The 230,686-nt window shown below is 54.2% G+C and carries 219 protein-coding genes, 5 tRNA genes and 2 pseudogenes (1 of these 226 only partly in view); 167 read left to right on the forward strand and 59 right to left on the reverse strand.

What is annotated here, in order from left to right; genetic code table 11:
* Positions 1-20 precede the first annotated feature (20 nt).
* Together CULFRC11_RS01325 and CULFRC11_RS01330 are read left to right on the forward strand one after the other, a co-directional pair.
* Complete coding sequence (locus tag CULFRC11_RS01325; protein WP_038620310.1) at positions 21-1,223, forward strand: DNA polymerase III subunit delta'; 1,203 nt, start codon at positions 21-23, stop codon at positions 1,221-1,223.
* Between the two features lie 135 nt (positions 1,224-1,358).
* A tRNA-Thr gene (locus tag CULFRC11_RS01330) sits at positions 1,359-1,431 on the forward strand.
* 248 nt (positions 1,432-1,679) lie between these two features.
* On the opposite strand, the gene CULFRC11_RS01335 is transcribed toward CULFRC11_RS01330, so the two are convergent.
* Both CULFRC11_RS01335 and CULFRC11_RS01340 read right to left on the reverse strand, forming a co-directional pair.
* Entirely contained in the window at positions 1,680-1,916 is a 237-nt protein-coding gene (locus CULFRC11_RS01335; RefSeq protein WP_023635027.1) for a hypothetical protein, read from the reverse strand.
* Positions 1,917-2,051: 135 nt separating this feature from the next.
* Positions 2,052-3,698 (reverse strand): acyl-CoA synthetase, encoded by a 1,647-nt coding sequence (locus CULFRC11_RS01340; RefSeq protein WP_023635028.1) that lies wholly within the window; start codon positions 3,696-3,698, stop codon positions 2,052-2,054.
* Between the two features lie 210 nt (positions 3,699-3,908).
* Between CULFRC11_RS01340 and CULFRC11_RS01345 the strand changes: the two genes are divergently transcribed.
* The gene (locus tag CULFRC11_RS01345) at positions 3,909-4,718 is read left to right on the forward strand and encodes a GDSL-type esterase/lipase family protein (RefSeq protein ID WP_013910681.1); all 810 of its coding nucleotides are present in this window, start codon (positions 3,909-3,911) and stop codon (positions 4,716-4,718) included.
* A gap of 125 nt (positions 4,719-4,843) precedes the next feature.
* Here CULFRC11_RS01345 and rfbA read toward each other — a convergent pair whose 3' ends face one another.
* The 6 genes from rfbA to CULFRC11_RS01375 form a co-directional block, all read right to left on the reverse strand.
* Complete coding sequence (gene rfbA, locus CULFRC11_RS01350; RefSeq protein WP_023635029.1) at positions 4,844-5,713, reverse strand: glucose-1-phosphate thymidylyltransferase RfbA; 870 nt, start codon at positions 5,711-5,713, stop codon at positions 4,844-4,846.
* A gap of 3 nt (positions 5,714-5,716) precedes the next feature.
* Positions 5,717-7,123 (reverse strand): dTDP-4-dehydrorhamnose reductase, encoded by a 1,407-nt coding sequence (rfbD, locus tag CULFRC11_RS01355; RefSeq protein ID WP_023635030.1) that lies wholly within the window; start codon positions 7,121-7,123, stop codon positions 5,717-5,719.
* A gap of 3 nt (positions 7,124-7,126) precedes the next feature.
* A complete protein-coding gene (gene rfbB, locus CULFRC11_RS01360; RefSeq protein WP_038620314.1) occupies positions 7,127-8,131 on the reverse strand; it encodes a dTDP-glucose 4,6-dehydratase in 1,005 nt (334 codons plus the stop codon).
* Positions 8,132-8,154: 23 nt separating this feature from the next.
* Positions 8,155-9,528, reverse strand: coding sequence for a M1 family metallopeptidase (locus CULFRC11_RS01365; RefSeq protein WP_023635031.1), 1,374 nt, complete (start codon positions 9,526-9,528; stop codon positions 8,155-8,157).
* Complete coding sequence (locus CULFRC11_RS01370) at positions 9,521-11,602, reverse strand: prolyl oligopeptidase family serine peptidase (protein WP_023635032.1); 2,082 nt, start codon at positions 11,600-11,602, stop codon at positions 9,521-9,523. Before CULFRC11_RS01370 ends, CULFRC11_RS01365 begins: the two co-directional genes overlap by 8 nt.
* Before the next feature lie 85 nt (positions 11,603-11,687).
* Positions 11,688-12,767 (reverse strand): alpha/beta hydrolase, encoded by a 1,080-nt coding sequence (locus CULFRC11_RS01375; RefSeq protein WP_014835866.1) that lies wholly within the window; start codon positions 12,765-12,767, stop codon positions 11,688-11,690.
* Positions 12,768-13,167: 400 nt separating this feature from the next.
* On the opposite strand from CULFRC11_RS01375, the gene CULFRC11_RS11415 reads away from it, so the two are divergent.
* Both CULFRC11_RS11415 and lpdA read left to right on the forward strand, forming a co-directional pair.
* A complete protein-coding gene (locus CULFRC11_RS11415) occupies positions 13,168-13,302 on the forward strand; it encodes a hypothetical protein (RefSeq protein WP_013910689.1) in 135 nt (44 codons plus the stop codon).
* Positions 13,303-13,581: 279 nt separating this feature from the next.
* A complete protein-coding gene (gene lpdA, locus CULFRC11_RS01380; RefSeq protein WP_013910690.1) occupies positions 13,582-14,991 on the forward strand; it encodes a dihydrolipoyl dehydrogenase in 1,410 nt (469 codons plus the stop codon).
* A 72-nt stretch (positions 14,992-15,063) separates the two neighbouring features.
* Here lpdA and ramB read toward each other — a convergent pair whose 3' ends face one another.
* Positions 15,064-16,491 carry an acetate metabolism transcriptional regulator RamB gene (ramB, locus tag CULFRC11_RS01385; protein ID WP_031269956.1) on the reverse strand — a complete coding sequence of 476 codons (1,428 nt, stop codon included), beginning with the start codon at positions 16,489-16,491 and terminating at the stop codon, positions 15,064-15,066.
* Between the two features lie 474 nt (positions 16,492-16,965).
* Between ramB and CULFRC11_RS01390 the strand changes: the two genes are divergently transcribed.
* From CULFRC11_RS01390 to CULFRC11_RS01420, 7 genes are all read left to right on the forward strand, one after another.
* Positions 16,966-17,724, forward strand: a complete 759-nt coding sequence (locus CULFRC11_RS01390; RefSeq protein WP_023635034.1) for a succinate dehydrogenase cytochrome b subunit — start codon at positions 16,966-16,968, stop codon at positions 17,722-17,724.
* Positions 17,725-17,743: 19 nt separating this feature from the next.
* Positions 17,744-19,759 carry a fumarate reductase/succinate dehydrogenase flavoprotein subunit gene (locus CULFRC11_RS01395; protein WP_013910693.1) on the forward strand — a complete coding sequence of 672 codons (2,016 nt, stop codon included), beginning with the start codon at positions 17,744-17,746 and terminating at the stop codon, positions 19,757-19,759.
* Positions 19,759-20,508, forward strand: a complete 750-nt coding sequence (locus CULFRC11_RS01400; RefSeq protein ID WP_013910694.1) for a succinate dehydrogenase/fumarate reductase iron-sulfur subunit — start codon at positions 19,759-19,761, stop codon at positions 20,506-20,508. Before CULFRC11_RS01395 ends, CULFRC11_RS01400 begins: the two co-directional genes overlap by 1 nt.
* 61 nt (positions 20,509-20,569) lie before the next feature.
* Positions 20,570-20,920, forward strand: coding sequence for a hypothetical protein (locus tag CULFRC11_RS01405; RefSeq protein WP_038620317.1), 351 nt, complete (start codon positions 20,570-20,572; stop codon positions 20,918-20,920).
* A 338-nt stretch (positions 20,921-21,258) separates the two neighbouring features.
* Positions 21,259-22,566, forward strand: a complete 1,308-nt coding sequence (locus CULFRC11_RS01410; protein ID WP_013910696.1) for a DUF445 domain-containing protein — start codon at positions 21,259-21,261, stop codon at positions 22,564-22,566.
* Between the two features lie 62 nt (positions 22,567-22,628).
* Entirely contained in the window at positions 22,629-22,919 is a 291-nt protein-coding gene (locus tag CULFRC11_RS01415) for a DUF2516 family protein (protein WP_014835867.1), read from the forward strand.
* Positions 22,920-22,925: 6 nt separating this feature from the next.
* Entirely contained in the window at positions 22,926-23,501 is a 576-nt protein-coding gene (locus CULFRC11_RS01420; protein ID WP_038620320.1) for a beta/alpha barrel domain-containing protein, read from the forward strand.
* On the opposite strand, the gene CULFRC11_RS01425 is transcribed toward CULFRC11_RS01420, so the two are convergent.
* The 5 genes and pseudogenes from CULFRC11_RS01425 to CULFRC11_RS01450 form a co-directional block, all read right to left on the reverse strand.
* The gene (locus CULFRC11_RS01425) at positions 23,498-24,346 is read right to left on the reverse strand and encodes an LmeA family phospholipid-binding protein (RefSeq protein WP_023635036.1); all 849 of its coding nucleotides are present in this window, start codon (positions 24,344-24,346) and stop codon (positions 23,498-23,500) included. The genes CULFRC11_RS01420 and CULFRC11_RS01425 overlap by 4 nt on opposite strands.
* 90 nt (positions 24,347-24,436) lie before the next feature.
* Positions 24,437-25,306: a pyruvate formate-lyase-activating protein gene (gene pflA, locus CULFRC11_RS01430; protein WP_023635037.1), complete on the reverse strand. Its 870-nt coding sequence runs from the start codon at positions 25,304-25,306 to the stop codon at positions 24,437-24,439.
* Between the two features lie 180 nt (positions 25,307-25,486).
* A pseudogene (gene pflB, locus CULFRC11_RS01440) lies at positions 25,487-27,886 on the reverse strand (formate C-acetyltransferase).
* Positions 27,887-28,435: 549 nt separating this feature from the next.
* On the reverse strand, positions 28,436-29,263 hold the full coding sequence (locus CULFRC11_RS01445) for a methylase (RefSeq protein ID WP_031269961.1): 828 nt from the start codon (positions 29,261-29,263) through the stop codon (positions 28,436-28,438).
* Between the two features lie 23 nt (positions 29,264-29,286).
* Positions 29,287-29,790 (reverse strand): DUF2505 domain-containing protein, encoded by a 504-nt coding sequence (locus tag CULFRC11_RS01450; protein WP_013910704.1) that lies wholly within the window; start codon positions 29,788-29,790, stop codon positions 29,287-29,289.
* Between the two features lie 23 nt (positions 29,791-29,813).
* Between CULFRC11_RS01450 and CULFRC11_RS01455 the strand changes: the two genes are divergently transcribed.
* Positions 29,814-30,953, forward strand: a complete 1,140-nt coding sequence (locus tag CULFRC11_RS01455) for a UDP-N-acetylmuramate dehydrogenase (RefSeq protein WP_023635040.1) — start codon at positions 29,814-29,816, stop codon at positions 30,951-30,953.
* A 121-nt stretch (positions 30,954-31,074) separates the two neighbouring features.
* Here the strand turns inward: CULFRC11_RS01455 and CULFRC11_RS01460 are convergent, their stop codons facing one another.
* Positions 31,075-32,781, reverse strand: a complete 1,707-nt coding sequence (locus CULFRC11_RS01460) for a long-chain-fatty-acid--CoA ligase (protein WP_023635041.1) — start codon at positions 32,779-32,781, stop codon at positions 31,075-31,077.
* Between the two features lie 306 nt (positions 32,782-33,087).
* On the opposite strand from CULFRC11_RS01460, the gene mshA reads away from it, so the two are divergent.
* The 4 genes from mshA to CULFRC11_RS01480 all read left to right on the forward strand — a co-directional run bounded on the left by mshA (position 33,088) and on the right by CULFRC11_RS01480 (position 37,175).
* The gene (gene mshA / locus CULFRC11_RS01465) at positions 33,088-34,350 is read left to right on the forward strand and encodes a D-inositol-3-phosphate glycosyltransferase (protein WP_413462708.1); all 1,263 of its coding nucleotides are present in this window, start codon (positions 33,088-33,090) and stop codon (positions 34,348-34,350) included.
* Between the two features lie 123 nt (positions 34,351-34,473).
* Positions 34,474-35,220, forward strand: coding sequence for a phosphoglyceromutase (locus tag CULFRC11_RS01470; RefSeq protein ID WP_013910708.1), 747 nt, complete (start codon positions 34,474-34,476; stop codon positions 35,218-35,220).
* 20 nt (positions 35,221-35,240) lie between these two features.
* Positions 35,241-36,479: a sensor histidine kinase gene (locus CULFRC11_RS01475; RefSeq protein ID WP_013910709.1), complete on the forward strand. Its 1,239-nt coding sequence runs from the start codon at positions 35,241-35,243 to the stop codon at positions 36,477-36,479.
* The gene (locus CULFRC11_RS01480) at positions 36,480-37,175 is read left to right on the forward strand and encodes a response regulator transcription factor (protein WP_013910710.1); all 696 of its coding nucleotides are present in this window, start codon (positions 36,480-36,482) and stop codon (positions 37,173-37,175) included.
* Here the strand turns inward: CULFRC11_RS01480 and CULFRC11_RS01485 are convergent.
* A complete protein-coding gene (locus CULFRC11_RS01485) occupies positions 37,172-38,107 on the reverse strand; it encodes a DUF3109 family protein (RefSeq protein WP_023635043.1) in 936 nt (311 codons plus the stop codon). The genes CULFRC11_RS01480 and CULFRC11_RS01485 overlap by 4 nt on opposite strands.
* 32 nt (positions 38,108-38,139) lie before the next feature.
* Here CULFRC11_RS01485 and CULFRC11_RS01490 point away from each other — a divergent pair, with 32 nt between their 5' ends.
* The 7 genes from CULFRC11_RS01490 to CULFRC11_RS01515 all read left to right on the forward strand — a co-directional run bounded on the left by CULFRC11_RS01490 (position 38,140) and on the right by CULFRC11_RS01515 (position 43,777).
* Complete coding sequence (locus tag CULFRC11_RS01490; protein WP_013910712.1) at positions 38,140-39,105, forward strand: Ppx/GppA family phosphatase; 966 nt, start codon at positions 38,140-38,142, stop codon at positions 39,103-39,105.
* Positions 39,102-40,199 carry an Rv0497 family membrane protein gene (locus CULFRC11_RS01495; RefSeq protein WP_023635044.1) on the forward strand — a complete coding sequence of 366 codons (1,098 nt, stop codon included), beginning with the start codon at positions 39,102-39,104 and terminating at the stop codon, positions 40,197-40,199. Before CULFRC11_RS01490 ends, CULFRC11_RS01495 begins: the two co-directional genes overlap by 4 nt.
* A gap of 96 nt (positions 40,200-40,295) precedes the next feature.
* Positions 40,296-41,099 (forward strand): pyrroline-5-carboxylate reductase, encoded by an 804-nt coding sequence (gene proC, locus CULFRC11_RS01500; protein ID WP_014835876.1) that lies wholly within the window; start codon positions 40,296-40,298, stop codon positions 41,097-41,099.
* A 288-nt stretch (positions 41,100-41,387) separates the two neighbouring features.
* Positions 41,388-41,579: a helix-turn-helix domain-containing protein gene (locus CULFRC11_RS01505; protein WP_013241124.1), complete on the forward strand. Its 192-nt coding sequence runs from the start codon at positions 41,388-41,390 to the stop codon at positions 41,577-41,579.
* 312 nt (positions 41,580-41,891) lie between these two features.
* On the forward strand, positions 41,892-41,993 hold the full coding sequence (locus tag CULFRC11_RS10975; protein ID WP_003402602.1) for a 30S ribosomal protein bS22: 102 nt from the start codon (positions 41,892-41,894) through the stop codon (positions 41,991-41,993).
* A gap of 82 nt (positions 41,994-42,075) precedes the next feature.
* Positions 42,076-42,960, forward strand: a complete 885-nt coding sequence (locus tag CULFRC11_RS01510; RefSeq protein WP_023635047.1) for a DsbA family protein — start codon at positions 42,076-42,078, stop codon at positions 42,958-42,960.
* Positions 42,953-43,777 carry a cytochrome c biogenesis CcdA family protein gene (locus tag CULFRC11_RS01515; RefSeq protein WP_023635048.1) on the forward strand — a complete coding sequence of 275 codons (825 nt, stop codon included), beginning with the start codon at positions 42,953-42,955 and terminating at the stop codon, positions 43,775-43,777. The genes CULFRC11_RS01510 and CULFRC11_RS01515 overlap by 8 nt, the downstream gene beginning before the upstream one ends.
* Here CULFRC11_RS01515 and CULFRC11_RS01520 read toward each other — a convergent pair.
* Complete coding sequence (locus CULFRC11_RS01520; RefSeq protein ID WP_023635049.1) at positions 43,774-44,817, reverse strand: HAD-IB family hydrolase; 1,044 nt, start codon at positions 44,815-44,817, stop codon at positions 43,774-43,776. The genes CULFRC11_RS01515 and CULFRC11_RS01520 overlap by 4 nt on opposite strands.
* A gap of 112 nt (positions 44,818-44,929) precedes the next feature.
* Between CULFRC11_RS01520 and CULFRC11_RS01525 the strand changes: the two genes are divergently transcribed.
* From CULFRC11_RS01525 to CULFRC11_RS01565, 9 genes are all read left to right on the forward strand, one after another.
* Entirely contained in the window at positions 44,930-45,166 is a 237-nt protein-coding gene (locus CULFRC11_RS01525) for a glutaredoxin family protein (RefSeq protein ID WP_013910718.1), read from the forward strand.
* 164 nt (positions 45,167-45,330) lie between these two features.
* On the forward strand, positions 45,331-46,695 hold the full coding sequence (locus CULFRC11_RS01530; RefSeq protein WP_038620323.1) for a glutamyl-tRNA reductase: 1,365 nt from the start codon (positions 45,331-45,333) through the stop codon (positions 46,693-46,695).
* Positions 46,696-46,697: 2 nt separating this feature from the next.
* On the forward strand, positions 46,698-47,588 hold the full coding sequence (hemC, locus tag CULFRC11_RS01535; RefSeq protein WP_023635051.1) for a hydroxymethylbilane synthase: 891 nt from the start codon (positions 46,698-46,700) through the stop codon (positions 47,586-47,588).
* A 256-nt stretch (positions 47,589-47,844) separates the two neighbouring features.
* Positions 47,845-49,533 (forward strand): bifunctional uroporphyrinogen-III C-methyltransferase/uroporphyrinogen-III synthase, encoded by a 1,689-nt coding sequence (locus CULFRC11_RS01540; RefSeq protein ID WP_023635052.1) that lies wholly within the window; start codon positions 47,845-47,847, stop codon positions 49,531-49,533.
* Positions 49,534-49,580: 47 nt separating this feature from the next.
* Complete coding sequence (gene hemB / locus CULFRC11_RS01545) at positions 49,581-50,588, forward strand: porphobilinogen synthase (protein WP_023635053.1); 1,008 nt, start codon at positions 49,581-49,583, stop codon at positions 50,586-50,588.
* A 7-nt stretch (positions 50,589-50,595) separates the two neighbouring features.
* Entirely contained in the window at positions 50,596-51,177 is a 582-nt protein-coding gene (locus tag CULFRC11_RS01550; RefSeq protein WP_023635054.1) for a hypothetical protein, read from the forward strand.
* Positions 51,164-53,800, forward strand: a complete 2,637-nt coding sequence (locus tag CULFRC11_RS01555; protein WP_038620326.1) for a heavy metal translocating P-type ATPase — start codon at positions 51,164-51,166, stop codon at positions 53,798-53,800. Before CULFRC11_RS01550 ends, CULFRC11_RS01555 begins: the two co-directional genes overlap by 14 nt.
* A gap of 133 nt (positions 53,801-53,933) precedes the next feature.
* The gene (hemE, locus tag CULFRC11_RS01560) at positions 53,934-54,980 is read left to right on the forward strand and encodes a uroporphyrinogen decarboxylase (protein ID WP_013910726.1); all 1,047 of its coding nucleotides are present in this window, start codon (positions 53,934-53,936) and stop codon (positions 54,978-54,980) included.
* 64 nt (positions 54,981-55,044) lie between these two features.
* Entirely contained in the window at positions 55,045-56,430 is a 1,386-nt protein-coding gene (locus tag CULFRC11_RS01565) for a protoporphyrinogen oxidase (RefSeq protein ID WP_023635057.1), read from the forward strand.
* Between the two features lie 6 nt (positions 56,431-56,436).
* On the opposite strand, the gene CULFRC11_RS01570 is transcribed toward CULFRC11_RS01565, so the two are convergent.
* Positions 56,437-57,273: an NAD(P)-dependent oxidoreductase gene (locus tag CULFRC11_RS01570; RefSeq protein ID WP_023635058.1), complete on the reverse strand. Its 837-nt coding sequence runs from the start codon at positions 57,271-57,273 to the stop codon at positions 56,437-56,439.
* An 87-nt stretch (positions 57,274-57,360) separates the two neighbouring features.
* Here CULFRC11_RS01570 and hemL point away from each other — a divergent pair, with 87 nt between their 5' ends.
* From hemL to CULFRC11_RS01595, 5 genes are read left to right on the forward strand one after another with little or no spacing between them, the layout of a single operon-like run.
* Positions 57,361-58,686 (forward strand): glutamate-1-semialdehyde 2,1-aminomutase, encoded by a 1,326-nt coding sequence (gene hemL / locus CULFRC11_RS01575; RefSeq protein WP_031269966.1) that lies wholly within the window; start codon positions 57,361-57,363, stop codon positions 58,684-58,686.
* Positions 58,687-58,694: 8 nt separating this feature from the next.
* Entirely contained in the window at positions 58,695-59,303 is a 609-nt protein-coding gene (locus CULFRC11_RS01580; protein WP_023635060.1) for a histidine phosphatase family protein, read from the forward strand.
* Between the two features lie 2 nt (positions 59,304-59,305).
* Entirely contained in the window at positions 59,306-59,890 is a 585-nt protein-coding gene (locus tag CULFRC11_RS01585; protein ID WP_023635061.1) for a TlpA disulfide reductase family protein, read from the forward strand.
* Entirely contained in the window at positions 59,887-60,693 is an 807-nt protein-coding gene (locus CULFRC11_RS01590; protein WP_023635062.1) for a cytochrome c biogenesis CcdA family protein, read from the forward strand. The genes CULFRC11_RS01585 and CULFRC11_RS01590 overlap by 4 nt, the downstream gene beginning before the upstream one ends.
* 13 nt (positions 60,694-60,706) lie before the next feature.
* Positions 60,707-62,314, forward strand: coding sequence for a cytochrome c biogenesis protein ResB (locus CULFRC11_RS01595; RefSeq protein ID WP_023635063.1), 1,608 nt, complete (start codon positions 60,707-60,709; stop codon positions 62,312-62,314).
* A gap of 6 nt (positions 62,315-62,320) precedes the next feature.
* On the opposite strand, the gene CULFRC11_RS01600 is transcribed toward CULFRC11_RS01595, so the two are convergent.
* Positions 62,321-63,079: a class I SAM-dependent methyltransferase gene (locus CULFRC11_RS01600; protein ID WP_023635064.1), complete on the reverse strand. Its 759-nt coding sequence runs from the start codon at positions 63,077-63,079 to the stop codon at positions 62,321-62,323.
* A gap of 163 nt (positions 63,080-63,242) precedes the next feature.
* Between CULFRC11_RS01600 and ccsB the strand changes: the two genes are divergently transcribed.
* A complete protein-coding gene (gene ccsB, locus CULFRC11_RS01605; RefSeq protein ID WP_038620329.1) occupies positions 63,243-64,256 on the forward strand; it encodes a c-type cytochrome biogenesis protein CcsB in 1,014 nt (337 codons plus the stop codon).
* Between the two features lie 60 nt (positions 64,257-64,316).
* On the opposite strand, the gene CULFRC11_RS01610 is transcribed toward ccsB, so the two are convergent.
* Both CULFRC11_RS01610 and CULFRC11_RS01615 read right to left on the reverse strand, forming a co-directional pair.
* Positions 64,317-64,634 (reverse strand): ArsR/SmtB family transcription factor, encoded by a 318-nt coding sequence (locus CULFRC11_RS01610; protein ID WP_014835893.1) that lies wholly within the window; start codon positions 64,632-64,634, stop codon positions 64,317-64,319.
* A gap of 73 nt (positions 64,635-64,707) precedes the next feature.
* A complete protein-coding gene (locus CULFRC11_RS01615; protein ID WP_014835894.1) occupies positions 64,708-64,998 on the reverse strand; it encodes a hypothetical protein in 291 nt (96 codons plus the stop codon).
* Positions 64,999-65,105: 107 nt separating this feature from the next.
* Between CULFRC11_RS01615 and CULFRC11_RS01620 the strand changes: the two genes are divergently transcribed.
* Positions 65,106-65,417, forward strand: coding sequence for a DUF4229 domain-containing protein (locus CULFRC11_RS01620; RefSeq protein WP_013910741.1), 312 nt, complete (start codon positions 65,106-65,108; stop codon positions 65,415-65,417).
* On the opposite strand, the gene CULFRC11_RS01625 is transcribed toward CULFRC11_RS01620, so the two are convergent.
* From CULFRC11_RS01625 to dcuC, 5 genes are all read right to left on the reverse strand, one after another.
* Positions 65,403-66,278: a 1,4-dihydroxy-2-naphthoate polyprenyltransferase gene (locus CULFRC11_RS01625; protein WP_031269971.1), complete on the reverse strand. Its 876-nt coding sequence runs from the start codon at positions 66,276-66,278 to the stop codon at positions 65,403-65,405. The genes CULFRC11_RS01620 and CULFRC11_RS01625 overlap by 15 nt on opposite strands.
* 13 nt (positions 66,279-66,291) lie before the next feature.
* Positions 66,292-67,419 carry an o-succinylbenzoate--CoA ligase gene (gene menE, locus CULFRC11_RS01630; protein ID WP_023635067.1) on the reverse strand — a complete coding sequence of 376 codons (1,128 nt, stop codon included), beginning with the start codon at positions 67,417-67,419 and terminating at the stop codon, positions 66,292-66,294.
* 60 nt (positions 67,420-67,479) lie between these two features.
* Entirely contained in the window at positions 67,480-68,448 is a 969-nt protein-coding gene (locus CULFRC11_RS01635) for a 1,4-dihydroxy-2-naphthoyl-CoA synthase (RefSeq protein WP_031269972.1), read from the reverse strand.
* Positions 68,449-68,705: 257 nt separating this feature from the next.
* Complete coding sequence (locus CULFRC11_RS01640; RefSeq protein WP_023635069.1) at positions 68,706-69,167, reverse strand: DIP1984 family protein; 462 nt, start codon at positions 69,165-69,167, stop codon at positions 68,706-68,708.
* A 77-nt stretch (positions 69,168-69,244) separates the two neighbouring features.
* Complete coding sequence (gene dcuC / locus CULFRC11_RS01645; protein WP_038620332.1) at positions 69,245-70,669, reverse strand: C4-dicarboxylate transporter DcuC; 1,425 nt, start codon at positions 70,667-70,669, stop codon at positions 69,245-69,247.
* A 232-nt stretch (positions 70,670-70,901) separates the two neighbouring features.
* On the opposite strand from dcuC, the gene CULFRC11_RS01650 reads away from it, so the two are divergent.
* From CULFRC11_RS01650 to CULFRC11_RS01670, 5 genes are all read left to right on the forward strand, one after another.
* Positions 70,902-71,939, forward strand: a complete 1,038-nt coding sequence (locus CULFRC11_RS01650; RefSeq protein ID WP_038620334.1) for an o-succinylbenzoate synthase — start codon at positions 70,902-70,904, stop codon at positions 71,937-71,939.
* Positions 71,940-72,002: 63 nt separating this feature from the next.
* Entirely contained in the window at positions 72,003-73,616 is a 1,614-nt protein-coding gene (gene menD, locus CULFRC11_RS01655; protein WP_023635072.1) for a 2-succinyl-5-enolpyruvyl-6-hydroxy-3-cyclohexene-1-carboxylic-acid synthase, read from the forward strand.
* Positions 73,613-74,068, forward strand: coding sequence for a DUF3592 domain-containing protein (locus CULFRC11_RS01660; RefSeq protein WP_023635327.1), 456 nt, complete (start codon positions 73,613-73,615; stop codon positions 74,066-74,068). Before menD ends, CULFRC11_RS01660 begins: the two co-directional genes overlap by 4 nt.
* Positions 74,046-75,164 carry a glycosyltransferase family 4 protein gene (locus tag CULFRC11_RS01665; RefSeq protein WP_023635073.1) on the forward strand — a complete coding sequence of 373 codons (1,119 nt, stop codon included), beginning with the start codon at positions 74,046-74,048 and terminating at the stop codon, positions 75,162-75,164. Before CULFRC11_RS01660 ends, CULFRC11_RS01665 begins: the two co-directional genes overlap by 23 nt.
* The gene (locus CULFRC11_RS01670) at positions 75,157-75,855 is read left to right on the forward strand and encodes a demethylmenaquinone methyltransferase (RefSeq protein ID WP_023635074.1); all 699 of its coding nucleotides are present in this window, start codon (positions 75,157-75,159) and stop codon (positions 75,853-75,855) included. The genes CULFRC11_RS01665 and CULFRC11_RS01670 overlap by 8 nt, the downstream gene beginning before the upstream one ends.
* Before the next feature lie 65 nt (positions 75,856-75,920).
* On the opposite strand, the gene CULFRC11_RS01675 is transcribed toward CULFRC11_RS01670, so the two are convergent.
* Both CULFRC11_RS01675 and CULFRC11_RS01680 read right to left on the reverse strand, forming a co-directional pair.
* Positions 75,921-76,883: a lactate/malate family dehydrogenase gene (locus CULFRC11_RS01675; protein ID WP_023635075.1), complete on the reverse strand. Its 963-nt coding sequence runs from the start codon at positions 76,881-76,883 to the stop codon at positions 75,921-75,923.
* A gap of 95 nt (positions 76,884-76,978) precedes the next feature.
* Complete coding sequence (locus CULFRC11_RS01680) at positions 76,979-78,259, reverse strand: geranylgeranyl reductase family protein (protein ID WP_023635076.1); 1,281 nt, start codon at positions 78,257-78,259, stop codon at positions 76,979-76,981.
* Positions 78,260-78,410: 151 nt separating this feature from the next.
* On the opposite strand from CULFRC11_RS01680, the gene CULFRC11_RS01685 reads away from it, so the two are divergent.
* The 27 genes and pseudogenes from CULFRC11_RS01685 (at position 78,411) to CULFRC11_RS01815 (ending at position 109,684) form a co-directional block, all read left to right on the forward strand.
* The gene (locus CULFRC11_RS01685) at positions 78,411-79,430 is read left to right on the forward strand and encodes a polyprenyl synthetase family protein (protein ID WP_023635077.1); all 1,020 of its coding nucleotides are present in this window, start codon (positions 78,411-78,413) and stop codon (positions 79,428-79,430) included.
* A 78-nt stretch (positions 79,431-79,508) separates the two neighbouring features.
* Positions 79,509-79,593 (forward strand) — tRNA-Tyr (locus tag CULFRC11_RS01690).
* A 356-nt stretch (positions 79,594-79,949) separates the two neighbouring features.
* A tRNA-Thr gene (locus tag CULFRC11_RS01695) sits at positions 79,950-80,022 on the forward strand.
* Positions 80,023-80,060: 38 nt separating this feature from the next.
* Positions 80,061-80,132: transfer RNA gene (locus CULFRC11_RS01700), tRNA-Met, on the forward strand.
* Between the two features lie 127 nt (positions 80,133-80,259).
* Positions 80,260-80,332, forward strand: a tRNA-Trp gene (locus tag CULFRC11_RS01705).
* 324 nt (positions 80,333-80,656) lie between these two features.
* Complete coding sequence (secE, locus tag CULFRC11_RS01710; RefSeq protein WP_013910755.1) at positions 80,657-80,983, forward strand: preprotein translocase subunit SecE; 327 nt, start codon at positions 80,657-80,659, stop codon at positions 80,981-80,983.
* A 117-nt stretch (positions 80,984-81,100) separates the two neighbouring features.
* Positions 81,101-81,931 (forward strand): transcription termination/antitermination protein NusG, encoded by an 831-nt coding sequence (gene nusG / locus CULFRC11_RS01715; RefSeq protein ID WP_013910756.1) that lies wholly within the window; start codon positions 81,101-81,103, stop codon positions 81,929-81,931.
* Between the two features lie 295 nt (positions 81,932-82,226).
* The gene (gene rplK, locus CULFRC11_RS01720; RefSeq protein ID WP_013910757.1) at positions 82,227-82,658 is read left to right on the forward strand and encodes a 50S ribosomal protein L11; all 432 of its coding nucleotides are present in this window, start codon (positions 82,227-82,229) and stop codon (positions 82,656-82,658) included.
* 78 nt (positions 82,659-82,736) lie between these two features.
* Entirely contained in the window at positions 82,737-83,444 is a 708-nt protein-coding gene (rplA, locus tag CULFRC11_RS01725; protein WP_013910758.1) for a 50S ribosomal protein L1, read from the forward strand.
* A gap of 108 nt (positions 83,445-83,552) precedes the next feature.
* A complete protein-coding gene (locus CULFRC11_RS01730) occupies positions 83,553-84,890 on the forward strand; it encodes a C1 family peptidase (RefSeq protein WP_031269977.1) in 1,338 nt (445 codons plus the stop codon).
* A gap of 39 nt (positions 84,891-84,929) precedes the next feature.
* Positions 84,930-86,231 (forward strand): C1 family peptidase, encoded by a 1,302-nt coding sequence (locus CULFRC11_RS01735; RefSeq protein ID WP_023635080.1) that lies wholly within the window; start codon positions 84,930-84,932, stop codon positions 86,229-86,231.
* 107 nt (positions 86,232-86,338) lie between these two features.
* Positions 86,339-87,412 carry an alkene reductase gene (locus CULFRC11_RS01740; protein WP_031269979.1) on the forward strand — a complete coding sequence of 358 codons (1,074 nt, stop codon included), beginning with the start codon at positions 86,339-86,341 and terminating at the stop codon, positions 87,410-87,412.
* Between the two features lie 324 nt (positions 87,413-87,736).
* Entirely contained in the window at positions 87,737-88,252 is a 516-nt protein-coding gene (rplJ, locus tag CULFRC11_RS01745) for a 50S ribosomal protein L10 (RefSeq protein WP_013910762.1), read from the forward strand.
* 78 nt (positions 88,253-88,330) lie between these two features.
* The gene (rplL, locus tag CULFRC11_RS01750) at positions 88,331-88,714 is read left to right on the forward strand and encodes a 50S ribosomal protein L7/L12 (RefSeq protein ID WP_013241171.1); all 384 of its coding nucleotides are present in this window, start codon (positions 88,331-88,333) and stop codon (positions 88,712-88,714) included.
* A gap of 244 nt (positions 88,715-88,958) precedes the next feature.
* The gene (locus tag CULFRC11_RS01755; protein ID WP_023635083.1) at positions 88,959-89,912 is read left to right on the forward strand and encodes a choice-of-anchor M domain-containing protein; all 954 of its coding nucleotides are present in this window, start codon (positions 88,959-88,961) and stop codon (positions 89,910-89,912) included.
* Positions 89,913-89,921: 9 nt separating this feature from the next.
* Positions 89,922-91,547, forward strand: coding sequence for an anchored repeat ABC transporter, substrate-binding protein (locus CULFRC11_RS01760; RefSeq protein ID WP_023635084.1), 1,626 nt, complete (start codon positions 89,922-89,924; stop codon positions 91,545-91,547).
* Positions 91,548-91,638: 91 nt separating this feature from the next.
* Positions 91,639-92,697, forward strand: coding sequence for a choice-of-anchor M domain-containing protein (locus CULFRC11_RS01765; protein ID WP_023635085.1), 1,059 nt, complete (start codon positions 91,639-91,641; stop codon positions 92,695-92,697).
* Positions 92,694-93,494 carry an anchored repeat-type ABC transporter ATP-binding subunit gene (locus CULFRC11_RS01770; RefSeq protein ID WP_023635086.1) on the forward strand — a complete coding sequence of 267 codons (801 nt, stop codon included), beginning with the start codon at positions 92,694-92,696 and terminating at the stop codon, positions 93,492-93,494. Before CULFRC11_RS01765 ends, CULFRC11_RS01770 begins: the two co-directional genes overlap by 4 nt.
* Positions 93,491-94,372 carry an anchored repeat-type ABC transporter permease subunit gene (locus CULFRC11_RS01775; RefSeq protein ID WP_013910767.1) on the forward strand — a complete coding sequence of 294 codons (882 nt, stop codon included), beginning with the start codon at positions 93,491-93,493 and terminating at the stop codon, positions 94,370-94,372. Before CULFRC11_RS01770 ends, CULFRC11_RS01775 begins: the two co-directional genes overlap by 4 nt.
* Complete coding sequence (locus CULFRC11_RS01780; RefSeq protein ID WP_023635087.1) at positions 94,369-96,372, forward strand: hypothetical protein; 2,004 nt, start codon at positions 94,369-94,371, stop codon at positions 96,370-96,372. Before CULFRC11_RS01775 ends, CULFRC11_RS01780 begins: the two co-directional genes overlap by 4 nt.
* A gap of 104 nt (positions 96,373-96,476) precedes the next feature.
* Complete coding sequence (locus CULFRC11_RS01785; protein WP_023635088.1) at positions 96,477-97,418, forward strand: cell envelope lipid trafficking protein PgfA; 942 nt, start codon at positions 96,477-96,479, stop codon at positions 97,416-97,418.
* A gap of 227 nt (positions 97,419-97,645) precedes the next feature.
* Entirely contained in the window at positions 97,646-101,146 is a 3,501-nt protein-coding gene (gene rpoB / locus CULFRC11_RS01790) for a DNA-directed RNA polymerase subunit beta (protein ID WP_032802884.1), read from the forward strand.
* Positions 101,147-101,251: 105 nt separating this feature from the next.
* Positions 101,252-105,262 (forward strand): DNA-directed RNA polymerase subunit beta', encoded by a 4,011-nt coding sequence (locus tag CULFRC11_RS01795; protein ID WP_014835918.1) that lies wholly within the window; start codon positions 101,252-101,254, stop codon positions 105,260-105,262.
* 231 nt (positions 105,263-105,493) lie between these two features.
* A pseudogene (locus CULFRC11_RS11355) lies at positions 105,494-105,652 on the forward strand (DUF4288 domain-containing protein); the annotation flags it as partial.
* Between the two features lie 416 nt (positions 105,653-106,068).
* A complete protein-coding gene (locus CULFRC11_RS01805) occupies positions 106,069-107,520 on the forward strand; it encodes a VaFE repeat-containing surface-anchored protein (protein ID WP_023635090.1) in 1,452 nt (483 codons plus the stop codon).
* A gap of 176 nt (positions 107,521-107,696) precedes the next feature.
* The gene (locus CULFRC11_RS01810) at positions 107,697-108,965 is read left to right on the forward strand and encodes a sensor histidine kinase (protein ID WP_023635091.1); all 1,269 of its coding nucleotides are present in this window, start codon (positions 107,697-107,699) and stop codon (positions 108,963-108,965) included.
* A 14-nt stretch (positions 108,966-108,979) separates the two neighbouring features.
* Positions 108,980-109,684 (forward strand): response regulator, encoded by a 705-nt coding sequence (locus CULFRC11_RS01815; RefSeq protein ID WP_023635092.1) that lies wholly within the window; start codon positions 108,980-108,982, stop codon positions 109,682-109,684.
* A 20-nt stretch (positions 109,685-109,704) separates the two neighbouring features.
* On the opposite strand, the gene CULFRC11_RS01820 is transcribed toward CULFRC11_RS01815, so the two are convergent.
* Positions 109,705-111,048 carry a DUF5692 family protein gene (locus CULFRC11_RS01820; RefSeq protein ID WP_023635093.1) on the reverse strand — a complete coding sequence of 448 codons (1,344 nt, stop codon included), beginning with the start codon at positions 111,046-111,048 and terminating at the stop codon, positions 109,705-109,707.
* A 206-nt stretch (positions 111,049-111,254) separates the two neighbouring features.
* Between CULFRC11_RS01820 and CULFRC11_RS01825 the strand changes: the two genes are divergently transcribed.
* Positions 111,255-112,307, forward strand: coding sequence for a hypothetical protein (locus tag CULFRC11_RS01825; RefSeq protein ID WP_023635094.1), 1,053 nt, complete (start codon positions 111,255-111,257; stop codon positions 112,305-112,307).
* A gap of 77 nt (positions 112,308-112,384) precedes the next feature.
* Here CULFRC11_RS01825 and CULFRC11_RS01830 read toward each other — a convergent pair whose 3' ends face one another.
* Positions 112,385-113,455: a DUF5692 family protein gene (locus CULFRC11_RS01830; protein ID WP_023635095.1), complete on the reverse strand. Its 1,071-nt coding sequence runs from the start codon at positions 113,453-113,455 to the stop codon at positions 112,385-112,387.
* A gap of 273 nt (positions 113,456-113,728) precedes the next feature.
* On the opposite strand from CULFRC11_RS01830, the gene CULFRC11_RS01835 reads away from it, so the two are divergent.
* The 4 genes from CULFRC11_RS01835 (at position 113,729) to CULFRC11_RS01850 (ending at position 117,297) form a co-directional block, all read left to right on the forward strand.
* A complete protein-coding gene (locus tag CULFRC11_RS01835) occupies positions 113,729-114,718 on the forward strand; it encodes an ABC transporter ATP-binding protein (RefSeq protein WP_023635096.1) in 990 nt (329 codons plus the stop codon).
* 38 nt (positions 114,719-114,756) lie between these two features.
* The gene (locus CULFRC11_RS01840; protein WP_023635097.1) at positions 114,757-115,518 is read left to right on the forward strand and encodes an ABC-2 transporter permease; all 762 of its coding nucleotides are present in this window, start codon (positions 114,757-114,759) and stop codon (positions 115,516-115,518) included.
* A 100-nt stretch (positions 115,519-115,618) separates the two neighbouring features.
* Complete coding sequence (locus tag CULFRC11_RS01845; protein ID WP_023635098.1) at positions 115,619-116,344, forward strand: TIGR03943 family putative permease subunit; 726 nt, start codon at positions 115,619-115,621, stop codon at positions 116,342-116,344.
* Positions 116,341-117,297 (forward strand): permease, encoded by a 957-nt coding sequence (locus CULFRC11_RS01850; protein ID WP_023635099.1) that lies wholly within the window; start codon positions 116,341-116,343, stop codon positions 117,295-117,297. Before CULFRC11_RS01845 ends, CULFRC11_RS01850 begins: the two co-directional genes overlap by 4 nt.
* 10 nt (positions 117,298-117,307) lie before the next feature.
* Here the strand turns inward: CULFRC11_RS01850 and CULFRC11_RS01855 are convergent, their stop codons facing one another.
* Together CULFRC11_RS01855 and CULFRC11_RS01860 are read right to left on the reverse strand one after the other, a co-directional pair.
* Positions 117,308-117,994, reverse strand: a complete 687-nt coding sequence (locus CULFRC11_RS01855; protein WP_023635100.1) for an anaerobic ribonucleoside-triphosphate reductase activating protein — start codon at positions 117,992-117,994, stop codon at positions 117,308-117,310.
* A complete protein-coding gene (locus tag CULFRC11_RS01860) occupies positions 117,960-119,756 on the reverse strand; it encodes a ribonucleoside triphosphate reductase (protein ID WP_023635101.1) in 1,797 nt (598 codons plus the stop codon). The genes CULFRC11_RS01855 and CULFRC11_RS01860 overlap by 35 nt, the downstream gene beginning before the upstream one ends.
* Before the next feature lie 270 nt (positions 119,757-120,026).
* Between CULFRC11_RS01860 and CULFRC11_RS01865 the strand changes: the two genes are divergently transcribed.
* From CULFRC11_RS01865 to CULFRC11_RS01895, 7 genes are all read left to right on the forward strand, one after another.
* The gene (locus tag CULFRC11_RS01865; protein WP_031269987.1) at positions 120,027-120,410 is read left to right on the forward strand and encodes a hypothetical protein; all 384 of its coding nucleotides are present in this window, start codon (positions 120,027-120,029) and stop codon (positions 120,408-120,410) included.
* Between the two features lie 434 nt (positions 120,411-120,844).
* On the forward strand, positions 120,845-121,216 hold the full coding sequence (gene rpsL / locus CULFRC11_RS01870; RefSeq protein WP_013241191.1) for a 30S ribosomal protein S12: 372 nt from the start codon (positions 120,845-120,847) through the stop codon (positions 121,214-121,216).
* 3 nt (positions 121,217-121,219) lie between these two features.
* Entirely contained in the window at positions 121,220-121,687 is a 468-nt protein-coding gene (gene rpsG, locus CULFRC11_RS01875; RefSeq protein ID WP_013241192.1) for a 30S ribosomal protein S7, read from the forward strand.
* 288 nt (positions 121,688-121,975) lie between these two features.
* Entirely contained in the window at positions 121,976-124,102 is a 2,127-nt protein-coding gene (gene fusA / locus CULFRC11_RS01880) for an elongation factor G (RefSeq protein ID WP_013910786.1), read from the forward strand.
* Between the two features lie 305 nt (positions 124,103-124,407).
* A complete protein-coding gene (gene tuf, locus CULFRC11_RS01885; RefSeq protein WP_013241194.1) occupies positions 124,408-125,598 on the forward strand; it encodes an elongation factor Tu in 1,191 nt (396 codons plus the stop codon).
* Positions 125,599-125,693: 95 nt separating this feature from the next.
* Positions 125,694-126,323: a hypothetical protein gene (locus tag CULFRC11_RS01890; RefSeq protein ID WP_023635103.1), complete on the forward strand. Its 630-nt coding sequence runs from the start codon at positions 125,694-125,696 to the stop codon at positions 126,321-126,323.
* Between the two features lie 34 nt (positions 126,324-126,357).
* Positions 126,358-126,915, forward strand: a complete 558-nt coding sequence (locus tag CULFRC11_RS01895) for a DUF421 domain-containing protein (RefSeq protein ID WP_038620937.1) — start codon at positions 126,358-126,360, stop codon at positions 126,913-126,915.
* On the opposite strand, the gene CULFRC11_RS01900 is transcribed toward CULFRC11_RS01895, so the two are convergent.
* Genes CULFRC11_RS01900 through CULFRC11_RS01925 form a run of 6 tightly spaced genes read right to left on the reverse strand, consistent with a single transcriptional unit; the run spans position 126,912 to position 129,489 of the window.
* The gene (locus CULFRC11_RS01900) at positions 126,912-127,457 is read right to left on the reverse strand and encodes a hypothetical protein (protein ID WP_014525326.1); all 546 of its coding nucleotides are present in this window, start codon (positions 127,455-127,457) and stop codon (positions 126,912-126,914) included. The two genes, CULFRC11_RS01895 and CULFRC11_RS01900, sit on opposite strands and share 4 nt — an antisense overlap.
* Positions 127,457-128,002 carry a DUF6286 domain-containing protein gene (locus tag CULFRC11_RS01905; RefSeq protein ID WP_023635105.1) on the reverse strand — a complete coding sequence of 182 codons (546 nt, stop codon included), beginning with the start codon at positions 128,000-128,002 and terminating at the stop codon, positions 127,457-127,459. Before CULFRC11_RS01905 ends, CULFRC11_RS01900 begins: the two co-directional genes overlap by 1 nt.
* Positions 127,995-128,456, reverse strand: coding sequence for an Asp23/Gls24 family envelope stress response protein (locus CULFRC11_RS01910; RefSeq protein WP_023635106.1), 462 nt, complete (start codon positions 128,454-128,456; stop codon positions 127,995-127,997). The genes CULFRC11_RS01905 and CULFRC11_RS01910 overlap by 8 nt, the downstream gene beginning before the upstream one ends.
* A complete protein-coding gene (locus CULFRC11_RS01915) occupies positions 128,456-128,662 on the reverse strand; it encodes a hypothetical protein (RefSeq protein WP_013910792.1) in 207 nt (68 codons plus the stop codon). Before CULFRC11_RS01915 ends, CULFRC11_RS01910 begins: the two co-directional genes overlap by 1 nt.
* Positions 128,662-129,009 carry an Asp23/Gls24 family envelope stress response protein gene (locus CULFRC11_RS01920; protein WP_023635107.1) on the reverse strand — a complete coding sequence of 116 codons (348 nt, stop codon included), beginning with the start codon at positions 129,007-129,009 and terminating at the stop codon, positions 128,662-128,664. Before CULFRC11_RS01920 ends, CULFRC11_RS01915 begins: the two co-directional genes overlap by 1 nt.
* A gap of 12 nt (positions 129,010-129,021) precedes the next feature.
* Complete coding sequence (locus CULFRC11_RS01925) at positions 129,022-129,489, reverse strand: Asp23/Gls24 family envelope stress response protein (RefSeq protein WP_013910794.1); 468 nt, start codon at positions 129,487-129,489, stop codon at positions 129,022-129,024.
* Positions 129,490-130,226: 737 nt separating this feature from the next.
* On the opposite strand from CULFRC11_RS01925, the gene rpsJ reads away from it, so the two are divergent.
* Genes rpsJ through rpsQ form a run of 11 tightly spaced genes read left to right on the forward strand, consistent with a single transcriptional unit; the run spans position 130,227 to position 135,377 of the window.
* Positions 130,227-130,532 (forward strand): 30S ribosomal protein S10, encoded by a 306-nt coding sequence (gene rpsJ / locus CULFRC11_RS01930; protein ID WP_003854291.1) that lies wholly within the window; start codon positions 130,227-130,229, stop codon positions 130,530-130,532.
* 32 nt (positions 130,533-130,564) lie between these two features.
* Positions 130,565-131,221: a 50S ribosomal protein L3 gene (gene rplC / locus CULFRC11_RS01935; RefSeq protein WP_023635109.1), complete on the forward strand. Its 657-nt coding sequence runs from the start codon at positions 130,565-130,567 to the stop codon at positions 131,219-131,221.
* A complete protein-coding gene (gene rplD, locus CULFRC11_RS01940) occupies positions 131,218-131,871 on the forward strand; it encodes a 50S ribosomal protein L4 (RefSeq protein WP_013910795.1) in 654 nt (217 codons plus the stop codon). The genes rplC and rplD overlap by 4 nt, the downstream gene beginning before the upstream one ends.
* On the forward strand, positions 131,871-132,176 hold the full coding sequence (gene rplW, locus CULFRC11_RS01945; protein WP_023635110.1) for a 50S ribosomal protein L23: 306 nt from the start codon (positions 131,871-131,873) through the stop codon (positions 132,174-132,176). The genes rplD and rplW overlap by 1 nt, the downstream gene beginning before the upstream one ends.
* A gap of 21 nt (positions 132,177-132,197) precedes the next feature.
* Positions 132,198-133,040, forward strand: a complete 843-nt coding sequence (gene rplB, locus CULFRC11_RS01950) for a 50S ribosomal protein L2 (RefSeq protein ID WP_013910797.1) — start codon at positions 132,198-132,200, stop codon at positions 133,038-133,040.
* A 16-nt stretch (positions 133,041-133,056) separates the two neighbouring features.
* The gene (gene rpsS, locus CULFRC11_RS01955) at positions 133,057-133,335 is read left to right on the forward strand and encodes a 30S ribosomal protein S19 (protein ID WP_013241207.1); all 279 of its coding nucleotides are present in this window, start codon (positions 133,057-133,059) and stop codon (positions 133,333-133,335) included.
* A 3-nt stretch (positions 133,336-133,338) separates the two neighbouring features.
* Entirely contained in the window at positions 133,339-133,701 is a 363-nt protein-coding gene (gene rplV, locus CULFRC11_RS01960) for a 50S ribosomal protein L22 (protein WP_013910798.1), read from the forward strand.
* Positions 133,701-134,447 carry a 30S ribosomal protein S3 gene (gene rpsC, locus CULFRC11_RS01965; protein ID WP_013910799.1) on the forward strand — a complete coding sequence of 249 codons (747 nt, stop codon included), beginning with the start codon at positions 133,701-133,703 and terminating at the stop codon, positions 134,445-134,447. The genes rplV and rpsC overlap by 1 nt, the downstream gene beginning before the upstream one ends.
* 2 nt (positions 134,448-134,449) lie before the next feature.
* Positions 134,450-134,866 (forward strand): 50S ribosomal protein L16, encoded by a 417-nt coding sequence (gene rplP, locus CULFRC11_RS01970; protein ID WP_013241210.1) that lies wholly within the window; start codon positions 134,450-134,452, stop codon positions 134,864-134,866.
* Complete coding sequence (gene rpmC / locus CULFRC11_RS01975) at positions 134,866-135,096, forward strand: 50S ribosomal protein L29 (RefSeq protein WP_004566751.1); 231 nt, start codon at positions 134,866-134,868, stop codon at positions 135,094-135,096. Before rplP ends, rpmC begins: the two co-directional genes overlap by 1 nt.
* A gap of 2 nt (positions 135,097-135,098) precedes the next feature.
* Positions 135,099-135,377 (forward strand): 30S ribosomal protein S17, encoded by a 279-nt coding sequence (gene rpsQ / locus CULFRC11_RS01980; protein ID WP_013241211.1) that lies wholly within the window; start codon positions 135,099-135,101, stop codon positions 135,375-135,377.
* Between the two features lie 158 nt (positions 135,378-135,535).
* On the opposite strand, the gene CULFRC11_RS01985 is transcribed toward rpsQ, so the two are convergent.
* The 4 genes from CULFRC11_RS01985 to CULFRC11_RS02000 are packed head-to-tail and all read right to left on the reverse strand — an operon-like array spanning position 135,536 to position 141,338.
* Positions 135,536-137,212 (reverse strand): ABC transporter family substrate-binding protein, encoded by a 1,677-nt coding sequence (locus CULFRC11_RS01985; protein WP_031269997.1) that lies wholly within the window; start codon positions 137,210-137,212, stop codon positions 135,536-135,538.
* A 30-nt stretch (positions 137,213-137,242) separates the two neighbouring features.
* On the reverse strand, positions 137,243-139,309 hold the full coding sequence (locus tag CULFRC11_RS01990; protein WP_038620340.1) for a dipeptide ABC transporter ATP-binding protein: 2,067 nt from the start codon (positions 139,307-139,309) through the stop codon (positions 137,243-137,245).
* Positions 139,310-139,312: 3 nt separating this feature from the next.
* Positions 139,313-140,353: an ABC transporter permease gene (locus CULFRC11_RS01995; RefSeq protein WP_023635113.1), complete on the reverse strand. Its 1,041-nt coding sequence runs from the start codon at positions 140,351-140,353 to the stop codon at positions 139,313-139,315.
* Position 140,354: 1 nt separating this feature from the next.
* Positions 140,355-141,338, reverse strand: coding sequence for an ABC transporter permease (locus CULFRC11_RS02000; RefSeq protein ID WP_023635114.1), 984 nt, complete (start codon positions 141,336-141,338; stop codon positions 140,355-140,357).
* A gap of 666 nt (positions 141,339-142,004) precedes the next feature.
* On the opposite strand from CULFRC11_RS02000, the gene rplN reads away from it, so the two are divergent.
* The 19 genes from rplN (at position 142,005) to CULFRC11_RS02100 (ending at position 160,942) form a co-directional block, all read left to right on the forward strand.
* Positions 142,005-142,373, forward strand: coding sequence for a 50S ribosomal protein L14 (gene rplN / locus CULFRC11_RS02005; protein ID WP_013241217.1), 369 nt, complete (start codon positions 142,005-142,007; stop codon positions 142,371-142,373).
* Positions 142,374-142,375: 2 nt separating this feature from the next.
* The gene (rplX, locus tag CULFRC11_RS02010) at positions 142,376-142,690 is read left to right on the forward strand and encodes a 50S ribosomal protein L24 (RefSeq protein WP_013910804.1); all 315 of its coding nucleotides are present in this window, start codon (positions 142,376-142,378) and stop codon (positions 142,688-142,690) included.
* A gap of 2 nt (positions 142,691-142,692) precedes the next feature.
* Positions 142,693-143,256, forward strand: coding sequence for a 50S ribosomal protein L5 (gene rplE / locus CULFRC11_RS02015; protein WP_013910805.1), 564 nt, complete (start codon positions 142,693-142,695; stop codon positions 143,254-143,256).
* Positions 143,257-143,950: 694 nt separating this feature from the next.
* Positions 143,951-145,294 (forward strand): serine/threonine transporter, encoded by a 1,344-nt coding sequence (locus CULFRC11_RS02020; RefSeq protein WP_031269999.1) that lies wholly within the window; start codon positions 143,951-143,953, stop codon positions 145,292-145,294.
* Between the two features lie 51 nt (positions 145,295-145,345).
* Positions 145,346-146,722, forward strand: a complete 1,377-nt coding sequence (locus tag CULFRC11_RS02025) for an L-serine ammonia-lyase (RefSeq protein ID WP_023635116.1) — start codon at positions 145,346-145,348, stop codon at positions 146,720-146,722.
* A gap of 209 nt (positions 146,723-146,931) precedes the next feature.
* Positions 146,932-148,005: an asparaginase gene (locus tag CULFRC11_RS02030; protein WP_023635117.1), complete on the forward strand. Its 1,074-nt coding sequence runs from the start codon at positions 146,932-146,934 to the stop codon at positions 148,003-148,005.
* Between the two features lie 1,994 nt (positions 148,006-149,999).
* Positions 150,000-151,223, forward strand: coding sequence for an acid phosphatase (locus CULFRC11_RS02040; RefSeq protein ID WP_023635121.1), 1,224 nt, complete (start codon positions 150,000-150,002; stop codon positions 151,221-151,223).
* Positions 151,224-151,514: 291 nt separating this feature from the next.
* Positions 151,515-151,913 carry a 30S ribosomal protein S8 gene (gene rpsH, locus CULFRC11_RS02045; protein WP_013910810.1) on the forward strand — a complete coding sequence of 133 codons (399 nt, stop codon included), beginning with the start codon at positions 151,515-151,517 and terminating at the stop codon, positions 151,911-151,913.
* A gap of 15 nt (positions 151,914-151,928) precedes the next feature.
* Entirely contained in the window at positions 151,929-152,465 is a 537-nt protein-coding gene (gene rplF / locus CULFRC11_RS02050) for a 50S ribosomal protein L6 (protein ID WP_013910811.1), read from the forward strand.
* A 3-nt stretch (positions 152,466-152,468) separates the two neighbouring features.
* Positions 152,469-152,876 (forward strand): 50S ribosomal protein L18, encoded by a 408-nt coding sequence (gene rplR, locus CULFRC11_RS02055; protein WP_013910812.1) that lies wholly within the window; start codon positions 152,469-152,471, stop codon positions 152,874-152,876.
* Positions 152,877-152,916: 40 nt separating this feature from the next.
* On the forward strand, positions 152,917-153,543 hold the full coding sequence (rpsE, locus tag CULFRC11_RS02060; RefSeq protein WP_013241228.1) for a 30S ribosomal protein S5: 627 nt from the start codon (positions 152,917-152,919) through the stop codon (positions 153,541-153,543).
* A gap of 2 nt (positions 153,544-153,545) precedes the next feature.
* Positions 153,546-153,731 carry a 50S ribosomal protein L30 gene (rpmD, locus tag CULFRC11_RS02065; protein ID WP_013241229.1) on the forward strand — a complete coding sequence of 62 codons (186 nt, stop codon included), beginning with the start codon at positions 153,546-153,548 and terminating at the stop codon, positions 153,729-153,731.
* A gap of 3 nt (positions 153,732-153,734) precedes the next feature.
* Positions 153,735-154,181 (forward strand): 50S ribosomal protein L15, encoded by a 447-nt coding sequence (rplO, locus tag CULFRC11_RS02070; protein WP_013241230.1) that lies wholly within the window; start codon positions 153,735-153,737, stop codon positions 154,179-154,181.
* A gap of 226 nt (positions 154,182-154,407) precedes the next feature.
* The gene (locus tag CULFRC11_RS02075) at positions 154,408-154,863 is read left to right on the forward strand and encodes a hypothetical protein (protein ID WP_023635122.1); all 456 of its coding nucleotides are present in this window, start codon (positions 154,408-154,410) and stop codon (positions 154,861-154,863) included.
* Between the two features lie 533 nt (positions 154,864-155,396).
* Positions 155,397-156,644 carry an extracellular solute-binding protein gene (locus CULFRC11_RS02080; protein WP_023635123.1) on the forward strand — a complete coding sequence of 416 codons (1,248 nt, stop codon included), beginning with the start codon at positions 155,397-155,399 and terminating at the stop codon, positions 156,642-156,644.
* Positions 156,645-156,754: 110 nt separating this feature from the next.
* Positions 156,755-158,161 (forward strand): carbohydrate ABC transporter permease, encoded by a 1,407-nt coding sequence (locus CULFRC11_RS02085; RefSeq protein WP_013910815.1) that lies wholly within the window; start codon positions 156,755-156,757, stop codon positions 158,159-158,161.
* A complete protein-coding gene (locus CULFRC11_RS02090; RefSeq protein ID WP_013910816.1) occupies positions 158,161-159,039 on the forward strand; it encodes a sugar ABC transporter permease in 879 nt (292 codons plus the stop codon). Before CULFRC11_RS02085 ends, CULFRC11_RS02090 begins: the two co-directional genes overlap by 1 nt.
* A gap of 167 nt (positions 159,040-159,206) precedes the next feature.
* Positions 159,207-159,950 (forward strand): TraX family protein, encoded by a 744-nt coding sequence (locus CULFRC11_RS02095; RefSeq protein ID WP_023635124.1) that lies wholly within the window; start codon positions 159,207-159,209, stop codon positions 159,948-159,950.
* 194 nt (positions 159,951-160,144) lie between these two features.
* The gene (locus tag CULFRC11_RS02100; RefSeq protein WP_023635125.1) at positions 160,145-160,942 is read left to right on the forward strand and encodes a formate/nitrite transporter family protein; all 798 of its coding nucleotides are present in this window, start codon (positions 160,145-160,147) and stop codon (positions 160,940-160,942) included.
* Between the two features lie 29 nt (positions 160,943-160,971).
* Here CULFRC11_RS02100 and CULFRC11_RS02105 read toward each other — a convergent pair whose 3' ends face one another.
* Positions 160,972-162,219, reverse strand: coding sequence for a DUF4032 domain-containing protein (locus tag CULFRC11_RS02105; RefSeq protein WP_023635126.1), 1,248 nt, complete (start codon positions 162,217-162,219; stop codon positions 160,972-160,974).
* 115 nt (positions 162,220-162,334) lie between these two features.
* Positions 162,335-163,471: an ABC transporter ATP-binding protein gene (locus CULFRC11_RS02110; RefSeq protein ID WP_014525342.1), complete on the reverse strand. Its 1,137-nt coding sequence runs from the start codon at positions 163,469-163,471 to the stop codon at positions 162,335-162,337.
* Between the two features lie 605 nt (positions 163,472-164,076).
* Between CULFRC11_RS02110 and secY the strand changes: the two genes are divergently transcribed.
* The 14 genes from secY to CULFRC11_RS02180 all read left to right on the forward strand — a co-directional run bounded on the left by secY (position 164,077) and on the right by CULFRC11_RS02180 (position 177,129).
* Positions 164,077-165,399 carry a preprotein translocase subunit SecY gene (gene secY, locus CULFRC11_RS02115; protein ID WP_013910821.1) on the forward strand — a complete coding sequence of 441 codons (1,323 nt, stop codon included), beginning with the start codon at positions 164,077-164,079 and terminating at the stop codon, positions 165,397-165,399.
* Complete coding sequence (locus tag CULFRC11_RS02120; protein ID WP_013910822.1) at positions 165,399-165,944, forward strand: adenylate kinase; 546 nt, start codon at positions 165,399-165,401, stop codon at positions 165,942-165,944. The genes secY and CULFRC11_RS02120 overlap by 1 nt, the downstream gene beginning before the upstream one ends.
* Before the next feature lie 161 nt (positions 165,945-166,105).
* Complete coding sequence (gene map, locus CULFRC11_RS02125; protein ID WP_014835938.1) at positions 166,106-166,900, forward strand: type I methionyl aminopeptidase; 795 nt, start codon at positions 166,106-166,108, stop codon at positions 166,898-166,900.
* Between the two features lie 384 nt (positions 166,901-167,284).
* Positions 167,285-169,351, forward strand: a complete 2,067-nt coding sequence (locus CULFRC11_RS02130; protein ID WP_023635127.1) for a sialidase family protein — start codon at positions 167,285-167,287, stop codon at positions 169,349-169,351.
* A 167-nt stretch (positions 169,352-169,518) separates the two neighbouring features.
* Positions 169,519-170,259 (forward strand): L,D-transpeptidase, encoded by a 741-nt coding sequence (locus CULFRC11_RS02135; RefSeq protein ID WP_031270001.1) that lies wholly within the window; start codon positions 169,519-169,521, stop codon positions 170,257-170,259.
* A 337-nt stretch (positions 170,260-170,596) separates the two neighbouring features.
* Positions 170,597-170,815 (forward strand): translation initiation factor IF-1, encoded by a 219-nt coding sequence (infA, locus tag CULFRC11_RS02140; RefSeq protein ID WP_013241245.1) that lies wholly within the window; start codon positions 170,597-170,599, stop codon positions 170,813-170,815.
* Between the two features lie 193 nt (positions 170,816-171,008).
* Entirely contained in the window at positions 171,009-171,377 is a 369-nt protein-coding gene (gene rpsM / locus CULFRC11_RS02145; protein ID WP_013910826.1) for a 30S ribosomal protein S13, read from the forward strand.
* Between the two features lie 3 nt (positions 171,378-171,380).
* On the forward strand, positions 171,381-171,785 hold the full coding sequence (gene rpsK, locus CULFRC11_RS02150; protein WP_013241247.1) for a 30S ribosomal protein S11: 405 nt from the start codon (positions 171,381-171,383) through the stop codon (positions 171,783-171,785).
* 23 nt (positions 171,786-171,808) lie between these two features.
* Complete coding sequence (gene rpsD, locus CULFRC11_RS02155) at positions 171,809-172,414, forward strand: 30S ribosomal protein S4 (protein ID WP_013241248.1); 606 nt, start codon at positions 171,809-171,811, stop codon at positions 172,412-172,414.
* Positions 172,415-172,552: 138 nt separating this feature from the next.
* Positions 172,553-173,569: a DNA-directed RNA polymerase subunit alpha gene (locus CULFRC11_RS02160; RefSeq protein ID WP_013910827.1), complete on the forward strand. Its 1,017-nt coding sequence runs from the start codon at positions 172,553-172,555 to the stop codon at positions 173,567-173,569.
* 75 nt (positions 173,570-173,644) lie between these two features.
* Positions 173,645-174,130 carry a 50S ribosomal protein L17 gene (rplQ, locus tag CULFRC11_RS02165; RefSeq protein WP_038620344.1) on the forward strand — a complete coding sequence of 162 codons (486 nt, stop codon included), beginning with the start codon at positions 173,645-173,647 and terminating at the stop codon, positions 174,128-174,130.
* Between the two features lie 198 nt (positions 174,131-174,328).
* Positions 174,329-175,204: a tRNA pseudouridine(38-40) synthase TruA gene (truA, locus tag CULFRC11_RS02170; protein WP_023635130.1), complete on the forward strand. Its 876-nt coding sequence runs from the start codon at positions 174,329-174,331 to the stop codon at positions 175,202-175,204.
* A 59-nt stretch (positions 175,205-175,263) separates the two neighbouring features.
* Positions 175,264-176,619, forward strand: coding sequence for a type VII secretion protein EccB (eccB, locus tag CULFRC11_RS02175; protein ID WP_038620940.1), 1,356 nt, complete (start codon positions 175,264-175,266; stop codon positions 176,617-176,619).
* Between the two features lie 87 nt (positions 176,620-176,706).
* The gene (locus CULFRC11_RS02180) at positions 176,707-177,129 is read left to right on the forward strand and encodes a TIGR02611 family protein (RefSeq protein ID WP_023635131.1); all 423 of its coding nucleotides are present in this window, start codon (positions 176,707-176,709) and stop codon (positions 177,127-177,129) included.
* Here the strand turns inward: CULFRC11_RS02180 and mycP are convergent.
* Together mycP and eccD are read right to left on the reverse strand one after the other, a co-directional pair.
* Entirely contained in the window at positions 177,126-178,322 is a 1,197-nt protein-coding gene (gene mycP / locus CULFRC11_RS02185) for a type VII secretion-associated serine protease mycosin (protein ID WP_038620347.1), read from the reverse strand. The genes CULFRC11_RS02180 and mycP overlap by 4 nt on opposite strands.
* A 2-nt stretch (positions 178,323-178,324) precedes the next feature.
* Positions 178,325-179,737 (reverse strand): type VII secretion integral membrane protein EccD, encoded by a 1,413-nt coding sequence (gene eccD, locus CULFRC11_RS02190; protein WP_031270003.1) that lies wholly within the window; start codon positions 179,735-179,737, stop codon positions 178,325-178,327.
* Positions 179,738-179,889: 152 nt separating this feature from the next.
* On the opposite strand from eccD, the gene CULFRC11_RS02195 reads away from it, so the two are divergent.
* The 10 genes from CULFRC11_RS02195 (at position 179,890) to CULFRC11_RS02240 (ending at position 190,353) form a co-directional block, all read left to right on the forward strand.
* Entirely contained in the window at positions 179,890-183,726 is a 3,837-nt protein-coding gene (locus CULFRC11_RS02195; RefSeq protein ID WP_038620350.1) for a type VII secretion protein EccC, read from the forward strand.
* Positions 183,719-184,756, forward strand: coding sequence for a type VII secretion-associated protein (locus CULFRC11_RS02200; protein ID WP_023635134.1), 1,038 nt, complete (start codon positions 183,719-183,721; stop codon positions 184,754-184,756). The genes CULFRC11_RS02195 and CULFRC11_RS02200 overlap by 8 nt, the downstream gene beginning before the upstream one ends.
* Before the next feature lie 162 nt (positions 184,757-184,918).
* On the forward strand, positions 184,919-185,236 hold the full coding sequence (locus CULFRC11_RS02205) for a WXG100 family type VII secretion target (protein WP_038620354.1): 318 nt from the start codon (positions 184,919-184,921) through the stop codon (positions 185,234-185,236).
* 45 nt (positions 185,237-185,281) lie between these two features.
* Positions 185,282-185,563: a WXG100 family type VII secretion target gene (locus CULFRC11_RS02210; protein WP_023635179.1), complete on the forward strand. Its 282-nt coding sequence runs from the start codon at positions 185,282-185,284 to the stop codon at positions 185,561-185,563.
* A 344-nt stretch (positions 185,564-185,907) separates the two neighbouring features.
* Positions 185,908-186,351, forward strand: a complete 444-nt coding sequence (rplM, locus tag CULFRC11_RS02215; protein WP_013910839.1) for a 50S ribosomal protein L13 — start codon at positions 185,908-185,910, stop codon at positions 186,349-186,351.
* The gene (gene rpsI / locus CULFRC11_RS02220) at positions 186,348-186,881 is read left to right on the forward strand and encodes a 30S ribosomal protein S9 (protein WP_013910840.1); all 534 of its coding nucleotides are present in this window, start codon (positions 186,348-186,350) and stop codon (positions 186,879-186,881) included. The genes rplM and rpsI overlap by 4 nt, the downstream gene beginning before the upstream one ends.
* A 278-nt stretch (positions 186,882-187,159) precedes the next feature.
* Complete coding sequence (gene glmM, locus CULFRC11_RS02225; protein WP_023635180.1) at positions 187,160-188,503, forward strand: phosphoglucosamine mutase; 1,344 nt, start codon at positions 187,160-187,162, stop codon at positions 188,501-188,503.
* Positions 188,504-188,574: 71 nt separating this feature from the next.
* Positions 188,575-188,874: a hypothetical protein gene (locus CULFRC11_RS02230; RefSeq protein ID WP_023635181.1), complete on the forward strand. Its 300-nt coding sequence runs from the start codon at positions 188,575-188,577 to the stop codon at positions 188,872-188,874.
* Positions 188,875-188,908: 34 nt separating this feature from the next.
* Positions 188,909-190,054: a hypothetical protein gene (locus CULFRC11_RS02235; protein ID WP_031270035.1), complete on the forward strand. Its 1,146-nt coding sequence runs from the start codon at positions 188,909-188,911 to the stop codon at positions 190,052-190,054.
* Positions 190,048-190,353, forward strand: a complete 306-nt coding sequence (locus tag CULFRC11_RS02240) for a hypothetical protein (RefSeq protein WP_023635183.1) — start codon at positions 190,048-190,050, stop codon at positions 190,351-190,353. Before CULFRC11_RS02235 ends, CULFRC11_RS02240 begins: the two co-directional genes overlap by 7 nt.
* A gap of 48 nt (positions 190,354-190,401) precedes the next feature.
* Here the strand turns inward: CULFRC11_RS02240 and CULFRC11_RS02245 are convergent, their stop codons facing one another.
* Positions 190,402-191,244, reverse strand: a complete 843-nt coding sequence (locus CULFRC11_RS02245) for a dienelactone hydrolase family protein (protein WP_023635184.1) — start codon at positions 191,242-191,244, stop codon at positions 190,402-190,404.
* 155 nt (positions 191,245-191,399) lie between these two features.
* Here CULFRC11_RS02245 and alr point away from each other — a divergent pair, with 155 nt between their 5' ends.
* The 9 genes from alr (at position 191,400) to groL (ending at position 200,407) form a co-directional block, all read left to right on the forward strand.
* Complete coding sequence (alr, locus tag CULFRC11_RS02250; protein WP_023635185.1) at positions 191,400-192,512, forward strand: alanine racemase; 1,113 nt, start codon at positions 191,400-191,402, stop codon at positions 192,510-192,512.
* Positions 192,513-192,670: 158 nt separating this feature from the next.
* Entirely contained in the window at positions 192,671-193,165 is a 495-nt protein-coding gene (gene tsaE / locus CULFRC11_RS02255; protein ID WP_023635186.1) for a tRNA (adenosine(37)-N6)-threonylcarbamoyltransferase complex ATPase subunit type 1 TsaE, read from the forward strand.
* A 540-nt stretch (positions 193,166-193,705) separates the two neighbouring features.
* Positions 193,706-195,313 carry an aspartate:alanine exchanger family transporter gene (locus CULFRC11_RS02260; RefSeq protein WP_014525356.1) on the forward strand — a complete coding sequence of 536 codons (1,608 nt, stop codon included), beginning with the start codon at positions 193,706-193,708 and terminating at the stop codon, positions 195,311-195,313.
* 187 nt (positions 195,314-195,500) lie between these two features.
* The gene (locus tag CULFRC11_RS02265; protein WP_023635187.1) at positions 195,501-195,977 is read left to right on the forward strand and encodes a hypothetical protein; all 477 of its coding nucleotides are present in this window, start codon (positions 195,501-195,503) and stop codon (positions 195,975-195,977) included.
* 116 nt (positions 195,978-196,093) lie between these two features.
* Positions 196,094-196,768: a tRNA (adenosine(37)-N6)-threonylcarbamoyltransferase complex dimerization subunit type 1 TsaB gene (gene tsaB, locus CULFRC11_RS02270; RefSeq protein WP_038620358.1), complete on the forward strand. Its 675-nt coding sequence runs from the start codon at positions 196,094-196,096 to the stop codon at positions 196,766-196,768.
* Positions 196,769-197,260 carry a ribosomal protein S18-alanine N-acetyltransferase gene (gene rimI, locus CULFRC11_RS02275; RefSeq protein ID WP_023635188.1) on the forward strand — a complete coding sequence of 164 codons (492 nt, stop codon included), beginning with the start codon at positions 196,769-196,771 and terminating at the stop codon, positions 197,258-197,260.
* 1 nt (position 197,261) lies between these two features.
* Positions 197,262-198,317 carry a tRNA (adenosine(37)-N6)-threonylcarbamoyltransferase complex transferase subunit TsaD gene (tsaD, locus tag CULFRC11_RS02280; protein WP_023635189.1) on the forward strand — a complete coding sequence of 352 codons (1,056 nt, stop codon included), beginning with the start codon at positions 197,262-197,264 and terminating at the stop codon, positions 198,315-198,317.
* Positions 198,318-198,478: 161 nt separating this feature from the next.
* Positions 198,479-198,775: a co-chaperone GroES gene (gene groES / locus CULFRC11_RS02285; RefSeq protein ID WP_004566891.1), complete on the forward strand. Its 297-nt coding sequence runs from the start codon at positions 198,479-198,481 to the stop codon at positions 198,773-198,775.
* A 12-nt stretch (positions 198,776-198,787) separates the two neighbouring features.
* Positions 198,788-200,407 carry a chaperonin GroEL gene (groL, locus tag CULFRC11_RS02290; protein WP_023635190.1) on the forward strand — a complete coding sequence of 540 codons (1,620 nt, stop codon included), beginning with the start codon at positions 198,788-198,790 and terminating at the stop codon, positions 200,405-200,407.
* Between the two features lie 91 nt (positions 200,408-200,498).
* Here the strand turns inward: groL and CULFRC11_RS02295 are convergent, their stop codons facing one another.
* Positions 200,499-200,780: a WhiB family transcriptional regulator gene (locus CULFRC11_RS02295; protein ID WP_023635191.1), complete on the reverse strand. Its 282-nt coding sequence runs from the start codon at positions 200,778-200,780 to the stop codon at positions 200,499-200,501.
* A gap of 317 nt (positions 200,781-201,097) precedes the next feature.
* Between CULFRC11_RS02295 and CULFRC11_RS02300 the strand changes: the two genes are divergently transcribed.
* Together CULFRC11_RS02300 and CULFRC11_RS02305 are read left to right on the forward strand one after the other, a co-directional pair.
* Positions 201,098-201,679 carry a sigma-70 family RNA polymerase sigma factor gene (locus CULFRC11_RS02300; RefSeq protein WP_023635193.1) on the forward strand — a complete coding sequence of 194 codons (582 nt, stop codon included), beginning with the start codon at positions 201,098-201,100 and terminating at the stop codon, positions 201,677-201,679.
* 2 nt (positions 201,680-201,681) lie between these two features.
* Entirely contained in the window at positions 201,682-202,563 is an 882-nt protein-coding gene (locus CULFRC11_RS02305) for a hypothetical protein (protein ID WP_023635194.1), read from the forward strand.
* A gap of 31 nt (positions 202,564-202,594) precedes the next feature.
* Here the strand turns inward: CULFRC11_RS02305 and CULFRC11_RS02310 are convergent, their stop codons facing one another.
* Positions 202,595-203,005 (reverse strand): DUF5319 domain-containing protein, encoded by a 411-nt coding sequence (locus CULFRC11_RS02310; RefSeq protein ID WP_013910858.1) that lies wholly within the window; start codon positions 203,003-203,005, stop codon positions 202,595-202,597.
* Between the two features lie 140 nt (positions 203,006-203,145).
* Between CULFRC11_RS02310 and guaB the strand changes: the two genes are divergently transcribed.
* From guaB to CULFRC11_RS02335, 5 genes are all read left to right on the forward strand, one after another.
* On the forward strand, positions 203,146-204,666 hold the full coding sequence (gene guaB / locus CULFRC11_RS02315; RefSeq protein ID WP_014525361.1) for an IMP dehydrogenase: 1,521 nt from the start codon (positions 203,146-203,148) through the stop codon (positions 204,664-204,666).
* 26 nt (positions 204,667-204,692) lie between these two features.
* Positions 204,693-205,835: a GuaB3 family IMP dehydrogenase-related protein gene (locus CULFRC11_RS02320; protein ID WP_023635195.1), complete on the forward strand. Its 1,143-nt coding sequence runs from the start codon at positions 204,693-204,695 to the stop codon at positions 205,833-205,835.
* Between the two features lie 160 nt (positions 205,836-205,995).
* Positions 205,996-207,855 carry an APC family permease gene (locus CULFRC11_RS02325; RefSeq protein ID WP_031270038.1) on the forward strand — a complete coding sequence of 620 codons (1,860 nt, stop codon included), beginning with the start codon at positions 205,996-205,998 and terminating at the stop codon, positions 207,853-207,855.
* Between the two features lie 67 nt (positions 207,856-207,922).
* The gene (gene guaA / locus CULFRC11_RS02330) at positions 207,923-209,497 is read left to right on the forward strand and encodes a glutamine-hydrolyzing GMP synthase (RefSeq protein ID WP_023635197.1); all 1,575 of its coding nucleotides are present in this window, start codon (positions 207,923-207,925) and stop codon (positions 209,495-209,497) included.
* Between the two features lie 127 nt (positions 209,498-209,624).
* Complete coding sequence (locus CULFRC11_RS02335) at positions 209,625-210,074, forward strand: imm68 putative immunity domain-containing protein (protein WP_023635198.1); 450 nt, start codon at positions 209,625-209,627, stop codon at positions 210,072-210,074.
* On the opposite strand, the gene CULFRC11_RS02340 is transcribed toward CULFRC11_RS02335, so the two are convergent.
* Positions 210,071-211,129 (reverse strand): PspC domain-containing protein, encoded by a 1,059-nt coding sequence (locus CULFRC11_RS02340; RefSeq protein ID WP_031270041.1) that lies wholly within the window; start codon positions 211,127-211,129, stop codon positions 210,071-210,073. The two genes, CULFRC11_RS02335 and CULFRC11_RS02340, sit on opposite strands and share 4 nt — an antisense overlap.
* A gap of 104 nt (positions 211,130-211,233) precedes the next feature.
* On the opposite strand from CULFRC11_RS02340, the gene CULFRC11_RS02345 reads away from it, so the two are divergent.
* Entirely contained in the window at positions 211,234-212,394 is a 1,161-nt protein-coding gene (locus CULFRC11_RS02345) for an ATP-binding protein (protein WP_023635200.1), read from the forward strand.
* A 5-nt stretch (positions 212,395-212,399) separates the two neighbouring features.
* Positions 212,400-213,077 (forward strand): LuxR C-terminal-related transcriptional regulator, encoded by a 678-nt coding sequence (locus CULFRC11_RS02350; RefSeq protein WP_023635201.1) that lies wholly within the window; start codon positions 212,400-212,402, stop codon positions 213,075-213,077.
* A gap of 4 nt (positions 213,078-213,081) precedes the next feature.
* On the opposite strand, the gene CULFRC11_RS02355 is transcribed toward CULFRC11_RS02350, so the two are convergent.
* Positions 213,082-213,714, reverse strand: coding sequence for an AMIN-like domain-containing (lipo)protein (locus tag CULFRC11_RS02355; RefSeq protein WP_013910868.1), 633 nt, complete (start codon positions 213,712-213,714; stop codon positions 213,082-213,084).
* A 183-nt stretch (positions 213,715-213,897) separates the two neighbouring features.
* On the opposite strand from CULFRC11_RS02355, the gene CULFRC11_RS02360 reads away from it, so the two are divergent.
* Positions 213,898-214,758 (forward strand): ferredoxin family protein, encoded by an 861-nt coding sequence (locus tag CULFRC11_RS02360; protein ID WP_023635202.1) that lies wholly within the window; start codon positions 213,898-213,900, stop codon positions 214,756-214,758.
* A gap of 108 nt (positions 214,759-214,866) precedes the next feature.
* Here the strand turns inward: CULFRC11_RS02360 and CULFRC11_RS02365 are convergent, their stop codons facing one another.
* From CULFRC11_RS02365 to CULFRC11_RS02380, 4 genes are all read right to left on the reverse strand, one after another.
* Positions 214,867-215,544 (reverse strand): methionine ABC transporter permease, encoded by a 678-nt coding sequence (locus CULFRC11_RS02365; protein ID WP_013910870.1) that lies wholly within the window; start codon positions 215,542-215,544, stop codon positions 214,867-214,869.
* The gene (locus CULFRC11_RS02370; protein ID WP_023635203.1) at positions 215,541-216,563 is read right to left on the reverse strand and encodes a methionine ABC transporter ATP-binding protein; all 1,023 of its coding nucleotides are present in this window, start codon (positions 216,561-216,563) and stop codon (positions 215,541-215,543) included. Before CULFRC11_RS02370 ends, CULFRC11_RS02365 begins: the two co-directional genes overlap by 4 nt.
* 45 nt (positions 216,564-216,608) lie before the next feature.
* Positions 216,609-217,466 (reverse strand): MetQ/NlpA family ABC transporter substrate-binding protein, encoded by an 858-nt coding sequence (locus CULFRC11_RS02375; RefSeq protein WP_023635204.1) that lies wholly within the window; start codon positions 217,464-217,466, stop codon positions 216,609-216,611.
* Between the two features lie 224 nt (positions 217,467-217,690).
* Positions 217,691-218,557, reverse strand: coding sequence for a MetQ/NlpA family ABC transporter substrate-binding protein (locus tag CULFRC11_RS02380; protein WP_023635205.1), 867 nt, complete (start codon positions 218,555-218,557; stop codon positions 217,691-217,693).
* Positions 218,558-219,068: 511 nt separating this feature from the next.
* Between CULFRC11_RS02380 and CULFRC11_RS02385 the strand changes: the two genes are divergently transcribed.
* The 7 genes from CULFRC11_RS02385 (at position 219,069) to CULFRC11_RS02415 (ending at position 224,967) form a co-directional block, all read left to right on the forward strand.
* Positions 219,069-219,527 carry a PH domain-containing protein gene (locus CULFRC11_RS02385; RefSeq protein ID WP_173578892.1) on the forward strand — a complete coding sequence of 153 codons (459 nt, stop codon included), beginning with the start codon at positions 219,069-219,071 and terminating at the stop codon, positions 219,525-219,527.
* A 53-nt stretch (positions 219,528-219,580) separates the two neighbouring features.
* The gene (locus tag CULFRC11_RS02390) at positions 219,581-220,828 is read left to right on the forward strand and encodes a PH domain-containing protein (RefSeq protein ID WP_031270045.1); all 1,248 of its coding nucleotides are present in this window, start codon (positions 219,581-219,583) and stop codon (positions 220,826-220,828) included.
* A gap of 59 nt (positions 220,829-220,887) precedes the next feature.
* Positions 220,888-221,844, forward strand: a complete 957-nt coding sequence (locus CULFRC11_RS02395) for a metal ABC transporter substrate-binding protein (RefSeq protein WP_013910876.1) — start codon at positions 220,888-220,890, stop codon at positions 221,842-221,844.
* 88 nt (positions 221,845-221,932) lie between these two features.
* Positions 221,933-222,691 carry a metal ABC transporter ATP-binding protein gene (locus CULFRC11_RS02400; protein ID WP_023635208.1) on the forward strand — a complete coding sequence of 253 codons (759 nt, stop codon included), beginning with the start codon at positions 221,933-221,935 and terminating at the stop codon, positions 222,689-222,691.
* Positions 222,684-223,526: a metal ABC transporter permease gene (locus CULFRC11_RS02405; protein ID WP_023635209.1), complete on the forward strand. Its 843-nt coding sequence runs from the start codon at positions 222,684-222,686 to the stop codon at positions 223,524-223,526. Before CULFRC11_RS02400 ends, CULFRC11_RS02405 begins: the two co-directional genes overlap by 8 nt.
* Complete coding sequence (locus tag CULFRC11_RS02410; protein ID WP_023635210.1) at positions 223,520-224,329, forward strand: metal ABC transporter permease; 810 nt, start codon at positions 223,520-223,522, stop codon at positions 224,327-224,329. Before CULFRC11_RS02405 ends, CULFRC11_RS02410 begins: the two co-directional genes overlap by 7 nt.
* Positions 224,287-224,967 carry a metal-dependent transcriptional regulator gene (locus tag CULFRC11_RS02415; protein WP_013910880.1) on the forward strand — a complete coding sequence of 227 codons (681 nt, stop codon included), beginning with the start codon at positions 224,287-224,289 and terminating at the stop codon, positions 224,965-224,967. Before CULFRC11_RS02410 ends, CULFRC11_RS02415 begins: the two co-directional genes overlap by 43 nt.
* A 12-nt stretch (positions 224,968-224,979) precedes the next feature.
* Here the strand turns inward: CULFRC11_RS02415 and CULFRC11_RS02420 are convergent, their stop codons facing one another.
* Positions 224,980-225,453 carry a tRNA (cytidine(34)-2'-O)-methyltransferase gene (locus CULFRC11_RS02420; RefSeq protein WP_013910881.1) on the reverse strand — a complete coding sequence of 158 codons (474 nt, stop codon included), beginning with the start codon at positions 225,451-225,453 and terminating at the stop codon, positions 224,980-224,982.
* Positions 225,454-225,521: 68 nt separating this feature from the next.
* On the opposite strand from CULFRC11_RS02420, the gene CULFRC11_RS02425 reads away from it, so the two are divergent.
* A complete protein-coding gene (locus CULFRC11_RS02425; RefSeq protein WP_023635211.1) occupies positions 225,522-226,367 on the forward strand; it encodes a bifunctional methylenetetrahydrofolate dehydrogenase/methenyltetrahydrofolate cyclohydrolase in 846 nt (281 codons plus the stop codon).
* Positions 226,360-226,686: a DUF3017 domain-containing protein gene (locus CULFRC11_RS02430; protein WP_023635212.1), complete on the forward strand. Its 327-nt coding sequence runs from the start codon at positions 226,360-226,362 to the stop codon at positions 226,684-226,686. The genes CULFRC11_RS02425 and CULFRC11_RS02430 overlap by 8 nt, the downstream gene beginning before the upstream one ends.
* Before the next feature lie 8 nt (positions 226,687-226,694).
* On the opposite strand, the gene CULFRC11_RS02435 is transcribed toward CULFRC11_RS02430, so the two are convergent.
* From CULFRC11_RS02435 to CULFRC11_RS02445, 3 genes are all read right to left on the reverse strand, one after another.
* Complete coding sequence (locus CULFRC11_RS02435) at positions 226,695-227,795, reverse strand: HNH endonuclease signature motif containing protein (protein WP_023635213.1); 1,101 nt, start codon at positions 227,793-227,795, stop codon at positions 226,695-226,697.
* A gap of 295 nt (positions 227,796-228,090) precedes the next feature.
* On the reverse strand, positions 228,091-229,182 hold the full coding sequence (gene metX, locus CULFRC11_RS02440) for a homoserine O-acetyltransferase MetX (protein ID WP_023635214.1): 1,092 nt from the start codon (positions 229,180-229,182) through the stop codon (positions 228,091-228,093).
* A gap of 78 nt (positions 229,183-229,260) precedes the next feature.
* A complete protein-coding gene (locus CULFRC11_RS02445) occupies positions 229,261-229,764 on the reverse strand; it encodes a hypothetical protein (protein WP_023635215.1) in 504 nt (167 codons plus the stop codon).
* A gap of 201 nt (positions 229,765-229,965) precedes the next feature.
* Here CULFRC11_RS02445 and CULFRC11_RS02450 point away from each other — a divergent pair, with 201 nt between their 5' ends.
* Positions 229,966-230,686: the start of an HtaA domain-containing protein gene (locus tag CULFRC11_RS02450; protein WP_023635216.1), read on the forward strand. It continues 1,121 nt past the right edge of the window; the window shows 721 of its 1,842 coding nt (coding positions 1-721); the start codon lies at positions 229,966-229,968; its stop codon lies beyond the right edge, outside the window.

A 230,686-nucleotide genomic window follows, 5' to 3' on the forward strand; every position in this document is an offset into this window, starting at 1 on the left:
TAGCGATACTCTTGTTAGTGATGAGCACCAACGACATCTTCTCGCATATGGGCGTGAGCGAACACATTGCACCAGCCCTCCGAGCTGCGGCGTATGCGGCGCGAGCGCATGAGGACAGCAGCGCAATGACCCACGCGTGGCTGTTCACTGGCCCCCCTGGGTCGGGGCGTTCAGTGGCAGCAGTAGCCTTCGCAGCAGCATTGGAATGCGAGGACCCCCATGTGGCTGGTTGCGGCCAGTGCCCTCAGTGTCGTTCGGTGATTGCGAACGCGCACGCGGACGTAGTCCACATCGTTCCCCGTGAGCTATCCATCTCCGTTGAGACGATGCGTGCGGAAGTCGTCGAACCAGCCGCAAAGCGCCCGACGGTAGGACGATGGCGTGTGGTGATCCTGGATAATGCGGACAGGCTTACCGACGGAGCCGCCAACGCCCTACTTAAAACAGTAGAAGAGCCCCCCGCGCACACCGTGATTATGTTGTGTGCCCCCTCGACAGACCCAACAGACATTATCCCGACGCTGCTGTCTAGGAGCCGTCACGTGTATGTTCCGCAGCCGACCACGGAACAAGTGGTGGCGGTGCTTACTCGCGACGGCTCAATCACAGAACAAGACGCGCAGCTGGCAGCGGCGTCCTCCGGCGGGCACATCGGACGAGCACGGTGGCTGGCCCGCGATGTTGAGGCGCAGCGACGCCGTGCAAGCATACTGAACATGGCTGAACTTGTTTTTCATGGTGACCAGGCATTCCAAGCAGTGACCGGAATCGTGAAAACTGTGACAAAACAAGTAGAGGAACAACTATCACAAGAAAACGACGCAGAGCTGGATAAGCTACGTAACTCACTGGGAATGGGGGCTCGGGGCAAAGGAGTGCATAAAGCGTTGCGGGGGTATGAGGCTTCTGTGCGTGAACTAGAGGAACGACAGAAAAAGCGGAGAACGCGAGCAATTCGCGATAGCCTGGATCTGTCCCTTGTTGACCTAGCAGGGCTATACCGTGACGCCATCATGGTCAGCTCGCGCGCAGACGTAGCTCGGACGCATCCAGATATGGTTGGTCTGGCAGAGGAATTAGCGCAGCAGGTAAGCGCTGAAGGGCTGGTTGCCTGCGTCGATACAATAAATCTATGCAGGGAGCACATTAACCACAACGTTCGCCCAGAAGTAGCTTTTGACGCAATGATCGGACGCATTCGTCTGGCCTGCGGAGCCCGCTAAGTAGAGGGTGGCGGTACCCAACGGGATCTATTGAGAACGCACAGCGATTTTGTGGCACCTACGCACCTCGTTTTAAAGTTTTGACCGCTATGTTGTAAGCTTATCCGCGGACATGACGCTGTTGCGTTAAGCCCAGCCGCCTTAGCTCAGTCGGTAGAGCGCTTCACTCGTAATGAAAAGGTCGCGAGTTCGATTCTCGCAGGCGGCTCAATAAAACCCCAGCTAGAAGATGGTTTCTAGCTGGGGTTTCTTGCTGTGTCTTAATGGGCGCGTTGCGTATTGTTGCAGAGGATTGGGCCGCGTCCCGAACAAAATCCGAACATTTAGTTCACACGATAGCGGGGCTAAACAAAAATGTCGTTTTTGAGAACAGTAGCGGGTATCTCGCCTACAAAAACACAGGAGAGATTTTTTAGCGTTCTCAAAAACGACACAAGCGATCGTTAGCCGGAGATTTTAGTTGTCTCGCCGGCGGTTAACCCCGCAGATCGCCACCCAGATTCCGGTAGCTGCGACGGCAATAAAACTAAGCCCGATGAGTTGCTCTGAGAAGTGGCCATTTTTAAATGCAAAGATGCACACCAGGACAAGAGCGAGCCAGGAAAAGGCATGGAGAACACCGGCCACTATGGATGTAGCGGAATAGGTCTTGTTGTTGTGGGGCAAGGAACGTTGCGAGCGGGACGAGGCCATGAGGAAAACTTTACTAGAACAGGGTGTTTTCTTTGCAGAAAGGGTTAGGCTTCTCGACACCTCACCGCACACTAGTGCTCGGCCGCATACAGCAAAAAGCTGTGGCAGCCGAGCACTGTGCCCTTTTAGGGTCCTTTAGGGCTTGAGCATGCGGGGTATTACTTTGCCCGTGGCATTACGCGGGAGGGAATCCACAAAGTGGACGTCGCGAGGGATGGAGTGCTCTGCGAGGTTGTTTTTCACCCAGTCGCGGATGGAATCTTCGGTAAGAGCGGCACCCTCTGGAGAGTCTTCGCGGACGATCCATACGGCGATGCGCTCAAACATGGCCTCGTCTTCCACGCCGCTCGCATAGAGATCTGCGATGCCTGCCATGGGCTCAAGGACTTCTTCGACGGAGCGGGGATACACGTTTTCTCCTCCCACGATGATCATGTCGTCGGCACGTCCGAGCACAAAGAGGTAGTTGTTCTCATCGATGTAACCGCGGTCGCCGATTTGGACCAGGTCGCCGACGCGCTGGATGGGGATGGTGGGGTCGGTGTATCCGGTGAGAGACAAGTTGTTGTGGCAGAAGATGCGCCCAGGGACTCCGGGGCCTACCGGGTTGTCGTTGTCGTCGAGGATAACCAGCTGGGTACCTTTACAGATTTTTCCGGCTACAGCAGGGTTCTTTGCGATCTCTTCCATGCTTGCGATCGCCGCGGCAGAGATTTCGGTGCTGCCGTAGAGGTTGCAAAGGATTTTGCCAAAGCGCTCGTGGACGGCGTCGACAAGCCACGGGGAGAGTGAGTGGCCGGAGGAGAAGATGAATTTGAGGCTAGAGCAGTCGTAGTTTTCTTGGCCCTCGACCGCAAAGAATTGTTTGAGGAAGATGGGGGAGGAGATCATTCCGTCGATCTGGTGCTTTTGGACGTCGGCAAGAGCCTCTTGGGGATCGAATACGCGACGGGTAATAACCGTGCAACGCAGGCCGAAGGCAATGTTGAGGCAGGCCCATCCCCATGTGTGGAAGATGGAACCGGTGAGTTGGATTGTCATGTTTGCGCGCCATGGAACTTGAGTGAGCACGCTTTCTAGCACTGAGGGGGCCGTGAGCTCTTTGCGCATGACGCCTTTAGGGATGCCTGTGGTGCCGGAAGACATAAGCACGATGCTGCCGTGTTTGGGGAAGGTGGGCAAAGAAACACCCGCGGTCTCCCAAGGCTTTTTTACAATATCGTCCAGGGTGAGCAGTTCTGCGGTGCGCTGGGCAGGAGTTTCCTCACGGTGGCCGACAATGACGTGTAGATCGGTGAGATCGGCGGGGAGGCGGTCGACGAATTCCTCGTCGATGACCAAGACATTGATGCCATCGCGTTTAATGCATCCGGCTAGCTGCTCGGGGGAAGAGCCGATATTGAGGAGGTAGATCGATGCCCCCACGTAGCCTTTAGCCGTAAGAGGATAAATGGAAGCGCGGCCATTGCGAGCCATGACGCCGATTCTTAAGTCATCGAGACCGAGAGATTTGAAGTGTCGAGCGACGGTGAGCGAATCGTTGCGTAGCTGGCTGAAGGTTAGGGTGCCGTCGTCGTCGATAAGCGCTATGCGGTGTGGACAAATTCGGTATGCCTGCTCAACCTCGCGTGCGGTAGTAAAGCGATACCGGGCAAGAAGCTGTGGAATGGAGAAAAACGCGGAGGGGTTGCCTTCTACGCTGAGAATCCCTGAAGAGATAAGTGTTGGGGCAAGCTGAACCATTGCCTTGAGCGTGGATGGAACTCCAAGTCGTGCTTTCATGTGTAGGGAAACTCCTTGTAGAAGAGCAGGTTGTAATAAAAAAGGGCTGTGTGCCGATGGTCAGAAGAGAACGTTGGTTTAGTTATGGATTCTGAAGATCTACTAATGAATATCGCTAAGAACTACCAAAACGTTAGCAACATCAGTAACATCTGTAACTTAATACCTGAATATTTGCCTTAGCAAAACTAAGTCTCTGTTAGGAAGAATATGCTTCGTAAACTTGTCACCGCCCTCACCTCAGCGGCGATCTTGGCTTCCCTCTCCGTGGCCCCTCAAGCAGTCGCAGCTGAGCGCAATATGGTTGTCCTCGGAGACTCCATCATTGCTGATTCTCCGGCGACACAGTTGTTAGCAGATCGCTTCACATCATCGAGGAACTGTCGACGCTCCCCGGATAGCTATGCCGAACAGGCCGGGCGTCGCTTGGGGCTTCCTGTACGTAATTTCTCATGCCCAGGTGTTCAATCTGTTTCCACTGGTTCCTTTGCCGGCGGGCCTTTCAACGTAGAAGTAGATTCAGCGCTTAATAGCGGTGCCTTGAATGTGGCTACTGCACGAGTGGTGATCACACATGGATTCAATGACACCTACTTCAACGGTGGTGAATCCGAAGGATCAACGCGTGAGCGTTTTGTTGCGGCGATGCGTCCGCAAATTGATCGAATCCGCGCAGCCGCCCCGCACGCGCGCATTCAGATTGTCGGGTATCCGACCATCGTCACTGGTAGCCGTATCTGCCCTCTGCACATTATCCCTAATATCACTCTTCCAGTGCCGGCTGGAGCAATGGAACGCTGGGAGAACCTTGCGCAGGGTATGAACATAGACCTTGCTCGCGCAACTGGCGTGGAATTCCTAGACCTCAAGCCGCATACTCGCAACAACGGAATGTGCGCACCTGATGCCGACCGTTACTTCTCCGGTGTTATTGACTTCACCGCTGGAAAAGGCAATATGCCGCTTCATATCAACGCTCGAGGTCATGAGCGTATCGGCGAGATCCTGGCTAATAGCTAGGCACTAAATAGAGGCTTCTTAGGCATTTAAAAGAACAAGTGCTCTCCGCGACGATGTGGAGAGCACTTGTTCTTTATGTGCTTTATGCGGTGCACTAAGAGGGGATGCTTAATCCCTGCTGTCGTTCACCAGCCTTCGCCCAGAGCGCGCAGCAGATACTTACCGTAGCCAGACTTTAGCTGGGACTGGCCTAAGGCTCGGAGCTGGGAATCGTCGATAAAACCAGCTCGCCACGCGGCAACCTCAGGGGAACCGATGATGGAACCGGTGCGCTTTTGCAGAACCTCAACATAGGAGGATGCCTCACTCATAGAGTCGATTGTGCCAGTGTCCAGCCACACGCTTCCGCGCTCTAGTTTGTGAACACGCAGCCTATCTTGCTCCAAGTAGGCGCTGTTTAGTGCGGTGATTTCTAGTTCACCGCGTTCGCTGGGGATAAGGTTTTCTGCGATCTCGACAGCGTCGTGAGGATAAAAATAGAGGCCGACGATGGCAAAGTTGGATGTAGGATGAGCCGGTTTTTCTTCGATTGCGGTGGCCATGCCGCGAGCATCAAAGTTAACCACGCCATAACGTTGAGGATCCGAGACCTCGTAGGCAAAAACAGTGGCTTTACCTGGGGTATAGCAACGTTGAAGCGAGGCGTCGAGGTCGCTACCGTCAAAGATATTATCGCCGAGGACGAGTGCTACGTCGTCGTTGCCAATGAAATCGCGGCCGATCACTAGTGCTTGCGCAAGTCCATCAGGGGATGGCTGCACTGCGTAGGACAAGGAAATACCCCATTGCTCACCAGTGCCTAGAAGACGTTGAAAGGCCTGTTGGTCTTCAGGAGTGGTGATCACCAAGATCTCAGAGATGCCCGCCTGGATGAGCGTGGTGAGCGGGTAGTAGACCATCGGCTTGTCATAAATCGGCATAAGCTGCTTGGAAATGCCGAGAGTTATGGGGTGCAGCCGGGTTCCCGACCCGCCCGCCAAGATGATTCCCTTCACAGCTTAGATCTCCTTTGTATCCGGGGCAGCGTAGTCGCGTGAGCAGTAACGTGCATAGTAGTGCGCGAGCACATCCTGCCAGTCACGTGGGGAAAACCCGAGCTCCGTGATCTTACTCAAATCCAAAGCAGAATGCTGGGGGCGTGGGGCAGCGGTTACGGCGTCTGCGAAGTATTCGGCTGTGCTAAGCGGCTGTACATCGGAAGCTGAACGACCCGCCAGCTCAAACACGCGCTGTGCTATCTGAGCCCAGGAAACAACCTCACCAGAATTACTCAGGTTATACACCCCATAGGGGGCGTGATTATCGAGCAAAAACTGAATGCCCGCAGCTAAATCGTCGGTAAAAGTGAGCCGGCCTAGTTGATCGTCCACCACCTGCGGAGAAACTCCACGTGCAGCAAGAGACGCCATCGTGGACACAAAGTTTTTTCCTTCTCCCACAACCCAGCTGGTGCGCACTACATAATGCTGTGGCGCAACACTTACCGCAGTATCGCCTGCGGCTTTTGACTGGCCATAGACGCTCAGCGGGGTGAAAGGTTCGTGTTCGGTGTGGACAGGGTAGGTGCCATCAAAGACGTAGTCGCTGGAGATGTGCACCAACGTGATCCCATAACGAGCCGCAATCGTGGCGAGGCGTGCGGGCGCTTCCGCGTTTGTACGCCACGCGGTGGCTGAATCAGTTTCGGCAGCGTCCACGGCGGTGTAGGCCGCGGCGTTGATGATCACACTGTAGTCCGCCCAACGACGCGCTTCCGTGATGTCTGCAGTGATGTCTAATTCGGTGCGAGAGCAGATCTCGGCATGGGGAAATACCTTTTTTAAGGCCTTTCCAAGTTGTCCGTTCCCGCCGGTAATAAGCATTTTCTTGGCGGGGACGGGTATCGCTGAGGCCAGTGGAGGGTGTGCCAGGTCCTTTTCAGAGAGCGTTGCTTGATCGAGGGGGATAGGCCAAGAAATGCCCAATGTGGGATCAGCGAGATTCACAAAAGAATAGTGGGCATCTGGCGACCAGTGATCGTTGACCAAATAGGTGTATGCAGTGGGCTCAAGGGCTTGGAACCCGTTGGCAACTCCTCGCGGAACAAAGACAGCTATCTCGGGAGTAATGGTCAAGGTAAACGTGGCGCCAAATGTCACAGAGCCTTCACGTAAGTCGCACCAGGCCCCAAAGACTGAACCAGTTGCTACGGAGACGTACTTATCCCAGGGCTCTGCGTGTAGCCCTCGGGTTACGCCGACTTCCGCATTGAAGGAAATATTGTTCTGTACTGGTCTGAAACCGGAGAATCCTAAATCCGCGAGTTTGGACTCTTGCCAATTTTCTTTGAACCAGCCACGGGAGTCCTCATGCAAGTCGAGATGGATGACCATCATTCCCTGAATAGGGCAGGCTTCTATCTTCATCGTCTACTGCCCCCGCTTGGCATAGTTGTTTTCTACTGTCTCTTTGAGTGGTCGCCACCAATGCTCGTTGTCGCGATACCACTGGATCGTATGAGCTAATCCCTCGCGCATACCGGTCGCAGTGTCTGTGAAGCGGGGCTGCCAGCCTAGTTCTGTGCGCAGCTTGGTGGAATCCATGGCATAGCGCATGTCATGGCCTGGTCGGTCGGCGACGTGTTCATAAGAATCTGTGCCCATGAGCTCGCAGATCAATTCGATCACGTGCTTATTGTTCACGTGATCGTTGTCAGCACCGATGATATAGGTTTCACCGATGCGGCCACGGTCAAGAATCGCATGGATAGCATCGTTGTGATCATCTACATGGATCCAGTCCCGCACTTGTTCCCCAGTGCCATAGAGCTTGGGAGAAATCCCGCTCAGGATATTGGTGATCTGCCGTGGGATGAACTTTTCGATGTGCTGGTACGGGCCATAGTTGTTTGAGCAATTAGACAGCGTGGCGGAGATGTTAAAAGACCGCACCCATGCCCGAACCAGGTGGTCAGAGCCGGCCTTGGTTGCGGAATACGGGGAGGAAGGATTGTAGGGGGTGCGCTCGGTGAAGCGGTGTGGATCGTCAAGCTCAAGATCACCGAAGACTTCATCGGTAGAAACGTGATGAAAATGCGCGTGGTTGCGTCGAGTAGCTTCCAACAGTGTGAACGTGCCCACTACGTTGGTCTGAATAAAAGGAGAAGGGTCATCAAGGGAGTTGTCGTTGTGGGACTCTGCCGCAAAATGCACCACGACGTCCGCGTCGCGCACAAGCTTATCGACGAGCGCCGCATCGCAAATATCGCCCTCAACCAGCTCCGCGTCGCAGCCGTCGAGGTTGGCGCTATTCCCCGCATAGGTGAGCTTGTCGAGCACCCTCACACGATAATCGTCGCGGGTCTCAAGGGTGCGGCGAACAAAATTAGAACCGATAAAGCCGGCGCCGCCGGTAACAAGCAAATTCTTTCTCACGGAATCACACCTTACGGGGCGTTTTATGGGTTGGGGAACTTTGGCAGTTCCGTCCGATAGAGCCAGCTGGTCCAGAGCTCTTCACAGCGCTGTGGATTGGAGGCCTCCTTGAGGACTTCGCGGCGCAGGTCGTGCGGCTCTACCACCGAATGGCGGCCTGCCGCGACATAGCGTTGGATGGCGCGGAAGAAGGGGGCGTCGCCAAGCTCACAGCGTAGAGCATGGACGGTGAGGGCTCCTCGCTTATAAATGCGGTCGTCAAACATATCCTTTGGACCGGGATCTGCAAGAAGCACATCCTGAGGCAGCGCAGCGATCTGATCATAATGGAAGCGCGCAGACTCGTGAGCAGTTGGCCCACGGCCGGAATACTCAAACCACAGCCATTCCGAGTAACACGCAAAACCCTCGTTTAGCCAGATATCGTTCCACTGAGCAAGCCCAAGAGAATTGCCAAACCATTGATGCGAGAGCTCATGGGCCACGAGACGCTCCCACTGGCCGTGTCCGCGTGTGTGGTTGGTGCCGAAGATAGATAGCCCCTGCGCCTCCAACGGAATCTCCAACTCATCTTCCGTGACCACTACTGAATAGGAATCAAAGGGATAACTGCCAAAAAGTTCACTGAATACGGCAAGCATCTTTTCCTGCTGCGCAAAATCATGACGGAAGCCGGAAACCATATGTGGGGGGACATAGCCCTTAACGGGCACCGTAGTGAGCGGAGGATTCTGATTGAGGGATTCTTCTCTATATTGTCCGACCTGGATAGTGGACAAATACGTGGCAAGCGGGTGCTCAGAGCGATAATGCCAGGTAGTGCGGGCTCCGCTTGTGCTTTTACTTATGAGGCCGCCGTTGGCGATGACGGAATAATCAGAATCACAGGTGAATGTGATGTCAAAGACTGCCTTCTCATCAGGGGTGTCGTCGCACGGCAACCAGGATCGCGAACCGCACGGCTGGCTAGCCACAAGTGAGCCATTACTGAGTTCCTCCCAGCCAATGAGCCCCCACAAAGTCCGGATAGGATGCGGGTTTCCGGAGTAGCGCACGCTGAGTGCGAACTCTGCATCTACGGGGATGGGCTCGGTAAAAGAGACGCGGAGCTTATTGCCCGACTGCCGGAATCTCTTCACATCCGTGTGCACGCCGCCAGCTACCGTGATATTCACTGACGTGGCCCGGAGGCTGTCGGCGAAGTCAAGAGTCAGATGCGAAAGCGGCAGGTAATTGTCCATGTATAAGGTCGCCTCTGCCGCCAGCCGATTGGGGCCCACCGCATAATCCATGATGAGTTCATAGCAACGGACGTGGAATCCAAGGTTAAAATCCACTCCGGTATAAGAATCCCGAGTCCCTGGGACAGGCGTAGAACGTAATCGTGGCCTAGCCATGATGAGAACCTCCCTCAGCGGAGATTGCGCAGGAGTCAGATACCGCGGCTGCACGGTCCTGCAACCATGTGAAGATCAGGGCTTCCATGAACGCAACCTGGTCGTTATCGGCAGCTCCCGCGTGCCCACCCTCAACGTTTTCGTAGTAATCAACCGGTTGCCCACAATCGGCTAGCGCTGCGGCGAATAACCGGGCATGCGCAGGGTGGACGCGATCGTCTCTCGTCGAAGTGGTAACCAGTGCTGGCGGATAGGAGACTTCCGAACGATCGCGGATGTTGTGCAGTGGGGAGTAGCTCGCCAAGACGTCGCGTTCTTGAGGATCCGAGGGGTCGCCATATTCAGCAATCCACGACGCGCCAGCGGACCATTCATGGTATCGCAACATATCAGTCAGTGGGACCTGAACAACGGCTCCCTGAATCAGCTCAGGATAAGACGTGAGAGCTACAGACGTGAGCAAGCCACCATTGGAGCCACCTCGCACGAAGACGGAGGATGCGTACCCGCGAGAGACGACGTCGTTAAGCACAGCCTGGTGATCTTGGTAGATAAGCGGTCTATTCTTCCTGATAACGCTTTCGTGCCATGCGGGACCGAACTCGCCACCACCACGCAGATTAGGCTGAACATAAAAGTTGCCTTGCTCCAGCCAACCTAAACCCCGCGTGGCTGAATAGCCGGGAACCAGAGACACCTCGAACCCGCCATAACCGCCTACCAGCGTGGGACGAGGGCCACGGGAGAAATCGCCGACGATAAAATACGGAATCTTTGTCCCATCTGCAGACGTGGCCCAATGCTGGCGCGTCTCTATACCTTGTGCATCGAAAAGCTCCGGTGCATGCCGTACTTCAACAGGAACAAGAGACTCGCTCACATCGACGCGGAATAACGTATCGGGCTGTGTAAAAGAGGAAGCGCCCAGCCAAGCCTCGTCGCTATCGTCACAGGTGGAAACGACTCGTGCCGTTGTGAGGGGTGGTAACTGAATATCTGTGTGGCCGGACTCTGGAGAATCGAGTCTCAACACCTCTAGCTTGGAGCTGACGTTATCCAGCACCGTCAAGATAATTCGGGTCTTGGTAAAGGAGATATCCTGAACGCTCGTCGTAGGAGTCGGAGTAAACACAGTATGGAAGTCCCGGCTCCCGTCGAGGAAGCGCTGAAAATCAATGGCACCGACCGCGCCAGCGGGGACTCCAGCATAATCTTCTCGTGGGAAGACAAACATCCATTGCCGATGAAACGTGAGCTCGCAGTCCTCGGGAACCTCTACTATCTGTAACGCGCCATCGCGTTCGATAAAGGTGCGTGAACGATAGAAGTCCAAGGATCGGCGGACAAATTTTCGTTCAAAACCGGGAGTAGAATCTGTCCACGATGAAACCGCCAGATCGCTGGTCTTACCAGCAAAAAATTCTTGGGCAGAGTGGATAGGAGTGCCGCGCCGCCACATATAAGACCGCGCCGGGTACCCAGAATCAGTTAGTGTTCCTGGGCCCAGATCTGTTCCTATAAGGAGAGTATCTATGTCCACCCAGCTGACGAGAGTCTTGGCCTCTGAAATATAAAAGGGGGCATCGGAGACAAAGGTGTTAGTGCGTAGATCGAATTCACGAATTTCTACGGCATCAGCGCCACCCCGGGACAGCTGGATAAGCGCTCGGTCGAAGTGATGAGGGCGAACATGGGCGCCCTTCCACACCCAGCTTTCCTTTTCCTCATGGGCAAGCTTGTCCACGTCTACCAGAATGTGCCATTCATCTGTTCCTGAGAGGAAAGCATCTAGCGTAGTTCTGCGCCAAAGGCCCCTGGGATGATCTGCGTCTTGCCAGAAGTTATAGAGGTATTCACCACGACGAATCACATAAGGAATTTTGGTGTCTACGTTGAGCGCAGCGCGCATCCTCTGTTGGAGATCGGAAAAATCAAGTGCCGATTCCGTGGATTGAGACCAGCGTTTAGCCCAGTCAAGAGCTTTCGGGGAGTCGATGATTTCAAGCGACGCAGCATCAAAGGTCAGATCAGCTAATTCACGATGCTCTGGGGATGAGGAAGATGTAGTAGTCATTGCCTCTGAGATTACTCATTAAAAGGGACCGCCCGCCGGCGAAAGATCGCTGGCGGGCGGTTAACTGGGAAAGAAGCGCGTAGGTTTACTTGTTAAAAGCGCGCTCGAACGTAGGCCAAGAAGCGCGAAGGTCGTCCTGCCAGTAGCTCCAGGAGTGGGTACCGGTGTTGCGCATGTTGAAATCAGCTGGGATGTTCAAGGACTTCAAGCGGACCTTGAGGTCGTTGGTGCACATGTTAGTTCCAGCTTCGATGAGGCCACCCTCTACCACTACAGCGGTAAGACCAGCGGAAGCGACTGCCGGGTCGAGGCCAGCATAGCGAGGGTTAGCCAAGGTGTCGTGGCCACCTGCGACGCCGCTGGCGTTGGAGACATAGATTTCCGTGCCGCGGAGATCTTCTGCCATCACAACCGCATCGTTGTAACGGTTGTAGTCAGAACCCATGGGACCCCACATCTGCTCAGGAGTTGCGTTGCCGCGTTGCAGAGTCAGGCGAAGGAACTGATAAGCCATGGGAGTAGAGGTAGCTGCACAGCCAGAGAAAGAACCTACTGCATCGTAGAAGCCCTTGGCATGCTCGGCGAGGAGTAGCGAGCTGGTTGCGGACATAGACATACCGACGATAGCGCGCTTGTTATTTGCTTTAAGCATGGACTCCATCGGTCCGGGAAGCTCTTTGGTGAGGAAAGTCTCCCACTTTTGCTTGCCGCCTAGGGAAGCGTTCTCTGAAACCCAGTCAGTGTAGTAAGAGAACTTGCCCGCCATAGGAACGACAACGTTGACGTCCTTCTCCTTGTAGAAGTTCATCGCGTCGGTCTGCATGACCCAGTTCGCGCGGCCTTCTCCGCCGTCGCCACCGTTAAGGAGGTAAACAGTTGGGCGGTTAGGGCTCGAAGCTTTGAGGACTACCATCGGGATGTTGCGGTTCATGGATGGGGAATGTGCCCATGCTTCAACCAAGCGATCGTTGTCGAGCTTCTCTCGCCATACCGGGCTGATGTCAGGGGTTGCACCAAAGTGAACGTCTGCTAGAGCTGTGCCGTTGCTGATCTGTGCGGGAGTCTTCTCCGCTGCGCCGGCAGCAGGTGCGACGGCCGTGCCAAGAAGGCTAACGGTAGCTGCAGTAGCAACCGAGAAGGCTGCGATCGACCGAAGGAACTTCATACTGCTTTTTCTTCCTTGTTTTTCTATCCAGTTAGTGGGCAAATGGAAGGATATGCTTTTCGACGCTCGCCATTGCCCGAAAGCCTGCTGGCGTCAACATTTACATCGTTTTCTTCACGTAGAACGTTAACAGGTTCCTGTGTAGTGGGGTAGTAGCCAGCCCCAAATAAAACCAGTTTTTTGCGCAAAAACGCGTGATGCCCACAACATTTTGTGAGATGTTTCTAAGTATTGAGCAAGGCTGCGCTATGTGTCATATTAGTCAGAGGGTGACTCTGGGAAGAGCTGTTTAATGTTATTTTGAATCGTTCAAAGGCGGCGGAAACGGGTGTTTAGGCTTACACTCTGATTGTCACTTTTGTTCTTCCAGACTTTTTCAAGCGAAAAGGATGTAACTTTTATGGAAAAGATCGCTGCTTTTTTCAGCAATCCACTCGGCTCTATCCAGGCCTTTATTAACGAGGCTATCGGTGCCACTGTTCAGGCAGGTTCTGCAGGTTTGAGCAACTTCTGGCATCTGATTGGACTGCTTTAATCAAAACTCGCCTGTAATAACGCAAGCCGGGAACTGCGCAGCAACGTTCGGGGCTTGCGTTTTTTCTGTCTGTGGGAAGGTTGCTCGTGCTCCTCCATATGGCCTTGCCTATGGGGTACTGCGGGGGAAGCTGAGGTTGGGGGCCTCACATTTCGGGTAGGGCAATCGGGGCATTGTGGCCGCGTAAATGTGGTTTTTTTATTCGATGGAGTGAGTCTGGCTAGGCAAAGGTGAGCTACTACACGACATTTTGGATAGAGACACGTATTCTAGAGACTTGTGACTGAACATTATGACGTTGTAGTACTCGGCGCTGGCCCTGGTGGCTATGTCGCCGCCATCCGCGCAGCCCAGCTCGGCAAGAAAGTCGCCGTGGTTGAAAAGCAGTACTGGGGAGGTGTCTGCCTCAACGTTGGATGTATCCCGTCCAAAGCTTTGCTCAAGAACGCTGAGGTCGCACACATCTTTAACCATGAGGCAAAGACCTTTGGTATCTCCGGTGATGTTTCTTTTGACTTCGGTGTCGCGCACAAGCGTTCCCGCAAGGTTTCTTCGGGAATCGTCAAGGGCGTTCACTATTTGATGAAGAAGAACAAGATCACTGAGATCGATGGACTTGGTAGTTTCAAAGACGCTAAAACGATTGAAATCTCCGAGGGTAAAGATGCAGGAAAGACCGTTACATTTGATGACTGCATCATTGCGACAGGATCTGTCGTTCGCTCTCTTCCTGGCGTAAAAATCGGTGGAAACATTGTTTCCTTTGAGGAGCAGATCCTCAAGGAAGAAGCGCCTAAATCCATGGTCATCGTTGGCGCAGGCGCCATCGGTATGGAGTTTGCGTACGTTCTTGCCAACTACGGTGTAGAAATCACCATCGTGGAATTCATGGACCGTGTACTTCCTAACGAGGATGCAGACGTTTCCAAGGAGATCGCTAAGCAGTATAAGAAGCTTGGCGTGAAGCTCCTCACCGGCCACAAGACCACTGCCATCCGCGATAACGGCAATGGCGTAGAGGTGGATGTGGAGTCTAAAGATGGCTCCAAGTCGGAGACCATCAAGGCGGAGCGCGTCATGGTTTCCATCGGTTTCGCGCCACGCGTGGAAGGCTATGGCCTGGAGAACACTGGCGTAAAGCTCACTGAGCGTGGCGCTATTCAGATCGACGACTTCATGCGTACGAACGTTGACCACATCTACGCTATTGGCGACGTAACCGCGAAACTGCAGTTGGCGCATGTCGCTGAGGCGCAAGGCGTTGTGGCGGCCGAGACTATCGCTGGTGCAGAGACCCAAGAGTTGGGCGACTACATGATGATGCCTCGTGCTACCTTCTGTAACCCACAGGTGGCTTCTTTCGGATACACCGAAGAGCAGGCCAAGGAGAAGTTCGCTGGCCGGGAAATCAAGTCTGCTACATTCCCGTTCTCTGCTAACGGCAAGGCACAGGGCCTCGGCGAGTCCGCTGGCTTTGTCAAGATCGTTGCGGATGCGGAATTCGGAGAGCTTCTTGGTGCTCACATGGTAGGCGCAAACGTCTCTGAGCTGCTGCCAGAACTCACTTTGGCTCAGCGCTTTGACCTGACGGCTGAGGAAATCGGACGCAACGTTCACACTCACCCGACCTTGTCTGAAGCAATGAAGGAGGCTGCAGAAGGCATCATGGGACACATGATTAACCTGTAACAGCTAAGTGGCTTATAACCCCAGGCTTGCAGAAAAGAATCTGCGACCTGGGGTTTAGCTATGGGATCTGTATCAGTATGGTGCCACGGAGGACGTGTGGGCGTCGATTGCAATGAGCTTATTGACTGCGGGGAAAGCTCGTTGTGCACAGTCTTCGCGGGTGCATACGCGACAACCTGCCCCGATAGGGACTGCGTTGGCAAAAGTTTTTACGTCGAGGCCGTGGGCATAAACAGTCCGTGCTGCGTGACGTGCCTCGCACCCCAAGCCGATGGAAAACATTTTTCCCGTCTCCCCAAAGCGTCCCTGGTGATGCCGCACTGTTCGGGCAACCCAGAGATAGTTGCGTCCGTCGGGCATTTGCGCCAGCTGTCGCATGATGGTGCCGGGGCTGGTAAAGGTCTCGTAGACATTCCATAGCGGGCACGTGCCGCCAGCATGGGTGAAGTGGAACCCTGTAGCAGATTGACGCTTGGAAATATTGCCGGCGCGATCCACACGGACAAAGGTGAAGGGGATGCCTCGCAGGTTAGGGCGCTGCAATGTTGAGAGCCTGTGGCATATAGTCTCGTAACCGACTCCAAACATCTGACATAAGTACTCAATGTCGTAGCCGGAACGCTCTGCTTCGGAATGGAACATTCGGTAAGGCAGCATGACAGCTGCCGCGAAATAAGAAGCGATGCCACGTCGGGCTAGGGTGCGTGCCTCCACGGATGTGAAGTAGGCATCGGCGAGGAGGGCGTCGATACGCTCGTTGGCCTCCAAGAAAGCAAGCTCTGTGGCAAGTCGAAAAGCGCGTTGACCAGTGATGAGTCGAGTGGACAAAGTGAGTACCCGGGTGTGGGTGTCAAAGTGATGCAGGGTGCTTCCGATGTCTATTCCGGCTTTAATGGTGACCCCGTGCCGGGATTCCAAGCGATCTATGAGCGTTGCTTCGTTGGCGCGGATATTGAAAGTGGTGATGCCCAACTCGGCAGAGATTGCTTCGGCGGCATGATCGAGTTCATCGAGATAATTTTGACGCGCATAGAAGAAGTCGCGAACTTCATCGTGAGGCATGGAAAGAGCTTCTGAAATCGCTTGGGTTTCGTCGAGACTGTTGACCAAGCGGACATCTGTGGCTGCCGAGAGCTTGTCACGGACATTGCGATAACGCCGATGCATTTCCACGACGGCACGAGCTATATCAGGATGATGATCTACTAGGTCAGAGAGTTCTTGTAGGTCGATATCTTCGGGGCATAGCTCCTTGTCCAGCATGACGTCATGGACTTCTGCCAGGAGTCGTGAATCATCATCCTTGGAAAAGAATGTGGCGTCGACGCCAAAGACTTCGGTGATTCGGTGGAGCACGGGAAGGGTGAGAGGCCTGACATCGTGCTCAATTTGGTTGACATAACTTGCCGAAAGTTCAAGCGTGCCGGCTAAATTAGCCTGGCTGAGGCCACGCTCTTTACGCAGCTGCCGCAGCCGCGAACCAACGTATGTCTTGCTCATGGACTTAAAGGATACGTGAGCAAGTTCACCGAGGGGATATATTTGTTGGTTTTGGGTAGCAACAGACACTTGCGTTTACGTGGGTAACAAATTGCAGTTGTGTGCTTATGGTTGGATTTGCGGACTCTTAATAGTCGTAATGTGGCACTGGCCTTGCTAAATGAGTATCAGAGGGGTGCTCGCATGGTTGATAAAAGTACGCATTTCGGATGACACCGAATAGGTGTGAGTAGGTGTTGATAAAAAGTTAAAAATCCAATGCGATATATCTCATAGGTGTCGCCTTGCGCTCGGATGAAAGGGCCGGTAGAAGCGCCCTTTTGGGCGCCGCAAAGGGCGGCTTTTTAAGTCAGGCTATCCTAAATTGCAGGTAAGTGGGCATTTTTATGCCATGTGAGGGGGATCACCATAGGTTGTGGTAAGTGGTTTATCCATGGCGGTGGGTCGTAAAGTTAATACGACACTGGAGGTGCCATGACTGTAAATAACATCGACCGTGACGCAATCGCGCACGGCAAAATCACTGAAAAGCCGCTACGTGAGCGGCCAAAGTACCCGACCTGGGCACTGAAGCTCACTATGGCCGTCACTGGCCTGATCTTCTGCTTCTTTGTGGTCTTCCACATGGTCGGAAACCTTAAAGTTTTCTTGCCGTTCTATGAGGACGGTACGCATCCGATCGACGTTTATGGCGAGTGGTTGCGTAACCTTCTTTATCCGCTCTTCCCGCACGGTGCATTCCTGTGGCTGTTCCGCATTACGCTGCTTCTCTGCATTGTTTTGCACATCTACGGCGCATTTGCACTCATCGGCCGTTCGAGCCGTTCTCGCGGTAAGTTCCGTCGCACCAACCTCATGGGTGGCATGAATTCCTTTACCACTCGCACGATGTTGGTAACAGGCATCATTTTGCTTGCATTCATCGTCTTCCACATCTTGGACTTGACTGTTGGTGCTACACCGGCTGCCTCCGAGGTGTTTGAGCACGGTCATATTTACGCCAATATGGTGGCAAGTTTTAGCCGTTGGCCCGTCACCATCTTCTACATCATTGCGATGCTGACACTCTTCATGCACCTGTCGCACGGTATTTGGCTTGCCGCAAGCGATTTGGGCATCACCGGTAAGCGCTGGCGTGCAATCATTCTCTTCCTCGCTTACCTCGTTCCCGCAATCGTAATGATTGGCAACATCGCAATTCCGCTGTCTATCGCATGCGGCTGGATCAGCTAGGACGAAAAGGTAATAACTAATGAGCATTAACTCTGAAACCGCTACTCGCCCTGAGTTCACCCAGCCAGCCTCCATCGTCGATGGCGTGAAACTGGGCAGCATCCTTGAGTCCAATGAGCCCAAGGGCGTTCCTACCAAGGACATGTGGGAGTACCAGAAAGATCACATGAACTTGGTCTCCCCCCTGAACCGTCGTAAGTTCACGGTTCTTGTTGTGGGAACCGGACTTTCCGGTGGTGGCGCTGCTGCTGCCCTCGGCGAGCTGGGATACAACGTTAAAGTCTTCACTTACCACGATGCTCCTCGTCGTGCGCACTCTATTGCTGCGCAGGGTGGCGTGAACTCCGCCCGTGGCAAGAAAGTGGATAACGACGGCGCTTACCGCCACGTGAAAGACACCGTGAAGGGCGGCGACTACCGTTGTCGCGAATCTGATTGTTGGCGCCTGGCGTACGAATCCGTACGCGTCATCGATCACATGAATGCTATCGGTGCACCTTTCGCCCGTGAGTATGGCGGAACCCTAGCTACCCGTTCCTTCGGTGGTGTGCAGGTTTCCCGTACGTACTACACGCGTGGTCAAACAGGCCAGCAGCTTCAGCTATCTGGCGCAGCTGCGCTGCAGCGTCAGATTGGTCTTGGAACCGTAGAGATCTTCACGCATGCAGACATGCATGACTTGATCATCACCGAGGAAAACGGCAAGAAAACCTGCCGCGGTATCGTTACTCGTAACCTGATCACTGGTGAGCTCACACCTCACACGGGCCACGCAGTCATCTTGGCTACTGGCGGTTACGGCAACGTTTATCACATGTCTACGCTGGCTAAGAACTCCAATGCATCGGCAATGATGCGTGCGTACGACCTCGGCGCTTATCTTGCTTCTCCGTCGTTCATTCAGTTCCACCCGACCGGCCTTCCGGTCAACTCGGAATGGCAGTCGAAGACGATCCTGATGTCTGAGTCTTTGCGTAATGACGGCCGCATCTGGTCCCCAATTGAGCCCAAGGACGATCGCGACCCCAACACGATCCCCGAAGAAGAGCGCGATTACTTCCTGGAGCGCCGTTACCCGGCATTCGGTAACCTCGTGCCTCGCGACGTGGCATCGCGTGCTATTTCTCAGCAGATCAACAAGGGACTCGGCGTTGGGCCTCTGCACAACTCCGCATACCTGGACTTCCGTGACGCAATTGAGCGTCTGGGCGAGAACACGATCCGTGAGCGCTACTCCAACCTCTTCCAGATGTATGAAGAAGCGATCGGCGAAAACCCGTTCAAGGCTCCGATGCGTATTGCACCGACCTGCCACTTCACCATGGGTGGTCTGTGGACGGACTTCAATGAGATGACCTCCATCGACGGTCTCTTTGCCGCTGGTGAGTGCTCCTGGACTTACCACGGTGCAAACCGTCTGGGCGCTAACTCCTTGCTCTCTGCTTCTGTTGATGGCTGGTTCACCTTGCCATTTACCATTCCGAACTACTTGGCTAACCACCTTGGAGAAGCCAAGCTGCCTGAGGACGCTCCTGAAGCAGTAGCAGCAGTCGCCCGAGCTCAGGCTCGTATTGACAAGCTCATGAACATCAAGGGTGATGACCCTCATGGCCCTGAGTACTACCACCGCCAGCTAGGCGATATCCTCTACTTCTCTTGTGGCGTTGCCCGCAACATCGAAGACCTGAAGGCCGGCATTGAGAACATCCGGAAGCTCCGCAAGGAATTCTGGGCGAACCTCCGCATTACCGGCGAGGCAGAGGAAATGAACCAGGTTCTTGAGTACGCATGTCGCGTAGCAGACTACATCGATCTCGGCGAGCTCATGTGCGTTGACGCACTCGACCGCGACGAGTCCTGTGGTGCGCACTTCCGTGACGATCACCTCTCTCCTGAAGGTGAAGCGGAGCGTGACGACGATAACTGGTGCTTCGTTTCTGCATGGGAGCCAGGCGCGCATGAAAACGAGTTCATTCGCCATGCTGAGCCACTCACGTTCGAATCGATCCCGCTGATGACAAGGAACTACAAGTAATGAAACTCCATCTTGAAATTTGGCGTCAGGCCGGTCCTAACAGCGAAGGTCATTTCGAGTCCATCGACGTCGAAGACGCCGTAGCACAGATGTCGATCCTTGAGCTTCTGGACCACGTCAATACAGGCTTGGTCGAAGAAGGCAAAGAGCCTTTCGTCTTCGCCTCTGACTGCCGTGAAGGCATTTGTGGCACCTGTGGCCTGCTGGTTAACGGCCGGCCACACGGCTTGGACAAGAACAAGCCTTCCTGCCAGCAGCGCCTCGATCACGTGGCAGACGGCTCGACCCTAAAGATTGAGCCTTTCCGTTCTGCTGCTTACCCTGTGATCAAGGACCTTGCGGTTGATCGCTCGGCTCTTGACCGCGTGATGCAAAAGGGTGGCTACGTTTCCATCAACGCAGGCACGGCTCCTGATGCGGACACTATTTACCAGAACCATGAGAAGGCTGAGCTTGCTCTTGACCATGCTGCATGCATTGGTTGTGGTGCCTGCGTGGCTGCCTGCCCCAACGGCGCAGCACACCTGTTCACCGGAGCAAAGCTCGTTCACCTTGCTCTTATGCCTTTGGGCCGTGAAGAGCGAGGCAAGCGTGCCCGCAATATGATTGATGAGCTTGAGACCAACTTTGGTCACTGCTCGTTGTACGGTGAGTGCGCCGATGTCTGCCCGGCAGGTATTCCGCTATCCGCTGTTGCGGCTATTAACAAGGAGCGTGCCCGCGCTTTCTTCCGCGGTAAGGACGACTAAGCTAAGGTTTAACGCAACGAGCTGACTCACTCAAAAGGGAAAAAATTTAGAAAGGCACATTATGTCTCATTCAGCACTTGCGACGCAGGAGACTGCGGGATACCCAGTTTTCGAGGGACGCATGCACTACATCGATGGCTACGATCCCGCGAGCCTTTGGGCACCGCATTCGTCGCTTCAGCGTACGAGTACGTGGGTGGGCATGGGTGCCATTCTTGTTTCCCTCGCAGGATTCGGCGCGCTGATCTTTGGCTTGGGTGCTGCTTCTGTAGGTAGCCAGGAATCCTGGGCTACTTATGTCATTATTGGTGCGGTTCTAGGCTTTGCTCTGCTTATCGGTGGCTTTGTGTTGGTTCACCGTGGGCGCCGCAACTACCGTCAGTATCGCGCTGAAACCGGTCGCATGAACTAAGCGTTCGCGACACCTCCATTTACAAAGGCTCCGATTTCCCAGGGAAATCGGAGCCTTTGTGCATCCGCGATTAATATCCAAAGCTATGAATGATAAACGCGGAAAAGTGTTATGGATACTTATGACGTTGGCCGCGACCCTGATCGGTATTAATTACATTGTGGCCGGATGGAATGCACTATAGGACTCCAGCAAAGTCTGGTCTTTCGGGCTCAAGGGCGCGAGCATCCTCCAACGCCGTACCTCAAGCAATTCGGCCTCTATAACTGGGGCGCCTTTGGCGTGCTCTGGGCGAACTGGCTACCGGCTGGGGTGAACAGTACGGGATAATGAGTGACATGGCACAACATGCAGCTCCACGCGGACTCGCGGTTCCTGGTCCTTCGCCTGAAGCAGAGGCTGAAAAGCGGCGTGCGCTACGGAAACACAAAGCTATTGCGACGGGATTACTTTTTGTCGCTGCGGCGATATTTTTGAGTTGTCAGTGGTATACCTCGGTGACTGACCCCACCCCTGCATGGGTGGGTTTTGTTCGGGCTGCTGCTGAGGCCGGAATGGTTGGCGGTTTGGCCGATTGGTTTGCGGTGACGGCTTTGTTCCGATACCCCTTGGGCATCAAGATTCCTCATACGGCGATTGTGCGCCGGAAGAAAGACCAAGTAGGCGTGGCCCTGAGCGGGTTTGTGAGCGAGAACTTTCTTAACGCAGAACAAATTACAGAGAAAGTATCTCAAGCGAATGTCGCTAGTCGCATCGGTGACTGGCTGTCTGATCCACATAACGCCGAGACTGTATCGCGCGAAGTCGGCGCCTTTACCGCGAAGGCGGTCAGGGCGTTAGATCCTCACGACGCAGAGGCAGTTATCCGGAAAGCAATCGTGGAAAAACTCGCAGAGCCGGAGTGGGGTCCGCCCCTGGGGCGGCTCTTGCAGCAGCTCAATCAGGGGGGGCAAACGGAACCAATCGTGGATCAACTGGTTTCGTGGCTGCACAAGAAGGCGCTGACGTCGGAAAGCTTAATCCTCAAGATTTTGGGGGAGCGTGCGCCTTCCTGGGCGCCAAAGTTTGTCAATGAGCTGGTGGGCGATCGAGTCTATCGTGAGCTTATTCAGTGGACGGCTGCGGTGGAGAGCGATAAGAATCATGAGGCGCGTCAGGCGATCAGGCGCTTTCTAGAGAAATTTGCTGATGATCTTCAGACGGATCCGGTTGTGATTCAGAAGGTGGAAGATATTAAGCACGATGTAATGGGGTCAGCGCCGGTGCAGGATGCGGCATCGACGATCTGGGCGAGTGTGTCCAAAAACGTGATTCTTGCTGCGGAAGACGCGGATTCCTTGTTGCGTCAAAAAATTAAAGAGTACGCGTTGGAGTGGGGAAACCGGATTCACTCCGATGATGTTTTGCGGTCAGATCTTGATGCGCGCATCACTAAGACTGCAGCTTTCCTCGCAGACAATTATGCGGATCAGGTGACCTCGATTATTTCAGAAACGATCGAGCGCTGGGACGCAGACGAGGCTAGCGACAAGATTGAGTTGATGGTGGGCAAAGACCTGCAATACATTCGTCTTAACGGAACAGTGGTGGGTGCTCTTGCTGGCTTGGCCATCTACACTGTTTCATATTCGCTCTTTGGGGTGTAAGCGGGGCGTAAAACGCTGTAGACACCGCTAAGTCCCATGTATATATTCGAGGAATTCTCTTCATGACCTTTGTTTTCCTGATTTTCAGCTACATCATTAAGGCGGCGGTTTACCTTGCAGTGGCTGCTGCCCTGATTGGTGCAGGATTAGCCGCTGCGACGCGAGCCGATGCTTTTGAAGCCGGAGACCGACAGAACAAGTGGATCTGGGTGGGCCTGCTTGTACTAGCGGCCCTCATGGTTTACTTGAGAGTCCAGTTCCTTTCTTGGGTTGGTCTGGTGATCATCGGATTGTATTGGTTTGATGTTCGCCCCCAAATCAAGAACATCCTTAATGGTAATTACGGCTGGTAATCAAGCATGGCAAGCGATAATACTGTGGCGGTCACACTCCTTGACCCGCTGGCAACCGCTGCTGATGTAAAGCAGCTTGCGGCAAACGCTAGGCAACAAGGGATGGGTATTTGTGTAGAGCCTTCGCTATTGCACGCAATCGATGCCTCATTGGTGCACGGTGACCAGCTCCCGGTGATTTCCTGGGCGGGATATCCTACGGGCAAGCACCACGTACTCATTAAGGCGTCTGAGGCTCGGCTCGCGGTGCAATCTGGGGCGACGATGGTCATTTACGTGCCCGATCCAGCGTCGCTTCTCGACGCCACCGGCGCGGCTTTTATCAGCGAAATTGCGGCGGCGCGTGAGGCCGTACCACACCCCGCTCAGCTTGCGGTGCTTGTCAACGACATCCTTCTTAGCGATGAGCTGTGTGTCCGTGCGCACACGTGGCTGGCAAAGATAGGCGTGGATGCCGTGATCTCCTATAGTGCGAGTGCCTATGAGATGGGCGGAATCCCACTGTATGTTCTATGCGACATAAGCGAAGCCCCCGTGCATAAAGCAGCGGGGGCATATGGAGTCCTGGTAACTGGAATCTAGCGTGCGGGGACTACTGGCTGTTGGCCCTTCTCCTTGCTGAGCTCGTTGAGATTGACGTTCTCTCCGGCTACCTCGATTGTGATGCCATGCTCTACAACTTCAACACTTTTAATCGTGAGATTCCCTGTCATAGCGTTTGCCTGATCGCGTAGCCCCTGAGTCAGTGCGTCAGAGACCGCAGAAGGTAACTCAACGCCGAGGAGGCTGGCGTTGGTGGCGGTGAAAGACAAGTGGCCGTCGATAGCCTCCGGCTTAAGCGTGAGATTGGCTGCTCCTCCTGTGATGTCGACCTTTACCGTGCCGTCTGCAGGATTAGACGTAATTCCTGTGATCTGGATGAGCTGCTGTAGAAAAGCACCTGCAAGTGCTCCCAGATCGTTGCCTGTTCCTTCAACAGGGGCGGTCTGGTGCTTCTGATTCTCAGCGATGCTTTTTTGCAGTACGGCGAGCAGGTAGTCGTCGGCAAGCGTGGTGCGAAGTGAGAGCGAACCAGCAACCGGGTTATCGGGATCGGAAATATTTAAAGAATTAACGTTAATAAAAGACTGCGGCGTGCCGGTGACCTCCGGGACAGCGTTGGCGCCTCCGGGATGCGTAATATTGACGGTTGAAGGTGACTCAATATTTACGTGGGGGACGTTGTGAGTTATTGCTGAAAAAAGCAGGGGAGTCGGGCCGAAAGAGATGCTGGCCTCTTGACCAGTGGAATTGGAACCCACAGAATCTTTGAGTTGTTTGCTGATAGTCCAGCGCAAGCCGAATTCGGCCAGCAGCAAGAGAACTACAAGGGCAACGATGATTGTGAGGATAACTTTACTAATGCGAGAACCAATAGTTTTAGACACGGGTTCCAGTGTCGCCTATTTTTCACAGTATCGCCACTAGCGGAAAAGCTATGGCCCGACTCCTCTACGAGGAGTCGGGCCATAGGATGGCTAAGGGACTAGCAGACCACGAGAACGGAAGACGTTCTTGGTAAAAGCAACTGATTCTTCTGTCGGTGGTTTGACGCCCTCAAGCTCATAGTGGAGATTAAGCTCACGCCACTTATCTGCACCCATATTGTGGAAAGGAAGTACCTCAACGCGCTCGACGTTATCTTTCCACTGCTCAACGATGTCCGCCACGTTATTGATGTTTTCCTGAGAGTCGGTAAGACCCGGGACAAGCACAAACCGGATCCACACGGGCTTGCCCGCTGCATGAAGGCGGTTGCCAAAATCAATAGTCGGTTGCAACTCGCGGCCAGTGACGCGGTGGTAGGTCTCCTCGTCTCCTGCTTTGACGTCGAGAAGCACAAGATCGATGTTTGCTAAGTCCTCGTCGCTAAGGCGAGCGCCCAGATAACCTGAGGTGTCTATAGTTGTATGAATTCCTGCGTCGTGTGTCTCTTTGAGTACTCGGCGGGTGAAGGCTATCTGGAAGAGTGGCTCGCCGCCGGAGATAGTAAGTCCACCGCCGGAGGCTTTGAAGACTCTGCGATAACGTTTGATCTTTTTAACGATATCTTCCACCCGTTCAAGCGTTCCCTCCTTCATCTGCATAGTGTCTGGGTTATGGCAGTACAAGCAGCGCAGGGGACAGCCCGCCATAAACATCGTCATACGAGTGCCGGGGCCATCGACGGCGGTGACCAGCTCCCAGGAGTGCACCAGAGCGATGTCGCCAGTTCGGCGTGCTTCGATCAGCTCCTTATGAGAAACATCCTCTAGCTCAAGATCTGTTCCGATGCCTGCGGCTGTGCCGCGAAGACGTGGGCCATCTGAGCGTTCGACCGTAACGGTGGAGTTGATTCCATCGGCCATGAGGATTCCTTTCGATCGCGACGTACGCGGGCGGTAGATCTGCGAGGGGTAAAACTAGGGGCGGTTGGTAACTCAGTATCTGTTACTGAAATACAACAAAAGTCTGGGCAAAAATATGCCACCGTCTCAAGCGAACTCGAGGCGGTGGCAGCTAAAGATGCACGCTGAGCGCGCTACTCCTTATGCGGAGTGGTGGAAGGTGCGCGAGAGAACGTCGAGCTGCTGCTCACGGGTGAGCTTGACAAAGTTCACGGCGTAGCCGGAGACACGAACGGTGAGGTTCGGGTACTTGTCAGGGTTCTCCATAGCATCCTCAAGAGTCTTCTGATCGAGGACGTTGATGTTTGCATGGTACAGACCTGCATTTGCATTGTTTGCATTGCGCTGGGTCTTCATGTCGTTGAGACGCTCTTCAAAAGTCTTGGAAGACATAAGTTTCTCCGATTTCTTGTGGGAATGAATGGTTAGGGATGGTGCGAAGGCTTATTCTTCGTCCATGATGAATCCGGCATCGAGGATGCCGACCAGGTTCTTGACCTGCTCATCAGCTGTGCGGCCAAGGCCGGAAGGCGTGATGGTGTTGGTCAAGGAGATGCCGTCGAGGGCATCCTGGTAGTCCAGCTTGCCCACAGAGAGCATGGAAGCAACCATACCGTGGGTGTCTGCACCGTTCTCTGGGTTTGCGCCTGGGCTGAACGGGGTACCAGCTTTGTGGCCGGATGGGAAGGCGCCGGTTGCTTTGCCGTAGACCACGTTTGAGGTGATCGTGAGCACCGACTGGGTCGGGATAGCATCGCGGTAGAGTGGGATCTCCTTGATCTTGGACATCACCGTGTGCACGATGGTGGCGGCGATGTCGTCGACGCGGTCATCGTCGTTGCCGTAGCGCGGGAAGTCGCCTTCCGTGATGTAATCAACGATCAAACCGGTTTCATCGCGCACTGGCGTGACTTTTGCGTGCTTGATGGCAGAGAGAGAATCGGCGACAATAGCCAGACCTGCGATGCCACAGCCCATGGTGCGGATGATGTTGGAGTCGTGCAGCGCCATCTCGATGGACTCGTAGGCGTAGCGGTCGTGGCAGAAGTGGATGATATTGAGTGCTTCGACGTAGGTGCCGACGACCCAGTCAAGCATGTTCTCGTACTTTTCCCAGACCTCATCGAAGTCCAAGGGGCCATCGCCCTCGATAGGTGCGAACAATCCGGGCTCGGTGATCTGCTTGCCGGAGACCTCGTCGCGACCGCCGTTCATAGCGTAGAGCAGCGACTTTGCGCTGTTCACGCGGGCGCCGAAGAACTGCATCTGCTTGCCAATAGCCATGGGGGACACACAGCAGGCGATAGCGGCGTCGTCGCCCCACTGATCGCGAATCTGCTTGTCAGACTCGTACTGAATGGACGAGGTCTCAATGGAAATTGCGGCGCAGAAGTCCTTGTAGCCCTCGGGCAGCTCGGGATCCCAGAAAATGGTGATGTTTGGCTCTGGTGCGGGGCCCAGGTTGCGAAGGGTCTGCAGTAGGCGGAAGGAGGTCTTGGTCACCATCGAACGACCGTCTTCTGCGAAGCCAGCGTCGGACCAGGTTGCCCAATAAGGGTCGCCGGAGAAGATCTGATCGTAATCGATGGTGCGCAAGAATCGGACGATGCGCAGCTTGATCACAAGGGCATCGATCATTTCCTGAGCGTCTTCCTCGGTGATGAGGCCGGCGGCAAGATCGCGCTCAAAGTAGATGTCCAGGAATGCAGAGAGGCGGCCGATGGACATGGCGGCACCGTCTTGGGACTTAACGGATGCCAAGTAAGCAAAGTATGTCCACTGAACAGCCTCTTGGGCTGTCTTAGCTGGGCGAGAGATATCAAAGCCATATGCAGCGGCCATGATCTTCAGCTTCTTCAGAGCCTTGATCTGTTCGGAGTGCTCCTCGCGGAAGCGTGCCCAGTGCTCGGAGAAGTTTTCAGTTGCTACCGAGTCCTTGGCACGGTTCTTTTCCTCGATGAGGAAATCAACACCGTACAGAGCTACACGACGATAGTCGCCGATGATACGGCCGCGACCGTATGCGTCGGGCAAGCCGGTGATGATGTGAGCGGAACGTGCTGCGCGGATACGAGGGGTGTAGATGTCAAAGACTGCCTCGTTATGGGTCTTGCGGTACTTGGTGAAGATGCTCTTAATATCTTCGTTTGCTTCCTTGCCCGCTTCTTTAATAGCGGTCTCAACCATGCGCCAACCACCGAAAGGCATCATCGCGCGCTTTAGCGGAACGTCTGTCTGCAGGCCGACGATAACGTCATCATCTTCGGAGATGTAGCCGGCAGGGAACGCATCGATGTCTGCAGGGGTATCGGTGTCTACATCGAAAACGCGCTTTTTACGCTCTACGGAAAGGTAGTTCTTTTCCAATGTGTCCCATACGCGGAGGGTCTTCTCCGTAGGGCCGGCCAAGAAGCTGGCGTCGTCATCGTAGGGGGTGTAGTTGCGCTGAATGAAGTCGCGAACATCGATATCTTCCTGCCATGGGCCGGCTGCAAAGCCTTCCCAAGCAGATACGTTCGTTTCTTGTTGGGCGGTGGTCATCGAGAAAGTGCCCTCTCTAAAATCGAGTTGCTGTGATCCCTGCGGGTTCGGGGATACAGAGATTCCTAGATGGCATAGCCGCTAGTTTTTACTCGGTCCTGGGTGCGTACGTCGGGGCTGAGCTATTTTTGACGGCTTTTGCCATGAACAAATTCGAGTGTAGTAATAGTGACCCGGCTCTGCATAAATAGAAGCGGGTGAGTTATCTCACTCTGATTCGTTTTTACTTGTAGCTCACAACGGCGTAAGTGGGGGTGTGGGATTGTGTGATTGCGTCTGACCTTGCCCGTGTGGGAAAAGGTGAAAACCTGTACACCTACCGGAAATAATGTGCCACTAGCTGCTTGGATTGTGCTCGGTAGGGGTGGAGGCGGGCAGTGGCAGTCGGTGTTTATATACGTTTGGTTAGATTTTGGTTGAGTCTATTTATTCAATTGAAAAGTACAATGAAAATAGGTGAAAAACCGTTTTGGCTGGAATCACAGGGAAAAAGCCGTGACAATTACGGGGTGCTCATGTATGCGCGACTTTCTTGACGGGGGATAAGAGTCAGCGCTGCCCGGGATCTACAAGAGACCACGGGACGGTTATGAGGTTGTCGCGTACTGGACGCCGAATGGGCATCATCGGGATACCCTGTTCTATGAGGGAAGCGCGGGCAGCTCTCCAACGTACGCGGGGTCCATAGGCTGCCCAGGGGGCATTGTGGTTCCAGGCGGCGTCGGCAAGCGAAAGTAGCCGGTGAATCTTCTCGCCGGGAACATTCCTATGGATAAGTGCTTTAGGGAGCCGCTCAGCGATGTCAGAGGGGCGCTCTACATCGAAGGGGTCCCATGCAAGGGTGAGTGACAGTGGTCCTGAGCTGTTGAGTAATACCCACGTTGAGCGTCGTCCGAGTTCGTCGCATGTACCCTCGATGAAGAACCCTCCAGGTTGGAGGCGTGAGGTCACCATATTCCACGCATCGTGCACTTGGTCTACGTCATATTGGCGTAAAACATTGAAAGCTCGCACGATCGTGGGCTGGTAACCCGCTAGTTCAAAACCGCCCAGCTCAAAGGTGACTCCATCACGTGGTGGTAAAACCCGTTCCGGATCGATTTCTAGCCCTGTGACCTGGATATTGGGTCGTATTGTGCGCAACCAACGGGCCCACTCTACGGTGGTGGTAAAACTAGCTCCATAGCCCACGTCCAAGGCCAATGGTGTTTGGGATCTACGCAGTGCTGCGCTGATATCTGGATGGTGAGTCATCCACCTATCGCATCTGCGGAGACGGTTAAAACCCGTCGTCCCACGAGTGATCACGCCGACAGGACGCGACAAAGGCCGACCGTGCCCAAACGACGTTCGGAGATTGTGGGCATGGTCGGCCATTGGTCAAATGTTAAAAAATCGAGTTAGAGGTTCTCGGAGATCCACTGTGCGGTGAGGTTGCCTTCATTCTGGAAGAGCTCGCCGAGAGCCTCGCCAACCTTGGGCTCGATGGCTGCGCCCATGAACGGGATGTTCACGGTGACCTCGTTTGCATAGGACAGGGTGGTGGATTGTCCAGCGCCTGTCAGTGCAATCTCGCCTTTGAAATCTACGGGGGTGCCTTTTACGTCAGCGGTGTAGCTGATGGGGGCGGTATCGCCGTTGAGGCCGCCGACAGTTACTACACGCTTAACCTTCAATGCTTGGCTGATCATTGCACGAACAGCTTCGGGGAGGACCTCAAGGGGGAGGACCTCAAAAAGCGTTACTACAGCGCCGCCATTGGCGTCTGCGAACTCGTGAACCTGGCCCGGCTCGGGGCTCAGGTTTTCCACGACGAACGCCCAATAATCGGGGTTGGTCAGGGCTGCATGCACCTTTTCAGCTGGCTGATTGATGGTGACAGTGTTCTCGCTACGCGTTGTCATGCGTACAGACTACCCTTAAAGGGGTGACGGATACATCGCTGACCCAAACATTCGCCGAAATTCGCCCCGAGATCGAGCGTCATGCCGATACTCGTGTCGAGTCTCTTTCCTTCTCCGAACTGACTACTCTCCATCTCGGTGGCACACCTATCGCCGCTGTTCGCTGCGGCTCGCGTGAGTCTGTGGCGCACGTGGTGAAGCTTCTCGACGCCCACCGCATCCCACTGCTTGTTGTGGGTGGGGGATCCAATCTTGTGATCGCTGACGGCGATATTCCAGTCGTTGCTGTGATCGTAGAATGCGAAGAAATTTCAGCAGACATGCATACTGGACGTCTTGTGGCAGACGCCGGTGCAGTGTGGGACGACGTCGTCGCGTTTGCCGTCGACGCAGGACTCGGGGGCATCGAGTGTCTTTCCGGAATACCCGGCTCTGCGGGGGCGACCCCTGTACAAAACGTTGGAGCGTATGGTGCGGAGATAGCGGATGTCTTGGTGAGCGTCGAGCTTTTGGATCGTACTACTGGTGAGATTTCTGAAGTCCCGGCTGCGGACTTGGAGCTGGCATATAGATATTCCAACTTGAAGTTCACTGGTAGGGCCGTAGTGCTAGGCATTACGCTGCAGCTCTCCCTAGACGGGCTTTCTGCACCACTGCGATTTGGGGAATTAGCACGCCTGTTAGGTGTAGAGGCCCCTGGTGCGGAAGAAACCCGCTGGAATATCCGGGAAGTGAGAGAAGCTGTTCTGCAGCTGCGCCGGAGTAAGGGAATGGTCTATGACCCAGCTGACCATGACACGTGGTCTGCCGGATCATTTTTTACCAATCCGATTATTAGCGATGCTCTCTTGGAAACAGTGCGAGTCCGAGTGGCGGAAGTCTGTGAACCAGAGGAAGCTGCCGCCATGCCGTGCTATGCGATGGGGCCCGGTGCATGGAAGCTTTCTGCAGCCTGGCTTATAGATAGGGCTGGATATAAGAAGGGCTACCCCGAAGGTGCGCCGGCTCGCCTTTCCACTAAACACACCTTGGCTCTGACTAACAGGGGTAACGCGACCACAACAGATCTGGTGGCGTTGGCACATGATATTCGTGATGGAGTCCACGAAACTTTTGGAGTAGCTCTGGAGCCCGAGCCGGTGTGGGTCGGTGTCGAATTTTAGTCCGAATGTGTATGAGACATTAAGCAAAACCCTGTATTTCCATAGACGTTAGGGGTTCTAGCGGGCGTTAGAGCGCGCTTTGTCTATGGAAATGCAGGGCTGGTTCAGAAGAGTTGCCGCGTTACTTCTTGAGCTTCTGGATCAGTTCTGTTTGAACCTCACGGCGACGGATCTTTCCAAGCTGATCTTTGGCAAGCTCCTCAAAGTGATAGAAGGTGCGCGGGACTTTGTAGCGAGTGAGATTCTCTCGGCAGTAATCTTTGAGCCCCTCGGGATCAAGTGCGGCGCCTTCATTGAGAGTGATCGCGGCGACAACTGACTCAGATCCATCACCGCGAGGGAGGCCGACGACGGCAGCTTCTAAGACGTCTGGGTGTTGGCGAAGAACATCTTCTACCTCTACCGGATAAACATTGAAGCCTCCGGTGATGATTACTTCCTTAATCCGGGCAACGAGTTTGATAAAACCGTCTTCTTCCATGATTCCAACGTCGCCTGTGCGGTACCAATCATTATGGAAGCTACGTGCGGTGGCTTCAGGCTGATTGAGGTAGCCGGCAAATACTTGAGGGCCTCGAACGAGGACTTCGCCTTCTTGTCCGTCTGGCATCGTCTCGTCGAGATTCTCAGGATTAGCGATGCGGACCTCAGTGTCAGGGAAAGGAATGCCTACATAACCAGGGCGTCGATCGGTAGTCATCGGGTTACCCACGATGATGGGAGAGGTTTCCGTAAGCCCATAGCCTTCGACGAGGAGTCCTCCTGTGAGAGCTTCCCAGTGTGTAACTGTGTCTACTGGCAGCGTGGAAGCGCCTGAGAAAGAATTACGGATTCCGGAAATAGAGATTCCGTCTTTCTCTGCGGCTTCGACGATCTTTTGATACAGAGTGGGGACGCCAGGGACCCAGGTGGGGGTCTCTTTCTTCATGATCTGCATGATCAATGGGATTTGAGGAGCTGGTAGCAAGACCATCTCTCCGCCAATGTAGATCGCTAGGTTGAGAACGATGGTGACGCCGTATGCATGGAACATGGGGATGGCTCCGAGGAGTCGCTCATCTTGGTCGCCAAGCCCTTGGATCCAGGCTTTTCCTTGCAGGAGATTAGCAAAGAGTCCGCCGTGGGTAAGTTGGGCGCCCTTGGGCGCTCCTGTAGTACCCGAGGTGTACAGGATGAGCGCTACGGAATCTTTGGTGACTTCGGGGCAAGAGACGATGTCTTCGCCCTGGCCGCCGAGTGCATTACCGGTGAGGATCTGCCAGGGGATCGTGTTCGGTGCTGGCGCGGTGAGGGCATCGCGCTTTTTCATCAGAGCAGGGATAGGGAGCTTGAGCGCATATTTTTGCAGTGGCGGCATCGCGTCGATCATATTGACTGACACGATGGTTTCCAGCGGGGTGGTGCGTCGTAGTTTTTCCAGGGTAGATGCAGCTTTATCCCACACAATAGCTACGCGGGCGCCATGGTCGGTGAACGGTGCTTCCAGCTCATGTGCTGTGTAAAGAGGGTTGTGCTCGACAACGATCGCCCCAAGCTTGAGCACTGCATAGTAGGCGGCGACATGCTGGGGACAGTTGGGAAGGCAGATGGCTACTCGGTCGCCTGCACGGACGCCGAGTGCGCGGAGTCCAGCGGCGGCACTGCGTACTTGCTTATCCAACTCCGCGTAGCTCTGGCGCTTACCAAAGAAGTAAGTGGCAGGTTTGTCGGCATTGATGGCTAGGTTGTTGTCATAAATATCAAGGAGGGTGGTGTCTCCGTAATCAAGACTGTGGGGTGTCCAGCTCGGGTAGTACTGTAACCACGCTTTGGTCTCAAATGCTGACATGATGTCCCTTCAAAGTTGGATGAACTTTACGCACCGGTAAGTTTTAATACGAGCATACCCTCATGTTTGAGCGCCGGGGGAATCTATACGCTGGTGGTTTTGGAACGTTATGGATTTGTGAGGGGACGCGGCAGTGCGAGATAGCGTGGAAACCGAAAAGGGATGAGGCCTAAGGGCTAAGCCATCAGCTAAGGGGCTCAACTGATGGGGATACGGCGGGGATAACTACCGCAGCTGTCATGAGTTCACCGACGCCTGACGAGGGAATCAAAGCGCTGAGACCATTCTCCTTTTAGAATGATCTTTATGCGCATAGCCATGATTTCGATGCATACATCACCGCTGCAGCAGCCGGGTAGCGGCGATGCCGGTGGAATGAACGTTTATGTTTTGTCGATAGCGCGGGAGCTGGCGCGTCGTGGGCTGGACGTGGATGTTTTTACACGGGCGACACGCCTCGGACACGGAGAGGTCGTCGACGTAGAGCCAGGCCTTCGGGTTATTAACATCGTGGCGGGACCTTATGAAGGGTTGTCTAAAGAGGAGCTGCCTACTCAGCTGGCAGCATTCGCAGGCGGAATAGTGCAGTTTGTAAAGTGCAATGCGCTGACTTATGACGTAGTGCATAGTCATTATTGGCTATCCGGCCAGGTGGGGTGGCTGCTGCGCGACCTCTGGGAGATTCCGCTGGTTCATACTGCGCATACGCTGGCGGCGGTGAAAAATTTCCATAGCTCGACTTCTGATATGCGTGAGTCGGAAGCCCGCCGGATTTGTGAACAGCAACTGGTGGATAATGCGGATATTTTAGTGGTGAACACTCCGGAAGAAACTAGTGACCTTGTGCGTCATTACGATGCACTGCCGGATAAGGTGGCGGTGATCGCGCCGGGCACGGATATTTCCCTTTTCACGCCGGGTACGCAGCGTAATACGGAGGTGTCTCGACGGTGTCTGGGAATTCCTTTGCATATCAAGGTCATTGCTTTTGTGGGAAGGCTACAGGAGTTTAAAGGCCCACAAGTGTTGCTTGCTGCTGTGGCTGAGCTGATACGCCGTGATCCTGACCGTGAACTTCGGGTTATTTTTTGCGGTGGTCCATCTGGTGCTGCTGCGACCGTCGAGCATTACATCGAATTAAGCCGGCGTTTGGGGCTGGGGAAGCGAGTGCGGTTCCTTGACCCGCGTCCGCCGGAAGAGTTGGTTTCTATCTATCAAGCAGCGGATATTGTTGCGGTGCCCTCGTATAACGAGTCGTTTGGTCTTGTTGCTATGGAGGCTCAGGCGAGCGGAACGCCAGTGGTTGCGGCTCGGGTAGGTGGCTTGCCCATTGCAGTGTCCGATGGGGAGACTGGATTGCTTGTCGACGGCCACGCGCCGGAAATCTGGGCTGACGCACTGGCGCAGCTGCTTGACGACGATGCGCTGCGGATCCAGATGGGAGAGGATGCGGTTCGCCATGCCGCAAACTTTACGTGGGCTGCCTCTGCAGAGAAGCTAGAGGAAGTCTATGAGACTGCGCTCAATATTGATGTTGACGAATGTAAAGAGCGTCATGCTGAGGGGTAATGGGTCAGGATTCTTTGGGTAGACGCTGCCGCCACACTAAAGTCCGCTCGGACATAAGTGTAAATAATCCCACATTTTAGTGTGATCGCTGCCAGGCGAAAATTTTCGTGGCAAACTGAGCCTATGACTATCGGAAAACTGATTCTTCTCCGTCACGGACAAAGCGAGTGGAACGCCTCCAACCAATTCACTGGTTGGGTGGACGTTAACCTCACCGAGCAAGGCGAGGCCGAGGCCAAGCGTGGCGGCGAGATGCTGAAGCAACAGGATGTCCTGCCAACTGTTGTGTACACATCACTTCTTCGTCGAGCAATCCGCACCGCCAACATCGCGCTTAACGCAGCAGATCGCCATTGGATCCCTGTCGTGCGCGACTGGCGTCTCAACGAGCGTCACTATGGTGCGCTGCAGGGCCTGAACAAGGCTGAGACCAAGGATAAGTACGGCGCAGATCAGTTCATGGAATGGCGTCGTTCCTACGGAACTCCTCCTCCAGAGCTGGAAGATTCCAGCGAGTTCTCCCAGGCCAACGATCCTCGCTATGCCGATCTTCCTCAGGTGCCACGCACAGAATGCCTGAAAGACGTCGTGGATCGTTTTGTTCCTTATTTTGAAGAGGAAATCCTGCCGCGGGCGCAGAAGGGCGAGACTGTTCTTATTGCAGCGCATGGCAATTCTTTGCGTGCATTAGTCAAGCATCTTGACAATATCTCGGATGCAGATATTGCCGAGCTCAATATTCCTACCGGAATTCCGCTGGTATACGAGCTTGACCAGGACGGAAAGGTTCTTAACCCGGGTGGCACCTACCTTGATCCAGAGGCAGCGGCAGCAGGTGCTGCGGCAGTTGCTGCACAAGGCGGCAAATAACAGGTTACGATGGTGAGCTAGTGAACGTTTTACTAGCTTTCGTATTGGGCGCGGCTCTTATGGGCCTCGCCCTACCCGCGTTTAAATGGGTGCAAGGACGGCCTGGGCGATACCATCGAACGCTCGCCGGCGCCCATGCCAACCAGGTGACCACGGTGGGGCAAATGCTGCACTTGGCTGTGCAGGGATCGCCCACGGGAGTCACTGTGGTGGATCGCACGGGCAGTGTTCTCTTGTCCAATGCGCGGGCTCATGACATGGGCATTGTGCATGAAAGAACCCTGAATCCTGATATTTGGGCGCTTTCTCAAGAGGTTTTTGAGGATCGGGATACCCACTCCCTGGAGTTGGCTATTGCGGATAGGCGTACGCGCATTACGTCGGTACGGGCGATGGTGAAACCCCTCACCTTGGTGGATGACCGCTACGTGATCGTCTTTAGTACCGATGAATCAGAGAATCAGCGTATGGAGGCTGCACGGCGGGACTTTGTGGCCAATGTGTCTCATGAGCTGAAAACCCCGGTGGGGGGCATGGCTTTGCTAGCAGAGGCAATAACGCAAGGCTCAGATGATCAAGAGCAGGTTGAATACTTTGGTAAACGCCTACAAAAAGAGGCGCATCGGCTTGCGGACATGATTAATGAGCTGATCTCCTTGTCTAAGCTGCAGGGGGCGGAGGCCCTGCCTGATCTACAGCCAGTTGCGGTGGATGAGATCATCGATGAAGCCCTGAGTCGGAATCACCTCGCCGCCGAGAACGCGGGCATTGAGCTGACGCGGGGGAAGAAGTGCGGCGTTGAAGTGATGGGGGATAGAAGCCTTTTGGTTACGGCAGTATCCAACCTCATCAGCAACGCTATTAATTATTCTCCGAATGCGATGCCGGTATCAGTGACCACCAAAGTGCTTTTCGACGAGCTCGTGCTCATCCGCGTTATCGACAGCGGCATTGGTATCTCCCCAGAAAACCAAAGTCGAGTTTTTGAGCGATTCTTCCGAGTGGACAAAGCACGGTCGCGCTCTACCGGAGGAACCGGTTTGGGTCTGGCTATTGTGAAGCACGTTGCTGCTAATCATGGGGGGGATGTAAAACTGTGGTCACGTCCCGGAACCGGCTCGACGTTTACCATTGACTTACCGATCTATCACCCCGAGGAACCTGCGTCTGCAGATTCCGTTGATACCGAATCGGATTCAGAATTATTGCTCCACCCCAGCGTGCCTCGTGGGGACTCTCGCCGAAAGGACAAGGCCTAAATGATTACTATTCTTCTGGTTGAAGATGAAGAGTCCCTTGCTGATCCGCTGGCGTTTTTATTACGCAAGGAGGGGTTTGAGGTGGTCGTCGCTGGCGACGGTCCTACAGCGCTAGTGGAATTTGAAAAGAACGACATCGACATCGTGCTGCTCGACCTCATGTTGCCTGGCATGTCTGGAACCGACGTGTGCAAGCGGTTGCGCAAGGTGTCGAGTGTCCCAGTGATTATGGTGACCGCTCGCGACTCTGAGATAGACAAGGTCGTGGGCCTGGAACTTGGCGCAGACGATTATGTGACTAAGCCTTATTCGGCGAGAGAGCTTATTGCACGAATTCGCGCAGTGTTGCGACGCGGTGGCGAGCAACAAGTAGCAGATTACGAGGAAGACGGCGACGACATCCTCGGTGGTGACCGCGTACGCATGGACGTGGAACGCCACACGGTTACCGTGGCAGGAGAAAGCATTTCTATGCCACTGAAAGAATTCGACCTGTTGGAATATCTCATGCGTAACTCCGGGCGAGTCCTCACGAGGGGGCAGCTTATCGACCGCATCTGGGGTGCAGATTACGTGGGAGATACCAAGACACTGGACGTCCACGTTAAGCGCCTGCGCTCCAAGATTGAAGAAGAACCTTCTTCTCCTAAACACCTGGTTACAGTGCGGGGATTGGGCTACAAGTTTGAAGATTAGGATCCGTCGAGGGCGTGAGTGCCCGCAGCTACGCTAGCCGGATGCGGACTAAAAATACCTGCGGGAACGCCCCTACGCCGGGCGTCATCCCGCGTGCGGCACACACGCGCTAGAAATTCGTATGAAGGATCTCCCATGAGTGCCCTAAGCTCTGCCTCATGAGTCACCCATAACGGATCGGAGTTACTGTGGCACGCAGGCGCGGTGGTGCAGTACCAATCAAAGTCCTCGCCGCCGTTGCCCCAACCGCGCCGTTCATATTCTGTGATGGTTGTGCGCAGGATCTCCACGCCGTCGGCACGCTCTTCGTATGCTTCGAGTCTGCGTAACGGAAGCTGCCAGCATACTTCTGGTTTGACCACCGTGAGATCGTGGCCTGTGTCGAGCGCCCATTGATGAATCGCACAGCCGGTGCCGGTGGGCCAGCCCTCGCGGTTGGCAAAGATACATGCGCCGTCGACCACTGTGGTTTTCAATGCTGGTTCTGGTTCGCCGTTATCGTCGTCTAGCTCATCCCACACTAGCCAGGGCTCTGTTTCTGTGGGGTCGTAGGTGGAAAGGAATGCGTCAGTTCCTTCTGGGCGCAGCTGCCAATACCGCGCGGGCATCTTTGTGACAGCCTGTAACAGCTGCTCGCGGTCCTCGTCATCGGAGAGATAAGCCCCGTGGCCGCAACATCCTACGGAAGGAAGAGACGCGTCGATACCTCTGCATGATTCAGTGCCAAAGGCACAGGAATATGTGGATTCGATCCAGGTGAGGTCGATGCTGAATTGATGCATCGGGTCTTCCGGATTGGTGAACTCAAACCATTGTCGCGGAAAATCTGGCGGTAATTCGTCGCCGCGTCGGATCGAGTCTGCAGCCGGCGAAAACTCGGGAAAGCCAAGATGCACTGGAGCAGATTCGGGAGTGGTTTTGGGGTCATTCACACTGGACAGGCTATACGGTCTACCCTGGAGTGGTGCGATTAGGTGTATTGGACGTGGGAAGTAACACGGTTCACTTGGTGGCGGTGGACGCCCAACAGGGTGGTCGCCCGACTCCAATGAGTGACTGGAAAACCACCTTAAAGCTGGTGGGCTATCTGGATAAGAAGGGGGCTATCACCGCTGCCGGAGTGGATAAACTCGTGGCTTCGGTTGCGGAAGCCGCTGCTTTAGCTCAGCAACTTGGATGTGAAGAGCTCATGCCTTTTGCTACTTCTGCGGTGCGTTCAGCAACTAACTCTGAAGAGGTGCTTGCGGAGGTCTCCAAACATACGGGGGTTAACCTTGAAGTGCTCTCTGGCAGGGACGAAGCCAGATTGACTTTTCTTGCCGTACGGCGTTGGTATGGTTGGTCAGCTGGGCGGATTATTAACCTAGATATTGGCGGGGGATCGCTAGAAATGTCGACGGGGGAGAACGAAAACCCGGATGCGGCTTTCTCTTTGGATCTTGGTGCTGCTCGTCTTACACACAATTGGTTTGATACGGATCCTCCTGAACGTAAAAAGATCAACCTTCTGCGTGACTTTATCGATGCTGAATTGGTTGAGAGTGCAAAAACACTGAAGGCCTATGGCGAGGCGCGCCTGGCTGTGGGAACCTCAAAAACTTTCCGCACCTTGGGTCGTCTCACTGGTGCAGCCCCGTCTTCTGCCGGGCCCTTTGTCAAACGCGAGCTTAGTGCCCCTGGTCTGCGGCAATTGATTGCTTTTATTTCCAGGATGACGGCCGCAGATCGGGCAGAGCTGGAGGGCGTGAGCGCTAATAGATCGCAGCAGATTGTAGCGGGGGCGCTTGTTGCAGAAGCCGCTATGAGAGCGCTCGGAATTGAACATTTAGAAATTTGCCCATGGGCACTCCGTGAGGGCGTCATACTTCGGCGTATAGAACAGGGTATTGTGCCAAAGGAAACCCTTTTAGTAGAGAAGTGGGAGAGATGAGCGAGAAACAACTCACCGTTGCGGAACTATTGGCGCGTTCCGGCAAAAACGGCGGTAGCTCCGAAACTCCGCGACGTCGACGCCGCAACCTGGAAGACGGTGGCATTTCCGTTGCGGAGTTGACTGGCAGCATTCCCAAGGTGGCCGCTAAACCCGCCGAGTCGAAGCACTCCAGCCAGCCTATCGACGTCCCTGCTTCCTCTGCCGCGTCGTCTAGCGTGGGAGAACCGGAGAGCGTTGCGCAAGACCCCCGTACGCAACCTGCGGCTTTTGCGGACCCTGCATCTCATGCCCCTGCCCCGTTCGCGGACGCATTCCCCACGACTTCTCGGACTCAAGCCATAAAACCTCAAGCCATAAAACGCGATGCTGCGTTTAACGCGGTCAAGGAACAGTCGGAGAAGACTCAGGAGCGCCAAGCTGCAAACCAAGCTGAGGAGCTTCTCGCAGCTGATAAGACAGAGACACCTGTCGCCCCGGAAACTTCTGTAGCCGAGATCCCCAGCAAGGAACAAACCATTGTTCTTAGCGTTGTGGACGAGAAAGATCCGGTTCGTCTGACTACTGACTCCTTCCCGGCGGTGTCGAAAAATTCGCACAATGATGAGGTGCAGGTTTCGGCTGATTCTCTTGGTGTGCCGGCCGTAGATCCTGCCGAGGCCGCAGATATTCCTCCTGTGGAGACCTTCAATGCCGCTGAAGAGACCAGCACATTTGCGGTTGTAGAAGACGAGGCTGAGGCGTTTTATGACGTAGAAGATGACTACGAGGCCTACGAAGACGCAGACGAGTTTGCTGATGAGTATGACGAATACGATGAATACTACGAAGATGAGGAAGAGGAACAAGTCTCTGCCATGGGAGTCATCTTTATGGCTTTGGCAGGAATCGCCCTCGGCGTTGTGATTTTCTTAGGCTTCCAACAGTTGTGGGGTGCCTTGGGTAAAGCGATTGTGGCGGCGTTGGCTGTGGCTGTAACTGGAGCTATTGTTGGCGTTGTTCATGCTTTGCGTACTGAACGTGACCGTGAATCTATGATCCTTGCAGGCGTTGCCGGCTTGGTTATGACATTTGGTCCTTTGCTTGTGGCTTAATCCCTGCGTGAAGGGTATTAAGGGCTGATGGAGAGTGATCTTCCGTCGGCCCTTCTCTTTTGCTGTTGGTGTGTCGAGCGTGGCAGAGTGGTCGCCATGACTTCAATTGCAGTGATTGGTGGCGGCAAGATCGGTGAAGCCCTTATCTCGGGACTCATTGCTGCGGGCATGAGCCCTAAAAATATCAACGTCACCAACAGGAACGTGGAGCACGGTCAGGCTCTTAAAGAAAAGTACGGCATCGTATCTTTTACGGAGAATATTCCTGCCGTTGACGAGGTTGACGTTGTATTTTTATGCGTCAAACCAAAACAGATTATTAATGTGGTTGAGGAGATCGCAGACGCGGTCGATAACAACTCCAACACCATCGTGGTTTCTATGGCGGCAGGCGTGAGTACTGCGGCTATCGAAGAGATTTTGGCGGCGGGCTCGCCTGTGATCCGCGTTATGCCTAATACTCCGATGCTGGTGGGCAAAGGGAATTCAGCAGTCGCACCTGGCCGTTTCGCGGATCAATCCGCGGTGGAGCAGGTGTGTAAGCTGCTGGAAACAGTCGGTAACGTCACGTTGATAGAAGAATCTGATTTAGATGCTGTTGTCGCTTTATCGGGTTCTTCGCCGGCATATGTTTTTCTCTTTGCTGAGGCGCTTATCGACGCTGGCGTGCATCTGGGTCTGAATCGCGATCAAGCCAAGGAACTGGCAGTTAACGCATTTTATGGGGCGGCTGCAATGCTTAAGGAGACTGGGGAGGAACCTGCGCAATTACGCTCTAACGTTTGTTCTCCGGCAGGCACCACTATTGCAGCTATCCGTGAGCTGGAGGAAAGCGGCTTGCGGGGAATGGTATATCGTGCGGCTGAAGCTGCTGCGAAGAGAAATAACGAGCTGGGTTAATTTCGTCAAAAGCTCAAGGGATGGATGCAGGTCTTCTACCCCTTGAGCTTTCCCCTTTTTACTGAACCTGTACTTGAGGGTTGGGGTTTTGATGTTTCGCCTGTGACCAGTTGTTTCTACTGGGAAGTGGAGGGTATTTGCGTGACTTATGTTGCGCTTGAGGAAATAAAATAACAGGTGGGTCGCAAGTGTCACACGTTTCACGCTAAGCTTTGTTAAGCACGTGCGTGTTCGTTCTGCGGGAGGGGAAGCCTGCAGCGCGTGACTTGCTGAAGGGTTAGATAAATTATGGCTAGAGAAGATAATGGCACTTTTTTGACAGTCGCCGAGGTCGCGGAGATTATGCGCGTATCTAAAATGACCGTTTATCGGTTGGTTCACTCTGGTGAACTTCCGGCAGTTCGCGTGGGACGCAGCTTCCGCGTGCACGAAAAGGCTGTTAACGAGTACCTGGATGCCTCCTACTACGACGTGGGATAAACATCTTGAGAGCTTTGCCGAGGGGCAGTTTCCGCCAGTATTTCTGGGGTGACTGCCCCTCGTTATTTGTGTGACTCTTGGGGGCGTTTTTGGTCTCTGGTGTGAGCGTCGGTATTATTGTGACCATTCGTGTCAGACAACAGCCCCAACCGGCGGTTGCCGCATGTCTAGTGAGGGTTACCGCCCTCCCAAGATAGGCAGTAACCCTGCGCGGGCGGATGTGCACTTCGGCCGCGTATGCATTGCAAAAGAGACCGTGGGGCTTCTGACAGGGAAGTACGTACACCGATCAATAAAGCGAGGGAAACCGTTATGGGTTCTGTCATCAAGAAGCGCCGCAAGCGCATGTCCAAGAAAAAGCACCGCAAGTTGCTGCGCCGTACTCGCGTTCAGCGTAGAAAGCTCGGTAAATAAAGCATTCACCGCCCAGGGATTACCCTGGGCGGTTTTGTTATGGTGTAAAAAGGTTTTTCACAACAAAAGGAGCCCTAACTTTATGTTTTCAGCAAAGCGTCCAGCGGTTGTGGCGCTGCTTATCGTTATTCTTCTCATCGTTGGCATTGGCGCTTATACCTTGGGCCGTGGCTCTGCCACGAAAAACGAGGGCACCTCTGCTAACAAAGCAGGAACGTCACAAGAATCTGCAGGGCCTTCCTTGCCTCCAGGCTTTACGGGCAAGACCGGTTCCTCCCGGGTAACGCCGGGCACAAAGACTGATGGCCCCGTCGCACTGGCAAATGGTTCTTATGACGCCATGATTTACGGTCCCGGAAAAGAACTGAAATCAGCGGAAGATATCCTTAATGTGCATCGTCGAAACGCAAAGGATCCTTTTGCGATTGGCGCGCTCGACGCACCCGTCGTGATTTCGGAATACTCTGATTTTGAGTGCCCTTTCTGCGCAAAGTGGTCTAACGAGACCGAGCCGACGATCATCAAGGACTACGTTGAAAAGGGTCTCGTTCGTATCGAATGGAATGACTTACCCGTTAACGGTCCTGATGCGGTCTCAGCAGCTAAAGCCGGACGAGCTGCTGCGGCGCAAGGTAAATTCAACGAATTCCGCAGCGCACTTTTCCAGGCCAGCAAAACCATCAAGGGGCACCCCGAAAATAAGTTGGCCAACTTTGAGGAGTTCGCTAGGCAGGCAGGCGTGAAAGACATGGCGCGCTTTAGCCGAGAGGCCACCGATAATACGTATGACTCCGTGGTGAACAAGGCACGCGAATACGCTGGCTCTTTGGGGATCAACGGAACTCCCGGCTTTGTCGTGGGTACCCAGTATGTCTCTGGTGCACAGCCCACTGAGGTCTTTGTCCGCGCTATTGAGGCGGAACTAGCCAAGGTCGCAGACGGAGAGGTTGCCGTTCCACGTGTCTGATATTGGATTACTTGGAGCATTCCTGGGAGGAGTTCTGGCTCTGCTGAGTCCGTGTTCTGCGCTGCTGCTCCCGGCGTTCTTTGCCTACGCATTTCAGCGATCCTCCCAGATCATGGCGAGGACGGGCGTGTTCTTCCTTGGGCTAGCAGCCGTGCTGGTTCCAGTGGGTACTGCTGCGGGACGCCTCGGCGGATTTCTTGCGCTGCACCGTGAAACGTTGATTCTCGGCGGCGGGATCGTGATCGTAGTCCTGGGTATTTTTACCTTTTTCGGCGGTGGCATATCCCTGCCAGGCTTGTCTGGATTGGCAGGCCGGGTGCGCGGACAAGGATGGCTCTCTGTCTTTTTGCTAGGCGCGGCTTATGGATTCTCGGGATTCTGCGCGGGCCCATTGCTCGGCGCAGTGCTCACAACTGCCGTCGTGAGTGCCTCAAGCTCGTATGGTGCCCTCGTTTTAGGCTGCTATGCCTTGGGGATGGTCGTTCCTCTTATAGTGTTGGCGCTGTTCTGGGAACGCATTCCGCGCGGTGCACTAGGTGGCAAGATCGTGAACGTGGGCCCGCTAAAGCTCAACACCATGTCGATGATCTCTGGCGTGATTTTTGTGATCATCGGGTTAGTCTTTATGTTCACGCACGCTACGACTGGACTGCCAGGTCTCCTCAGCGTTGAAACACAGTCTCAGATTCAAGCATGGGTGCTCGACACAGTAGCTAACGTGAGCAATCTGACGTCCGTGTTGATCGCGCTAGGAATTATTGCGGTCGGATTGGTGATCTATATTCTCCGGACGCCGGAGAAAGGCAAACGGGATTAGCGTCGCCACGCTTTCCAACCGCCGAGGCTAAACGCTGCGGTGATCAGTGCGGGTAAACCGTAGGTTCGCATAGCTTTGCGCAGGCTGCGGTAGTCATGCATTTCCCAGCCGTGCTGCTTAGCCACCTTGGCTAGCGGACGATCGGGGTTAATGGCTACCGCGGTGCCCACCATGGAGAGCATAGGAACATCGTTGATGGAGTCGGAGTAAGCGGTGCACCGGCTGAGGTCGAGTCGCTCAATAGTGGCGAGCGCTGCAACTGCGTGTAACTTGCCGGGACCATGCAAAATATCGCCGACCAGTCTTCCGGTGAAGACACCATCTTTGACCTCGGCGACAGTGCCCAAAGCCCCGGTAAAGCCAAGTCGCTTGGCCAGCGATTGCGCCAGCTGGACAGGGGTGGCGCTCACCAGCCAGACCTGCTGGCCAGCAGCAATATGCTGATCTGCGAGGGACTTGGTTCCCGGCCAGAGCTTTTCACTCATATTGTTTCCCACGATTTCTTCGCAGAGCTCAACGAGTTCGTCCACGCGGCGACCTTTAATAAACTCGAGCGCCTGCTTGCGACCCTCAGCCACATCCGCTGCGTTTTCTGCGCCTGTGACTCGGAATTTGATCTGTTTCCAAGCCACGGGAAGGATCTCGCTGAATTTAAAATAACGCTTTTTGGCTAGTCCCAGGGCAAAGACAACCAGGGAAGAGCCTTGAATCAACGTATTGTCGATATCAAAGAATGCGGCGGCACCGAGATCTTGCGGGATGCTGGGATCGGGGCTGGTGACATGCGTAGCGCCGGCGGCCTCGAATGATCCTGATACAGACTCCAACCCAGAGGTGTATTCATCGAGTTCAATCCCGTAAATTTCTGCGGCGGCGAGTGCTGCAGCAGCTTCTCCGGCTTCACGCTGCGCCTGAGCGTCGATAGGAGGAAGCGCGTGTTCCTCAAAGAAACGGCGCAGGTTGCCCCGGGAGGTGGACCAACCGGCCAAGAATTCTTGTGGGGTTTGGGGCCAAGTGGGATCGGGTTGTGAGGTGCTCACGGCTGAAGATCGGGCCTTTCGACAGGGTGGAGCTTTAAGAGTAGTCTCAGTCCATCGTAGTGTCGAACAGTTAAAAAGGGCCGGTGATCTCTTTGTGTCTAGTGTAAAAAGTATGCACGAAGTGGAGCTTATGACCCGCAGGACGTGTGGTTCCTGCGCAAGGGTGGCTGAACAGATCGCCCCCGTGGTCGCCGCAGCGGGGGCGATACTGAGCATTATCGACGTAGACACGGATCGGGCGTTGGCCGCCGAATATGGCGATAGGGTTCCCGTTGTTGTTATCGACGGTGAAGAGTTTGCGTGTTGGGAAGTAGACAATGATGAGCTTGCTGCCGAACTTGGTAGTTAGCCCATGCTTTCTTGTGACTTTCTTAACGCTTGACTAGCGTTGATGCATCAGAGTGGCGAAGAAACAGTCAATCTAAAGATTGATAGCGTCGCCTTTTTAGCTAAGATTTTAAGAAAAATCGATCAAATGATCCAGGTAGACGGTATGAAAGCGGTGGTTGGTCCGTGAGTGTGCTGGTTGTTGGGATGTCTCACCGGTCGGCTCCAGTGACGCTCCTGGAACGGCTGAGTATGAACGACGAGGTGCGTTCCCAAACAGCCACCGACCTCATTGCTCGTCCCTCGCTGACTGAAGCAATGATCGTGTCTACCTGTAATCGCTTAGAGGTCTATGCGATGACATCTAGTTTTCATACGGGTGTCAATGATGTGGTGGAAGTACTCCACACCATGAGTGGCGTGGACATGGACAACCTCCGGGGGTATCTCTATGTGCGCTATGCGGATGCCGCTGCGGAACACATGATGGTGGTGGCCTCGGGTATGGACTCGATGGTGATGGGGGAACAACAAATTATTGGTCAGGTGCGCACCGCGTATCAGCAGGCTATCGAGTCAGGAACCGTGGGCCCCGCTTTGCATGGTCTGGTTCAAGCGTCTTTGCACACGGGGAAGCGCGTACACACGGAGACCGATATAGACGATGCAGGTGCTTCCATGGTTTCCTTTGCCTTTGATCGGGCAATGTCAGATGCCGGGCTGAGCGATCTGCGTGGTAAAAAAGCGCTCGTCTTGGGCGCCGGAGCGATGGCATCTTTGGCGGCTACCCATCTGGGACGATTAGGCATAGAAGAACTCGTATTTTCCAATCGAACCCGCAGCAGGGCGGAGCGGCTGGCCGAGCATTCTCGTGAAGCTGGAGTGCCCGCGGAGGTCGTCGATTTTGCATCGCGGGGGAGTGCCCTGAGTGGGGTGCATATCGCTATCTCCGCGACAGGCGCGCACACGTATACGATCTCAGCTCAAGACGTGCCGGAAAAACACTTAGGTTTGATATTCGTTGATCTTTCCATGCCTCGCGATATTAACGATGATGTTGCAGACATCGAGGGAGTACAGCTGGTCAACATTGAGAAGCTGCATGAGGCCAAGACTGAGAGCAACGATGCCGACGATGCTGCGCACAAGATCGTTGCGGAAGAACTCAGCGCATATACCTCTGCGCAGCGGGTTCGGGATGTGGCACCTGCGGTATCGGCGTTGCGTCGACACGCTTCTGGGCTGATAGCTTCCGAGCTGGAGCGACTGCATGCCCGAACCCCGGGCATGGATGAAGAAGACTTTGAAGAAGTGCAACGTACGATACGCCGGGTCGTGGATAAGCTCCTGCATCAGCCGACGGTTCGGGTCAAAGAGCTCGCGGCAAGTTCTGGAGCGGTTTCCTACGAGACCGCTCTGCAGGATCTCTTTGGCCTGCCGGTGGAAGCTCAAAGCGTAAAGCGCGGCGTCCGCGACTTGCCCGATGCCGACGTTATGGCCCTAGGGGTTAGTGACGCCAACAAAATTATCCGAGCCATCAAGGAAGACTGACCATGACTTTTACTATTGGTACGCGAGGTAGCCTTTTAGCTACCACCCAGTCGGGGCACGTGCGAGACGCCCTCGCTGCTCATGGATACTCGGCAGAATTGAGCATCGTCACCACGCCTGGGGACATCAATATGGCACCCGTGGAACGCATTGGCGTGGGCATTTTTACGCAAGCATTACGTGAAGTTCTCGTTGAAGGTGGCTGCGACATTGCTGTGCATTCCTTCAAAGATCTGCCCACGCAGCGCGATCCACGTTTCCACTTAATAGTGCCGGAGCGTGCCGACGCCCGCGATTGCCTTGTAGCCCGCGACGGCCTGACGCTGGAGGAACTTCCCCAGGGGGCGCGCATAGGAACAGGAGCTCCTCGGAGAATCTCGCAGGTCAAAGCCTTGCGCCCTGATGTGGAATGCGTACCGTTGCGTGGCAACATCGACACTCGGATGGGCAAGGTCTTTTCCGGAGAGCTCGATGCAGTCGTTCTTGCTTATGCCGGCCTATCGCGTGTGGGCCGTGGTGATGAAGCGACAGAGGTGTTCAACCCGGATCGTTTCCTTCCCGCGCCGGCACAGGGAGCTTTGGCTATCGAATGTCGCATCGACGACGCGGCTGCTATTGCTGCTATCAACTCAATCCGGGACGCGGATGATGAGACCTGTGCACTCGCTGAGCGTGTGGTGCTCAATCGGTTGGAAGCCGGATGTACGGCACCTGTGGCTGCGCATTCTGTGATCAGCGGACAAGAGCTGCATGTCACGGGAGCGGTTGTGTCTCTCGACGGACGCAAGGTTCTTCGCACCACGATGACCGGAGCGGTGACGGAGGCCGTAGCTATCGGAGAAGCTGTTGCGGCAAAACTTATCCGGGATGGCGCTGCCGAGGTGCTTTCCTGACGCGTTCAATTTCTCCTGTTCTATGAGGTAACTGAGCTGGGCGTTATAGGGAAATATTCCGCCGGTTTTTATTAAACGTCTTGCTCAATTATCCTCAAAGGTCGTTGTATTACCACACGCTTGACGCCGCTCAATCACGAGGCCCCCTCTTAGTGATTTACAGCGGCGTGAATTTGTGTTTAGCAGTCCCTCTTACTTTTCGCCCACTCCACAACTCGGAGCTCTTTGCAGTTCCTAGAAATACGGATACTTGTTCATGAGTCTCACTCCGCAGCCCAATCCGGTTACCCCTTTGCCGGAGGGAAAAGTGATCTTCGTAGGAGCAGGACCAGGAAACCCTGATCTGCTCACCGTTCGCGCCCGCGAAGTTCTCAGCCATACCGCTTTTGCCGTAGTAGACGCAGAAGTACTCCCGGGGGTTCGCTCTGTAGTCGCACGTGAACTGGATGTTCCGGCCGATAAGATTCAGGCGGCTGAGGAAGAATACGAGCGCCTCTGTGCAGAGGCGAAAGAGGCCGGCGCTCGCCGTAAGCCGCAGCGTCCAGATGCCCCGACCGCCGCTGAGATCACGGAGGTAGATGATGAGGTTCCGGTAGCGGAGATCGTCGACAAGCTTAAGGAGCTTTTGACTACGGGCGAGGACGTTATCCGCCTTGTACAGGGGAACCCTTTGTCTTGCGACCGTACCTTGGAAGAAATATCTGCGGTCACTCAAGCTGGACTGGAATTCCATGTTGTTCCAGGTATGTCCTTGCCAGCGACCGTTCCGGCTTTTGCCGGCATTGCACTGGGATCTTCTTATACGGAAACCGATGTGACTGGTGAAGACGTGGATTGGGAGCAGCTGGCGGCAGCACCTCAGCCGCTGGTTTTGCAGGCGACCAAAGATGACCTGCCCACAATAGCGGCAGAGCTCAAAGCCCGTGGGTTGGCAGCATCGACCCCGGTGACGGTGACCTCTCACGGCACGACACGTTTGCAGCGAAGCTTTGACGTCACCTTGGGTGCTCTGAGCAAGTTGGATGGGGATCTCACTGGCACCCTCGTGGTCACCTTAGGCAAAGCCGTGGATGAGCGCACCAAATATTCCTGGTGGGAGAATCGCTCGCTCTTTGGCTGGCGAGTCCTAGTACCGCGCGCTAAAGAACAAGCCGGCCCCATGAGCACATTGTTGGCTTCGCAGGGGGCAATTCCGCAAGAAGTCCCCACAATTTCCGTAGAACCGCCGCGCAACCCCGCGCAAATGGAGAAAGCCATCAAGGGAATTGTCGAGGGACGCTACCAGTGGGTGATCTTTACCAGCGTTAACGCGGTGAAAGCTGTGCGAGAAAAGATCGGTTCTTTCGGCCTCGATGCCCGCGCCTTTGCCGGCGTACGCATCGGCGCGGTGGGAACAAAAACCGCTAAGGCTATCCGCGAGCTGGGGATTACTCCCGAGCTATTGCCGCCAAGGAACCAGCAAAATGCCGCAGGGTTAGTATCGGTGTTCCCAGAGTACGTGGAAGACCTTGACCCAGTGGGAAGGGTCCTCTTGCCTCGCGCAGATATTGCAACAGACGTCCTGGTAGAAGGCCTAGAGGGCTTGGGCTGGGAAGTCGATGATGTGGTTGCATATCGCACGGTACGCGCTGCGCCGCCGAGCGCGGAAGTGCGCGACATGATTAAAAGTGGCGGTTTTGATGCAGTGTGCTTTACCTCTGCGTCGACGGTGAAAAACCTGGTGGGCATCGCCGGGAAGCCACATCAGCGCACGATCATCGCATGCATCGGTCCTATGGCAGAAGCTGCGGCAAAAGAATTAGGACTGCGAGTGGACGTGGTTCCTGAGGTGGCGGATGTCCCACACCTGGTGAACAGCCTTGCCGCTCACGTGGCACAACTGCGTGCAGCTGGTCAGCTACCACCGCCTAGGAAGAAACGACGCGCCCGGAAAAATCGTGAGTAACGTTGTTACGACGTCAGACCCAACAAACTGGAAGAAGGCATTGAGTTATGAGCAACGAAGATCTCCATCTGATTCGTCGTCCACGCAGGCTCCGAAACACGCCGGTGATGCGCGAATTAGTGGCAGAGACGACGCTTCGTCCTGCTGACCTGATTCTTCCTATGTTTGTCGCAGACGGAATAACTGAGCCTCGCGAGATTTCCTCTATGCCCGGTGTCTACCAGCACACTATTCCTTCCTTAATCGAGGCCGTCAGGGAAGCCATTTCCGTGGGAATTAAGTGCGTCGATCTCTTCGGCGTTCCTCTCGACGCAGACAAAGATGCGCAGGGATCTCAATCGTGGGCACCAGAAGGCATACTCAATCGGGGCATAACTGCACTACGGCAGGAGTTCGGTAATAGCGTCATCATCATGGCAGATACCTGCCTTGATGAGTTCACTGATCACGGCCACTGCGGCGTGCTGAGCACCGATCGTTTTGGTGAGGTGATCGTGGACAACGATGCGACTATTCCGCTTTATCAAAAGATGGCGGTGGCGCAGGCTGAGGCAGGCGCGCACATGGTGAGTCCCTCAGGCATGATGGATGGACAAATTGCGGCAATCCGTGAAGCTCTCGACGCTCATGGGTTCCAGGACGTGGCCATCATGGCGTACTCCGCCAAGTATGCGTCGGCTTTCTATGGGCCGTTCCGTGAGGCAGTGGGGTCGTCTTTGGAAGGCGACCGCAGAACCTATCAACAGGACCCTGCTAACTTCCGGGAATCGCTAGTGGAAGTCGATCTGGATATTGAAGAGGGTGCGGACTTTGTTATGGTCAAACCAGCAATGCCTTACCTTGACGTGTTAGCAGAGGTGGCCGCCACGTCGGTCGTACCAGTTGCCGCTTATCAAGTATCAGGCGAATACGCCATGCTGCATGCGGCCGCCCGTAATAACTGGCTCGACCTTGAACGTGTGATGATGGAATCATTGATTTCTATCAAACGCGCTGGCGCAGACCAGATTCTTACTTACTTTGCCGTCGATGCGGCGAAAAAACTACAGCACTAGGGAAATAATGACCAACCAGCAACAGCGACTCGAGCGATCACCGTCTCAACCGACCACTCCCGACGCTAAGCGGGAGCGTCCCGACGCGATTCGCTGGGCGGTTCGTGTGTGGATTTTTGCCATCTGCGTGGAGACGGTACACCAAATCATCAATATCATTGTTGGTTTTGCCAACAAACCTGAGTTGATTTCTAAGCTCAAAGAGTCGATGAAGGATGAGAATCTTTCTCCCGAAATCATGAACTTGGCAGCGGTCTTCAGCATCATCCTGGCGGGACTTTTTTCCTTGATCGTGTTGTGCGTCATTGCATGGTTAGCCGTGCTTCTTTATAAAGGCAACAAATCTTCAGCTTTAGCACGCCGCATCCTTACGTATTTCTCTATTTATTTTGGTGTTCGGCTGGTGACAGTCTTCTTGTTGACCCCAAGCTCACCTTCCGTCCCCGTCGCAGTGTATGCCGTTGATGGTTGTGTCCAGATCTGCATGGGCGTTGCGGCCATTGTGGCGCTCATCTTTAAGATGAGGCCTGAAACCTTGGCGTGGACTGGCGAGTGGGAAAATTCTAGGGGGAAGAATGGACACTCCTAGCAATAATCGAGGCCTCAAAGACGAAAACAGGGCAGGTGCGCGTCCCTTAGGCACGCAGGAAGGGCTTGCCGACGCCATCGAAAAGGCGAAACGGGCAGCCGCTAAGGCTGGCATTAACACGGGGGCGTTCCATGCCATTGACCCGGAAGAAGTTGCGGCAGCTGCTATTCACGCGGGGAGAACCTCTTTTGCCTTTGAACTCAAAGGCCTCTCCAGTGCCTCTTCGGTGTCTGAAGTAGAAGATGCCCTAGGCGAGCTGGAGGGCGTAGATGCAAAGATCGTTTATCCCTCGTCGATGGCGTGGGTGAGCGCGAGCCGTACCATTGACCCGATGATGTTTGTGGATGTGTTCCAGAGATTCGGAATTACCGCAACATTGACAGATTCATCACTGCGTCGTCGGCTTGCTTGGTCTGACGTAGAAGAAGGCCGGTATAAGAGGTCGAGACGACGTGACCGCCGGATTAGCCGCTTTGGGTCTCGTGTGGATGAAGAAGAGCGTCGTTTTGAGCTAGCGCGCAGGGCCGGGTTCTTAGAACGCCGCGAGGACACCTCACGTAAAGAGTCAAGCACGGCTGTCCTCTTTACCGCGAGGTCGCTCATGACTAAAACTCGTCTGGGCATCAGCGCACTTTTTACGATTCCAGTTGTTGCTATTAGCTACTCCAGGGAACTGCAATTTGATAACTGGCAGTGGGCTTTGGCGGCGCTTTCCATTCCCGTTGTGTTTTATGGCGCCTGGCCTTTTCACCGGGCAACATTGGGCGGGGCGCGTCGGGGAATGTCCGCGTTGGACAGTGCCTCGTCGGTAGCAATCCTGCTGGCGTGGCTGTGGTCGTTGAGTATGGTGCTGTTTACTCCGGTGGGAGATCCGGAGTATCGGGCGCGGCCGAAGTGGATAGCGATCGATCCTACGATTTTTGAGTCTGGCGCGCTGTTTTTCGACGTAGCCTGCGGAATGACCCTGATTCTCCTTGCAGGAAGGCTCGCTGCCCGAAGAGCCCGCAGCAGTCTGCAAGATGATCTTCTTAAATACAAACCTAACCCCGCTTCCACAGTCACAGTGGTGTCTAAAAAACGGAAAGCCGGTGGAGTCGGGAAAGAAGACAAGGCGATCCAGAAACTGAATGTGGGCGATGACGTCATCATTCCCGCTGGGGCACTTGTTCCTGTCGACGGAATAGTGGTCGGCGGTGGAGGCATCCTAGACGGTACTGCTTTAGGCATTGGCTCATGCGAAGTGAAAGTCAATGATCGGGTGTATGCAGGGTGCATCAATGGCAGCAAGGAACTCAAGGTTCGTGTGTTGCAGACTGGCCATAGAACCTGGTTGGCTGCCATAAATCGGTGGGTGGTGGATGCCAATGTGCATCAGAATCGCTCCGATGCCATAGCTACCAAGGCTGCCTCGATGCTCGTACCCGTGTCGTTTGTTATTGCGGCCACGGATTTTGCTCTGTGGGCCTTGATTACTAATAACCTGAACCAGGCGTTTGCCACGGGGCTTGCTGTATTGGGATGCGTGGCTCCGGCAGCGCTTGCGACCTCTGCGTCGTTGGCTATGCGACAAGGCATTGAAGGTGCTGCACGTCGTGGAACACTGATTAAATCGGGTGAGACGCTGCGCAACGTCGACGAGGTGGACACGGTTATTTTCAATCGTGTGGGTGCCATTTCCAGGCCTGAGATGTCTGTAGAAACAGTCACCGCTGACCGTGGGGAAAATCCCGATCTGGTGCTTCGGGTTGCCGGTGCTTTAGCCATGGAAAGCGGGCACCCCGTGTCTCGTGCCCTGGTGCGCGCGGCACGCGAAGCGCGAGATGCGTCTACCGATGATTCAATTCCCGGTTGGATTGAGGTCACCCACTCGGAGGTGGACGAGGAGGGAAGTTTCCGCGGTCACGTGGAGTTGCCGGTAGTCAATAGCGACGGGGAAGAGGAACTGCGGAGCGTGGAAGCTGTGTTATGGCGTCCGCGCAACCTCTCTGACTTGCATGGTCGTCTAGCAGCGGCTGCGGTATCCGGTAGTAGTCCATTGGTTGTTCGGTGGAAGAACAAAGATCGCGGCGTGATCACGCTGTACAACGGTGCCAAAGATGATGCCGTGGATGCCGTGGATTCGCTTGAGTCGATGGGGTTGGAAACGATGATGCTCAGCCGGGATACGTACCCGGTGGCGCGTCGATACGGCGATATGGTGGGAGTATCCCACGTGCTGGCTGGCGTGCAGCCTGGGCGGAAGCCACAGACTGTTCGATCTGTGCGTTCCCATGGAGCAAATATCATGGTGGGCGATGAGTCGGTGGAAGAGTGTTACCGGGTTGCCAACGTGGGCATCATGATTAGTGCGATGTCGGGTCCGCGGGGGGCGCTTGCGCTTGAGCATCCCGCGGCCGATGTGGTCATGCTTAAACCAGACGTGGCTCCGATCCCTCGGTTGTTCCATTTTGCGCGTCGCCTAAATCGTAGAATCCGTGGAAATCTGATTTTTGCGTGGACCTATAACCTGCTGGCTATTGTGGCGGCAGTCGCGGGAGTCTTGCACCCGATGATTGCGCCTCTGCTGATGCTGGGGTCGAGCGTGATTATTGAGGTTCGCTCACATTGGTTGCGCAGCATGTAGGTAGCTGAGGAACGCGACGAGTGTCGGCGGTAGTGCTATCAGAACCCTATCAATCAAATGGTTGATAGGGTTCTCGGCTGAAATAGGGTCGGCTTGCTTTCCTTTAGGAGTTTTATTGTGCATTATTGGTGGCATGTCACAACCTTTCAATGCGCCACTTCTTGACGCCATTCAGGGGAAAACTCCCACGCGTCGTCCCGTATGGTTTATGCGCCAAGCCGGCCGCTCGCTACCTGAGTATCGCCAGGTACGGGAAGGTATTGGCATGCTGGATAGCTGTTTTATGCCAGAGCTTCTTGCGGAAATTACACTGCAGCCGGTGCGTCGCCACGACGTCGATGCCGCGATATTGTTCTCGGACATCGTGGTTCCGCTGAAAGCCGCTGGGGTAAAAGTAGAAATCATTCCTGGTCGCGGCCCCGTTATGGATCGGCCGATCCAAAGCCGCGCCGATGTGGATGCCCTACCGATTCTTGAAGACGATGTTCTGCAAGTAGCCCAAGGTATCGAGATTATTCAAGACGAACTGACGGAGCAGCAGACGCTGATCGGTTTTGCCGGCGCGCCATTCACGCTAGCGAGCTACCTTGTAGAGGGCGGGCCCAGTAAGAACCACGAAAAGACTAAGTCCATGATGCATGGCGACCCCGAGACCTGGCATGCCCTCATGCAGCGTCTGGTTCCCACCATCGTGCGATTCTTGCGCACCCAGATCGACGCAGGCGTTCAGACCATGCAGCTTTTCGACTCTTGGGCGGGCTTCCTCACAGAGCGCGATTACCGCAATCACGTGCTTCCGTATTCCACTCAGATTTTGGAAGCGGTAGCGGATGTGCCGCGCATTCACTTCGGCGTAAGCACCGGTGAACTGCTCGCCACGATGAGCGAGGCTGGCTCTGAAGTGATGGGCGTGGATTGGCGAGTGCCTCTCGACGTTGCCGCCGAGCGCATTCATGCTCGTTCCGGGGCAAAGGTGCTGCAAGGAAACCTAGACCCGGCGTTGCTTTTTGCTGGAGAAGACGTGTTAAAAACTGAGATCGAGCGCATCTGCGCTGAAGCCGATCGCGCCATTGCTGCAGGACACGCCACTGGGCATATATTTAACCTCGGACACGGCGTATTACCGCACACTGATCCTGAAGCGATCACTCGTGCGGTAGAGCTGATTCACGGCTTTTAAAAGTCTCGGAGACCAGTTCTCCCAAGTCACAACACAGTTACGTTTCAAGGAAGGTTCTATCCACGTGCGCATTGCCATTATCGGTGCAGGGTTAGCGGGACTAACGGCTGCTTATGAGATCCATAAACTCGATCCTCACGTGGAAGTAGAGGTGTTTGAGGCGACAGATCGGATCGGCGGCAAACTGTTTACGGTTCCGTTTGCGTCTGGCCCTACCGATATGGGCGCAGAAGCGTACTTAGCTTTTAGGGAAGACACTACCGAGTTCTTTAAAGAACTAGGACTCGGTGAGAGCTTGCGCTCGCCCTCGGGATTACCTTCTTTGTTGTACGTGGGAGGAAGCCTCCACGGGATGCCTTCTAACACGATCATGGGTATTCCCGGTACAAGTGAGGGACTGGGGGACTTGGTGAGCGAGGAAACCCTCAAACGCATTGATGAGGAGAAAGACGCGGGCTCAATTGAGTGGCCTCAAGAAGTAAGCCTGGGGGCACTCCTGCGGGAACGCTTGGGTGATGACGTGGTGGATCACGTGGTGTCGGCGCTGCAAGGTGGCGTCTATTCTTCCACTTCAGATGACCTAAGCGTGCGCGCTACGGTACCCCAGCTAGCACGGGCCTTTGACCGGCTCAAAGAAGAGGGGAAGCCCGTAACCATCACAGGTGCTGTCCAGCGCCTTCTTTCTGAACGAGAGACCCGCAACAAAGCGCGGGGATATACCCCTAGCGTCTTCGCGTCTTTCGCGGGCGGCTATGCGGAGATGTATGAAACCCTTGCTGAGCGCAGCGAGGCCAAGATTCACATCGATGCCTTTATCACCGCAATCGATAAGACCGCTGAAGGATTCACTCTCAAAGGCGCTGAAGGTGTCTTTGACAAGGTGCTGTTGACGGTACCAGCGCCCACTGCTGCACTGCTGCTGAAAAACCTTGCGCCGGAGGCCGCGCAGCAACTTAAAACCATCAAGTTGGCAAGCTCTGCCGTGGTCGGAATGAAATTTGATCATTCCGAAGGCCTCCCCGAGAATTCAGGGATCCTTGTTGCCACCGATGCTCACGATGTGAAAGCAAAGGCCTTTACCTTCTCCTCCAAGAAATGGCCTCACCTTGGCGAGCGCGGCGGCGCTTTAGTCCGAGCCTCTTTTGGTCGGTTTGGCGATGACGCCATCGCACGCGCAGACGAGGATGAGCTTGTCGACGCAGCCCTCGACGATCTGCAGACGATTACGGGATTCGACGGGCGCGCTGCGGGCTTATCGGAGATCTTTGTCCAACGTTGGTTCGGCGGCTTGCCGGTGTATGGTCCAGGGCACCTGGAAACGGTGGCGGCAATCAAGGACGCTCTTGCTGAGGTCCAGGGCCTCGACGCTACCGGCGCATGGGCCGATGGCGTCGGCGTTCCTGCAGTGATCGACGCAGCGAAGGCTGCGGCCAAACGCGCGCTTGCCTAAAGATTTTTAGCTGTCGCGGCGCGTCAGTATCACAGAGAAATCCTCATCGCCATGCCCGGCCTGTTGTTGTTCTTCCAAGGAGTTCAGAGCGGAGGCGACAGCCGGGAGCGGCTGGGTAGCGGTGTTGAGCATAAGACGAGCGTCCTTTGCAATCGCATCTGCGGTGAAATCGCCAGGTGTGGTGGGACGTTCGCCTAAGACAAAGGGGCGCTTCATCCCGGCGATAAAAGCCAACCCGGTGGAATTGAGCATGGTGAGGGTTTCCTCAGGAGATAAACCACTGGAATCACCGAGAAGTAGGGCTTCTTTGAGTCCTTGGGCGCTTACTGCAAGGGCGAGATTAGCTAGCAATTTTCCCACAGCGGCCTTGGGGGCGGCGTCGACAAGCACAAGCCGCTCGGGGTCTGCCCACGGGGCGACGAGTGTGGCGGCGGCGTGACGGTAATGCTCATCGGCGCTGCCCACGTAAACGCCCAAAGAACCGGCGCGGGCGGGGCCGAGGGTACCCACGACGGGGGCTGCGACATAGCTGGGTACTGCCTCCGCGAACTCGGTGCAGTCTTCTGGGCTAACAGTGGTCGTATCAACCCACAACACCCCCTCGGGGATGAGGCGAGGGCTAATAACCACGTCTCGTACTGTATCGGGACCAAAAAGCGACGTCACAATGATGTCGGCACCGGCGACTGCTTCCTCGGGGGAAGAAGCCAGCGTGGCACCTGCTGCTACCAGGCGCTCAGCTTTGCTTGGGGTGCGATTCCACACCACGAGGTCGTTTTCTTTGAGCAAGTGGAGCGCTAGTTCTGTGCCCATTCGGCCGGTTCCAAGAAATGCAATAGTCATGGCGCCATGATAGAGAAGACGGAGCGCTCTTCGCAGTGCGCGGAGGAAATAGTGGGTCTAAAGTTTGCGCGCTCGTTACGTAATAGGATGGTACGCATGACTGTTATCCCGACTTCCTCTAACGTTCAGCGTTCCCGTGAGCTTTTCCACCAAGCCTGCACAGTAACCCCAGGTGGTGTGAACTCGCCGGTGCGTGCTTTCGGATCCGTGGGCGGGCAAGCACGTTTCATCGCATCGGCGAAGGGATCCAAGCTTTACGACGTAGACGGCAACGAATACGTGGACCTGGTGTGTTCTTGGGGTCCGATGCTTTTGGGTCATGCCCACCCTGAAATCGTTGGTGCGGTGCAAAAGGCAGCGGAGAACGGCTTGTCCTTTGGTGCGCCCACCGAGGCTGAGGTGCGTATAGCTAATATGCTCGTGGAGCGCACCTCCGTGGAGGAAGTGCGCATGGTCAACTCGGGAACCGAGGCAACCATGTCTGCGGTTCGACTGGCACGTGGGTTCACCGGCCGCCCCAAGATCATTAAATTCGATGGATGCTATCACGGCCACGTCGATGCATTGCTGGCATCTGCAGGCTCTGGCGTAGCGACGTTTGCGCTGCCGGATTCCCCAGGTGTGACGGGCGCTTCCGCCGCAGACACCATCGTGGTTCCTTATAACGACATCGCGGCTGTGGCTCAGGCATTTGCAGAAAATGACGGGCAGATTGCCTGCATTATCGCCGAGGCAGCGGCGGGCAACATGGGCACGGTTGCTCCGCGCGATAGCTTTAATGCCCAGCTTAAAGATATAGCTCACGCTCATGGTGCGCTCCTCATTCTGGACGAGGTAATGACGGGCTTCCGCACCTCCTATAGCGGTTGGTTTGGCGTAGACCATGTGGCCGGCGACCTCACCACCTTTGGCAAAGTCATCTCCGGTGGCCTTCCCGCGGCAGCTTTTGGTGGGCGCGCAGACATTATGAAGTACCTTGCTCCCGAGGGGCCGGTATATCAGGCCGGAACTCTCTCAGGTAACCCGGTAGCAGTGGCCGCCGGAATGAAGTCGCTTGAGCTTGCCACCCCTGAGGTTTATGACGTGGTGCGCGCTAATGCTGATCGCTTGGCGGGGCTATTGAGTACCGCGCTAGAACGTGAGGGCGTGGCTCACCATATTCAGCGGGCCGCTACGATGCTGTCCATTCGCTTCGCAGAAGGCGAAGGACACAACTTTGATGAGATGAAAGCTGCTGAGACATTCCGCTTTTCTCCTTTCTTCCACGCGCTCATGGATAATGGCATCTATGCGCCGGCGAGCGTGTTTGAGACGTGGTTTGTGTCCGCGGCGCTTACCGACGAAGATTTCGAGAAGATCGAGAACGCCCTACGCCCAGCAGCCCAGGCTGCGGCGGCCGCACACAAGCACTGAAAGGCCTCATGAGTACCACTATCGTCCACCTCGTCCGGCATGGAGAAGTCTTTAACCCAGAGCGTATCCTGTACGGGCGAATCCCTGACTACCACCTCTCCTCACGCGGACGCAGCATGGCGGCTCGTACCGCTAGTTCCTTTGTGGGACACGACGTGACTGTCTTGATGTCCTCGCCTCTGGAACGAGCACAGGAGACAGCGGCGCCCTTTGCGGAGAAACTAGGGCTTGACGTGCGTCTCGACGACCGCCTGCTGGAATCCGGCAATCGCTTTGAAGGTCTGCGCGTCAAGGGCTTGCGGTCCCAACTATGGAACCCCGTCAGATGGCCGCTCATGGCAAATCCGCTCTTACCCAGCTGGGGCGAGCACTATGTGGATCAACGAGATCGCATGATGGAGGTGGTGGAAGACGCCCGTCGTGCTGCTGAAGGGCACGAGGCGATCTTGGTGAGCCATCAGCTGCCTATTGTGTGTGTTCAGCGGCATGTCCAAGGAAAACCACTGGCACATAACCCAGCGGTACGGCAGTGTAACTTGGCTAGCGTGAGCTCGCTGGTATTTGAAGGCGGCCAGCTCGTTGACTATATCTACACGGAACCAGCACAGGAGATCTAACAGTGAAAAGGACTCTCGCTGCGGCGATGATAGCGAGCCTGTGCGTACTGAGCGCATGTAGCTCCGAAGACACTGCGGGGACAGACGCGGTAGCCATCGGCGGGACGTTCCAATTCCATTCCCCAGGTGGTCAGACGGAAATCTTCTACGATGAGGCCGACCGTGCTCCGGTGAAGAACATCTCCGGTGAGTCTTTGGCCTCAGACGGCAAGATCAGTCTTGATGATTACAAAGATCAGATCGTTGTGTTGAACGCATGGGGACAATGGTGCGCGCCTTGCCGCAGTGAGTCCGACGACTTACAAACTGTGCAGGAATACCTGGAAAAGGAAAAGCGTGGCACAGTGCTGGGAATCAACGTGCGCGATTATTCCAAACAGATTGCCCAAGATTTTGTCAAAGATAATGGGCTGACCTACCCCAGTCTGTATGATCCGCCGTTTAAGTCTGCCGCGCAGCTCGGAGGAGTCCCGGCTGCCGTGGTCCCCACAACAATTATCCTGGACAAACAGCATCGTCCAGCAGCGGTTTTTCTACGGGAAATCACCGCCAAGGACGTCATCGATGTGATTGAAAAAATCGCATGACCGACGTCTTAGCTAGTGGTATTGGCGAGCAGATCGCAGATGCTGCAGCCACCGGGCCATTACTGCTTGGCCTCTTGGCCGCAGCGCTTGCGGGTTTAGTCTCTTTTGCCAGCCCCTGCGTGATCCCCTTGGTGCCGGGCTATATGTCCTACCTTGCGGGAGTAGTAGGTGTTGAGATGGAACTCGGCGAGCAGGGCCCGCAGGTAGCCAAGAAGGGGCGCTGGCGGGTGACTGGTGCGGCTCTCCTCTTTGTCCTTGGCTTTACCGTGATTTTTACCCTAGCTACGGCAACCGTTTTTGGTGCCATTAGTGCCCTTACCCTCAACGCGGAAACATTGATGCGTGTCGGCGGAGTGGTTACGGTGCTCATGGGCGTGGTGTTTTTGGGATGGGTTCCGTTCCTGCAAGAAGATAAGCGCATGACCCCCAAACGTTGGTCGACGTGGTTGGGTGCGCCGCTGCTCGGAGGAGTTTTTGCTCTGGGGTGGACTCCCTGTCTGGGGCCTACCCTGGCGGCTATTATCTCTATTTCTGCTGGCACAGAAGGGACCACCGCGGCTAGGGGAGTAGCCCTTATCCTCGCGTACTGTGCTGGATTGGGACTGCCGTTTGTGGCTGTCGCCCTGGGGTCTGCGCGTGCGATGCACGGCGTAGGGGTCTTGCGACGCCATTCGCGCACTATTCAGATAGTGGGCGGAGTGGCGTTGATCGTGGTCGGCGCAGCGTTAGTCTCCGGAACGTGGGGAATGTTTATTAACTGGGTGCGCCAGTGGACCGTCGAGTACGGTGCAACTTTTATTTAGAAAGAGCATGTGAATGAGTAATCGGACGAGGAAGCTGCTGAGCTATCCACTAAAAGCATGGCACTGGCTCACGAGTATGCGCACGGCGTTAGCCCTGCTATTTCTTCTGGCGTTGGCGTCGATTCCCGGCGCATTGTTGCCACAGCGCTCCCTCAACCAGTCAAAGGTTACGGAATACATCGCTAATAATGGCCGAACCGCCGAGATCTATGACAAACTGCAGCTTTTCGACGTCTTCAGCTCCACCTGGTTTACCGCGATCTTTGCTCTGCTGTTCCTTTCGCTCATTGGATGCATCATCCCGCGCTCGTGGGATCATTACAAAGCTATGAAGACCGACCCGGTTCGGGCTCCAAAGAACCTGAGCCGGTTGCCGCTGCATGGTGAGGGAAACGTCGAAAAGCCGCTGCCCGACGTAGAAGAAGACATACGCACACAGCTCAAAGGCTGGAAGTTGGCGGAGTACACCCCGGAGGAAGATCGCGCCGGGATGCGTTCCTTCTCTGCTGAACGAGGGTATCTCCGTGAGTTTTTCAACCTCACATTCCACCTCGGCTTGGTGGGTATGTTGGTTGCGATTGCAGTGGGCAAACTGTTTTTCTACGAGGGGCAAGTGATCATCGTTGCCAGCGAAGATAAAACAAAGAGCACGGAATTCTGCAACACCGCGACAGCAAACTACGATTCCTTCCGTGCCGGCTCGCTTTTCGACGGCACCGGATTAAACCCCTTCTGCTTTATCGCGCACAACTTCTCTGCCGATTATCTCCCCAATGGCCAAGCGAAGATGTTCACTTCCTTGGTCTCCTACGCAGAGGGTGAAGAGATCTTTAATGACACCGAGACGTGGAAACAGTACACGCTCAAAGTCAACCACCCACTGCGCATCGCTGGCGATCGAGTGTATCTGCAAGGCCACGGCTACGCGCCAACGTTTACCGTTACGTGGCCCAACGGGGAAAAGCGAACCCAGACCGTTCAATGGCAGCCCACTGACCTTATGAACTTCCTGTCGGACGGCGTGGTTCGTTTTGATCCACCGGCCGGGATGTACAAAGATGCCTTTGAAAAGCGCCAAAACCAGCTGGCGATTCAAGGGCTGTTTGCACCGACCGCCTCATGGGAAGGCGAAAACAAATCTCTGCTGACCTCCCGGTATCCGGCTATGACTGATCCTGCGGTAGCCATTGACATCTACCGGGGCGACAACGGCTTGGACTCAGGTAGAGGCCAGAACCTCTTTAGCCTAGACAGCTCCCTGATCCACTCCGGACAGCTACAGAAGCTGGAACGCGTCAACTTGAGTGTGGGTCAGTCCGTGACTCTCGACGACGGAACAGTAGTCTCATTTGACGGTGCCGAACAATTTGCCAACTACCAGATTAGCCACGACCCCGCGCAGCTCTGGGTGCTCTTTTTCACCGTCATAGCATTGGGATCGCTCGCTGGCTCTTTGCTCATCCGACGCCGGCGAATCTGGGTGCGCGTGCGGCCCGTCTCAGACACCGTTACGTTTGTGGAGACCGCAGGTCTAGCCCGAACTGACCGCGCTGGGTGGGGAAGTGAATACGAGCGGATTCACCGACGCATCCTTGGGCTTCCCGACCCTGATGAGGATTAAAAGCCCCTAGTTTGTGGGCCAGATGCCGTAGATCAGATAGTCATCGAGCCACTGATAAAGGTGGCCGGTTTCTGTACACCCTGCGGAGCGCAGAGCCGCGAGGTGGTAGGCCGTGTCCACCTTCACCGTGGGGGATTTGTCTGCCCAACGCTGATGCCACAGTTCGGTTTCTTTTTCCCAGCCTGGCATCTGGAAGGCTGCTTCCCACCAGGCCTCCCATGTGAGGACGCCTGAGGCGACTGCGCGGGTGCGGAAGTCCTCCCGGATTGTCTCAGAAAGGGTGGCTAGGGTTGGACTGTGGTGGGCGTCGTACAGCAGGTGGTCGGCATTCATAAAGATCGCACCAAGTTTCACTACTCGGGTGAGATCTAGATAGAGCCGAGACAGCTGATCGGGCTCGAACCAGTGCAATGCTGTGGCGCTGATAACTGCATCAAAGTCCGTGGCAGGAAGTTGTTCTATCCAGTGAGAATCGGTGAGGTCGGCGTCGATAAAGCGAAGGCGCTCGCCGAATTGGTTTGTTTCTGTGCCCAGACGTAGCAATACCGGGTCCCGGTCTACACCGATGATCGTGGCACTGGGCAGCTCCCGAAGAATCTCCGCCCCCAGACTGCCCGGGCCGCACGCAAGATCGAGGACGGTAATGGGAGTGTCGGCATAACGTGCTTTGAGGACATCGATGATCGTGCGAGTCCTGAGGTCGCGATGCTCAATGAAAGCCGTCTGCTGTTCATGCCATGCCGCAAGTAGTTCTTGGGGTGTCATGTATGTGTCCTTTCGATGAGAAATAATGCATGCAGGAGGCCGAAAGAATGGCGCCTTTCGGGGTGAAAACTCTGATCATAAGAGGAACATGAACCGGTGTGGTAGACATCAAATTTTTTACGGGTATTCTGTTCCGAGATCACTAACTCTGATTAGAGGTACCATGAACGTCAACTCGAATCTTGCGTCGCTATCCGATATGGCATTTGCGTCGAGCTTCGTCATCTATTTTATTGCGCTTGTTCTTTCCATTGTTTTCTATATGAGGACGAGAACACTCATTGACCTGAAACGGGAAAGAGTGGACGAGCGAGAGCTCGTTGCGGTGGGGAACGAGTCCGACAACGCTGTTGGTAACGCCGGTGGGCTTAGCCAGGAAGCGGACTTCTCGGATGAGCGTATCTCTAAGGTAGAAGCCTCCGCGGAAAAGTTTGCTGGTATGACCCAGATGATTGTGTGGCTGGGTGTTGTTGTCCACGCTGCCTCTGCGATCTTGCGTGGCCTGTCGGCCTCACGGTTCCCCTTTGGCAACCTCTATGAATATGTTTTGGTCATCAGCTGTTTTACGGTGGGAATTGCTGCATTCTTCTTGCAGCGCCGGGAGATGCGAGTGCTGTGGCCGTGGGTGCTGACTCCCATTCTGGCTCTACTCTTTTTCGGCGGAACAAAGCTCTATGCGGATTCTGCGCCGGTAGTACCCGCTTTGCAGTCGTTCTGGTTCCCGATTCACGTATCCACAGTATCTATAGGCGCTTCCATCGGCATGATCTCTGGTGTTGCCTCTGTGTTGTATCTGTTGCGCTTGTATCAGGCGCAAGGTCAAGAAAAGGGAATAATGGGAGCGTTGGCTAAGCCGTTGCCGTCTGCGAAGCTTCTCGACGCCATCGCTTACCGCACCGCGATCATCACCGTCCCGGTCTTTGGCCTAGGTATTATTTTGGGGGCCATTTGGGCAGAAAGTGCATGGGGGCGTTTCTGGGGCTGGGATCCTAAAGAGACCGTGGCCTTTGCAACATGGATCCTTTATGCGGCTTATCTACACGCGCGCGCTACCTCTGGCTGGCGCGACTCGCGGGCTGCGTGGATCAATATTGCGGCGCTTGTGACCATGGTATTCAATCTCTTCTTTATCAATATGGTGGTCTCTGGTTTGCACTCGTACGCGGGTCTGAATTAACCGAATATAAGATGTGAATGTTCCCCCTTGGCCGTTGATACGGCTGAGGGGTTTTGCTTATTAACGGGGTCGGTTGAGGAACGCACTGATGCGTGGGTTGGCGTTGATAGCAAGGAAAAGCTCTTGAACTCGTGCGAATTCTTCAGGAACTACGTGGTAGCTGATGCGCTTTCCATCTTTGTGCGTGCAGATCAGGTTTGCTTCTGCGAGTTTGGCCATATGCTGCGCCAAAATGGGCGCCGCGATCCCGAGCGTACTAGTGATCTCCATTCGGTTCATACCTTCGCGGTGTTCTGCCACGAGGTAAAGAATCCGAATCCGCATGGGATCGGCAAGCGCGCTAAAAAGACGCTGTGCTTTATTCGAGGGAGAATTCATGCACAGCACTATAACGGCAACTATTTCTCAAGTAAAACTTTTCTAAAGTATTATATGTCAACAAAATACGAGGTTAAGCGCCTAAGTCCTTGTTGTCCTGTGGATTTTTCCGTTCGGGATGCGCAGGATTTTCTGTGTCCTCGCGCTTCTTTTTCTCGGCAGCTTTGCGCTTTGCCTCTTCCTCCGCGCGACGCTTTTTAAACTGATCTCGTTCCAAACGCCACAAGAATTCCTCATCGTCATCTGGTCCCTTGATGCGGGGAGGTTCCGGAGTAACACTTTTCTGCCACGTTTTAGGGCCAAATGCCTTCCACACCAACACAACGGCTGCGATAAGGAGGAGGAGAAGAATAAGACGGCCCACGGAGAATCCTTTCAAAAAGATAAAGTTATGGGGTTATGTGACTGTGAGCCTAGATTACCCCGAAAGAAGAACTGTTGAGTAGGGTGCTGTGTGTGAGCGAAACTGCAATGCCAGAGAATTCTCGACCGATCGTCGACCCGCAGGTAAAGACGGCTGCCCGCAAGGCCGTCATCGTGTATGGACTCGCACGATGCGCGCTGTTTATCGTGCTGACCGCAATCATTCAGGGAATCGCGGTGGCCATTGGAGCCCCAGTGCCAATCCTTATCTCGGCCACGTTGGCATTAATCGTGGCCATGCCGCTGTCGATGTTTGTGTTTAAAGGTATCCGGGTACACGCCACTGAGGCTGTGGCCCTGTGGAGTGCACAACGCAAGGCTGAGAAGGATTGGGTGAAAAGCGAACTAGCTAATCGCTAACGCTAGTGCGGTGGCCACGGACCATACCACCATGGCTTTTCCTGTAGCACCTAGCACCGGAATGAGCTCTTTGGCTTGGCGTCCTTTCACCACGGGGATTGCTGCTTTTATTGCAAGGGGAAGCGCAATGATTCCGATGCCGGCCCAGGGGGAAATGAGGAAGAAGCCTAGCGAAACCGTGAACGGTATGGACACGAGAAAGCAATACAAGCGTCGTGTTGCGCTATCCCCAAGGATGACGGCAAGGGTCGTTTTTCCAGCCACAGAGTCTGTGGGGATATCGCGGAGATTGTTCACAAGATTTACCCCGGCAGACATTGCGCCTACCGCTACGGCACAGCCAAAACCAACCCATGTGGTTCTGCCGAGCTGAGTGAACTGGGTACCCATGACAGCAACAAGACCAAAGAACACAAAGACTGATACTTCGCCGAGTCCACGGTACCCATAGGGGTTTTTCCCACCGGTGTAAAACCAGGCGCCGAGAATACAAAGAGCGCCTACAGCGATCAACCACCATGCGCTTGCTAAAGACAGCGCGATACCGGCGATTGCTGCCACTCCGAAAGCAAGAAAAGCGGCGCGTTTCACGGAAGCTGGTTGCGCCAGCCCGGATCCCGTAAGACGAAGTGGGCCAGTGCGGTCATCGTCTGTGCCTCGGATGCCATCAGAATAATCGTTGGCGTAATTCACGCCTACGATAAGGGCCCATGCGACAACGAGCGCCAGCAGGGCTCGCCACCAGCTAAAACCATTAGCCTGGGCAGCGGCGCCCGACCCGATAATGACAGGGGCAAAGGCATTAGCCCATGTGTGGGGGCGTGCGCCTTCTTTCCAATCGGCAAAGGTAGCTTTCGACATGCTGTCCATTGTCTCACTGTTGTGTGAAAAGAGCGGTGACGCCCCTACGATCGACTTTTCCGGGGCCGATGAGCGGCAAAGATTCCACCCGGCGGATGTCCTTGGGCAGTTGCCAACGAGGGAGGTCATCAAGCGCAGAGATGATGTCTGTAGGATGTGCGCTACCCTCATATGCTGCGACAATAACTTGTCCGAATCGCCTATCCGGCAGACCTACCACGCACGCCGCAGTGACGCCGCGAACGTCGCAAAGTTTGCGCTCTAGAACCTCGGGGTGGATCTTTAATCCGCCAGAGTCGATGACATTATCTAGTCTTCCGGTGACATCGAGTATTCCGTCGGTGAGGGTTCCTGCATCGGAGGTGGCAAACCACCCGGGCTCAACAAAAGCGTCGTGATCGGGGATATTCCGGTAGCCCTGCGCGACCATGGGGCCACCCAGATGAATTCTCTCGCCGACGACCCGCACACTCGCGCCGGGGATCGGCCGACCGTTGTATACACAGCCTCCAGACGTTTCGGAGGAACCGTAGGTGGTCACTATGGTGATACCGAGTTCTTTGGCGGCGCGGAGGTCGTCGGCACGCAAAGGCGCACCGCCCACGAGTATCGCAGCAAAGGTTCGAAGTGCCTCGATTCCCACCAAAGTATCCATTGCTTTAAGCAGCTGTAGGGGAGTGAGTGACGTGTAAACGCGCTCGCCCTCGACACTTGCGGCGGCAGTGGCAAAGGAAGCCACGTTGAAACCACGTGAAACATCGACGACAACGGGATCATAACCAGCGATCAGCGAGCGAACCAGTACTTGCATCCCCGCAATATGATGAGCCGGCATGGCTAGCAGCCATTGAGCCTCACCACCAAGGAACTGATGCGTAGCGTCTGCAGAGGACACGAGATTGCGTGCGGTGAGCATAGCTCCCTTGGGTATCCCGGTGGAACCGGACGTGCTCATGACTAGGGCGATATCCGGGTCAATGGGCTGGCCTACCCGTTGGCTTCTGCACAGAAGATCTGCCCGATCCTTATCGTTGGACGGAACGGGCAGAAAACTGCGTTGTCCCACGATGGCCTGCTCCAGGTTGTCAAGGATGCTGGCAGGGTCATGCGCGGGAACAACGAGAGGCTCAAGTACATGCACACTTAAAGTTTAGTGCTAACAACGCCTGGCCCCGATCCCATGCCCCAATCAAGGTATCTCCTAGTAGTAGTAGGGGAACTCGCTCCAGTCAGGGTCGCGCTTTTCTAGGAAAGCTTCTTTGCCTTCCACGGCCTCATCCGTCATGTAGGCCAGGCGGGTAGCCTCGCCAGCAAAGACTTGCTGGCCCATGAGTCCATCATCGGTGAGATTAAAAGCAAACTTGAGCATGCGTTGGGCGGTAGGAGACTTGCCATTGATTTCGCGCGCCATCTGGATAGCTTCTTGTTCTACATCCTTGTGATCGGCCACGATGTTCACAGCACCCATGCGTTGCATCGTCTCTGCATCGTATGCACGGCCAAGGAAAAAGATCTCGCGGGCAAATTTTTGTCCCACCATTTTTGCTAGATATGCGGAACCATAGCCGGCATCGAAGGATCCCACATCGGCGTCAGTCTGCTTGAAGCGGGCTTCCTGCCGGGAGGCAATCGTCATGTCACACACAACATGTAAGGAGTGTCCACCACCGGCAGCCCACCCATTGACTACTGCTATGACTACCTTTGGCATGGTGCGAATGAGGCGTTGTACCTCAAGGATATGCAGCCTGCCACCCTCGACCTTTTCACGGGCAGTATCCACTGTTGATTCGTCTGCGACGGCGTCGTTGTGAGCGTGCTCGGTCGCGTAGCGGTACCCGGAGCGGCCTCGGATGCGCTGGTCTCCGCCGGAACAGAAAGCCCAGCCACCATCTTTTTCACTCGGACCGTTGCCAGTGAGAAGTACCGTGCCTACGTCGGGCGTGCGACGAGCATGATCGAGCGCGCGGTAGAGCTCGTCGACAGTGTGTGGACGGAAAGCATTACGGACTTCTGGGCGGTCAAACGCTATGCGTACAATTCCATTTTCCCTCCCCTCGCCTGCATGGCGGTGGTACGTAATATCAGTAAGATCCTCGAATCCTGCGACGGGCTTCCATTGAGACGCATCAAAAGGATTGTCGGTGCTGTATTTTTTCTGCTCGCTCATAAATAAAGAATGTAGTCCCCGAACCCGACCCTCATCCAAGAAATAGCCCCAGCGCGGTGGTGGTGAATTGTGCGATGTGCCGCGGACTATAAGCCGCATGTTCTCATGTGCGCAGTGCGGCGGGGTAATGAGTACTGTGAGGTGATACGAACACCTCGGCCCTTATACCGCTATTGGGCGCCATGAGCTCAGATAAGCCTTCTGAGCAAGGGGTGCGCTCGCTGACTGTTCTTGGACTACCAACTACATGTAAAAGGTTACTCAACCAGCGGAGTATTCCAATTGAGCTGCTGTATGCGGGTATCCAATTCGCGATATGCCTGAGCGTATGCATCGGCTTGCGCCCGTAGTTCGGCTACCGGAAGGGTAGAGACGAACTTGATTTCTGTACGCGAGTAGCGGTCTTGACGAGTGCCGGCGACCTTGGCCAGATCCGCATAAAGCCGGCGCAACCGGAGCAGACCATCGCGTTCTGCGAGGGCTTGCGTGAGGTTTTTGGTCTCATCGAACGCGGTGGCGGTGTTGGTTGCGTTGATAGCAACCACGAGGGTGTCGATACGCCGTGCCACAGCTTCAGCTTCGGCGAGCAGTACGGCAGGATCCTCATCGGGAACGTCGCCTTCCTGGATACGCGCGACGGACATGAGGCGTTCACGGAGGTTTTCTAAGCGAGCTTGGGCCTCGGCGCGCTCAGAGAGGGCTTCAGCAAGAAGTGTCATACTGCTCAGCTTAGCTAAAACCGCTTGCAGGTCTCTTGTTCTAGCCAGTGAGATAAGTGTGCGGGAAAGTGTGCGGGCTAGCCGATAAACAAGAAGGCAAACAGCGTATTGAGTACCGTCGCAACAGCCATGGGGACAAGTGTGCGTTTGACCAGTCGGATCGGATTGACATTGATGGCGCCGGAGACAATAAGAACTGCGGCGTTGACTGGAGAAACTTGGCGCATCAGATTAGAAGTACCCCAGATAGCAGTAAGTATTTGAGGTGCGTGAATAGAAGACTGTGCTGCCAAAGAAGGGACAACCTCAGAGAATGCAAAGTAGGGTGCGGTGCCAGATCCTGTGAGGGTGGCCATGGCCGCGGTTGTTGCGACAAAAATGAGGATGATGAGTACAGCTGCGCCGGAGGAATCTTCGGCTGCCCTGATGAGCATGTCGATCACGCCCATTTGAGTGATGCCTTCGACTAATACTGCAGCGGCCACTAATAGTGCGACTACGCCGGCAGCGCCTTCACCCATACCTTTGAAAAAGCTTGAGGCAGAGTCGACGGCATCTGTGACTGTGCGTTTGCGTAAGGATTCGATGAAGAGCGCGGTAAAAAGAGAAGACACCACAGTAACCGGTAGGATCCCAGCTTCAAAGGGGAGCACACCGAGATGTTTCAGAAGAGCCGAAACAATAATCAGGAGCAGGGGAAGTAGTGGGAAGACCGCGTAATAGCCTGGTAAGCCAGACGCGCGCTTCAGTGCGTCTTTCGTAGCAGCATCGGAATCGTTTACTTCCAGGTTTGTTGTGTCCTGCTGTGGGGCTTCGTGGAGATGTCGTGCGTCGACGATATCGCAATGACGTTGCCACCACATGTGTACAAAAGCAGTGATGACCAGTGCTGGAACGGTTGCCCATGCGACATGTCCATAGACAAATTCTGTGACCGTCATATCGGTAAGATCGGCGCCCTGAATCAACCCGGCCTCTAGGGGAGTGGGGATGATTGTGGAAGAAGTGACCACGATTGCCCCCACCGTCAGAGGGGTAAGCCCTGCGGCTATGAGCGCGGGTAGAAGCGTGGCGACGAGAAGAAGTGACAGAGCTGAAGCCGAGGGGATCACAAGGGACAAAAGGTTGCCGATGAGAAAGCCCACTGGAACAAGCCAATAAGATCCTCTAAAGCGACGTAATGGTGCAGAAAGGATGACCACGGTCTTGGCATCAGCACCGATATGTCGCATATAGGAGACAAAACCAAAGAGCACCATAATGGCCATGCCAATTCCAGAGAAACGACTCTTAAACAGGGCTTCTACCACGAGTAATTGGTCGTAGAGTGAATTTCCAGAAGGGTCTATATCTGTGGAACGGAATTCTGTTCGCCCTGTGAGGGCGGCGACCATGAGGAGTAGTACGCCTACAAAGAAAATGGCTGCGGCGGCGTGGACTTTTTTAGCTATCAGATAAACGACTGCGGCGACGGCCAACAGGGCGATAACGATGTAGAGCATGTGGCAGTCCTTCCCACGATGGCTGGTTATAACCAATCATTCATTACGCTAGCAGTATCAATCACATTCCAATTTAAAAGTGACGTTTTTCATTTTTGAAGATGCTTTACTGTTTTGTTCTAGTGGGCTGGTTTCTTGCGGCCGAGGATATGTGCAACCTGCCCATCTTCAATGAGGCAAACATTTTTATTCTTAATAACGAAGATTGGTGGCAGGGCGGTAACCTAGCTGTATGACACAAGCGAAACCCCTATCAACGTGGGGTGCCACGTTAGACGAGATACTTGAGCGAGCGCACGTGGTTGCACTCCCTATGGCGGTGCCTTTTCGTGGTGTGACCACACGTGAAGCCCTCCTCATCGAAGGCCCCGCTGGATGGGGAGAGTTCGCGCCTTTTGCGGACTACACCCCTGAAGAATCCGCTCATTGGCTTTCTTCAGGCCTCGAGATGGCGTACCAGGGTCCGCCGGAGGCGATGCGCGATTGCGTGGAGGTCAACGGCACTATTCCCGCAGTGGATTCCGGGCGAGTACCTGAGGTGATGGCGCATTTTGCTGGGTGCAGAACCTTCAAAGTAAAAGTTGCGGAGAAAGGACAGTCGCTTGCGGATAACGTCGCTCGTGTGGCTGCCGTTCGGGAGGTACTGCCCTCGGCGATAGTGCGCGTTGACGCGAACCGGGGTTGGTCTGTTGACCAAGCCTTTTCCGCTGCCCAGCAGTTGGGGCCCCTGGACTATATGGAGCAGCCTTGTGCGACGGTTGCGGAGCTCGTCGAGTTGCGTCAGCGCCTCATTCGGGCTGGCCTGTTTGTTCGGGTCGCTGCGGATGAGTCGATACGCAGGGCAGAAGACCCCTATGAGGTGGCACGGGCCCAGGGGGCAGACGTTGCGGTGGTGAAAGCCGCACCACTGGGAGGCCCTCGGACATTGCTCCAGATCGCCGAGTTCATGCGTGCGCGCGGCCTGGACATTACGGTGGCCAGTGCTCTTGACACAGGCGTGGGAATGAACGCCGGGCTGGCGGCGGTGGCGGCCCTACCCAAACACACTGATGATGAAGACTTTGATGTGCCTCCGGCTGCGGCAGGGCTGGCCACACAGCGACTTTTTGTAGAAGACATCACTGCACCGCGCCAGATCATCGACGGGCATATGGCTGTGGACATGCTCGCTCCGGACTCCGATCGACTGTCTGATCTGAGCGTGAGCGGTCACCGCCGCGACGCGTGGCTGCAACGGCTACAAGACTCGTGGGAATTCCTTACCCACTAAAACAAAAGCCGTGGTGCATGCCCCACTGTCATTGGCTGCGCAGGAACGCCTAAAATATGGGACATGATGTCATCGCCCCAGCTTGCACGCGCCGTCGCTGCCGAACTCGCCCGCCACCTCACCGATGTGGTGATATGCCCCGGCTCGCGTAACTCTCCGCTGTCCTTGGAGCTGCTTGCGCGGGGAGATATCCGAGTGCATACGCGTATCGACGAGCGCAGCGCAGCATTCTTGGCGCTAGGCATGGGGCGGGCGTCCGGCCGGCATGTAGGAATCGTCACCACCTCTGGCACCGCGGTGGCCAATTGTCTGCCCGCGATCGTGGAGGCCTACCACTCACACACTCCCATCGCTATGATTTCGGCGGATCGCCCGGCGCGACTGCAGGGGACGGGAGCGAATCAAACGATCAACCAAAGAGGGATCTTCGGAGTCGTTCCTACAACCTCCGTGGCTACGCTTGCAGACGTACAACTCATCGATGCGGCCTTTAACAAAGACCAGGTTCATATCAATGTGGAGCTGGATACGCCTTTGGTGGGCGACTCCCTGCCGGAGTCGCCTGCTGAGAATGTGAAAAAGACACCGATCAAAAGTGAAGCGGTAGATCACGGCGAAGTAGAAATAGACCTCAGCCGCAACACCCTCGTCATCGCTGGCGATGAAGCATGGGACGTGCCTGGGCTGGAAGATGTCCCCACTATTGCCGAGCCAAGCGCCCCTGCCCCCTATCACCCCGTGCACCCGCTGGCAGCCGGGATATTTGCTCATGAGCAGGTTTCCGCTGAAGGCTACGTGGTCAATACCAAGCCGGAGCAGGTGATTGTAGTGGGGCATCCAACGCTGCACCGGAGTGTCTTTGATCTGATCGCTGATCCAGCGATCGAGGTAACCGTACTAACGCGTACTGACACAGTTACCGACCCCACTCGCAGCGCGAAAAAAGTTGGGACTCGGGTAAAAACCACAGGTCAACCTTCAAAGCAATGGCTCAAGATCTGCGAAGCTGCCTCCGAGTTGGGGGCGGAGGCCGTCCGGGATGTACTCGCCCAGGACTTTAGCTTCAGCGGACTCCATGTAGCCGCAGCGGTAGCGGACACACTTGCTACCGGCGACACCCTCGTGCTGGGGGCATCAAACCCGGTCCGCGACGCATCCTTTGTTGGCCTGCCATTCTCCGCAGTAGACACCTATACACCCCGCGGTACAGCTGGGATCGACGGCACAGTGTCCCAAGCGATCGGCGTGGCGTTGGCCGTACAAACACGAAACCCCGAGGAAATCCGCGCTGCTCGTACCGTGGCGCTCATGGGAGACGTGACCTTCCTCCACGACGTGGGTGGGCTCCTCATCGGTCCCGATTCGCCGCAGCCGGAAAACCTGACAATCGTGGTGGCTAATGATTCCGGCGGTGGAATCTTTGAGACCCTTGAGGTAGGAAACCCCCAGCTGCGGGACAGCTTTGAGCGAGCCTTTGGCACTCCGCACGGGGTGGATATTGAAAGACTGGCTGCCGCATACGGCGTGGAATATCACTGTGCAACTGATGTGCAGGGGCTCGTCGAAAAGCTTATCGACGCCACCGACACGGCAGGTTTTACCCTCATTGAAGCCCGAACCACACGTGCTGATCGCCGCGCCATGCACGAGGCGCTGGCCAAGAAGGTGAACATGTGAGCAGGCTGCCGCACTATCCGCCATCGAGTATCAGGAGACGCTTACACCAAGCCGTACTGGCGCTTTTTGCCGCGGCAACGATTGGCTGCGTCAGCATGGTGATAGGCCCTGCCCTTAACGACCGCGAGATAGCAAAATCACCAGGGAGCACTCTGGCTAAAGTCATTGACGTGGGCACATTTCGCTCCACAGTGGAATATCAAGATGAAGACGGCACCTACCATTCTCCGCGCGGCGGCTTGCTCTATCCCACGGGCCTGGGCAAAGGGCAACGGGTGTGGGTCACCTATGCCAAAAGCAATCCAGACCTGGTAAAAGTGCAGGGTAGGGGATGGACACTTGCACTCATACCGGCGCTGAGCACCTGGGTGGTGTCTCTTGCCATAGCAGTGGCCCTGTGGTGGGCTGTCACCCTGTGGTACAGGAAACATGCGCATAGCGATAATCGCTGAATCCTTTCTCCCCTCTATCAACGGGGTGTCCAATTCAGTGCTGCGTGTCCTGGAACATGCTCAGAGGTGCGGTCATCAGGTCATGGTGATCGCGCCGGGTGCGCGGGATGGTGAGGAAGAAATACGTTCTTACTGCGGCGCGACCATCCATCGCGTGCCGACCGTTATGGTGCCGCTGATCAATTCCTTGCCCATCGGGGTCCCCGTAGGGATTCGGGAGTTGTTGCGAGCCTTTAGGCCCGATGTTGTGCACCTTGCGTCGCCTTATGCGCTGGCTGCCCGAGGCGCATTTGTGGCTAGGCGGCTAGGAATACCATGCGTGGCAGTCTTTCAAACAGACATTGCGGGTTTTAGCCACACATATCATTTGCGATGGTTGGAACGCACTAGTTGGGCCTGGACACGGGCTTTTCACAATGCAGCGGCGCTCACCCTCGCACCCTCTACCTCGGCGGTAGCATCCCTGGAACTGCATGGCATCGAGCGCGTCAAAACGTGGGGTCGGGGAGTGGACCTGGAGCTGTTTCATCCAGATCGCAGAGACCACGAACTCAGGCGTAGCTGGGGCTCGGACGGCCGCATCATCGTGGGATATGTGGGCAGGCTAGCTGCGGAGAAAGGCGTGCATAGACTGATTGACCTAGCGTGTGACAACAACATCCAGCTGGTGATCGTCGGTGATGGCCCAGAACGAAAAAACTTAGAATCGCAGCTCCCGGGCGCGATTTTTACCGGAGCGCTTACTGGGCTTGACCTGGCTCAGGCTTACGCTAGCTTTGACGTGTTTGTGCATCCTGGTGAGTTTGAGACTTTTTGCCAGACAATCCAGGAGGCCAAGGCGTCTGGGGTTCCGGTGGTGTCCGTGGCGGAGGGAGGGCCGCGAGATTTGGTAGATAGTGGCTCGGGCGTACTGCTACCGCTTATCGACGACTCACTGGCGGGTTTGTCACGCTCCGTCCATGATGTCTTTTTGACCCGCGAGGATTTGAGCAAAACCGCACGCCAGAGCGTGGAAGATAAGTCATGGGCTCGAATTTGTGACCAACTCTTCCGCTATTACCAAGAAGCGATGATTACACTGGACAACCGTGGCTAAGGCATCTTTGGAAAAGAACCCCTTCGACGTGGCAAAAATGTTCGACGGTGTGGGTAAAAACTACGACATCACGAACACCGTGCTGAGCTTTGGGCAAGACCGCAAGTGGCGCGAGAAGACCCGCGAACGGTTGAACCTTAAACCCGGCGAACGGGTTCTGGATCTAGCCGCCGGTACTGCAGTATCTACGGTAGAGTTAGGGAAGTCTGGGGCGTGGGTTGTGGCCTGCGATTTTTCGCAGGGAATGCTCGCAGCAGGCAAAGATCGAGACGTCCCCAAAGTGGTGGGCGACGGGATGCAGCTGCCTTTTGCCGATAACTCCTTTGACGCAGTCACCATCTCTTATGGTCTACGGAACGTCCATGATTTTCAGGCGGCGCTTCGGGAGATGGCGCGGGTGACCAAACCCGGTGGTCGTCTCACTATTGCGGAGTTCTCCACTCCCAACGTTCCTGGCTTTAAGACGATCTACAAAGAGTACCTAACCAGGTTGTTACCGTTGATAGCTAAAGCTGTGGGAACAAACCCAGAGGCTTATGAATACCTTGCTGATTCCATCCGAGCATGGCCTGAAAGAGAAGAGTTGGCTCGTGCTATCAACAACAACGGCTGGTCTGACGCGGGGTGGCAGAACCTTTCCTTCGGCATCGTTGCGTTGCACTCAGCGGTAAAACCTGGGGGCAACGGATAGAGACAACAACACAGGCCTCCTTGCGTTGTTATACCTGAGCAAGGAGGCCTTAAAGGTGTCTCCGGTTAGGAGCTGGCGCGTTGTACTGTCTCGCGGATGAACTCGGCAGACTTGTGTATCTGCTCCAATTCCCAATCGTTGAGGGGTGGTGGCATCTTGCGGAGCGCGCCGGTATTGCCGATGAGGGTAGGCACGGACATAGAAACGTCGTGGAGCCCATATTCACCATTGAGCGGGGTGCAGATGGGGTGCACGGAGTGCTCATTAAGCAACACGCACTTAGCCAGCTCATTAGCTGATCGTGCTACACCCGCATTGGTCCATCCCTTGGCCAAGAGGACGTCATAGGCTGCCTTAATCACCCGCTCTTGGATCTCCGGTGCAGTGGGAAGAGGGCTGCCGCGCCAGGTAGAAAGCTCATCCCAGCTGAGGCCTTGAACGTTGACCCTGGAGAGAATGGGAACGGACGTAGAGCCATGCTCGCCCATCATGTAACCGGTGACCGATTTGGGGTCAATCCCAAGCTCAGTTCCTATGATCCAACGCATCCGTGCGGAATCTAGCATGGTGCCAGTTCCAAAGATTTTTTCGGTGGGATAATCAAATTCCGTGGTTGCGATGTGCACCATAGCGTCTAGTGGGTTGGTGATAAAGATGACCACGGCATCCTTGGTATGCGCCGAGATATTTCCCATGACATCGCGAACCACCGCGCCACTCATCTCTGCGAGCTCGGCTCGATCCGGCATCCGCTCGGGATCATCAGGATCTGGAAGAATCGATCCACCAGCTGCGACGATAATCACGTCCGCGTCGGCGCAATCAGAATAATCGCCTGGGTGGCAGTATGTGTATGCAGTGCCCGGGACACCCGTGGATTGAGCTTGATCTATGGCCTCACCCTTGGACACACCCGGATTGATATCAATCGTGGCTATCTCCGAGTAGAGGCCTGAATCCATTGCGTAGCTAAGAACGTAGGAGCCAACGTGGCCTACGCCAACAACAACTAATTTCGAGGTATGCATACTTTCTCAGTCTAGGAGGCCTCAAGATGGAGCTCCACCAGAAAAAGCATGGTTAACGCCACATTGCAGTAAAGCTACGCGTATGCAGAGCAGCCTTATGACCACAACGGGCTATCACGACGCCACCGGCTGACCCCCGCGCCTGCGCAGCGCCAGAGACGCGCAACGAGGTCACGATCGGAGTCCGAGACAAGGTTGCCCATGAGCCGTGCAGCCGCTGGCATGATGGCATTGCCCAGTGGTTTGCGTAGAGCGAGCGGACCTGCGATGGGTAAGAACTGCGGGTAGGTGAGCAACCGTGCGGCGGTGCGAGCCAGCATGAATGCTTCCCCGTAAGTGGAGCGCAACAACTCTGGCCAGGCATGAGATAGATCCTTATCGGTGCCTAACAGGCTGACTGCCAGCGCTGCGGTTTCCATGCCATAGTCGATGCCTTCACCGTTGAGTGGGTTCACACATGCTGCGGCGTCGCCAATGAGCATCCAGTTAGGGCCCGCGACGTTGCTTACCGCGCCTCCCATAGGCAATAACGCGGAGGCAACGCGTTGTGGTGCTCCAAAGCCCCACTCCTCGCTGTTCTGCTCTGCGTAGCTTCGGAGAAGCTTTTTTGTGTTCACCTTTGCCGGACGGGTGTCCGTGGACAAAGCGCCGCAGCCGACGTTTGCAGTGCCGTTGCCTAACGGAAATATCCATCCGTATCCGGGCTGCGTGGTCCCGGTGTCGTCGCGAAGCTCTAGATGTGAATGAATCCACGGGTCATCTGCGCGAGGAGTCTCGCAATAAGACCGCGCTGCGATCCCGTACACCTCGCCGCGATGCCACTGTCGGCCCAGCACTTTCCCAAAAGTAGAACGCACGCCATCTGCGACGATGACAAAAGTAGGAGCAATGACTCGGCCATCGTCCACAGTGACAGTGCGGATGCGGCCAGCCTTGGGACTCCCACTTGATGGCTGCGAATTATGAGGGTCTGCGTCCACGGAGACCGCCGTGACACCTTGCCAAACCAGGACGTTGCTGTGCTGTTGAGCTGTGGTGAAGAGTAACTCGTCAAACTCTGTACGCGGCATGGCAGAGCCGATCGTTCCAAAGGAAGATGTGGGCCACGGCGCAGTCACGGAACCTCCAAAGCCGTGCAGTTTTAGGCCCTTGGAGGAGTAGCGAGAGGTGACATCAATCCCAATTTTTTCTAATTGGTGCACCGCACGGGGTGTGAGACCATCGCCGCAGGTTTTGTCGCGGGGGAAGGTGGCGGCGTCGATAAGCAAAACCGTTAAGCCGCGCTGGGCGGCATTAATAGCTGCCGTGGAACCGGCAGGGCCAGCACCCACCACGAGCACGTCTACAGAAAAAACGGAATCATTCACGCGCACCATTGTGACAGCTATAGGCCTTCCTTCACACCCCGGGGTGTGTAAGCATGGCAGTTTCGACTACGGTTAGGAGGTTAGTTGTAGAACGCTAAGCGCGGTTAGTTCATCCTAACGTGGATGGCTACTGCCATGACCTTGTAAAGGCAGTTTTGGAATGAGCAACGGTGCCGAAGGATTAAGCACGTCCACCGGTACGCGAGTTGACCTCGGTAACCCCGCCCTCAACGAGGATATTTCCGTCGGCATGACTCGTGTCGAGGAACTACTTCAAAAGGAGCTCTCCGTCGGCGAGGACTTCATTGTGGAGAAGGTCAAACACCTCGCGAAAGCCGGCGGGAAACGTTTCCGGCCCATGTTCGCCCTTTTGGCATCACAGTACGGGGATCGCCCCGTGTCTGAGGACGTGATCAAAGCTGCCGTAGTCGTTGAAATGACGCATCTGGCTACCCTCTATCACGACGATGTGATGGATGAAGCTGCTAAACGACGCGGTGTAGAAAGCGCTAACGCACGTTGGAGTAACTCCGTGGCCATCCTGGCTGGTGATATTCTGTTGGCGCATGTCTCACGGCTTATGGCCGACTTGGGTACGGACACAGTACGCCACTTCTCTGAAACCTTTGGAGACCTGGTTACTGGCCAAATGCGAGAAACTATCGGAGTCGGAGATAACGATCCGATCGAACACTATATGGCCGTGATCCGGGAAAAGACGGGAGTGCTTATAGCTTCCGCCGGATACCTTGGTGCCCTGCATTCCGGAGCGACTTCGGCTCACATTGAGGCGCTGCGAGCATATGGTGCTGCAATTGGGATGGTCTTCCAGATCGTTGATGACATCATCGATATTTTCTCGGCTTCTGAGGACTCGGGTAAGACCCCGGGGACCGACCTGCGAGAAGGTGTATTCACCCTTCCCGTCCTTTATGCCTTGCGAGAGCAAACACCAGTAGGTGAGGAGCTTCGGGCGACCCTTACGGGGCCGCTGACTGATGACGTGACCGTCGCCAGGGTTCTTGATCTGCTCGCTCAATCTACGGGGCGGGAGCAAGCGCTCGCTGATGTTCACCGCTACCTCAATGAGGCGGAGAGCCAACTGGAACTTCTTCCTCAGAATGCAACAACAGATGCACTGCGCAATCTTGCTCGCTTTACCGTTCAGCGAGTTGGTTAAAAGCAGGTCAGCGTACCGATTTGCCTTTGTCTACTAGATTCGTAGTACAGTATGTAGCGCACCATGAACGTGGAGCACGCCAGGTTGCCCGAGCGGCCAAAGGGAGCGGACTGTAAATCCGTCGGCATTGCCTACAGAAGTTCGAATCTTCTACCTGGCACCAACTAAGCCTCAGCAGTAAAATGCTGAGGCATTTTGGCGTTTCTGGGGTGTTGGAGTGCTGGGGGATTGCATGTGGTGTGTGGGGATTGTCGTTTTTGAGAACGCTAGAAAAAGTGAACTGCGCTTTTGCGGGGAGCTGGAGGGCTAGCGTTCTCAAAAACGACAATCGGATGTGGAAGCGTCTGGGAGGCTAGGGGTTTCTTTGAAACAAGAGGATCTATAAATGTTTTAGTCGTAGTTTTAGGCCTCTAAATGCGCTATGAACTGGTGATTTGTATTAATTGCCATACTCGGGTTAATCTTTGTGAGGCTTCAACGGAGCGGCCCAGAGAATTCTGGTTCACAACAAGAGGCTGTGCCCCCTTAGCTCAGTCGGCAGAGCGTTTCCATGGTAAGGAAAAGGTCGACAGTTCGATTCTGTCAGGGGGCTCTGTTCTTTTATCTGGCATTGTTCAGGTAGGGGAGTGGGGCGGTGTAGCTCAGTGGTAGAGCAAGCGACTCATAATCGCTGTGTCGCGAGTTCAATTCTCGCCATCGCTACTAGGGAATATGCTGAATGGCTATGCACTGGGATGCTTTCCGGTGCTTTTTCCATAGGAATTCCCTTTTGTTGGGTGGTCTAGTAAGGTTGCCCATGTTGCTTTCGAGTGATCGGAAACAACGGCCTAGGGGCGTAGTTCAATTGGTAGAGCAACGGTCTCCAAAACCGTAGGTTGCAGGTTCGAGTCCTGTCGCCCCTGCAAAAGAAACCGGTAGATGTGTAGCATCTACCGGTTTTGCTATTAACGTGTATCCCTCTTGGCTTTGATAGATGCCATGGCGATTAATTCCTAGCCTTAAGGAAGTCTGATATAGTCTTCACGATAACTGGGGACAGGTAGTATGCCTATCCTCAAGACAGGGTCCTTTTGGCCAATGCTTGTACGGCATTGAGCGTCTCCTTTGCTACCTCGTTAGCTTTATGGGCGCGTGTCAAGGTACGGTAGCGGTAAAGAGGTGCTCTGGGAGCGGCGATAAGTAATTGCGTCGTATAACCTGCATCGTAGACAACAACGAGGAGAGCTGTGACTGAACAACAGCCTGAGAAGGTGGGCGCCGCATCGCGTCCTACCGGTAAGCGCCAGCTCGCTGGTGTGAATACCACCTCCACTTCTTCTTATGAGGCCAAGAAGGTCGCACCTGCGGGAGACAATGAGGGCAAGAAGGGCAACAAGGTTGCTGCCTTTGTTCCTGAAGTGGCTTCTGAGATGAAGAAGGTTATTTGGCCTACTGCTAAGCAGATGGTCAACTACACGCTTATCGTCTTCGCATTTCTTATTCTCATGACTGCACTCGTTGCAGGCGTAGATTTTGTTGCGGGGCTGGGAGTTGAGAAGGCTCTTACTCGCTAGCTAGGATGAGCGTAAAGCTAAAACGTCCCGTCAGATCCTTCGGATCGACGGGATAATTTATTGCACGTCTCGGGGTACCATGAATTCCGAACGTCAACACTTCAGGAGAAAAGACATATGAGCGACGAGAACAATAGCGGTTCATTTGCCGAGGCTTTTGACGACGCCCTAGAGGCGACCATCGCCGCGGAGACGGAAGCCGCAGAGGCTGCACCCGAGCTGGACGAGGCAGTCGAGCAGCCTGTGCAGGAAGTAGACGCAGAAGCTGCGCTTGCGGGTGCTGTTGAGGACGGCGATGCTGAATACAAGGCGCGTCTGCGTAAGTACACGCGTGAGCTGAAGAAGCTGCCAGGTTCTTGGTACATTATTCAGTGCTATTCCGGTTACGAGAACAAAGTGAAGACCAACCTGGATATGCGTGCGCAGACCCTTGAGGTTGAGGATTCCATCTTTGACGTTGTGGTTCCGATCGAGCAGGCTGTTGAGCTTCGCGACGGCAAACGCAAGCTGGTTAAGCGCAAGCTTCTTCCCGGCTACGTCCTTGTTCGTATGGACATTAATGACCGCTCCTGGTCTGTCGTTCGCGACACTCCTGGTGTGACCAGCTTTGTGGGCAACGAGGGCAACGCAACGCCGGTGAAGCACCGCGATGTGGCCAAGTTCCTCATGCCGCAGGAGTCTGTGGCTGGCGACGGCGGCGAGAGCAACGCTGTAAACGCTGAGGGCGAGAAAGTTGTGGCTATGCCGGGCGCATCCACCAAGCCCAAGGTTGAGGTTGATTTCCAGGTCGGCGAGGCTGTCACGATTCTCTCCGGTGCGCTTGCGTCCGTTTCTGCAACGATCTCTGCTATCGACACTGAGAACAATAAGTTGCAGGCACTGGTGTCTATCTTTGGTCGTGAGACCCCGGTCGAACTGAACTTTGACCAGGTGGAAAAAGTTAGCTAATGAGATTGGCTCTTGTCTGATAAGGCAAGAGCCGGCGCCCCGCATGTGGTGCTCGACCTTTTCTCCGTTGCCCCGCTATCTGCATGAAGTTTTGGCAGGTGGCGGGGTTTGCTGTAGCATGGTAAAACGCGTGTTTTTTGCGCAAAGAAACGTACATTCCCGGTGGCCGGGTTACGGGCTGAGCAGCAGCGATAGTGTTGCGGCACAGGCTCGGGGCTCGGCATCCGGACGGTGGTAGTGGTTCCTATAACCATCGAATCGCCACTACTACTGTTAACAAGGAAGCAGGTAAACGATGGCTCCGAAGAAGAAGGTCACCGGCCTTATTAAGCTGCAGATCCAGGCTGGCCAGGCTAACCCGGCTCCGCCAGTTGGTCCGGCTCTTGGTGCTCACGGCGTGAACATCATGGAGTTCTGCAAGGCTTACAACGCTGCAACTGAGAACCAGCGCGGCAGCGTTGTTCCTGTTGAGATCACCGTTTATGAAGATCGCTCTTTCGAGTTCAAGCTGAAGACCCCTCCTGCAGCTAAGCTGCTGCTCAAGGCTGCTGGTCTGCAGAAGGGCTCCGGCGTCCCGCACACCCAGAAGGTGGGCAAGGTCACCATGGAGCAGGTCCGCGAGATCGCTCAGACCAAGATGGAAGACCTCAACGCTAACGACATCGATAACGCTGCTCGCATCATCGCTGGCACCGCCCGTTCTATGGGCATCGTTGTTGAGGACTAATTCCTCAGTTATTCCGTGGCAGGGCCGGCTCCGGCCCGCACACCACACATCCTCATCTAGAAAATCAAAGGATTGATAATGGGCAACAAATCTAAGGCATACCGCGCCGCCGCTGAGAAGATCGACAAGGGTCGTCTCTACACCCCTCTGAAGGCTGCTGAACTGGTCAAGGAGACCTCTTCCAAGAACTACGATGCAACCATCGACGTTGCTATCCGTCTTGGCGTGGATCCTCGCAAGGCTGACCAGCTGGTTCGCGGCACCGTCTCCCTTCCTAACGGCACCGGCAAGACCGTTCGCGTTGCTGTTTTCGCTGAGGGTGAGAAGGCTACCGAGGCTGAGGCAGCAGGCGCAGACATCGTTGGCACCACCGAGCTGATCGAGCAGATCACCGCTGGCACCATCAACTTCGATGTTGCAATCGCAACCCCAGATCAGATGGCTAAGGTTGGCCGCGTTGCTCGCGTCCTCGGCCCTCGTGGTCTGATGCCTAACCCTAAGACCGGCACCGTTACCACCGACGTTGCTAAGGCAATCGCTGACGTCAAGGGCGGCAAGATCTCCTTCCGCGTTGACAAGGCTGCTAACCTGCACGCTGTTATCGGTAAGGCTTCCTTCGACGCTAAGGCTCTCGCTGAGAACTACGGCGCACTGCTCGATGAGATCAACCGCATCAAGCCTTCCTCTTCTAAGGGCATCTACGTGAAGAAGGTCACCCTTGCGTCGACCTCCGGCCCTGGTGTTCCAGTTGACACCTCCATCCAGAAGAACTACACCGCTGAGTAAAAACTCGTAGTGTACGTGCGTTAAGCATGGAATACCCCCTGTCCCATATGTTGTGGACAGGGGGTGTTTTTGTGGTTTCTGTGGGAGCTTACGTGTATAACCGTCAGCATGAATTCCTTTGTCCCGCTTAGTCAAGAAACACGTGCGCGTTTGCTCTCGCAGCTACTCGACGATCCTGCTGCAACCCTAGCTCGTAATGCGGTTACGTCCGTGGGCATTAACGACGCAGCACTCAATAGAGAGGCCGTCGTCAAGCTTCATCACACCGTAGAGCACAAGCTTGACTCGTTAGCCGTGACGGATCAAAAACGCTCGGGACGCTGTTGGTTATTTGCTGCTTTGAACGTGCATCGTCATGCGTTAGCAAAGAAGCTTAATCTGGAAACTTTTGATTTCTCGCAGTCCTATGTGCAGTACTTTGACAAGTTGGAGCGGGCCCAGCTCTTTTTAACGGAGATGCGGGAACGCCGCGATCAGGATAGTGATGATCGGGTGATTGCTCAGCTGTTGCGCTTCGCTGCTGAGGATGGGGGATGGTATAGCTACGTTGGCAACCTGGTGCGCAAGTATGGTGTGGTTCCGGATTATGCGATGCCAGAAGTTGAGTCGGCGGGAAACACTCAGGAGCTGAACCGAGCTTTGGCCCACGTGCTGCGTCGCGGGGCATGCCGGATGCGGGACGCGGAGACGGACGCGGAAGCCGATGACATCATGAATACCACGCTGCGAGACGCGCAGCGCGTGATTACTGTTCACCTGGGGGCTCCGCCAACTGAGTTTATGTGGCAATACCGTACGAAAGACGGCACCTTTGTCAGAGAGGGGACATATACACCACGTGAGTTTGCGGAGGAATATCTGCCAGACCTAGACACCATGGTCGTTCTTGCCGAGGACCCACGGAGTGACAAGCCAAAGAACACTCGTTTTCTGGTGGAATTGTGCACCAACGTTGTGGGCGCACAAGAGCACAATTACATCAACGTGGAGATGGACGTGCTCAAAGAGGCCGTGGCTGCAAGTATCGAAGCGGGGGAGCCAGTGTGGTTTGCCTGTGACGTGAGCAGGCAGTTTAACCGCAAGCTGGGGGTGTGGGACACCTCGCTCCTTGATCTGGCCGGCGTGTACGGCGTGGCGCTTGATTCTACAAAAGAAGAGCGCTTTATCTCCGGGGAATCGCAGCCGACTCATGCAATGGTGCTTAGTGGTTTGGATCGTCACCCCGATGGTTCCATACGTGCTTGGCGGGTAGAAAACTCGTGGGGCACTAAGCTGCACGACAAAAAGACCGAGGCTGTGGGCGCGGGATACGCCACTATGTCGGATGAGTGGTTTGAAGAAAATGTTTTCTATGTTGCCTTAAAACGCGACTTTGTCCCAGAGGCACTACACAAAGCTTTGGACATGGAGCCTATCCGTCTCCCGGCTTATGACCTGATGTTTTAGACACCGATACCGCATAAGGTTTAAGGAACTTAAAGACTCATGACTGAACTAACTATGAACTCGGTGTCTGCTACAAATGCCGAGTTGCTCAAGGATCCGACTCTGCGGTTAGCGCGTAATGCCGTCGCGGTGAGCTCAGCTACCAAGGTTGCGCTCGATCGTGAAGTACTGCGTTCCCTAGATACGTCTGTGTCCACCAAAGTGGATTCTTGGGCAGTGGCTAACCAAAAGAATTCCGGCCGATGCTGGATCTTCGCGGGCCTTAATTCTTTGCGTGGCGCGATCATGAAGGAAACCGCCATCAAAGACTTTGAGCTATCCCAGACATACATCCATTTTTGGGACAAAGTAGAAAAGGCAAACTATTTCCTCTGCGCAATGGATGAGTTACGTGACCGGGAACTGACAGATCGGACCGTGGAAAAGCTGTTGCGCGACCCGATCGATGATGGCGGGCAGTGGAATATGTTTGTTGCTTTGGTGCACAAGTATGGCGTGGTTCCGCAGTACGCGATGCCCGAGACGTTTTCTAGCAGCAATACTCACGCCATGAATCGAGATCTGGCCTCTGTTTTGCGTCGGGGATCCCTGCGGATAAGGGCAGGCGTGGCTGGCGCGCGAGAAGAAGCATTAGAAAGCGCTTTTAAAGTGATTACTACGCATCTTGGAGTGCCTCCTGAGACATTCCAGTGGCAGTACCGCACCAAAGATGATGCCTTTGTAAATGAGGGCACGATGTCTCCGCTGGAGTTTGCGCAGCGCTATCTTCCTCATGATCTCAGCGATTATGTGTGCGTGGTCAATGATCCGCGCAATGCATTCGGTGAGCTCTATACGGTGGAATACCTGGGCAATGTTGTTGGGGCACCACCGGTAACGTACGTCAACGCCCCCATAGAGGTACTGCGCGATGCGGTTCGGGATTCGCTTCTCGACGCCACCCCGGTGTGGTTCGGCTGTGATACCGAGGTGCAAGCCTATGCAGATGCGGGTCTGTGGGATGCTCACCTGTTTGATTACGAGGGGCTGTATGGCGTGGATTTTGATATGTCGAAGGCCCAGCGGCTTTTAACGAGCGATTCTTTGATGACTCATGCCATGGTATTCACTGGCATGGATCTGGCAGAAGACGGCACAACTGTGAATCGCTGGCGGGTGGAGAACTCCTGGGGAGCGGATGAGGCCGACAAGGGGTTCTGGACGATGAGTGATTCTTGGTTTGAGGAGTATGTTTTTGAAGTCGCAGTGCCAGCTTCGCGTCTCCCGGAGGAGTATCGCCGGGCATTAACCAAAACCCCTCATGTTCTTCCGGTTTGGGATCCGATGGGTGCGCTGGCGTAAAAATGCCGTGTTGAACAGCCAGGAGTCATGGCGCGGAATGAGGCGGGTCTTGGAGCTGTTGAATGGCTTCAAGACCTCCTTAATATCCAGAGAAAGGCATGATTGCCATGACGTCACTTTTTACTTCTGCCCAAGCGGGGGCGTTAAACCTTCGAAACCGGATTACGATGGCCGCATTAACGCGGCTCCGCGCCGGTGAAGACGGCGTTCCTGGCGCACTACACGCTGAGTATTATGCGCAGAGGGCGTCGGCAGGCTTGATTGTTACGGAGGGAACATACCCGACGCTTCGTGGGCGTGGATTTAGCGGACAACCTGGCATCACAGATAGTGCGCAGCAGGAAGGGTGGAGCAAGGTCGCCGAGGCCGTGCATGCGGCGGGTGGGAGCGTCGTGATGCAAGTTATGCATGCTGGACGTATGAGCCATGAGTCGATGAACGGTGGTGTTTCTCCTGAGGCCCCCAGTGCACTGGCCTCAGGAACGCAGATGCGCACGCCTGCAGGAAAAGTCGATCTTCCTGTTCCCCATGCACTTGAAACAGCGGAACTTGAGCGAGTGAAACAGGAGTTTGTCGCTGCTAGCCGTCGTGCTGTTGATGCAGGTCTCGACGGTGTGGAGCTGCATGGGGCGAATGGTTATTTGTTGCACGAATTTTTAAGTCCAGCCTCCAATGTGCGCACGGATGAGTTTGGTGGCACGCCGGAAAACCGAGCACGGTTTGTAATTCAGGTTGTTCAAGCAGTGGCAGATGAGATCGGTGCGCACCGGGTGGGTCTGCGTATTTCACCGGAGCACAACATTCAAGGTGTATTAGAAACCGACCGTGAGGAGACCCTAGCCACCTATCAGGTGCTTCTCGACGAAATCCGCGGCCTAGGACTCGCGTACCTATCTATACTCCACGCGGATTACCGCAGCGACTTTGTCCGTCAGCTGGCAGAGAGCTTTGGTGGATTTGTGATCCTGAATTCAGGATTCGGCTCTTATACCGAGTACGCAGAGGCTGCTGACATCGTTGAGTCAGGTCACGCTGACGCGGTAGCCGTGGGGCGTGAGTTTATTGCTAACCCTGATCTTGTGCGTCGGTGGCAAGAAGGCATAGCGCTGAATATTCCTGATCCGGATACCTTTTATGTGGGCGGACCTCACGGCTATACGGATTATCCTTTTGCGGACTAAAAGCCGAGCTAACGAGGCGGAAACGCTAGGCAGAGTTTTACGATTTGCTAAAGATAGCGTTGTGCACTAGCGTTATCGCTCGAAGTTTGAATGAGTCGATTTCGGCTCGTACTCAAGTTTCACCGAAGACCGTCGGTCAGCCTTAGGCTCGAAGGATTCCAAGAGATTGGAACGGCCCACGCAGGAGACACTTAGAGTTCACACTCCTTTCGGAGTATGTGCGCCCCCTGTGCTCTTGCACGGGGCTTTTTTATTGGCTAACGCCGGTGGAAAAGCCTCGGCGGATCAGATACCCAAGAGATACAAGAGGAAGGAGGCGAAGTAATGGCAAACCCGAAGAACGTATCGTCGCTTGCAGAGCTCAAAGAGCGCTTTGCAGATACCGACTCCATCGTTATCACCGAATACCGCGGACTGACCGTTGCTCAGATCACTGAGTTGCGTCGTACCCTCGGTGCGGATGTCCAGTACTCCGTCGCCAAGAACACCCTGCTGAAGCTGGCTGCTAAAGAAGCTGGCGTCGAGGGCCTTGATGATCTCCTCTCCGGCCCGACTGCTATCGCCTTCATTAAGGGCGAGGCTGTTGATGCCGCTAAGGCGATGAAGAAGTTCGCTTCTAACAACAAGGCATTCGTAGTCAAGGGTGGCTACATGGATGGCGATGCCCTGAACGCTGATCAGGTCAACGCTATCGCCGAGCTGGACAACCGCGAGACCACTCTTGCGAAGCTGGCAGGCGCCATGAAGGGCAACTTGGCAAAGGCCGCTGGCCTGTTCAACGCTCCTGCTTCTCAGGTCGCACGCCTCGGCGCTGCGCTTCAGGAGAAGAAGGAAGCTTAGGTCGCCGGACTCGGTACCTAAACAAAAACCACATACTTTTGGGCTGGTGCACAGCCCGCAATCGAAAGGATTACCACTATGGCTAAGCTCACCAAGGACGAGCTCATTGAGGCTTTCAAAGAGATGACCCTTATCGAGCTCTCTGAGTTCGTCAAGGAATTCGAAGAGGTCTTCGAAGTTACCGCTGCTGCTCCTGTTGCAGTTGCTGCTCCAGGCGCTGCTGGCGCTGAGGCTGCTGCTGAAGAGAAGACCGAGTTCGACGTCGTTCTCGAGGATGCTGGCGCTAAGAAGATCGGCGTGATCAAGGCTGTTCGCGAGATCGTTTCCGGCCTGGGCCTGAAGGAAGCTAAGGAGCTCGTTGAGTCCGCTCCTAAGGCAATCATCGAGGCTGCATCCAAGGATGACGCTGAGGCTGCTAAGGCTAAGCTCGAAGAGGCTGGCGCAAAGGTTACCCTCAAGTAATCTTTCGATTACTGAATACATCACTCCCGTTGGGATAAGCATCATGCTTTCCCGGTGGGAGTTTTGTCTTTCCTGCTGTTTGCGGCCGTTAGGGCAGTGATGCTTCTGTGGGGAAACTCCAATAGGGGCGGGAGGTCGCACGCTTATTGCAAATGAACGCAATTCCCATTATGGTTAGGTCGTTCGGCTGAACCTTACAGCTGAGGTAAAGAACTAAAAAATGCCATATTTGTAAAGGAATTCCGTGTTCACTCGCCCTCTTCGCTCCTCACGTACTTCACGGATCGCGGCTGCTAGTGCGGTTGTTCTTGTCGGATTATCCGCCAGTTTTGCGCCGGCGGCGTGGGCGGAAGATCTAGAGCTTGATTCTGGACATATTGACGCTTTTAACGTCACGGCTGAGGGGGGAAACCTTAAACTTAATCTTAAAGAGGACGTAACCGGTTCTCATGTGCTGCATGATCCTGATTCTGTGACGCTGCGCGTAAAAGAAGAGGCATGGACGGATAAGACGGCGCAGGTCCCCGAGGTGGGAACATCCGGCTATTATCTGCCGCAAACCCAAGACCCAAATCTCATCTGGCCTGGCTGGGATACCAATGGTGTTCGCTCGGGTGGTTTTGGTGAAGTCGACATCAATTTTGTCAAAGTTTCTGGACCCGGGCAGATCTATGCTTTTCAAACAGGTTCTTTTGGCGGCAACACACCGATCTTGGCTGATAAAGGCTTTGAAGTAAGAAGCGGAGAGACCATTGTTCAGCAGGAGCCGGCACATGTGCACACCAACTGGGTGTTTACTGCGCCCGGTACCTACACCATGTGCGTGCAAGCAGCCGCAGATGGTGCAACGAGTAATGTCGCGCGTTACGTGTGGAGCGTCGGTAACGGAGGACCGAACACGGTAGCAAGCTGCGATGGTGAGGGAGAAGCCATTGCTGTATCAGCTCGCAGCGGCGATGATGAGCGGAAGAGCCGTCCGTCTAGCGAATCTTCAACTCGTTCCACCTCTGGCTCCTCTTCATCCTCAAAACCTACATCTTCTAAGCCTGCACCGGCTGCATCTCCCGCAAAGCGTCAGTCTTTACCGGAGACCGGTCCTTCCTATATGACGGCGTCCTTCTTGGTTTTGGGTGTTGGTCTAGCGGTGTTCGGCGCTGGAACAGTTCGTTTGGTTAAGGCTGTTACCCGCAACAAATAGCCGCTGATCATGTATTCAAAGACGATACTCAGCACCCGTCAACAACAGGCGGGGGTTGGAGCATTGATTGCTTGCGCGTTCTTTGCCACTGCGTGTGGAACGGACACAAAGGATCTTCCTAGCCGTGCCGACGGCATCACGGACGTTGTTGCATCTACGCAGATCGTGGCGGATATTGCGCGCAATGTAGCAGGTGACCGAGCTCGAGTCACTGCTCTCATGCCTCGGGGCGCAGACCCGCATACGTATGAGCCTTCGCTTCGCGACGTCCGCAACGTGGCTAATGCGGACGTTATCTTTACCAACGGCCTTCTTCTGGAACAACAATCTGTGCTGCGCGCCATTGATAATGCTGCGGTAAAGCCCGCTAAAGTTGTCGCTCTTGGCGAGCAATCTACCAAGCACGGTGCGCATTTGCTGCAGCTAGTCGAGGACGTCACCTTGGATTCTGTGTGGCTTGGCATGCGTGTAGAAGGCACGGGAACACAGCTGGGCGCAAACTCACATAGCGAAGTAAACATACACGTCACTGGTGTTCATGGGGCAGACGGCGCTGAGGCGCCGGGGGACGCTGCTGCGTATTTGACCACTGCTTTTGGCACACCTGAGGTGTACTTTAATTCGCGCGACGGCTTTCACCCTGAGCGCGGATACGAGGGCGATACGATCACTCTGCCCGCTGCTGCGCATACGCATGTGAGTTGGGCCTTTAGCAAGCCTGGCGTGTACGTCATTGACATTGAAGCGGAATTGGTCACCGAGCGCGGTGCCCGCCCTATCCCGGTAGGCGCAAGCTCTATCACCATGGCTGTCGGCGTAAGCGCTAAGAGCGCACCCTCTGATGCTTCTGCTACGGTGCTCGAACAGGGCCATCAGGATGTTTCTATCAATTTGAATAACAAAAAAATTGAGATTCAAGGGGACGCTGCTGATGGTAAGGACATCGCGACCGTCTACGATGCTGCATCGACGGTCATAGAGGTCCCCAACAATACGCTCCAAAAAATCCCGGCAGGTCCGCAGTTTCGTTTCCTGGGGACCCCTGGGGATGAGGTCTATGTTCTTCCGCAAGCTGTGTTGGGCAAACACGTGCATGGGGAAGTAGACCCGCACCTGTGGCATGACGCGGATAACGTTATTGCATTTGTAAAAACAATAAGGGACGAGCTTATTGCTGCTGATCCGCAAGGTGCGCGCGAGTATACGATGAATGCAGACGCGTATATCGGCGAGCTAGGCAGGTTACATCAGGAAGTAACAGACACGATTGCGTCTATCCCAGAGGAACGCCGCCACTTGGTGACCACTCATGATGGGTATTCCTATCTAGCTCACGCCTACGGGATTGATGTAGCAGGATTTGTTACTCCAAATCCAGGGGTTGAACCCTCTGCTCGTGACCTCATAGCTTTGACCAACACGCTGAAGAACCTCCATGTACCAGCGGTGTTCTTGGAACCACAGTTGGCAGTCGCCTCCACGGACCTGCTGGAAACAGCTAAGAGGCTCAACATTCGAGTCTGCCCCATCCGAGGAGACTCTTTTGATGAAGACGTAACTACCTACATTGACCTGATGCGGGCAAATGCAACAAGCCTGCAGCAATGCCTAGGGGTGCGCCGAGACACGTCTTAAGCATTCAGCACCAGAAGAACTCATTCCATCTTTTATTAGAGCGAACGCCTTATGTTTTCTGAGGCATCCATCATTAATCGGAGCAAAACCAGTGTCTATCAATCTTAAACTTAGGGTCCCAGCTGTTTGTGTGAACAGGGCACGCGTCAGAATGCTTGCAACCAGCATGGCAATCGTGTCTAGTATTGCGGTGCCAGTTGCCACTGTTGCCGCTATAAGTACTGTTCACGCGGCCTTCCCAGCAGTTGCTTTAGCGCAGACGCAGGATGATCCATCTTTAGAGCAGACAGTGACGGACGCTGAGGACGTGGTGACACTCGGCACCCAAAAAGTATTCGATCATGGACACGCCGATCTAGGCCCTGTGGTGAACACAGATTCTGGGGAAACCCGATTCTTGGTACGAGATGATTCGGAATTTCCGCCCAAGTGGCGCCACCTATCAGACACCGTTTTTCTTGTGGATGACAGCGCCAAACAAACTTTGCCCGAGGAATCGCAATCCTTTGAGTTCACGGGGGCAAAGCCTGGTTCTCAGGTGTGGGTTATTCCGCAAAGCGAGGTGCACGGGGTGCCATGGTTGGGCTGGAATACTCAAAATCCAACACTGACCAAAACAGCTGACCGTGGCATCACACTGGAATTTGCAGGCCATGAAGGCGATGGACAATTCTCTTTATTCCTACAAAACGGCGGTTTTGCAGAACCTCAGGTGCTGTGGACATCAGCAAAAAACGAGTCCCAGCCGATGTGGGTAGACCTGAATACCCACACGCATGCTAACTGGGTGTTTACCAAGCCAGGAGTGCACAAAGTGGCAGTTCGTGCACTTATTCCGCTTCTCGACGGCACAACCAAAGAGATCACCGAAGTGCTCACCTTTGCAGTGGGCAAAGAATCTTTGGAGAAAGCAAAATCTGCACAGTGGGATGGCGAGTTCCTCCCGAGCTCAACAAAGAGTGGGGATAAGGGAGCGTCGGCAAGCACTAAAACAAAGGATGCGCTTGCCGAGGAGAACTCAAGCTCCGTGGCCCTATGGATCTTCATCGCGATGATCCTTATAGCCCTTGGATTTGTGATTGCTGGGCTCCGCATGCGGGCATCGGCAAAGAAACGTAAAGAAACAGCTGCACAGAATGGGCAACGATGAGTAGTGCTGCATCCGTCATTGAGGTGCGCGGTCTAGGCGTGAGCCTGGGGGGTCGCACAGTCATGAAGGACATACATTTTGATGTGCGCGCAGGAGAATTTGTAGGCCTGATCGGCCCCAATGGTGCCGGCAAAACCACCATGATGCGTGCGCTTTTGGGCCTCATACCAACAGATTCTGGGCATGTAACTATATCGGGCACCCAGGGGCGCGGCGTGCGTAATCATGCGGGTTATGTGCCGCAGCGTCATGAATTTGCATGGGATTATCCCATCGACGTGCATGGACTTGTGATGAATGGGCGCACAGGCCTGATCGGTTGGTTCAAGCGCGCCGGGCAAAAGGACTTTGATGCGGTACACCGCGCGCTAGACATGGTGGGGATGACTCACCTAGCAGACCGGCCTATCGGTGAGCTATCTGGTGGGCAGAAACAGCGAGTTCTTATCGCGCGTGCGCTTTCCATTGCTCCAAAGGTGCTCTTCCTTGACGAGCCCTTTACCGGGTTGGATATGCCTTCCGCCGAATCCCTGCTGGAGCTATTCCATCGCTTGGCCAAAGAAGGCACCGCTATCGTGATGAGCACCCACAATTTGGTCGAAGCGGTGAGCTCCTGTGACCGCATTCTCCTTTTCAACGGCCAGATCGTTGCGGATGCAGCGCCGGAGGACCTGGAGCGACCAGAGCCATGGATCGAGACTTTCAGCGTGAGTGAGCACTCGCCTTTGCTTGTGTCTGTCGGTGCTTTACGTCGAGAGGACGCGCGCAGTGCGCAGAAAGGAGTGCCAGCGTCATGATTTCGCTCGTGGAGTTCTTCTCTGATTTGAGCAACCCTGCCCTGGCCTTCTTGCCTAAGGCCTTGCTGATCTCCGTGATCAGCTCGATTGTATGTGGGGTAGTGGGCACTCATGTGGTGCTACGCGGTATGGCTTTTGTGGGTGATGCCGTGGCTCACGCGGTCTTTCCTGGTATTGCCATTGCCTTTGTCTTGCAAGGCTCAGTGCTTGTGGGAGGAGCGGTGGCCGGCGCGGTAGTAGCCCTGCTCATTGCGGTGTTTTCACAGCGGCGACGCGTAAAAGAGGACACGGTTATCGGCATTTTCTTTGCTGCAGCTTTTGCTTCCGGTGTGGTTTTTATCTCTCAAGTCGACGGATATACGGCATCACTGACCAGCTTTCTCTTCGGCTCTATCACCGGAGTATCCACGGAAGACATCATTCTTACTGCCGTTGTAGGGCTGGTTGTGATCGTGTTATTAGCTCTCCTTGCGCCGCAACTGACTGCGGTGACTTTGGATCGGGAGACCGCGCGTGCGATGAATCTGCCCACGATGCTTCTCGACGTCCTCCTGTATGTTGCAGTCACCGCAGCCGTGGTTATTTCTGTCCAAACGATCGGAAATATCTTGGTGCTTGCGTTGTTGGTCACTCCCGCAGCGACTGCTCGAATGTTGACAGACAAATTTAGTATTATGTCTGCGATTGCTGCAGGGGTTGGCACGTGCTCATCCCTGGTCGGCGTATATCTTTCATGGGCCTTGGATCTCCCCACAGGGGCGACCATCGTGCTCGTGGCCACAGTCTTTTTCCTGCTTTCGTGGTGTCTTTCACCTCGCCACGGATTGTTCAAACGCCGCACTTCGGCAGACAACTCACAAGGAGCCGTTCTCTCATGAGGCAACAACGAATTACTACTCGTATTGGACGACCACTGGTTGGCGTTGGTTTAGCAGTGACTCTCTGTGGGTTGCACAATCCTTGGGCTTTTGCGCAAGAGGGGGCTGAGACGGAACCGACTGCGGCGTCGGAAAGCAAAGCGGACGATAGCAGCATTCTGCTCGATCTAGAGTCCACGAGAAAACAACTCGATAGTTTTACCCTGCCCATTGGCGCTGCCGCGACTTCTTATAAGAAGCCCACCCCTAACCCGACAGAAGATATCGAGGATGTGCCCGAAGGGGCTGAGGGGTTGGAGGAAATCCCACTAGAGGAACCTGAGTTGGCCGCTGAGGGCTTGGAAAAGAAGCTTATAAAAGAGGGGAAAAAGCTCGAGGCATCAGGCAAAGACAACAGCAAGCTGACTGATCAAGAAGTCCGCTCGCTGTGGGAGAAGCTTGCTCAAAAGTCTAAGGCGCCGCAGACAGTTCTCCGTAAAGGTGACCTGAGCATTACGGTTCCAACGACTCCGGGGGAAACGGCTGCGGGGCAGCAAGAACCCCGGAACATGGCATCCCTGGTAGTGGCAAAGGACAAAAAAGACGAGCTCACTGGAGACTCCGCAGCTCCTAAGGCATACGCTTCCGGCGAAGCGCTGATTACGGTTGGCGATAAGGCGCGAGTTCCAGGAGAATTGCTGGGATTGAAGGATAAAAAAGATTCAGCTCCTCTTTGGTATTTGCCTCAGGAAAAAGACGCCAACCTAGATGTTCCTTCCGTGGGTTTTAACTTTGAAAAAGTCCCAGCTACCAAAAAGATCACGGTAGCTCTCTCTGATTATCATGGCCCCGGGCGCATGGTGACCGCAGAAGTGCGCGAGGAGAAAGCGGAAGTAGCTTTTGACTCCCAAGACCTAGATCAAGCATGGGAATACGAGGGCGGAAATTCTTATCGCCAGGCATTTGCCTTTACGGCTCCGGGAGCGTACACCGCAACGTTTACATTTTTTGTGGAAGACCAAGAAGCTCACAACCAAGCTGTGGCCCAAAAGTATAGCTTTAGCGCTGCATTCTTGGTGGGAACCGCTAGCGCAGAAAAAGAGACGCCACGTAAGGAGGTTACAGAGACGTCTGTCAATGCAACGCCTTTGAAGGAAGCTGCTCAGAAGGACGAACCTAAAGCAACAAACTCTGCAGAGCCGGAAAGTAAAAAGGACAACAAGGAGAAGCCAAAGACCCAGAAGGACAAGCCTAAGGAATCGCAGTCCCAAGAGTCAGAGACCTCTACCTCGAAGACACCGGAGGCGGACGCTCCTCAGAAAGACCCGGAGAAAGCAGAACCAGAAACCAAGGAACCTGAGTCTGAGCAGCCTAAGACGGAAGAACCTAAAGAGCCGGAAGAAGACACTGTTCCTCCTGTGCCGTCTCCGATTGTTCCGATTGATCTAAAAAATTTGGCTAAGGACATCCGTGAGCTCGATCGGGAGCTGACTACCATGTCTCGACAAACTGACTCGCTCTTCAAAGTGATTACTGCCAACGACTTAGGGAAGAAAGAGGAACAGCGAAAACCTGCCTCGAACGACTCTTCGCGCGCTGAGCGAGGACACAGTGAACAAGGAGAATCTGGGCAGAACGCGAGCACACCAGAACGTTCTTCTCGTGGCGGAAGCTCCGACCGTGGTGGCAGCGCAGCAAAGCCAAACAAACCACGAAGCACCTCGTCTTCTAGCGGCTCCTCTGCTAAGTCCTCGGCAAAAGACAAAGACGCGTCCAAGGACAAGAAGAAGCCAGCTAAAAAGTCTACAGAGAAGAAGGCCTCAGCAAAGCCTGCAGAGAAGACCCCCGACAACAAAGCAGACGAAGCTCAAGAGGCCAGCAATGAGAAGATTGCTGCCACAGGTGAGTCTATGAGAAAACGCGGGTGGTGGACTGGGTTCCTCTTTGGGTTGGGTGCAATGGCTATGCTCGGCGGAATGGTGTTCTTTGCCCAGGCTAGGAACATCACAAAGCGGAAATAGCCTAATATTGCTTGCGGGCTTGTTCGCAAAAGCGTGAGACCGGTAGGCACTGCTTGAAGACCCCATCTGAACTGAGACCGGAGAAAGAAGGTAACATCACCGTCATGCTTCCTCGGTCAAGGATCCTCGCAGTGTTAGGCCTAGGGCTTGGTCTCGCGCTTGTTGCGTGGGGGATACTGGCTCCTAGCTTTTTAATGAGTGATGCCCGCTTGCCGCTCGACCTCTCGCACACCACCCTTACTCTGCGAGATGAAAAAGCTACGACCCGCGTTGTTGGTAAGGACCTTGTGGTCCAGGCTCCTGTAACGCGTCAGTTTCACACGGAGATTTTGCCTCCAAGCGATGAAAATACTGCTACGGTTCGGGTCGGCGTTACTGATATGCGTGAGAGCCTACAAAAGGATCTTGATCGGCTTATCAGCGCCACCGTATGGTCTTATTCGATTGATCGGCGCAGTGGAGCTGCAACGTCTCAGGCCACAGTGGCAGATCAGCTGGCTAGTCCCACGCGCAGCGTAACTATTGATGGGCAATGGTTAAAATTTCCAACTGACGCAGAAAAAACCACCTATGAGGTCTTTGACGTGACTCTGCGCAAGACTCTCCCCGCGGTTTTTACAGAGGAAACTGTTAAAGAAGGGCGTACTTTATATCGTTATCGGCAAGAAATTCAGCCCACCAATGTTGCGCAGCTTTACCATTCGGCGCTGAACACCACGTCTTTCCGCGATGGAGAGAACACCACACCCGGCTATCTGTTCCACTCTGGCACTAGGGATTGGTTGGTTGATCAGAAAACTGGTCTGATAATTGACGTGGAAGAAAAAATCGACGATTACTTCGGCGATGCAGAAGGTGTGAAGCGTGAGGACGTTCTTACTTTTAACGGAAAAGTAAGCGAAGATCACGTGTCCGAGCTTTTACACCAGGCATCCGGCGTGTCGGACGGCAAGCTTGTTCGGATTATTAATTATGTTGTGCTTGCAGTCGGAGTGATTCTGACTATTGTTGGAGCCGCCGGCGCTTTTTGGCCTCGCAAACGATGAGGTACTAATATGGCACCCCCCTTTACAAGGGCGGAAGTATGGTATAGGCTGTTTCGTTGCGCTGGAGTACGTATCTGGCTAGTTCGAGGACCTTGATCAGTCTGGTTGAAAAAACCAATTTGACAAGGTCATTCCGTGCTATCTAGGTGTGTTATCTCCTCAGCAGACCGATTGCTCAATTACCAGCGGTTATGGTGGTCAATATTGCGGGGCCACCGCCGCGTGAGGTGCTGGAAGGACCCATCTTGGCAGTCTCCCGCCAGACCAAGTCAGTGGCCGACATCCCCGGGGCTCCCGAACGTTTTTCGTTCGCCAAAATTACGGAACCTATTGAGGTCCCGGGACTTCTCGATATTCAGCTAGATTCCTTCGCATGGCTCATTGGCACGCCTGAGTGGCGTGCCCGCCAGCAGGAGGAGCTGGGTGAAAACGTCCGCGTAACCAGCGGACTGGAAGACATCCTGGAGGAGCTCTCTCCGATTCAGGATTATTCCGGAAATATGTCATTGTCTCTCTCGGAGCCACGCTTCGAGGACATGAAGAACACTATCGATGAGTGTAAAGACAAGGACATTAACTATTCTGCGCCGCTTTATGTGACTGCAGAATTCATCAACAACGAAACTCAGGAGATCAAGTCCCAGACTGTCTTCATCGGTGACTTCCCGATGATGACCAACAAGGGAACATTCATTGTTAACGGCACCGAGCGTGTCGTGGTCTCCCAGCTTGTTCGTTCGCCTGGTGTTTACTTTGACCAGACGATTGATAAGTCCACCGAGCGTCCGCTGCACTCTGTGAAGGTGATTCCTTCTCGTGGTGCATGGTTGGAATTCGACGTGGACAAGCGCGACACCGTTGGTGTGCGTATTGACCGCAAGCGTCGCCAGCCGGTGACGGTTCTGCTCAAGGCTCTTGGTTGGACCACCGAGCAGATCACGGAGCGCTTTGGCTTCTCCGAAATTATGATGTCCACGCTCGAGTCAGACGGTGTAGCTAACACCGATGAGGCTCTGCTGGAGATCTACCGCAAACAGCGTCCTGGCGAGCAGCCGACTCGTGACCTCGCACAGTCACTGCTAGACAACGCCTTCTTCCGCGCGAAGCGTTACGACCTTGCCAAGGTTGGACGCTACAAAGTGAACCGCAAACTCGGTCTTGGTGGAGACAACGAGGGCTTGATGACCCTCACCGAGCAGGACATCGCCACCACCCTCGAGTACCTCGTACGCCTCCATGCAGGCGAGAGCACCATGGTTGCACCAAACGGCGATGTGATTCCTGTGGACACAGATGACATCGACCACTTTGGTAACCGTCGTCTGCGTACTGTCGGAGAACTGATCCAGAACCAAGTCCGCGTGGGTCTGTCCCGCATGGAGCGCGTGGTTCGCGAGCGCATGACAACTCAGGACGCGGAGTCTATTACTCCTACCTCCTTGATCAACGTGCGCCCGGTTTCTGCTGCCATCCGTGAGTTCTTTGGCACCTCTCAGCTCTCGCAGTTCATGGACCAGAACAACTCCTTGTCTGGCCTTACCCACAAGCGTCGTCTCTCTGCTCTGGGCCCAGGTGGCCTTTCGCGTGAGCGCGCTGGCATCGAGGTTCGAGACGTTCACGCTTCTCACTATGGCCGTATGTGCCCGATTGAGACTCCCGAAGGTCCGAACATTGGTTTGATTGGTTCCTTGGCATCCTATGCACGAGTGAACTCTTTCGGATTCATCGAGACCCCTTACCGCAAGGTAGAAAACGGCGTTCTCACCGATCAGATCGACTACCTCACCGCAGATGAGGAAGACCGCTTTGTGGTGGGCCAGGCTCACGTCGAGGTGGACGCGAACGGCAAGATCACTGCGGACAGCGTTACCGTGCGTGTGAAGAATGGTGACATTCAGGTCGTCGCACCGGAAAGCGTTGATTACCTCGACGTTTCCCCACGTCAGATGGTTTCTGTGGCTACCGCCATGATTCCGTTCCTTGAGCACGACGACGCTAACCGTGCCCTCATGGGCGCGAACATGCAGCGTCAGGCTGTGCCGCTGGTTCGTTCGGAAGCTCCGTTCGTTGGAACCGGTATGGAGCGTCGTGCTGCTTACGACGCCGGCGATCTCATCATCAACAAGAAGGCTGGCGCTGTAGAAAACGTCTCCGCTGACTTCATCACCGTGATGGCTGATGACGGCACCCGCGAGACCTACATGCTGCGCAAGTTCGAGCGCACCAACCAGGGCACCTGCTACAACCAGATCCCATTGGTGAACTTGGGCGACCGCGTTGAGGCTGGACAGGTTCTTGCAGATGGCCCCGGTACTCACAATGGTGAGATGTCGCTTGGACGTAACCTCCTTGTTGCGTTCATGCCTTGGGAAGGCCACAACTACGAGGACGCTATTATCCTCAACCAGCGTGTTGTGGAAGAGGACATCCTTACTTCGATCCACATCGAGGAGCACGAGATTGATGCCCGCGACACCAAGCTTGGTGCCGAGGAGATTACTCGTGAGATCCCGAATGTGTCCGAGGATGTGCTCAAGGACCTCGACGAACGCGGTATCGTCCGCATCGGCGCCGACGTCCGCGATGGCGACATCTTGGTGGGTAAGGTCACTCCTAAGGGTGAGACCGAGCTGACCCCTGAAGAGCGTCTGTTGCGTGCAATCTTCGGTGAGAAGGCACGCGAGGTTCGCGATACCTCTATGAAGGTTCCTCACGGCGAGACCGGTAAGGTCATCGGCGTTCGTCGTTTCTCCCGTGAAGACGATGACGATCTCGCACCTGGTGTTAACGAGATGATTCGCGTTTACGTTGCCCAGAAGCGCAAGATCCAGGACGGCGATAAGCTCGCTGGTCGCCACGGTAACAAGGGTGTTGTTGGCAAGATTCTTCCGCAGGAAGATATGCCGTTCATGCCTGACGGTACCCCGGTTGACATCATCCTGAACACGCACGGTGTGCCTCGTCGTATGAACATTGGCCAGGTGCTGGAAGTTCACCTTGGTTGGTTGGCTGCTGCCGGTTGGAAGATCGATCCTGAGGATCCTGCTAACGCTGAGCTGCTTAAGACTCTGCCTGAGGAGCTTTACGACGTCCCCGCTGGTTCGCTCACCGCAACCCCAGTGTTCGACGGCGCTACCAACGAGGAAGTTGCTGGTCTTCTTGCCAACTCCCGTCCAAACCGCGACGGTGACGTCATGGTGGACGAAAACGGCAAGGCACAGCTTTTCGACGGCCGTTCTGGCGAGCCTTTCCCATACCCAGTGTCTGTCGGCTACATGTACATGCTGAAGCTGCACCACCTGGTTGATGAGAAGATCCACGCACGCTCCACTGGCCCTTACTCCATGATTACTCAGCAGCCGCTGGGTGGTAAGGCACAGTTCGGTGGACAGCGCTTCGGCGAAATGGAGGTGTGGGCAATGCAGGCTTATGGCGCTGCCTACACACTTCAGGAGCTTCTGACCATCAAGTCTGACGACGTGGTCGGCCGCGTGAAGGTCTATGAGGCAATCGTTAAGGGCGAGAACATTCCGGATCCGGGTATCCCTGAGTCCTTCAAGGTGCTCCTCAAGGAACTTCAGTCGCTGTGCTTGAACGTGGAAGTTCTTTCTGCAGACGGCACTCCGATGGAGCTGTCCGGTTCGGATGACGACGAGTTCGACCAGGCTGGTGCTTCACTAGGCATCAACCTGTCTCGCGACGAGCGTTCCGACGCCGACATCGCCTAATACACCAGGTCTGCTTGGCGGTTAACGCTGCTGAGCAGGCGGAATTTAAAGCATCATCACTTTTTGAAACGATCCCCTGGGAAAACCGGGGGGAAAGGGAGTTACGTGATCGACGTCAACTTCTTCGACGAGCTCCGCATCGGCCTGGCTACCGCCGACGACATTCGTCGTTGGTCCAAAGGCGAGGTCAAGAAGCCGGAGACCATCAACTACCGCACCCTGAAGCCGGAGAAGGACGGCCTCTTCTGCGAGCGAATTTTCGGTCCAACCCGTGACTGGGAGTGTGCTTGTGGTAAGTACAAGCGCGTCCGTTATAAGGGCATCATCTGTGAGCGCTGTGGCGTTGAGGTGACCAAGTCCAAGGTTCGTCGTGAGCGCATGGGCCACATCGAGCTGGCTGCGCCCGTGACCCACATTTGGTACTTCAAGGGCGTTCCGTCTCGTCTTGGCTACCTTTTGGACCTGGCTCCAAAGGACCTTGAGCGCATCATCTACTTTGCTGCCAACATCATCACTGGTGTTGACGAGGAAGCTCGCCACAGCGACCAGACCACTCTTGAGGCAGAAATGCTTTTGGAGAAGAAGGACGTTGAGGCTGACGCTGAGTCTGAGATCGCAGAGCGTGCTCAGAAGCTAGAGGAAGACCTCGCTGAGCTTGAAGCAGCAGGCGCAAAGGCTGACGCTCGCAACAAGGTGCAAAAGGCTGCAGACAAAGAGATGCAGCACATCCGCGAGCGTGCTGAGCGCGAGATCGACCGTCTTGAGGAGATCTGGCAGACCTTTATCAAGCTTGCTCCTAAGCAGATGATCATCGACGAGACCATCTATGAAGAGCTCGTTGATCGCTACGAGGATTACTTCACCGGTGGCATGGGTGCGGAGGCTATCCAAACCCTTATCCGCAACTTCGACCTCGACGCTGAGGCAGAAGAGCTGCGCGAGATCATCAACAACGGCAAGGGCCAGAAGAAGATGCGCGCTCTCAAGCGCCTCAAGGTCGTTGCTGCATTCCAGCGCTCGGGCAATGACCCAGCTGGCATGGTGCTCGACTGCATTCCGGTGATCCCGCCGGAGCTGCGCCCGATGGTTCAGCTTGATGGTGGCCGTTTTGCTACCTCCGACTTGAACGATCTCTACCGTCGTGTGATCAACCGCAACAACCGCCTCAAGCGCATGATCGATCTTGGTGCTCCCGAGATCATCGTGAACAACGAGAAGCGCATGCTGCAGGAGTCCGTCGACGCGCTATTCGACAACGGTCGTCGTGGTCGCCCGGTCACTGGTCCTGGCAACCGTCCTCTGAAGTCCCTGAGCGATCTGCTCAAGGGTAAGCAGGGTCGTTTCCGTCAGAACCTGCTGGGTAAGCGTGTCGACTACTCTGGTCGTTCCGTTATTATCGTTGGTCCACAGCTGAAGCTGCACGAGTGTGGTCTTCCTAAGCTCATGGCTCTTGAGCTCTTCAAGCCGTTTGTTATGAAGCGCCTCGTGGAAAACGATTACGCGCAGAACATCAAGTCGGCTAAGCGCATGGTTGAGCGTCAGCGCCCTGAGGTGTGGGACGTTCTGGAAGAAGCAATTTCTGAGCATCCTGTAATGCTTAACCGTGCACCTACCCTGCACCGCCTAGGTATCCAGGCCTTCGAGCCTAAGCTCGTCGAGGGTAAAGCTATCCAGCTGCACCCGCTTGCCTGTGAAGCCTTCAACGCCGACTTCGACGGTGACCAGATGGCTGTGCACTTGCCGCTGTCTGCTGAGGCGCAGGCTGAGGCTCGCATCCTCATGCTTGCTTCTAACAACATCCTCTCCCCGGCATCCGGTAAGCCACTTGCCATGCCACGTCTGGACATGGTGACCGGCCTTTATTACCTCACCATGGACAAGACTGAGGATGAGATCGGTGGACAGGGTGCATACCAGCCTGCTACCGAAACCGGACCAGCAACCGGTGTGTACTCCTCCTATGCTGAGGCCCTTATGGCTCGGGACCGTGGTGTTCTTGGTCTTCAGGCTAAGATTCAGGTGCGTATTAGCCACCTGCGTCCCCCGACTGATGTCGAGGCAGAACAGTTCCCAGAGGGCTGGGAGCAGGGACAGACCTGGTTGGCTGATACCACCCTTGGTCGCATCATGTTCAACGAGCTCTTGCCGTGGAACTACCCATACCTTGAGGGCGTTATGGTCCGTAAGGGCGGCGGCTCCAACAAGATTCTCTTGGGCGACGTGATTAACGACCTCGCTGCGACCTATCCGATGATTACTGTCGCGCAGACGATGGACAAGATGAAGGATGCCGGTTTCTACTGGGCAACCCGAAGCGGCGTGACCATCACCATGTCTGACGTGCTCGTTCTTCCTAACAAGGAAGAGATCCTTGACCGCTATGAGGCCGAGGCTGCAAAGATCGAGCGCAAGTACTGGGAGCAGGGTGCTCTGACCGAGCGCGAGCGCTACGACCGTCTGGTTGAGCTCTGGAAGGAGGCTACCGACGAGGTTGGTAATGCCGTCGAGAAGCTCTATCCGGACGACAACCCGATTCCTATGATCGTGAAGTCCGGTGCTGCCGGTAACATGCGTCAGATCTGGACCCTGGCCGGCATGAAGGGCATGGTTGTGAACTCAAAGGGTGACTACATCACCCGACCGATCAAGACTTCCTTCCGTGAAGGCCTGTCGGTTCTTGAGTACTTCAACAACTCTCACGGTTCGCGTAAGGGCCTTGCCGATACCGCTCTGCGTACCGCTGACTCGGGTTACCTCACCCGTCGTCTGGTGGACGTCGCGCAGGACGTTATCGTCCGCGAGGACGACTGTGGCACCAAGCAGGGCATTCGTGTCCCATTGGCTGTCGAGGTTAAGGATGCTCAGGGCAACGTCACCGGTTACACCGGACACAGCCTCATTGAGACCTCTGTCGCTGGCCGTGTGGCTTCCGTCGACGTCAAGGATTCTGAAGGCAACGTCTTGGTGCCGGCTGGTGAAAACCTCACCGACCAGCTCATCGAGAAGCTCATCGCTGCGGGTATCGCAGAGGTCAAGGTTCGCTCCGTGCTTACCTGCCAGACCCCGACCGGCGTGTGCGCTAAGTGCTATGGCAAGTCCATGGCTACCGGCAAGCTCGTTGACATCGGAGAAGCAGTGGGTATTGTGGCTGCTCAGTCCATTGGTGAGCCTGGTACCCAGCTGACAATGCGTACGTTCCACCAGGGTGGTGTCGGTGGCGACATTACCGGTGGTCTGCCTCGTGTTCAGGAGCTCTTCGAGGCTCGTGTTCCTAAGAACCGTGCTCCGATTGCTTCTGTTGCAGGTACCGTCCACCTTGAGGATGAAGGCAACTTCTACACCCTCACTATCAACCCAGATGATGGGTCTGATGTTGTGGTCTACGAGAAGCTTTCTAAGCGTCAGGGTCTGGCTACCGTTCGGGTTCCTATGGAGTCCAACCCTGGTGCCATGATCGAGCGCACCTTGTCAGAGGGCGACCACGTGAACGTGGGCGATCGTCTGCTGCGTGGTCCTGCTGATCCGCATGACGTACTTGAGGTTCTTGGCCGCCGTGGTGTTGAGCAGCACCTCGTCGACGAGGTTCAGGACGTTTACCGTGCACAGGGTGTGGCTATCCACGATAAGCACATCGAGATCATCATCCGTCAGATGCTGCGTCGTGGAACCGTCATCGAGTCCGGATCGACTGAGTTCCTCCCAGGTACTCTCGTTGATCTTTCGGAGGCTAAGGCCGCTAACGCCGAGGCTATTGCCGCTGGTGGTCAGCCTGCTGAGCTCCGCTCGGAGATCATGGGTATCACCAAGGCATCGCTGGCTACCGAGTCGTGGCTGTCCGCCGCGTCCTTCCAGGAGACCACACGCGTGCTTACCGACGCCGCCATCAACAAGCGGTCCGATAAGCTGATCGGCCTCAAGGAGAACGTGATCATCGGTAAGCTGATCCCGGCCGGTACCGGTATTTCCCGTTACCGCAATATCTCCGTTAAGCCGACTGAGGCAGCCCGCAATGCGGCTTACTCAATCCCGACTTATGGAGACTCCATCTATGGCGATGACGGCTATGGTGAGTTCACCGGCGCCTCCGTGCCACTGGATGAGGCCTACGACCTCTAAGCGGTCATAGTCCTAAGCTCCCTAGGAGGTCTAAGAAATTAGACCTCCTAGGGAGCTTTTGCTATGTGGGCGACTTAATAAGAGATGTGGCTCGCACGTGTCGCAGGGCAGAGATGGTGATTCCTGTTTCCGTTTTCACTTTTATGGTAACCATGTGGTTATGGAACCATATGTGGGAATTGCCATATTTGAGTTGGCAGATAACAGCGAGAATCCTCGGAAAATAAGGCTGTGATCTTAAGGCATATTGTCGATGTAGCTCCGGCGCTCTACGGAAAAGTTGATGAGGACACGGACTTGTATTCTCGGCACTTTGCGTCGCTTGAAGATTACAAGCGTTGTGAAATGCTCCTTGGGGGAAAGGATCCGCTAGCCGACGATAATTGCTAACGACGTTCATACGTGGGGGTATCCGAGGTTCCTGGAGGGAAGAACATCGGTTTTTAGCTAAATCTCTCATCCGCGATTTTTGCGAAATTACCTGAGTCTCCTTAATGTGAAAATCCTTTAGGGAAAAGTGTGATTTTTTTCAAAAGAAAAGCAGGGGTTATTACAGGGGTGAACTTTTTATTTATGCACTTAAATGGTGTTTTATGAGCGTTTTCACCTGTTGTTTTTATATAAATTTTCAACGAATAGTACGTTGTAAATCTTTGTTGTATATTCCTAGAATTAGCGTCTTGTAAGCTGGATGTGCACAGGTTCTTCAAGGCGTATTCCGTGCTTTTCCTTACTTCTGGGCAATGTATGGGTGGTTGACACTCTTGTGAAAACCTAGAAGGCCTCGGACTCACTCAGAAAGAAAAATGAAGAAGAATACCTTAAAAAGGGTGGCCGCACTTATTACGGGCATAGCGCTCTCTTTCACCTCGAGTGTTAGCGCTGGTGCTGTTGAAAATGACGAGCCATACCTTGGTTACGTGGATAGCCGCGTAGCAATCCAAAATCCTTACGGTAACGGAGTTCACCAATTCTCTCCCGTCCCGCCTCTCGTGGTGCAGCCGGAATCTGCAACGGAGGAAGAAACTGAGCTTGCGTATTGCTTTAATATGAACTCAGTCCCACCGATGCGTAAGGACGCTCAGCCATCTGACTCGGCAAACTATTACAACTCTGGTGTTGACCTCAGGTACAAGGCCAACTTCGATACTTCTCTGAAAAAATTTGCTCACCGTTGGCGAGAAGGCAGCGACCCTGATGCGGGCGTGTTAAAGGCGATCTATAACGGGTATAGCCGTGACGCGGCAGGCCTGAAGGCTGCCCTGAATCTCACAGACAATGAGTTCCGTTACGCTACTCAGCTGGCTGTGTGGTACTGGTCGGATAGCGACTGGGGGAATTACCTGTACAAGGCTACTTCAGGGCATCAGCAAATTAACCAGGCTTTCAAAATCCTTACCGGACAAGCAGAGTCTCCGGTCGTACTCAAAGATGTAGATCCCAAGCAAGCTACCTTGGCCATCTACACTCCGTACAGCAACAAGACCCAGGAATCACTCCGCTTCCAAAATCTCTTGAGTGTTAAATTTGTTAATCCTCAGGACGGAACACCTGTGGAACCGGAAGTTTCGCCAGAGCCAAAGCTGAAGACGACCGCACTGGATAACGCTGATCAAGACAAGACTCTCTCTGCCAACGGTGGCACCATCGTAGACACCGTGGAATACACGGGTCTTACGCAGGGTGAAGAGTACGTGCTTCGCGGCGAGCTGATGGATAAAGACACCAAGGAATCCACGGGCATCAAGGCGGAGAAGACTTTCACTGCAGAGGCTGCCGACGGCTCCGTTGACGTTACTTTTGATGTAGATGGAAAGTTCGCAGGTAAAACGCTCGTTGTCTTTGAAAAGCTCTTCAAAAAGAATGATGAGCAGACAGTTGTGGCAAAGCATGAGGATTATGACGCTGAGTCGCAGACCGTGACGGTAGAAGAAGACGAGCCGCTAGTGGAAAAGCCTTCGGGCTTCCCGTGGTGGATCTTGCTGCCCTTGGGTGGATTGGGAATCGTGGCTGCAGCCCTGGGTCTCTCCTCCAATGGTTCATCCGCCAAGAACACCGCAGAGCCAGCACGCTTTAACGCTACTCCGCAAGGTCCAGCAAAGCCTGCAGAGAAGACCGAGACTCCCGTTGCTAACGTGAACAAGACGGAGAAGAAGGTCCTCGCGCAGACAGGTGCCAACGTGTGGGTGCTTACGATTCTTGCAGCTGTATTGATTGCCGTTGGTGCGGTTCTCACGGTACGCCGTAAGCAAAACTAAAACAGAAGCTAAAACAACAGCATAAGGCTGAAACCGCAGGGGTTTGTTGCATCGTAGAGTGCAGCAGGCCCCTGTTACGTTTTTTTAAAGGGGCGCTGAGGGCGTCGATAAGCTGGGATATTCATACTGTGGTCGGATGCATACAGGGATTCAGCTGCTCTAGGCTTTTGTTTATCATGAAATCTTTTTCTGCGCTCACAAAGCGCATGGGTACGTGCGGATGGCTCCAGGATCGCGGGTTCTGGTCGCAGTTAGTGGCGCAGAGCCTGGTGGGCGGTTTTTTCTTCCTGATCGCTGTGCAGAATACTGCTATCAAACCAGAAGCGGTGTCTCCGCGTGAGCAGATGCATCTTTCGATAGTTTTTGCTTTGCTGTGGATTGGTGGAATAGCGCTTTTTATTGGGCTGCTTGTTCAGCGGTATCGCAGATTGCTGGGCCTGTGGATCGTGGTTTTTGCGCTGCTGCTGATAGCTTGGGGAGCCCCGTTGGTGGCTCTTCTAGGGTATGCGGCTGTGTGCTATCAATCCTGGTTTATCGCTGCGTATATCCAGCGCCATAGAAGGGCATGGATTGCAGCGCTTGTGGTCGGCAGCGTTGTCGGTCTGACTGTGATTGTGGTGAGTAACGCCCTCGGCGGAAAAGCATTCATTGACGGTAGTGCAGTGAGGGAACCTAATTTTTGGATTGGGGCAGCCTGGATTCTGGTTTTTATTGTTATTTCCATTTCTCTGTGGTGGCAAATAGGACTTAATACCAGGCGGAAAAATCAAGCGCTGGAGGAGTTGCGTGCCAAGGCTGAGCTGGCAGCGTTAGCGGAAAGAAACCGTATTGCGCGTGAGATGCATGATATTGTGGCGCATTCTTTGGCCATAGTGATCGCGCAGTCAGATGGTGGACGATACGCGGGGAAAAAAGATCCGACAGCTGCCATCGAAGCGTTAGAAACTATCTCTTCGGTGGGAAGAGACGCATTGGTACAGATGCGGGGATTGCTTACCGTATTAAGGGAAAGCTCGGGTGAGGAAGACGAGAGAGACATGAACGCCACGCCCGGTTTCGATGAAATAGGAAGGCTTATCGACGAAGCCCGCGCCGCAGGATTGCAGATAGACTTTTCCGTGCACGGTGAGCCCGTAACAGTCGACGAATCTCGTGGGCTAACGGTTTTTCGTGTTATTCAAGAATCCCTGACAAACGTGCTCAAACATGCGGGGAAGACGGCGGTTAACGTTACGTTGGACTGGGGTTTGCCCAAAGACAAAATCCTGCGTATTACAGTGGACAACGCGCAAGGTGAAGCCCTTGTGAACGACACAGTCGATTCTGTGGGGCGTGGTTTGGCAGGCATCAAAGAGCGCGCTTTGCTGCATGGTGGAAAGGCGACATGGGGTGCGTCGATAAGCAATGCCGGCGGCTGGCGCGTTGACGTTGAAATTCCGTTGTAAGAGGTTAAGAGGACATGATTAGCGTAGGGCTTGTCGACGATCAACAGCTGGTGAGAGCCGGTTTTAGCATGGTACTTGGCTCGCAAGATGATATTCGCATTGCGTGGGAAGCAGACAACGGAATAGAAGCGTTGGACCGTGCGATGGCACAGCCCGTTGATGTGGTTTTGATGGATGTACAAATGCCGATCATGGATGGCATCTCAGCCACTAAAGAGCTGGTAGCGCGAGGCGCTATGGGGCCTAATGATGAGCCGCTTCGGGTGATTATCCTGACCACTTTTGACAGCGAGAATTACGTAATGGAAGCGGTGGAAAACGGGGCTTCAGGATTCTTGCTCAAAGATACCGCGCCAGAGGATTTGCTCGATGCCGTCAGATCAGTCGGGGCGCAAAGCGCAGTGATCAGCCCGGCGGCCACCGCCAAATTATTTCGAAGAATAAGATCGGGACAGGCGAACAAACAGATTGGCGACGCTAAGGATATAAACGAGGGTCTTGCCGAGCCGTTGACTCCGCGTGAGTTAGAAATTCTTGAGTTGATCGCCTTGGGAAAGTCCAACCCAGAGATTGCCTCACAACTGTTTATCTCTTTGCCCACGGTAAAAACACACGTGGGGAGAGTCCTGACCAAAACCGGTTCCCGCGACCGAGTCCATGCGGTGCTTTTTGCCTTTAAACGTGGGTTAGTTACCCAGGATGCGCTTTTAGGTAACTGACCCACGACGAAGAAACCGATCTAGCTGTGCACATCCCAGGTGGTGTCGGAAGGAATCTTCTTGGCTGCGAGCGCTGGATCAGCCGAAAGTGGGGTGCGCGGCTTAGGGTATCGCTTATCGCTGCGCCACCACGGCATTGTTCCCACATAGCCATCTGGCGGTGGGGTGGAGGACTTAGGCGCAAAACCTAACTCTTCAGGAGTTTCTTTAATCATGTCGGTGACAAAATACTTGTCGGCATCATCGGCATGCTCTCGCATGATGGTGCGAAACTCTTTGAGCTCTGGGTACAAAGGATCGCGCAGCGGGTTTCGCTTGGTGGTGCGGATTTTGTACAACCAATAGAAGAAGAGCCCCACGTTGAACAGGAACGCAGCCCACGCACACACAGCATTTGCCACGGGGTTCATCGTGGAGAAGTTGGTGATGCTGCTCGGCGGAACCAAGAACTCTGGCAAAAGGTTATTCGCGGCGATCCAGAACATCAACGTAAAGCAACGGAACCAGATCCACTGACCCTTTGCCCAGGTAAACGCGGGTATTGTGCAAGCTAAAAGCAACGCAAGGGTGCAGTACCATGTGTAGTCGGCAAGCGCATTGTATAAGAATGCATGGTTCCAAAGATCATAAGCAATGACCCAGGGCCACACCATGTCTACCCAGATGAGTCCGCGTACTTTTCGGTCCTTGTTGGACGTAACAAATATCTTTCCTAAGCCCGTGATTGTGACGATGTTGAGCACGCCCGCGGCGGCGGTGAGCAGATTCCAATATCCACCGATAGTTCGGAACCCGGTGGCTGGGTCTATTCCTACACCAGATGCGCGGAAATTAGCGGCTACTGCGGAATACCATTCGGGGCTTCCGACGGGCGCTGTAACACCACGAGTTTCCGGTAGCCCGTTAATCATGTCAATGCCTACATGTGCATCGTTGATGGACTTCAAGCAGGCGGGATCGGTGGCGCACTGCAGATATTTGTCTGATTCAAAGAAAATCGTGACATCGCGGATATTTGCTTCCATGATGTTCACCGCGAGCCCGATCCAGAGTGCCACGCCAAACCATATGGCGTAGCGATGCGCTTTGATCGGGTTTCGCTTTCCGTACCACAGGAGAAAACCTGTCATCGTCGCTGTGGCAACCATAATCACGTATTTGCCAAAGGGGAACCAGCCGACCATAGGAGTGCCGTGTAGTGCGGCATAAGGCATTAGGGCGAGGCCGCCGAACGTCCAAAGGAAAAATATTGTCCAGTTCCAGCGGCGATTAATTTCTGAGATAGCTACTTGGGCAACAAAAACTACAACCCAAGTGATGTAAACAAGAGGGGTGCCTATCTCCCAGAGAAAGAGCGAATGCATTGCTCATGCCTCCAATTGTGGGATGTAACTAGTTTTTAACCCTACCACCGTAGGTTATCGCGGTGATAGAATGAGGTTATTAACACACGGGCACGCATGAAGGGGCGTTGCGCGATAGGTAGTTGATGCATGTGCCCTTGGCCCGCTACGGGAGCACATCTCCGTGTTCCTGCAAACGTTGACTAGCTAAGGCGGTTGAGCACAGCATGGGGAAGAAAAAATCTAAGAGCATTGGCACGCGTGCAGCCTGGGGGATAGGCGCATTAAGTGCGACAACGATCGGGGGAATGTATGCGTTTAGCCAGCTCAGTGGTAAAGCAACCCCGGAAGAGCAAGCATGGACGTATCCTGGCGATGACCTTATCGATGCTAACTATGACAATGGTTACTCGTCTACCTACGCTATCGACATCGACGCGCCGGCGTATGCGGTATGGCGGATATTAAAGCAGCTAGGTGCCAATAAAACAGGTTCGTTTTCTTCAGAGTGGCTTGAGCGTACTTTTGCTCGGCTACCGTTCTACAACAGCTATGAAATACAGGAAGAATTCCAGCAGCCAGACTCAATGATGCCTGGCGATATTGCAGCCTTTGATTATCAGGGGATGTCTATGGAATGGGCTGATGTTGTTCCTGGTAAATACCTCGTTCAGTGGGTTGATACTAAAAATCCTCCAGCTGCCCCAGGATCCTATGCCTTCCGGTACCCATCTATGGATCATTTTGCTGCGGCATGGTGTTTCTACATGATCCCGCTTAAAGGTGAGCGTACTCGGTTGATCAACCACTGGCGTATTGGATATGAACCGAATGCTCCGTTGCCTAAAGCGATCAACTGGGTAAATATTGAGCTCATCGGTGGTTGTATGACGCGTCTGCAAAACATCTATATTAAGCGTGTTGCGGAGTTCCGAAAGAAGCAGCAGCATATTGGAAAATTCATGCGCGGTACTCTGGGCGGGCGATACTTTGGATCAAAGGTACCTGCCGGTCGGTGGGATGGGACCCCACTGTTTGAAGATACTTACACGCAATGGTTTCAATATGGACGCAGCTGCCCGGCAGTCGCGGAGATTCGCCCGCCAAAGACCGATGACCCCGCATGGCCTCCTGTTGGTCCGGGAACACCCTGGTCAGAGATAATTGATCCGGATTACTTTAACGATTGGGAAGAGCCAAAGTTCTCGTGGGAAGAACAAATAAGGCAAAAGAAAGAACGCACATACCTTAAAGGATGGGGCAAGAAGACAAAAGGATAGCAAGCAGTTTTCTTGTTAGACAATATTTGCGCACAATGTACATGTTGTGTGCAATATTGTTGCGGGCTTTTGTGTGTTTAGCGTGGCAGTAGATTTCCCTCTGTGTTATTGCGCGCAATGGGATCTCTGTATCCCAGGGCCTCGGGGGTGGAGCCCAGCCTGGCGGCTATACGGTCCTGGTCTTCGGGAGTGGCATGCGTACGTATGAGCGCAGTGGATTCTTTACTCTCAGGATAGACCTCTTGAACAAGTGGATTCCTGCGATATCGCATGACCTTGTACACGTGGTAGCCAAAGACTGCGATGTTGAGTGCGAGGGACAGTGCGGCCAGAATGAAAAGGGCTGTGGGGTTGTGTGCTGAACGATGGGCGAAGGTGGAACTTTCTGTAAAAGCTGGGAATGTGAGAACGACGGCGGACCATAGGGTGAGGGTGTAAGCGCGGAATTGAATCCACGAGCCTCGGCCAAACTTGAAGAACACGGGAATTGTGCACGACAGTAAGAGGGCAACTCCGGAATACCAGGCGCGGTCTGTGAGGCAGTTGTAGCAGTAGGAGAGATTCCAGACGTCGTAAGCAATGATCCAGCCAAACGTGAGATCGCCCCAGATAATTGCACGAGACTTGCCTTTAGCAACAAAGATGCCAACCCATCCGGATATGGCTAAGAGGTTGAGGATTCCCGCAACGCCGTTCATGATGTTCCAAGGTCCGCCCCATATAACCATGTGCTGATGTGGGTCAAAGTCGTGGATGCTATAGGCCTGAAAATCTCGAACAACTGCTTCCAGGATGTTGATAGCTAAGATCACCGGAGGGATGGTGAGGTACCAGTAGTTGTGTCGTAGCTTTTTGATATATTGCAAGGCTACTAAGCAGAGGGATCCAGCCAAGGCCGAATATTGCTTTACGATGGCAAACCATCCCGAGGACGCGGTTCCTTCGGTAGAGTGCGGCCACCACAATAGTGTGAGCAATAATGGTGCGACTATAAAGACTAAGAGAACTACCCATTTATTTCTCTGGGCTAGCCAAGCGGTGATAGCAAGCGCAGCTGTGACAATGATGAGCATTGCATAGTCCCACCAGTCGCCACGCTCGAAGAAAAATAGCGTTGGGTAATCGGGCGCGGGGATACTCGGTAGCATGATAAACCTTTCCGGTGCGTTTCCTCGGATGCCCGGCTGTGTTACGAACTTCCCAGACTATTCGCTTGAGTCGGGCCTATATGTCCAGCTTATGATGTTGTCGGTCGGGAATGTTGTGACGTTGGACTCGGTAAAACAGCATTTCGAGATTACTATTGCGCGCAATACTAATTGTAGGTAATTAGGTGGACGGTACTTATGCGTTGTCATACCTAGGGGTGACATAAAAGATCGGCCCCCGGCAGGATTACAAGAGTTGAGAATTAACGGATCATGGAAAGCATGATCACAGTTCGACATCTAAGCAAGAAGTATGGTTCCAAGACAGCTATCGCTGATCTGAGTTTCACCGTTCCAGATGGGACAGTGACTGGATTCCTCGGACCAAACGGTTCCGGTAAATCCACAACAATGCGATGCATACTTGGCTTGGATGCACCTACAGAAGGCAATGTCGAGTTTTCTACTGAGGACTACACCGGAGCGTTTGAGGATGTAAAAAACAAATCTACGATGGCTGGGGCCATCCTTGATGCAAATTGGTTTAACCCTGCACGATCTGGGCGCAATCACCTTCGAGTACTGGCACGGGGTGCAGGTATTTCCGACCGTCGGGTAGAAGAATGCCTGGATATTGTGGGACTGCAGAAGGCCGCTAAAGGAAAAATCGGTGGTTACTCCCTAGGCATGAAACAGCGCATCGGCGTGGCTGCAGCTTTGTTGGGGGACCCACAGCACCTCATCCTTGACGAGCCTGTCAATGGTCTTGATCCGGAAGGTGTGAGCTGGATGCGCACCACGATTCGTAACCTTGCCGCTGAGGGACGAAGCGTCTTAGTCTCTTCCCATTTGCTCTCGGAGATGCAATTAACCGCAGACCGGTTGGTAGTGATTGGGCGAGGAAAAATGATCGGTGAGTATTCCCTTGAAGAATTCCTGGCAGATGGCACTCGTGTGGAGGTAGAAACACCGCACGCTGCTGAACTCGCGGCGGAGTTACAGAACAAAGGGTTTGACATTGTCAACCTGCACAACACTGTGGGATTTAGCGTCAGTGTAGATAAAAACACAGACGAACAAGCTGTGCGCATGGCCGTGGCTATGACTGCCCTGGACGCCGGTCTGCCTGTGTTCGGCTTAAGCACTAAGCAAGACAATCTGGAGCAAAGATTCCTCGCGGCCACCGCTGAATCCCAGGAATACCGCACTAAACAAGCCGTGGATAGTGCTGTGGAAGACACAGCTTCGAGCGCTACTCATTAACAGTTTTGCTCATAGGAATGAAAAGGATAAGCAACCACATGATAAATGTTTTGCGCTCAGAAGCCACCAAACTGTTGACTCTACGAAGCACCTGGATATGGGCGATTCTTCTTACCGGCTCGCTGTATGGTCCTGCCGTGCTTATAGGCCTATTTAGTGCCGAAGGCTCAGAAGTTAACTGGGCGTTTGCCCTTCCAGGTGCGATGATCTTTGCAATGATGTCTATATCTTTTGCTGCTTCGGCCGTAGCCGGCGAGTTTAATGATCACATGCATGCCCAGGCTTTCTTGACACAACCGCGTCGTAGCCTGTGGCTTAGCGCAAGGGCGTTGGTGGTATCAGGATTTCTTCTGCTTAATTATCTGATAGGTGTGGCCCTTGTTTATGTAGCGCTCCTTGTGATTCCTAGGGTTACGTTGCTCAACGAGGAAGCATTAGTAATTTTGCGAGACGGCGTGCTGTTTTTAGTGTTTAGCTTCATTGCGATGGGCTTAGCTGCGCTGACGCGTAGCCGAGTAGCAGCTATGGCGATACCACTTGCTTGGTTCTTGGTTATCGAGCGCCTTCTAGGCGTAGCTGCGGCAAAGAGCGATGCTTTTGTTCCTCTGTGGTTGGTATCGCCCGGAGAACGTGTCAGCCAGTTGACTAAATATGGAAAAGAAAACGCTGAGTTTTTCACTTCCGGATGGAACTTCGCTGAGGTGCAGCCGTTGGCATACAACATAGGGCTTATTGTGGCGTGGATTGTTGTACCACTAGCTATTGGGTTGTGGGTCAACGCTAAACGGGATGTTCGTTAGCAAAAATAATTGGCGCAGGTGAAGAGGTGCAGCCGTGCCACCAATCGATAAAACAGGGGAGGACTTGCCAGGTTGGAAGAAAGGCTGCACCCTCTAATACATGAATGTTGGGCAGTCACACACAGAATCCACCAAGGGCGTTGCCGTCGGTGCTTTTGTGATTGCAGCTCTCGGAGTGCTGCTGCTTGTGGAGTCACTTACAGGTGGAATCAACAACTACCTCCAACCGGCTTTCCGTCCTTGGACATTACTGAGCGGACTGCTGTTGATAGGGCTTGGTGGGTGGAGCTCATATAGCGCTCACCGGTATCCGTGCTCGCATTCTCCGATGCGCGCTACCTCCTGGCTGTTGCTCCTCCCCGTGCTGCTCGTAGCGCTTTGCGCACCGACTGCGTTGGGGGCGGCGTCGTTACGCTATACAGCGGAAAGCACTGGTGCGACAGCGCGGAAAAATTCCTTAGACGATCTTCCAATGGAACCGCTGCGTAGTTATGGGACCAACGAGCTCACTATGGAAGAGCTCACGGCCCGATTTTTACGCTCGGACAGCACATCGATGATGGGAAAGACCGTGGCTGTGACGGGATTCGCCTCGCGTTCGGTAGACGGCACATGGCGGCTTAGTCGCTATAAGATTTTTTGTTGCGCAGCGGACGCTATGGCCTACACCGCGTCGCTGGACGGGGACGCAGAACTCATAGAGGACAACTGGTATGAGATCACAGCGGAAGTCGTACCCCACTCGGAGAAATTCAATCCACAGTTTCCGGTGCTCAAGATAGACCATGTCACACAGATCCCGCAGCCGGAGAAGCCCTACTTATGAGACACAGAGTTGGCCAGTACGGCGCGATCGTCTCTCTCATGATTCTCAGTGCATTGCTCATTTTTGGGCCGCTGATTCAGCTTCACGGGCTCGCGGAGGCATGGGCTCAGATAAGCATCGCAATTGTGTTGCAAGCGACACCCTTTTTGATCCTCGGCGTCATCATTTCAGGATTCATCGAGGTCTTTATACCCGAGGCTGCTTTTCGACGCCTACCGCGCTCCCAACGCCTCGCCGTCCCCACGGCCGCAGCCTCTGGAATGCTGCTTCCTGCCTGTGAATGTGCATCGGTGCCAATTACCCAGTCGCTTGTCCGCAGGGGAGTACCTCCAGCCGCGGCCCTTGCCTTCCTCCTCGCCAGCCCTGCGATTAATCCGGTGGTGCTGGTCTCCACTGCGGTTGCTTTTGGCGGAGACACACGCATGGTGATCGCCAGATTTGTGGCTTCTCTGAGCGCGGCAGTGCTGGTGGGATGGATCTGGATGAGTGGGAGCATCGACGTGCCTGACGGAGAAGGCCACTCCCACCAGCATCATGCACCCAATAAATGGGAAAGACTGAGGGAATCTTTTCTCCACGATCTCCTCAACGCTGGCGGTTACCTTGTCCTGGGGGCGTTGCTCGCCGGGCTCCTTAAGCTCATCGTTCCACGGGAATGGTTCCTGGTCCTTGGAGATAGGCCAGTTTTAGCCTGCCTGGCTATGGCAGCATTAGCGGTGCTCCTCGCGCTGTGCTCAGAGGCGGATGCTTTTATCGCCGCTTCTTTCACCATGATGCCGCCCACAGCTCAACTCGTGTTTTTAGTGGTCGGGCCGATGGTGGACGTCAAACTCATGGCGATGCAACGCGGCGCGTGGGGCACTGGATTTGTTGTGCGCTTTGTCCCACTCACCTTTGTGGTTGCATTACTCACCGCGATAGGGGTCGGCGCACTGGTGTTTGGAGATCTTTAAACGTGGACTTTTACTCGGAATGACCTGGCACCCAGGGGCTTCCGTCGGCAGCCCGCGCATGCTGAATAACAAGCTCTGCAGAAGCCTCCAGGCTGCGGGCAGCAACCAAGGAACGTAGTTCGTCGAGATTCTGCTCAATAACAGAGCCTTCCCACAGCGTGGTGCGCAGCGTCACCGCCACCCCAGCGGTCTGCAGAATCCGCAGCGATTCCCACACAGACACTGCCACTCGGGGCGAACACCCTGTGACCTCATGCATATGCCGGGGCAAAGCCTTGATATCGAGCCCCACCCAATCCGGAGTGGTGGCAGGGTCCCTCACCAGCTCAGCAAGGCGACGCGGCGCATAACCACACGTGTGAATCCCCACGGGGAATCCGATGCCATGGATAGCGGCTATCGCATCTGCTAGACCGTGGACGGACGTCGGCTCACCACCTGAGATCACGGCGGCGTCGATAAGCCCATGTCGAGAATCCAAAAAGGAGAGAAACTCCGCAAGCGAGTGCGCGCCGGGCGTAAAGTCCTGCAACTGCGGATTATGGCAATACACACAGCGTAGGGGACACCCCTGGGTGAAGGCTGTTGCAGTGAGTTTCCCCGGCCAATCCGTCGCGGAGAAGGGAATGATCCCCGCGATCGGCAGCTGGGCAGTCGCCGTATCAGGCAAGGGTTTCCGCAAAGTAGGTGCGCTCATGGAACTCGCCCTTCTTTCCGGTATTAAAGCTCTGAACAGGACGGAAGTAACCCATCACTCGGGTCCACATCTCAGTCTTTTCTCCACAATCGGGGCATTCTGGGTGCTCGCCGGAAATATAGCCGTGGGTGGGACAAATGGAGAATGTGGGAGTGATCGTGACGTAAGGGAGACGGAAGTTTTCCAATGAACGTCGGACAAGCTTTGCGCAAGCCTCCCCATCGCTCATAGCGGCCCCCATGTAAAGGTGGAGCACGGTCCCGCCGGTGTACTTGGATTGCAGATCTTCCTGGAGCGCAAGCGCTTCAAAGGGATCTGGGGTATGAGACACCGGCAGCTGAGAAGAATTGGTGTAATAGGGTTCTTCATCCGTACCAGCGTGAAGGATTCCGGGGTAGCGCTTAATATCCTCCTTGGCCAGCCTGTAGGTGGCTCCCTCTGCGGGGGTGGCCTCAAGATTAAACAGATGGCCTGTGCGTTCTTGGGCCTTGACCAGGAGCTCGTTGATGTGGTCAAGCAGGCGAGCTACCTGAGCATGGCCCTGAGGATCGGTGAGGTCGTAGGCGTCGTGGGTGAAATTACGGATCATCTCATTGCAGCCGTTAACTCCGATCGTGGAGAAATGATTGTCCAAGCTCGGCAGCCACCGAGAGCTGTAGGGGTAAAGGCCCGCGTCCATTTGCTTAGCCACAAAAGCCCGGCGGCGTTCGAGGGTTTCTATGCCGAGTTCAACAAGCTTTTCGACGCTTGCCAGCAGGCCTGCCTCATCATCAGCATGGAGATACCCCAAGCGGGCACAGTTGAGAGTGACCACGCCGATGGAACCAGTCAACTCCGCCGAGCCAAAGAGTCCATTACCGCGTTTGAGCAGTTCGCGGAGGTCCAGTTGCAGGCGGCAGCACATGGAGCGAATCATGCCGGGATCAAGGTCGGAGTTAATAAAGTTTTGGAAATAGGGCAGACCATATTTCGCGGTCATGGTGAAGAGAGCTTTGGAATTCGACGAATCCCAGTCGAAATCCTTGGTGATGTTGTACGTGGGGATGGGGAAAGTGAAGGGGCGTCCATCCGCGTCGCCTGCACTCATGACCTCAATGAATGCGCGATTGATGATGTCCATCTCTGCTTGCAGTTCTCCATACGTAAAAGCCTGTGGCTCTTCGCCGATGAATGGAACCTGGTCCTGCAGATCCTCGGGGCAGGTCCAGTCGAAAGTGAGATTGGTAAACGGCGTCTGTGTGCCCCAGCGCGAGGGGACATTGAGATTGAAAATGAACTCCTGCATTTGTTGGAGGACATCGTCGTAGCTGAGGTTATCCAAGCGGACAAAGGGGGCCATGTATGTGTCAAAAGAGCTGAACGCTTGTGCTCCGGCCCACTCATTCTGCAGGGTGCCAAGGAAATTGACTATCTGCCCGCATGCGGAAGAGAAGTGCTTGGGGGGATGTGAGGAGATTGTGCCTGAAACACCATTGAATCCCTGTTCCAGAAGCTGGCGCAAAGACCAGCCTGCGCAATAGCCGGAAAGCATATCCAGATCATGAATGTGGATGGTGCCATCGCGATGCGCTTGCCCGGCTTCTGGACTGAAGACGTTATCCAACCAATAATTGGCAGTGATTTTTCCCGCCGAATTGAGGATCATTCCGCCGAGGGAGTAGTCCTGGTTTGCGTTGGCATTGACGCGCCAGTCCGATCGGTCGAGGTATTCCTCGATAGTGGAACGGGAATTAACATGGGATTCGCTCATAGGGAATAACATAGGCGGAATTATCCCTTTGTAACTACAGTATATAGTTGTTGAAATGTCATCAATTACTAGATGTTGTGGTGTGACTGTGGCTTGCCTTGCGGAAACGCTGGTACATCTTGTGGGCGTGACATTTGTCGTTCATTTCACGACTTTTATCCATTTGTGAGTTGCATTACTTTATTGTTTGTGGTGGTGGGAGTTTAATAGCGTGGGGTGACACTCTTGGCGCCACTGCGGGTAGTCTCGGCGACTGCAATAGAAAATGGTGGAGGAATGAATATGTCTTACAACTCTTATGTGGCAGTCGAGGACTGGATTCTCGATGACCTTCGTATTAAAGATGACGATCTGGTGGAGGCCCTCTATACGGGCAGCCACGGAGAGCTTTTTGACGTTGCTGCCGCATGGATGGATGTACAGGAGCTGTTGCATTCGGCAGGGCTGAGTACAGCCGCGGTTGATGGGGAAGAGATCATTGTGGGAGACCCGATGGTAGGGATTGTTGCGCCGCAACGCGTAGAAAAAGTGCTGTCGGACCTTTCTTCTGTGGATAGCAGTGCGGTGCAGGAAGCTGGGCTTGGGGAGGCAATTCGCTCCTTTACTGACTTTTATGAAGGAGCCCGCTCTTCTGGGCTTGGGGTTGTGGTTTTAGCGGGAGAATAGAGTGCGGTCGCGGTAAAATGTCGTTTTTGAGAACGCTGGAAATTTTCTCTTGAGCTTTTGTTGGTAGGTAGGGGGCTAGCGTTCTCAAAAGCGACAACGCTGTGGTGGTCGGTTTGCCATGTTGCGCTTTTTAGGCCTTGGGCTTGCTTGTATGGGGTGGATGCTGTAGGTTGTGTGCTAGTCCCACGTGTTTGATGGTGGGAGCCTGACGTTTTGCCTGGTTGGTGCCGGGGCGTGATTCTTTAAAAGATTACGCACCAGTCCACAGTGGATTGAAGCGTTGTGGTAAATGCGGAAGCGGCCCCGGAAAAGAGCCCCTTTTTTGGTTTGTCTAGGGTCTTTTAAGATCTATTCCGCACTAGCCAGGCACATGAAGCGATAACTTCTTCGAGGTTTTCAGCTTCGAAGAAAAGTACCGATTGAGAAAGACGGCTATGCCTACTATTCAGCAGCTGGTCCGCAAGGGCCGCCACGATAAGACTGCAAAGGTTTCCACTGCAGCCCTGAAGGGTTCCCCGCAGCGTCGTGGCGTGTGCACCCGTGTGTACACCACTACCCCTAAGAAGCCGAACTCCGCTCTGCGTAAGGTTGCCCGTGTGCGCCTTACCTCCGGCATTGAGGTTTCCGCTTACATCCCAGGTGAGGGCCACAACCTCCAGGAGCACTCCATGGTGCTCGTTCGTGGTGGTCGTGTGAAGGACCTTCCGGGTGTTCGCTACAAGATCATCCGTGGCGCACTGGATACCCAGGGCGTGAAGGATCGTAAGCAGGCTCGCTCCCGCTACGGCGCAAAGAAGGAGAAGTAATCAATGCGTAAGAATGCAGCTCCCAAGCGTCCTATCGTTAAAGATCCAGTTTTCGGCTCTGAGGTTGTTACCCAGCTGGTAAACAAGGTTCTGCTGGACGGCAAGAAGTCCACCGCTGAGCGTATCGTTTACGGTGCACTGGACATCTGCAAGGAAAAGACCGGTACTGATCCTGTTCTTACCCTTGAGAAGGCTCTTGGCAACATCAAGCCTGACCTTGAGGTTCGTTCCCGTCGTGTCGGTGGCGCTACCTACCAGGTTCCTGTCGAGGTTCGCCCGGGTCGTGCAAACACCCTGGCTCTGCGTTGGTTGGTCACTTTCACCCGTCAGCGCCGCGAGAACACCATGATCGAGCGTCTCGCTAACGAGATTCTTGATGCAGCGAACGGCCTGGGCGCTTCTGTGAAGCGTCGCGAGGACACCCACAAGATGGCTGAGGCTAACCGCGCCTTTGCCCACTACCGCTGGTAATTCGTATGCGTATTGTGACCCGACTGGGGCGGCTCAGAGTTTTCACCCTCGTTGCGCACGTGTAAAACCACGGCGACAAGGAGACGTGAGAAGCTGCGCACCGCCAGTTGGGTCACTTTTCCATAGGAAAGATCTCGTAAACTTTCACGTTTTGTTGGAACTCGGCTGAGAAATCAACGAGTTTTTGGCAGAATAAACACGAACTATCCGTGCAGTGAGTGCGTCTTCCTACAGCGTTCATCGCTTTAGGGCAAAAGACCACTCCAGCTACATAAGTTAGGGACAACTGTGGCACAAGAAGTGCTTAAGGACTTGAACAAGGTCCGCAACATCGGCATCATGGCCCACATTGACGCCGGTAAGACCACCACCACCGAGCGTATCCTCTTCTACACCGGCATCAACCGTAAGGTCGGCGAGACCCACGATGGTGCTTCCACCACTGACTGGATGGAGCAGGAGAAAGAACGCGGCATCACCATTACCTCCGCTGCTGTTACCTGTTTCTGGAACGGCAACCAGGTCAACATCATCGATACCCCAGGCCACGTGGACTTCACCGTTGAGGTTGAGCGCTCCCTTCGCGTTCTCGACGGCGCAGTTGCAGTGTTCGACGGTAAAGAGGGCGTTGAGCCTCAGTCCGAGCAGGTGTGGCGTCAGGCTGCTAAGTACGACGTTCCCCGTATCTGCTTTGTGAACAAGATGGACAAGCTAGGTGCAGACTTCTACTTCACCGTTCAGACCATCATCGATCGCCTCGGTGCTAAGCCATTGGTCATGCAGCTGCCTATCGGCGCTGAAGATGACTTCGATGGCGTTGTTGACCTTCTTGAGATGAAGGCCATCACGTGGCGCGGCAAGGTTGAGACCGGTGCTGAGCCAGTTATCGAGGAGATCCCAGCTGACTTGGCTGACAAGGCTGCTGAATACCGCGAGAAGCTCGTTGAGACCGTTGCTGAGTCCGATGAGGCTCTCATGGAGAAGTACTTCGGTGGCGAGGAACTCACCATCGAAGAACTCAAGGCCGGTATCCGTAAGCTGACCGTTAACTCTGAGATCTACCCAGTTCTCTGTGGTACCGCTTACCGCAACAAGGGCGTTCAGCCACTGCTCGACGCTGTTATCGACTACCTCCCAACCCCATTGGATATTGGAGAGGTTCACGGACACAAGGTCGGCGACGAGTCTGTGGACTTGGTGCGTAAGCCTTCCGTCGACGAGCCTTTCTCGGCTCTTGCGTTCAAGATCGCAGCTCACCCGTTCTTTGGCAAGCTCACCTTCGTTCGCGTTTACTCCGGTATTGTTGAGCCTGGTGCTCAGGTTGCCAACTCCACCAAGGGCAAGAACGAGCGCATTGGTAAGCTGTTCCAGATGCACGCCAACAAGGAGAACCCTGTTGACGAGGCACGCGCTGGTAACATCTACGCGTTCATCGGCCTGAAGGACACCACTACTGGTGACACCCTCTGCGATAAGAACGACCAGATCATCCTTGAGTCCATGGACTTCCCGGACCCAGTGATCAAGGTTTCCATCGAGCCAAAGACCAAGTCTGACCAGGAGAAGCTCGGTACCGCTATTCAGAAGCTTTCTGAAGAGGACCCAACCTTCACCGTTGAGCTCGACGAAGAGTCCGGCCAGACCGTTATCGGCGGCATGGGCGAGCTCCACCTCGACGTTCTTGTTGACCGCATGAAGCGCGAATTCAAGGTCGAAGCTAACGTTGGTAACCCGCAGGTTGCATACCGCGAGACCATCCGTAAGACCGTCGAGAAGCTTGAGTACACCCACAAGAAGCAGACTGGTGGTTCCGGTCAGTTCGCTAAGGTCATCATCGGCATCGAGCCTTACGCTCCTGAGGTGGAGACCTTGGAAGAGGGCGAGTCCGCAATCTACAAGTTCGAGAACGCCGTTACCGGTGGCCGCATCCCGAAGGAATACATTCCTTCCGTGGACGCAGGTATCCAGGATGCAATGCAGTACGGTTACCTCGCTGGCTTCCCGCTGGTAAACATCAAGGCAACGCTTATCGACGGCGCATACCACGAGGTTGACTCCTCTGAAATGGCCTTCAAGCTTGCTGGCTCTCAGGCTCTTAAAGAGGCTGTTGCAAAGGCAAAGCCAGTTCTTCTCGAGCCTTTGATGGCTGTTGAGGTTATTACTCCTGAGGAGTACATGGGCGACGTTATCGGCGACATCAACTCTCGCCGTGGCCAGGTCTCCGCAATGGATGACCGTGCTGGTGCCAAGGTCGTCAAGGCAAAGGTTCCGCTGTCCGAGATGTTCGGTTACGTTGGTGACCTGCGCTCTCGCACCCAGGGCCGCGCTAACTACACCATGATCTTCGATTCCTACGCAGAGGTTCCGACCAACGTAGCAACCGAGATCGTTGCTGAGCGCAACGGCACTGCCTAAGCGTTAAGCCCTCTCGTACTATGTCCTTTTCCCTCCTGTGCTGGTGGGGAAAAGGGCGGTACGAAAGGGGTAGCGGCTCGTTGAGTATTTCCACCTGCGGAATGCTGAGCCGGCCGTTACCCTGTAAGATCCATCTGGATCCTTCGGTGGTTTGATAAAAACACCGTGTGACCCTAGGATCATGTAACTGGCACATTAGTAAATAGCTGTACTGCCAGACTGCCGAATTAGCGGTCAGAATGTACAGCAACTGTCAACTCGTGGCTGCGAAATCGTAGCCACCACGAAGTCCAGGAGGACACACAGTGGCAAAGGCTAAGTTCGAGCGTACTAAGCCGCACGTTAACATCGGTACCATCGGTCACGTCGATCACGGCAAGACCACCACTACCGCTGCTATCACCAAGGTTCTGGCTGACGCATACCCGGATCTGAACGAGGCTTTCGCCTTCGACGCCATTGACAAGGCACCGGAGGAGAAGGAGCGTGGCATCACGATCAACATCTCCCACGTTGAGTACCAGACCGAGAAGCGCCACTACGCACACGTGGATGCTCCGGGTCACGCCGACTACATCAAGAACATGATCACCGGCGCTGCTCAGATGGACGGCGCAATCCTCGTGGTTGCTGCTACCGACGGCCCAATGCCTCAGACCCGTGAGCACGTTCTGCTCGCTCGCCAGGTTGGCGTTCCTTACATCCTTGTTGCTCTTAACAAGTGCGACATGGTTGACGATGAGGAAATCATCGAGCTCGTCGAGATGGAGATCCGTGAGCTGCTCGCAGAGCAGGATTACGATGAAGAGGCTCCAATCATCCACATCTCCGCTCTTAAGGCTCTCGAGGGCGACGAGGAGTGGACCAAGTCCATCCTCGAGCTCATGCAGGCTTGCGACGATTCCATCCCGGATCCAGAGCGCGAGACCGACAAGCCATTCCTCATGCCTATCGAGGACATCTTCACCATCACCGGTCGTGGCACCGTTGTTACCGGCCGTGTTGAGCGTGGCCAGCTGAACGTCAACGAAGACGTTGAGATCATCGGTATCAAGGAAAAGTCCACCCAGACCACCGTTACCGGTATCGAGATGTTCCGTAAGCTTCTCGACTACACCGAGGCTGGCGACAACTGTGGTCTCCTCCTCCGTGGTATCAAGCGCGAAGACGTCGAGCGCGGTCAGGTTGTTGTTAAGCCAGGCGCTTACACACCTCACACCGAGTTCGAGGGCTCTGTCTACGTCCTTTCCAAGGACGAGGGCGGCCGCCACACCCCGTTCTTCGACAACTACCGTCCTCAGTTCTACTTCCGCACCACCGACGTTACCGGTGTTGTGAAGCTTCCTGAGGGCACCGAGATGGTTATGCCTGGCGACAACGTCGACATGTCCGTCACCCTGATCCAGCCTGTCGCTATGGACGAGGGCCTGCGCTTCGCTATCCGCGAGGGCTCCCGCACCGTTGGCGCTGGCCGCGTCACCAAGATCATCAAGTAATGATCTTTTAGCAGTTCGCTGCTAGGCTTGTAAAAATCCGCTCTGGTTTATATGCCAGGGCGGATTTTTTATGCCGTGGGATAAAATCAGAACCCATGATCGATCGCTCCCGCATGGATAGAATGCTTGATGCCGTCCGAGAAGTGTGGGAAGGCCAGCCAGATCTGGATTTTGCTGCGCTCATGGGCATGCTGAGCACACACGGACTCACGTGGGGAATCTCCGATAAAGATGCCCAGGACATATGCATGACGATTGCCACCACCTATCCCGGGACGCTCTCCAAGGTCACTGGGCAATACAGCGTGCTGCTTGCCAACAACATCACCGCAGTACTTACCCCGGAGCGCATTGCGCTGCTTCGCGGTTGGCAGCAACCTATCTGGTGGAACTACAAATCTCTCGTGCAAGCACGGGTCGGCTCACCCCTCGTTGTGGCCGACCACGAAGGCATCGAACATCGCCTGGACACGATTTGCCGTATTGAGAAGACGATGTTGGTGGAAGACACGGATACGCGCGTGATTGAGCTTGCCGACGCCTCCGTGGTTCTCCAACGAGGCCATCAAGCGCGTCATTTTGTGCGTAGGCGTCGTGAGGTGGAGACCAATGAATATTGGGTTCTGCAGGCGTGGTTGCCCGAAATGGAAAAGCCGCTAAAGCTACTGACTAAGGAACGCCATGTAGTCGAACTCCCAGTTATCACAGCAATTATCCTTGGGTAACGTCACTGATCTTTCTACTGCCGGTAAAGTTCTTGTGGTGCAGGAGTTTAAACCTATCCTCGTAGAGCAACTAACCATCGAGCCATGGCGCATCCCCGTTGTGGTTATTGCGGGGGTTGGTATTTATCTTGTTTTCCTACTGATGATCCGAATATTCGGTGCACGAGTCCTCTCCCGTATGACAGCCTTTGACGCGGTGGTCCTCACGATGGTTGGGGCTGTGGCAGGTCGCGTTATCATCGGACATCCGCCGACGCTCGCCGCTGGTGTGATCGGGTTGATAACTCTGATGCTGCTGGAAGCGATGTTCGGGGCCGCGCGCAGCGTTTCTTCTGGTTTACGGCAGACCTTTGACGGACGTCCTCGCATAGTGCTGGTGCATGGTGAGTGGATCTTTGAAGAATTGCGTAAGACTCACCTGGCTAAGTCGGACGTCCGATTCGCCATTAGACGAGCTGGGATACACCGCATAGACATGGTGCAGTGCGTGATTCTTGAGCCCACGGGAGAACTCTCAATTTTTAGGGAAGGAACCCCGGTAGACCCCGAGCTATTGCGGGGTGTGGCGGGCGTCGACCGGCTTTATCCTTAATTTTCAACTTTAGCCATATGCACGCGGTATTCGGTACGCACGGGAGTGTTTGGTAACGCTGTTGCTATGTCCTGGTCTAGCTGCTGAAGTGCCTGCTGGATGCTTAGAGCATCTGGTACCGATTCCAAGAGGATAGTGAGGGCGATGACTGTTTCTTCACCGCGCCTTTCCGCATGCCCGTGAGCGGAGATGACAGGATCGAGTTCTCCTATGTCTTCGGCTGCTAGTTCTGCTATGTGGTCTATGTTGACACTAATCTTCCCGTTATTCTGCGCGACGCGAGAAATACGATTGCGGCGCATATTGGCAACCACAATCCAGACTCCGCTGATTAAGAAGATGACCGCAGCGAAGAACAAAGCAACATCGAACCAGCGTTGCTGAGAGGCTTGGTACCAACGAGGAAATTCAGCGAGATCAGCGAGGTGCTGTGCCCATGGAAGATCAAAATTGAGGGCGATGGTCCACACAGCCAGCGCACCGAGAAGAACGCCGACGAGGAGACAAAGGAGACGGTCGAAACTAGCCGTAGATCGTTTCATTAACCTTCACCTCTCACGACAACTTTGAGTTTGGGACGCGTGTGCAGCTTCAGAGTAAGTGGCTCAACTGCAGAGCGAATGCGCTCCTCGTATGTATGAGCCTCCCCAAGCTGCTGTGAATTAACTGATGCGACCACTCTGATGGAGCGAGCAGAACCATTTACTGTGGTGTGCGCTTGGTTGACCCCAGGGACCTGCTTGGCGTTTAGCGTGGCTAGGCGTGCGATATCAAGGGGGCGTACATAACAGGTGGCGGTGTCGATAAGCGCCACGTGAGTGCGCGGTCGGGGCTTGAACGCAATAGCTATCAAGATCAGCGCGAGAATCACCGTGGCTACCCCTGCAACCAACATCCATGGCTGATATGTGACGTCAGAGATGAAACGAAGCACTGGGTCTAACCAGGCGTGGCCGTGGTGGCCTTCAGTTCGCACCCACCAAAGTTCTCGCGCGGCGACAAAGCCAATGCCTATAGCCACGAGTCCAATAAGAATTGCGGCAAGGCGGGCGGCGGGACGTCCTTTGATAGCAGTGGGACTATCCATGGCTCCTCCTTGACTCAATTCTTTGGATAATTATTGGTTTAAGCGGGCGCAGAGGTGCGGTGACGATGGGCATGAGTGATTGGGCTTCAGGAGCCACGGGATGCGTTACTTGGGGTGACTGCAGTTCCGGTGCGATCTCAATCCGTGTGCCGTGGTTAAGTGTGGTGACTACAACATTCACCGGAGCATCCTGAATGCCCGCATAGACGGAAAACCACTCAGCAATTGCCGTGGCTACATTTTCGGCCACGGCTGTCACCGGACTGGGCCACGATACTGCAATGAAGGCTTCTACCGTGGGAGGTGAGTGAAGATCATCGCGTCGGACGTCGATACGCGGAAGCGAGCGGCCAGCGCGGCGCGGAACGCGTACTGTGCCGGGGACTGAGTTCACCGCCGCTTTAGCTAGCTTGGTAAGCGCCCGATCCGTAATGGTTACCGGAGCGGCTGTCATTATCCGCGGCCTCCGCGTCGGAGATTCTCAACGAGGTCGTGGAAAATCTTGTACAAGTCGATCTTTCCATCAAAGTGCGCGCCGATAAGGGCACCTATGCCTCCAGCGACCGCCAGAATGAGGAGCGTGAGCAAATGACCCGACAGGATTGCAAAGATCACCAAAACGCCGAGGATTGCGCCGAGAAGGGTTTTATTCTGAAACATTAAAGCTCCTTGAGCTGGGTTAGCTTTACGACGTCGCTGATGACCACGTCAATCGAAGTAACATCGCAGAAATCAGAATCCGCCACAGCAGCAGTGATTGATTGGGTAAGCTCCGCGAAGTTATATCCGTAATAAGCGGCAACATTTACCTCAAGGGCCTGGTGGCCCTGCACATCATCTAATCTGAGCCCGGTGATTTTGCGCCGTGGATAGAGGAGTGCTACCTCACCAAAACGTCCGCCGCGGAGTTCCGCAACACCGTCAATCCCAAGGATCTTTTCTGCTAGTGCATGCGCAGATTCGTATGAGGGGAGAGAAGGAAGTCCTGATGGCCGCGGGGTTGACACTATGAAGACTCCTTAGTGGACGCGGGTATGTGTAGGAGAATCGTTGGCTTCACTTTCGTCTTCATCCAGCTCCAGATGGACGTCATGAACAGTGACATTAACTTCGGTGACCTCAAGGCCTGTCATCCTTTCAATGGCAGTAATAATATTCTGCCGAATTGCCTGCGCCAACTGGTGAATGGCGACTCCGTATTCAGCGACGATGGCAACGTCCACGGCGGCTTGCCGTTCGCCAACTTCCACCTCAACGCCTTGTTGAAGATTGGTGCGTGATCCGGGAATCGAGTCGCGCAGTGCCCCGACTACGCGTGCAGCGTTGCCGCCGACGGCATGGACCCCCGATACTTCTCTGGTGGCTAGGCCAGCGATCTTTGCCACGACGGTGTCTTCAATGACAGTCCTGCCGTGTGTGGTTTCTAATGCGGTAGTGGAACCAGTAGTTGAGGTTTCTACTGCTGGAGCATTCTGTGTGTCGGACATGAGACGATCCTCCTTATGAGTGGCGGTGTAACAAGTACGCAGCCGGTTTTGTAGCCCCTAAAGTTACGTACTCCATACTAAAAGGGTTTTTCTTAAAAGGGGAGGGGAGGACTGCTCTATGTGGATAACGATGTGGACAATTTTTAGGCAAGGCGACGTGATAAGAACGCGGGGGCGTCGAAAAGCTAGAAATCTTTCTATGTGATGGAAAACACGTGAAAAGTGTGGAGAAAGTTCCGAGAAGGGTTGTGCTGAATGGCTATTGATGTTTAAATACAAAGGTTGCTTTGACACAGTAAGTGCAAAATGGTCGCGCATATGAGTGTGAAGATTTTGAATTACTGCTGGTGAAGCAAACATGACACCTTCATGGTGAACCTCTGAACGGAAACGTAAAGAGGGAAACGGAAGGATCCTTAAGAGATTGAGTGCAATGCACGTTTTTCTTGAGGGCCGGAGTGAAGGGGCATGGCAAATAAACAGCGGCAGTACGTAAGGGCCACGCTTATCGCGAGATATTTAGGTCCCTTCCGGCTTGACATGCGGGTCTTGTACCCCGTCAGGTGTTATGGCGTGTGTTTGTGTCCACGTCCACTAACTCCACCAAGTCGTCATAGACAGTCAAGTAAGAACTGGCGTTGCGCCCAGGCCCTTAAGGTCCGGACAACGTTATAGAGATATTAAGAGCGATTCCCACCAATCCCTAGGATGTGGGACAAGCGAGGAAGAGGATAAGCGTGGCGGGACAAAAGATCCGCATTCGGCTGAAGGCCTACGATCACGAGGCGATTGATGCGTCTGCACGCAAAATCGTCGAGACCGTGACCCGTACGGGTGCACGTGTCGTCGGCCCGGTGCCGTTGCCCACCGAAAAGAACGTATACGCCGTTATTCGTTCTCCCCATAAGTACAAGGATTCTCGCGAGCACTTCGAGATGCGCACTCACAAGCGCCTGATCGACATCCTCGACCCGACGCCGAAGACGGTTGACGCTCTTATGCGCATCGACCTTCCGGCCAGCGTCGACGTGAATATTCAGTGATCGACGAAATTTTTGGCAGCGGAGAATAACTTATGAGTGAAACTGAGATCAAGGGCATTCTGGGCACCAAGCTCGGCATGACCCAGATCTTTGACGAGGACAACCGAGTAATCCCGGTTACCGTCGTTGAAGCTGGGCCGTGTGTGGTCACCCAGATTCGCACCATCGAAACCGATGGCTACAACGCCATCCAGATCGCCTACGGCGACATCGACCCTCGCAAGGCAAACAAGCCTGCAGCTGGTCATTTCAAGAAAGCTGGCGTTACCCCTCGCCGTCACGTTGCAGAGATCCGTATGAACGACGTTTCTGCATACGAGCTCGGTCAGGACGTTACCGTTGAGATCTTCGAAGGCATCACCTTCGTTGACGTCACCGGAACGACCAAGGGTAAGGGCTACGCAGGTGCTATGAAGCGCCACGGCTTTGCAGGTCAGGGCGCTGCCCACGGTAACCAGGCTGCACACCGCCGCGTCGGTGGCATCGGTGCCTGCGCTACCCCAGGTCGCGTCTTCAAGGGCACCCGCATGGCAGGCCGCATGGGTAATGATCGCGTCACCACCCAGAACCTGAAGGTTCAGAAGATTGATGCAGATGCCAACCTGATTCTGATCAAGGGCGCTATTCCTGGCAACCGCGGTGGCATCGTTACCGTTAAGACTGCAGTGAAGGGCGGTGCACACGCATGACCAACCTAAAGTTGGACGTCCTCACCGCTGAGGGCAAGACCGACGGTCAAGTCGAACTGCCAGCAGAGATCTTCGATCGTGAAGCTTCTGTGGCACTTATGCACCAGGTTGTCAACGCACAGCTTGCTGCAAAGCGTCAGGGTACTCACTCGACCAAGACCCGCGCTGAGGTCTCCGGTGGCGGACGCAAGCCGTTCCGTCAGAAGGGTACCGGCCGCGCTCGTCAGGGCTCGATCCGTGCTCCTCACTTCACCGGTGGCGGCATCTCGCACGGCCCTAAGCCACGCGACTACAGCCAGCGCACCCCGAAGAAGATGATCAAGGCTGCTCTGTACGGTGCACTGTCGGATCGCGCTCGCCACGAGCGTATCCACGTGATCACCGAGTTGGTCGCTGGTCAGACTCCTTCCACCAAGTCCGCACGCGCTTTTGTTGAGCGCATCACCGATCGTCGCAACGTTCTTCTCGTTGTCGGTCGTGAGGACACCACCGCACAGAAGAGTGCTCGTAACCTGCCCGGCGTTCACATCCTGTTCGCTGATCAGTTGAACACTTATGACGTCCTCAAGTCTGATGACGTTGTGTTCTCTGTCGAGGCTTTGAACACCTTCATCAACCGCGTCACCGGCGCGGCTCAGGAGGAGAAGTAATGGCTAAGATCGCAGACCCCCGTGACATCATTCTCGCCCCGGTCGTCTCCGAGAAGTCTTATGGCTTGATGGAGCAGAACACCTACGTGTTCTTCGTTGCTCCTACCGCCAACAAGACCGAGATCAAGATCGCAATCGAGCAGATCTTCGGCGTCAAGGTTGCTTCTGTTAACACCGCTAACCGTGAGGGCAAGCGCAAGCGCACTCGCTCCGGTTACGGCGTACGCAAGGCAACCAAGCGCGCTTACGTGACGCTTCGAGAGGGCAGCGACGCAATCGACATCTTCGGCGGCTCCGCCGCTTAAGGTTCGAGGTAAGGACAAATTATGGCTATTCGTAAGTACAAGCCGACAACCCCGGGTCGCCGCCAGAGCTCCGTTTCCATGTTCGACGAGATCACTCGTTCGACTCCGGAAAAATCTCTGGTTCGCCCGCTCCCTAAGAAGGGCGGCCGTAACGTTCACGGCCACATCACCGTTCGCCACAAGGGCGGTGGACACAAGCGCCAGTACCGCGTCATCGACTTCCGTCGTAATGACAAAGACGGCATTCCCGCAAAGGTCGCTCACATTGAGTACGACCCGAACCGTACCGCTAACATCGCGCTTCTGCACTACGTAGATGGCGAGAAGCGCTACATCATCGCTCCTAAGGGCATGAAGCAGGGCCAGATGATCGAGTCTGGTGCTGCTGCAGACATCAAGGTTGGTAACAACCTTCCGCTGCGTAACATCCCTGCTGGTACCACCATTCACTGCGTCGAGTTGAAGCCGGGCGCAGGCGCTAAGCTGGCTCGTTCCGCTGGTGCCTCCATCCAGCTCCTCGGTAAAGCTGGTAAGTACGCAGTTCTGCGTATGCCGTCTTCGGAAATCCGCCGCGTGGATATCCGTTGCCGTGCAACCGTGGGCGAGGTCGGCAACGCTGACCAAATCAACATCCGCTGGGGTAAAGCCGGCCGTATGCGCTGGAAGGGCGTCCGCCCGACCGTCCGTGGTGTCGTTATGAACCCGGTCGATCACCCACACGGTGGTGGTGAAGGTAAGACCTCGGGTGGTCGTCACCCTGTTTCCCCATGGGGAAAGAAAGAGGGTCGTACCCGCAACCCCAACCGTTACAGCAACAATATGATCGTGTCGCGTCGTCGCACGAACAAGAGCAAGAAGCGCTAAGAGGAGGAAAACTTAGATGCCACGCAGCCTTAAGAAGGGCCCGTTCGTCGATGAGCACCTCCTCGCAAAGGTCGATGCTCAGAACGAAAAGGGCACCAAGCAGGTCATCAAGACCTGGTCCCGCCGTTCCACCATTCTCCCGGACTTCATTGGCCACACCTTCGCCGTCCACGACGGTCGCAAGCACGTGCCAGTGTTCGTGGACGACTCTATGGTCGGCCACAAGCTCGGCGAGTTTGCACCCACCAAGACCTTCAAGGGTCACATCAAGGACGATAAGAAGGGACGTCGATAAGCGATGAGTGAATCTGTCACCTCCGCACGCGCTACCGCGCGCTTCGTCCGTGTCTCTCCTATGAAGGCACGTCGCGTGATCGATCTGGTCCGCGGCAAGTCCATCGAGGAAGCACTCGCAATCCTGAAGTACGCTCCGCAGGCTGCTTCTGAGCCGGTTGCAAAGGTCGTTGCTTCTGCAGCCGCTAACGCTGAGAACAACTTCGGTCTAGATCGCCGCTCCCTGGTCATCTCTGAGGCTTTTGCTGACGAGGGTCCGACCATGCGTCGTTTCAGCCCCCGCGCTCAGGGTCGTGCTTTCCAGATCCGCAAGCGCACTAGCCACATCACCGTGGTTGTTGAGAGCCAGAAGGAAGGGGCCAAGTAGTGGGCCAGAAAATCCATCCTCACGGCCTACGTTTGGGCATCACTTCCGAGTGGAAGTCCCACTGGTACGCCGACAAGAACTACTCCGAGTACGTTGCTGAGGACATCCGTGTCCGCGAGTACTTGGTAAAGACCTTGGACCGTGCAGGTATCGCCGATATCGTTATCGAGCGCACCCGCGATCGCGTCCGCGTCGATATTCACACCGCTCGTCCGGGCATTGTGATTGGTCGTCGTGGTTCTGAGGCAGACCGTCTGCGCAAAGAGCTGGAGAAGCTCACTGGCAAGCAGGTCGCCCTCAACATCCTCGAGGTCAAGAACATTGATGCAAACGCTCAGCTGGTGGCTCAGTCCATCGCCGAGCAGCTGACCAACCGTGTGGCATTCCGTCGCGCAATGCGTAAGGCTATCCAGTCTGCAATGCGCCAGCCACAGGTCAAGGGCATCAAGGTTGTTTGTTCCGGTCGTCTCGGCGGTGCCGAGATGTCCCGCACCGAGCGCTACCATGAGGGTCGCGTTCCGCTGCACACCCTCCGCGCCGAGATCGATTACGGCACCTACGAGGCACACACCACTTTCGGACGCATTGGCGTCAAGGTGTGGATCTACAAGGGTGACGTCGTCGGTGGTCGTCGTGAGAGCGAGATCAATGCACCCGCAGAGCGTCGCCGCCGTGGTGACCGCAACGCACGCCCGCGTCGCGGTGGCCAGCGTCGTAACCGCGCTGAGCAGAAGCAGGAGGGCTAAGAATGCTTATCCCTAAGCGCGTCAAATACCGTCGCCAGCACCGTCCGACTCGTAGTGGCGTGTCCAAGGGCGGTAACCGCATCACTTTCGGTGACTACGGCATCCAGGCTCTTGAGCCTGCCTACATCACCAACCGTCAGATCGAGTCTGCACGTATCGCCATCAACCGCCACGTCAAGCGTGGTGGCAAGGTGTGGATCAACATCTTCCCGGATCGTCCGCTGACCCAGAAGCCGCTCGGCGTGCGTATGGGTTCCGGTAAGGGCCCTGTGGAGAAGTGGATCGCTAACGTCAAGCCGGGTCGTATCCTCTTCGAGATGAGCTTCCCGAATGAAGAGGTAGCTCTTGAGGCTCTGCGCCGTGCAGGCCAGAAGCTTCCTTGCAAAGTTCGTATCGTTAAGAAGGAGGACCAGTTCTAATGGCTAACGGTACCCCCGCACACGAGCTTCGCGAGCTGAACGCCGAGGAGCTGAAGACCCGTCTGACCGAGGCCAAGGAAGAGCTGTTCAACCTGCGCTTCCAGGCTGCTACCGGCCAGTTGACCAACAACCGCCGCCTTCGCACGGTAAAGCGCGACATCGCCCGCATCTACACCGTTATTCGCGAGCGTGAGCTGGGCCTGTCCGAGGTTCCGGGAGCTGAGGCTTAAACATGAGTGAGGCAAACGTGAACAAGAAGGAAAAGGGCGCACGCAAGGTCCGCACCGGCTACGTGGTTTCTGACAAGATGCAGAAGACCATCGTTGTTGAGCTTGAGGACCGCAAGCAGCACGCCAAGTACGGCAAGACCATTCGTACCAACTCGAAGGTCAAGGCACACGATGAGGACAGCATCGCCGGCGTCGGCGACCTCGTCCGCATCGAGGAGACTCGTCCGCTGTCCAAGGACAAGCACTTCCGTCTCGTTGAGATCATCGAGAAGGCTAAGTAGTCTTTGACAGAGAATTAGCTCCTAGCTAATAACAAACGCGGTGTATATCTTGAGGAATTGAGATATACACCGCGTTTTCTTATGCAATAGATTATTGCGGGTAGTAAGAGTAAAGCCAGACCAAGCCCAGTTCAGAGCTATGGTCTGGCTTTATTATTTTATTCGGCAGCCCAGCCGATGTTTTCTACAGGGACGCTAGCAAAAGCATAAGCGCCGTAGTTAGCAAGTCCCTTCTTCACAGCGACAATATTAACGCCGTTGAACTCAGGGATTACTCCGTAGCGAGCGAAAGCCTCTACTTCCAGTTCATTTCCACGTTTGATTTGTTCCTCACGGGTAGGAAGCGCCTGGAGTTCGCGAATCTTAGCATCAAGTTCAGGGGTTCCCGCGTGAGAACGATTGAGCTGGGAATCTGAGAGATACATCTGTCCAAAGTACGCGACGCCGAAAGGATCTCCGGCATTGAAACCGATGGGGAAGATGTCGTAGTCGTCACTGGTAGCAAGTTTGGAGAAATCAGAAGATGGATGAGTCTCGATCTTCAAATCGATACCGATATCTTTGAGCATTTTTTGGCTAGCTTTAGCAACAGATGTAGTCTGCTCATCTTCACCAACCAAAACATATCGAATAGCTAGGGGCTTGCCGTCCTTTTCACGGATCCCGTTGGGGCCTTCAACCCAGCCGGCTTCATCAAGAATGGCCTTAGCTTTGTCCGCATCAAAGGTAGCTACCTTGGAGAAGTTGTCCTGATAGTCCTTCTGGAAGGGGAAGCTGATGAGAGATCCGGGAGGATCCTCGGTGTAGGGAACACCTTGGAACCATATAGAGGACAGCAGCTTACGGTCTAGGCCACGAGCTACTGCCTCCCGTACCTTGATGTCTTGCAAAATATCGGACTTTGCGTTGAGCAACAGCAGTGCGTTCTTAGGCAAGCGTCCGGTGCGAAGCTCGATACCCTGCATATCCTTGACTGCGGCGTAGCGGTCTTTCGACGGAACAGCTGTAGCGTCGATTTCGCCATTCTTAAAGGCATTGACGGCCGCAGCGGTGTCCATTTGGCGGAAGATGCGCTTATCTAGCTTTGGTGCGTCACCCCACCATTTTTCGTTGGGGACGAACGTGGCTTCGCCTCGGTTGAAATCAATAGATTCCACCTTGTAGGGTCCTGCGCCCCATTCCGGGTGCAGCTTCTTTACATAATCATTGTAATTATGTGGATCATTCAAAGCCGGATGAGCGATGATACTAAATAGGCCTGTCCACCAGGGGTAGGTGCTGTCGAATTCTACGACAGCTTGCTTGTCAGTAGTGCCCTTGGTCACGGAAGTGATGTTCTCGTAACCGTCGGTGGCTGAAGGAACAAACGCAGGGTCCTTGCCGTTGTTGATCTTCCACGTGGTCTCAAAAGCACGCCAGTCGATGGGAGTTCCATCATTGAAGACAGCTTTGTCGTTGATGGTGTAGACGAGTTTGGTTTTGGAATTCGAGGATTCTTCCTTGACATCCGTTACGTAGTTCTTGTTAAAAGAGAACTCGCCTTCTGGAGTGGAATCAATAATTGTCGGGTTGTACCATTCCCACAGCATAGTGGTGTAACGCGTGGAATCTGCGTGGTGGCGATTCTGTTGTTCGGAGATTTCACCAATAGCAGTGGTGAATGTGCCTCCCTGCTTGACCTTGTCGCGATCCAAGGCATTGTAATCAGCGACACTGATGGTATCGGCAGTCTGAGCGTCCTTCGACGCGGGGGAGTCGCTGCCGCATCCTGCAAGGAATAACGCGCTTGCAGCAAACACAGCGGCTAATTTTCCGCTGGGACTTCTGAGTTTCATGGTCATGCCTTTCTTCCTAAGTTGAGAGGGTTAATTGAGAGGAGTACCCGCAAAGTGACAAGCGTGAAGATGGTCTGATTGTTCTGAATTGTCTATTCGGCGTACCTCCGGTTCTTCGTCGCGACATCGACGCTGGTGGGCGTCGCCAAGCGTGGCGTAGAGCGGGCATCGTCCCCGAAACGCGCAACCTGTGATTTCCTCCGTAGGGGAAGGCTGCGAGTCAGCGAGGATGATCCGTCTTCGATTGCGCTCGGCGATGGGATCCGCCAGCGGAATCGCCGAGAGCAGCGCTTTGGTATAGGGGTGCTGCGGATTATCAAAGAGAGAATCTGTATCGCCCTGCTCGACAAAACGGCCCAAGTACATTACTGCGGCGCGGTCAGAGATATGACGGATAACGGAGAGGTCGTGAGCCACAAAGAGGTAGCTGATGCCTAGGCGTGCTTTAAGCTCATCGAGGAGGTTCAACATCCCTGCCTGAACAGAGACATCGAGAGCGGAAACGGGTTCATCCAGGACAATCAACTTGGGATTGGCAGCAAGCGCGCGGGCGAGAGAAATGCGCTGGCGTTGGCCACCGGAAAAGTGGCCGGGGAACCTATCAATATGGGCAGGGTTTAACCCGACTAATTGGATAAGCTCGCGGATACGCTCATTTTTATCGCCGTCCCATCCCAAGGCATCGAGAGGCTCGCGGAGGATTTCTGCGACAGTGAGCCGTGGATCAAGAGCTCCCATGGGGTCTTGGAAGACGATCTGAATATCTTTGCGCAGGAGTCGCCGTTGATGCTTGGATATGCCCGCGACATCTTGCTCACCTAATCGAATCTGAGTGGGCGTTTGCGGGGCCAGATCCATGATCTCTAGCAGCGTGGTGGTTTTACCGCAGCCAGATTCGCCGACGATAGCAAAGCATTCACCTTCTTTGATGTCAAAGGTCAGCCCGCTCACCGCTCGGACTTCTCCCACCGTTCGTTTTAAGAGAGCACCCTTGACCAAAGGGAAGGTTTTAGTCAGATCAGAGACACTCAGAACGCAGGAGCGTTTCTCTCGAGGGATCCGTATGAGGGCACCCTCATGAACAGGAGGCGTAGGAAAAATCGGAGCGCCATGAAGTTCTCCGTGGGAGATCTCGGCAGAGCGGATACACGCTGCCTGATGCTTATCATTAATGGGCAGGAGTCCAGGCTCAGTTGTACGGCACTCAGCTGTGGCTATGGGGCACCGCGGGGCAAAAGAGCACTCGTCGGGCAGATTAACCACGATCGGAGGGCTTCCCTCAATAGTGGTAAGGGAGACCTTTTCGCGCTTGTGTACAGAGGGGATAGAACCAAGCAAGCCGACGGTATAAGGCATCTTAGGCTCGCTGAAAAGCTCGTGAACTCCGGCGTATTCTACGGGGCGTCCTGCATACATAACCATCACGTTGTCTGCAGTGCCCGCTACAACGCCCATGTCATGAGTAATCATGATCGTTGCGGCGTTAGTTTCTTTTTGCGCCATCTTGATCAGGTCGAGGATCTGGGCCTGAATGGTCACGTCGAGCGCCGTGGTGGGCTCGTCCGCGATAAGAACTGACGGATTATTGGCGATGGCAATGGCTATTACAACGCGTTGGCGCATGCCACCGGAAAATTCGTGAGGAAACGCAAGGGCGCGCCGCTTGGGATCGGGTATGCCAACGAGGTCCAGAAGCTCGATAGCGGTGTCCCATGCTTTGGCCTTAGAGATTTTTTGGTGGCAGCGCAAAGCTTCGACGATCTGAGACCCTACATTGAACACTGGGGTTAGGGCCGAGAGCGGATCTTGGAAGATCATTCCGATTTCTTTGCCGCGTATTTTCGACATGGCGTCGTCGGAAAGCCCGATGAGCTCGCGGTCATGAAGTTGAACAGAGCCTGTCACTGTGGCGTAGTCGGGCAGCAAACCCATGACGGCCATAGATGTTACGGATTTTCCGGAACCAGATTCTCCCACTATGCCAAGGGTTTGACCGGGATAAAGGTTAAAAGAAACACCGCGAACTGCGTTGACGTTTCCAGCTTCTGAAGGGAAGGTGACATTGAGGTTCTGGACGCTAAGGACTGGATTAGTCATGATTTAAGCCTTTCCAACTGCTGCGGAATTGGGATCGAGCGCGTCGCGGAGACCGTCTGCAATGAACGCCATGGAGACGGTGAGGAGAGTAAGCACGGCAGCCGGGAAATAGAATTCCCATGGTGAGGATAAGAGTGAATTTGCTCCGGTAGAGAGCAAGGTTCCGAGTGAGACGTCGGGGATCTTGACTCCAAGGCCTAAGAAGGACAAACCAGTTTCGCTCATGACCGCGCTGACTACCCCTAGCGTGGCATTAATGACAAGAAGCGAGCCAATGTTGGGAATAAGATGGCGGCGAATGATAGTGAAATTGGAGACCCCCATATAGCGGGCTGCCTTGATGTATTCACGTTCTCGTAGGGAAATCGACATAGACCAGATCACCCGGGCGTAGTACATCCATCCGAATGCAATCAGGACCACGATGAGTAGTTTCCAGTCACCACCGGAACCGGAGACGATGAGAGCAATGATAAGGAAGGAAGGGATGACCAGGAGGAAGTGAATAACTCCTAAGATCGCACGCTCGGGACGACCACCCAGTAATGCAGCGGTGGCACCGACGAATGCGGAGATCATAGTGGTAGCAAGGGAAACAGAGATGGCAATGGTAAGTGAGCGACCCAAGCCATGAATGACCATGGCAAAGAGATCATTTCCCGAAGAGCTTGTGCCAAACCAATGTTCCGGGGACGGTGGGCTGCTTAGAGCTAAAAAGTCTGGGTCATCAAAGTCCCACTGAGCTAGCAGCGAACCAAAAATTGCAAGCAGGATGAGTAAGAACAGGATTATCGATCCGACTACTGCCATCTTGTTGCGGAGGAAACGGCGCAGGTAGAGGCGATATTTGTTCATCGGTTTTTGAACCGAGACATGTGCTGTTTCAATACCTTGCTGGGCATTGAGGATTTCCGTCTCTGTGACACTAGACGTATTGGTTTGCGTCAGCGGAGAACTGGAAACCGTGAGATCTGCTGTAGGCAGAGCATTTGGTGAAAGATCTTCGTGTCGGTCTTCGCCGTTATTACGGTATTCCTTGCGCATGTTAGCTCACCCGGACTCGTGGATCGAGGATGACAACGAAGATGTCTGCGAGGACTGCGCCTATGGCCGTCATAAGAGCACCAAAGGCCGCGACTGCGACGACTCCATGGATGTCATTTTTATTAATAGTGGAGACGAAATATTGCCCCATTCCTTGCCACCCGAAGATCGTTTCGGTCATGATCGCACCAGTAAAAATTCCAGGTATGGAGAATGCAACGGTGGTAGCTACAGGAATGATGGACGTACGTAGAGCGTGTCGACGCACAGCCTGAGCCCTTGTTAGTCCCTTTGCACGGGCAGTACGCACATAGTCGGCGTCGATGTTGTCGAGCAATATTGAGCGTTGGAGAAAGTGGTAGCTCGCGTAAGAGATGATGATGAGCGAAACGGTGGGCAGGATGAGGTGCTGTGCGTAATCGATAAGTTTGGGTAAAAATCCCTCAACACCGACAGATGATGATCCTGTGACAAAGAAGAGGTTGGTGCCTAGGGTCTGGTTAGTTTTAATAGCAAGCCATACGACCACGATCGATGCCACCACGACGTGAATATTCATGGTCAAGATGGAGATGAATTGGAATACTCGGTCGCCTGCTTTGTATTGGCGAGAAGCAGTGAAAACACCTATGCCTACGCCAAGTAGCACGGAAATGATTGTGGCGAGAAGCAGTAACTGGGCAGAAACCCAGATCCGATAGGAGATCTGAGAATTTACAGAATCGCCTAGGGGAGAAGAACCCCAGTCCCAGTGAAGGATGATGTTGGAAAGCCAGTGCCACCAGCGCTCAAGGAGGGGTTCTTTGTCGTTGAGATTAAGCGGAGTCAGTATTGCGTCGATACGCGATTCTGGTACAGGCGGCCGACGGCCTACATAGTTTGAACGCGGATTAAGGAAAAAAGACGCGAGAAAGTATGTAAGGTTCACCGCGAGAAAAATCATGGCCAACCAGCCAAGCGTTTTCTTAACTAAAAACTTGATCATAGGATGGGCTGCCTGTCGGAATTTTATGGGGAATGTGGTGAAGCCTTAACTGTCAAAAGTAAAGAGGGTCACTACATTCCTCTAACGTGAGTCAGTTCATATTAATTATGAAAATTAGCAGAGTTGGACGTGTTTTTGTGTGATTTTTCAAGGAAGGTTAAATTAATTATTTCCATCACGCCCTTAGGTGCTTAGCGCTCTTTTTTGTTCGTTAATACATGGCAGTAACCTTAATTTGGAAATTTAGAAAGTGAGGAATAAATGTTGGAAACTAAATTTATTCCACTCTTTCCTATTGGTCAACAGGCTGTTTGTAAGGAAGCTTCACAATGGAAACTACCCATTTTCTCCTCTTTTGGGGGTGGTCTGTAGGGGGTTGGCCGCGGGTTGTGGAGTGTTTCTAGGCGAGGGTGTGGCTTGGGGTGGGGAGTGTCGAAAATGGGCTTTAGAAGCGTGGTTGGGTCAGGCTTGCTGGGGTAGTAGTCCTTATGGTTAAATGTTCAGGTTGCCTATATAGGTCGGCTGATTGCGTGCTAGTTTCCGAGTGCCGCGGCCGAGACCCCTCGACCATTTATGGTTCGTTGAGAATGTGTAGGTGGTAGTACATAGACCGCGTGCGTCAGTTCGGAAATCTGCCGCACAAACATCCAGGTCAGGAGACCCATAGTGATTCAGCAGGAATCGCGTCTGCGGGTTGCCGATAACACTGGTGCACGAGAGATTCTGTGCATCCGTGTTCTTGGTGGCTCCACTCGACGCTTTGCTGGCATCGGCGACGTTATTGTCGCGACTGTCAAGGAAGCAACCCCCGGCGGCAACGTCAAGGCTGGCGAGGTCGTTAAGGCTGTTATTGTTCGTGCAAAGAAGGAAACCCGTCGTGCAGACGGCTCCTACATTCGCTTCGATGAGAACGCTGCCGTTTTGATCAAGAATGACAACGAGCCTAAGGGTACCCGTATCTTCGGCCCTGTTGCTCGTGAGCTGCGCGACAAGCGCTTCATGAAGATCGTTTCTCTTGCACCGGAGGTGATCTAAGAATGAAGGTCCATAAGGGCGATATGGTTCTAGTGATCTCCGGCCCCGATAAGGGTGCTAAGGGTAAGGTCATCCAGGCTTTCCCGAAGGCCGATAAGGTCCTCGTTGAGGGTGTTAACCGTGTAAAGAAGCACGTTGCTAACTCTGCTCCAGAGCGCGGCGCTGAGTCTGGCGGAATTGTCACCCAGGAAGCTCCAATCCACGTCTCTAACGTCATGGTTCTGGACTCCGACGGTAACCCGACCCGTATCGGTTACCGCTTCGATGAGAACGGCAAGAAGGTCCGTATCTCGCGTCGTAACGGGAAGGACATCTAATCATGAGCGAGAACTACACCCCGCGTCTGAAGACCCGCTACCGCGAAGAAATCCGCACCGCACTGAATGAAGAGTTCTCCTTTGAGAACGTCATGCAGATTCCTGGTGTGACCAAGGTTGTTGTCAACATGGGCGTCGGCGACGCTGCACGTGACTCCAAGCTGATCAACGGTGCACTTGAGGATCTGACCCTTATTACCGGTCAGAAGCCTGAGCTGCGTCGTGCAAAGAAGTCCATCGCTAACTTCAAGCTCCGTGAGGGCATGCCGATTGGCGCACGCGTTACCCTTCGTGGCGACCGCATGTGGGAGTTCCTGGACCGCCTGCTGACTGTTGCTCTGCCTCGTATTCGTGACTTCCGTGGTCTTTCTGACCAGCAGTTCGACGGACACGGCAACTACACCTTCGGTCTTGCTGAGCAGACCATGTTCTACGAAATCGACGTAGATAAGGTTGACCGTCCTCGTGGTATGGACATCACCGTTGTTACCACTGCAACCAACAATGAGGAAGGCCGCGCGCTTCTGCGTGAACTGGGCTTCCCTTTCAAGAAGGCTGAGAACTAAGAGTTCTTATCCTGATTGAGCCTTAGCTATGTAAAGATAGCTTAAAGCAAAGCCACCCACTAATCGGTAGTGGGTGGCTTTGTTTTTGCGTCTTCTGGCGCTTTTCCTCTTGATTTTTTGAGGAATCTTCAGCGCAGTATTCCTAAAAATTATCCGGTTAGGGGGTGAACCGGAAAAGAAAAGCAGTAATCGGACATTTTTGTTTTCTTCCGAAAATGGTAAAAAATACAGATTTTGTTGAAGTAGCACACCTTCTATGGTGATAAAGATCCCATTCTTTAGGAAGTCTGTCGAATTATAGAAAGAAAAAATACGTGTCAGTTTACGCTGTGGGGTAACTGATGTCCGTTTTGTTGAGCTGCACAAACGGGGGATATCTCATGTGATATCTAGTGAACAATTGGTTTTTGGAGAAGCAAGGGTCTGCTAGGGAGATATTAATTACACAAAAATAGCCGGTTAATATTTTTAACCTGCATACTTCCGTGGTTATTGTCCAGATGTAACACCAAAGACAGAAGGATGTTAATGGTAACTGGCGTCACATGTCGCCATTGGCTCCTATTCTTGTTTTCCTAGTGCTTATGCTGAGGTCCCATCATGATGGGGCAGGGCAAGTCAAGGGGACGGATAAGAGCGACAAGGACTTCCTGAATTCTTTGGTTTGGAATTCGCGAGAATTTTTGGAGAACCCATGTCGCAGACAATTTCCGTGCCAGCAAACTCAGGCTCGGCCGATTCATCATCGTCAGACTCGTCGCCGTCTCACTCGACATCGGCACCGAAGTGGCGTAAAAGTGACACCGTTTGGGCTTTGAGCCTTTTCGGAACCGCCATCGGTGCCGGTGTCCTTTTCCTTCCTATTAACGCAGGCATTGGCGGTATCATCCCGCTGATCGTCATGACGATCGTCGCCTTCCCCATGACGTATTGGGCACACCGCGGCTTGACGCGCTTCGTTCTTTCTACCTCTAAAGAGGGCGGAGACCTCACGGATGCTGTTGAGGAGCATTTTGGTCGGAAGGCTGGTGCCTTCATGACCATTCTTTATTTCCTCTCTGTGTATCCCATCCTTCTTGTTTACTCGGTTACCATCACGAACACCGTTAACTCATTCCTGGAGCACCAGCTCGGAGTGACCCCATGGCCTCGTTGGATCATGTCCCTCATCCTCGTTGGTGGCCTGATCTTTGTTGTGAGCCTCGGACGTGACGTCATCGTCAAGGCTATGAGCGTGCTGGTCTTCCCATTCATCGGCATTCTGGTTCTGTTGTCCCTGTACTTGGTACCTAAGTGGAACACAGCGTTATTCAGCACCTTCTCCCTGGAGTCTGCTAAGGCAGCTACTGGTCACAGCATCTGGGTAACCCTGCTGCTCTTGGTGCCCGTTATGGTGTTCTCCTTTAACCATTCGCCCATTATTTCTTCCTTTGCGGTAGAAAAGCGTGAAGAGTATGGCATTCATGCTGATGAGAAGACCGGTAAGGTCCTCCGGGTTGCACAGATTCTTATGGTCTGCGTGGTTATGTTCTTTGTGTTCTCTTGTGCACTAAGCCTTTCCCCACAGAATCTGGCCGAAGCAAAGGCACAGAACATCACTATCCTTTCCTATTTGGCTAACCACTTTGATAATCCCGTCATCCAGTGGGCTGCTCCCATCATCGCCATGATTGCTGTGGCTAAGTCCTTCTTGGGCCACTACCTCGGCGCTGCAGAAGGTTTCCAGGGTTTGATCGCTAAGAAGGGTACGGATGCTCCAGCTGAGGCTAAGGGCGATCGTAAACTTGCACTCATCACGCTGGCTTTCATGCTGGTCACCGCATGGCTTGTCGGTTGGTTGAATCCCTCCATCCTCGGAATGATTGAGACACTTTGCGGTCCTACCATCGCTATCCTCCTCTTCCTGATGCCGATGTATGCCATCCACAAGGTTCCTGCTCTGCAGAAGTACCGTGGGCGTCTCTCGAACTACTTCATCTTCTTCATGGGTCTTGTTGCCTTTGGCACGATCTTCTACAACATCGTTCAAGCAATCTAAAACACCCCATAGTTTCCCGCGATAACCTCGCACTGTTCCCTAGGAGCAAGAATGTTTATCAGTAGTTTCGATATGTTCAAGATCGGCATCGGCCCTTCGAGCTCACACACGCTCGGCCCGATGAAGGCAGGAAAGGCCTTTGCCGATGAACTCGAGGCACGAGGGCTTCTCGACGCCACCGTTCGCGTACAAGCAGACGTCTATGGCTCTTTGTCCCTCACCGGTGTCGGACACGCAACCGATAAAGCCATCATCATGGGGCTTGCTGGTTTTGAACCAGAGTCCGTGGACATCGATGCAATGCCAAGTTTCTTGGAAGAGGTAGCCTCTCTTCAGCGTCTGCCTCTCTCCGGTGGAAAGAAACTGGTGAACTTCCCACGCGGGAAGGACATCGTCTTCCACAACACTTGCTTACAGTTGCACGAAAACGGCATGACCATCACGGCCTTCTCTGAAGAAGAAGTGCTTCTGCATAAAACCTATTTCTCTATCGGCGGCGGATTCATCGTGGATGAGGAGCACTTCGGTGCAGCCGATGAGGACACTTCTTCTGTACCGTTTGCTTATCGTAGTGCGGAAGAATTCCTCACGATGTGCGATATCGAAGGGCTCAGCATTCCGGAGCTAGAGTGGCGCAATGAGACGGCCGCTGCCTCGGAAGAGGATGTGCGTACTCACCTGGCCAAAGTCTGGAATGTGATGCGTACTGGCATCGAGCGCGGATCGAGTACTGAAGGAATCCTCCCCGGTGAGCTGCGTGTTCCACGTCGTGCTAAAGCACTGCGGACGCGCTTGGAAAATACGAGTGAGAATGAGCCATTGCGCATGATGAGCTGGCTTAATATGTTCGCACTTGCTGTCAACGAGGAAAACGCCGCTGGCGGTCGCGTAGTTACGTCTCCGACAAATGGTGCTTGTGGAGTACTGCCCGCTGTCCTGTCTTATTGGGATAAGTTGGTGGCGCCTGTGGACGAGAAGATGTACACCGATTACTTCCTTACCTGCAAGGTGGTCGGTGCGCTCTACAAGATGAACGCTTCTATTTCTGGCGCTGAGGTCGGCTGTCAGGGAGAGGTGGGCGTCGCTTGTTCGATGGCAGCGGCCGGTGTTGCGCAACTTATGGGTGGAACCCCGCAGCAGGTCTTCATTGCAGCTGAGATCGCAATGGAACACAATTTGGGTCTCACCTGTGACCCCGTGTGCGGCCAGGTGCAGGTTCCGTGCATCGAGCGTAACGCCGTGGCTGCTGTGGAGGCCGTCAACGCCGCAAATATGGCTTTGCAGCGTGAGTCGAACCCGACGGTATCGCTAGACCAGATCATTGCCACCATGTATCAGACCGGTAAAGATATGGATTCTAAGTACCGCGAGACCTCCCTTGGCGGTTTGGCTAAGGTTGTGCTTCCTAAGCTGATGCCGTGTAGCTAGTTTTTCTATCGTTGTCTAGCGCATGCCGCGGAATAGGCATAAAGAACACCGATGAGCACCTTTGTATGGGCACATGATTGTGACAGTAGTTTTCACTGGCATCACATCCCTGCAAAGGTGCTTTTGGTATTTGCGCGACAGCAGTTATAAGCGTTGCGGTGAATGGAATCATTGGCCGCATTGAGTAGCAAGAAGGAAGATAGGATCACATGACACAAATTTTTTCTCGCCGCCGCTTTCTCGGAGCCACTGCTCTAGCGACCGCCGGCAGTATAGGCGTACTTACGGCGTGTTCGCAGGGAGATTCTCAGCCCAGTGGTGCCGACTCCAGCAGCGACAAGCACGTAGATTATTCAGCGATCTCTGGTCATTTAGTCGTTTTATCTACTGGTGGAACTATTGCTAGCACCAATGTTGATGGAGCTTTGGTCCCCACGGTAAGCGGCGAAGAACTTGTAGCACCCGTATATAAAAAGTTCTCTAAAGATAAGCTCACTATTGAAGTACGCCAGGTAAGCCAGTTGGATTCCTCTGCGATGACGTTGAAGGATACAGACAACATCATCCGCGAAGTACTTAAGACAGTGAAGGAAGACAACGTCACAGGCGTAATTGTTACGCACGGTACTGATTCGATGGAGGAATCGGCCATCGCCGTGGACACCTTCCTTAGCGGTGATAAACCTGTGGTCTTTACCGGTTCGATGCTGCCTTTCGACGATCCCCACACCGACGGTCCGGACAACCTAACGCTGGCTGTTACCGCAGCAACAGATCCCAAAAACCAAGGAAAAGGCACTTTTATTGCTTTTGGCGGTACATTGATTCGGGCGCGAGGAGCATACAAATCTCATACCTCTGAAAAAGATGGTTTCCGCACTAATGCTGGCGAAGATCTGGTACGGCCTAAGCCGCTGGACTTTAAACCGTTGGAGTCGTACAGGGTAGACATTATTGCGGCCTATCCGGGTGCGCCTCGTGCGCTTGTCGACGCCGCCATCTCCACCGGTGCACAGGCTCTGGTCATTGAAGGGATGGGCGCAGGAAACGTCGGTGGCGATATCGCAGAGGGAATCGTGGCTGCTGCGGAGAAAAATATCCCAATAGTTATGACCACACGTGTGGATGCCGGGCTCGTGGAAGGCACCTACGGCGGCGCAGGCGGCGGAGCTACTCTTGCACAAAAGGGCGTGATTGGCTCGAATTACTTGCGGGCGGGACAATCGCGTATTGTGCTCGCGGCAGCTCTGGCTACCGGAGCGGATCCCAAGGTGCTCTTTTAGAAAGGTTAAAAGAGCGTAAGCCGGCTGAGTGCGCTGGGGGATGGCATACTCAGCTGGCTTAGGGCGTGTGGTTTTAAGAATCTTTTTCTGGTTCGTTGGAGCTTTTCTGTACAACGCCTATGACGAAAACGATAGTTGCTGCGACTAAAAATGCAATGGCAATGGACGTATGCTGACAAAAACCGTTCCACTCGGTGCCGCTACGAAGAAGCCGAAAAGAAAACAATGCGACCGCGATATCGATAACGCTGGTCGATAGAAAAAGCTTTCTTGTATATTTGATGCTTTTAGTTGAACAGGGGAAGTTAGGATTACTATTTCCTGGACTGGGGGGAGTAAAGACTCGTTACGCATCATGGCGAGCAAGTGTGGTGACTGGGGTGTTGTGCCCCTTGTTTTCTTCACGTTTTTCGTTCATTGAATTGGCAGGAAAGCTCGTGGAATCTGATCGATACACAAGATGATTGTCATAGGGCGTTTTACTTTTGTTGCCTGCGAATATAGATGGACATGTTATGAATTTTCGGTGTCCTGGGGGGGGCTGCTGACAACGCAATGGGGATTGAATTGGTGATCTAGCAGGTTATTATGGTGTTTGGTGTCGGGATTAGTGATCGGAGTCTTCTTGAAAGATTGGCGATACTTAGTAAGTAGGTCCTTCTCCATCATGATTCTTAAGAATCGTGTGTAAAGGAGCCTCGATGCTGTGTGCTCCTGTGAATCCTTATGTTGGTGCTGGTGACTTGTTCTAGCAGTTGCTCCATTAGCAACCGCTCTTTGTCTGTCATAGTTATTTTGAAGCGGGGAATGGTCTGGCCTTTTCTTTGGAGACGGTCAGCAGAGCTTTCACAAACAATCTCCTAAGGGTCGCAATATTTTGTGATTTTAAATTGCGTTATACAGCAAGTCATAGGCTCTTTTCCGGGATCTTTTTTAAAGATGAGGCAATGAACTTTTGATGTGCTCGAAAAGTGATCACTAACAAAGGAAACAAATTATGGTAGATCCAAAAAATGGCTTTGGAGACCAGGGGAGTTTCTCTAACTGGAATTGGCGTTTCAAATTAGCAACTCTAATGAGCGTGCTTTGTTCGGTAGCTGGGGCGGTTCTTCTTATATTGGGTTCCACGGTTTTCAGTGGGTTTGCCATTAAGGCCGTTGCATATTTCCTGATGGCCGGAGGTGGATTGGGTGCACTTGTCACTCCAATTTTCGCTGCACGGTATCGAGAGAAATCCTTAAGATAATGCATTCGAATTTTAGGGCCCTGAACTGGACTTAAAACCCTGTAGTGAACTGTCACCGAGCTTTGTATGCGTGGCTGAAGACGTCGGCACTAGCAAACGTGCTTGCGTAGAACAATTGGTGTAGCAAGCCTAGGAAACCTCTGATGTGCAGCGCAGACGAGAGCTGGAAAGTTGGGAAACTCTGCGAAGAGCGAGAGATCTTCCAAATGGTCATGAAATATTTCACGGCAGAGACCAACTGGTGATCCGATTCCCCGTTTGTGATGCTATTGCATCGGCGTGGACAGGATTATAAACAGCGGCGATCGTCGTAACGGAACGACCAGTGATGTTTTCGCCGAATACTGCAGCGCTCAGGAAAGCACCATCACACAGAGCACTACTTTAAAAAAGAAAACGAGATGCATTTCATAATGAATTTTTTATCGTGGAAAGGTGTGGGTAGGCGTTAGGAAAATTTCCTTAAGGGGGCAGGGTAGTCAGAATAAAAATGCAGGATGGGCGTTTCTTATCGGGGTAGTAAAGAAAAGAACGTGTTTTCCAGGGGCTCTCTTGTTTCTGATCGATTGCGACTGTTAAGAGGCCCAACCCTCGGGAACTCTGCTTACACGATTCATATCTTGGTATAAGTGAAAATAACGTTGAGCACTTGGAATGGTAGCGGCACGACGGTCCGCACATCTCAGAGACTCGGCGCTGAAAATATACAAGGCTGCGGCTGACCTATTAAGGAGAAACCTTGTCCAAGATGAATCGCCGACTACTGAGCTCGTTATGTACCACGGCTTGTATCTTTGCTTTAACCGCACCAGTAAACGCACAATCTTCCCTTCCTATACCCCCAGAAGCACAAGCAGGTTCATCCCTGGTTGCTCCGCCTGTTGTGCATCCTGGTGCCCCGACTCCGCAACCGTTTAGCCCGGCAGATTACGTGGGGTACATCTCCGATATCAGTTCTTATAGCGGAGGAACTTATTACGATGTGGTGTCTAACTTTGAAGACCTGCGCAGGAACCATCCGAAAGCGATAGAAGAAAACTCGGCGACGTCGATACGCATTAATAATGAGGCCGCTCCAGATACCGTGGCCCGGGCGCAGCACGACGCTCTCACTGAGCGTGATGGCGTACTCATGGCATTTTCGGATGCTTTAGGCCCCACACTTGGAGGGCATCTGCGCACTGCGCTCGCAGAGAATCGGCTTCCTAAACTACAGATGCTTCTTGGCGGCTGGACGGCACGCGCCGGGGGACCAGCAAGCTCCACATTCGTAGAAAAGAACATTTTCCGTAATCCACGCCCATACATTGCACATCCCGATGCGATTCGCCAGTACCGAGTTGATCATCATGACTTGTATCCAACATCGGGTTCTTTCCCCTCGGGGCACACGAACCAGGCGGCATGGACGACTGCTCTGTGGGCCTATATGTTGCCTGAATTCTCAGCTCAGCTATTGAATAGGGGCTCGGAAGCAGGATTCAATCGCGTAGTACTTGGGGTTCACTACCCGTTGGATGTGATTGGCGGACGAATGACGGGGAATGCGGCTGCAGCAGACCGTCTTAATGATCCAAAGATGCGAGCGGCATTGGATGCTGCCGGAGCAGAACTACGTGCGGAGTTGGAATGGCGCTGTGGGAAGAACCTGTCCGAGTGCGCTGCAGACATAGGGGCGCAGCAACAGGCGGTGCAACAATACACAGAGCGCATGACCTACGGGATGCAAACTCGCGTATATTCCCCAGAAGCGCCGATGGTGGTGCCACAGGCCGCTCCCGTACTATTGGCATCTGCTTTTCCGCAGCTGACATGGGAACAACGTGCTGAAGTGCTGCGTCAAACAGCGTCAGAGGCTGGCTACCCGTTAGATGATCAGAGTCCGCGAGGGTCCTGGCAACGGATTAATTTGGCACGTGCTATGGCCGCAACTGTAACGGTGGATGAGCACGGTGCGGTGAGCGTCGATTAGCTAGGAAAACAGGCGTCGAAAAAAGTTTGTAAAAAAAGTTGGCAAGAAGAACAACGTAGAGTACGCTGGCCACTTGGACTCGTGCGCCCTTATGAAGGCGCAGCCGAGACCATGTACAAATTTTCATACCTACTTTGTTGTAGGCCCCCCGCCTTATGCGACCGTGTGGACATGCGGCAGCGAGCGCCCCAAGCTACTGAGTTTGGGGAGCGTAAGTGGCCCGAGAGCACGCGGTAACGCACGTTTAAAGGTGGGTAGGAACCGCAACGAGAAAGGCGCCAGGTCACTTTTATGACCATGACAGATCCTATCGCCGACATGCTGTCGCGCGTGCGCAACGCAAACCACGCGCACCACGACGTAGTGTCGATGCCTTCTTCCAAGCTCAAGGCAAACATTGCTGAGATCCTGAAGCAAGAAGGCTACATTGCTGACTACAAGGTTGAGGAAGTAAAGGTTGGTAAGACCCTTACTCTGAACCTGAAGTACGGCCCGAACCGTCAGCGTTCCATTGAGGGCGTTCGTCGCGTTTCCAAGCCAGGTCTGCGCGTGTACGCAAAGTCCACCAACTTGCCGAAGGTCCTGGGCGGCCTGGGCGTGGCTATCATCTCCACGTCTCAGGGTCTGCTGACCGATCGTCAGGCTACCGAGAAGGGTGTAGGCGGAGAAGTCCTCGCCTACGTCTGGTAAGGGAGGAGACGAAATATGTCACGTGTAGGTAAGGCACCTATCGCTATTCCGTCCGGCGTTGAGACCAAGATCGACGGCCAGCTCGTTGAGGTTAAAGGTCCTAAGGGAACCCTGAGCTTCGAACTTCCAGAGCCAATCCGGGCTTCTCTTGAAGACGGACAGATCTCCGTGGTCCGCCCGGATGATCACCGCAAGAACCGTTCGCTGCACGGTTTGTCTCGTTCGCTCGTTAACAACATGGTTGTTGGCGTCACCGAGGGCTACACCATCAAGATGGAAATCTTCGGTGTTGGCTACCGTGTTGCTCTTAAGGGTCAGAACCTTGAGTTCTCCCTTGGTTACTCCCACCCGGTCCTGATCGAGGCTCCGGAAGGCATCACGTTCGCTGTTGACGGCAACACCAAGTTGTCTGTCTCCGGTATCGACAAGCAAAAGGTCGGACAGATCGCCGCCATCATCCGCCGCCTCCGTAAGGATGATCCTTACAAGGGCAAGGGTATTCGTTATGAGGGCGAGCAGATCCGTCGCAAGGTCGGAAAGACGGGTAAGTAAGCAATGAGCAACAACGAGAACAACAACGGCAAGCGTCTGCCTGTGGGCAAGGACATTTCCACCCGTCGTCGCATCGCTCGCGCACGCCGTCACAACCGCATCCGCAAGAACCTGCGTGGTACCGCCGAGACCCCACGTCTCGTCGTCCACCGCACCTCTCGCCACATGCACGTTCAGGTCATCGACGACTTCGCTGGCCACACCTTGGCTGCTGCATCCACCTTGGAAGCAGAAGTTCGTGCAATCGAGGGTGACAAGAAAGCTAAAGGCGCTAAGGTCGGTCAGCTGATCGCCGAGCGCGCTAAGGCTGCTGGCATTGAGTCGATCGTTTTCGACCGCGCTGGCTACAAGTACCATGGCCGTGTTGCTGCACTGGCCGACGCAGCTCGTGAAGGTGGTCTGAAGTTCTAATGACCGCTATCTCCATGAACATCAACGGAAGGATTGCGTAATGCCGGGACGTGAACGGCGTGACGGCGGACGCTCCGCCGACGACAACCAGAAGAAGAACGATCGCCGTGGCGGACGCCGCGATGATCGTCGTAACCAGCAGCAGGACGAGCGCTCTCAGTACATCGAGCGCGTCGTTACCATCAACCGCGTCTCCAAGGTCGTGAAGGGTGGTCGTCGCTTCAGCTTCACCGCTCTCGTGATCGTCGGCGACGGCAAGGGAATGGTCGGCGTTGGCTACGGCAAGGCCAAGGAAGTTCCAGCTGCAATCCAAAAGGGTGCTGAGGAAGCTCGCAAGAACTTCTTCCGCGTTCCAATGGTTGCCGGCACCATTACTCACCCAGTTCAGGGTGAGGCAGCAGCAGGCATCGTTATGATGCGTCCGGCTGCACCTGGTACCGGTGTTATCGCCGGTGGCGCAGCTCGTCCAGTGCTTGAGTGCGCTGGCGTTCAGGACATCCTCTGCAAGTCTCTTGGCACCGACAACGCCATCAACGTAGTTCACGCTACCGTTGCTGGCCTGAAGCAGCTCAACCGTCCTGAAGAGGTCGCTGCTCGTCGTGGCAAGACCTTGGAAGAAGTTGCTCCGGCTCGTATGCTGCGCGCACGCGCAGGACAGGAGGCGTAACCATGGCCCTGAAGATTACTCAGCATAAGGGTCTGGTTGGTGCAAACCCGAAGCAGCGCAAGAACATGGCTGCTCTTGGTCTCAAGCGCATCAACCACTCCGTCGTACACGAGGACACCCCCGCAGTGCGCGGCATGATCAATGTGGTCCGCCACATGGTGTCTGTCGAAGAAGTGGCAGGGGAGTAAAACATGAGCGAACCAATTAAGCTCCACGATCTGCGTCCTGCAAAGGGCGCAAACAAGCCAAAGACCCGCGTTGGCCGCGGTGAGGCTTCCAAGGGTAAGACCGCTGGTCGCGGTACTAAGGGCACCAAGGCTCGTAAGCAGGTTTCTGCTGCTTTCGAGGGTGGCCAGATGCCGATCCACATGCGTCTGCCAAAGCTGAAGGGCTTCAAGAACCCTTCCAAGGTTTACTACCAGGTTGTCAACGTTGCTGACCTGGAGAAGGCCTTCCCGAATGGCGGCGAGATCGCAGCTGCAGACATCGCAGCTGCCGGCCTCGTTCGTGCAAAGCAGCCTGTTAAGGTTCTTGGCGAGGGCGAGATCAGCGTTAAGCTGACCGTTTCCGGTGTCAAGTTCTCCAAGTCTGCTAAGGAAAAGATCGAAGCCGCTGGCGGCTCGATCGCCGAGGCTTAATTCTCAGTTAACTGAGAATTTTCTCACTAAAAAGCCGTACCTACTCCGCATTTGCGGTGGTGGGTGCGGCTTTTTCTTGTTCCGATTCCACTTTTCTGTGTTTTAGGTTATTGAAAATTGACCAAAACCTTATTTAAGGTTAACATGAAAATAACCTAACGCGCTGGGGATTTTTATAGGCAGTCCCTATAGTGCGTCTTTTTCAACTCTCAAAAGGGGATCCCTCATGCAAAAAATCAAAGCTTCAATTATTGCCGGTGCGGTGTGCTGTCTAGCTCTGGGTGGCTCTGTGGCGGGGGCTTCGCAGGTTTTACTTACAGGCAATGATGTGGAAGAAACTCATGTTCGTGAGACTGTGGAGAAGCAGGGTGATACCTGGACCTGCACTCGAGAGGTTCCTGTGCAAATTGATGGGAAGACTCGCATGCTGAAGCAATCGGGTCCGTGCACGGTTTGGGAGCTTGGACGTGCTTATGAAAAACTGCAGTCTGGTGGCGGACAAGATCCCCGTGTGCTTGAAGCGGATTTGATGCGGGCTTCCGAAGAGCGAGATCACTACAAGAGATTGAGTCATGATCAAGCGAAGTTGTTTGAGGGGCTGGTTGCGCACAATCCTGAGATTAAAGATCAGGTTGAAAGGCTGAAAGCGCGGCTTTCGGGGCCGAGTGCAACTCGTCGTTAGCTCGAAATCCCTAGATGTGTAAAAGCATCTAGGGATTTCTTATTTTCTGGGATTCCGATGCTTTGGCTGGGGATATTTTGGCTTATGCGGGGAATGGCTAGAGGTATCTCCGGGTATTTGCGCGGTTATTGGGCATGGTGTGCAAGATCTCACTCTGCCCGATGTTGGTTATTACCTGTTCCGTTTGGGGTGGTCTTTTCGGGGGTCTTCTTTGTTGTGAGGGGCTGAGAGTTGTCTGACCTATTACCAGCTAGAAGCTGCTTTATTGATACTTTTTCTCTTATTGGGTTTTCCTCGAAAAGGGGGAAAGTTGGTTGGTTAATGCAGGTGGGGGTTGCAAAAAGGGTGAGTGGACTGCGAATATGGGGTTCTGTGAGTTAGTGCATAAACTTTCGGGTTACTCGAAAGTGTCACAGGCAGTTAAGCTAAGTGTTTGACAGGTGATTACCACTTCAAAAATGCCTTATCCGGGCATGAAGAAAAGGTAGTCGTCCCCCAACTTATCCCCCTAATCTCTAAAGGCGGTGAAGTGGATGAAGATCCACGCAAAGAAGGCCCTCAGCGTATTAGCCATTTCAACCCTCGTTTTGGCCGGCTGTTCCAGCGACAAGGACTCCAAGGGGTCGAGTGCTTCGGGTGACTCTAAGGGCGGCAAGATCACTCTGAGCGTGTGGAGCTCTCAGGAAGACCAGGATGGCTCAGACGGATGGTTGCAGTCCGTTGAAAAGAAGTTTGAAGAGGCACATCCGGACTATGACATCACCTGGAAGAACTCGGTGGTCGGCGCTGATCAGGCTGCAACGACCGTAAACCAGGATCCTTCGGCAGCAGCTGATGTCTATGTCTACGCTAATGACCGCCTAGGCTCGCTGTTGGATTCGGGCGCTGTTGGTGAGCTTTCCGACGCCGGCATGAAGCAGCTCGGTGAGCAGGCAGAAGACACCATCGCCGCCAGCGTGAAGGGACAAGACGGCAAGGCTTATGGCCTTCCGATTGAGCCGAACACCTGGTTCATGTACTACAACAAGGCAAAGCTAAACCAGGAAGACATTAAGTCCTTTGACACCATGCTGTCTAAGGCTAAGGTCTCTTTCCCTATGTCTAACTCCTGGTACTATCCAGCGTTCTACGCAGGTGCGGGTGCTTCCTTCTTTGGCAAGGACGGCTTGGATGAAAACGCTGGCATCAAGCTTGGCGACAAGGCTGGCGAAGTAACCAAGTATCTGACAAGCGTTGTGAAGAACCCCAACTTTGTCAATGACGCCGAGGGCTCCGGCATCGGTGGGCTAGCTAATGGCTCCGTAGATGTTGTGTTCTCCGGTTCGTGGGATGCAAAGAACATCAAGAAGGCTCTGGGCGATAACTATGGCGTTGCCAGCCTGCCAACCTTCAAGCTCGACGGCCAGGATGTTCAGATGAAGGCCTTCTCCGGTTCCAAGGCAATTGCTTACAACCCCAACACCAAGAACCCGAAGGTAGCTTCTGAGTTTGCAGCTTTCCTCGCTTCCACTGAGTCTCAGAAGTCTCACTTTGACAAGAACGGTGTTATCCCAGCAGATAAGACGCTGGCAAAGGATGCTGCTATCGCAGCTGACCCTGTGGCAGTCGCACTGTTTGAGACCGTTGCCAATGCTTCGATCCTGCAGCCAACCCTGAAGCCAATGTCTGACTTCTGGGATCCTGCAACCACCTTTGGCAAGGCCCTGGTCAACGGTGAGGTCAACGCTGAGAATGCGGTGGCTAAGACCGATGCTTGGACCTCTAGCTTTAACAAAAAATAATCCCTGAGTATGCGTATGTTGAGCCCAGTCTGCGTGCTGGGCTCAACGTGTGCGTAGCAGTTTTCAAAAGAACACACTTTTAAAAGCCACAGGAAGGGGAGTGCGGGCTCATGAAAGCTGGAGTCCACCGCGGTGGCCTGCTAACCAAACCGAAGCCAAAGACGCAAAAACGCAACGACGAACCGAGTCTCTATTCGCTGTCTAACGCGTGGGCTAACGGAGACGCTATGACAAAGGCATCGCTTATTGTCTTTGGTCTTGGCAACCTACTGCGTAAACAGTTTCTCAAGGGAGCGGTGTTCCTTGGCATAGAGATAGTCGCTATTGCGCTGTTTATAAGCAAAGGTATTAAGGCACTGCAAGAGCTGCCAGGGCTTGGTACTGGGGAACAAGGTCGCGTCAAAGTAGACGGATTCTGGGTTTATAAAAACAGTGAGCCGTCGGTTGTTTTGTTGCTCGAAGGCGTGGCCACGATCTTTCTTCTTATCGTCTTCCTGTGGCTAGCTACGATCGCGTTGCGCAGTGCGTACAAGGCACAGACGTTCGTCGAGAAGCAAGGACGCGCGCGTACGCTGAAAGAAGACTTGCATGCGTTAACTGATGAAGACGCACCGATTATGCTGATGTCGCTTCCTACGGCCGGCATTTTGATCTTCACGGTTTTGCCGCTGATTTTTATGATCAGCATGGCGTTTACCAGCTATGATTCCCGGAATGTTCAGAAGTTTGACTGGGTGGGGCTAGAGAACTTTGGCAAGGTGTTCTCTAACACTGGTGGTGAAGTTAACCTGCAGATCTTTGTCGGTGTGCTCACCTGGACTCTGGTGTGGGCGTTCTTTGCCACATTCCTTAATTACTTCCTGGGCATGTTCTTGGCCATGATTATTCAGCGCAAGACCACCCGTGGAAAGGCATTCTGGCGCGCGATTTTCTCCCTGTCTGTGGCTGTTCCGCAGTTTGTGACGCTTCTGGTGTTGCGCAGCATGTTGCAGCCAGAGGGCATTGTGAACCGCCTGCTGCTGGATTGGGGCTGGATTGATAGCAGCTTGCCGTTCTTCACGGATGCAACGTGGGCGCGTGTGACAGTGATCGTTGTCAACCTATGGATTGGTATCCCGTACACGATCATGCAGGTCACAGGTATTCTTCAGAACATTCCAGGCGAGCTCTATGAGGCCGCGCGTCTCGACGGCGCCAGCTGGTGGCAAACCTACCGCAACGTGACGTTGCCTTACATGTTCTTTGTGATGACGCCGTATCTGATCACCACATTTACCGCGAACGTGAATAACTTCAATGTGATCTACATGCTTTCCAAAGGCGACCCAACACCGATTGGCGCCTCGGCTGGTAAAACAGATCTCCTGATTACGTGGCTGTACAAACTCACGGTTGATCGTGGTGACTATAACGTGGGTGCGGTGATCGGTATCTTGACCTTCATTGTTCTCTCCACAGTGGCACTGATTACGTATCGACGAAGCGGCTCTTATCGCAACGAGGAAGGATTCCAGTGATGAGCACCAAACAAGTAGGGATCCGTGGAAGCCAGCGTCGCACACGACAGTTTGTCGACTTCCTTGTTCATCTCTTTCTCACCATCCTCGCAATCATTTGGGTGGTACCCATCGTCTGGGTTGTAGCAGAAAGCTTTAACAAGAACACTGCTCCGTACACCAGCACCTTTTTCCCCACGGAATACAGCGTGGACAACTATGTTCAGCTCTTTACTGATCACTCAGTGCTGAACTTCCCCAAGATGTTCTTAAACACCCTGATCATTGCCTGCTTTACCTGCGCGATCAGCGTTGTCTTTGTACTTTTTGTCTCCTACTCCCTGAGCCGTCTGCGTTTCCGATTCCGCAAGGTCTATATGAACACCGCGCTGATTCTGGGAATGTTCCCCGGCATCATGTCGGTGGTGGCTATCTACTTCATCCTTAAAGCGATTGGCCTCACCCAAGGATGGACCACCACGTTGGCGTTGATCATCGTGTATTCCGCCGGAACTGGCATGGGCTTTTACGTGATGAAGGGATTCATGGATACGATCCCGATTTCGTTGGATGAGGCAGCGCTTCTCGACGGCTGCACCAGGTGGCAGGTCTTTACCAAGATCATTCTTCCGATTTCCAAACCGATGATCGTGTATCAAGCGATTGTGGGATTCTTGACCCCCTGGTTGGACTTTGTGCTTGCAAAAGCCATCGCTCGGACACAGGAAAACTACACGGTTTCTCTCGGTCTATGGAAGATGCTGGAAAAGGAATATATCTACGATTGGTTTGCACGCTTTGCCGCAGGTGCTGTGTGTATCTCTATCCCCATCACGATTTTGTTCATCGTGATGCAGCGTTACTATCAGGAGTCAATGGCTGGTTCCGTTAAGGGATAGTAAAACTCGTTGTTCATACAACAAGTGCCCTCGTGTTGGTCATAGATCAAGTAACACGAGGGCATCCCGCTGCAATGGACACAATTGATAAAGACCACCGGAGAGCCGCGGAGCGCAGTACAGGAAAACCTGAGGTGCGATGCGTGTAAGCAGAAGTGAGGAAATGAATGAATGCTCAGCAACGTCAGAGAGGCTTTAGTTCTCATAAATTAGCTGGCTTAGCAGGGTTTTTCATCATTACATCCGCGCTGGGATCTCTCCTGTTGTGGCCCATAGACGGGGGGTACGCAGATACTGGCCTGTGGTTATTGACCGTGGGAATCGTGATGGAGGTCATCTCTTGGTGCGCAATCCCACTCGTCGCTTGGCTCTATACGCTGGCAATTAAACGTGGAGTAAACCGATGGCGCCTTGCCGGGTGGACGCTCATTATCGCCGTGGTGAGCGAGGTGCCCTACGATTTGGCGTCGGAGCGTCGAGTGTGGAGCGTTGAGTCGCAGAATCCTGTGTGGGTACTGCTGATAGCTCTCGTGGTACTGGCAGCTATCGACACCACGGCGCAGTTGTCTACTGCGGTGAGGTGGGCAGCAATGTTGGGTGTCACTCTTGCCGCGATATTTTGGATAGTGGCGCTTTCCTTGGGAACACGTTTGGGAATCATCCCGATGGGGGTCGCCTTACTCGGATTCATCATGATTTTTTATCTCTTCTGGGGAGCAGAGAATCGCATGATGTATTCAGCTGGTGCTTTTGGTGCGGCGATGTTTATTTCGCCGGCACTGGGAACAGTATTTTTGCATTACCGCCAGCCGTTACTCGACGAGGAAGGCGAGTTGCCGGCAGCCTGGATTCCATGGGCATACCCTGCGATCCTACTGTCCGTGGGGTTGATCGCCACGGTGCTGATGTAAAAAGGCAGTAAAGCCGCCGTGCTAGGCAGCTCAGGCGGAGTTGAGGGCTGGATTGAGAATGTGAATAGTTTCTCACTCTCCTCAAATAAAGAAGAGATGCTCTAACATCGATCTGTTACGTTCGCGCGAACCGAGACCACCCCTTCGCGGGGGCGCAGCGCGGACTCATCTCGATTTAGGAAAGGTCGTGCACGTTGACCGCGCCCGCATCTCTCAACGATAAAGTCTCCTCAGCAGTAGCAAAGAAAGTCGCCCTCTTTGACACCGACTTTTGGCGGTACTCTGTCCGCTGCATCTTCGCTGGTGTTTACCTCACCCTTGGAACAGCTTTCGCCGTGACTCTCGGCCAAAAGCTCGATCATATCGTTCCCGGCGTGGGCTACCCGGTCTTTGGATTGATGTTCTTTGTCGGCTTGTACACCATAGTGTTGCTCAACGCCGAGCTTGCCACCAGTAACATGATGTACCTCGGGTTTGGGGTGGTCAATAAAAAGGTGTCTTTGTCCAAGGCAACCCTCGTGCTTCTCGTCTGCACCTTTTTTAACCTTGTTGGTTCTGCGCTCGTGGCTTTTTTGCTGAGCAGAGCAGTCGCATTTTCCCACGTGGATGCAGAGAGTCTGGTCTCCACTATTACGGAAACTAAACTGGCCAAGGCATCTTTGGGACTCCTCATCGAGGGAATTCTGGCTAACGTCGTGGTCAACATGGGCATCATTGGGGTGGCCATGATGAAGGAATTTTCCGGCAAGCTTCTTACCCTGGCGGTTATCATCAGCATGTTTACCGTGATGGGGCTGGAGCACGTTATCGCAAACTTTGGTCTTGTCTCTTTGGTCGGGTTCAGCGCCGAGACACTCCCAGCTCATTTTGATGCTGCTCATATTGCCCACAACTGGGCGGTTGTCTTTGTAGGTAACCTGCTAGGCGGAGGCGTGTGTATGGGAGCCGTGTACGCCTGGCTTAACCGGGGAAACGACAAGTACCGCGATTAAAAAGCTTATCGACGACCCCCGCCACCTGCTTAATCCTCCGATAGCTCGTCGTGGGGGTCTTGGTCTAGCATCCGCTCCTCGTCTGGCCGGTGAGGCAGGATGGTTTTTGCATAGTGCGCTGCCGCAGTCTCCAGCGGCACCTCATGCCCGGCGTGCTCTGAGAGATACCATTGATGTTCGAGAACCTCATGGAATATCTGCGCGGGCTGCAGTCTCGCCGAATACTCCTGGGGGATAGCGGCAAGCGTAGGCTCAAAAATATGGGTCAACCACTCATGTGCAATTGTGCTCATGGGCCGGTGACTATCTGAATGTATTGCCCGGTAGGTCTCAATGGCGTTGAGTATGCGCCGGGCCTGGTTTTCTTGCACATCTAGGCCTGTGAGCCGCATGAGCGCACGGTGATGATGCCCTGCGTCGACCACCCGAGGCCTAATATGCACGGACTGGCCTTCATCAGAGCTCGTGAGTTTGAGCTCTCCTACATCAAAGCCCAGTGCGTTGAGCTTGTCGATGCGCTGCTGCACTTTCCAGTGCTCATCTGGCCCAATGGTTTGCTCGGCGGTCAGTTCCTCCCATAATAAGGTGTACTTTTCCACGATGCGGTTGCCTATTTCTATAGCGTCCACGTCAGGGGAGAGGAGTTTGCCGCTTTGCAGATCCATAAGCTCGCCGATGATGTTCACCCGTGCGATGTCGACGTCGTAAAGCCTGCGTTGATCGCTGAGTTTAGGCTGTAGCTCGCCGGTTTCTGCGTCGACAAGATACCCAGAAAAAGAGTCTGCGTCTCGACGAAACAGCGTATTGGAGAGGCTGACGTCACCCCAGAAGAAATTCAGTAGGTGCAGGCGGACTAAAAGCACTGCAAGGGAGTCGATAAGCCGGGTGGCGGTTTCCGAGCGCATGGACTGAGAAAAAACCGCGCGGTAGGGCAGAGAAAACTCTAGATGCTCCGTGACTAGTGCCGCTGTGAGGGGTTCCCCGGTGGCGTCGACACGCCCGGTAATGACTGCAAGAGGGCGTACCGACGGCGCCCCTAAGCGATTAAGATCCCGCAACGTTTTGTACTCATGGTAGGCAACTTTTTGCCCGATCTCTTTGATCGCAAACACTTTGCCGTCGATCCCTACAAAGCGCACCACATGGCGCGAAATTCCACGTGGGAGCGACGCCAAATACTCTTCCGGCCAGTCTTCTAACGGTAGTGACCAGGGCAGCTGCAGCAATGCTGGGGCGATCGTACCGTTAGTTATCTGCATAGAGGGGGTAGCAGGCATGAGAATTCTTTCACGGAGGATTCGAAGGGGCAAAAAGACAGGGCGAAGGCTAATTGCACGAAAGCCCACGCGGGGAAGATCCCGTGTGGGCAGCGGCGGTAAGAGCTAAACGTGCTTATTCTGGAAGTCGCACGCCCGTGGACTTGGAGAAGTTATGCTGAGCGCCCTCACGGATACGGACATGGACGATGGAACCAATAGGAGGCGCTGCATGCGGAGCGGTGCGAATGATGATCTCATCAGTGGACTCGTCATCGGGGTTAGCGTCCGTGCCAGAGCCTAGTGATCCGCCACCCTCAAGCTTGCCGTACATGTAGGCATCGGAGCCGAGCTCCTCGACCAAGTGCAGCTTTACAGGAATGGTATTCGGATCGTTTTCAGAAACAACCTCAAGCGCCTCTGGTCGGAAACCGATAATGATCTTGCCGTTATCAGACGGAGTAATGGCTGCGCGTGTTGCTGGGCTTAGCGGAACTCGCGCCTTGCCCAAGACCGCATGATCGCCTTCAACCGTGAACGTTCCCAAGTTCATGGCCGGGGAACCAATAAAGCCAGCGACAAACTCGTTCGCCGGGAAATCGTAGAGCTCACGAGGCGTTCCCACCTGCTGCAGTACACCGAACTTAAGCACCGCGATTCGGTCGCCCATGGTTAGAGCCTCGGTCTGATCGTGGGTCACATACAAGGTGGTGACACCAAGTTCGCGCTGAAGAGCAGCGATCTGGGTACGAGTCTGCACGCGAAGCTTCGCGTCCAGGTTGGAGAGAGGCTCATCCATGAGGAAGACCTCAGGCTTGCGGACGATAGCGCGGCCCATCGCCACACGCTGGCGCTGACCGCCGGAAAGTGCCTTTGGCTTGCGATCGAGATACTCGGTGAGGTCAAGGGTGCGAGCAGCCTCCTCAACGCGACGATTGATTTCTTCCTTGGGCTTCTTATCAATCTTCAGCGCAAAGCCCATGTTCTCACGGACAGTCATGTGGGGATACAGCGCATAGTTCTGGAAAACCATGGCGATGTCACGATCGCGCGGAGGCATGTCTGTTACATCACGGTCACCGATCGAAATACGGCCAGAGTTCACGTCTTCAAGGCCTGCCAACATGCGCAAAGTAGTGGATTTACCGCAGCCTGACGGTCCCACGAGGACCAGGAACTCGCCGTCCTCAATATGGAGGTCAAATTCATCGACAGCTGGCTTATTCGCGCCGGGATAAACGCGAGATGCTTTTTCAAAGGTCACTGATGCCATAGTGAGGCAACTCCATTTCTTCATCGGCAGGTACGTGCCGAACGGTCCGTAGTAAAGAATCGCGTGGAAGCGTGTATGAGGACAAAGCCCTCGGTATGAGCTATACGCAGTAATTGGGCATAGACATCGTTATTGTACGGGGAAAGTGCGTGACACGAGCGAAAAATGAAAAAACTTGAGACGTATGACTCATCTTTAGGGGGAGAAGTATCGGGTGAGCTAAGGCATGACCGCTTAGGGGATCCTAAAGCTAAAAATAACCTTAACTGTGTAGTTGGTGGGGTGCGGTGGTAGAGTAAAGCGGTCAATCATGTCCAACCTCAACTTTTGATGGAATGCGAGCTTTTTGTAAGCAGGACTGGCAGGAGAAAGGGAGAATGGCCTGTAACAGGGTTTCTTCCAAAACAGCAGTTGAAGCTAGCTTTTTCTGTGATTGAGATTTCTCTGGTCGCCTGCGGCAAAAAAGATTGCGTTATTCAACGGTTAGAGCGAACGAGTTTTATTTAAACCTTCCATCCTTTGCGATGAAGTCGGAAGCATGATCAGCGTTGCGTTGATTCATTGCTGTGGTCTCATCACGGGGGTATGCGAAGCCAGGAGGCTAAGTGTCCGCCATTTTTCAGGCATTCCGGGACGCGGATCTGCGCAAGAAGATTTTGATCACCCTTGCGCTGATCATCCTTTACCGGATTGGTGCACAAATTCCGTCACCCGGAGTAGATTACGCGTCTATCAGTGGGCGTCTTCGTGAGCTGACCTCAGACTCCTCGAGTGTCTACTCGCTCATCAACCTGTTCTCGGGTGGGGCGCTACTGCAGCTGTCGATTTTTGCCATCGGCGTGATGCCGTATATTACGGCCTCGATTATCGTGCAGCTGCTGACTGTGGTGATCCCTAAGTTTGAAGAACTGAAGAAAGAGGGGCAGTCTGGTCAAGCAAAGATGGACCAGTACACCCGCTATCTCACTTTGGGCTTAGCTCTATTGCAGTCTTCCGGCATCGTTGCTTTGGCAGACCGTAAGCAGCTTTTGGGCTCTGGCGTCCAGGTGCTGATGCCCAATGCGGGCCTGTGGACTCTCATCATGCTGGTACTTGTTATGTCTGCCGGCGCGATGCTCGTTATGTGGCTGGGTGAGATTATTACTGAGCGCGGCGTGGGCAACGGTATGTCTTTGCTCATCTTTGCCGGTATCGCTACTCGACTTCCCTCCGATGGCGCAAACATTTTGAATTCTTCCGGCGGCGTGGTCTTTGCCGTTGTATTGGTAGCCGTGATCATTCTCGTGGTCGGCGTTGTGTTTGTGGAGCAAGGTCAGCGCCGTATTCCGGTGCAGTACGCAAAGCGTATGGTGGGACGTCGTCAATACGGCGGTTCCTCTACGTACCTGCCTTTGAAGGTTAATCAGGCCGGTGTTATCCCCGTGATTTTCGCGTCCTCGCTCATCTATATGCCTGTGCTGATCACGCAGATCATCAATTCCGGCTCCCACGAGGTCTCTGATAACTGGTGGCAGCGCAATGTTATTCAGTACTTGCAGACCCCGTCTTCATGGCAGTACATCGTGCTGTACTTCGTCCTGATTATTTTCTTCTCCTACTTCTACGTTTCGGTTCAGTATGACCCGAACGAGCAGGCAGAAAACATGAAGAAGTATGGTGGATTTATCCCAGGTATTCGCCCTGGTCGCCCCACTGCTGAATACCTTGGTTTTGTTATGAACCGCCTGCTGTTCGTCGGTGCTCTCTACCTTGGTATCATTGCTGTTCTTCCTAACATCGCCCTCGATTTGGGGGTAGGGGCAAGCTCTGCAGGCTCCACACCATTTGGCGGCACAGCTATTCTGATTATGGTCTCGGTCGCACTGACTACAGTTAAGCAGATCGAATCTCAGCTTCTACAAAGTAACTACGAAGGACTCCTCAAATAATGCGTCTTGTACTCCTTGGACCTCCCGGTGCCGGCAAGGGCACTCAGGCTGCGATTCTCTCCGAAAAGCTTGGCATCCCGCACATTTCGACGGGCGACTTGTTCCGGGCCAATATTGGTGAGGGCACCCCGCTGGGGATTGAAGCCAAGCAGTACATTGATAACGGCAAGTTGGTTCCCACCGATGTCACCGCACGCATGGTGAAGTCTCGTTTGGAGGAAGAAGACGCTAAAGGTGGTTTCCTTCTTGACGGCTTCCCTCGTACCGTGGAGCAGGCAGAAATCCTCGAAGGTTTCTTGGAAGAATTTGGTACCAAGCTTGACGGCGTGATCAACTACCAGGTCTCCGAGGACGTTGTTGTGGAGCGCATGCTGGCCCGCGGACGCGCAGATGACAACGAGGAGACGATTCGTACTCGTCTGCAGGTGTACCGCGATGAAACCGCACCATTGATTGACCACTACGGCGAGCGGATTATTGCTATCACCGCTGAGGGTACCGTTGAAGATATTAATTCCCGGACCCTTGAGGCCCTAGGAAAATAAAACCTGATTGACTGCGAACCGAGCCTGACGTGTGGCTATACATCCGGTGTATAGCGTTTGTCAGTGCTCGGTTTTTGCATTTTTAATTCATAAAGTTATTCGTTCGCTGCGGCTAGAACGGAAGAATACGTCCTGATAAAGGGCATGAAAGTGATGTGATGATGGGGTTTCGATCCAAACGCAAAGTGATTCCAGCTAAAACGCCCGCGGAACTTGATGCGATGCAAGCTGCAGGTGAGATTGTGGGTAAGGCGTTGCAGGCCGTTAAAGCCGCCGCAGCTCCAGGGGTAAGTACTCTTGAGCTTGACGCGGTTGCGGAAGAGACCATTCGGTCCTACGGTGCTATCCCCACATTTAAGGGTTATGAAGGCTTCCCAGGTTCAATCTGCGCATCGGTGAATGAAGTGATCGTTCACGGAATCCCGAACGCGGAGACGATCTTGCGGGAAGGCGACCTGGTGTCTATCGACTGCGGGGCGACCTTTGAAGGATGGGTAGGGGACTCTGCCTGGTCCTTTGGCATAGGGGAGCTCGCTGCGGACGTCCAAGCGCTTAACGACGCCACCGAGTGGGTGCTTGCGGAAGGCATGAAGGCGATGGTGCCGGGGAATAGGCTTACCGACGTTTCCCATGCCTTGGAAAAAGCAACGCGCCAGGCGGAAAAACGCTTTGGTGTGAAATTGGGAATCGTTGACGGATATGGCGGACACGGCATCGGCCAGACGATGCACGAGGAGCCTTATCTGGCTAACGAGGGGAAGCCTGGTAGGGGACCGATGATCCAAGAGGGATCGGTTCTGGCGATTGAACCCATGTTGACTCTAGGGTCTGTGGATTCCCTTGTCCTCGAAGACGAGTGGACTGTGGTCACGGATGACGACTCATGGTCCTCGCATTGGGAACACACTGTGGCGGCGACGAATGAGGGCCCCCGAATTCTTACCCCCCGGAAGTAGTTACACGTTTTCTGCCTAAAAGTGGTCTAACGGTCTGTGCCTTTGTGTCGTTAGGTCACTTTTTGCGCGCTTTGTGCTGGACATAGCCATTTTTCTTGTTATAAATGCTTTATTATTTTGTGACTTCAGCGTAATGTCGTGTGTATTACCCCCATTAGTGGAGAAGGACACATTTAAAGCAAAGGTTTTTAAGCGCCCCTTTGTGGTTGCTAGTCTCCTTAGTAACGCCATCTGTATGTTCTATCACCAAATCTTTTGAATGTGATGCGTGTCCCTAATCCATTGTGAACCGTGGGGTACTTGTCGCTATAGGAGGTCGGACGTCTGATGTGTTGGCTGTCTCATTTTTGTGTGTTTCATCCATCTCAAGGAAGGAAGTTTCCAATGACGGATTCACGCCGCCGTGGAACTCGCAAAGCGCTGATAACTCTCACAGCAGCGCTTGCTCTCACTGCCCAAGGCCTTGCGGTCCCTACAACTTTTGCTGAAGAAACCCCCAGCCCTGCAACTGCGCCCCTCGATAACAATGGGCTTTTCGACGCCGCTCCACCTGCGCCCGTAGCGCGTGGCGCAGTAGGGGAGGGGCAGCTTCCTGAACCAAACGAGAATCCGGTCTTTGATGTAAAGACACTGCGAGATGTGGATCCAGCTGGTCAGCGGTGTTTCCGTATTCCTGCTATTGCTACGGCTGCTGATGGGACGCTTTTGGTGGCTTTTGATAATCGGTATGGTCCGGATGCTCAAAGCAAGACCTGGTGCAGGGATGCTCCTTACACCCCCGGGAATGCAAAATCTCCTAAAGAGCAGACAGACATTGAGATGTATCGTTCTGATGATTCTGGCGAGACCTTTAGTGGTGGGGGGTTTATTGCACGAGGTACTACAGATGAACGTGGGCTTTCGTATACGGACCCTGCCTTGGTTGTAGACCGAATTAACGGAAAAATATTTGCTTTTTTCGTCCGTGGATATGATCAGCGCTTTTTTCAAGCTGGCGCAGGGGTGAATAAAGGTGATGTCGATGCTGCCATACAACGCCGTGACGTTCAGGATACTGTGGTGATTGAATCTCAGGATAATGGTGAAACCTGGGGGAATATGCGCCTCATTAGTGATTTGACTGAAAAAATTGTAGTCAAATCGCAAGGGAAATCGGCTGTTCCTGGATACGGGCGATTTGTGACTTCGGGAAGTGGGATTCAACTCACTTATGGGGTACATGCAGGTCGTTTACTTGTCCCTATTTCGGTGAAGACGAAATATGGATCGCAAGATAGGGTAGTAAATCTTTCGATTTATTCGGATGATGGTGGAGACACCTGGGAAGTCGGTGAAGGCATCGCAGGCGATGGAACCTTCAACGGTGATGAGAGCAAGCTCGTTGAACTGTCGGACGGCCGCATCATGATGAATTCGAAGGACAATGATAAAACACGTTGGACCGCTTATTCGTCAGACCAGGGAGAAACCTGGTCTGACCCGGTACGTACTGTTGTTGCTCCGCCGCAGTTTCCTACTAAGCACAACACGGGCATTAACGTTTCTCTGATCAGGGCCTATCCTAATGCTCCCGAGGGGAGTGCTGCGGCCCGCGTGCTCTTGTATTCTGCTCCTATTGATAAACGCACGAATCATGAACATAACAAAGATGGACGCAATAACGGCTGGGTCATGGCCTCGTGTGACGATGGTAGGTCGTGGACGCATGGGCGCCAGATCGAATCTGGTCGTTTCCAATATTCGGTCATGACTCCTATGGCCGATGGAAATATCGGCATGGTTTATGAGACAGGAACATTTGATACTGGCATGACCCTCAAGTTTGCCAAGTTCAACATGGCGTGGCTGGGCGCTGATTGCTTGAGTAATAAGGCCCTGGGTATCACTGATCTGCCGGATCCCGCTTTGGCCAAGGCCATTGAAGAGGCGAAAGCTGCGACGGCTAAGGCTGAGGAGGCTACGGCGAACGTCGTAAGGCTAACAAAGGAGCTAGAGGATCTTGAGATTGATAGGGAAGAACTGCTAGAAGCTCTGGACAAGGCTAAGGCAGCGGCGCAGAAAGCCATTACTGCTGCGGAAGAGGCTAATGCCAAGGTTAAGGCCGCTGAGGAGGCTACGGCGAAAGCCGAAGAATCCGCTGCAAAGGCAGAGGATGAGGCTAAAGCCCTTGCAGAGCAATTGGCCAAGGTTGAGGAGGAATTAGCAAAATCCCAAGATCAGGCAAAGGTTCTCGCTGAGGCTAAAGAGGCTGCCGAGATTGCTCAAAAAGCAGCAGAAGAGGCGCTTAGGTTGGAGAAAGAGAAGAACAAAACAGGTAAAGACGCAGATAACACCGAAAATAAAGGTTTTTGGCAAGGTCTTTTGCAAGTCTTGCCAGGACTTGCACCCATTTTCAGTTTCTTAGCATCGCTATGGGATGGGATACAGAAATTATTTGGGGTTAAAGCCTAAAACGGCGAGAACAATGTAATCGCTAAAAAATGGGCGTGTGGAGCAGAATCTACACGCCCATTTTTGTTTATCTCTTGCTAAAAGTTGCCGAATTGTTACGTGCGACACGCCGAGTCGGGTGTGCTCAGTTTCCTAAGTTTTTGCTCAGTCGGGATATAGTGGTCAGCATGTCGTATAAGCCCCGTCATGCGAAGCAGTCCATGGCTCGTCGTCGTATTGCGGCGATGGTTGGAACTGCAGCAACTTCCGCAGCTCTTCTGGTGAGCCAGGCTGCCACTTCTTCCGCACAGGACTTCGGATCGAGCAACCTCAGTAGCTCTATTGATCAACAGTTGCAGAACCTTGGTCGTCAGACTCGTGACGGAGCTTGGGATCTGCGTAATAACTTGCGTGCGCAAGCCGATGCCGGTTCGCCTGTCGACGCCGCCACTATGGTGAAGCAATCCATTGATAATGCTGTTAACTTCGCTTTCCCTGGTCTTATCCAAGAGCGGACTGCGCCGCCAGTCGTGCCTGCTCCTGCTCCGGCGCCGGCTCCCGCCCGCCCAGCTTTTGACACCGGCTCTTGCCCAGCATTTGCCCGTGCTTGCATTGACTTGGCCGGGCAGCGTTCATGGCTCCAACAGAATGGCCAGGTCTCTTATGGTGCGGTGCCAATCTCCAGCGGACGCGTAGGCCATGAGACCCCCAAGGGTATTTTCCACGTTAATCGCAAGATTAAAGATGAAATCTCCCGAGAATTCAATAACGCTCCTATGCCATTTTCTGTGTACTTCACCAACAACGGCATTGCGTTCCATGAGGGAAGCCCACAGGTGGCCTCACACGGTTGCATTCACCTCAACCACAACGATGCTGTGACCTTCTTTAATCAACTGCAGGTTGGGGACGTCGTCTACGTGTACTAATCGCAACGTAGGTTTATGGCTTATAAGAACTGGCTGCGGCATCGTGAGAAGATGTCCGTGGCCTTTTCTTTATGGGGTAGCACCTGGGGATAGTGGGGTGAGGGTGAGGGGGTGGGCGTCGAGAAGCTAATAAGTCATAACCTGCAGCGAGCGCTGGGGCTGATAAAGAGCCTAGAAAAAACTTGGCTTTTCGGGCGGGGCGCTGTATTGTTGTTCGTTGGTGTATTGCCAAAAGGTGAAACACCTGTAATAAGCAGTGATTATGCGGCATCGTAATGATGAATCGGTTGGGATATTCAACCAAATTTTCAGTACCGATGTCAGGAATGTGGAGGCTATGGCTAAGGAAGGCGCAATCGAGGTTGAGGGTCGTATTATCGAGCCTTTGCCCAACGCAATGTTCCGCGTCGAACTCGATAACGGACACAAGGTGCTTGCTCATATCAGTGGCAAAATGCGTCAGCACTATATCCGTATCCTCCCTGAGGACCGCGTAGTCGTGGAGCTTTCTCCTTACGACTTGAACCGTGGTCGCATTGTTTACCGCTACAAATAATTCGACTCAGTCGTTTATTTCTTTTGAAGCCTCCATGCTTCACTGATGCCTCGGCATCACCCACACCTTTGGCCGCGGTGGCCAAAGCCTTGCGCATCTCATCCCATCGTCCGGCATCCGTCCGGGCAAAGTGATGTTTGGTAAGGACGAGCATGGAGAAAACCACCGTAACAACCGGAAAGGTACTGCCCTTATGGCACGTCTAGCTGGAGTTGACCTTCCGCGCAACAAGCGCATGGAGGTTGCACTCACTTACATCTACGGTATCGGCCCTGCCCGTGCCGCCCAGCTGCTCAAGGAGACCGGCATCTCCCCGGACCTGCGCACTGACAACCTCACTGATGAGCAGGTCTCTGCTCTTCGTGACGTCATTGAAGCAACTTGGAAGGTTGAGGGTGACCTCCGCCGCCAGGTTCAGGCCGACATTCGCCGCAAGATCGAAATCGGCTGCTACCAGGGTCTGCGCCACCGCCGTGGCCTGCCCGTCCGTGGCCAGCGCACCAAGACCAACGCACGTACGCGTAAGGGTCCGAAGAAGACGATCGCCGGAAAGAAGAAGTAATTCATGCCTCCTAAGACTCGCAGCACGGCTCGCCGCACTGGTCGTCGTGTAGTTAAAAAGAATGTGGCTCAGGGCCACGCATACATCAAGTCCACCTTCAACAACACCATCGTTTCCATCACGGATCCGTCCGGTGCTGTCATCGCATGGGCATCCTCCGGCCACGTCGGATTCAAGGGTTCCCGTAAGTCCACCCCGTTCGCAGCTCAGCTCGCTGCTGAGAACGCTGCTCGCAAGGCAATGGACCATGGCATGAAGAAGGTTGACGTATTCGTCAAGGGCCCAGGTTCGGGCCGCGAAACCGCTATCCGCTCTCTTCAGGCTGCCGGCCTTGAGGTGACCTCCATCTCCGACGTCACCCCTCAGCCGTTCAACGGCTGCCGCCCACCGAAGCGTCGTCGCGTTTAATAGGAAAGGAAAGGTAACTTACAATGGCTCGTTATACCGGCCCAGCAACCCGTAAGTCCCGCCGCCTCCGCGTCGACCTCGTCGGCGGAGACATGGCATTCGAGCGTCGCCCCTACCCTCCGGGACAGGCTGGCCGCGCACGCATCAAAGAGTCTGAGTACTTGCTTCAGCTGCAGGAGAAGCAGAAGGCTCGCTTCACCTACGGTGTTATGGAGAAGCAGTTCCGTCGCTACTACGCAGAGGCTAACCGTCTCCCAGGCAAGACCGGTGACAACCTGGTCATCCTGCTTGAGGCTCGTCTCGACAACGTTGTGTACCGCGCAGGTCTCGCACGCACGCGCCGCCAGGCACGTCAGCTCGTTTCCCACGGACACTTCACCGTGAACGGCAAGAAGATCAACGTTCCTTCCTACAAGGTTTCTCAGTACGACATCATCGATGTTCGCGAGAAGTCTCGTAAGATGATCTGGTTCGAAGAGGCTCAGGAGAACCTCCTCGACGCAGTTGTGCCAGCATGGCTGCAGGTCGTTCCGTCCACCCTGCGCATTCTCGTGCACCAGTTGCCAGAGCGCGCTCAGATCGACGTTCCGCTGCAAGAGCAGCTCATCGTCGAGTTCTACTCGAAGTAATTTTCTGTTCTCCTGCTTTGTGGCTTCCATACTGTGGAGGCCGCGGGGCAGGACGCGACAGGAATCTTCTTTAAGTCCTTTCATCCTTTCCGCCTATAGACGTCAAATAGCGGTCGTCACTCACAGGAGAGTTCTTAAATGCTCATTTCTCAGCGCCCCACCCTCACCGAGGAATACGTTGATTCCGCTCGTTCGCGCTTCGTTATCGAACCGCTTGAGCCGGGTTTCGGTTACACCCTTGGTAACTCGCTGCGTCGTACCCTGCTTTCGTCCATCCCGGGCGCTGCAGTGACCAGCGTGAAGATCGATGGTGTTCTTCACGAGTTCACCACGATCAACGGTGTGAAAGAAGATGTCTCTGACATCATCCTGAACATCAAGGGTCTGGTTCTGTCTTCCGACTCTGATGAGCCGGTTGTCATGTACCTCCGCAAGGAAGGCGCTGGCGTTGTATCCGCTGGCGACATTGAGCCGCCTGCCGGTGTGGAGATCCATAACCCGGATCTGCACATTGCGACGCTGAATGAGCAGGGTCGTCTTGATATCGAGATGATCGTCGAGCGCGGTCGTGGCTACGTCCCGGCTTCTCTCTACGCAGGCACCAACGAGATCGGTCGCATTCCTGTTGACCAGATCTACTCCCCGGTGCTCAAGGTGAGCTACAAGGTCGAAGCTACTCGTGTTGAGCAGCGCACCGACTTTGACAAGCTCATCATCGATGTTGAGACCAAGAACTCTATCGCTCCGAGTGACGCTCTTGCGTCTGCTGGCAAGACCCTGGTTGAGCTGTTCGGCCTCGCACGCGAGCTGAACACCGCCGCTGAGGGCATCGAGATCGGTCCTTCTCCGCAAGAGACCGAGTACATCGCTGCTTACAGCATGCCAATCGAGGACCTGAACTTCTCCGTTCGTTCCTACAACTGCCTGAAGCGTCAGGAGATCCACACCGTTGGTGAGCTCGCAGAGTGCACCGAGTCGGATTTGCTGGATATCCGTAACTTTGGTCAGAAGTCGATCAACGAAGTCAAGATCAAGCTCGCTGGCTTGGGTCTGTTCCTGAAGGACTCTCCTGAGGACTTTGATCCCACCCAACTCGAGGGCTACGACGCCGCTACCGGCGATTACGTGGACACGGATCTGGAAGATTCCGAGTAAGAAGCCCAGTAGGGGCCTGACCATTGCGGCCAAGGTCCCAAGCGCTCAATAAAACTTGTACACGAGGAGTACACAATGCCTACCCCTAAGAAGGGCGCCCGTCTCGGCGGTTCCGCAAGCCACCAGAAGCACATTCTGTCTAACCTTGCGGCACAGCTTTTCGAGCACGGCGCTATCAAGACCACCGATGCTAAGGCTAAGCTCCTGCGTCCTTACGCAGAGAAGCTGATCACCAAGGCTAAGAGCGGCTCTGTTGCGGACCGCCGCAACGTGCTCAAGCTCGTTCCGAATAAGGACGTCGTTGCATACCTGTTCAACGAGTTGGCTCCGAAGTTCGAGAACCGCGAGGGTGGCTACACCCGCATCATCAAGCTCGAGAACCGCAAGGGTGACAACGCTCCTATGAGCCAGATCTCCCTCGTTCTTGAGGAGACTGTTTCTGCAGAGGCAAGCCGCGCAACCCGCGCAGCTGCTTCCAAGGAAGCTGAGAAGGTAGAGGAGCCAGCAGTCGAGGAGACCGCTGCAGAGACCTCCACCGACGAGGCTGCAGAAGAGAAGTAGTCTTTAAGGCTTTAAAGCCTGGACATAAAACGTCCCTCATCGCTGATAAACGCAGATGAGGGACGTTTTGCTATAGGGGCAGCAGATGTGGGCGTGCCCTTTGTTAGATTAGAATGCGCTCGACCCTGTGCTTGAGAGAATGTGGGGTTGAGGTGGGCGTCGAAAAGCAACCAGTGTTGCTTCGTGGAGGAAAACAATATGGAGACCAACCAGCCAACTGTGCGTATTCGCCTCGATCTGGCTTATGATGGCACTCATTTTCATGGGTGGGCGCGTCAGGGAACCTCCCAGCTGCGCACGGTGCAACGAGTGCTTGAGGATTCGCTTGAGCTTATTCTGAGACACCCAATTGAGCTGACCGTGGCAGGCCGCACAGACGCCGGGGTTCATGCTGCGGGGCAGGTGGCACACTTTGATGTTCCGGAGGCTGCGTTGGATACTCGCAGTATCGACGGCGACCCGTGCAACCTGGTACGACGCCTGGCGCGCCTGTTGCCGGAGGACGTGCGAGTCCACGCGTGCACGCGAGCCCCGGAAGGGTTCGACGCGCGTTTTTCTGCTTTACGACGTCACTACGTCTACCGCCTGACCACCCACCCGCGAGGCGCTCTTCCTACTCGCGCAACGGACACAGCTCACTGGCCGAAACAGATCGACATGAACGCGATGCAAGCAGCCGCAGACGTCCTTATCGGTCTGCACGACTTCGCGGCCTTTTGCAAGTATCGAGAAGGCGCAACAACGATTCGTGACCTGCAAGAATTCACATGGCATGACGTCTCCACCTCACTGGAGCCACAGCTCTATGAAGCCCACGTCACGGCTGACGCCTTTTGCTGGTCCATGGTCCGGTCGCTCGTCGGCAGCTGTCTAGTCATTGGAGAGGGGAAACGGCCGGAAGGATTCGCCGATTCTTTGCTCACAGAAACCTCACGTTCCTCCCGCGTCCCCGTTGCACCAGCCAAAGGGCTAAGCCTGGTGGGCGTCGATTATCCCGCGGATAGCGAGTTGCTGGCTCGCGCAGACGTTACCCGTGCAGTGCGCACCGCTGACGATATTTCAGGGAACCGCTAAGGCATCCGCATCCGTCTAACTAGATGGCCCATTCCCAGGGGCTGTCTAGCCAATTCCCTATGCGCATGAGGACGGATGCCATGGCCGCAACAACACAAACTCCCCACGAGAACACAGCTCAACGCAGAGGTATCGCCCCTGCAACAAAGGCCCAAGTCTCAGGCCATAGGTTTCTTGTTCGGCGCATAGAGCTAGGGCTTTTGCTTGGCGACGTCCGCATGATCCATGACCCACTAGGAAGGCTGCGCCGCGCCCTGGCGTTTGGACTCAGTGCGGTTGGGCTTGTGGCACTGGGCGCAGGCGCACTAGCACTTTTTAGCCCGAACCCCGACCCCGGCGACGCACGTATCCTGTCCTCGCAACGAGGTGACCTCTTTGTACGTGTCGGAGAACAACTGCACCCGGTGACTAATCTGACATCCGCACGGCTTGCCGTGGAGGAATCGTCCACGCCGGTCAAGGTTGGTGATTCAGTACTAAGGACCAAGCGCATAGCAGCTCCCATCGGGATCGCAGACGCACCCAGCATCTTCAACGAAGCCCTCAAAGCAGAGCCTCTCTGGCAAATCTGTACCTCTACTTCTGCACCATCGGAGTTGGATTCCCCACGGACGACATTCCTTATCAACCAGGACACCGCGTTCGACCAAGCCCCAAAACTTGGGGATGACGAAGCCCTTTTAGCAACGAGTCCGGCAGGCGACGTGGTGGTCACCGCTGCAACTAGGAGGCTTCTTCCGTCAGCTGAGACTCCCGAGGGCAGGAGCATTCGGCGAAGACTCGGCATTGACTTTGCGACGCCACGGTGGAATCCAGCACCCGACGTGTTGGAGATTATCCCAGAATCACCCCAGTTCCACCTCCCCGTGGGGAATTTGGAACTTTTTGTAGCAGGCGGCGAATACTGGCTAAAGAATGACTTGGGGGTTGTACGTATTAGCCCTCTACAAAAGGATGTTCTCACAGATTTAGGTTGGGAGCTCAAGACTGTCTCACGAACAGAGATGACAGCGCGACCTGACATAGACCTTCAGGTAGCTCTGCCCGAGAAACCGTTGCGTTGGCAGGATCCTCATAAAGCAGATATCTGTGTATCGGTGTCCTTTGCCCACGATATGGAATCGCGAACATCTGTGGGGCTTACCAATTCTGCTACGGCGTCTACGACTGCGGTCGAACTTTCAGGAGAGTCTGTGGCAACGCACTTTGTGGGTACCGGAGGGACCATAGCTGTAGAAACAGGCGCAGGAGTGCATCTGATTTCGGAGCATGGCCTGCGCCATCAGTTGGCTCATAATGCGGTGTTAGAGCATTTAGGTATTCATACGATACAACGTGTGGCATGGTTTCTTCTCCGACTGCTGCCGTCCGGAACTACCTTGAGCAAGGAAGCCGCATTAACACCGCTCTACTAGTGTGTAGACTTTTCTTTCGAGTCTGAAAATTTTCGAAGGACCACATATACGTTTTATCACCATGCCCGCAAGAGGAAAGGAACGCGCATGAGCTCGATGCGTGATGCAGTTGCGGACAAGCTTGCTCACATCAATCAGCGCCATGAGAGTCTTAAACGCCATCGTTTTGGATTCCTTGTACGACCCACCGTTCTCATTCTTGGATGGTTGGTCGTTATCGTGGGGATTATTACCATTCCTTTTCCCGGGCCTGGATGGCTTACCGTGTTTGTGGGAATCGGAATTTTATCTTTGGAATTGCACTGGGCAAGCGGCCTTTTAGCATGGGGCGTGAGGCTTTATGATCGCTTCTTTTCTTGGTACCACGTGCAACCCAAAAGGACGCGTTATTCCCTAATCGCCGGCACTTTAGTGGCTGCTTGGGTCGCTGGAATCGCAATTGTTCTACTGCTATGGAAATTGGGGTTTGTACCGTTTCTAGACCCCATAGTGCGTATGCTGATCGGCTAGCTTGCCAGATACTGGTCAGATCGCGGATGCATACGCGAAAGCAACAACGCTGTGGCCGTAAGCGTTATGAGCAGTAACGCCGTCACAATAGCAACGATCATCCGCCCGTGTGCTTCATGCCGGCTCGGTTGAGACACTGTCACGAGTGATGAGTGTGGCTGTGGGGAAGCCCGTGGAAAAATCTGAGTAAGAGCTAGCTCAGGGTCGACGGCTCCGGTCATAGGATCAACACTGTGATATAGCAAAGCCCTGATCTCAGCAGCAACGGCTTGTGGATAGCGCTCCCGGAGTAACGCGGCGGTGCCGGCAACAATAGGGGCAGCAAAGCTAGTTCCCTCAAAAGGCACAACATCGCGATCTTTATGGGTCCCCTGGGATAGCCCGTCACCCTCGTGCGATAACGCTGCTGCGACGTGGCCCAAGGCGCTGAGCAACGGATGCGGAGCAGGTAAAGAATACTGCGTAGGAAGTCCATTGCTGTGTAACGCGGAAACGGCCAGCACTGTATTTAGGTGAGCTGGGTAGACATGATCGCCTGGTTCGCATGAACCAGAACCTGCATTTCCTGCGGCGGAAACCACAACGACGTTTGACCTCTCAGCGCGGTCAAGGGCTGTATGTAGCTCGGAAAGCTCTACGAGGGTTCCTTGGCGCACACATGACACTACCGAGATGTTGATCACGTGTGCACCATGGTCAATGGCTGCATGGATGCTCTGAGCCAGCGTAGAGAGATTCCCCGCAGGAGTTGTGCGAGTCGAGTATTCCTGCCACGCACTCGTTTGCTTGATAGAAATGATCTTTGCAGCAGGAGCTACCCCTACTACTCCGTCGGGGCCATCGCGTGCTGCAATAATTCCGGCGACAGTAGTGCCGTGGGCATCACAATCATGAAGGCTGCCGCGACGTGTTCCATCGTTGATAAAACTGCCTGCGTCTTCGACTAAGCCAAGTCGTGGATGAGGCGCGACACCGGTATCTATTATCGCGACTCGAATACCAGACCCAGTGGCGTGGCGGTGAGCTCGGCGAAACTTCTGAGAGACGGAGGCTTGTTTGCGGATATTTTCTGCCGACGCATGAGCTGCTTGAGCGCACGAGTGTTCTTGACCGTAAGCCAGTGGACAGAAACCGAGGCAAAGAACAATGATCACCAGAGCGAAAGCCAGGCTGGGAAACCGAAAGATGCACATAGTTATACCAGGCCCCGGATCAGGGAAAATACCCCCATGAGTTGGCACGATAACGGAAATACCGCGGCCAGGGCCAAGGCTTCGCATCTGCCGATCCATAATGCAGTAACGGGTGTGAATCGAGGCAAAAGTTTGGCCCAGAAGGAAGCAGTGAGAGCACACAACGAGACGGATAAGGGGATTATCACGAGCCATTGAACGGAAACATCAGTGGCTAGAGACAATCCGAGAATTCCGCCGAGGGAGATCATCCACAGCATCCATACCGACACACCGGTTGCATGACGATGCGAATGTGCTGCTGTACAGATAATGACGCATATACAGAGCACGAAGGCGAATCCGTTGCCGTCTGCTAGATAACCAATAATGAGCAACGACGGGGCAGCGCTTGCCGACGCCCCCACCACTATGCCCTCCAACAGCAACAGGGATTTTCTGGCTTGATGTTCTAACCATTGAGGTGAAGTCTGCGAGTCCGCGACGCTCAGATCTTCACCCGCGCTGGGAAGACGTGGGACCTCAACACCAGCTAACTTGACTGCCACAGTTGGGGCCAGGACTATCACAGTAAGTGCGCATGCAACTACTGCGCTAGCCGCGCCTAAAAACCAGTTGTGTGGTTGTGATTCCGGAAAATGGTAGAGCCAGCCCGCCGCAGCTACAGGAGAAGTCGATAGCGCAAAAGAGATGATCGCGCTGAGAGTCCGTAAGTGGTCGATCGCCTTTTCATACGAGGCTGTGATGGTGTGGGGTAGGCGTCGAGAAGCAATCAAATGTAGCGAGAGCGAACCTGCTATAAGTGCTATATCGGCTGCTAAGACCGCTGCTGCGATGTCAGATGCTCCCGCCTCTGATGCTGAGAAAGGCACAACAAAAGAACCTGCCGCGAAGGCACAAAAACCGGAGAACGCTGTTAACACCAGGGGGTTGCGGGTCCATACATACGCGAGCATTGCTAAACCACACAGGATCAACCAGCGGAATTCGGGCGGTCCGAGCGTATCTATGCGCATGATGAGAAAAGCGCAACCCATAATCCCCAAGGCCTCTGTAGCAGTAGCGATACCACGTGGAGGAAGAGAAGCTTTGCTGCTCTGCGCGAGGGTTTCTGCAGAGTCACGCACAACAGGAGCTTTCGACGCTTGGTGTGGGCGTAGAAGAACAACGGCACCGTCAGGAAGGCTCGTAGCATGAAGGGGAGCGGAGGCATCGATACGCACTCCAGAAGCCGTGATAGATTGCCACGGCGTAGTCCCCGCTTCTACTCCCGCGAGCGACAAAATATCCGGAATGACCTCTACCAACGCAGATGACCGTGGGACAGAAATATCTACGTTAACGCAGGAAACAGCTGGCGTGAGATCCCCAGGTGTTTCAATGCGGAAATGAAGCCGAATATCTTGATCTATCAAAAGAAATCCCCCCTCTTTGTTGGTACCCCCTACCAAGTACTGTCCATCCTGACTTATGATCGCTTCAGTGTCTAGCCCAAGGGGGAACTTCGGGTGGGGCCGTCAAGGGGAACCGGGGAAGTGACTTTTCCACGTGCACACAAGGGGGGAAAATGGTGCGTGCCGCCGTATCGACTATCCAGGAAAACGATGGCGAACACATTGCTGAACAGCAGATCTTGGTAAGGGAAGAACCCTCTTATGTGCCTACGTCACCGCAGGAAAATACACCCAGTAAGCAGATCGATCACGGGATAATTCCACAGCTCAGTGCAGATGAACGGCTGCCCGCGCCACCGCTTCCAGTAGGAACTCTACAACCGGAGCCTGTTCCGGAAGCCGTGCGTGCGCAATCTGTGCCGCTGCTCAAGATGCTCATGCCGCTAGCTATGGTGGGCGCGGTCATCGCGATGGTCGGGCTATTGGTGATTTCAGGTGGAACATTAAACCCAATGATGCTCACTCTGCCGCTCATGATGGGGATGTCCTTGCTTATGATGTTTTCTCCCGCGCCGGGAGAAGACACAGCGGAGATGCGCAGAACATATCTACGACACTTGGTGGCTTTGCGCGAAAAAGCAACGGACAATGCTGATGCACAGCGAACACATGAGTTATACCGGCATCCTTCGTCGCATGAGTTGTGGTCGATGGCAGGAACTGAGCGGATGTGGGAGCGGTTGGGGGATGCCTCCGATGCTTTAGAAGTGCGCATTGGCACTGGAAGCACCGCGTTATGCACTCCATTTGAGGTGCCGGATTCGGGTGCAGCAGAAGATTTGGATCCGGTCTGTGCGGTGTCGCTACGTTCGACGGTTCAGGCTTTGAGCTCTGTCCACGATATGCCACTGACCATGCAGTTACAGGCGTTTCGAGTTATCAATATTCTAGGAGATGACGCGCGTGGTTTAGTCCGTGCTATCGTCGCGCAGCTGTGCTTTCACCATGGTCCGGAAGCCGTGGGTATAGATTTCATCGTAGGAAATACCGTAGCGAGGGACGTCCCAGGTTCTGATGATGATTGGTCTTTTGTTAAATGGTTTCCGCATTGTCGAACACCACAAAGCGCACAGCATCGGGTCGCCATTGTGGATTGCAGGGACAAACAGAGCCAGGAAATAGGGGCATCTGATGCGAGCCGGTGGGACGTGATTATTGCTATTGACGCACACCTAGACTCAGATCTAGGCCTGCGGGCTGAAGAAGAAGGGATTGTGCTGCAGGCAGGCTCGGACCTTGGCGTAATCACAGAAAAGGGCGTCGAGGACATTGGTTTTCCTGAAACCTTGAGCAGCAGTGGAGCGTTGCTCCTTGCAAGACTCCTGACCAGGTATAAACGAGCGGAATCCGAGAGTGCGGCCTCCTCTGATCTGCGTGCGCTCTTAGGGCTTCGCGGTATCGCCGGGCAGCTTGACGTGGGATCTTTGTGGAGACGTCGGAAAACCGGAGGGTTAAAGAACAAGCGGCTGAGTATTCCTTTTGGGCTCAACTCATCGGGGAAGCCTGTGGTGCTTGATATTAAGGAATCGGCGCACGGCGGAATGGGGCCGCATGGTCTGTGCCTGGGATCTACAGGTAGCGGAAAATCGGAGCTCTTGAGGACGTTGGTCGTGGGCCTTGCTGCAACTCATAGCCCGGAAGATCTCAATTTTGTGCTTGTAGATTTCAAAGGTGGCGCCACCTTTTTAGGACTAGACCGATTACCCCATACCTCTGCAGTAATTACTAACTTGGCTCAAGAAGCTGTGCTTGTGGAACGCATGCATGATGCGATCTCGGGGGAGATGAATCGACGTCAAGCGACGTTGCGCCAGGCCGGAAACTTTAGCAACGTCAGTGAATACACTGCGGCGAGACAGCACCGACCAGAGCTAGCTCCCATGCCGGCGCTGCTCATCATCGTTGATGAATTCTCGGAGTTATTGGGACAACACCCCGACTTTGCCGATCTTTTTGTGGCAGTGGGACGTTTAGGACGCTCTTTGCATATACACCTTCTGCTCGCGAGTCAACGACTCGATGAAGGAAGACTGCGCGGACTGGATTCACATCTGAGTTACCGGATTGGTTTAAAGACGTTTTCTGCTGCAGAATCCCGCCAAATACTGGGAGTGCCTGATGCCTACGAACTGCCCAATCAACCAGGTGTCGGGTTTCTTTCTACTGGTGCAGGCTCACTGCAACGTTTCAGGGCGTCCTATGTGTCAGGCCCCATGCAGAACCTTAACGTCGAACACAATAAAGGCCGTTCAGTGAGGCTGTGGACTGGATGGGAAGACTCTGGACAACAATCAGGACAAGCAGAACAGAAATCTGATGCTCGAGGGACCACGCTTGTCGACGCCATCGTCTCTGCCAGCGTGGAAGCTGCAGCGCAAGAACAACTGCACGCACATCGTATATGGCTCCCACCGCTCCCAAAGTCCATGAGTCTCAACTCCTTGGACCTCAACCAGGCCTTTTTGGTTGCATCGGTCGGTATTATCGATCGTCCATATTTGCAGCGTCAGGACCCGTTGATCATGAATTTCCTTGGGCAAAGCGGACATGCCGCACTCTGCGGTGGGCCGCAGACCGGGAAAAGTAGCGCGTTGTGCACGATCATGACGTCTTTGGCCATCTCGCATTCGACGCGCACCCTTCGGTTTTATGTATTGGACCTCGCTGGAACAGGCCTTGCCTCGACGTCAGCATTGCCGCATGTAGCTGGGATTGCACACCGCACTGAGGCAGAAAAGGTGCGAAGGATCATAGACGAGGTCGTATCCTTCATCGATTCTCCTGAAGAACGCCACACTTTTCTTGTTGTCGATGGTTGGCACGTGGTGGGTCAGGCCTTCGACGACCTGCTTGAACCTCTTGCTCGTATCGCTTCTGACGGGCTAGCCGCGCATGTTCATCTGGTGATCTCAACTCCGCGATGGACTGCGCTGCGTCCCGAGATCCGGGACCTGATACCGCAGAGGATTGAGTTCAAGCTGGCAGAGCCTTTGGATTCGCTTATCGATAGAAAAGCACAAGGCAAACTTCCGCTTGCTGCTGGTCGGGGCCTGAATATAGATAAGGAGCACGTCCTCTTTGCTCTATCCACCCCGGCAGACCTAGAACAAGCCGTATCAGCCTGCACAGATAGGGGAGATAGTGCTGTGCCCCAACTCAAGATGCTTCCCTCTTGGATAGGAGTCTCGGAGCTGACGGTGGGCGTCGAAAAGCAAGGAATTCCTTTTGGTTTAGGCGGCAAAAAGCTCACTCCACTGACGTGGAGTCCCCAGCAATCGAGCCATTTGCTGTGCGTAGGAAGCCAAGGCTGTGGGAAAAGTACATTAATGCGCACGATCGTCAAAGGAATTGAAGCTATAGGGGAGGACCACGCTCGTATCGTGATGATCGATCATCGCCGGGCCCACCTGGGGGCGGTGCAGGAGGACATGCTCGCGGCGTATTCTGCGACATCCCAGACCACAGAAAGCATGATCAGCGATACGGTTGTGACTCTTCGTTCACGTTTGCCTAGTTCGGATGTGACTGCGGAGCAACTAAAAAACCGTTCCTGGTGGTGCGGTCCGGAAATATTTTTGCTTATCGACGATCTCGATATCCTTCCCGACAGTTGCCTGTACCCACTGCTTGAGCTTCTACCGCACTCAAAAGACATTGGTTTGCACGTGGTGGCATGCAGGAAAATTGGAGGTATGCAGCGTGCCTTGTACCAGCCGTTTCTCGCGGAAATTAGGGATCAACAGCCCACGGTTATCATTCTCGACGGCGACAGGGACGATGGACCTTTATGGGGGATACGTCCTAGTCAGCAACCTCCGGGCCGCGGAATTTTGGTGGAACGCGGGAGTAACAAGGGGGTTCTCCAAGTGGCTGTTGCAGATACTCGCTTAACTGCTCAGGAAGCTGAGTGCACAGTGGCGGGTGATTCTGAGGGAGAAGACCATGAATAAGCCATATGATCTGGTGATTACTGTCTTGGATACGGCAACGGTCTTTGAAGGGACAGAAGACGCGTTCCGTTATGACCTCACGAGTGCCGGGATTAAAGAGGGATGGGCACTTGACAAAATCGTCGAACAAGCTGAGCAGTTGTTGCCTCAGTGGCCTGCAGTAACAATCCACATTATTGCGGAAACAACAGTAAAAGAGATTCTCACCGAGCAGCTGTTGGAACATGGGGTATCGGTGGAAGCAGTATCGACTAGGGAGGTTTCCTCTACAAAGCGAGAACCCACAAAAAACGATTGCGTTGAGTATACGTGGGAACCTCAACCGGATAACGAAGCACGCGATGCACGGAGAAAAACTGTCCGGGCGAAAACCTCTCCTTTTAGACGTGTCGCACTAGCGGAGAAACTGCACCCTTTTCATGGTCTGCTCGTAGTACTCGTTATAGCTGTGGCCGGAGTTTCGTGGTGGGCGATGGGAAAAGGGCTTACATCTCCCTCTACGGGAGTAACACCGGTGCAAAGCGTGGGGGACCAAGAGCAGAGGGGTGCACAGGGCACCCACTCTGAGACGAGACCAGTACCAACGCCAAGTGTCGCTGCATCTTCCAACAAGGATGTGGTTTTGCACCACGCTCGCATCCAAGTGCTTTTACCTAGCAGTTACCATTTGGCGGAAAAAGAAGGAACGAGTGGAATGGTTATAGCGACCGGCGATGACCCAGAACTTCGGATCCTCTTGTCTATAGACCCCGTGGGGTCAGCCGACGTGGAAGCTGTTTATGCGGAGCTAGATGCCATGATCACCCACGATCCCACGCTGAACCATGGACAAACTCTGGGAATAACTAAGCCAACCCGCTTGGTGTCCTATGAAGAACGTCCCGGGGACGGATCCTATGCGCATTGGTGGTCTTGGGTAGACAACGGACACGTGTATTCCGTTGGGTGTCACAGTAAGCGGATGTCCACTATTCCTCAGCGTGCAGTATGCCGTAAGGCGGTAGAAAGCGTGTCCGTGCGTAGCTCTTGACGCTGGACTGAAGGGGGAGTGGGAGCTGAGACTCAGAAGAAAAAGAGAAAAGCGGGAACCAAAAAGGTGCAATGCTACGTCTAAAGATCAAGGCTGTCATAGCAGCTGATAGGAACCCCGCGTAGGGGAAGAAAATACACACAATTTTATGGGGGAGGGATTATGTCCGGTCAGTTTAGAACGGAAGCTGACGTGATGATGGCTACTGCCGGTCGCGTCGATAACACTAATGCCGAGGTGCAATCGGAGCTTGCTCGACTGCGCGGAATCGTCGATGGGATCCGGGGTTCTTGGGCGGGTGCTGCTCAGGTAAGTTTTGACAGCTTAATGCAGAGGTGGGACGCGTCGGCAGGCAAGCTGCGTATGGCGCTGCAATCTATTTCAGACAACATTCGTAGCAATGCGGCGTCGTTCGATCAAACAGAGACCGATAACAAAGCAGCTTTTGCTTCCGTGGGGGCGCAGGGGCTTGCTCTATAAAACGCTTAGTTATCTGCTGAAACTTGAAACAAGGAAACGATATACATGATTAAGTATGGATTTGCTGCCATTGAAGGCGCAGCGGGGGACATCCAATCTACGTCGGGTCGAATTAGCTCGTTACTTGAAGATCTCAAGACCGGTATTCGCCCGATGGTAAGCACATGGGAAGGAGATTCCGCTTTGGCATATCAAGAGGCCCAATCCCAATGGGATCAGGCAGCGTATGAGCTCAATACAATTTTGTCTACGATTTCCCAGACAGTTCGAGCTGGAAACGAGAGAATGAGCGAAGTAAATAGAGCTGCAGCTGCTTCGTGGGGATAGCCCGCGATTGAGCGTCGATGGCGGAACTCGTAGCTGGTCACAAAGAAAACCAAGGCAGGCTGTGATGAGTACGGGGTGGAAGAATGGGCACTTCTTCCGTCATCGTTGAACCGGGGGCATACGACACTTAGACACTTATACGACCGTCGTGTGCCCCTTTTTTCTGTGTTCTCAATAAAGTTGTCTAACGTTCACAGATCGCGTAATGTTAGGCGCCTGTGTGTTCAGAGCTCCGTTGACGCGGTGCAGCAGTCCACGATCGGGTCACCACCGGCCGCCGTTCGTGATTTCCTCTTGAATAACACCTGGCTGGCAGTTCTAGACAGACTTAAAAGGAGTCATCAGTGTCTACTTACCACCCGAAGAGCGGTGACATCACCCGCAAGTGGTACGTCATCGACGCCACTGACGTGGTCTTGGGTCGTCTTGCTACACACGCAGCTGATTTGTTGCGTGGCAAGGGCAAGCCTCAGTTCGCACCGAACGTTGACTGCGGCGATCACGTTATCGTTATCAACGCTGACAAAGTTCACATTTCCTCCAACAAGCGCGAGCGCGAGATGCGCTACCGTCACTCCGGTTACCCGGGTGGTCTGAAGACCATGACGCTGGGACGCTCCCTTGAGGTTCACCCAGAGCGCGTGATCGAGGAATCCATCCGTGGCATGATGCCGCACAACCGTCTTTCCCGTGCTTCTGCAAAGAAGCTTCACGTGTTTGCAGGTTCTGAGCACCCATACGCTGCTCAGAAGCCCGAGACCTACGAGATCAAGCAGGTGGCCCAGTGAGTGATCAGAACGTAACCGAGAACTTCGAGGCAGACGCAGCGGATATCGCCGCAGCAGTTGCAGCTTCTGAAGAGTTCACCAACACCATTGGTGACGTCGTTGCACCTGAGGCTGAGGTCGAGACCGCAGCTCCAGTTCTGCACGAAGGCCCGATTCAGACTGTTGGTCGTCGTAAGCGCGCCATCGTCCGTGTCCGCATGGTTGAGGGCTCCGGCCAGTTCACCTGCAACGGCCGCACCTTGGAGGAGTACTTCCCGAACAAGCTGCACCAGCAGCTGATCAAGGCTCCTCTCGTTCTCATTGATCGCGATGGTCAGTTTGATATCCAGGCTACCCTCACCGGTGGCGGCCCGACCGGCCAGGCGGGCGCATTCCGTTTGGCTATCGCTCGTGCACTCAACGTCTACAACCCGGCAGATCGCGCAGCCCTGAAGAAGGCTGGCTTCCTGACCCGTGACGCACGTGCCGTCGAGCGTAAGAAGGCTGGTCTGCACAAGGCACGTCGTGCCCCGCAGTACTCCAAGCGTTAATCTTTTTTCGCTGGTTCAAGCCGCTTCGCCGTTTGGTGGGGCGGCTTTCGCCGTTTCCGGTTGGCTGGGTGATTTCTTGAGTCCGTGTCTTACCCTAAGAGCCATAGCCGTTGGCGTAGAACCCATGGCCGGAGACTTCATAAGTACAGCACGAGGCAACGGGGCACAGATGGCAATAGAGCGCGACGGACAGCGGTCAGCAGGTGCTAGATAAATGCTGTGTAGTGCTCAGGGAGCCAACTATAAGAACATAATGCTAGGCGTGCATAATAGAACGCATGACTCGACTCTTTGGAACTGATGGTGTCCGCGGCCTTGCCAATAAAAAGCTTACGGCTTCTCTAGCGTTGAAATTGGGGGCTGCAGCTGCCGAGGTATTGACCAAAGACAATCGCAGCACCAGCCGACGTCCAGTCGCCGTGGTTGGACGCGATCCTCGTGTGTCTGGCGAGATGCTGGCGGCAGCGTTGTCCGCCGGAATGGCAAGCCGGGGAGTGGATGTGCTGAGGGTAGGCGTCTTGCCGACCCCAGCAGTTGCGTACCTGACAGATTTTTATGGTGCAGACATGGGCGTTGTCATCTCTGCCAGCCATAATCCGATGCCGGATAATGGCATAAAGTTCTTTTCCAAAGGCGGACATAAGCTTCCGGACTCGGTGGAAGACGAGATCGAGACGGTCATGGAGACCATCTCAGATGGTGGCCCCACGGGGCACGGCATTGGTCGCGTAATAGAAGAGGCCGTAGACGCGCAGGAAAGCTATCTGAAGCATCTAAAAGGTGCGATCCCGCAATCGCTTGAGGGCATCACCGTGGTAGTGGACTGTGCTAATGGCGCAGCAAGCGAGGTAGCGCCGCTGGCTTACGCCGCGGCAGGTGCCAAGGTCATTGCTATCCACAACCATCCCAATGCCTACAACATTAACGATAACTGCGGTTCTACCCATATAGATCAGGTCACAGCAGCGGTGCGGGAACATGGTGCGGATCTGGGGCTTGCTCACGATGGTGACGCTGACCGGTGCCTAGCTGTTGATGCAGAAGGCAATGTTGTGGATGGCGATCAGATCATGGCGATTCTTGCACTTGCGATGAAAGAGAATGGCGAGCTGCGCAAATCCACACTCGTGGCTACCGTGATGAGCAACCTGGGACTGCGCCTGGCGATGAAAGATGCCGGCATTACTCTCATGACTACTCAAGTCGGCGACCGCTATGTGCTTGAAGAGCTCAATGCTGGCGGCTATAGCCTGGGTGGCGAACAATCGGGCCATATCGTGTTGCCAGATCATGGCACGACCGGAGATGGCACATTGACCGGCTTATCACTCATGGCTCGCATGGCAGAGACAGGGCTATCACTAAAAGTGCTTGCCGAGGCAATGACAGTTTTGCCACAGGTGCTCATTAACGTGCCGGTTTCTGACAAAGCCATAATCCGGGACCATCCAGAAGTTGCGGCGGCGCTAGAGCGTGCTACCGATGAGCTCGGCGAGACCGGGCGCGTATTGTTGCGTCCCTCAGGCACGGAAGAGCTTTTCCGCGTCATGGTGGAAGCCGCAGAGGAAGAGACGGCGCGTCGAATAGCTGGTGAATTAGCGGCATTGGTATCAAAAATTTAATAGTTGGAACCGCAGAACCCCTTTCATACGTCTAAGCCTTATAAGCACGATGACGTTTGGAGGGGGATTTTGTGTTTGATGTGCTCATTGAGCCGACTATCGCAGTGGGGATCATTAAAAGGTTTATTAGGGAACTTGATCGCCAAGAGCACAAGCATGGAAAGCCGCCAGAGCTTGACCCGGAGGCGTTAGGAAAGGCGTTTGCTCACCACGGAGAAAAGATTTCTGAGGCGTTGCGGCTGATTCATCGTAGTAACGGAATGCGGCTGCAGCGGCTTCATGGGGGAGCTACCAGAGCATTGACTGATGTGCAGAAGCTTATCGACGCCGACCTCACGCATTCTGCAAGCCTCAAGGCCAGCGGGGCATAGCAATGGGATTCTTATGCATATCAGGGGAGGGCTGATGGCTAAACCCGATCTTAGGCAGTATGAACGAGCAATTAACTTGCTGCGGATGGTTTCAGAGGGAACCTATTCTGGGCCAGCGTTGAGTAGCTCAGAGATAGAAAAAGCGGCGTCGAGCACAGAGGGACTTAATACTAAGGTGCTGCGCGAAGCAGCTGCTGAGTCCGTGGGGAAAACTAACTTTTCTGCCAAGAACAAATTATGGTCTGTGCTGTTCAACGTGGTGAAGCAATGTGCTATGACGCTCATTGCTAGCGGACTTATGGATCTTGCCTCGACGTGGCTGGAAGGGCTGATCGGGGCTAAGAACCTCGCCAAGGAAGCTAATCATGCTGGGGACGCTATCGACGACGTCGACGCGCATGCGAATAAGACCATAGTTACCGTGTTGTCCCAGTTGACCGTGACCATCGAAAAACTGGCTGGGCAGATAGCCACAATAGATAAAAAGGAAGACCCACATGGTTTTCTTCACTGCGTTCAAGCCGGAGCCGACTGCATAGACTCTGCCGCCAAGGTGATAGCCATAACCTGCACAGACCGGGACAAAGCTATTGAGTCGTGCTATTCCCAGCTGGGGGCGTCGTTAAGCAAAGAATGCGGAAGGCAAGACACACGGGAGGCCTCCGTTGTAGCTAAAGGGCAGGCGATAACGGTGATAGCGCAGGCGGAGTGTGCCCTGGCAGGGGCTACAGCGGCTGCAGAAGAGTGCACACAGGAGTCAACAACGCCGCAGTCTTTTGTGCAACAGAAAAACGTGGAAAAGGAACAAGTGTTGGAGGCCCCCGCACCGCATCCTGATCATGGGGAAAAACATGAGGGGATGTGTGGCGTTTTAGGAGCACTTGGGGTGGGAGCTGCGCTTATAGGACTGAGTCTGCTGGTTGAGGCAGCCTGCGGGTGGTTGGGCAGCATTTCTGACTGTGAGGAGACGGATGAAACGGTAGCTCCAGCTAAGCCCGAAGAGCCGATACCAGAACCTGCGCCACAACCGCGGTCGGAGGAGCCGAAAGTGTCGAAGGTGCCTCCGCCCGTTGCGGAAGAACCAAAGGGTGTGGATAAACAGAAATTTATAGCCAAGCAACAAGAATGCGTGCCGCAGGGAAATAAGGGAGTCGAGATCAAGAAAGCCGGGGCATGGTGAACGCTGAAGAGGAATTTCAACGACGCGTTGAGAATGCGGAAAGGCAACGACAGGTTACCGTCAATAATTATGCGGAGTTTGCCAAGGAATTTCGCGCAACCGTGGCAAAGCGAATGGAAGAATTTGAACGCGAATTGAAAAAGTCGCAGGAGGTTGCGGAGAAAGTCAGACAGCGTGGAGAGGCCCGCGCGGCGGAAAAATTCCGGAGTGATCAGAGGGACACCGTAAGTTCGCCACGGGAGCAGATGTCTTACCGAAGAAGGCGCGGTCGCGTGAAAAGCGTATTGCGCAGAATATGAAAAGAAGCCTCTCGGGTGAGAGGCTTCTTGCAAGTAAAGAGTGTGGCTTTAGATTGCTTCTGGGTCGGCGGTGACAAGAGCGCGCTTTTCTAATGCGTCGCCCCAATAAGACGTGATCTTCTTGGATTCTGCCTCAGGTTCGGAGAACGCCGAGTACTTGTTCTCATGAGTGAGGCGGTGGAGCAAGAAACCGGTGACAAGACCACGGATTTTTTCACGTGAAGCGGCCTTAGAACGCCCTTGTCCGGTGACGAGCTTGAACAGGGTGTCTTCGGTGATCGTGTTATGGGAGGCGCCGTCGATTTCGCGATAAGCGACGTCGCCCTTCCAATGCGCCGCGAGTTTAGCAGCGTTACCGTAATCGAAGAGTGCATTGTCTTCCGTCCCCACGACTAGCCCGGGTGCCTCGACGCCACGAGACGCCACCTCAGCCGAGGGGGTGGTTTGCGAGGGATAGAGGGCCGCCACCGCAGCCAGCTGTGGCCGGTTGGTTGCCGCCAAAACAGCCGCACCTGCTCCCATTCCATGACCGACAATTCCGAGGCGGCCAGGGGCTACCGTGATGTTGCCACTACCGAGCTTCACTCCGGTGAGGATTTGCAAACTAGTTTCTATGTCTGCGGCAAAACCACGGTGGTTTGGCGAGAAACCTTTTTCCGTGTTCGGCGCTGCTACGACAAAACCCCAGCTGGCAAGATGCCTCAGCGTTGCGTGGTAAACGGATATATCCTTCATCCAATCGTGGGCAAACACAACGGCAGGAAGCCCGTTGCCCTCAGCGGGAGTGTAAATTTTCCCCGGTAAACCTGCATAATCGAGGTCGCCAACGAGAACGCGATGCCGGCCGCGCTTGGATAGGGTTGCTAGATGCTTTGAGAATTTATCAGCCACATTGTCCAAGGATAGTGGAAATTAGTACGTGTTATGGGTGAGAAGTATCGCCAGTGGATTGTGATGAGGCATTTTTGGGGGAGCTTGCTGAGAAAATCCCTGAAAAGTAGTGCTCGTTATTCGTGGGGAAAATAACAGTGGCACAATGATTCACCATGAACTTGCTCGAGGCCCGTATCGATCTGGATGCCATCGCACACAACACGCGTCTGATTAAAGACAAAGCTGCGGCACAAGGTGCACAGCTGATGTGCGTGGTAAAAGCTGATGGGTATAACCATGGCGCAGTGGAGGTAGCCACTGTCATGGAAGAAAATGGTGCGGATCAGTTTGGCGTGGCGACCATCAGGGAGGCCCTTGCATTAAGGGAAGGTGGGATAGAATCGTCGATTCTTTCCTGGATTTGGTCGCCGGAGCAAGACCTTGGGGCGGCGATTGCTGCAGGAATCGATCTGGCTGCCATCTCGCTTGCGCATGTTAAGGCCTTGGTGCGGGCGTCGGAAAGCTATGGCGAGAACCTCGTGCGCGTCACAGTAAAAGTGGATACTGGTTTGCACCGCTCTGGCGTGGATAAACAGGATTGGGAAGAAGCCTTCTGCGCTTTGCGGGATGCGGAGAATATCCAGGTCACAGGCGTGTTTAGTCATTTTTCCAGCGCGGATGAATCGGATTCCCCTGAGACGGAACAACAAGTGGAGGCTTTTCTCGCAGCGATTGAGCTTGGGCGCTCGCTAGGGTTGGAGCTGCCCGTTAATCACATTGCCAATTCGCCGGCGACGCTGAATCGACCAGACTTGTATTTTGATATGGTTCGCCCCGGTCTGGCTCTTTACGGACACGAGCCAATTCCTGGTGAAAACCATGGCTTACGTGAGGCAATGTCCTGGGTTGGGCGAGTAACGGTAGTAAAACCGATCGCCAAGGGGGAGGGGACAAGCTATAACCTCACGTGGCGTGCGGAACAAGGCGGGTATCTCTGCGTCGTTCCGGTCGGCTATGCCGATGGTTTGCCGCGTTCGGCGCAAGGGCACCTGGAGGTCACGATTGGTGGTCGGCGGTACCCGCAAGTGGGTCGCGTGTGCATGGATCAGATCGTGGTGAGCCTAGGAGGGAATCCCCACGGCGTGGCCCAAGGCGATGAGGCAGTTATCCTCGGCCCCACGGGAATGACAGCAACGGAACTCGCCACGGCTATAGGAACAATTAATTATGAACTTGTTTGTCGACCCTGCGGTCGTACTGTGCGAGTATTTGAGCACAGGGACTAACCCATTAGCGCGGCGCTTAACGCGGCGGAAACAGTGCAATAAAATTGTGATGATAGCGCAGCAGAATCCCCCAAAAAATCACCCTAAAACTGGGATTGTGGGCAATATAGGATGAAAAACACGTCGGCTTTCCTAGTGTCAGAGGAGACACATTAAGTATGAGAGATTCCTTCCCTTCCAGCGGCGAGCGTCGCCTTGAGCTACCTGCCGACACTCAGGCCCTAGCGGAGCAACTGGGCTCGGCTTTGGAAGCAGGAGACGTGCTTATCTTGGATGGTCCCCTCGGCGCCGGTAAGACCACCTTCACCCAAGGCCTGGCCAAAGGATTGCAGGTCAAAGGACGTATTACCTCACCTACTTTTGTTATCGCGCGCGAGCATAAGTCGCTTGTGGGTGGCCCGGCGCTTATCCATGTCGATGCGTACAGGCTTATCGACGAAACCGCCGGGGCGTCCGACCCCATCGGCGCATTGGACTCGCTGGATTTGGAAACAGAACTCGAAGATGCAGTGGTGGTGGCAGAGTGGGGAGGCGAGCTTGTGGAACAGATTTCTGATTCCTACCTGCGGATATCCATCGACCGCACCACTGCGCATCGGGAAAATCCTGAGTCGGAGGCGCGTATCATCCGATGGGAAAAAGTAGTTTCCTAATCGACTCAACCGTTGGCAAATCTACGTATCCCCAGCTCACGGCGTTGTTTCTCTAGATTTATGGACTTTCATAGCATTCTCGGTACCGACTCGGCGGGGCGCCTGGTCGGTTGTCCGGTCTTCGGCGTGGTCAGAGCAGCTGGCTGCAGCTGACAAAATGATGTGACGGAATTGTGTTTTTAGATAACCCATATAAGAATGTTGTCTGTTCACGAGCAGAAACCATGCACATGGAAGGAATCCGTGGTCTGACAAGGCATGACGGATCCACGTGAATCCCCGCACACAAGAACACTGACGTTTCAGGTCAACCTTTTTACGATTGACCTCTCAGGTAACGGCTCTCGCTTTGAGCGACCCCTGAATTTTTGGCTTCCCCATGATCCCTTAAATTCTTGTGCTGCCTGAAAACTATGTCAGTTGTTGTGAGCGCTGGGGATTCGCGTCCGTGGGGAAGCGGTGGGCGTCGTTACGCGTCGATTGCATCCGGCTTCTGTGTGAACACGTCCTTGTACTTTCAGATTGGAGTCTCGAAGCGCCGTGCTCGATTATCTTGCGACGCAACCCCTTATCACTCTGGTCCTCATCCTCGCGTTGGGACTAGCTCTGGGGAAGATCCGCCTATTCGGCATTTCTCTCGGCGCTGCGGCCGTTCTCTTCGTCGCACTCGCCCTTTCTACTATCCATCCAGCTTTGCAACTGCCCCCGCTGATTTTCCAGTTAGGGCTTGCGATGTTTGTGTATGCCATCGGTTTGAATGCCGGTGCCGCTTTCTTTGCTGAGTTCCGACACCGCGGTTGGAAGCTCACGCTGTACGTGATCGGTCTCTTGATGGTGCTTATGGGTATCTCTTATGCACTTATCACGACGTTCGATCTTGGTTCGCGCGCTGCGGGCGCAGGTATGTTCGCGGGAGCTATTTCTTCTACTCCCGGCATGGCCGCAATGGTGGCGATTCTGGAAGGAATCGACGATTCTCTCGTAGCAGAACCCGTGGTGGGGTATTCGCTGGCCTATCCCGGTGCCGTGATTGGTTCCATCTTGGTTGCTGCGATTGGTGCGCGTGTGTTGAAAGTTAACCACGCTAAAGACGCAGAAGAAGAGGGCCTGGTGATGGATCCTCTGGAGTGGACTGGTGTGCGCATCGGCCCGAGGATCACGGGAACTATCGCTCAGCTTCCGTCGATAGCTGGTGAAGAGATCATCGCTACCCGTGTGGTGCATTCCGATAGCTTCCACTCGCTCGCAGCCCCCAGCGACCGGCTTTTTGAAGGCATGGTGCTGGTGATTAACGGCACGACTGAGGCGCTAGAGCGGGCGATCGCCAAGCTAGGCGCGCCAGTGGACGTAAAGATTGAAGACACCGACCTTGAGTATTTGCGGGTGACGGTTTCCAGCAAGCACGTCGTAGGGCGGAAAATCTCTGATCTGGACACTGTGCGCTCTGGGTTTATTATCGCGCGGTTGCGCCGCGGCGACGCTGAAGTTGTTCCAGAAGCCGACGATGTTTTGCACTATTCCGATCGCGTACGCGTGATTGCGCCGAAGAATCGGATGAATGAGGTGCGTCGTTTCCTCGGCGATTCGGAGCGCCAGCTTGCCGACGTCGATCTGCTTCCCTTCGCCATCGGCTTGTCTCTAGGCCTACTCGTCGGCGCCATTCCGATTCCGCTGCCCGGCGGAAACACCTTGTCTTTGGGCTTTGGTGGCGGTCCTATTGTGGTCGGTTTGATCCTGGGCGCTGTACATCGCACAGGTCCTATTCACTGGCCGTTGCCGTATCACGCAAACCGCACAATCAGTACTTTTGGTTTGGCGATCTTCCTCGCTGGCGTGGGAACGTCGGCAGGCGTTGGCTTCCGCCATGCTCTGACGGACCCCTCTTCGCTGAAACTTATCGCGGCAGGTTTTGTGGTCACGTTGGCTTCTGCGCTGATTACCGCAGCGGTGTGCATGCCGTTGCTCAAGCTGAAGTGGGATGAGGCCATGGGGGTGGCTGCTGGTGTAACCACGAACCCGGCGATTATTTCTTATTTGAACGGGCAGACCGGCACCGAGTTGGCCACGCGCGGTTATGCCACGGTGTACCCCACAGCCATGATCGGAAAGATCGTGGCTAGCCAGATGCTTTTGCTTCTGCTGCTCTAAGGCACAGGCTTATCGACGCCGCCCCGCATCCTCGCACTAACGCGGGGGATGCGGGGCGCTGCGTGCACTCAGAGAAAATTCAGTCGGTGCAGCACTCTACGCTCTCGACGTAGTACGGTTTTAGCTCAAGAGGCTTCCATAACGGTTGACCCACCCCTATTGTGTAATCCAGGAGCATTACGAGCCCATGAACAAACTTGCCCGTGGCCTACTTGCCGCTATTATTGTTGCCTTTCTCGTTGTTATTATCGCGATGATCGCCATGGCGCATGGCCGGAGCGGAACTACCAACAAAGAAGGAGCTTTGGAAAGCACCTTGCGTAAAATTAGTAGTTCCGGTGTCCATGCTACTGCGCTGTCTTTGAGCGATCTTTATGGTCCGGAGTGGGTAGCCGGCGCGATGATCTGCCCTGGTGCTACTGAGCAGAGCATCGCCCAGAACTACGGAATCGATACCACTGACTTGCACCTCAACGGCGGCAAAGTCCCCGAGGACGTGAACTACCTTGTAATGGCGAGCGGCGATGGAGACATCCGCTTTGAACAGCTCAACCGTAATGAGGTTGATGTATGTTCCGTTGGCCCACAGGGTGGTTTTGAGACTTCTTCCCTGATCCCATTTATTAAGCAAGATGGTGTGTGGAAGATTGGAACCAGCCACTAAAACGCCCTCATTCACCGGGACTGGCAGCTCAGGACGGTCCTGATGTTCGGTTTATTCCGAGAAAGAATTGGGTCCTTATAACAAGCACGCTTAAGAAGCGACTACTCTTCTTAAGCGTGCTTGTTCTTGCTTTGGATACCGCCACCCCTGATCTCATAGTCGGACTCGTCCGAGTTCCTGCTGATGCAGCTACCGGGGCTATTGTCGCGCAACGGATTTTTACAGACAGTCGGCAGCATAATGAGCTGCTGACTCCTACTGTTGTGGAGATTTTAGAAGAATCAGGACAACAGTTTGCCGACATTGACCGCATCGTGGTTGGTTGTGGGCCAGGGCCTTTCACTGGGCTTCGGGTGGGGATGGTTACCGCGGCAGCCTTTGGCGATGCCCTCGGTATTCCAGTACACGGGGTCTGCACCCATGATGCGATTGCGGCGCAGTTAGATGGCCAGGTTCTCGTGGCCACGGATGCACGCCGCAAAGAGATCTATTGGTCGCTCTACTCCGATGGCGTTCGGACGATGGGGCCGAGCATTGTTTCTCCGACAGAATTGTCGATTCCTTCCAGAATCTCCACAGTCTCGATTCCCGAAAAGATAGGTCAGCTTCTTCCAGAAGCTGTGGCGAATGTGCCACAGGTAAATGTGCGTCCCTTGCCGGAATACCTCGTCGCTGTAGCCAATTTTTCGGAGACACCTGAGCCTTTGGAACCACTGTATTTGCGGCGTCCTGACGCGAAAGAACCAGCGCCAAAACCGAGGTCTTCGGCGATCCCGGAAGTAGAGCTGTAGATGTTTCTCCGAGAACTAACTGCCGCCGACGCCCCACGATGTGCGGAATTAGAGACGCTGCTTTTTGCGGAGGAAAACCCATGGTCGGTAGAGGATCTGCGAGGAGCAATGAACCATCCGCACACGCTGTATATTGCGGTTGTGGATTCTCTTGATGGAGGCCAGATTCTGGGATATGCGGGCTTGGCGATGTTGGGACCAGCTCATGACCCAGAGTTTGAGATCCATACCATCGGGGTCGATCCTGAGTTTCAGCGTCGCGGAGTGGCTCGTCTGATGATGGACAACATGATGTTTGTGGCAGATCGCGCTGCAGGGCCAGTGTTCCTAGAAGTGAGGACAACCAACGAGCCCGCTATACGCTTGTATGAGTCGTATGGTTTTGAGCGCCAAGGGGTCCGGAAAAACTACTATCAGCCCTCAGGCGCGGATGCCTATGTGATGGTGCGGCTGCCATCGGCTGTGGAAAGCAATGAAGAGAGTGAAAAATAACATGATTGTCCTTGGCATCGAATCCTCGTGTGACGAGACTGGTGTGGGCATTATTGAGCTTTCGCCTGATGGGGGCATGCGGATCCTCGCCGACGCAGTGGCCTCTTCCATGGAAGAGCACGCGCGCTTTGGCGGCGTGGTCCCCGAGATTGCGTCGAGGGCGCACCTTGAGGCGATGGTGCCGGTGATGCGCCGGGCATTGGATGAGGCGGGCGTCGATAAGCCTGATGCGGTGGCTGCGACCGTGGGGCCTGGACTTGCCGGTGCTTTGCTAGTGGGGGCTTCCGCAGCTAAGGCCTATGCCGCGGCGTGGGACGTGCCTTTTTATGGAGTGAATCATTTGGGCGGGCACGTCGCAGTGGCCAACTTGGAGGGCGAGGAGCTGCCTCATGCCATCGCGCTTTTGGTGTCGGGCGGGCATTCGCAGCTGCTGGAGGTCCAGGCTGTAGGCAAGCCAATGAAAGAGCTGGGATCTACGCTTGACGACGCCGCCGGCGAAGCCTACGACAAAGTTGCACGGCTGCTCGGCCTGGGGTACCCAGGCGGCCCGGTGATCGATAAGCTCGCCGCGCGGGGGAACCGCAAGGCTATCCGCTTTCCTCGGGGACTTTCGCGTGCCGACGATCTGCGCGGTGAGCACCGCTACAACTTTTCCTTCTCTGGCCTAAAAACATCCGTGGCACGCTACGTGGAAAAAGCTGAACGCGAGCAAACCGTGATCAGCGTTGAAGACGTGTGTGCGTCCTTCCAGGAAGCTGTGTGTGATGTACTGACGCACAAGGCGATTCTTGCCTGCCAAGACACGGGTGCCAAGGTTTTGCTTCTGGGGGGTGGAGTAGCGGCTAATTCACGGCTTAGGGAGTTAGCGGCGGCGCGCTGCCAGACGGCGGGTATCGAGCTTCGTGTCCCGCGCTTTAAGCTGTGCACGGATAACGGGGTCATGATCGCCGCCGTGGCGGCGCAGCTTATTCACGAGGGCGCACCGCAATCGGGGCTGAGCATTGGTACCGACACCTCGCTGGAAGTGGAAATTCCGCTTGTGTATGCAGATATGTAAAACAGGGGAGTTCGCTGGCAGATAACTTTGTTGAGTGCTGGCACTTGCACGGGTAGAGTGCCAGTAGGTTGTACTCACACAGTTGTTCACCCGCGACGACGGCTGTGCTGGAATTCCCGCAACCGGCACAAAGAGAAACTTCATTGTACGGAAGGTATATCGTGGCTAACGTCAACATTAAGCCCCTTGAGGACCGCGTCCTCGTCCAGATCAGCGAAGCTGAGACCACCACTGCTTCTGGCCTGGTTATCCCAGACTCCGCTAAGGAAAAGCCACAAGAGGGTGTGGTTGTTGCAGCAGGTCCTGGCCGTTTTGACGGTGATGACCGCGTCCCTATGGACATTAAAGAGGGCGACACCGTTGTGTTCTCCAAGTATGGCGGAACCGAGTTGAAGTACAACGGTGAGGAATACCTCCTGCTCAACGCTCGCGACGTTCTCGCGATCATTGAGAAGTAAGGCGACCTACCTATGGCAAAGCTGATTGCATTCAACCAGGAAGCCCGCGAAGGCATCCTGAAGGGTGTGGACACGCTGGCTAATGCGGTGAAAGTAACGCTTGGTCCCCGTGGCCGCAACGTGGTACTGGAAAAGGCTTTTGGTAGCCCGACGGTTACCAACGATGGCGTGACCATCGCTCGCGAAATCGATGTTGAGGATCCCTTTGAGAACCTCGGCGCTCAGCTAGTGAAATCGGTGGCGGTAAAGACCAACGATATCGCTGGCGACGGCACCACCACCGCGACGCTACTGGCACAGGCAGTTATCACTGAGGGACTGCGCAACGTTGCCGCTGGAGCTAACCCAGTCGAACTGAACCGTGGAATCCTTGCAGCGGCTGATAAAGCCGTGGAGAAGCTTCGCGAGCGTGCAGCAGAAGTAGCTTCTGCTGCGGACATCGCCAACGTAGCTACCGTCTCCTCCCGTGACGCTGAGATTGGCGACATGGTCGCTGCAGCGATGGAAAAAGTGGGCAAGGACGGCGTAGTAACGGTTGAAGAGTCCCAGTCCATCGAGTCCTATCTCGATGTGACCGAAGGCGTGTCCTTTGACAAGGGCTACCTGTCCCCGTACTTCATCACTGACACCGATTCTCAGCGTGCCGAGCTTGATGATCCGTACATCCTTCTCGTACGCAATAAGATCTCCTCGCTGCCGGACTTCCTGCCTTTGCTGGAAAAGACCGTCGAAGCAAACAAGCCGGTTCTTATCATCGCGGAAGACGTAGAGGGCGAGCCTCTACAGACTCTCGTGGTGAACTCCATCCGGAAGACGCTGCGCGCTGTGGCTGTGAAGTCTCCGTATTTTGGTGAGCGTCGTAAAGCATTCATGGACGACCTTGCTGTGGTCACTCATGCCACCGTGGTGGACCCAGAGGTTGGCATTAACCTGAATGAGGCTGGCGTCGAGGTATTCGGTACCGCTCGCCGCGTGACCGTGACTAAAGATGAGACCATCATCGTCGACGGGGCGGGAACCTCCGACGCAGTGGAGAATCGTCGCCAACAAATCCGTCGCGAGATCGAAAACACAGATTCCAGTTGGGATCGTGAAAAAGCTGAAGAGCGCCTGGCCAAGCTATCTGGTGGCGTCGCAGTGATCAAAGTTGGTGCGGCCACGGAAACTGAAGTCTCCGAGCGCAAACTGCGAGTCGAGGACGCTATCAACGCTGCTCGTGCTGCGGCGCAAGAGGGCGTTATCGCTGGTGGCGGCTCCGCGCTTGTACAGATTGCGAAGGAACTGCGCGTATACGCTGAAGAGTTCGAGGGCGACGCTAAGGTTGGCGTTAACGCCTTGGCTAATGCTTTGAACAAGCCGGCTTATTGGATCGCCGACAACGCAGGTCTCGACGGCGCTGTTGTGGTCTCCAAGATCGCTGAGCTGCCCAACGGGGAAGGCTTCAACGCCGCAACCCTGGAATACGGGAACCTGATTGAACAGGGCATCATCGACCCCGTCAAGGTCACCCACTCCGCAGTGGTTAACGCAACGTCTGTTGCTCGCATGGTTCTGACCACCGAGGCATCTGTTGTGGAGAAGCCTGTTGAGGCTAAACCACAAGCCGGTGGACACCACCACCATCACCACTAGATAAACGGTGTAATCCCGAGCGCTGGTTTCCAACGCTCGGGATTTTCTGTTTAGAACACCCTGGTGCCGGCGCTTGGGGACACCTGCTCTTTTAGCTGGTCCTCTGCCCTAACAGTGCTGTGCGTTCAGATTCGGAGAGACCACCCCAGATTCCATAGGGCTCAGCGTATTGAAGTGCATGCTGTCTGCAATTCCGCATAACAGGACATAAAGCACAAATTTCTTTTGCTTTACGTTCCCGGGACCGTCTGGCCAGGCCGCGTTCGCCTTCGGGATGATAAAAAATTTCCGATTGGGTTCCCCTACATGCTCCATGCAATTGCCAATCCCATAATTGAGCTTGCGGAGCCGGTAATAGATCAATGTTGTTCATATGAAGGGTGATTCCTTATATCAGTGGCATGTCACAGACGTGCCAGTGGGCTGGGGCAGACTCTAAATATGAGGGTGCGTTCTTGATTGTGAAGGCACGAAGTAAACAAGGCATGGACGAAGAGGGAAGAGGGAGGAAATTCTGGAAAGAATCGACGATTCTTTCCAGAATCCTCGCTAAGGCTAAAGTTGATAACTGAGGCTATGTCCTAGGTATTATTTATTTTTTGTATCGTTAGATAAACGCGGTGATTCGTACCTGAATTAGAAGCGCCGCCAGTAACCGTGCTTAGAAGGCTCGGTTTCTGCACACGAGTGATGGAAAAGAAAGGGCTAGCAGTGGCCGAAGCAGAGACTGAGCTCTCAAGTCTCGTACCGCGCGCTGCCGGGGGTGATTCTCGGTCGCTGCAGCGGGTTATCTCCATCATTTACCCGAAGGTGTTGAGTTACTCGCGTATCCGCTTGAGCGGCGGGCGACATCCCACCCCAGAGGATGTGGCGCAGGAGATTTGCTTGGCGGTGGCTACGTCGATAGGCAAGTTCGTCGATCAGGGGAAGCCGTTCATGGCTTTTGTGTACGGTATCGCCTCCAACAAAGTCGCTGACGCTCACCGGGCGTATTCCCGTGATGTTGCAAATCCCACTGAGGATGTTCCAGAAACTGAGGTGGAACTCGACACACCGGAATCGTTTGCGCTGGTAGCGGCTGGTAGTAACAGAGTTAAGGAACTTCTCGATTTACTAGGTGATAAGCCCCGCGAGATTATTACTCTTCGAGTTTTTGTGGGGCTCTCGGCTGAAGAAACAGCGGAGATCGTTGGTAGCACGCCAGGTGCAGTGCGCGTAGCGCAACATCGAGCACTTGCCACATTGCGCAAGGCATTAGAGCAGGAGAACTAAGGATGACAGAACGCCGCTGGGCGGGAGACGAGGTCGAGGCCACGCAATCTGTTGAACAGTTGCAGGCAGACGACCAGTTTCTGACGCACCTATCTCAGGGCGTTGACCCTACCGATGGGCAGGACCCGTTGGCTCGGTTGTTCTTGGAAGCCCGTGCTGAGATCCAGACTGATGTTCCGCAGGCTCCTACTCTGGCTATGTTAGGTCTTGGCTCGGCGGAGGAGTTCCCCACCGGAGAATTCGCCCCGGTAGAGGACGCAGTACCGGAGTCTTCCGCGCTTATCGACGCCCCCGTGGCCGAGGTTATTGAGCTTCCTCGTCGTAGGTGGGGTAACGCCTTTGCTCATGCCTTGGTTGGTGCGGCGGCGGCAACGCTCATCATTGCCGGTGGCGGCACCGCTATTTATAACGCAGGTGAAGGCTCCGCCTTGTATGCGTTGAATCAAAAATTCTTTGGGCAAACCACAAATACTGAGGCTGTAGTAGCTCTTGCCTCAAAGCTGGATCAAGCAAATGATCTTAATGCGAAGGGCGATAAGGAGGGTGCGCGCCAACTGCTTGAGCAAGCTCGAGAATTGGTCAACATACTCAACGCTCGCGATCGTGCGCAGGCTGAGGAAAGAATCAAACAGGTTGAACGCAGCACTACAGTAACCCCAGTCCCTCCACCAGTTGAGCCAGAAGCTTCTGCTGAACCAGTAGTTGCTACCGTGACTACCACGGTAACGGAGACCGTGACTGTGGAGCCCACCCCGGCACGTTCTACATCAGTGGCCCCAAGTACTGATCGTTCCACAACGCCAAGTAGCTCGGCTGTTGTCTCGACGGCTGTGCCAACCCCTGTAGTTGAGCTGCCGCAGCCGGATCAATTCCAGATCCACTAGCCACGGCAGGGGCTGTGAGGCTCGGCCGCGACTAGAAGAAGCGGGGAGCCTCGAGTCCGTCGAGGTATCCTAGGCAATAATCCCAAGGGACATAGGCTTGGGTGTTGGGGTTGAGACTTGGCTCGTGGACTGGGCTAAGCTCGCCATTGAGGGTGGCTCGGATGTTTTCAAGCATGATGTCCCAGTCGTAATAGTGTTCCTCGTTGCAGTCTTCGCAGAGGAAGAAAATCCCGTTGATACCACGGGGCTGTAGGACTTTTTTGAACCGCTGAACCAGCCGCAGGTCTTCTTCGATGTGTTTTTTCTCAGCTTCGCTGAGTGGTGGCAAGGGCTCGTCTTCATCTAAAAACGATGCGGGGTCATTCGGATCGTCGGCGAAGGGGTCGCGGGGCATTTGCCAGTCAAAGTTCACGTGCTTAACCATATTGGTCTGTCTAAGCATGGGCAAGCATCTGCAAGTCCACCTGTGGATTCCTGCAAAATGCTGGTAGGGGTTAGTCTAGGTAGAGCGTGAAAACGCCCTTTTTCCCGAATGCATGCACCCACAGCGGTCACATATTTACCTTTGGTAGGAGTACATAGATGACGCAGCAGCGCGTATCTACTGGTGGCGACAACCCAGACAAAGTGGCTCTCGTTGGCCTGACATTTGACGATGTTCTCCTTCTCCCTGACGCATCTGACGTCATTCCGAGTGAAGTGTCTACATCTACGCAGCTTACCCGCAATATATCGCTCAACATTCCGATCGTCTCTGCAGCTATGGATACGGTTACGGAGGCACGCATGGCGATTGCGATGGCGCGCGAAGGCGGCATGGGAGTCTTGCACCGCAACCTTTCCATAGAGGAACAAGCCCAGCACGTAGAGACAGTGAAGCGCTCTGAATCTGGCATGGTGACAGATCCAGTTACGTGTTCCCCCGACATGAGCATCGCGGAAGTGGACGCACTGTGTGCTCGCTTCCGAATCTCCGGATTGCCGGTAGTCGATGACAACGGAACCCTCTTGGGAATTTGCACTAACCGCGATATGCGTTTTGAGCAAGATTTCAGCATCAAAGTCTCGGAGATCATGACCCGGATGCCGCTTGTCGTGGCAGAAGAAGGCGTGACAAAGCAGCAGGCGTTGAATCTGCTTAGCGCTAATAAAGTGGAGAAGCTGCCGATCGTCGATAAGCAAGGAAAACTTGTCGGTCTGATCACGGTGAAGGACTTTGTAAAGACCGAGCAGTACCCACATGCTTCTAAGGACAGCACTGGCCGACTGTTGGTTGGCGCCGGCATCGGAGTAGGGGAGGAATCCTGGACTCGTGCTGGAGCGCTTGTCGACGCCGGCGTGGACGTGCTCGTGGTCGATTCCGCGCACGCGCACTCCAGTGGTGTTTTGGATATGGTTTCCCGTGTTAAGAAGGAATGGGGAGACCGCGTTGATGTGATTGGCGGAAACCTCGCCACTCGCTCGGCCGCAAAAGCCATGATTGAAGCAGGCGCCGACGCAATCAAAGTCGGTATTGGTCCTGGCTCAATATGTACGACCCGCGTCGTCGCAGGCGTGGGCGCACCCCAGATCACTGCGATTATGGAAGCTTCCGTCCCGGCTCATGCCGCAGGAGTTCCAATTATCGCAGACGGCGGTATGCAATTCTCCGGCGATCTAGCAAAAGCACTGGCAGCTGGAGCGTCCTCTGTGATGCTGGGATCCATGCTGGCAGGAACTACCGAATCACCCGGCGAGATCGTCGTCGTGGGCGGAAAGCAGTATAAGCGCTACCGCGGTATGGGGTCCATGGGTGCAATGCAGGGCCGCGGGCTCAGCGGTGAAAAGCGCTCCTACTCCAAAGACCGGTACTTCCAAGCGGATGTTAAGAGCGAAGACAAGCTTGTTCCGGAAGGAATCGAAGGACGCGTCCCATTCCGCGGTTCCATCGAGGCCATCACGCATCAGCTTGTGGGAGGTCTGCGAGCATCCATGGGGTACACCGGATCAGCTACGATAAATGATTTGTGGAACGCTCGCTTCGTCCAAATTACTTCTGCTGGGCTTCGCGAATCACACCCGCACCATATTCAGCAGACAGTCGAAGCACCTAACTACCACTAATAAAACCGGGAAGGTTCCTTTTCATCATGCGTGATTACGTCGAAATCGGAATTGGCCGTGAGGCTCGCCGCACCTACGACCTAGATGACATCGCGGTCGTACCAGCGCGTCGCACACGGTCCTCCAAAGATGTGGATACTACGTGGCACATCGACGCCTACACTTTCAAAGTGCCATTCATGTCCCATCCCACCGACGCGTTGGCAAGCCCCGAATTTGTCATCGAGATGGACAAACAAGGTGGACTCGGCGTAATCAACGCGGAAGGCCTATGGGGCCGTCATGCAGACTTGGATGCAGCAATCAACGAGATCGTGGAGGCGCATGGCGAAGATGAGCTTGATCTAGCATCGCTTGGCCGAGCCACCAAGAAACTGCAGGAACTGCATGCTGCAGAACTAGATAAAGATCTGCTCACAGAGCGGATTGCCCAGGTACGCGATTCAGGGGCCGTTGTGGCAGTGCGCGTATCGCCACAAAAGTGCCGCGAGCTTGCGCCTTTGCTCATCAAGGCTGGAGCTGATCTGCTCATCATCCAAGGCACCATCATTTCTGCTGAATACGTAGAGACAAGTGGCGAGCCACTCAACCTCAAAGAATTCATCGGATCGATTGATGTGCCAGTAATCGCTGGCGGCGTCAGCGATTACACCACTGCACTTCACCTCATGCGCGCTGGTGCAGTCGGCATTATCGCTGGCGGTGGATCAAACACCAACGACCTAGCCTTAGGTATCGACGACTCCTTGGCCACCGCTATCGCAGACGTGGCTGCAGCGCGTCGCGACTACCTTGACGAGACCGGAGGACGCTATGTCCACGTGATCGCTGATGGAAACATCAATAACTCGGGACAAGCCGTCAAAGCCATCGCATGCGGCGCAGACGCAGTCATCCTTGGAGAACCCCTCGCCAGGGCCACCGAAGCTGCAGGAAAAGGCCTCTTCTGGCCATCGGCTGCAGCACATCCGCGCTTTCCACGAGGCATTGTGGGAACCGTTGGGATTATTCCAACTACGGAGCGCGTCAGCCTCGAGGTCGTCTTGCACGGGCCGTCTGCAAACGTGTTCGGCGAAGAAAACTTTGTTGGTGGACTCAAGCGCGCTCTAGCTAAGTGCGGTTACACGGATCTGAAGAGCTTCCAAAAAGTTGAGCTGACGATCCGATAGAATCGTCGATTCTTTCCCACACAACGCCGGTATCCCTGTCATAGGGCCGGCGTTTTGTGATGGCGTCGATAAGCAATAAACCTAGGAACCGTAGCGTAGTGATTTATTGCACAGTGAGAGCTATTGGTCTTGGGCCTTCCTAGGCGTAGAACTGTCTTTCATGACGCATCTGGTCAAGAGGGATCGCCGGTTACAGGAGTCCCCAGCCACCAAGCACCCTTGGTGGAAGGTCATGTGCCTGACTGGTGTGGACTACTATTCCACGCTCGGTTACCAGCCCGGCATCGCAGTTGTTGCTGCAGGAGCGTTGGCGCCTATAGCCACGCTGGTGCTTGTTGCTGTGACGATGCTGGGCGCAGTGCCCGTTTATCGGCGTATTGCGCGCGAGTCGCCAGACGGACAAGGATCCATCGCAGTTCTGTCCCACTTTGTGCGTGGTTGGAAAGGGAAGTTCCTGATCCTTGTCCTGCTCGGGTTTGCTGCAACGGACTTCACCATCACCATGACGCTGTCGGCCTCAGACGCAACGGCGCATTTGTTGCATACGACGTCTAGCCCGTGGACGATTCCTCTGACGATCGCTATGTTGGCGTCGTTGGCATTGGTGTTCTACCGGGGATTCACTGAGGCGATCAGGGTGTCCGTGGTATTAGTCAGCGTCTATCTGGTTCTGACCGCGATTATCGTGACCACAGGGCTCATCCGAATCGGCCTGCACCCCTCTATGGTGGGGGACTGGTGGCATTCTGTGATCGTCGCGCATCCACATCCGCTGGGCATCATCCTCGTGGCGCTGCTGGTTTTCCCCAAACTTGCATTGGGCCTCTCCGGCTTTGAAACGGGAGTGGCGGTGATACCTCAGATCGACGGCGGCACGGAAGGCCGCACGGGAAAGGTGCGCGCCGGGCGGAAGCTATTGCTGGTGGCTGCATCTATCATGAGCGTGTTCCTCATAGCCTCGTCGATCGTGGTCACCCTGCTCGTACCTGCAGATTCGCTTATCGACGGCGGCCCCGCCAACGGACGCGCCCTCGCCTACCTCGCCCACGAGCAGTTTGGTCCGTTCTTTGGTGGGGCTTATGACCTGGTCACTGTGATGATTCTCTGGTTCGCTGGTGCTTCAGCCATGGCCGGCATGATTAACCTGATTCCGCGCTATCTACCGCGTTATGGCATGGCCCCAGCGTGGGTGGCTAAGACGCGCCCGATGGTGAAAGTGGTGGCCGTTATTACTTTTGTCGTAGCCATAATTTTTAGGGCAAACGTGGATAAGCAATCTGGGGCCTATGCCACGGGTGTGCTGGTTCTTTTGCTTTCCGGGGCATTAGCAGTCACGCTTTCAGCCGCTGTGGACGTTCGGCGCAAACACGGTCCGTGTTGGAAGCCGTTCGCTTACGGCCTGGTGACGTTGGTTTTGGGCTATACCACAATCACCAACATGGTTGAGCGCCCCGAGGGACTCAAAGTGGCTTTTTGGTTTATCGTGGCGATCATCGTGGTATCTATGGTTTCTCGCGTGGGTAGGGCCTTTGAACTGCGGAGTCCCATTATTTCTTATGACGAGAAGGCACTGCGCATCATCGATTCCACTTGTGGCCCCTTTGCGATCATTGCGCATTCCATAGGCTCCGATGACCCAGCTGAATACGAGCGCAAAGAACACGAGGTCCGGGCCCGCAATCACATTCCAGATTCTCAGCCCGTCATCTTTTTAGAGGTAGGGATACGAGACGCAAGCGAATTTAGCTCAGCGCTCGTGGTCACCGGGCACGTGTGTGGCGATCATACGATCCTTCGCACCGAATCCGCGGCCATTCCTAATGCGATTGCGGCGCTCGCAGTGGATATGCACCACCGGGGGAATGTGGATGTGTACTTTTCTTGGTCACCAGGTTCTCCTGTGCGTGATATGTTGCGCTATCTGGCTATCGGTAAAGGGCAAAATGCAGTTGTAGTCCACGAGATAATTCGGCGCGCTAATAAGGACGGAAAACCGCATCCGCATGTCCACTTGGGATAAAGCTTCTCGACGCCCCTCGCTAAGCCCCGGTATCTAGGGGCCTAGCCCATGCGGTAGTGTATGCAGCGTGACACAGCAAACTCCCCAAAAACATAATCCGGTACTAGTCGTCGACTTCGGCGCTCAGTATGCGCAGCTCATTGCCCGGCGCGTCCGTGAAGCAAAGATCTATTCGGAAGTGGTTCCGCATACCGCGACCGTTGAAGAAATTAAAGCCAAAAATCCTGCGGCGCTAGTCTTGTCGGGTGGCCCCTCGTCTGTGTATGAGACCGGGGCACCGTCTCTTGACCCAGCACTGCTGGAATTAGGAATCCCTGTCTTCGGTATTTGCTATGGATTCCAGGCGATGACCCATGCGCTTGGGGGAACTGTAGCCAACACAGGGAACCGCGAATACGGACGCACCGAACTGGTTGTTGAGGGCGGCGTACTGCATGAAGGCCTAGAAAAGACCCATAAAGTTTGGATGAGTCACGGCGATGCTGTGTCTCAAGCTCCGGAAGGATTCGTCGTTTCTGCCCACTCGGAGGGCGCTCCGGTGGCGGCGTTTGAATGCGTCGAAAAGCGCATGGCGGGTGTGCAGTATCACCCCGAGGTGCTGCACTCGCCGCACGGCCAGGAGGTTCTGGTTCGCTTCCTCACAGAGATCGCAGGGCTGGAACAGAATTGGACTGCGGCAAATATCGCTGAAGAGCTTATTCAGGCGGTTCGGGATCAGGTTGGCCCTGAGGGACGCGCGATTTGCGGTCTTTCCGGTGGCGTTGATTCTGCGGTGGCGGGAGCGCTGGTGCAGCGCGCTATCGGTGATCGTCTCACCTGCGTCTTTGTGGACCACGGCCTGCTGCGCGCCGGCGAGCGTGAGCAGGTACAGAAGGACTTTGTGGCGTCGACAGGCGCTAAGCTCGTAACAGTTGACGAGCGAGCTGCCTTCCTAGATAAGCTGGCTGGTGTCACTGAGCCAGAGGCAAAGCGCAAAGCCATCGGGGCGGAATTTATCCGTTCTTTTGAGCGCGCTGTCGCCGACGTGCTGGAAAGCGCTCCGGGAGCGAGCGTAGACTTCCTTGTCCAAGGTACCTTGTACCCGGACGTTGTTGAATCTGGTGGTGGCGCAGGCACCGCGAATATCAAGAGCCACCACAACGTTGGCGGACTCCCTGATGATGTGGAGTTTAAGCTCGTTGAGCCGCTGCGTCTGCTCTTCAAAGACGAAGTTCGTGCTGTTGGACGAGAGCTAGGACTGCCCGAGGAGATCGTGAACCGCCAGCCCTTCCCAGGGCCAGGTCTGGGCATCCGCATTATCGGCGAGGTCACCGAGGATCGCCTCGAGACCTTGCGCGCCGCCGACCTTATCGCCCGCACCGAGCTCACAGCCGCTGGCTTGGACGATCAGATCTGGCAGTGCCCTGTGGTGTTGCTTGCCGACGTCCGCTCCGTGGGCGTTCAAGGCGATGGCCGCACGTACGGTCACCCGATTGTGCTGCGCCCGGTCTCTTCCGAAGACGCGATGACTGCAGACTGGACGCGCTTGCCTTATGAGGTCTTGGAGAAGATCTCTACGCGCATCACCAACGAGGTGCCAGACGTTAACCGCGTGGTCCTCGACTGCACTTCCAAGCCCCCAGGAACCATCGAGTGGGAGTAAGCGCTGATTAATGGCTACCGAGTTGTCGGTAGCCATTGGCGTTTTATTAGTGTGTTTCGCGAATACAAACGGCGCATAATTGGGTCTAGACTCTGGTTGCAGTAAACGCACGAGGAAGGATACTGCGATGATTATTGATACCTACTGGGGAAGATTCTTCGGCGATTCTGCTGATAGTCGTACCTTGACGCAGTACCTTGACTCCAAAAGTGAAGTAGTCACCATTGAGGAAATCTTCCAAGATTTTCACCTCGACGAACTCCACGGAAACTACACCGAGGCGTCCCTCGACGGAGGCGGTTTTCACTTCGATTCAGCATTCCAGGTGGTTCTTGACCTCTCGGTGCTGATCCTAGAATCCAAGAAAGTGGGGCGCTTTAACCTTGCGCGTATCGGCGGTCCCCACGATCGTATGATGCGTATCGACGCCACCTCCGAACGCATCCTCCCCTTGGCCATAGCCCTCAAACATTATGCTCTCAGCCCCGAGGACTATCGCCTTGAGCATATCGACGAAGCCGACTGGTACGAGCTCGGAAACCTCTGTGAAGAGGTCCGAACTCAACTCGATTCTTAACTCGTCGGTTGCACCGTGACATCGCCAATGGCACTGGTCACCCGCAGCTTCAGTGTTTCACCCTGCGCATCAGGGTTATATACTCCCTCGGTGCAGTGCTTATCGCCGATTCGTGTCTCACAGCTGACCTCCACCCGTACTTTTTCCGGCAATCGGACGTGCACGTCTCCGACCTTTGTCTGAACCTGAACCTGACGAGGCTTATCCAAAGACTCAATACGGCTAAGGTCGAGGTGAATGTCGCCGGCTCGGAGAGTATAGGAGTCTGCAAGCTGTGTGGCGGTGGCGGGCCGTGCGTCGATGTCTCCGAAAGAATCGTCGATTCCTTCCCGAGGACCAAGCAACGCAGCGATGAGGATGCCAACGATGACAATGCCGCTAGCGAACCACATCAGTCCTCTGATCCACGGGTTACGGCGTTTCTTAGGCTGTGGAGCTGGGCCAGGTTCCGGAAGATCCCAGGCAAAAGGTGCGGTTCCTAGTGGATCCCATGCGGGTGGCTGTTGTGCGGTAAACGGTGCATCGAATCCATCCACCGGACTATAAGAGCTCAGATCTACGTGCGGACCTGAAGTATCTGTGTGCTGTTGCAACAATCCTGCTGGGGGCTCAGGGGTGCGTTGGTGCAACAGATACCACGCGAGGAAGAACGCGATGAATGCGCCAAAATGACCTGCCCCAAACAGCGCTGTATCTGAGTTTCCGGATGAAAAAACTATCACAAAGAGCACCAGGATTAAGACCCATCCGGTGTTTCGTTCGCTACGCAAGATTTTGTTGTCTTTGATGGAGGCGTCTTGACGCAACAAATCTACAGGTGCTTTCACAAGCGAATACTTTGGCATGAGCAGCCAAGCGATGAGATATAAGGAAATACCGCCGCCCAAAAAACCGAAGATAACAAAAAAGATGCGTACTAAGGTTGGGTCGATTTGGTAACGAACTCCAATGCCCTCACAGACACCTAAGAGCTTCGCCTCGCTGCCTTGATCGCGAGGTAAACGTACTGGGCGAGTGTCCCACATCTGATGAAGTGTCTCGTTCATGCTTTCTATTGTGAACGCTTATACAGAAACGCACATCGGGGAAGACCCTGAATCATCAAAAATCAGGGTCTCACCTGATGGAGAATCAGGGACGCTATGGGAAGATAACATGCATGCAACAGGCCTATCCTCCTTTCTATCGAGACCGCGATAACAACGTCATCGGAGGCGTCGCTGCAGGGCTAGCCAGGTATTTTGGGGTTAGCGTGGTAAAAGTTCGGATTGGACTTGCCGTATTAGCTTTATGCAATGGGGTAGGGGTGATGGCTTATACAGCTTTGTGGATCTTCACGACGTCGAAGTCTTTCCGGAAAGAATCGACGATTCTTTCCGGAAAGACTTCTGAAACATCGGCGTGGACGCAATCAACAAACTGGTTTCTAGCGGTCGCAGCATTAGCCGGAGCGTTTGGCGTCTCAGGATTTTTTGGGAAAGCGGCAGGTATTTCTTCGGGGGCTGTGGCGGCTTTTGCGATCATTGGTGTTGGCGTGTTGTTGGCATGGCTCGCTTATGACCGGATTAATTCTGATTATGCGGTGACCATGATTGGGGCGGGGGCGTCGTTAGTTTTTGTGGGGGTGCTGTTTGCGGCTGTCCAGTGGCAGGATCGTCAGTTTTTTGGTTCTGCTGTGATTACGGTGGTTCTCACTTTGGCTGGTGTGGCGGCGTTAGTGGTGCCTTTTGTGGTGCGGATGTTGCAGAGGCTGAGCGTAGAGCGGGCGGAAAAGGCTGCGGCTGATGAGCGGGCGGAGATTGCGGCGAGAATTCACGATTCGGTGCTGCAGACTTTGGCGCTGATCCAGAAGCACTCAGAGGATCCGGAGGTGCGTCGATTAGCTAGGGGGCAGGAGCGGGAATTGCGACAGTGGTTGTTTTCCCCACGGGAGGATGCCACGGTTTTTAAGGCGATCGAGCGGGCTTGCGGCGAGGTAGAAGACATGTTTGCCATAACAATTTCGCCTGTGATCGTGGGGGAGGACCGGCCATTGGACGCATCGACGAAGTCCGCGGTGTTGGCTGCGCGTGAGGCGATGGTGAATGCGGCGAAGCATTCGGGGGAGAGCTCTGCGGATGTGTATGCGGAGTGTTTTGAGGAGCTGGCTATTTTTGTGCGGGATCGTGGGCCGGGGTTTGACCTTGAGGCTGTGGATGAGAGCCGGCATGGCGTTCGCGATTCTATCCTGGGGCGTGTGAAGCGCGCTGGCGGTGACGTGCAGATTCATAATTCATCGGGAACCGAGGTAGCCATTCGCATGCCTTTCAAGAAACAATAGGAAGCATGAAGGTTTTTCTCGTTGACGATCATTCTGTGTTCCGTGCGGGCGTTCGCGCTGAGATCGGAGGTGACGTGGAGATCGTAGGAGAAGCTGGGACTGTCAGCGAGGCCGTGGCGGGGATTGATGCTTCACAACCCGATGTCGTGCTTCTCGACGTCCACATGCCTGACGGCGGCGGGGTAGCAGTGTTGCGTGGGGTCGAAACGCCTGCGCGTTTTTTGGCTTTGAGCGTTTCTGATGCTGCTGAAGACGTGATCTCCGTGATTCGCGCGGGGGCCAGAGGATACGTGACAAAAACGATTTCGGGCACAGAGCTTGTCGACGCCATAACGCGGGTGCACGACGGCGATGCCGTGTTTTCACCACGACTAGCGGGCTTTGTCCTCGACGCATTTGCCCGCCCTGATCCCATGGGGGCTGGGGTCGTCGATTCGCCGGAAACCGATAGAGAAGTAGAAGAAGGCAAGCAGATTTCTGATCCAGTGGTGGATGCGCTGACCCGGAGAGAATTGGAAGTGCTGCGATTGCTGGCCCGTGGGTACACGTATAAAGAAATTGGGGCGCAGCTTTTCATATCGGTCAAAACCGTCGAAACGCATGCTTCGAATATTCTCCGGAAGACCCAGCAGTCGAATAGGCATGCGCTGACTCGCTGGGCGCATTCTCGCGACTTAGATTAGGTCGCTAGGACTGGGAACGGATGTCGATCACAACGCGTGTGGGATCGGGGACAATCTGTACCGAATAAGGGTGTTCGGCGTCCAAACCGATAACAAATTGTGAACGGCCTTCTACGGTGCCAGCAGATTTAACCTCGGTGATGTTTCCGGCGCCCTGCACAGTGCCGATCTGTGGATCCTGCTTGCCGAGCTCAAAAGGAAGCAGCGTGCCGTCAATATTAACGTTGAGCGCTGCCTTGCCACGAACCTGGATAGGGTTACCACTTGCTTGCTGCGTCGGAGAAGACGTGTAGTCCACAAACCAGCCGGGGGTTCCAGTCCCTTCGATATCAAATACCACGCGATCAAAGGTCTCGTGATGCCCAACTCGGACACCTGTGACGATGGATTCGGACTTCTCCGGGCGCTGCGTTTTTGCTTCTTTGTTGGCATCGCCTAAAGGAGTCAGGCCGGCATTAGACGAGGATGCCGGTGCTGAGGGCAGTTCCGAGTGCGTAGATGCTGAGGCAACAGCATCGTTCGGCGCAGAAGCTTCATGTGTAGAACATGCGGCTAGTCCCGTCACGCTTAGGGCAGCTGCAAGCGCAGCAGCGGACAGCTTCCAACGCGAGTAACTGCCAACTGGATGTTCATTCATGTGTCCTACCGTAACGCGCCAGGTGACTCATAATGAAGCCTAGGAGCGATATTCCAGCTAATCGTTGTGAAATTGAGATACGCTTCAAGTGTGATGCAGCTTAATTCATGGCTGTTTTCGCGTATTGAGCACACAGACCGGGCTTAGCTGCACCTTACTTAATTACACGGTACGCTAATCGTCATGACTGACCTGTGCTCTGACGTTCACATCGAGCCGCTACCCGGAACTTCCAAAGTGGGCGATACGTATGTGCTGCTGGAGCACACCGGGGCATGGAGCCACGACATCCTTGATGGACGTACGTTCACTGCGGAAGTGTCTTCGAGACTTAAAGCGCTGGGCGTAGGACTCTATTTGATCCGGAAGCCGGGCCGGGCTGGGCACGTCGATAAGCCACTCAAAACGGTGTACTTAGTGTTTGGATCCGCAGGAATCGCGGAAACCTTGACAGTAGAAAACCCCGAAGACGTCTGTTCTTTGGACCTCTCGGGGCCAGGAAAAAACGGGGCAACGCAAGTTGATGACCCGATCCTTCTCATTTGTACCCACGCAAAACGAGACGTTTGTTGCGCGGTCAAAGGTCGGCCCATTGCGGCATCATTATGCAGAGCCTTCCCAGAAGCTCCTATTTGGGAATGCAGCCATACCAAGGGGCATCGCTTTGCTCCCTCTATGGTTCTGATGCCGTGGGGATACGCATGGGGCAGGCTCAACGAGGTTGCGTCGCAAGAGCTTTATCGCACCGCACGGCGCGGGGAGCTCTTCCTCCCCGGGTGCCGTGGCCGAGGTATCTGGGCACCTGAGGGACAAGTAGCCGAGGTCGCGGTGGCAGAGCACGTGGCGAGCAATGGCGAAAAACCACGGCTTGGGCAGTTTGTGTGGGAAAGAATCGACGATTCTTCCCTCATCACCGAGGCATCAGGCGACCGGTCTTGGACCGTGACCATGCACGAGGCGGAAGTGGACGGCGTTGTGGCGTCATGTGGAAACCCTCCGACAACGGGAAAAGCCTGGTTTGTTGATTCAGTGGTGAGACAGTAGCCATGAGTCGTTTAGTTGACCGCAAGCTGTTAGATCTATGAAGACAGAAAAGTGGGGCACCATACAAGAAAAGTATGGCGCCCCACGGGAAAGAATCGTCGATTCTTTCTATCGTCGCATGATTTTCTTTGACAGCCAGTTACCAAAGAGCTGTGCGATCTGCACGATAAGAATGATCACGAAGGTTGCTACGTAGGTGACCTCCCAATCGTAAGCACGGTAGCCGTAGACGATGGCAAAGTCTCCGAGACCGCCGCCGCCGATATAGCCGGCCATGGCAGACATATCCACGATGGCGATAAAGATAAAGGTGTAGCCGAGGACTAGCGGTCCTAGGGCCTCGGGGACGATCACCGACGTGATGATTTTCCAAGGGCTTGCTCCCATGGAACGGGCTGCCTCGATAACGCCGGGATCAATTGTGACAAGGTTTTGTTCCACGATGCGCGCAACGGCAAAGGTGGCGGCGATGGACATGATGAACATGGCGGCTTCGCGACCAATGGTCGTACCCACTACCGCCAGCGTGAGTGGGCCGAATGCCGTAATCATGATGATAAACGGGATTGGGCGAACAAAATTCACCAAGATATTAATAACGGTGTAGATGAATTTGTTGTGCAAAATTCCGCCGGCGCGGGTGGTGTACAGCAAGACGCCGAGGGCAAGCCCCAGCAGGCCACCGACGACGAGAGTAACTGACACCATGATGAGGGTATCCACGATGGCGGAGGTGAAGGTGTCGCCAAGGCGGGACCAGTTGGCGGCGAGGATCTGAGTGGTCATCGCTGGATCTCCTGGATGTCGGTGGTGGTGGCAAGGTAAGCGAAGAAGTCATCAATGACGTTATCGGCGCCGGTGAGGCGGACAGTGACTTTGCCAAAGGAATGTTTCTGCAGCGTAGTGATGCCACCGTGCACGATCCCGATTCCGGCTCCTGCATCTTTGGCCTGTGCTGCTGCGGTGAAAAACCCCGAGTCCTCGGAGAGGGTGATCGTAAAGAGTCGGCCCTCGTGCGCCAGAAGATCCTCTGATTCAATGGCGTCGGGAGTATTGCGTAACGACGTAGCAACGAAGCGCTGGGCCACGCGCGTCTGCGGATGCGAAAAGACCTCGTAGACGCTGCCGTATTCGACCACTTTTCCGTTTTCCATGACCGCAACCTTGTCGGCGATAGAGCGGATAACGTCCATCTCATGAGTAATCACGACGATGGTGATCCCCAATTCGCGATTGACCTTACGCAAAAGGTCGAGGACTTCATGCGTGGTTTCTGGATCCAGCGCTGAGGTGGCTTCGTCGGCAAGCAAAAGCGCCGGGTTGTTGGCGAGCGCACGCGCAATGCCGACGCGCTGCTTTTGCCCGCCCGATAGCTCCTCGGGGTAGTTGCCGCCGCGATCGGAGAGCCCCACGAATGCGAGGAGCTCGTCGACACGCCGCTTACGCTCCTGCTTCTCGACGCCCGCCAGCTTCAACGGATATTCAATATTTCCGGCAGCCGTGCGAGAGCTAAACAAGTTGAATTGCTGAAAGATCATTCCAATACCAGCACGAATGCTGCGGAGTTTTTTCTCAGGCATGCCCACGATGTCAGTGCCATCCAGACGCAGATGCCCCGAGGTTGGGGAGTCTAGGCCGTTAATCATGCGGACGAGTGTTGATTTTCCGGCGCCAGAGTAACCAATGACGCCGAGAATTTCGCCCGGCTCGACGGTCAAGGTGACACCATCGAGTGCGGTGATATTTTTCTTACCTGAGCTGAAGACTTTGGTGATGTCTTCAAACTCGATACGGGTTCCGTTCATAGGGAATGCCTTCTGCTGTTAAACGCGTAAAACGTGGGCCAAACTTTAGGATTGCTTTTGAAGTCGATCGAGAATCTGTTGTAGCTCCTCAGGCGAGCGCTTGACTTCCACAGAGGTCCCCTTTGAATCTTCTGCGAGTGCGGCCTGCACCTCGGGGGTGTGCCACAACTCGATAAGCTTTTGCCACCTGGGGTCGTCCTTATTCTCCTTCTTGGCAACTAGCACATTGATGTAAGGCTCTGCCTCTGCAGAAGAAGGATCGTCTTGGAAAATCGTGGTTTTGGCATCGATCCCTGCACGATCGAGGAAAGTGTTGTTGATGACTGCAGGTTTCCCCTCGCCATAAGCCGCCGGTGCTGAAGCCGCCTCAACCGGAGTGACAGAGACCTTGGATTTTTCCTTATCGATGTCTGCCGGCGCAGGGAGATCAGGGCTGCCATCTTTAAGCTTGAGCAGGCCTGCGGACACTAAAACATTCAAAGCACGAGCTTGATTTGTCGGGTCATTAGGAATCGCCACGGAGTTTCCTTCAATTCCTTCGAGCGAATCGTGGCCCTTCCAAAACAGCGCCAGAGGGATAATCTCGGTCGAACCGACAGGCACCAAATCGGAGCCAGACTTGACGTTATATTCGGCAAGGAACTTCAAATGCTGAAACAAATTCACGTCTAGTTGGTTTTGGCTGAGAGCTTGATTAGGAGTGGAAAAGTCTGAAAACTCGACGACATCGAGTGCGATTCCCGCTTCTGCCGCTTTGTCTTTCCAGACTGTCCATGCCTTTTTCGTGGAGTCAGTGGTGCCGATTCGGACAGAATCGTCGATTCTTTCCGAAGAACAAGCGACAAGTCCGGTGGCTGCGATGGCCGCCGCCGCGATGGCCGCGATGCTGTGACGAATATTCATGGACGTGTGTTTTCTTCCTTCTGGCAATTCTTCGGCAGGATGTTGCAGTTGTTTATGAGAATCAGTTGAATTTTTGTTATCGCTGGCAGAGTAGTCGAGCGAACTTATTTTGTACAGCTTGGTCTACTCTGCACTGGGGTGAGTTAGGGGGCTGTAGGGCTACAAGGCATAAACGCCCCGTCCCAGCGATGTGGCTGGGGTGGGCGTCGAAAAGCGGAAAACCGTTATTTACTTTGGGCCTCTTCAAGTCGCTTGAGGATCTTCTGTAGTTCCTCAGGGGAGCGCTTGACCTCAACGGAAGTGCCCTTGGAGTCTTCCTTGACTCCCTCTTGAACCTCGGCGGAGTGCCATAGCTCGACAAGCTTGGCGATGTTCGGGTCATCCTTCTTATCGGCTTTGGTAACAAAGGCGTTGATATAAGGCTCGGCTTCTTGGGACTCGGGATTGTCTTGGAAAACGGCGAGCTTTGGATCAATGCCAGCTCGATCTAGGAATGAGTTGTTGATGACGGCAGGCTTGCCCTCGCCGTAGGCGGCAGTCGTCTGGGCTGCGTCGATGGGGGTGACCTTGACCTTGGAGGCCCCTTCGTCGATGTCTGCGGGTGCTGGCGTGACTAGGCCATCGTGCTTAAGTTTGAGCAATCCAGCTTGGACAAGTACGTTGATCGCGCGGCCCTGGTTCGAGGAATCGTTGGGGATGGCGATGGATTCGCCGTCGATACCGTCTAAAGAGTCGTGCCCTTTCCAGAACAGAGCTAGAGGGACGATTTCGGTGGCTCCAACAGGAGTGAGGTCAGCGCCTTTTCCTGCGTTGTATTCTGCGAGGAATTTGAGGTGCTGGAAGAGGTTAACGTCGATTTGGTTCTGGTTCAGGGCGTCGTTGGGGGTGGAGTAATCAGAGAAGTCGACGATATCGAGTTTGATTCCGGCTTCCTTGGCCTTGTCCTCGAAGGCGCTCCATGCTTTCTTTGTGGAGTCCGTTGTGCCGATCTTAATGGTGGTTCCGTCCTTGGCATCGGAGGAGCATGCTACTAAACCCGTTGCGGCGAGCGCGGATGCGGCGATAACAGCGAGGCTGCGGCGCAGTTTCATTGTGGAGTCCTTTAGTGAGATTTTGTTCGGGTGTTATGAAATAAAAAGGGTGAGCAAGAAAGCTTTTCGACGCCAGCCGAAGGTCACTTATCTATAGACAGCTCGGTAACCTCATTGGCCCTTGCGTGGACGATCATGACGGCTGAATCATGTGTATGGGCTCTGAGGGGCAGTGTGATCGTCACTGTTCAGTGCCTATTTTTACTCAGGCGAAGATGGAAATCCTCAAGGGTTATGCGGTTATCACTGGGACAGTAGTTGAGGTCGGTCAAAATGTACAGCTTTGTCTAGTGATTGATCGTATTTTTATAGCGTGCACGTTCTAATGTGGCGTTCTTTTTGGGGATATGGTCGTGTAAAACACCTGTAAAGCGGATATTTTGTAGTCTATGTGATCCGGGTATTAAATTTATCGATTTTATTTTTGAATAAATTCATTCAGTGGTGAGTGGAAGGGTGATAGAGAAGATGTGTGGGAAAGAATCGACGATTCTTTCCCACCTTTGTAAAAATGGTCGTTGTGAACCCGGTTTCCTCCAAACTCGTCGCGGCTCGCCTTATTGCGTTGATGCCTTGCTTCGTGGTCGCTTTTGTTGGTTTTGCCATCTCTGCATATGTGTGGAGTTCTTGGCTGTGGGCGGGTGGCGTCGTTACGCTGGTGGCTGCGTTGTGGGTGGCGTGGCTTATTCCTTTGCAGGTGCGAAACCTCGGTTGGGAAGAGCGTGACGACGAATTGCTGATCGTTAAGGGGAAAATGTGGCGGACGCTCACCGTGGTGCCCTATGGCAGGATCCAATTTGTCGACGTCACCGAGGGGCCTATAGCTTCACGTTTTGGTCTTGCTCGCGTCGAGCTGCATACTGCGTCCTCTACGAGCGATTCTGCAATACCTGGCCTGGAGGTCGATCAAGCTCATGAGCTTAGGCGGAGGTTGTCGGAGAAAGCCCGGGAGAGGATGAGCGGGCTATGACCTCGGAAGTTCAGGGCGAGTGTGTGTTGTCCAGGGCGGAGCGGGTAGCTGGCATGCGCAGGGTGCATCGGCTAACTCCATTGCTTCGTTTTTGGAGCGGGATCTTAGCGCTTGTGTCTTTGTTGGTGGTCAATATTGACCAGGATGAGATTCGTTTTGTTGTTGAGCATCAGGATTATGTGTTTTATGCCGTGGGAGCGGTACTGCTGAGTGTGCTTGTGGTGTGGGCGGTGTCAGGACTGTGGTGGAAGTCAGAAGGCTTTGACATTACGGAACAAGACGTCACCGTTGCCCGCGGCGTTCTTAATGCGAAGTTGCGTTCTGCCAGGCGTGATCGTATTCAGGCGGTAGACATTGTGGAATCGGTCATTGCGCGAATATTTCGTGTGGTGGAGGTACGTGTAGAGACCGCAGGTGGCCGGGATTCTGTGTTGACTATTGGCTACTTGACTCGTGAGGAGGGGGAGGCCGTTCGGCGTGAGCTGCTGGGGGAGCCTGTCGAACAATCGGGGGAACATCTCCAGGTTTCGAAGATTTTGCTGGGCACCGCATTGACGCATGGGACGTGGTTGTGTTGCGTGGGACTGTTGTTTCTGGTTCCTGGTGGAGCTGCCGCGGCCCTGCCTTTCGTGGTGGGAATCGTCCCTTCCGCATGGGGGGTGATTGATAAAGGATGGAAGTTTCAGTCCAGCTTTGTTGATGACACGGAGGAACCGAGCATCCATGTGTCTTATGGACTAGCGGATCGTCGAAAGCAATCAATTCCTTTGTCGAGGATTCACGCTGTGGAAATTTCGCAACCCACATTGTGGCGCTTTCTCGGTTGGTGGCGAGTGCGGGTCTCGGTCGTGGGCTACGGAGTTAAGGATAAAAAGGCGGGGACGACAACATTGCTGCCAGTGGGCACCCTTGCCCAGGCAATGGGCTTAGTGAATGAGCTCACTGGAATTTCCCTCGATCCGCGGCGAGAGAGTGACCCCACTTTTATAAGCCCGCGCCGGGCACGGTGGATTTCCCCGTTGGATGTGAGTAACCAGACAGTAAAGCTTTTCGACGGCTATGTGGCGACGCGGTTTGGGTGGCTTCGTCGTCGCGCTGCCGTGGTGGAAACGGCGCATATTCAGGAGCTTAGTGTGGTTCAAGGGCCGATCCAGAGGCTGTTGAGGCTGCAGACCGTGCGCTTAGATCTTGTGACGGGGCCAGTGCTGATGCAGGGGCGGGATCTGGATCAGGTGCAGGCGCGGGAGCTGGTGAACTATTTAAGGGGTAGAGAGTTCAACGTGTTGAATGAACTGTCTTGATATAGGTGAAATGTGGTGTTAGCTTCTGTTTTGGAATATTTTTCAAACAGGAGCATTTCATGTCTAAACTTGCCCGCGGTTTGGCCGCAGGAATGGTCGTTTCCCTTGCCCTTGTCGGATGCTCAAGTGCCGGCAACAATAAAGACAAGGACCATAACAAACTCGGAGTTGTGGCGACTACCACCCAAATCTGCGATTACGTGAAAAACATCGACGCCGATATTAACCTCACGTGTCTGCTCGCCCCCAACGCTTCAGCACACGAGCACGAGATGACTCGTGAACAAATGGACGCGTTATCTAAAGCCGATCTGCTCCTGAAAAACGGCATCGACCTTGAACACTTCCTAGACAATGCCGTTACGTCCTCGGGATTTGCCGGGACTACTGTCGATACCTCTGAAGGCGTGTCTATAGCGAAGTGGCCATTCCCTCCAGAAGAAGGCGAAAGCCAGCCTGAATTCACCCACGATCCGCATATTTGGACAAGCCCCCGTAATGCGAAGACCCAAGTGGAAAACATTGGAAAAGCATTGGAAAAGGCCGACCCTGATCATGCGGCTGAGTATAAGAAACGGGTGGATGGGTACGTCGCAAAGCTTGTTGACCTAGATAAGTGGATCTCTGATTCCCTGGCATCCGTCCCAGAGACAGAACGTATTCTTTTTACCTCGCATGACGCTTTTGGCTACTTTTCGCGGGACTATAACGTGAAGTTCATCGGGGCTGCGCTCTCCGACTTCAACGCTCAGCAAGACGCTACCGCCGATCACATCAATTCGGCCGCAGCCCAGGTTCGTGAGTCTGGTGCCAAGGTGCTGTTCGCGGAGAACTCCAACAGTTCGCGTTCCATTGAAGCTGTGGCAAAGGCCGCCGGGGTGAAACTCGGTGGAGAGCTCTACGGGGATTCCTTAGGTCCTGACGTTACGTACATTCAATCAATCGTCCACAACGTGGAGACTCTTGTAGAAGGATGGGGCGGCAAACTTGCGGAGAAGCCAGCCTCGCTGAGCTGATCCCTTAAACCAGCTTTAAACACAGAGCTACGAGGGCCTTCGTATGAAGGTCCTCGCCTGTTTTTCTAGAGAAACCCATGAATGACCCATGAATACTGATAACACCACAACACGAAAGTTAGACGTGAACAAACCAGTTCTTCAGTTTGATAACGCGAGTTTTGCTTATGGCAAGGGGCCTAACAAAAATGTCGCGCTACAAGGGGTGACAGGCAAACTATATCCCGGTGAGGCTCTCGCGTTGATAGGGCCGAATGGGGCGGGGAAGACGACGTTGCTTAAGGGGATTGTAGGAATCGTCGATTCTTTCCAAACAATCGTCGACCGAGGCACCAACAATTCCATTGGCTATGTTCCCCAATCTGCGGATTTGGATCTAACTTTTCCGGTGACCGCAAAGGACGTTGTAGCGATGGGGCTGTACAACGAGTCGGGATGGAAACCCACGTTTTTGCGAAAGAACCCTGCAAAGGATCCGAGGGTTGACGCTGCATTGACGAGGGTGGGGCTACTGGATCGGGCGTCGAAACGCTTTGGTGAGCTCTCAGGCGGGCAGCGTCAGCGCGTGCTCATCGCCCGTGCCCTTGTGGCGACTCCTAAATTAGTGCTTCTCGACGAACCCTTCAACGGGCTTGACGAGCCAAATCGCAAAGAGTTGCTGCGCATCATCGATGCCGCTAAACGCGAAGGCGTGGCAGTCGTCGTGTCCACCCACGATCTGTCGCTGGCTGAGGAAACCTGCGATAAAGCGTTGCTTCTGGCTGGTAGGCAGATTGCTTTTGGCGCCATCGACGACGTGATGACTCCCGACCTCATCGCCCGCGCCTATGGAGGACCTCGTGGTTAACGAGCTAGCACAATTCCTCGATATCCCGCCCTATCTCCTGCGCCCAATTATTCTTCTCACTGTTCTTGGCATTGTGTCGGGGCTGGTGGGAGTGATTGTTAATCTCCGCAAATTAGAGTTCAATGCGGAGGCCGTGGTGCATGCAGTCTTCCCTGGAATAGTGGCTGGGGCGGTGTTTGGTGGGAAAGAATCGATCATTCCGTATGCTTCCGTGGTCGCAGTAGTAGTGGCAGTAGTCCTCACTTTCGCGTCGCGTCGTTCGGAAGCCGGGACCGCCATCGTTCTTACTTCGTTTTTTTCCGCAGGTGTCGTCTTATCTCTGAAAAAGGGCGATTTATCGGGGCAGCTTGAGGCGTTGATGTTTGGGCGATTGCTCGAGTCGACAGACAAACGTTTAGGGGAGGCACTTATCGTCTGTGCGGTTGCCGTCCTCATCATGGTGGTTACATGGAGAAATCAGATTTTTGTCGCTTTTGATCGCCTGGGTGCGAAAGCCTCCGGCGTGAACGTAGTGCTTTACGACGCCGCCATCAACGTCGCAATCGCAGCCGTCGTCGTCTCTGCGTCGACAGCCATCGGAACGCTTCTTGTCATCGGCTACTTAGTGATCCCCGGTGCCGCAGCTCGCCTCGTGAGTACGCGCATCCGTCACATGGTCCCCATTGCTATGGCGGTGGGCCTGATCGGAGGTTACTTCGGTCTATGGATAACGGGAGTTTCTGCACGGATCTCCCCGCAAGCGGCCGTTGCCCTCTCCGTAGTAGCTATGTACTTCCTAGCGCTAGGTCTATCAAGGCTTGGACATCGAGTGGAAAAGAGTGATGCACCATGCTAATCGACGTCCTCACCCTCCCCATCCTAGAACTCATCATCGTAGGTGCTCTTTGTGGACTCGTCGGCGTCTTCACCGTGCTGAAGCAACGAGTATTCTTCACCGAATCCATCACTCACGCCACATTCCCCGGGGCGATTGTGGGCGTCGTGATCCTGGGGCGTGATGGTCTTTACCTTGGGGCCCTCATCATGTGTGTCCTCATGGCCGTAGCGATGCGATGGCTCACTCACATCCGTGGACAGTCATCACAAGCCTCTGCGGGGATCATACTCACAGTAAGCTTTGCACTCGGCTACTTCCTTAACAAATGGTTCGCACCGTTGCCTATCAGAATCGAAGGGTTTTTAGCCGGTTCAGTTCTTACGGTGAGGGTTTTGGATGTTGTTATAGCGGGGGTGGTGCTGGTGGTTTCGGTAGGAATCGTCAATTCTTTCCAGAAACACCTCGTCTATTACAGCTTTGATGAGATGGGATTCCGTGCCGCAGGCGGAAACATGAAGCTGGCTGAGTCCCTGATACTCGGCATGATTGTGGCAACAGTGGTGTGCGTTATTCCAGCCATCGGAACGATTTTGTCTATCGCGCTTATCGCAGCACCCACCGCAGGATTACACTTCCTTGTCGCCAGCCCCACCAAATTGTTATGGCTCGCACCCATGGTGGGCGTAAGCATAGGGCTCGTTGGTCTAGGGATCGCTGTAGCCTTCAACCTATCGGCCGGTGGAACGATCGCGGTGGTGGCCGGTGTATTCTACGGAGTATGCATGTCTCTGAGCTCCCTCAAAAGTCCCAGGACTACTTGAAAAACGTGTGGGATCTACACGAAGCCACCGGAAAGCCCGTTCCACTGGGTGAACTCGCCTCTAGAATGTCTGAGAAAACGTCGACGGCTTCTGAAGCGGTAAAAAAACTCGTCGCACGGGGCTTCCTTGATCATGAGCGCTATGGGGGCATTTTACTCACAGACGCCGGTAACATCCTTGCCACTCAAGTTGTTCGCCGGCACCGGCTTATTGAGATGTTCCTGTTTGACACGCTCGGTTACACGTGGGACGAAGTCCATGAAGAGGCCGAAATCTTAGAGCACGCACTTTCTGACAGATTGCTTGAGCGTATCGACGCCCACCTGGGCCACCCAACACGAGATCCGCATGGCGATCCGATTCCTTCTCAGGAAGGAATCGTCGATTCTGTCCCAACACGAGAGCTCGGCGAGTTTGAAATTGGTGAAACCGTGATTGTGGAACGAATTCATGATCGCGATCCAGACTTGTTGCGGTATCTCGCGGAGCATGGCGTATTGCCAGGTGTATCCGTAACAATCAAACAACCCGCATACCCAGGAATGAGCCTTATCTCAGTGGACGGAAAAGATGTTCCGCTTGCCGACGCTAGCCTGTGGGCGATTAACGTGACGGGGACGTCGGCGTCGAAAAACTAGCGCTTTGATCGATTAAACTCCGCCGGGATAGCCCAATTGGCGCCACACTTCATAGGCCGCTACGGCAGCGGCATTTGAGAGATTCATGGAGCGCCGTCCCGGTAGCATCGGGATGCGAACTAGCTGGGTAACGCGAGGATGCGCCAAAGTTGCTTCTGCTAAACCAGTTGGCTCGGTGCCAAAAAGGAGTGCGTCCCCAGGCTGCCATACGACATCCGAGTGGTGAACTTCCCCATGAGTGGTGAAAGCAAAGACACGAGTATGTGGGAGAGAATCGAAACAGCTTTCCAGGCTTTCGTGGACGCTGACCTCAGCGAGATCGTGATAATCGAGTCCAGCTCGACGTAGATTTTTCTCTTCAAGGTTGAAACCTAGAGGGCCTGCAAGGTGTAAATGAGCACCAGTCCCTGCGCACATTCTGATCGCATTCCCTGTGTTTGGCGGTATTGCAGGCTGGTCGAAAATGATATGAGCGAATGCAGACATGGCAATAATCTTAGATCTGTTCTGGAAGGAATCGACGATTCGTTCCAGAAAGTGCAATAATTTGTACTGTGACTGCTATTAAATTAGACGGAAAACTGTACCGGGACGAGATCTTTGCTGATTTAGAAGTCCGCGTTCAAGCATTGAAAGAAAAAGGAATTGTTCCCGGTCTGGCAACAGTTTTGGTCGGTGATGATCCTGCAAGTCACTCTTACGTAAAAATGAAACACAGTGACTGCGAACAGATTGGCGTACGTTCCATTCGCAGGGATCTCCCTGCTGATATTTCGCAAGAAGAACTGCTTGGTGTTATCGATGAGCTGAATAACGACCCTGCATGTACTGGCTATATTGTTCAGCTTCCGTTACCGAAGCATCTGGACGAGAATGCTGTACTGGAGCGTGTTAATCCTGATAAAGATGCTGATGGCCTGCATCCAGTCAACCTAGGCAAACTCGTGCTCAATGAGAATGCTCCGTTACCTTGCACACCGAATGGAGCGATTCATTTATTAAAGCGTTTTGGTATCGAAATTGCAGGTAAAAAAGTTGTTGTAATCGGTCGCGGAGTGACCGTTGGTAGGCCGATCGGTTTGATGCTGACCCGTAGAAGTGAAAATGCGACAGTAGTCCTGTGTCATACTGGGACTACGGATCTTGCAGCAGAAACACTTCAAGCCGACATTATTGTGGCAGCTGCAGGACAACCTCACATGTTGACCGCAGACATGATTAAACCCGGCGCAGCTATTCTGGATGTAGGAGTTTCCCGCAAAGACGGAAGGCTCCTGGGCGATGTGCACCCAGATGTTTGGAATGTCGCAGGAGCTATTTCTCCGAATCCCGGTGGTGTGGGTCCTCTTACACGTGCATTTTTGATTCGTAATGTGGTGGAGCGCGCGGAACTTGGTTAAAATTTCTCCTCTTGATAATCCACACGATATTGGCCGGAAAGAATCGAAGATTCCCTCCGGAATCCAGTACATCGGGCTATCACTCTTCGTGATCGCTGTCGCCACTTCAGGCGTTTACTCGCTTACCGAGCATTGGCGCCGTGCCACTTTTGTCCTCGGAGTAGCCCTGTTGTGGTTGGCGGTTCTGAGGTCGACTTGCGATTCGAAAGTACTAGGAGTTCTTTCTATACGCTCGAGGACGTTTGATGTGATGTATGCATCGACGGTTGGTGGCGCAATGGTGTTTTTTTCGTACTCGATTGATTCGTTGGGCTCGTAAAGCGACGACTAGCAGCGATTTGCTTGCCGACGCGCTCTCACGCGCTGGTCCTCATGTTTTTTCCAAGACTGACCAAAACGCGGCGGTCGCTTAACTCCTCCCGGCTGCGATTTTTTGATGACGCCGTTGGGGAAAAACCACGTAGCTATCCGATTTTTATCGATTGAGTAGTGTACCCGCTGCTCAGTTTTAAAATTATGGTGAAAACGACAGAGACATGCCAGATTATCTGGAGTGGTCGGCCCGTTTTCATCGTGGTTTACGACATGGTCGATGTCGCAATGCTGCGCGCTGACAGTACAGTTAGGGTAACGACAGGAACCGTCGAGTAGCTGTACAGCTACTCGGATTTCATCTGTGGGCTGGTAAGCCGCAGTATAAGCATCCGGATCGATTACCCGAGTGGCGTCGATGGCGTCGAAATCGGCGATTCCACCGTCAGCCGTACGCATGAGACCATCGGTGCCTTTAAAAACATTGAGAATAACTTTTGTGGTTATTTGGCTATCGATCAGAGCCATAAAGGAATCGATGAGCTCCTCGCCCGGTTGTTTCTTGAGAGCTTGTTGCAGTACGCAAGCTTCGGTATCGGTCATGGTTACGCTGAGGCGGGTGTATCCGTCGAGCCCTCGTTTGAAAGACGCTGCTCGTTGTTGTTGGTCCTGCGGTTTTTGCGAAGCTGGAGGATCGATACCCTCAACGTAGTTTCGAATATGCTTGGACAGCGTCGCTTTCTGAGGTATTACCTGGCCAGCTACTTGCGGAGTGAAATAATCACATAGATAGCTGTCTACCTGGGGGAATAATTCTTTATTTATAGCCATGAGATGCTTCTCCAAGACTACAAGTCGCGGCATATCAAGGTGCCAGTGATCCTGTAAACAAGACAGTAATTTTGGAAAATTTCTTAGCATAACGCCTACGCGTAGTCCGTTTTTTGCATCATTTCGGGAAATGTTCATGGAAATACTCAGGGCATCTATCTGAGTATGAAAATCCTCTTCAGTTTCAGGAACCTGATGCAGCCAAAACGTAATAAGTTGGCGATTAATGCTCATCTGAAAAGCAGATACCGAGTTGCTTGTATCGGTGTGTCTGAATCCAATCATGAAAACTCCCTGTTTAAAGCTTTCCGACGCTCATCTGAAGGCTAAAGCAGCCAACATTTCAGGATCAGCCTAGATCCGAAATAAGACGTAGTGAGCTTTGGTGGAAAGTTATTCACAGGTGAAAACTCTGGGTGGGAAACAGCAATGATATGACGTTAGTTATTCACATTTTTTGCGTGTTGGTTATCAAATGATTGTATTTTCTTTTGATTTTGTGTAGCGGCCCGCTGCTTTTTGAGCAGGCATCAGTAGATCAAAAAAATAAGGTGTTGGGATTCGGAATTGTGACTAAAACTTAGACACTGATGTGTGGGAAAGAATCGTCGATTCTTTCCCACACATTCCTTATGATGCGATCCATCTGTCGGGTTTCTGTCAGGAAAGCATCATGACCTATAGGCGAGCTAATTTTTGCCATACCTAATAGGTTCTTCACGTTGCGCGAGATGTGTTCCTGCTGGTGATAAGGGCAAAGGATGTCGGTATCTACGCCAGCGACCATCGTTGGAACTTCGATGGACGCGAGTGCTTTGTTCAGGCCGCCTCGTCCTCGCCCGAGATCGTGACGATTAAGGGCTTCGGTGAGTGCTACGTAGCTGCCGGCGTCGAAACGCTCTGCTAGTTTGCGTCCTTGATGCTGCAGATAGCTTTCTACGGCAAAGCGTTGTGAAGCATTCCTGTAAGGCCCTAAAGGGTCTTCACCGCGTTGGGCAGAAGTGCCGAATCTTTCATCAATCTCAAGCTCTCCTCGATAGGTAAGATGGGCGATTCTGCGCGCGGCGGCAAGTCCATCGAGCGGGTAATCAGCGGCGTAGTAGTCGCCATTGTTCCAGTGCGGGTCGCGTTCGATTGCGCTGATTTGAGCAGATTGAATACCGATTTGCCAGGCGCTTGCTCTCGCGGAGACTGCGATCACTAAAGCAGCTCGCGGCATGTCTGGGTAAAGAATCGACCATTCCATCGTGCGGGCACCGCCCATCGAGCCGCCGATGATTGCATGAATTTTATTGATGTTGAGCGTGTCGAGGAACTGTTTTTCGCAGCGTACGAGGTCGCGGATGGAAAGAGCAGGGAAGCGGGATCCCCAGGGTTGGCCATCGTGATGCGTAGTGCTGGGGCCGGTAGATCCCATACATCCGCCAAGAGCGTTGGTGCATAGGACACAGTAGCGGCGCGTATCCAGTGCTAGACCGTCTCCGATAAGCCCGTTCCACCAGCTTATTGCGTTGGAATCGCCAGTGAGCGCATGTTCGACGAGTACAAGATTGTCGCCACGAAACGTGCCCCACGCTTGATAAGCGATGACGGTGTTAGGGATTGTGGCGCCAGCTTCCGTGTGAAAGTCCCCGATAGGGACAATCGTGAGTTCTCCTGTGGTTTTGAACATGTCGTGGCTCCTTGACTGTGTGCCGTGAGGATCGCGTACATGCTACATGGACAGCTCTGTCTAGTCCATCCCTCGATACTACGAGTTGTTGCGTCTAGATTTCCGGGCTTTTCGACGTCCTCCCGCTCTCTTTCGCCATAGCGAACTCATTCCAGGCATAAACCATGTGAGGATTCCCGCTACTATTGCGGCGATGATAGCTGCAAGGGGGCGGCTAATCTGTGGCGCGATTAAAAATAAGCCGATGCATGCTGCAGTGATCGCCACCCAAAACAACAGAATAAAAATAAGTTGTTGACGTCCAGAACCTTGAGCATTTTCTGCCCACGGCTGTGTGGGGAAGCGGTTTTTTGCTTCCGTTCTGATTCGTCGGGCTGTTTTTTGTGCTGGTGCGATGGTGGAGAAAAGTATGAAGGCCAGCCCTGCGCCGACGATGATGAGGTCGCCAAACACTGCTCCAAAGGCGAGCGTTGCGCAAGAAAAAGTAATAGACAAACGTTCGGACCAGTTGAGGGGTAAACCTTGGGTGGGATCGACGTCTGGATAGAGGTTCTTAAAGGCTGAGGTAGTGGAGGTATTCATGCAAAATCCTTCGCGATACCAAGGGATGGACTAGAAGATTAGGTAAGTGTAGCCTATACATGTTTTCTGTTAGGTAACACTTCCTTTTTCGTCGCCTCATCTCTGCTCAGCTCCTTAAAAGAACTCATGCTGTGGTTCTTTTAGAGGGTTGTTTTAGGAAAGAATTGACGATTCCCTCCCTCTTCTAGGAGCTATCCACTCATGTTGAACCCCCGTCGATTGGTCTTAGGGCTGATGAGCGTCGCGGCTCTTGCGGCTGCGCCGCTGTCGGTTATCTTTGCCCCGCACGCTCAAGCTGCCGAAGAACAATGCTCGTTTGATTGGGGCATTAAACAAACCTTTAGGTACTACATGCTTAAAGGCGCAGCTGGACAAACTGGTGGGCAATGGGCCACAGAAGGAATCGGCTTTTCTGGCAGTGACACCGGACATGACGGTGCTTTTAACTTCACCCCGAGCAAAGCGCGTGTCGACGGCTCCACCGCCACCATCCCATTCGGTGGTCTCATCCATTTCAAAGGCCACGATCATGGCAACGGTGTTTATCTGTTGGATATGACGCTTAGCGATTGGAAAGTCGTTACGAACGGTTCTTCCGCGGAAATCAAAGTTGATTACGTCTCCTATGAGTCAGATATGAGCAATACCCACGAACGAGGCGCTCAAATCACTGGCGATGACGTAACCATTGCAACGATTAACCTCACAAATTATGCGGATCCCTCCAGCGGCGCTGTTGATTTAAGCGGCACAACGACTTTGACGAGTGAAGGGGCCAAGCTCTTTATCGCTTATCAGCCTGGGGAGTCGATGGATGACACCCACGGAAATATACGGCTTGATGGTCGCTGCTCCCCGTCTATAGAAGGTGGTAACGGATCAGGTGGATCGACGGGTGGTAAAAAGCGCACACTGGCTTCGA

It is taken from the genome of Corynebacterium ulcerans (genome assembly GCF_000767685.1).
GTDB lineage: Bacteria > Actinomycetota > Actinomycetes > Mycobacteriales > Mycobacteriaceae > Corynebacterium > Corynebacterium ulcerans.

Coding starts and splice junctions, on each gene's coding strand:
- CULFRC11_RS01325 (WP_038620310.1), top strand. CDS start 21: ATGAGCACCAACGACATCTTCTCGCATATGGGCGTGAGCGAACACATT.
- CULFRC11_RS01335 (WP_023635027.1), bottom strand. CDS start 1,916: ATGGCCTCGTCCCGCTCGCAACGTTCCTTGCCCCACAACAACAAGACC.
- CULFRC11_RS01340 (WP_023635028.1), bottom strand. CDS start 3,698: ATGAAAGCACGACTTGGAGTTCCATCCACGCTCAAGGCAATGGTTCAG.
- CULFRC11_RS01345 (WP_013910681.1), top strand. CDS start 3,909: ATGCTTCGTAAACTTGTCACCGCCCTCACCTCAGCGGCGATCTTGGCT.
- rfbD (WP_023635030.1), bottom strand. CDS start 7,123: ATGAAGATAGAAGCCTGCCCTATTCAGGGAATGATGGTCATCCATCTC.
- CULFRC11_RS01365 (WP_023635031.1), bottom strand. CDS start 9,528: ATGGCTAGGCCACGATTACGTTCTACGCCTGTCCCAGGGACTCGGGAT.
- CULFRC11_RS01370 (WP_023635032.1), bottom strand. CDS start 11,602: ATGACTACTACATCTTCCTCATCCCCAGAGCATCGTGAATTAGCTGAT.
- CULFRC11_RS01375 (WP_014835866.1), bottom strand. CDS start 12,767: ATGAAGTTCCTTCGGTCGATCGCAGCCTTCTCGGTTGCTACTGCAGCT.
- CULFRC11_RS11415 (WP_013910689.1), top strand. CDS start 13,168: ATGGAAAAGATCGCTGCTTTTTTCAGCAATCCACTCGGCTCTATCCAG.
- ramB (WP_031269956.1), bottom strand. CDS start 16,491: ATGAGCAAGACATACGTTGGTTCGCGGCTGCGGCAGCTGCGTAAAGAG.
- CULFRC11_RS01390 (WP_023635034.1), top strand. CDS start 16,966: ATGACTGTAAATAACATCGACCGTGACGCAATCGCGCACGGCAAAATC.
- CULFRC11_RS01395 (WP_013910693.1), top strand. CDS start 17,744: ATGAGCATTAACTCTGAAACCGCTACTCGCCCTGAGTTCACCCAGCCA.
- CULFRC11_RS01400 (WP_013910694.1), top strand. CDS start 19,759: ATGAAACTCCATCTTGAAATTTGGCGTCAGGCCGGTCCTAACAGCGAA.
- CULFRC11_RS01405 (WP_038620317.1), top strand. CDS start 20,570: ATGTCTCATTCAGCACTTGCGACGCAGGAGACTGCGGGATACCCAGTT.
- CULFRC11_RS01410 (WP_013910696.1), top strand. CDS start 21,259: ATGGCACAACATGCAGCTCCACGCGGACTCGCGGTTCCTGGTCCTTCG.
- CULFRC11_RS01415 (WP_014835867.1), top strand. CDS start 22,629: ATGACCTTTGTTTTCCTGATTTTCAGCTACATCATTAAGGCGGCGGTT.
- CULFRC11_RS01420 (WP_038620320.1), top strand. CDS start 22,926: ATGGCAAGCGATAATACTGTGGCGGTCACACTCCTTGACCCGCTGGCA.
- pflA (WP_023635037.1), bottom strand. CDS start 25,306: ATGGCCGATGGAATCAACTCCACCGTTACGGTCGAACGCTCAGATGGC.
- CULFRC11_RS01445 (WP_031269961.1), bottom strand. CDS start 29,263: ATGGCCGACCATGCCCACAATCTCCGAACGTCGTTTGGGCACGGTCGG.
- CULFRC11_RS01450 (WP_013910704.1), bottom strand. CDS start 29,790: ATGACAACGCGTAGCGAGAACACTGTCACCATCAATCAGCCAGCTGAA.
- CULFRC11_RS01460 (WP_023635041.1), bottom strand. CDS start 32,781: ATGTCAGCATTTGAGACCAAAGCGTGGTTACAGTACTACCCGAGCTGG.
- mshA (WP_413462708.1), top strand. CDS start 33,088: ATGCGCATAGCCATGATTTCGATGCATACATCACCGCTGCAGCAGCCG.
- CULFRC11_RS01470 (WP_013910708.1), top strand. CDS start 34,474: ATGACTATCGGAAAACTGATTCTTCTCCGTCACGGACAAAGCGAGTGG.
- CULFRC11_RS01480 (WP_013910710.1), top strand. CDS start 36,480: ATGATTACTATTCTTCTGGTTGAAGATGAAGAGTCCCTTGCTGATCCG.
- CULFRC11_RS01495 (WP_023635044.1), top strand. CDS start 39,102: ATGAGCGAGAAACAACTCACCGTTGCGGAACTATTGGCGCGTTCCGGC.
- proC (WP_014835876.1), top strand. CDS start 40,296: ATGACTTCAATTGCAGTGATTGGTGGCGGCAAGATCGGTGAAGCCCTT.
- CULFRC11_RS01505 (WP_013241124.1), top strand. CDS start 41,388: ATGGCTAGAGAAGATAATGGCACTTTTTTGACAGTCGCCGAGGTCGCG.
- CULFRC11_RS10975 (WP_003402602.1), top strand. CDS start 41,892: ATGGGTTCTGTCATCAAGAAGCGCCGCAAGCGCATGTCCAAGAAAAAG.
- CULFRC11_RS01510 (WP_023635047.1), top strand. CDS start 42,076: ATGTTTTCAGCAAAGCGTCCAGCGGTTGTGGCGCTGCTTATCGTTATT.
- CULFRC11_RS01525 (WP_013910718.1), top strand. CDS start 44,930: ATGCACGAAGTGGAGCTTATGACCCGCAGGACGTGTGGTTCCTGCGCA.
- hemC (WP_023635051.1), top strand. CDS start 46,698: ATGACTTTTACTATTGGTACGCGAGGTAGCCTTTTAGCTACCACCCAG.
- CULFRC11_RS01540 (WP_023635052.1), top strand. CDS start 47,845: ATGAGTCTCACTCCGCAGCCCAATCCGGTTACCCCTTTGCCGGAGGGA.
- hemB (WP_023635053.1), top strand. CDS start 49,581: ATGAGCAACGAAGATCTCCATCTGATTCGTCGTCCACGCAGGCTCCGA.
- CULFRC11_RS01550 (WP_023635054.1), top strand. CDS start 50,596: ATGACCAACCAGCAACAGCGACTCGAGCGATCACCGTCTCAACCGACC.
- CULFRC11_RS01555 (WP_038620326.1), top strand. CDS start 51,164: ATGGACACTCCTAGCAATAATCGAGGCCTCAAAGACGAAAACAGGGCA.
- hemE (WP_013910726.1), top strand. CDS start 53,934: ATGTCACAACCTTTCAATGCGCCACTTCTTGACGCCATTCAGGGGAAA.
- CULFRC11_RS01570 (WP_023635058.1), bottom strand. CDS start 57,273: ATGACTATTGCATTTCTTGGAACCGGCCGAATGGGCACAGAACTAGCG.
- hemL (WP_031269966.1), top strand. CDS start 57,361: ATGGTACGCATGACTGTTATCCCGACTTCCTCTAACGTTCAGCGTTCC.
- CULFRC11_RS01580 (WP_023635060.1), top strand. CDS start 58,695: ATGAGTACCACTATCGTCCACCTCGTCCGGCATGGAGAAGTCTTTAAC.
- CULFRC11_RS01590 (WP_023635062.1), top strand. CDS start 59,887: ATGACCGACGTCTTAGCTAGTGGTATTGGCGAGCAGATCGCAGATGCT.
- CULFRC11_RS01595 (WP_023635063.1), top strand. CDS start 60,707: ATGAGTAATCGGACGAGGAAGCTGCTGAGCTATCCACTAAAAGCATGG.
- CULFRC11_RS01600 (WP_023635064.1), bottom strand. CDS start 63,079: ATGACACCCCAAGAACTACTTGCGGCATGGCATGAACAGCAGACGGCT.
- ccsB (WP_038620329.1), top strand. CDS start 63,243: ATGAACGTCAACTCGAATCTTGCGTCGCTATCCGATATGGCATTTGCG.
- CULFRC11_RS01610 (WP_014835893.1), bottom strand. CDS start 64,634: ATGAATTCTCCCTCGAATAAAGCACAGCGTCTTTTTAGCGCGCTTGCC.
- CULFRC11_RS01620 (WP_013910741.1), top strand. CDS start 65,106: ATGCCAGAGAATTCTCGACCGATCGTCGACCCGCAGGTAAAGACGGCT.
- CULFRC11_RS01625 (WP_031269971.1), bottom strand. CDS start 66,278: ATGTCGAAAGCTACCTTTGCCGATTGGAAAGAAGGCGCACGCCCCCAC.
- CULFRC11_RS01635 (WP_031269972.1), bottom strand. CDS start 68,448: ATGAGCGAGCAGAAAAAATACAGCACCGACAATCCTTTTGATGCGTCT.
- CULFRC11_RS01640 (WP_023635069.1), bottom strand. CDS start 69,167: ATGACACTTCTTGCTGAAGCCCTCTCTGAGCGCGCCGAGGCCCAAGCT.
- dcuC (WP_038620332.1), bottom strand. CDS start 70,669: ATGCTCTACATCGTTATCGCCCTGTTGGCCGTCGCCGCAGTCGTTTAT.
- CULFRC11_RS01650 (WP_038620334.1), top strand. CDS start 70,902: ATGACACAAGCGAAACCCCTATCAACGTGGGGTGCCACGTTAGACGAG.
- menD (WP_023635072.1), top strand. CDS start 72,003: ATGATGTCATCGCCCCAGCTTGCACGCGCCGTCGCTGCCGAACTCGCC.
- CULFRC11_RS01665 (WP_023635073.1), top strand. CDS start 74,046: ATGCGCATAGCGATAATCGCTGAATCCTTTCTCCCCTCTATCAACGGG.
- CULFRC11_RS01675 (WP_023635075.1), bottom strand. CDS start 76,883: ATGCATACCTCGAAATTAGTTGTTGTTGGCGTAGGCCACGTTGGCTCC.
- CULFRC11_RS01680 (WP_023635076.1), bottom strand. CDS start 78,259: ATGGTGCGCGTGAATGATTCCGTTTTTTCTGTAGACGTGCTCGTGGTG.
- CULFRC11_RS01685 (WP_023635077.1), top strand. CDS start 78,411: ATGAGCAACGGTGCCGAAGGATTAAGCACGTCCACCGGTACGCGAGTT.
- nusG (WP_013910756.1), top strand. CDS start 81,101: ATGAGCGACGAGAACAATAGCGGTTCATTTGCCGAGGCTTTTGACGAC.
- rplK (WP_013910757.1), top strand. CDS start 82,227: ATGGCTCCGAAGAAGAAGGTCACCGGCCTTATTAAGCTGCAGATCCAG.
- rplA (WP_013910758.1), top strand. CDS start 82,737: ATGGGCAACAAATCTAAGGCATACCGCGCCGCCGCTGAGAAGATCGAC.
- CULFRC11_RS01730 (WP_031269977.1), top strand. CDS start 83,553: ATGAATTCCTTTGTCCCGCTTAGTCAAGAAACACGTGCGCGTTTGCTC.
- CULFRC11_RS01735 (WP_023635080.1), top strand. CDS start 84,930: ATGACTGAACTAACTATGAACTCGGTGTCTGCTACAAATGCCGAGTTG.
- CULFRC11_RS01740 (WP_031269979.1), top strand. CDS start 86,339: ATGACGTCACTTTTTACTTCTGCCCAAGCGGGGGCGTTAAACCTTCGA.
- rplJ (WP_013910762.1), top strand. CDS start 87,737: ATGGCAAACCCGAAGAACGTATCGTCGCTTGCAGAGCTCAAAGAGCGC.
- rplL (WP_013241171.1), top strand. CDS start 88,331: ATGGCTAAGCTCACCAAGGACGAGCTCATTGAGGCTTTCAAAGAGATG.
- CULFRC11_RS01760 (WP_023635084.1), top strand. CDS start 89,922: ATGTATTCAAAGACGATACTCAGCACCCGTCAACAACAGGCGGGGGTT.
- CULFRC11_RS01770 (WP_023635086.1), top strand. CDS start 92,694: ATGAGTAGTGCTGCATCCGTCATTGAGGTGCGCGGTCTAGGCGTGAGC.
- CULFRC11_RS01775 (WP_013910767.1), top strand. CDS start 93,491: ATGATTTCGCTCGTGGAGTTCTTCTCTGATTTGAGCAACCCTGCCCTG.
- CULFRC11_RS01780 (WP_023635087.1), top strand. CDS start 94,369: ATGAGGCAACAACGAATTACTACTCGTATTGGACGACCACTGGTTGGC.
- CULFRC11_RS01785 (WP_023635088.1), top strand. CDS start 96,477: ATGCTTCCTCGGTCAAGGATCCTCGCAGTGTTAGGCCTAGGGCTTGGT.
- CULFRC11_RS01805 (WP_023635090.1), top strand. CDS start 106,069: ATGAAGAAGAATACCTTAAAAAGGGTGGCCGCACTTATTACGGGCATA.
- CULFRC11_RS01810 (WP_023635091.1), top strand. CDS start 107,697: ATGAAATCTTTTTCTGCGCTCACAAAGCGCATGGGTACGTGCGGATGG.
- CULFRC11_RS01815 (WP_023635092.1), top strand. CDS start 108,980: ATGATTAGCGTAGGGCTTGTCGACGATCAACAGCTGGTGAGAGCCGGT.
- CULFRC11_RS01820 (WP_023635093.1), bottom strand. CDS start 111,048: ATGCATTCGCTCTTTCTCTGGGAGATAGGCACCCCTCTTGTTTACATC.
- CULFRC11_RS01825 (WP_023635094.1), top strand. CDS start 111,255: ATGGGGAAGAAAAAATCTAAGAGCATTGGCACGCGTGCAGCCTGGGGG.
- CULFRC11_RS01830 (WP_023635095.1), bottom strand. CDS start 113,455: ATGCTACCGAGTATCCCCGCGCCCGATTACCCAACGCTATTTTTCTTC.
- CULFRC11_RS01835 (WP_023635096.1), top strand. CDS start 113,729: ATGGAAAGCATGATCACAGTTCGACATCTAAGCAAGAAGTATGGTTCC.
- CULFRC11_RS01840 (WP_023635097.1), top strand. CDS start 114,757: ATGATAAATGTTTTGCGCTCAGAAGCCACCAAACTGTTGACTCTACGA.
- CULFRC11_RS01845 (WP_023635098.1), top strand. CDS start 115,619: ATGAATGTTGGGCAGTCACACACAGAATCCACCAAGGGCGTTGCCGTC.
- CULFRC11_RS01850 (WP_023635099.1), top strand. CDS start 116,341: ATGAGACACAGAGTTGGCCAGTACGGCGCGATCGTCTCTCTCATGATT.
- CULFRC11_RS01855 (WP_023635100.1), bottom strand. CDS start 117,994: ATGAGCGCACCTACTTTGCGGAAACCCTTGCCTGATACGGCGACTGCC.
- CULFRC11_RS01860 (WP_023635101.1), bottom strand. CDS start 119,756: ATGTTATTCCCTATGAGCGAATCCCATGTTAATTCCCGTTCCACTATC.
- CULFRC11_RS01865 (WP_031269987.1), top strand. CDS start 120,027: ATGTCTTACAACTCTTATGTGGCAGTCGAGGACTGGATTCTCGATGAC.
- rpsL (WP_013241191.1), top strand. CDS start 120,845: ATGCCTACTATTCAGCAGCTGGTCCGCAAGGGCCGCCACGATAAGACT.
- rpsG (WP_013241192.1), top strand. CDS start 121,220: ATGCGTAAGAATGCAGCTCCCAAGCGTCCTATCGTTAAAGATCCAGTT.
- CULFRC11_RS01890 (WP_023635103.1), top strand. CDS start 125,694: ATGATCGATCGCTCCCGCATGGATAGAATGCTTGATGCCGTCCGAGAA.
- CULFRC11_RS01900 (WP_014525326.1), bottom strand. CDS start 127,457: ATGAAACGATCTACGGCTAGTTTCGACCGTCTCCTTTGTCTCCTCGTC.
- CULFRC11_RS01905 (WP_023635105.1), bottom strand. CDS start 128,002: ATGGATAGTCCCACTGCTATCAAAGGACGTCCCGCCGCCCGCCTTGCC.
- CULFRC11_RS01910 (WP_023635106.1), bottom strand. CDS start 128,456: ATGACAGCCGCTCCGGTAACCATTACGGATCGGGCGCTTACCAAGCTA.
- CULFRC11_RS01915 (WP_013910792.1), bottom strand. CDS start 128,662: ATGTTTCAGAATAAAACCCTTCTCGGCGCAATCCTCGGCGTTTTGGTG.
- CULFRC11_RS01925 (WP_013910794.1), bottom strand. CDS start 129,489: ATGTCCGACACACAGAATGCTCCAGCAGTAGAAACCTCAACTACTGGT.
- rplC (WP_023635109.1), top strand. CDS start 130,565: ATGAGTGAAACTGAGATCAAGGGCATTCTGGGCACCAAGCTCGGCATG.
- rplD (WP_013910795.1), top strand. CDS start 131,218: ATGACCAACCTAAAGTTGGACGTCCTCACCGCTGAGGGCAAGACCGAC.
- rplW (WP_023635110.1), top strand. CDS start 131,871: ATGGCTAAGATCGCAGACCCCCGTGACATCATTCTCGCCCCGGTCGTC.
- rplB (WP_013910797.1), top strand. CDS start 132,198: ATGGCTATTCGTAAGTACAAGCCGACAACCCCGGGTCGCCGCCAGAGC.
- rpsS (WP_013241207.1), top strand. CDS start 133,057: ATGCCACGCAGCCTTAAGAAGGGCCCGTTCGTCGATGAGCACCTCCTC.
- rplV (WP_013910798.1), top strand. CDS start 133,339: ATGAGTGAATCTGTCACCTCCGCACGCGCTACCGCGCGCTTCGTCCGT.
- rplP (WP_013241210.1), top strand. CDS start 134,450: ATGCTTATCCCTAAGCGCGTCAAATACCGTCGCCAGCACCGTCCGACT.
- rpmC (WP_004566751.1), top strand. CDS start 134,866: ATGGCTAACGGTACCCCCGCACACGAGCTTCGCGAGCTGAACGCCGAG.
- rpsQ (WP_013241211.1), top strand. CDS start 135,099: ATGAGTGAGGCAAACGTGAACAAGAAGGAAAAGGGCGCACGCAAGGTC.
- CULFRC11_RS01985 (WP_031269997.1), bottom strand. CDS start 137,212: ATGAAACTCAGAAGTCCCAGCGGAAAATTAGCCGCTGTGTTTGCTGCA.
- CULFRC11_RS01990 (WP_038620340.1), bottom strand. CDS start 139,309: ATGACTAATCCAGTCCTTAGCGTCCAGAACCTCAATGTCACCTTCCCT.
- CULFRC11_RS01995 (WP_023635113.1), bottom strand. CDS start 140,353: ATGCGCAAGGAATACCGTAATAACGGCGAAGACCGACACGAAGATCTT.
- CULFRC11_RS02000 (WP_023635114.1), bottom strand. CDS start 141,338: ATGATCAAGTTTTTAGTTAAGAAAACGCTTGGCTGGTTGGCCATGATT.
- rplX (WP_013910804.1), top strand. CDS start 142,376: ATGAAGGTCCATAAGGGCGATATGGTTCTAGTGATCTCCGGCCCCGAT.
- rplE (WP_013910805.1), top strand. CDS start 142,693: ATGAGCGAGAACTACACCCCGCGTCTGAAGACCCGCTACCGCGAAGAA.
- CULFRC11_RS02020 (WP_031269999.1), top strand. CDS start 143,951: ATGTCGCAGACAATTTCCGTGCCAGCAAACTCAGGCTCGGCCGATTCA.
- CULFRC11_RS02025 (WP_023635116.1), top strand. CDS start 145,346: ATGTTTATCAGTAGTTTCGATATGTTCAAGATCGGCATCGGCCCTTCG.
- CULFRC11_RS02030 (WP_023635117.1), top strand. CDS start 146,932: ATGACACAAATTTTTTCTCGCCGCCGCTTTCTCGGAGCCACTGCTCTA.
- CULFRC11_RS02040 (WP_023635121.1), top strand. CDS start 150,000: ATGAATCGCCGACTACTGAGCTCGTTATGTACCACGGCTTGTATCTTT.
- rpsH (WP_013910810.1), top strand. CDS start 151,515: ATGACCATGACAGATCCTATCGCCGACATGCTGTCGCGCGTGCGCAAC.
- rplF (WP_013910811.1), top strand. CDS start 151,929: ATGTCACGTGTAGGTAAGGCACCTATCGCTATTCCGTCCGGCGTTGAG.
- rplR (WP_013910812.1), top strand. CDS start 152,469: ATGAGCAACAACGAGAACAACAACGGCAAGCGTCTGCCTGTGGGCAAG.
- rpsE (WP_013241228.1), top strand. CDS start 152,917: ATGCCGGGACGTGAACGGCGTGACGGCGGACGCTCCGCCGACGACAAC.
- rpmD (WP_013241229.1), top strand. CDS start 153,546: ATGGCCCTGAAGATTACTCAGCATAAGGGTCTGGTTGGTGCAAACCCG.
- rplO (WP_013241230.1), top strand. CDS start 153,735: ATGAGCGAACCAATTAAGCTCCACGATCTGCGTCCTGCAAAGGGCGCA.
- CULFRC11_RS02075 (WP_023635122.1), top strand. CDS start 154,408: ATGCAAAAAATCAAAGCTTCAATTATTGCCGGTGCGGTGTGCTGTCTA.
- CULFRC11_RS02080 (WP_023635123.1), top strand. CDS start 155,397: ATGAAGATCCACGCAAAGAAGGCCCTCAGCGTATTAGCCATTTCAACC.
- CULFRC11_RS02085 (WP_013910815.1), top strand. CDS start 156,755: ATGAAAGCTGGAGTCCACCGCGGTGGCCTGCTAACCAAACCGAAGCCA.
- CULFRC11_RS02090 (WP_013910816.1), top strand. CDS start 158,161: ATGAGCACCAAACAAGTAGGGATCCGTGGAAGCCAGCGTCGCACACGA.
- CULFRC11_RS02095 (WP_023635124.1), top strand. CDS start 159,207: ATGAATGCTCAGCAACGTCAGAGAGGCTTTAGTTCTCATAAATTAGCT.
- CULFRC11_RS02105 (WP_023635126.1), bottom strand. CDS start 162,219: ATGCCTGCTACCCCCTCTATGCAGATAACTAACGGTACGATCGCCCCA.
- CULFRC11_RS02110 (WP_014525342.1), bottom strand. CDS start 163,471: ATGGCATCAGTGACCTTTGAAAAAGCATCTCGCGTTTATCCCGGCGCG.
- CULFRC11_RS02120 (WP_013910822.1), top strand. CDS start 165,399: ATGCGTCTTGTACTCCTTGGACCTCCCGGTGCCGGCAAGGGCACTCAG.
- map (WP_014835938.1), top strand. CDS start 166,106: ATGGGGTTTCGATCCAAACGCAAAGTGATTCCAGCTAAAACGCCCGCG.
- CULFRC11_RS02130 (WP_023635127.1), top strand. CDS start 167,285: ATGACGGATTCACGCCGCCGTGGAACTCGCAAAGCGCTGATAACTCTC.
- CULFRC11_RS02135 (WP_031270001.1), top strand. CDS start 169,519: ATGTCGTATAAGCCCCGTCATGCGAAGCAGTCCATGGCTCGTCGTCGT.
- infA (WP_013241245.1), top strand. CDS start 170,597: ATGGCTAAGGAAGGCGCAATCGAGGTTGAGGGTCGTATTATCGAGCCT.
- rpsM (WP_013910826.1), top strand. CDS start 171,009: ATGGCACGTCTAGCTGGAGTTGACCTTCCGCGCAACAAGCGCATGGAG.
- rpsK (WP_013241247.1), top strand. CDS start 171,381: ATGCCTCCTAAGACTCGCAGCACGGCTCGCCGCACTGGTCGTCGTGTA.
- rpsD (WP_013241248.1), top strand. CDS start 171,809: ATGGCTCGTTATACCGGCCCAGCAACCCGTAAGTCCCGCCGCCTCCGC.
- CULFRC11_RS02160 (WP_013910827.1), top strand. CDS start 172,553: ATGCTCATTTCTCAGCGCCCCACCCTCACCGAGGAATACGTTGATTCC.
- rplQ (WP_038620344.1), top strand. CDS start 173,645: ATGCCTACCCCTAAGAAGGGCGCCCGTCTCGGCGGTTCCGCAAGCCAC.
- truA (WP_023635130.1), top strand. CDS start 174,329: ATGGAGACCAACCAGCCAACTGTGCGTATTCGCCTCGATCTGGCTTAT.
- eccB (WP_038620940.1), top strand. CDS start 175,264: ATGCGCATGAGGACGGATGCCATGGCCGCAACAACACAAACTCCCCAC.
- CULFRC11_RS02180 (WP_023635131.1), top strand. CDS start 176,707: ATGAGCTCGATGCGTGATGCAGTTGCGGACAAGCTTGCTCACATCAAT.
- mycP (WP_038620347.1), bottom strand. CDS start 178,322: ATGTGCATCTTTCGGTTTCCCAGCCTGGCTTTCGCTCTGGTGATCATT.
- CULFRC11_RS02195 (WP_038620350.1), top strand. CDS start 179,890: ATGGTGCGTGCCGCCGTATCGACTATCCAGGAAAACGATGGCGAACAC.
- CULFRC11_RS02200 (WP_023635134.1), top strand. CDS start 183,719: ATGAATAAGCCATATGATCTGGTGATTACTGTCTTGGATACGGCAACG.
- CULFRC11_RS02205 (WP_038620354.1), top strand. CDS start 184,919: ATGTCCGGTCAGTTTAGAACGGAAGCTGACGTGATGATGGCTACTGCC.
- CULFRC11_RS02210 (WP_023635179.1), top strand. CDS start 185,282: ATGATTAAGTATGGATTTGCTGCCATTGAAGGCGCAGCGGGGGACATC.
- glmM (WP_023635180.1), top strand. CDS start 187,160: ATGACTCGACTCTTTGGAACTGATGGTGTCCGCGGCCTTGCCAATAAA.
- CULFRC11_RS02235 (WP_031270035.1), top strand. CDS start 188,909: ATGGCTAAACCCGATCTTAGGCAGTATGAACGAGCAATTAACTTGCTG.
- CULFRC11_RS02240 (WP_023635183.1), top strand. CDS start 190,048: ATGGTGAACGCTGAAGAGGAATTTCAACGACGCGTTGAGAATGCGGAA.
- alr (WP_023635185.1), top strand. CDS start 191,400: ATGAACTTGCTCGAGGCCCGTATCGATCTGGATGCCATCGCACACAAC.
- tsaE (WP_023635186.1), top strand. CDS start 192,671: ATGAGAGATTCCTTCCCTTCCAGCGGCGAGCGTCGCCTTGAGCTACCT.
- CULFRC11_RS02265 (WP_023635187.1), top strand. CDS start 195,501: ATGAACAAACTTGCCCGTGGCCTACTTGCCGCTATTATTGTTGCCTTT.
- rimI (WP_023635188.1), top strand. CDS start 196,769: ATGTTTCTCCGAGAACTAACTGCCGCCGACGCCCCACGATGTGCGGAA.
- tsaD (WP_023635189.1), top strand. CDS start 197,262: ATGATTGTCCTTGGCATCGAATCCTCGTGTGACGAGACTGGTGTGGGC.
- groL (WP_023635190.1), top strand. CDS start 198,788: ATGGCAAAGCTGATTGCATTCAACCAGGAAGCCCGCGAAGGCATCCTG.
- CULFRC11_RS02295 (WP_023635191.1), bottom strand. CDS start 200,780: ATGAACAACATTGATCTATTACCGGCTCCGCAAGCTCAATTATGGGAT.
- CULFRC11_RS02300 (WP_023635193.1), top strand. CDS start 201,098: ATGGAAAAGAAAGGGCTAGCAGTGGCCGAAGCAGAGACTGAGCTCTCA.
- CULFRC11_RS02305 (WP_023635194.1), top strand. CDS start 201,682: ATGACAGAACGCCGCTGGGCGGGAGACGAGGTCGAGGCCACGCAATCT.
- CULFRC11_RS02310 (WP_013910858.1), bottom strand. CDS start 203,005: ATGCTTAGACAGACCAATATGGTTAAGCACGTGAACTTTGACTGGCAA.
- guaB (WP_014525361.1), top strand. CDS start 203,146: ATGACGCAGCAGCGCGTATCTACTGGTGGCGACAACCCAGACAAAGTG.
- CULFRC11_RS02320 (WP_023635195.1), top strand. CDS start 204,693: ATGCGTGATTACGTCGAAATCGGAATTGGCCGTGAGGCTCGCCGCACC.
- CULFRC11_RS02325 (WP_031270038.1), top strand. CDS start 205,996: ATGACGCATCTGGTCAAGAGGGATCGCCGGTTACAGGAGTCCCCAGCC.
- CULFRC11_RS02335 (WP_023635198.1), top strand. CDS start 209,625: ATGATTATTGATACCTACTGGGGAAGATTCTTCGGCGATTCTGCTGAT.
- CULFRC11_RS02345 (WP_023635200.1), top strand. CDS start 211,234: ATGCAACAGGCCTATCCTCCTTTCTATCGAGACCGCGATAACAACGTC.
- CULFRC11_RS02350 (WP_023635201.1), top strand. CDS start 212,400: ATGAAGGTTTTTCTCGTTGACGATCATTCTGTGTTCCGTGCGGGCGTT.
- CULFRC11_RS02355 (WP_013910868.1), bottom strand. CDS start 213,714: ATGAATGAACATCCAGTTGGCAGTTACTCGCGTTGGAAGCTGTCCGCT.
- CULFRC11_RS02360 (WP_023635202.1), top strand. CDS start 213,898: ATGACTGACCTGTGCTCTGACGTTCACATCGAGCCGCTACCCGGAACT.
- CULFRC11_RS02365 (WP_013910870.1), bottom strand. CDS start 215,544: ATGACCACTCAGATCCTCGCCGCCAACTGGTCCCGCCTTGGCGACACC.
- CULFRC11_RS02370 (WP_023635203.1), bottom strand. CDS start 216,563: ATGAACGGAACCCGTATCGAGTTTGAAGACATCACCAAAGTCTTCAGC.
- CULFRC11_RS02375 (WP_023635204.1), bottom strand. CDS start 217,466: ATGAATATTCGTCACAGCATCGCGGCCATCGCGGCGGCGGCCATCGCA.
- CULFRC11_RS02380 (WP_023635205.1), bottom strand. CDS start 218,557: ATGAAACTGCGCCGCAGCCTCGCTGTTATCGCCGCATCCGCGCTCGCC.
- CULFRC11_RS02385 (WP_173578892.1), top strand. CDS start 219,069: ATGGTCGTTGTGAACCCGGTTTCCTCCAAACTCGTCGCGGCTCGCCTT.
- CULFRC11_RS02390 (WP_031270045.1), top strand. CDS start 219,581: ATGCGCAGGGTGCATCGGCTAACTCCATTGCTTCGTTTTTGGAGCGGG.
- CULFRC11_RS02395 (WP_013910876.1), top strand. CDS start 220,888: ATGTCTAAACTTGCCCGCGGTTTGGCCGCAGGAATGGTCGTTTCCCTT.
- CULFRC11_RS02400 (WP_023635208.1), top strand. CDS start 221,933: ATGAATACTGATAACACCACAACACGAAAGTTAGACGTGAACAAACCA.
- CULFRC11_RS02410 (WP_023635210.1), top strand. CDS start 223,520: ATGCTAATCGACGTCCTCACCCTCCCCATCCTAGAACTCATCATCGTA.
- CULFRC11_RS02415 (WP_013910880.1), top strand. CDS start 224,287: ATGCATGTCTCTGAGCTCCCTCAAAAGTCCCAGGACTACTTGAAAAAC.
- CULFRC11_RS02420 (WP_013910881.1), bottom strand. CDS start 225,453: ATGTCTGCATTCGCTCATATCATTTTCGACCAGCCTGCAATACCGCCA.
- CULFRC11_RS02435 (WP_023635213.1), bottom strand. CDS start 227,795: ATGATTGGATTCAGACACACCGATACAAGCAACTCGGTATCTGCTTTT.
- metX (WP_023635214.1), bottom strand. CDS start 229,182: ATGTTCAAAACCACAGGAGAACTCACGATTGTCCCTATCGGGGACTTT.
- CULFRC11_RS02445 (WP_023635215.1), bottom strand. CDS start 229,764: ATGAATACCTCCACTACCTCAGCCTTTAAGAACCTCTATCCAGACGTC.